The 229,549-nt window shown below is 71.9% G+C and carries 199 protein-coding genes, 1 tRNA gene and 1 pseudogene (2 of these 201 cut by a window edge); 96 read left to right on the top strand and 105 right to left on the bottom strand.

What is annotated here, in order from left to right:
- On the top strand, positions 1–255 hold the 3' end of the coding sequence (locus HHX40_RS02520) for a cellulose-binding protein (protein WP_182879250.1). Its footprint begins 996 nt before the window's first position; the window shows 255 of its 1,251 coding nt (coding positions 997–1,251); the start codon falls outside the window, past its left edge; it ends in the stop codon at positions 253–255.
- A 53-nt stretch (positions 256–308) separates the two neighbouring features.
- Here the strand turns inward: HHX40_RS02520 and HHX40_RS02525 are convergent, their stop codons facing one another.
- On the bottom strand, positions 309–1,904 hold the full coding sequence (locus HHX40_RS02525; RefSeq protein WP_182879251.1) for an FAD-dependent monooxygenase: 1,596 nt from the start codon (positions 1,902–1,904) through the stop codon (positions 309–311).
- An 86-nt stretch (positions 1,905–1,990) separates the two neighbouring features.
- Between HHX40_RS02525 and HHX40_RS02530 the strand changes: the two genes are divergently transcribed.
- Both HHX40_RS02530 and HHX40_RS02535 read left to right on the top strand, forming a co-directional pair.
- Complete coding sequence (locus tag HHX40_RS02530; RefSeq protein WP_182878028.1) at positions 1,991–2,461, top strand: MarR family winged helix-turn-helix transcriptional regulator; 471 nt, start codon at positions 1,991–1,993, stop codon at positions 2,459–2,461.
- Between the two features lie 129 nt (positions 2,462–2,590).
- Positions 2,591–3,304 carry an FMN-dependent NADH-azoreductase gene (locus tag HHX40_RS02535; RefSeq protein WP_182879252.1) on the top strand — a complete coding sequence of 238 codons (714 nt, stop codon included), beginning with the start codon at positions 2,591–2,593 and terminating at the stop codon, positions 3,302–3,304.
- A 451-nt stretch (positions 3,305–3,755) separates the two neighbouring features.
- Here HHX40_RS02535 and HHX40_RS02540 read toward each other — a convergent pair whose 3' ends face one another.
- The 10 genes from HHX40_RS02540 to HHX40_RS02585 form a co-directional block, all read right to left on the bottom strand.
- Positions 3,756–4,973, bottom strand: a complete 1,218-nt coding sequence (locus tag HHX40_RS02540) for an FAD-dependent monooxygenase (protein WP_138461318.1) — start codon at positions 4,971–4,973, stop codon at positions 3,756–3,758.
- Positions 4,974–5,165: 192 nt separating this feature from the next.
- The gene (locus HHX40_RS02545; protein ID WP_182878031.1) at positions 5,166–5,492 is read right to left on the bottom strand and encodes an antibiotic biosynthesis monooxygenase; all 327 of its coding nucleotides are present in this window, start codon (positions 5,490–5,492) and stop codon (positions 5,166–5,168) included.
- A 205-nt stretch (positions 5,493–5,697) separates the two neighbouring features.
- Positions 5,698–7,383 carry a flavin-containing monooxygenase gene (locus HHX40_RS02550; protein ID WP_259403205.1) on the bottom strand — a complete coding sequence of 562 codons (1,686 nt, stop codon included), beginning with the start codon at positions 7,381–7,383 and terminating at the stop codon, positions 5,698–5,700.
- A 41-nt stretch (positions 7,384–7,424) separates the two neighbouring features.
- On the bottom strand, positions 7,425–8,060 hold the full coding sequence (phzG, locus tag HHX40_RS02555) for a phenazine biosynthesis FMN-dependent oxidase PhzG (RefSeq protein WP_138461319.1): 636 nt from the start codon (positions 8,058–8,060) through the stop codon (positions 7,425–7,427).
- Between the two features lie 105 nt (positions 8,061–8,165).
- Positions 8,166–9,035 carry a PhzF family phenazine biosynthesis protein gene (locus HHX40_RS02560; RefSeq protein WP_117410143.1) on the bottom strand — a complete coding sequence of 290 codons (870 nt, stop codon included), beginning with the start codon at positions 9,033–9,035 and terminating at the stop codon, positions 8,166–8,168.
- Positions 9,032–10,945, bottom strand: coding sequence for an anthranilate synthase family protein (locus HHX40_RS02565; protein ID WP_310737912.1), 1,914 nt, complete (start codon positions 10,943–10,945; stop codon positions 9,032–9,034). The genes HHX40_RS02560 and HHX40_RS02565 overlap by 4 nt, the downstream gene beginning before the upstream one ends.
- A complete protein-coding gene (locus tag HHX40_RS02570; protein ID WP_117410142.1) occupies positions 10,942–11,565 on the bottom strand; it encodes an isochorismatase family protein in 624 nt (207 codons plus the stop codon). Before HHX40_RS02570 ends, HHX40_RS02565 begins: the two co-directional genes overlap by 4 nt.
- A gap of 26 nt (positions 11,566–11,591) precedes the next feature.
- Positions 11,592–12,764 carry a 3-deoxy-7-phosphoheptulonate synthase gene (locus tag HHX40_RS02575; protein ID WP_182879254.1) on the bottom strand — a complete coding sequence of 391 codons (1,173 nt, stop codon included), beginning with the start codon at positions 12,762–12,764 and terminating at the stop codon, positions 11,592–11,594.
- 106 nt (positions 12,765–12,870) lie between these two features.
- Positions 12,871–13,359: a PhzA/PhzB family protein gene (locus HHX40_RS02580; protein ID WP_182878035.1), complete on the bottom strand. Its 489-nt coding sequence runs from the start codon at positions 13,357–13,359 to the stop codon at positions 12,871–12,873.
- Between the two features lie 84 nt (positions 13,360–13,443).
- On the bottom strand, positions 13,444–14,487 hold the full coding sequence (locus HHX40_RS02585) for a ParB/RepB/Spo0J family partition protein (RefSeq protein ID WP_310737913.1): 1,044 nt from the start codon (positions 14,485–14,487) through the stop codon (positions 13,444–13,446).
- A gap of 664 nt (positions 14,488–15,151) precedes the next feature.
- On the opposite strand from HHX40_RS02585, the gene HHX40_RS02590 reads away from it, so the two are divergent.
- Both HHX40_RS02590 and HHX40_RS02595 read left to right on the top strand, forming a co-directional pair.
- Positions 15,152–16,093: a sigma-70 family RNA polymerase sigma factor gene (locus tag HHX40_RS02590; protein WP_182879256.1), complete on the top strand. Its 942-nt coding sequence runs from the start codon at positions 15,152–15,154 to the stop codon at positions 16,091–16,093.
- Between the two features lie 17 nt (positions 16,094–16,110).
- Positions 16,111–16,506, top strand: a complete 396-nt coding sequence (locus tag HHX40_RS02595) for a VOC family protein (RefSeq protein WP_182878038.1) — start codon at positions 16,111–16,113, stop codon at positions 16,504–16,506.
- 76 nt (positions 16,507–16,582) lie between these two features.
- On the opposite strand, the gene HHX40_RS02600 is transcribed toward HHX40_RS02595, so the two are convergent.
- Complete coding sequence (locus HHX40_RS02600; RefSeq protein ID WP_117410136.1) at positions 16,583–17,110, bottom strand: sigma factor-like helix-turn-helix DNA-binding protein; 528 nt, start codon at positions 17,108–17,110, stop codon at positions 16,583–16,585.
- A gap of 457 nt (positions 17,111–17,567) precedes the next feature.
- Between HHX40_RS02600 and HHX40_RS02605 the strand changes: the two genes are divergently transcribed.
- A complete protein-coding gene (locus tag HHX40_RS02605) occupies positions 17,568–18,113 on the top strand; it encodes a hypothetical protein (protein WP_182878039.1) in 546 nt (181 codons plus the stop codon).
- A gap of 69 nt (positions 18,114–18,182) precedes the next feature.
- On the opposite strand, the gene HHX40_RS02610 is transcribed toward HHX40_RS02605, so the two are convergent.
- Genes HHX40_RS02610 through sigJ (HHX40_RS02620) form a run of 3 tightly spaced genes read right to left on the bottom strand, consistent with a single transcriptional unit; the run spans position 18,183 to position 22,030 of the window.
- Complete coding sequence (locus tag HHX40_RS02610) at positions 18,183–19,847, bottom strand: cytochrome bc complex cytochrome b subunit (protein ID WP_396787655.1); 1,665 nt, start codon at positions 19,845–19,847, stop codon at positions 18,183–18,185.
- The gene (locus tag HHX40_RS02615; RefSeq protein ID WP_182879257.1) at positions 19,844–21,031 is read right to left on the bottom strand and encodes a ubiquinol-cytochrome c reductase iron-sulfur subunit; all 1,188 of its coding nucleotides are present in this window, start codon (positions 21,029–21,031) and stop codon (positions 19,844–19,846) included. The genes HHX40_RS02610 and HHX40_RS02615 overlap by 4 nt, the downstream gene beginning before the upstream one ends.
- 27 nt (positions 21,032–21,058) lie before the next feature.
- Positions 21,059–22,030 carry an RNA polymerase sigma factor SigJ gene (gene sigJ, locus HHX40_RS02620; protein WP_117410133.1) on the bottom strand — a complete coding sequence of 324 codons (972 nt, stop codon included), beginning with the start codon at positions 22,028–22,030 and terminating at the stop codon, positions 21,059–21,061.
- Between the two features lie 213 nt (positions 22,031–22,243).
- Here sigJ (HHX40_RS02620) and HHX40_RS02625 point away from each other — a divergent pair, with 213 nt between their 5' ends.
- From HHX40_RS02625 to galK, 11 genes are all read left to right on the top strand, one after another.
- Positions 22,244–23,005, top strand: a complete 762-nt coding sequence (locus tag HHX40_RS02625; RefSeq protein ID WP_182879258.1) for a DeoR/GlpR family DNA-binding transcription regulator — start codon at positions 22,244–22,246, stop codon at positions 23,003–23,005.
- On the top strand, positions 23,002–23,943 hold the full coding sequence (gene pfkB, locus HHX40_RS02630) for a 1-phosphofructokinase (RefSeq protein ID WP_182879259.1): 942 nt from the start codon (positions 23,002–23,004) through the stop codon (positions 23,941–23,943). Before HHX40_RS02625 ends, pfkB begins: the two co-directional genes overlap by 4 nt.
- A gap of 198 nt (positions 23,944–24,141) precedes the next feature.
- Positions 24,142–25,365 carry a PTS mannitol transporter subunit IICB gene (gene mtlA, locus HHX40_RS02635; RefSeq protein WP_182879260.1) on the top strand — a complete coding sequence of 408 codons (1,224 nt, stop codon included), beginning with the start codon at positions 24,142–24,144 and terminating at the stop codon, positions 25,363–25,365.
- 3 nt (positions 25,366–25,368) lie between these two features.
- A complete protein-coding gene (locus tag HHX40_RS02640; protein ID WP_138461328.1) occupies positions 25,369–25,677 on the top strand; it encodes a PTS lactose transporter subunit IIB in 309 nt (102 codons plus the stop codon).
- The gene (locus tag HHX40_RS02645; RefSeq protein WP_117410130.1) at positions 25,670–26,134 is read left to right on the top strand and encodes a PTS sugar transporter subunit IIA; all 465 of its coding nucleotides are present in this window, start codon (positions 25,670–25,672) and stop codon (positions 26,132–26,134) included. Before HHX40_RS02640 ends, HHX40_RS02645 begins: the two co-directional genes overlap by 8 nt.
- The gene (locus tag HHX40_RS02650; protein ID WP_182879261.1) at positions 26,131–27,171 is read left to right on the top strand and encodes a zinc-dependent dehydrogenase; all 1,041 of its coding nucleotides are present in this window, start codon (positions 26,131–26,133) and stop codon (positions 27,169–27,171) included. Before HHX40_RS02645 ends, HHX40_RS02650 begins: the two co-directional genes overlap by 4 nt.
- A 77-nt stretch (positions 27,172–27,248) precedes the next feature.
- Complete coding sequence (locus tag HHX40_RS02655) at positions 27,249–27,527, top strand: HPr family phosphocarrier protein (protein ID WP_182879262.1); 279 nt, start codon at positions 27,249–27,251, stop codon at positions 27,525–27,527.
- A gap of 137 nt (positions 27,528–27,664) precedes the next feature.
- Positions 27,665–28,561: a helix-turn-helix domain-containing protein gene (locus HHX40_RS02660; protein WP_182879263.1), complete on the top strand. Its 897-nt coding sequence runs from the start codon at positions 27,665–27,667 to the stop codon at positions 28,559–28,561.
- Positions 28,558–28,971, top strand: a complete 414-nt coding sequence (locus HHX40_RS02665; RefSeq protein ID WP_182879264.1) for a VOC family protein — start codon at positions 28,558–28,560, stop codon at positions 28,969–28,971. The genes HHX40_RS02660 and HHX40_RS02665 overlap by 4 nt, the downstream gene beginning before the upstream one ends.
- Before the next feature lie 138 nt (positions 28,972–29,109).
- Positions 29,110–30,771 carry a catalase gene (locus tag HHX40_RS02670; RefSeq protein WP_182879265.1) on the top strand — a complete coding sequence of 554 codons (1,662 nt, stop codon included), beginning with the start codon at positions 29,110–29,112 and terminating at the stop codon, positions 30,769–30,771.
- A gap of 119 nt (positions 30,772–30,890) precedes the next feature.
- Complete coding sequence (galK, locus tag HHX40_RS02675; protein WP_182879266.1) at positions 30,891–32,012, top strand: galactokinase; 1,122 nt, start codon at positions 30,891–30,893, stop codon at positions 32,010–32,012.
- Positions 32,013–32,202: 190 nt separating this feature from the next.
- Here the strand turns inward: galK and HHX40_RS02680 are convergent, their stop codons facing one another.
- Positions 32,203–32,838: a hypothetical protein gene (locus HHX40_RS02680; protein WP_220498546.1), complete on the bottom strand. Its 636-nt coding sequence runs from the start codon at positions 32,836–32,838 to the stop codon at positions 32,203–32,205.
- Positions 32,839–33,111: 273 nt separating this feature from the next.
- Here HHX40_RS02680 and HHX40_RS02685 point away from each other — a divergent pair, with 273 nt between their 5' ends.
- The gene (locus HHX40_RS02685; protein ID WP_117410120.1) at positions 33,112–33,726 is read left to right on the top strand and encodes a dihydrofolate reductase family protein; all 615 of its coding nucleotides are present in this window, start codon (positions 33,112–33,114) and stop codon (positions 33,724–33,726) included.
- A gap of 14 nt (positions 33,727–33,740) precedes the next feature.
- Here the strand turns inward: HHX40_RS02685 and HHX40_RS02690 are convergent, their stop codons facing one another.
- The gene (locus HHX40_RS02690; RefSeq protein ID WP_182879268.1) at positions 33,741–34,466 is read right to left on the bottom strand and encodes an SDR family oxidoreductase; all 726 of its coding nucleotides are present in this window, start codon (positions 34,464–34,466) and stop codon (positions 33,741–33,743) included.
- Between the two features lie 82 nt (positions 34,467–34,548).
- On the opposite strand from HHX40_RS02690, the gene HHX40_RS02695 reads away from it, so the two are divergent.
- Positions 34,549–35,445, top strand: a complete 897-nt coding sequence (locus tag HHX40_RS02695) for a LysR family transcriptional regulator (RefSeq protein ID WP_182879269.1) — start codon at positions 34,549–34,551, stop codon at positions 35,443–35,445.
- A 218-nt stretch (positions 35,446–35,663) separates the two neighbouring features.
- Here the strand turns inward: HHX40_RS02695 and HHX40_RS02700 are convergent, their stop codons facing one another.
- Positions 35,664–36,350 carry a helix-turn-helix transcriptional regulator gene (locus HHX40_RS02700; RefSeq protein ID WP_310737914.1) on the bottom strand — a complete coding sequence of 229 codons (687 nt, stop codon included), beginning with the start codon at positions 36,348–36,350 and terminating at the stop codon, positions 35,664–35,666.
- A gap of 211 nt (positions 36,351–36,561) precedes the next feature.
- Positions 36,562–37,398 (bottom strand): UbiA family prenyltransferase, encoded by an 837-nt coding sequence (locus HHX40_RS02705; protein ID WP_138461337.1) that lies wholly within the window; start codon positions 37,396–37,398, stop codon positions 36,562–36,564.
- 595 nt (positions 37,399–37,993) lie between these two features.
- Between HHX40_RS02705 and HHX40_RS02710 the strand changes: the two genes are divergently transcribed.
- The 10 genes from HHX40_RS02710 to HHX40_RS02755 all read left to right on the top strand — a co-directional run bounded on the left by HHX40_RS02710 (position 37,994) and on the right by HHX40_RS02755 (position 51,163).
- Positions 37,994–39,883: a non-ribosomal peptide synthetase gene (locus HHX40_RS02710; RefSeq protein WP_259403256.1), complete on the top strand. Its 1,890-nt coding sequence runs from the start codon at positions 37,994–37,996 to the stop codon at positions 39,881–39,883.
- A 40-nt stretch (positions 39,884–39,923) separates the two neighbouring features.
- The gene (locus HHX40_RS02715) at positions 39,924–44,483 is read left to right on the top strand and encodes a type I polyketide synthase (protein ID WP_182879271.1); all 4,560 of its coding nucleotides are present in this window, start codon (positions 39,924–39,926) and stop codon (positions 44,481–44,483) included.
- Between the two features lies 1 nt (position 44,484).
- Positions 44,485–45,687 (top strand): serine hydrolase domain-containing protein, encoded by a 1,203-nt coding sequence (locus HHX40_RS02720; protein WP_182879272.1) that lies wholly within the window; start codon positions 44,485–44,487, stop codon positions 45,685–45,687.
- The gene (locus tag HHX40_RS02725; RefSeq protein WP_182879273.1) at positions 45,684–46,583 is read left to right on the top strand and encodes a diiron oxygenase; all 900 of its coding nucleotides are present in this window, start codon (positions 45,684–45,686) and stop codon (positions 46,581–46,583) included. The genes HHX40_RS02720 and HHX40_RS02725 overlap by 4 nt, the downstream gene beginning before the upstream one ends.
- On the top strand, positions 46,580–47,419 hold the full coding sequence (locus HHX40_RS02730) for a hypothetical protein (RefSeq protein ID WP_182879274.1): 840 nt from the start codon (positions 46,580–46,582) through the stop codon (positions 47,417–47,419). Before HHX40_RS02725 ends, HHX40_RS02730 begins: the two co-directional genes overlap by 4 nt.
- A gap of 1 nt (position 47,420) precedes the next feature.
- A complete protein-coding gene (locus HHX40_RS02735) occupies positions 47,421–47,804 on the top strand; it encodes a holo-ACP synthase (RefSeq protein WP_220498547.1) in 384 nt (127 codons plus the stop codon).
- A gap of 12 nt (positions 47,805–47,816) precedes the next feature.
- On the top strand, positions 47,817–48,065 hold the full coding sequence (locus HHX40_RS02740; protein ID WP_182879276.1) for a phosphopantetheine-binding protein: 249 nt from the start codon (positions 47,817–47,819) through the stop codon (positions 48,063–48,065).
- A gap of 27 nt (positions 48,066–48,092) precedes the next feature.
- Entirely contained in the window at positions 48,093–48,920 is an 828-nt protein-coding gene (locus HHX40_RS02745; protein ID WP_182879277.1) for a class I SAM-dependent methyltransferase, read from the top strand.
- A 178-nt stretch (positions 48,921–49,098) separates the two neighbouring features.
- Positions 49,099–50,331 (top strand): MFS transporter, encoded by a 1,233-nt coding sequence (locus tag HHX40_RS02750; RefSeq protein ID WP_182879278.1) that lies wholly within the window; start codon positions 49,099–49,101, stop codon positions 50,329–50,331.
- A gap of 31 nt (positions 50,332–50,362) precedes the next feature.
- Positions 50,363–51,163 carry an alpha/beta fold hydrolase gene (locus HHX40_RS02755; protein ID WP_182879279.1) on the top strand — a complete coding sequence of 267 codons (801 nt, stop codon included), beginning with the start codon at positions 50,363–50,365 and terminating at the stop codon, positions 51,161–51,163.
- Between the two features lie 90 nt (positions 51,164–51,253).
- On the opposite strand, the gene HHX40_RS02760 is transcribed toward HHX40_RS02755, so the two are convergent.
- Positions 51,254–51,326: transfer RNA gene (locus HHX40_RS02760), tRNA-Asn, on the bottom strand.
- A 245-nt stretch (positions 51,327–51,571) separates the two neighbouring features.
- Here HHX40_RS02760 and HHX40_RS02765 point away from each other — a divergent pair.
- Positions 51,572–51,865 carry a YtxH domain-containing protein gene (locus HHX40_RS02765; RefSeq protein ID WP_117410106.1) on the top strand — a complete coding sequence of 98 codons (294 nt, stop codon included), beginning with the start codon at positions 51,572–51,574 and terminating at the stop codon, positions 51,863–51,865.
- Between the two features lie 167 nt (positions 51,866–52,032).
- Here the strand turns inward: HHX40_RS02765 and HHX40_RS02770 are convergent, their stop codons facing one another.
- The 3 genes from HHX40_RS02770 to dnaG all read right to left on the bottom strand — a co-directional run bounded on the left by HHX40_RS02770 (position 52,033) and on the right by dnaG (position 56,073).
- Positions 52,033–52,536: a hypothetical protein gene (locus tag HHX40_RS02770; RefSeq protein WP_244302028.1), complete on the bottom strand. Its 504-nt coding sequence runs from the start codon at positions 52,534–52,536 to the stop codon at positions 52,033–52,035.
- A 229-nt stretch (positions 52,537–52,765) separates the two neighbouring features.
- Positions 52,766–53,905 carry an RNA polymerase sigma factor RpoD gene (rpoD, locus tag HHX40_RS02775; protein ID WP_204283337.1) on the bottom strand — a complete coding sequence of 380 codons (1,140 nt, stop codon included), beginning with the start codon at positions 53,903–53,905 and terminating at the stop codon, positions 52,766–52,768.
- Positions 53,906–54,051: 146 nt separating this feature from the next.
- Positions 54,052–56,073 (bottom strand): DNA primase, encoded by a 2,022-nt coding sequence (gene dnaG, locus HHX40_RS02780; RefSeq protein WP_182879280.1) that lies wholly within the window; start codon positions 56,071–56,073, stop codon positions 54,052–54,054.
- An 84-nt stretch (positions 56,074–56,157) separates the two neighbouring features.
- Here dnaG and HHX40_RS02785 point away from each other — a divergent pair, with 84 nt between their 5' ends.
- Positions 56,158–56,994: a M23 family metallopeptidase gene (locus tag HHX40_RS02785; RefSeq protein ID WP_182874700.1), complete on the top strand. Its 837-nt coding sequence runs from the start codon at positions 56,158–56,160 to the stop codon at positions 56,992–56,994.
- A 49-nt stretch (positions 56,995–57,043) separates the two neighbouring features.
- Here the strand turns inward: HHX40_RS02785 and HHX40_RS02790 are convergent, their stop codons facing one another.
- Positions 57,044–57,787 carry an SDR family oxidoreductase gene (locus tag HHX40_RS02790; protein ID WP_182879281.1) on the bottom strand — a complete coding sequence of 248 codons (744 nt, stop codon included), beginning with the start codon at positions 57,785–57,787 and terminating at the stop codon, positions 57,044–57,046.
- A gap of 70 nt (positions 57,788–57,857) precedes the next feature.
- On the opposite strand from HHX40_RS02790, the gene HHX40_RS02795 reads away from it, so the two are divergent.
- The gene (locus tag HHX40_RS02795) at positions 57,858–58,928 is read left to right on the top strand and encodes a LysR family transcriptional regulator (protein WP_182879282.1); all 1,071 of its coding nucleotides are present in this window, start codon (positions 57,858–57,860) and stop codon (positions 58,926–58,928) included.
- Here the strand turns inward: HHX40_RS02795 and HHX40_RS02800 are convergent.
- Positions 58,864–60,162: a deoxyguanosinetriphosphate triphosphohydrolase gene (locus HHX40_RS02800; protein WP_182879283.1), complete on the bottom strand. Its 1,299-nt coding sequence runs from the start codon at positions 60,160–60,162 to the stop codon at positions 58,864–58,866. The genes HHX40_RS02795 and HHX40_RS02800 overlap by 65 nt on opposite strands.
- A 204-nt stretch (positions 60,163–60,366) precedes the next feature.
- Here HHX40_RS02800 and HHX40_RS02805 point away from each other — a divergent pair, with 204 nt between their 5' ends.
- Positions 60,367–61,164, top strand: coding sequence for a hypothetical protein (locus tag HHX40_RS02805; RefSeq protein ID WP_138461348.1), 798 nt, complete (start codon positions 60,367–60,369; stop codon positions 61,162–61,164).
- Here the strand turns inward: HHX40_RS02805 and HHX40_RS02810 are convergent.
- Together HHX40_RS02810 and ppdK are read right to left on the bottom strand one after the other, a co-directional pair.
- Entirely contained in the window at positions 61,161–63,056 is a 1,896-nt protein-coding gene (locus HHX40_RS02810; RefSeq protein ID WP_310737916.1) for a M14 family zinc carboxypeptidase, read from the bottom strand. The genes HHX40_RS02805 and HHX40_RS02810 overlap by 4 nt on opposite strands.
- Before the next feature lie 150 nt (positions 63,057–63,206).
- Positions 63,207–65,843 carry a pyruvate, phosphate dikinase gene (ppdK, locus tag HHX40_RS02815; protein ID WP_182879284.1) on the bottom strand — a complete coding sequence of 879 codons (2,637 nt, stop codon included), beginning with the start codon at positions 65,841–65,843 and terminating at the stop codon, positions 63,207–63,209.
- A 459-nt stretch (positions 65,844–66,302) separates the two neighbouring features.
- Here ppdK and HHX40_RS02820 point away from each other — a divergent pair, with 459 nt between their 5' ends.
- Positions 66,303–67,763: an alpha/beta hydrolase gene (locus HHX40_RS02820; RefSeq protein WP_310737917.1), complete on the top strand. Its 1,461-nt coding sequence runs from the start codon at positions 66,303–66,305 to the stop codon at positions 67,761–67,763.
- 106 nt (positions 67,764–67,869) lie between these two features.
- On the opposite strand, the gene HHX40_RS02825 is transcribed toward HHX40_RS02820, so the two are convergent.
- Both HHX40_RS02825 and HHX40_RS02830 read right to left on the bottom strand, forming a co-directional pair.
- On the bottom strand, positions 67,870–69,255 hold the full coding sequence (locus HHX40_RS02825) for a glycine--tRNA ligase (RefSeq protein WP_182874706.1): 1,386 nt from the start codon (positions 69,253–69,255) through the stop codon (positions 67,870–67,872).
- A 202-nt stretch (positions 69,256–69,457) separates the two neighbouring features.
- On the bottom strand, positions 69,458–69,775 hold the full coding sequence (locus HHX40_RS02830; protein WP_182874707.1) for an antibiotic biosynthesis monooxygenase family protein: 318 nt from the start codon (positions 69,773–69,775) through the stop codon (positions 69,458–69,460).
- A 92-nt stretch (positions 69,776–69,867) separates the two neighbouring features.
- Here HHX40_RS02830 and HHX40_RS02835 point away from each other — a divergent pair, with 92 nt between their 5' ends.
- The 3 genes from HHX40_RS02835 (at position 69,868) to HHX40_RS02845 (ending at position 71,518) form a co-directional block, all read left to right on the top strand.
- The gene (locus HHX40_RS02835; protein ID WP_310737918.1) at positions 69,868–70,320 is read left to right on the top strand and encodes a DUF6703 family protein; all 453 of its coding nucleotides are present in this window, start codon (positions 69,868–69,870) and stop codon (positions 70,318–70,320) included.
- A gap of 127 nt (positions 70,321–70,447) precedes the next feature.
- Positions 70,448–70,888: a Fur family transcriptional regulator gene (locus HHX40_RS02840; RefSeq protein ID WP_182879286.1), complete on the top strand. Its 441-nt coding sequence runs from the start codon at positions 70,448–70,450 to the stop codon at positions 70,886–70,888.
- A 75-nt stretch (positions 70,889–70,963) separates the two neighbouring features.
- Positions 70,964–71,518 carry a CGNR zinc finger domain-containing protein gene (locus tag HHX40_RS02845; RefSeq protein WP_225312076.1) on the top strand — a complete coding sequence of 185 codons (555 nt, stop codon included), beginning with the start codon at positions 70,964–70,966 and terminating at the stop codon, positions 71,516–71,518.
- 21 nt (positions 71,519–71,539) lie between these two features.
- Here the strand turns inward: HHX40_RS02845 and HHX40_RS02850 are convergent, their stop codons facing one another.
- Together HHX40_RS02850 and recO are read right to left on the bottom strand one after the other, a co-directional pair.
- Complete coding sequence (locus HHX40_RS02850) at positions 71,540–72,328, bottom strand: isoprenyl transferase (RefSeq protein WP_182874708.1); 789 nt, start codon at positions 72,326–72,328, stop codon at positions 71,540–71,542.
- A 30-nt stretch (positions 72,329–72,358) separates the two neighbouring features.
- Positions 72,359–73,141: a DNA repair protein RecO gene (gene recO / locus HHX40_RS02855; protein WP_182879287.1), complete on the bottom strand. Its 783-nt coding sequence runs from the start codon at positions 73,139–73,141 to the stop codon at positions 72,359–72,361.
- A 274-nt stretch (positions 73,142–73,415) separates the two neighbouring features.
- On the opposite strand from recO, the gene HHX40_RS02860 reads away from it, so the two are divergent.
- Entirely contained in the window at positions 73,416–75,005 is a 1,590-nt protein-coding gene (locus HHX40_RS02860; protein ID WP_182879288.1) for a CDP-alcohol phosphatidyltransferase family protein, read from the top strand.
- Positions 75,002–75,712 (top strand): DUF5941 domain-containing protein, encoded by a 711-nt coding sequence (locus HHX40_RS02865; RefSeq protein ID WP_182879289.1) that lies wholly within the window; start codon positions 75,002–75,004, stop codon positions 75,710–75,712. The genes HHX40_RS02860 and HHX40_RS02865 overlap by 4 nt, the downstream gene beginning before the upstream one ends.
- Positions 75,713–75,832: 120 nt before the next feature.
- Here HHX40_RS02865 and HHX40_RS02870 read toward each other — a convergent pair whose 3' ends face one another.
- The gene (locus tag HHX40_RS02870) at positions 75,833–76,327 is read right to left on the bottom strand and encodes an ATP-binding protein (protein ID WP_220498550.1); all 495 of its coding nucleotides are present in this window, start codon (positions 76,325–76,327) and stop codon (positions 75,833–75,835) included.
- 261 nt (positions 76,328–76,588) lie between these two features.
- Here HHX40_RS02870 and HHX40_RS02875 point away from each other — a divergent pair, with 261 nt between their 5' ends.
- Entirely contained in the window at positions 76,589–77,488 is a 900-nt protein-coding gene (locus HHX40_RS02875) for a helix-turn-helix domain-containing protein (protein ID WP_182879290.1), read from the top strand.
- A gap of 30 nt (positions 77,489–77,518) precedes the next feature.
- Here the strand turns inward: HHX40_RS02875 and HHX40_RS02880 are convergent, their stop codons facing one another.
- From HHX40_RS02880 to HHX40_RS02890, 3 genes are all read right to left on the bottom strand, one after another.
- Positions 77,519–78,451 (bottom strand): LysR substrate-binding domain-containing protein, encoded by a 933-nt coding sequence (locus HHX40_RS02880; RefSeq protein ID WP_182879291.1) that lies wholly within the window; start codon positions 78,449–78,451, stop codon positions 77,519–77,521.
- A gap of 70 nt (positions 78,452–78,521) precedes the next feature.
- Entirely contained in the window at positions 78,522–79,250 is a 729-nt protein-coding gene (locus HHX40_RS02885) for an ABC transporter permease (protein WP_182879292.1), read from the bottom strand.
- On the bottom strand, positions 79,247–79,990 hold the full coding sequence (locus HHX40_RS02890; RefSeq protein ID WP_111700816.1) for an ABC transporter ATP-binding protein: 744 nt from the start codon (positions 79,988–79,990) through the stop codon (positions 79,247–79,249). Before HHX40_RS02890 ends, HHX40_RS02885 begins: the two co-directional genes overlap by 4 nt.
- 64 nt (positions 79,991–80,054) lie before the next feature.
- On the opposite strand from HHX40_RS02890, the gene HHX40_RS02895 reads away from it, so the two are divergent.
- A complete protein-coding gene (locus tag HHX40_RS02895; protein ID WP_111700815.1) occupies positions 80,055–80,747 on the top strand; it encodes a TetR/AcrR family transcriptional regulator in 693 nt (230 codons plus the stop codon).
- Here HHX40_RS02895 and HHX40_RS02900 read toward each other — a convergent pair.
- The gene (locus HHX40_RS02900; protein ID WP_111700836.1) at positions 80,701–81,381 is read right to left on the bottom strand and encodes a TetR/AcrR family transcriptional regulator; all 681 of its coding nucleotides are present in this window, start codon (positions 81,379–81,381) and stop codon (positions 80,701–80,703) included. The genes HHX40_RS02895 and HHX40_RS02900 overlap by 47 nt on opposite strands.
- Positions 81,382–81,493: 112 nt before the next feature.
- Between HHX40_RS02900 and HHX40_RS02905 the strand changes: the two genes are divergently transcribed.
- From HHX40_RS02905 to rocD, 4 genes are all read left to right on the top strand, one after another.
- Complete coding sequence (locus HHX40_RS02905; protein ID WP_182879293.1) at positions 81,494–82,543, top strand: DMT family transporter; 1,050 nt, start codon at positions 81,494–81,496, stop codon at positions 82,541–82,543.
- 133 nt (positions 82,544–82,676) lie between these two features.
- A complete protein-coding gene (locus HHX40_RS02910; RefSeq protein WP_111700813.1) occupies positions 82,677–83,126 on the top strand; it encodes an Lrp/AsnC family transcriptional regulator in 450 nt (149 codons plus the stop codon).
- A 106-nt stretch (positions 83,127–83,232) separates the two neighbouring features.
- Positions 83,233–84,102 (top strand): dimethylargininase, encoded by an 870-nt coding sequence (gene ddaH / locus HHX40_RS02915; protein WP_220498551.1) that lies wholly within the window; start codon positions 83,233–83,235, stop codon positions 84,100–84,102.
- Complete coding sequence (gene rocD, locus HHX40_RS02920) at positions 84,099–85,304, top strand: ornithine--oxo-acid transaminase (protein ID WP_111700811.1); 1,206 nt, start codon at positions 84,099–84,101, stop codon at positions 85,302–85,304. Before ddaH ends, rocD begins: the two co-directional genes overlap by 4 nt.
- Here rocD and HHX40_RS02925 read toward each other — a convergent pair.
- From HHX40_RS02925 to HHX40_RS02955, 7 genes are all read right to left on the bottom strand, one after another.
- Positions 85,273–86,859 (bottom strand): alkaline phosphatase D family protein, encoded by a 1,587-nt coding sequence (locus tag HHX40_RS02925; RefSeq protein ID WP_310737919.1) that lies wholly within the window; start codon positions 86,857–86,859, stop codon positions 85,273–85,275. The genes rocD and HHX40_RS02925 overlap by 32 nt on opposite strands.
- 10 nt (positions 86,860–86,869) lie before the next feature.
- Positions 86,870–87,790 (bottom strand): Gfo/Idh/MocA family protein, encoded by a 921-nt coding sequence (locus HHX40_RS02930; protein ID WP_182879294.1) that lies wholly within the window; start codon positions 87,788–87,790, stop codon positions 86,870–86,872.
- A 64-nt stretch (positions 87,791–87,854) separates the two neighbouring features.
- A complete protein-coding gene (locus tag HHX40_RS02935; protein WP_182879295.1) occupies positions 87,855–88,496 on the bottom strand; it encodes a M15 family metallopeptidase in 642 nt (213 codons plus the stop codon).
- 95 nt (positions 88,497–88,591) lie between these two features.
- Entirely contained in the window at positions 88,592–90,199 is a 1,608-nt protein-coding gene (locus HHX40_RS02940; protein ID WP_182879296.1) for an FG-GAP repeat domain-containing protein, read from the bottom strand.
- A 117-nt stretch (positions 90,200–90,316) separates the two neighbouring features.
- On the bottom strand, positions 90,317–93,319 hold the full coding sequence (locus HHX40_RS37520; RefSeq protein ID WP_310737920.1) for an AfsR/SARP family transcriptional regulator: 3,003 nt from the start codon (positions 93,317–93,319) through the stop codon (positions 90,317–90,319).
- Positions 93,320–93,594: 275 nt separating this feature from the next.
- The gene (locus HHX40_RS02950) at positions 93,595–94,524 is read right to left on the bottom strand and encodes an NAD-dependent epimerase/dehydratase family protein (RefSeq protein WP_182879297.1); all 930 of its coding nucleotides are present in this window, start codon (positions 94,522–94,524) and stop codon (positions 93,595–93,597) included.
- 21 nt (positions 94,525–94,545) lie between these two features.
- A complete protein-coding gene (locus HHX40_RS02955; protein ID WP_182879298.1) occupies positions 94,546–94,887 on the bottom strand; it encodes a YrdB family protein in 342 nt (113 codons plus the stop codon).
- Between the two features lie 107 nt (positions 94,888–94,994).
- On the opposite strand from HHX40_RS02955, the gene HHX40_RS02960 reads away from it, so the two are divergent.
- Positions 94,995–95,693 carry a TetR/AcrR family transcriptional regulator gene (locus HHX40_RS02960; protein ID WP_182879299.1) on the top strand — a complete coding sequence of 233 codons (699 nt, stop codon included), beginning with the start codon at positions 94,995–94,997 and terminating at the stop codon, positions 95,691–95,693.
- A 52-nt stretch (positions 95,694–95,745) separates the two neighbouring features.
- Here HHX40_RS02960 and HHX40_RS02965 read toward each other — a convergent pair whose 3' ends face one another.
- Positions 95,746–96,444 (bottom strand): hypothetical protein, encoded by a 699-nt coding sequence (locus HHX40_RS02965; protein ID WP_182879300.1) that lies wholly within the window; start codon positions 96,442–96,444, stop codon positions 95,746–95,748.
- A gap of 204 nt (positions 96,445–96,648) precedes the next feature.
- Here HHX40_RS02965 and HHX40_RS02970 point away from each other — a divergent pair, with 204 nt between their 5' ends.
- On the top strand, positions 96,649–97,899 hold the full coding sequence (locus tag HHX40_RS02970) for a hypothetical protein (protein WP_182879301.1): 1,251 nt from the start codon (positions 96,649–96,651) through the stop codon (positions 97,897–97,899).
- Between the two features lie 125 nt (positions 97,900–98,024).
- Here the strand turns inward: HHX40_RS02970 and sigJ (HHX40_RS02975) are convergent, their stop codons facing one another.
- Positions 98,025–98,993: an RNA polymerase sigma factor SigJ gene (sigJ, locus tag HHX40_RS02975; protein WP_310737921.1), complete on the bottom strand. Its 969-nt coding sequence runs from the start codon at positions 98,991–98,993 to the stop codon at positions 98,025–98,027.
- Between the two features lie 152 nt (positions 98,994–99,145).
- Here sigJ (HHX40_RS02975) and HHX40_RS02980 point away from each other — a divergent pair, with 152 nt between their 5' ends.
- A complete protein-coding gene (locus tag HHX40_RS02980; protein WP_182879302.1) occupies positions 99,146–99,658 on the top strand; it encodes a carboxymuconolactone decarboxylase family protein in 513 nt (170 codons plus the stop codon).
- Between the two features lie 112 nt (positions 99,659–99,770).
- Positions 99,771–100,067: pseudogene (locus HHX40_RS02985) on the top strand (type IV toxin-antitoxin system AbiEi family antitoxin domain-containing protein); the annotation flags it as partial.
- Between the two features lie 458 nt (positions 100,068–100,525).
- Here the strand turns inward: HHX40_RS02985 and leuA are convergent.
- The gene (leuA, locus tag HHX40_RS02990; RefSeq protein WP_182879303.1) at positions 100,526–102,250 is read right to left on the bottom strand and encodes a 2-isopropylmalate synthase; all 1,725 of its coding nucleotides are present in this window, start codon (positions 102,248–102,250) and stop codon (positions 100,526–100,528) included.
- Between the two features lie 307 nt (positions 102,251–102,557).
- Here leuA and HHX40_RS02995 point away from each other — a divergent pair, with 307 nt between their 5' ends.
- The 3 genes from HHX40_RS02995 (at position 102,558) to HHX40_RS03005 (ending at position 106,633) form a co-directional block, all read left to right on the top strand.
- The gene (locus HHX40_RS02995; protein WP_111697182.1) at positions 102,558–102,803 is read left to right on the top strand and encodes a DUF2630 family protein; all 246 of its coding nucleotides are present in this window, start codon (positions 102,558–102,560) and stop codon (positions 102,801–102,803) included.
- A 154-nt stretch (positions 102,804–102,957) separates the two neighbouring features.
- A complete protein-coding gene (locus HHX40_RS03000; RefSeq protein ID WP_182879304.1) occupies positions 102,958–103,959 on the top strand; it encodes a GNAT family N-acetyltransferase in 1,002 nt (333 codons plus the stop codon).
- Positions 103,960–104,374: 415 nt separating this feature from the next.
- On the top strand, positions 104,375–106,633 hold the full coding sequence (locus tag HHX40_RS03005; RefSeq protein WP_182879305.1) for a tetratricopeptide repeat protein: 2,259 nt from the start codon (positions 104,375–104,377) through the stop codon (positions 106,631–106,633).
- Between the two features lie 136 nt (positions 106,634–106,769).
- On the opposite strand, the gene urtE is transcribed toward HHX40_RS03005, so the two are convergent.
- From urtE to urtA, 5 genes are all read right to left on the bottom strand, one after another.
- Positions 106,770–107,462 (bottom strand): urea ABC transporter ATP-binding subunit UrtE, encoded by a 693-nt coding sequence (gene urtE / locus HHX40_RS03010; RefSeq protein WP_111697186.1) that lies wholly within the window; start codon positions 107,460–107,462, stop codon positions 106,770–106,772.
- Entirely contained in the window at positions 107,449–108,240 is a 792-nt protein-coding gene (gene urtD, locus HHX40_RS03015) for an urea ABC transporter ATP-binding protein UrtD (RefSeq protein WP_182879306.1), read from the bottom strand. The genes urtE and urtD overlap by 14 nt, the downstream gene beginning before the upstream one ends.
- Entirely contained in the window at positions 108,237–109,322 is a 1,086-nt protein-coding gene (gene urtC, locus HHX40_RS03020; RefSeq protein WP_182879307.1) for an urea ABC transporter permease subunit UrtC, read from the bottom strand. Before urtC ends, urtD begins: the two co-directional genes overlap by 4 nt.
- Complete coding sequence (gene urtB / locus HHX40_RS03025; protein ID WP_111697189.1) at positions 109,319–110,173, bottom strand: urea ABC transporter permease subunit UrtB; 855 nt, start codon at positions 110,171–110,173, stop codon at positions 109,319–109,321. Before urtB ends, urtC begins: the two co-directional genes overlap by 4 nt.
- Positions 110,174–110,247: 74 nt before the next feature.
- Positions 110,248–111,441: an urea ABC transporter substrate-binding protein gene (gene urtA, locus HHX40_RS03030; protein WP_204288235.1), complete on the bottom strand. Its 1,194-nt coding sequence runs from the start codon at positions 111,439–111,441 to the stop codon at positions 110,248–110,250.
- 215 nt (positions 111,442–111,656) lie between these two features.
- Between urtA and HHX40_RS03035 the strand changes: the two genes are divergently transcribed.
- The 7 genes from HHX40_RS03035 to HHX40_RS03065 all read left to right on the top strand — a co-directional run bounded on the left by HHX40_RS03035 (position 111,657) and on the right by HHX40_RS03065 (position 117,394).
- Positions 111,657–111,959 (top strand): urease subunit gamma, encoded by a 303-nt coding sequence (locus HHX40_RS03035; RefSeq protein WP_111697191.1) that lies wholly within the window; start codon positions 111,657–111,659, stop codon positions 111,957–111,959.
- Positions 111,956–112,321 carry an urease subunit beta gene (locus HHX40_RS03040; RefSeq protein ID WP_182879308.1) on the top strand — a complete coding sequence of 122 codons (366 nt, stop codon included), beginning with the start codon at positions 111,956–111,958 and terminating at the stop codon, positions 112,319–112,321. Before HHX40_RS03035 ends, HHX40_RS03040 begins: the two co-directional genes overlap by 4 nt.
- On the top strand, positions 112,314–114,032 hold the full coding sequence (locus HHX40_RS03045) for an urease subunit alpha (RefSeq protein WP_182874736.1): 1,719 nt from the start codon (positions 112,314–112,316) through the stop codon (positions 114,030–114,032). Before HHX40_RS03040 ends, HHX40_RS03045 begins: the two co-directional genes overlap by 8 nt.
- Before the next feature lie 8 nt (positions 114,033–114,040).
- Positions 114,041–115,090, top strand: coding sequence for an urease accessory protein UreF (locus HHX40_RS03050; RefSeq protein ID WP_259403206.1), 1,050 nt, complete (start codon positions 114,041–114,043; stop codon positions 115,088–115,090).
- 78 nt (positions 115,091–115,168) lie between these two features.
- Positions 115,169–116,008 carry an urease accessory protein UreG gene (ureG, locus tag HHX40_RS03055; RefSeq protein ID WP_182879309.1) on the top strand — a complete coding sequence of 280 codons (840 nt, stop codon included), beginning with the start codon at positions 115,169–115,171 and terminating at the stop codon, positions 116,006–116,008.
- On the top strand, positions 116,005–116,775 hold the full coding sequence (locus HHX40_RS03060; protein WP_310737922.1) for an urease accessory protein UreD: 771 nt from the start codon (positions 116,005–116,007) through the stop codon (positions 116,773–116,775). Before ureG ends, HHX40_RS03060 begins: the two co-directional genes overlap by 4 nt.
- Before the next feature lie 139 nt (positions 116,776–116,914).
- Positions 116,915–117,394, top strand: coding sequence for a hypothetical protein (locus HHX40_RS03065; protein WP_182879310.1), 480 nt, complete (start codon positions 116,915–116,917; stop codon positions 117,392–117,394).
- A gap of 46 nt (positions 117,395–117,440) precedes the next feature.
- Here HHX40_RS03065 and era read toward each other — a convergent pair whose 3' ends face one another.
- From era to HHX40_RS03105, 8 genes are all read right to left on the bottom strand, one after another.
- Positions 117,441–118,352: a GTPase Era gene (era, locus tag HHX40_RS03070; protein WP_182879311.1), complete on the bottom strand. Its 912-nt coding sequence runs from the start codon at positions 118,350–118,352 to the stop codon at positions 117,441–117,443.
- A gap of 1 nt (position 118,353) precedes the next feature.
- Positions 118,354–118,689 carry a cytidine deaminase gene (locus HHX40_RS03075; RefSeq protein ID WP_182879312.1) on the bottom strand — a complete coding sequence of 112 codons (336 nt, stop codon included), beginning with the start codon at positions 118,687–118,689 and terminating at the stop codon, positions 118,354–118,356.
- Positions 118,686–119,516 carry a hypothetical protein gene (locus tag HHX40_RS03080; RefSeq protein WP_182879313.1) on the bottom strand — a complete coding sequence of 277 codons (831 nt, stop codon included), beginning with the start codon at positions 119,514–119,516 and terminating at the stop codon, positions 118,686–118,688. The genes HHX40_RS03075 and HHX40_RS03080 overlap by 4 nt, the downstream gene beginning before the upstream one ends.
- A 250-nt stretch (positions 119,517–119,766) precedes the next feature.
- On the bottom strand, positions 119,767–122,103 hold the full coding sequence (locus HHX40_RS03085; RefSeq protein ID WP_182879314.1) for a BTAD domain-containing putative transcriptional regulator: 2,337 nt from the start codon (positions 122,101–122,103) through the stop codon (positions 119,767–119,769).
- 39 nt (positions 122,104–122,142) lie between these two features.
- Positions 122,143–123,438, bottom strand: coding sequence for a hemolysin family protein (locus HHX40_RS03090; RefSeq protein ID WP_310737923.1), 1,296 nt, complete (start codon positions 123,436–123,438; stop codon positions 122,143–122,145).
- The gene (gene ybeY, locus HHX40_RS03095) at positions 123,435–123,905 is read right to left on the bottom strand and encodes an rRNA maturation RNase YbeY (RefSeq protein WP_111697200.1); all 471 of its coding nucleotides are present in this window, start codon (positions 123,903–123,905) and stop codon (positions 123,435–123,437) included. The genes HHX40_RS03090 and ybeY overlap by 4 nt, the downstream gene beginning before the upstream one ends.
- A gap of 28 nt (positions 123,906–123,933) precedes the next feature.
- A complete protein-coding gene (locus tag HHX40_RS03100; RefSeq protein ID WP_111697201.1) occupies positions 123,934–124,956 on the bottom strand; it encodes a PhoH family protein in 1,023 nt (340 codons plus the stop codon).
- Between the two features lie 59 nt (positions 124,957–125,015).
- On the bottom strand, positions 125,016–125,360 hold the full coding sequence (locus HHX40_RS03105) for a histidine triad nucleotide-binding protein (protein WP_310737924.1): 345 nt from the start codon (positions 125,358–125,360) through the stop codon (positions 125,016–125,018).
- A gap of 247 nt (positions 125,361–125,607) precedes the next feature.
- Between HHX40_RS03105 and HHX40_RS03110 the strand changes: the two genes are divergently transcribed.
- Positions 125,608–126,087 (top strand): SigE family RNA polymerase sigma factor, encoded by a 480-nt coding sequence (locus tag HHX40_RS03110; RefSeq protein ID WP_111697223.1) that lies wholly within the window; start codon positions 125,608–125,610, stop codon positions 126,085–126,087.
- Positions 126,084–126,761, top strand: a complete 678-nt coding sequence (locus HHX40_RS03115; RefSeq protein WP_182879316.1) for a hypothetical protein — start codon at positions 126,084–126,086, stop codon at positions 126,759–126,761. The genes HHX40_RS03110 and HHX40_RS03115 overlap by 4 nt, the downstream gene beginning before the upstream one ends.
- A gap of 25 nt (positions 126,762–126,786) precedes the next feature.
- Here HHX40_RS03115 and HHX40_RS03120 read toward each other — a convergent pair whose 3' ends face one another.
- From HHX40_RS03120 to hrcA, 3 genes are read right to left on the bottom strand one after another with little or no spacing between them, the layout of a single operon-like run.
- Positions 126,787–127,521: a 16S rRNA (uracil(1498)-N(3))-methyltransferase gene (locus HHX40_RS03120; RefSeq protein WP_182879317.1), complete on the bottom strand. Its 735-nt coding sequence runs from the start codon at positions 127,519–127,521 to the stop codon at positions 126,787–126,789.
- 4 nt (positions 127,522–127,525) lie between these two features.
- Positions 127,526–128,662, bottom strand: coding sequence for a molecular chaperone DnaJ (gene dnaJ, locus HHX40_RS03125; protein WP_111697205.1), 1,137 nt, complete (start codon positions 128,660–128,662; stop codon positions 127,526–127,528).
- Entirely contained in the window at positions 128,663–129,676 is a 1,014-nt protein-coding gene (gene hrcA / locus HHX40_RS03130; protein WP_111697206.1) for a heat-inducible transcriptional repressor HrcA, read from the bottom strand.
- A 176-nt stretch (positions 129,677–129,852) separates the two neighbouring features.
- Here hrcA and HHX40_RS03135 point away from each other — a divergent pair, with 176 nt between their 5' ends.
- On the top strand, positions 129,853–130,668 hold the full coding sequence (locus HHX40_RS03135) for a DUF3097 domain-containing protein (RefSeq protein WP_182879318.1): 816 nt from the start codon (positions 129,853–129,855) through the stop codon (positions 130,666–130,668).
- A gap of 13 nt (positions 130,669–130,681) precedes the next feature.
- Here HHX40_RS03135 and hemW read toward each other — a convergent pair whose 3' ends face one another.
- Complete coding sequence (gene hemW, locus HHX40_RS03140) at positions 130,682–131,902, bottom strand: radical SAM family heme chaperone HemW (RefSeq protein WP_111697208.1); 1,221 nt, start codon at positions 131,900–131,902, stop codon at positions 130,682–130,684.
- A 117-nt stretch (positions 131,903–132,019) separates the two neighbouring features.
- On the opposite strand from hemW, the gene HHX40_RS03145 reads away from it, so the two are divergent.
- Positions 132,020–133,276 carry a glycoside hydrolase family 18 protein gene (locus tag HHX40_RS03145; RefSeq protein WP_182879319.1) on the top strand — a complete coding sequence of 419 codons (1,257 nt, stop codon included), beginning with the start codon at positions 132,020–132,022 and terminating at the stop codon, positions 133,274–133,276.
- Positions 133,277–133,325: 49 nt separating this feature from the next.
- Here the strand turns inward: HHX40_RS03145 and HHX40_RS03150 are convergent, their stop codons facing one another.
- Positions 133,326–134,993, bottom strand: a complete 1,668-nt coding sequence (locus HHX40_RS03150) for a cellulose binding domain-containing protein (protein ID WP_220498552.1) — start codon at positions 134,991–134,993, stop codon at positions 133,326–133,328.
- A gap of 61 nt (positions 134,994–135,054) precedes the next feature.
- Between HHX40_RS03150 and HHX40_RS03155 the strand changes: the two genes are divergently transcribed.
- On the top strand, positions 135,055–135,270 hold the full coding sequence (locus HHX40_RS03155; protein WP_182879320.1) for a hypothetical protein: 216 nt from the start codon (positions 135,055–135,057) through the stop codon (positions 135,268–135,270).
- A 166-nt stretch (positions 135,271–135,436) separates the two neighbouring features.
- Here HHX40_RS03155 and HHX40_RS03160 read toward each other — a convergent pair whose 3' ends face one another.
- Together HHX40_RS03160 and lepA are read right to left on the bottom strand one after the other, a co-directional pair.
- Positions 135,437–136,084, bottom strand: coding sequence for an MOSC domain-containing protein (locus HHX40_RS03160; RefSeq protein WP_182879321.1), 648 nt, complete (start codon positions 136,082–136,084; stop codon positions 135,437–135,439).
- A 69-nt stretch (positions 136,085–136,153) separates the two neighbouring features.
- Positions 136,154–137,977, bottom strand: a complete 1,824-nt coding sequence (gene lepA / locus HHX40_RS03165; protein WP_182874749.1) for a translation elongation factor 4 — start codon at positions 137,975–137,977, stop codon at positions 136,154–136,156.
- Positions 137,978–138,119: 142 nt separating this feature from the next.
- Between lepA and HHX40_RS03170 the strand changes: the two genes are divergently transcribed.
- Together HHX40_RS03170 and rpsT are read left to right on the top strand one after the other, a co-directional pair.
- Positions 138,120–139,199, top strand: coding sequence for a glycosyl hydrolase family 18 protein (locus HHX40_RS03170; RefSeq protein ID WP_182879322.1), 1,080 nt, complete (start codon positions 138,120–138,122; stop codon positions 139,197–139,199).
- Positions 139,200–139,337: 138 nt separating this feature from the next.
- Positions 139,338–139,610 carry a 30S ribosomal protein S20 gene (gene rpsT, locus HHX40_RS03175; RefSeq protein ID WP_111697213.1) on the top strand — a complete coding sequence of 91 codons (273 nt, stop codon included), beginning with the start codon at positions 139,338–139,340 and terminating at the stop codon, positions 139,608–139,610.
- Positions 139,611–139,818: 208 nt separating this feature from the next.
- Here rpsT and holA read toward each other — a convergent pair whose 3' ends face one another.
- From holA to HHX40_RS03220, 9 genes are all read right to left on the bottom strand, one after another.
- A complete protein-coding gene (gene holA, locus HHX40_RS03180) occupies positions 139,819–140,784 on the bottom strand; it encodes a DNA polymerase III subunit delta (RefSeq protein WP_220498554.1) in 966 nt (321 codons plus the stop codon).
- Between the two features lie 253 nt (positions 140,785–141,037).
- The gene (locus HHX40_RS03185; protein ID WP_182879324.1) at positions 141,038–141,328 is read right to left on the bottom strand and encodes a hypothetical protein; all 291 of its coding nucleotides are present in this window, start codon (positions 141,326–141,328) and stop codon (positions 141,038–141,040) included.
- A 312-nt stretch (positions 141,329–141,640) separates the two neighbouring features.
- A complete protein-coding gene (locus HHX40_RS03190) occupies positions 141,641–144,193 on the bottom strand; it encodes a ComEC/Rec2 family competence protein (protein WP_310737925.1) in 2,553 nt (850 codons plus the stop codon).
- Between the two features lie 326 nt (positions 144,194–144,519).
- Positions 144,520–145,554 carry a ComEA family DNA-binding protein gene (locus HHX40_RS03195; protein WP_220498555.1) on the bottom strand — a complete coding sequence of 345 codons (1,035 nt, stop codon included), beginning with the start codon at positions 145,552–145,554 and terminating at the stop codon, positions 144,520–144,522.
- Positions 145,555–145,724: 170 nt separating this feature from the next.
- Positions 145,725–146,579, bottom strand: coding sequence for a DegV family protein (locus tag HHX40_RS03200; RefSeq protein ID WP_182879325.1), 855 nt, complete (start codon positions 146,577–146,579; stop codon positions 145,725–145,727).
- 28 nt (positions 146,580–146,607) lie between these two features.
- Positions 146,608–147,402 carry an MOSC domain-containing protein gene (locus tag HHX40_RS03205; protein WP_182879326.1) on the bottom strand — a complete coding sequence of 265 codons (795 nt, stop codon included), beginning with the start codon at positions 147,400–147,402 and terminating at the stop codon, positions 146,608–146,610.
- Positions 147,403–147,782: 380 nt separating this feature from the next.
- A complete protein-coding gene (gene hutI, locus HHX40_RS03210) occupies positions 147,783–148,991 on the bottom strand; it encodes an imidazolonepropionase (protein WP_111697217.1) in 1,209 nt (402 codons plus the stop codon).
- A gap of 497 nt (positions 148,992–149,488) precedes the next feature.
- The gene (hflX, locus tag HHX40_RS03215; RefSeq protein ID WP_244302040.1) at positions 149,489–150,892 is read right to left on the bottom strand and encodes a GTPase HflX; all 1,404 of its coding nucleotides are present in this window, start codon (positions 150,890–150,892) and stop codon (positions 149,489–149,491) included.
- A gap of 102 nt (positions 150,893–150,994) precedes the next feature.
- Positions 150,995–154,411 carry an AfsR/SARP family transcriptional regulator gene (locus HHX40_RS03220; RefSeq protein WP_182879327.1) on the bottom strand — a complete coding sequence of 1,139 codons (3,417 nt, stop codon included), beginning with the start codon at positions 154,409–154,411 and terminating at the stop codon, positions 150,995–150,997.
- A 218-nt stretch (positions 154,412–154,629) separates the two neighbouring features.
- Between HHX40_RS03220 and HHX40_RS03225 the strand changes: the two genes are divergently transcribed.
- Positions 154,630–155,994: an FAD-binding oxidoreductase gene (locus tag HHX40_RS03225; RefSeq protein ID WP_182879328.1), complete on the top strand. Its 1,365-nt coding sequence runs from the start codon at positions 154,630–154,632 to the stop codon at positions 155,992–155,994.
- Between the two features lie 37 nt (positions 155,995–156,031).
- On the opposite strand, the gene HHX40_RS03230 is transcribed toward HHX40_RS03225, so the two are convergent.
- On the bottom strand, positions 156,032–159,379 hold the full coding sequence (locus tag HHX40_RS03230) for a BTAD domain-containing putative transcriptional regulator (RefSeq protein ID WP_182879329.1): 3,348 nt from the start codon (positions 159,377–159,379) through the stop codon (positions 156,032–156,034).
- Between the two features lie 153 nt (positions 159,380–159,532).
- On the opposite strand from HHX40_RS03230, the gene HHX40_RS03235 reads away from it, so the two are divergent.
- Positions 159,533–160,891, top strand: a complete 1,359-nt coding sequence (locus tag HHX40_RS03235; protein WP_182879330.1) for an FAD-binding oxidoreductase — start codon at positions 159,533–159,535, stop codon at positions 160,889–160,891.
- A 42-nt stretch (positions 160,892–160,933) separates the two neighbouring features.
- On the opposite strand, the gene HHX40_RS03240 is transcribed toward HHX40_RS03235, so the two are convergent.
- On the bottom strand, positions 160,934–161,620 hold the full coding sequence (locus HHX40_RS03240) for a DUF4097 family beta strand repeat-containing protein (protein ID WP_182874759.1): 687 nt from the start codon (positions 161,618–161,620) through the stop codon (positions 160,934–160,936).
- Between the two features lie 145 nt (positions 161,621–161,765).
- Here HHX40_RS03240 and aceB point away from each other — a divergent pair, with 145 nt between their 5' ends.
- The 11 genes from aceB (at position 161,766) to HHX40_RS03295 (ending at position 176,813) form a co-directional block, all read left to right on the top strand.
- Positions 161,766–163,355, top strand: a complete 1,590-nt coding sequence (gene aceB, locus HHX40_RS03245; RefSeq protein WP_182879504.1) for a malate synthase A — start codon at positions 161,766–161,768, stop codon at positions 163,353–163,355.
- Between the two features lie 33 nt (positions 163,356–163,388).
- Positions 163,389–164,840: an FAD-linked oxidase C-terminal domain-containing protein gene (locus HHX40_RS03250; RefSeq protein WP_182879331.1), complete on the top strand. Its 1,452-nt coding sequence runs from the start codon at positions 163,389–163,391 to the stop codon at positions 164,838–164,840.
- Complete coding sequence (locus HHX40_RS03255; RefSeq protein WP_182879332.1) at positions 164,840–166,267, top strand: FAD-binding oxidoreductase; 1,428 nt, start codon at positions 164,840–164,842, stop codon at positions 166,265–166,267. Before HHX40_RS03250 ends, HHX40_RS03255 begins: the two co-directional genes overlap by 1 nt.
- The gene (locus HHX40_RS03260; RefSeq protein WP_182879333.1) at positions 166,267–167,544 is read left to right on the top strand and encodes a (Fe-S)-binding protein; all 1,278 of its coding nucleotides are present in this window, start codon (positions 166,267–166,269) and stop codon (positions 167,542–167,544) included. Before HHX40_RS03255 ends, HHX40_RS03260 begins: the two co-directional genes overlap by 1 nt.
- Complete coding sequence (locus tag HHX40_RS37525; RefSeq protein WP_310737926.1) at positions 167,541–168,275, top strand: IclR family transcriptional regulator; 735 nt, start codon at positions 167,541–167,543, stop codon at positions 168,273–168,275. The genes HHX40_RS03260 and HHX40_RS37525 overlap by 4 nt, the downstream gene beginning before the upstream one ends.
- 116 nt (positions 168,276–168,391) lie before the next feature.
- Positions 168,392–168,628, top strand: a complete 237-nt coding sequence (locus HHX40_RS03270; protein ID WP_117409311.1) for a DUF2277 domain-containing protein — start codon at positions 168,392–168,394, stop codon at positions 168,626–168,628.
- A gap of 104 nt (positions 168,629–168,732) precedes the next feature.
- Positions 168,733–170,721: an FHA domain-containing protein gene (locus tag HHX40_RS03275; RefSeq protein ID WP_182879334.1), complete on the top strand. Its 1,989-nt coding sequence runs from the start codon at positions 168,733–168,735 to the stop codon at positions 170,719–170,721.
- A gap of 130 nt (positions 170,722–170,851) precedes the next feature.
- Positions 170,852–171,547 carry an RNA polymerase sigma factor gene (locus tag HHX40_RS03280; RefSeq protein ID WP_310737927.1) on the top strand — a complete coding sequence of 232 codons (696 nt, stop codon included), beginning with the start codon at positions 170,852–170,854 and terminating at the stop codon, positions 171,545–171,547.
- Between the two features lie 2 nt (positions 171,548–171,549).
- Positions 171,550–172,572: a CU044_5270 family protein gene (locus tag HHX40_RS03285; RefSeq protein ID WP_182879335.1), complete on the top strand. Its 1,023-nt coding sequence runs from the start codon at positions 171,550–171,552 to the stop codon at positions 172,570–172,572.
- A 99-nt stretch (positions 172,573–172,671) separates the two neighbouring features.
- Positions 172,672–174,060, top strand: a complete 1,389-nt coding sequence (locus HHX40_RS03290) for an SWIM zinc finger family protein (RefSeq protein ID WP_182879336.1) — start codon at positions 172,672–172,674, stop codon at positions 174,058–174,060.
- Entirely contained in the window at positions 174,057–176,813 is a 2,757-nt protein-coding gene (locus tag HHX40_RS03295) for a DUF6493 family protein (protein WP_182879337.1), read from the top strand. The genes HHX40_RS03290 and HHX40_RS03295 overlap by 4 nt, the downstream gene beginning before the upstream one ends.
- Positions 176,814–176,862: 49 nt before the next feature.
- Here HHX40_RS03295 and HHX40_RS03300 read toward each other — a convergent pair whose 3' ends face one another.
- From HHX40_RS03300 to HHX40_RS03345, 10 genes are all read right to left on the bottom strand, one after another.
- Positions 176,863–177,582, bottom strand: coding sequence for an HNH endonuclease family protein (locus HHX40_RS03300; RefSeq protein WP_111699312.1), 720 nt, complete (start codon positions 177,580–177,582; stop codon positions 176,863–176,865).
- 205 nt (positions 177,583–177,787) lie between these two features.
- Positions 177,788–178,747: an ABC transporter substrate-binding protein gene (locus HHX40_RS03305; protein WP_220498558.1), complete on the bottom strand. Its 960-nt coding sequence runs from the start codon at positions 178,745–178,747 to the stop codon at positions 177,788–177,790.
- Between the two features lie 176 nt (positions 178,748–178,923).
- A complete protein-coding gene (locus HHX40_RS03310) occupies positions 178,924–179,904 on the bottom strand; it encodes an ABC transporter substrate-binding protein (RefSeq protein ID WP_182879339.1) in 981 nt (326 codons plus the stop codon).
- Positions 179,901–181,847 (bottom strand): ABC transporter permease, encoded by a 1,947-nt coding sequence (locus tag HHX40_RS03315; protein ID WP_182879340.1) that lies wholly within the window; start codon positions 181,845–181,847, stop codon positions 179,901–179,903. Before HHX40_RS03315 ends, HHX40_RS03310 begins: the two co-directional genes overlap by 4 nt.
- 2 nt (positions 181,848–181,849) lie before the next feature.
- Positions 181,850–182,911 (bottom strand): glycine betaine/L-proline ABC transporter ATP-binding protein, encoded by a 1,062-nt coding sequence (locus HHX40_RS03320; RefSeq protein WP_310737928.1) that lies wholly within the window; start codon positions 182,909–182,911, stop codon positions 181,850–181,852.
- Positions 182,912–183,321: 410 nt separating this feature from the next.
- Complete coding sequence (locus HHX40_RS03325; RefSeq protein WP_259403207.1) at positions 183,322–185,637, bottom strand: tetratricopeptide repeat protein; 2,316 nt, start codon at positions 185,635–185,637, stop codon at positions 183,322–183,324.
- Between the two features lie 53 nt (positions 185,638–185,690).
- Positions 185,691–186,458, bottom strand: a complete 768-nt coding sequence (locus HHX40_RS03330) for an SCO6745 family protein (protein WP_182879341.1) — start codon at positions 186,456–186,458, stop codon at positions 185,691–185,693.
- Positions 186,459–186,530: 72 nt separating this feature from the next.
- Positions 186,531–187,343 carry a diaminopimelate epimerase gene (gene dapF, locus HHX40_RS03335; RefSeq protein WP_182879342.1) on the bottom strand — a complete coding sequence of 271 codons (813 nt, stop codon included), beginning with the start codon at positions 187,341–187,343 and terminating at the stop codon, positions 186,531–186,533.
- Between the two features lie 9 nt (positions 187,344–187,352).
- Positions 187,353–188,264, bottom strand: a complete 912-nt coding sequence (gene miaA, locus HHX40_RS03340) for a tRNA (adenosine(37)-N6)-dimethylallyltransferase MiaA (protein WP_182879343.1) — start codon at positions 188,262–188,264, stop codon at positions 187,353–187,355.
- 28 nt (positions 188,265–188,292) lie between these two features.
- Positions 188,293–188,826 (bottom strand): methylated-DNA--[protein]-cysteine S-methyltransferase, encoded by a 534-nt coding sequence (locus HHX40_RS03345; protein ID WP_182879344.1) that lies wholly within the window; start codon positions 188,824–188,826, stop codon positions 188,293–188,295.
- A gap of 60 nt (positions 188,827–188,886) precedes the next feature.
- Here HHX40_RS03345 and HHX40_RS03350 point away from each other — a divergent pair, with 60 nt between their 5' ends.
- Positions 188,887–189,594, top strand: a complete 708-nt coding sequence (locus HHX40_RS03350) for a class III extradiol dioxygenase subunit B-like domain-containing protein (RefSeq protein WP_182879345.1) — start codon at positions 188,887–188,889, stop codon at positions 189,592–189,594.
- Between the two features lie 4 nt (positions 189,595–189,598).
- Here HHX40_RS03350 and HHX40_RS03355 read toward each other — a convergent pair whose 3' ends face one another.
- On the bottom strand, positions 189,599–190,537 hold the full coding sequence (locus HHX40_RS03355; protein WP_182879346.1) for a ribonuclease Z: 939 nt from the start codon (positions 190,535–190,537) through the stop codon (positions 189,599–189,601).
- Positions 190,538–191,789: 1,252 nt separating this feature from the next.
- Complete coding sequence (gene miaB / locus HHX40_RS03360; RefSeq protein WP_182879347.1) at positions 191,790–193,325, bottom strand: tRNA (N6-isopentenyl adenosine(37)-C2)-methylthiotransferase MiaB; 1,536 nt, start codon at positions 193,323–193,325, stop codon at positions 191,790–191,792.
- Between the two features lie 211 nt (positions 193,326–193,536).
- On the opposite strand from miaB, the gene HHX40_RS03365 reads away from it, so the two are divergent.
- From HHX40_RS03365 to HHX40_RS03375, 3 genes are all read left to right on the top strand, one after another.
- Positions 193,537–194,952, top strand: a complete 1,416-nt coding sequence (locus tag HHX40_RS03365) for a sensor histidine kinase (RefSeq protein WP_182879348.1) — start codon at positions 193,537–193,539, stop codon at positions 194,950–194,952.
- Positions 194,953–195,181: 229 nt separating this feature from the next.
- A complete protein-coding gene (locus HHX40_RS37530; RefSeq protein WP_182879349.1) occupies positions 195,182–197,347 on the top strand; it encodes a sensor histidine kinase in 2,166 nt (721 codons plus the stop codon).
- Complete coding sequence (locus tag HHX40_RS03375; RefSeq protein ID WP_117409349.1) at positions 197,319–197,957, top strand: response regulator transcription factor; 639 nt, start codon at positions 197,319–197,321, stop codon at positions 197,955–197,957. Before HHX40_RS37530 ends, HHX40_RS03375 begins: the two co-directional genes overlap by 29 nt.
- Before the next feature lie 34 nt (positions 197,958–197,991).
- Here HHX40_RS03375 and HHX40_RS03380 read toward each other — a convergent pair whose 3' ends face one another.
- Positions 197,992–198,636, bottom strand: a complete 645-nt coding sequence (locus HHX40_RS03380; protein ID WP_182879350.1) for a hypothetical protein — start codon at positions 198,634–198,636, stop codon at positions 197,992–197,994.
- A 175-nt stretch (positions 198,637–198,811) separates the two neighbouring features.
- Between HHX40_RS03380 and HHX40_RS03385 the strand changes: the two genes are divergently transcribed.
- The 5 genes from HHX40_RS03385 (at position 198,812) to HHX40_RS03405 (ending at position 202,834) form a co-directional block, all read left to right on the top strand.
- Positions 198,812–199,567, top strand: coding sequence for an amino acid ABC transporter ATP-binding protein (locus tag HHX40_RS03385; RefSeq protein ID WP_182879351.1), 756 nt, complete (start codon positions 198,812–198,814; stop codon positions 199,565–199,567).
- A gap of 38 nt (positions 199,568–199,605) precedes the next feature.
- The gene (locus HHX40_RS03390; protein ID WP_117409366.1) at positions 199,606–200,445 is read left to right on the top strand and encodes a glutamate ABC transporter substrate-binding protein; all 840 of its coding nucleotides are present in this window, start codon (positions 199,606–199,608) and stop codon (positions 200,443–200,445) included.
- A gap of 33 nt (positions 200,446–200,478) precedes the next feature.
- Positions 200,479–201,147 carry an amino acid ABC transporter permease gene (locus HHX40_RS03395; RefSeq protein WP_117409352.1) on the top strand — a complete coding sequence of 223 codons (669 nt, stop codon included), beginning with the start codon at positions 200,479–200,481 and terminating at the stop codon, positions 201,145–201,147.
- Positions 201,144–202,019, top strand: a complete 876-nt coding sequence (locus tag HHX40_RS03400; RefSeq protein WP_182879352.1) for an amino acid ABC transporter permease — start codon at positions 201,144–201,146, stop codon at positions 202,017–202,019. Before HHX40_RS03395 ends, HHX40_RS03400 begins: the two co-directional genes overlap by 4 nt.
- A gap of 77 nt (positions 202,020–202,096) precedes the next feature.
- Positions 202,097–202,834, top strand: a complete 738-nt coding sequence (locus HHX40_RS03405; RefSeq protein WP_182879353.1) for a transporter substrate-binding domain-containing protein — start codon at positions 202,097–202,099, stop codon at positions 202,832–202,834.
- Positions 202,835–202,863: 29 nt separating this feature from the next.
- Here the strand turns inward: HHX40_RS03405 and HHX40_RS03410 are convergent, their stop codons facing one another.
- From HHX40_RS03410 to recA, 4 genes are all read right to left on the bottom strand, one after another.
- On the bottom strand, positions 202,864–203,544 hold the full coding sequence (locus tag HHX40_RS03410; protein ID WP_182879354.1) for a DUF305 domain-containing protein: 681 nt from the start codon (positions 203,542–203,544) through the stop codon (positions 202,864–202,866).
- A gap of 144 nt (positions 203,545–203,688) precedes the next feature.
- Positions 203,689–205,314 (bottom strand): ribonuclease Y, encoded by a 1,626-nt coding sequence (gene rny / locus HHX40_RS03415; protein WP_182879355.1) that lies wholly within the window; start codon positions 205,312–205,314, stop codon positions 203,689–203,691.
- A gap of 289 nt (positions 205,315–205,603) precedes the next feature.
- Positions 205,604–206,665: a recombination regulator RecX gene (gene recX, locus HHX40_RS03420; protein ID WP_182879356.1), complete on the bottom strand. Its 1,062-nt coding sequence runs from the start codon at positions 206,663–206,665 to the stop codon at positions 205,604–205,606.
- Positions 206,666–206,673: 8 nt separating this feature from the next.
- Complete coding sequence (recA, locus tag HHX40_RS03425; RefSeq protein ID WP_182874788.1) at positions 206,674–207,807, bottom strand: recombinase RecA; 1,134 nt, start codon at positions 207,805–207,807, stop codon at positions 206,674–206,676.
- Positions 207,808–208,137: 330 nt separating this feature from the next.
- Between recA and HHX40_RS03430 the strand changes: the two genes are divergently transcribed.
- Entirely contained in the window at positions 208,138–208,413 is a 276-nt protein-coding gene (locus HHX40_RS03430; protein ID WP_182879357.1) for a hypothetical protein, read from the top strand.
- A 58-nt stretch (positions 208,414–208,471) separates the two neighbouring features.
- Here the strand turns inward: HHX40_RS03430 and HHX40_RS03435 are convergent, their stop codons facing one another.
- The 6 genes from HHX40_RS03435 to HHX40_RS03460 all read right to left on the bottom strand — a co-directional run bounded on the left by HHX40_RS03435 (position 208,472) and on the right by HHX40_RS03460 (position 212,176).
- On the bottom strand, positions 208,472–209,557 hold the full coding sequence (locus HHX40_RS03435; protein WP_182879358.1) for an ABC transporter permease: 1,086 nt from the start codon (positions 209,555–209,557) through the stop codon (positions 208,472–208,474).
- Positions 209,554–210,432 (bottom strand): ABC transporter ATP-binding protein, encoded by an 879-nt coding sequence (locus HHX40_RS03440; protein ID WP_182879359.1) that lies wholly within the window; start codon positions 210,430–210,432, stop codon positions 209,554–209,556. The genes HHX40_RS03435 and HHX40_RS03440 overlap by 4 nt, the downstream gene beginning before the upstream one ends.
- Positions 210,425–210,733 carry a winged helix-turn-helix domain-containing protein gene (locus tag HHX40_RS03445; protein WP_117409362.1) on the bottom strand — a complete coding sequence of 103 codons (309 nt, stop codon included), beginning with the start codon at positions 210,731–210,733 and terminating at the stop codon, positions 210,425–210,427. Before HHX40_RS03445 ends, HHX40_RS03440 begins: the two co-directional genes overlap by 8 nt.
- Positions 210,730–211,191, bottom strand: a complete 462-nt coding sequence (locus HHX40_RS03450) for a hypothetical protein (RefSeq protein ID WP_182879360.1) — start codon at positions 211,189–211,191, stop codon at positions 210,730–210,732. Before HHX40_RS03450 ends, HHX40_RS03445 begins: the two co-directional genes overlap by 4 nt.
- 231 nt (positions 211,192–211,422) lie before the next feature.
- Complete coding sequence (locus tag HHX40_RS03455) at positions 211,423–211,617, bottom strand: DUF3046 domain-containing protein (protein WP_117409364.1); 195 nt, start codon at positions 211,615–211,617, stop codon at positions 211,423–211,425.
- A 70-nt stretch (positions 211,618–211,687) separates the two neighbouring features.
- Positions 211,688–212,176, bottom strand: a complete 489-nt coding sequence (locus HHX40_RS03460) for a VOC family protein (protein ID WP_138461413.1) — start codon at positions 212,174–212,176, stop codon at positions 211,688–211,690.
- Positions 212,177–212,308: 132 nt separating this feature from the next.
- On the opposite strand from HHX40_RS03460, the gene HHX40_RS03465 reads away from it, so the two are divergent.
- A complete protein-coding gene (locus HHX40_RS03465; RefSeq protein ID WP_182879361.1) occupies positions 212,309–217,522 on the top strand; it encodes a DEAD/DEAH box helicase in 5,214 nt (1,737 codons plus the stop codon).
- Between the two features lie 8 nt (positions 217,523–217,530).
- On the opposite strand, the gene HHX40_RS03470 is transcribed toward HHX40_RS03465, so the two are convergent.
- Genes HHX40_RS03470 through HHX40_RS03480 form a run of 3 tightly spaced genes read right to left on the bottom strand, consistent with a single transcriptional unit; the run spans position 217,531 to position 220,722 of the window.
- Positions 217,531–218,835 (bottom strand): APC family permease, encoded by a 1,305-nt coding sequence (locus tag HHX40_RS03470; RefSeq protein WP_220498560.1) that lies wholly within the window; start codon positions 218,833–218,835, stop codon positions 217,531–217,533.
- A gap of 11 nt (positions 218,836–218,846) precedes the next feature.
- Positions 218,847–219,530, bottom strand: coding sequence for a M15 family metallopeptidase (locus tag HHX40_RS03475; protein WP_111699764.1), 684 nt, complete (start codon positions 219,528–219,530; stop codon positions 218,847–218,849).
- A gap of 16 nt (positions 219,531–219,546) precedes the next feature.
- Entirely contained in the window at positions 219,547–220,722 is a 1,176-nt protein-coding gene (locus tag HHX40_RS03480) for an ROK family transcriptional regulator (RefSeq protein WP_182879362.1), read from the bottom strand.
- A gap of 215 nt (positions 220,723–220,937) precedes the next feature.
- On the opposite strand from HHX40_RS03480, the gene HHX40_RS03485 reads away from it, so the two are divergent.
- The 4 genes from HHX40_RS03485 (at position 220,938) to HHX40_RS03500 (ending at position 225,768) form a co-directional block, all read left to right on the top strand.
- A complete protein-coding gene (locus tag HHX40_RS03485; protein ID WP_182874796.1) occupies positions 220,938–222,269 on the top strand; it encodes a sugar ABC transporter substrate-binding protein in 1,332 nt (443 codons plus the stop codon).
- A 5-nt stretch (positions 222,270–222,274) separates the two neighbouring features.
- Positions 222,275–223,291 carry a carbohydrate ABC transporter permease gene (locus HHX40_RS03490; RefSeq protein WP_182879363.1) on the top strand — a complete coding sequence of 339 codons (1,017 nt, stop codon included), beginning with the start codon at positions 222,275–222,277 and terminating at the stop codon, positions 223,289–223,291.
- Positions 223,288–224,139: a carbohydrate ABC transporter permease gene (locus HHX40_RS03495; RefSeq protein ID WP_111699699.1), complete on the top strand. Its 852-nt coding sequence runs from the start codon at positions 223,288–223,290 to the stop codon at positions 224,137–224,139. The genes HHX40_RS03490 and HHX40_RS03495 overlap by 4 nt, the downstream gene beginning before the upstream one ends.
- 120 nt (positions 224,140–224,259) lie before the next feature.
- Complete coding sequence (locus tag HHX40_RS03500) at positions 224,260–225,768, top strand: glycoside hydrolase family 3 protein (protein ID WP_182879364.1); 1,509 nt, start codon at positions 224,260–224,262, stop codon at positions 225,766–225,768.
- 73 nt (positions 225,769–225,841) lie between these two features.
- On the opposite strand, the gene HHX40_RS03505 is transcribed toward HHX40_RS03500, so the two are convergent.
- Both HHX40_RS03505 and HHX40_RS03510 read right to left on the bottom strand, forming a co-directional pair.
- Positions 225,842–227,125, bottom strand: a complete 1,284-nt coding sequence (locus HHX40_RS03505) for an OmpL47-type beta-barrel domain-containing protein (RefSeq protein ID WP_182879365.1) — start codon at positions 227,123–227,125, stop codon at positions 225,842–225,844.
- Between the two features lie 100 nt (positions 227,126–227,225).
- Positions 227,226–227,420 (bottom strand): hypothetical protein, encoded by a 195-nt coding sequence (locus HHX40_RS03510; protein WP_182879366.1) that lies wholly within the window; start codon positions 227,418–227,420, stop codon positions 227,226–227,228.
- Between the two features lie 510 nt (positions 227,421–227,930).
- Between HHX40_RS03510 and HHX40_RS03515 the strand changes: the two genes are divergently transcribed.
- Positions 227,931–229,166, top strand: coding sequence for a multicopper oxidase domain-containing protein (locus tag HHX40_RS03515; RefSeq protein ID WP_182879367.1), 1,236 nt, complete (start codon positions 227,931–227,933; stop codon positions 229,164–229,166).
- 109 nt (positions 229,167–229,275) lie between these two features.
- Positions 229,276–229,549 carry the beginning of a multicopper oxidase domain-containing protein gene (locus HHX40_RS03520; RefSeq protein WP_220498561.1) on the top strand. 755 nt of this gene lie beyond the right edge of the window, so 274 of the gene's 1,029 nt are visible here — the first part of the coding sequence; the start codon lies at positions 229,276–229,278; its stop codon lies off the right edge, out of view.

A 229,549-nucleotide genomic window follows, 5' to 3' on the forward strand; every position in this document is an offset into this window, starting at 1 on the left:
GACGGCGGCGCGGGAGGCGACTGGGGCCAGCGCGTCGGCAGCGAGTATCTCGTGGACAACCTCGGCAGCGACGACATCCACATCCTGCTGCACGAGATCGGGCACGGTTTCGGGCTGGACGACTTCTACGACTGGACGCCGACCGGCCAGTGCTGCTTCCTCATGAAGGCGGGCTCGGCCACCTCCATCACCGAGTTCGACGCGTGGATGCTGCGTGACCTCTGGCGCCACCTGAAGAGCCGCTACGGCTACTGACCCCCGCCTGCCCCGGCCCGGTCATGCTGCCGCCTGGTCACGCTCCGGCCCGGTCACGCGAGGACCGTACGCAGCGCGGCCTCCAGTTCGCCGGGGGCGGCGGGGCCACGCGACCGCCAGGCGACGACGCCGTCCGGCCGTACGAGCGAGGCGCCCCCGGCCGTGATCCCGTAGGCGGCGGTGAACCGGCCCTCCGGATCGCCGAGGCCCCCCGCCGCTCCGACGACGTGCGTCCCGACGGTGACACCGGTCCGCCGCGCGGCCTCGGCCGCCGCCTTCTCCCACGGTTCTCCCGCCGGACCCGCGAGCAACGTGAACGCCGGGCCGAACAGGTCGCGGGAGGAGACCGGAACGCCATCTCGGTCGAGCCGCACGTGCGGCGCCCGCGTTCCCGGGCGTCCCGAGGGCGAAGCCGGGTTCTCGAAGAGGGGACGGCCGTCGTCCGGCTCGGCGGCGAAGGCGCCCGACGGGCAGACGTACCCGAACAGTCCCACCGCGGGATCCATGATCTCGGCGACGCTCTCGTCACGCAGGTGCGGAGCGTGCCGCTGGACCATGTTCGCGTACTGCTGCTCGGCGAGGACGTCGGCGTACGGCCGGCGCTCGGCGTCGTAGGAGGCGACCAGGCCCGGACCGGCGAGGCCCGCCAGCGTGTACGCGAGCCGCCAGGCGAGGTGGTAGCCGTCCAGGACGGCGGCGTTGCCGCCCTGCCCGCCGGTCGGCGGCATCAGGTGGGCGGCGTCCCCGGCCAGGACGACCCGCCCGGAGCGGAAGGTGTCGGCGACCCGGGTGACGTGCCCGCCCGGGGACGACCAGGCGGCGTCCACGACGCGCGGGTCCAGGCCGGGCACCCCGCAGGCGGTGCGGATCACCTCGGTGAGCCGGTCCGGGCCGGGCTCCTCACCGGGGTCGAAGGCGCAGCTCAGCACGTAGCGGCCGGGGTGATCGGTGGTGACCACGGTGGCCGACCCGCCGGGCAGTGCGGGGTTCTGGATGTAGAACAGGCCGAACGCGGCGCCCTTGAGCGTCACGTCGAGGTCGGCCTCGAACTGCAGGAACATCGTCCGCATCGGCCCGGGCGAGGTCCTGCCGTGCGCCGCGATCCCGGCGGCGTCCCTGATCGCGCCCTTGTGCCCGTCCGCGCCGACCAGATAGCGGGCCGTGACGGTCCGCCGCCGGCCGGTCGCGCGGTCCACGAGCGACGCGACGACGGAGTCGCCGTCCTGCCGGAACGACTCCAGCACCGTGGAGAACCTGATCTCCGCCCCGAGTTCGACGGCCCTTTCGGCGAGGATGCGCTCGGCGCGCTCCTGGCTGACCATGCCCATCGGCGCGGGAGACAGAGCGGACATGTCCGGAGCGGCCTGCACGAAGTCGTGCAGGACCCGGCCCGTGACGCTCTCCGCGATCACGATGATGCTCTCGTCCGTCCCCGGCGGCGCCGCGGCGAGGAACCGCCCGGCCACCCCGGCCGTGGCGAGCGCCTCCATGGTGTGAGGCATCTGCCCCCGTGCCTTGGGCTGGGTGGACAGGCCGGTGTGGCGCTCCACGACGAGCGCGGGCACCCCGTGGACGCCGAGGAACATCGCGGTGGACAGGCCCGCCAGGCCTGCCCCGGCGACGAGGACGGGTACGGACTCTCCTGGCATGCTCCGCTCCCTGACAGATAGAATTCGTTCGACCGATAGGAAATCTCGATGCATCGAGATATCTACTTCAGCCGGATGGAGCGTCCGTGTCAAGGCATCGATCCGAAGCGCTGCGATCCCTCATGGACGCGATGCGCGAGAACGCCGGTCGCGGCCTGGCGCTGCACCAGGCCATCGCGGACCGGTTCGGGCTCGGGCCGACCGACCTGAAGTGCCTGGACCTCGCCCGCCACGAGCCGGAGCTCACCGCGGGGCGGCTCGCCGAGTCGACCGGCCTCAGCACCTCGGCCGTCACCGCGCTGATCGACCGGCTCGAACGCGGTGGCTTCGTCGAGCGCCACCGCGACCCCCTCGACCGCCGCAGGGTCCTGATCCGGTCGACGGGGCGGCACGAGGCGGCACTGCGGGAGATCTTCTCCAGGATCGAGACGGAGTTCCTCGCGGTCGTCGACGGCTACGACGACGGCCAGCTGGAGATGCTCACCGAGTTCGTCGGACGCCTCAACGCGCGGGCCCGGGAGGTGACGACCCTCCTCACCGGCCGCCCTCACCAGTGACCCCTGCCGCTCTCCGGCCCCACGGATACGCCCCTGTCACCTCTGACGACTACTGAACGTCATAGGTGTGTGACGGAAAGTATCGGGAAGGGAGTGCGCGATGCACGCGCAGCGACAGGAGGTGAGCCTGTGACGTCCCTGCTTCACCTGGACTCCAGCGCCAGCGACCACGGCGACTCGGTCACCAGGCAGTTGACGGCGCTGTACGCCGACACCTGGCGGTGTCTGCACGGGAGCGCGGGGTACCGGTACCGCGACCTCGCGGCCGAACCGGTCCCGCTGGTGTCCCCGGCCTTCGTCTCCCTCGGCATCCGGGTGGAGAGAAGGGGCGCGGTCACGCTGCCGGAGGTGGCGGAGATGACCGAGGGCCCCGCCGAGGAGCGTGAGTGGGCGCTGACCCTGCCGCTGATCGCGGAGATGCGTGCCGCGGAGACGGTGCTGGTCGGCGTCCCGATGTACAACTACTCCGTGCCCGCGTCCCTCAAGGCCTGGATCGACCGGGTGACCTTCCCGGGGGCCTTCCTCGACGCCGGCACGGGAGACCACCTCCTCCGGCGGACGAACGTGGTGGTGGTCACCGCCCACGGCGGGTGCTACGCCCCGGGCACGCCACGGGAGGACTTCGACTTCCAGACGCCCTACCTGAGGGCGTACTTCACGGACCTGGGAGTGGCCCCGGAGAACCTCTGCTTCGTCGGCGCGGAGATGACCAGGGCGTCCGACGTGCCCGCCCTGGCCCGCTTCAAGCCCCTGGCGGCGGACTCGCTGGCCACGGCGCGGACCGCCGTGTCGGAGCTGGCGGGCCGTGCGGCGCGCAGCGGCGCGGCGGCCCGTACGCGGTGAGGCGCCGGCCGCCCGGCGGCCTGTCGTGAGAGGCGGTGTCCGCCCACCGGCGGACACCGCCCGCACGGCCGCCGCGTGTCACCTTTCCGCGGCGCGATTCGTCTTAAGGACGAGGACCGCAGACATGACCCGGCGGGAGGCCGTTTCCACGTTGACGTCCGGCGTCCGATGCCGCACCCGTGACCGGGCAAGCCCGGTAACCAGGCCTACCGAAGACATTCTGTAAACGCATTGTCAGGATGTCTCGACGCTTCATGCCCGGTGAATCGAGAATCGCGTCCGCGGGGCGGCGATTTCGATTGGCGTGCCATTTTCTCGCGGCGTGGGCCCGCCATTCATCGGCCACGTTCTCGGACGGCGATTTCCCGCCGACGGCCTTACACGCGGGTCACGCCTGCCAGGATGGACCGCCCGGCGATAAGTGCGGCTACCGGCCGGGCGGTCCATCCGCTCAGGTGAGCGGCTGTCGCCGCTCCACCGCCACTCGGTAGCGGTGCGTGATGGTCGCGAGTTCGGCGGTCTTGTCGTGGCCGGGACGACCGGCGATGCCGCGCTCCGCGCCGTCCATGTTCCGGTTGGCGAGGATGATGGCGGTCGTGGCGGGGCGCCTGGCGGCCTCGTACCGCAGCAGGGCGGTGGCCACGTCGTCGCCTTCCGCGAGTTCGGCGGCGAGCGTGGCGGCGTCGATGACGGCCTGCGAGGCGCCGTTGGCGCCGATCGGGTACATCAGGTGGGCGGCGTCGCCGAGCAGGGTCACCCGGCCCTCTCCCCAGTGCGGCAGGGGGTCGCGGTCGACCATCGGGTAGCGCAGGATGCGGGGGCTGCGGGCGAGCATCGCGGGCAGGTGCAGCCAGTCGAAGTCCCAGTCGGCGAGGTGGGGCAGCACCTCCTCGATCCGTCCCGGGCGGTTCCAGCCCGCGTCGCCGGCCAGGCTCTTCGACGGGGCCGCGACCAGGCAGACCCAGTTCACCAGCGCCTTGCCGCGCTCCGCGTGGCGCCGGGAGACCGGATAGGCGATCAGCCGGGTGGCCTGCTCGTCGTTGGCCAGGATCATCGTCCGCCCGTCGAGGAACTCGTCCAGTTCGGACAGGCCACGCCACATGTCGACCCCTGCGGGGGACAGCGGGACGCGGTCGGGGTGGAGCTGGGACCGCACGGCGGAGCGCAGCCCATCGGCGCCGACCAGCGCGGCGGCCTGGATCTCGACCGCTCCCCCGCTCTCGTCGTGCGCGAGGACGCGGACGCCGGAGGGGGTCTGGTGGAAGCAGATGACGCGGAGCCCGGTGCGCACCGCGCCGGGGCCGAGCCGGTCCCGTACGGCCGCGAGCAGGAGCATCTGCAACTCGCCGCGGTGGATGGAGTACTGGGGGTGCTCGTGGCCGGCGTCGACGCCCCGGGGCTCGGTCCACAGCGTGGTGCCCTTGTGGTCGAGATAGCGGTGCTCGCGGGTGCGGATGCCGGTGGCCGCCAGCGTCTCGCCGAGCCCGAGCTCGGTCAGTATGCCGATCGCGGCCGGCTGGATGTTGATTCCCACTCCGAGCGGCGCGAGTTCGGGCGCGGCCTCCAGCACGACCGCGTGGATCCCCTTGGCGTGCAGGGCGAGCGCGGCGGCCAGCCCTCCTATTCCCGCGCCCGCGATCACGATGTCGGCGGTGTTGGCAGTCGTCATGGCGTCGCGCTCCCTGGGCCGGGGGTGGCTACTCTTCGTCACCTTCGGGTGGGCGGTGCGGTCAGGGCCGGGCCCCGGACACCGCCCGCTCTGGGGGATGCGCGGGCGACGTCCGTCCGCCGATGCCGAGAGGCGGACGGAGTGTGTCGCATGGGGCCCGGACCCGCTTGTGGGTTGCCGCGGAGTGCCTGGTCAGGCGTGATGGACGGAGATGACCTTGTAGGGCTGCGGAGCCGCCTTGGCGATCTCCGCCGTCCGCTTCGCGATGGCCTGCGCCTCGGGGTCGCCCATGGTCGCCTTGATGTCGTCGACACTGCGCCACTGGGCGAGGTTCACGACGCGGGTGCCGTCCGCGCTGGCGAGAATGTTCACCGAGACGAAGCCGGGCCGGTGCTGCATGACCTTCTCGGTGCCCTCGTTCAGAATGGCGATTAGTTCCTGCTGCTTCGAGGGGTCGACGTCGAAGATGTTGATGAAGGTTGCGACTTGGTCGTCGACGCGAATCACGGTCTCAGTCATGACTTCATCGTATCCGACAATGAACCATTAGAGTCAAGCCTCTTTGTTAAACAATCGCGGACCTCGAACACGAGAACTCCTCACTGAATATCTCGTCCGGAGAGCAGGAAATGCCGCTTATCTCAAGCGGACGCGGAGGGTCCGGACGGCCTTCCCGGCCGTCCGGACCCTTGGATGTCGGCGCGGGGCATGCCCCCGCGCGGTCTCAGGCCGGCGTCAGCGAGGGACTGGCCTGCAGGTCGAATCCCTCGTACCCCGCTTCCGCCACCTCGCTCAGCTTGGCCCGGTACGACCCCAGCCCGGCGAAGTAGAACATGACCGTGTTCTTCTTGCCGGGGATGTTGGCGCCGAAGATCCACGAGGCGACCTTGGGGAAGAGCGTGTACGCCGCGAGTTCCCGGCAGGTCTCGGTCCACGCGTCCTCGGCGCTCGCGGTGGCCTCGATCACGGTCGTGCCGTTCTTCTCAGCCGTGCGGATCAGGCCCGCGATCCACTCGACCTGGGTCTCGATGCCCGGCGGCAGGTTGCTGAAGGCGCTGTTCGGCCCGAGGACCATGAACAGGTTGGGGAAGCCGTGGGTGGCGACGCCGAGGTAGCCGGTGGGGCCGTCCTCCCAGTGCTCCCGGATCGTCACGCCGCCCCGGCCGCGGATGTCCATCCGCTTGTAGCTGCCGTCCACGGCGTCGAAGCCCGTCGCGAAGACCAGGACGTCGAGTTCGTGCTCCACGCCGTCCTCGGTGACGACACCGTTGGGGGTGATCTCCCTGATCGGGTTCTCCTTGATGCTGACCAGCGTGACGTTGTCGCGGTTGAAGTTCTCGTAGTAGTCGGGGTTGCAGATGGGGCGCTTGGCGTAGAGGTCGGTCGGCGTCAGCTTGCGCGCCGTCTCCGGGTCCTTCACGATCTCCCTGATCTTCGACCGGATGAACTCCGCGGCGGCCTCGTTGGCCGCCGGATCGGTCACGATGTCGGAGAACGTGCCGAACATGAAGCGGAAGCCGTTCCCCTTGTCCCAGTACTCCTGGAACACGCGCCGGCGCTCCTCCTCGGAGACGCTCATCGCGGGGACCTCGCTCTCCTCGAACCCGCAGGCGACGCGGGAGCCGCGCACCTGGTCCCAGATGAGGTCGTAGCCGGCCCGCACCTCCGCGACGTACTCGTCGGTGACCGGGCCGTGGCCGGACGGGACGCAGTACTGCGCCGAACGCTGGAAGACCGTCAGATGCCCGGCCACCTTGGCGGCGGCGCAGACGAACTGGGTGCCGGTGGACCCCGTGCCGACGACGCCGACGCGCTTGCCGTCGATGCTGAGGTCGTCGGGCCAGGCGCCGGTGTGGACGATCCTGCCCCGGAAGCGCTCGCGGCCCTCGATGTCGGGGATGTTCGCCGTCGACAGCGGCCCGAGCGCGGTGACCAGGTACCGCGTGGTGAAGGTCTCACCGGTGTCGGTGCCGATGGTCCAGACGCCCCGGGACTCGTCGAAAACCGCGCTCTCGACGCCGGTGTTGAGCTGGATGTCCTCGCCCAGCCCGTGCTTCTCGACGACCGCCTCCAGGTAGGCGAGGAGCTCACGCTGGGGGGTGTACTTGGTGGTCCAGTTCCACTCCTGGAGCATCTCCTTGTCGAAGGAGTAGCGGTAGACGAAGCCCTCGACGTCCGACATGGCGCCGGGGTAGCGGTTCCAGTACCACGTGCCGCCCACGCCGCCGGCGCGGTCGAAGGCCCGCACCCGTAAGCCGAGTTCGTTGCGGAGCCTGTGCAGCATGTAGATGCCGGCGAAGCCGGCGCCGACGACGATCGCGTCGAAGTCGGTCGTGCCCGGCTCGTTCGTGCTCTGATCGGTCGTGCTCTTGTCGGTCGTTATGGGGCCGGTCGTTATCGAGTCGGTCAAGGTCGCACTCCTTCGTGTTTCCTGTCCCTGTGGGGAGGAGGTCACGGCTGTAGCCGTGAGATGTGCCAACCGGAGGAATCCCGGTCGTAACGCAGCCGCCGGTGCAGCCGGTCGGCGTCGGCCGACCAGAACTCCACGGCGGCGGGCTCCAGGCGGTATCCGGCGAACCGGGCCGGGCGGGGCAGGGGGGTTCCGTACGACGCCAGGCGCTCCGCCTCCGCCCTGAGCCCGGCGACGTCCTCCAGGGGTTCGCTCTGCCGCGAGACCGCCGACATCGCGTGCAGCGGCACCGGCCGCGCGTTCCACAGCCGCTCCGCCTCGGGCTCGGGCAGCATGACCACGGGACCGGAGAAGATCAGTTGCCGCGCGGTCTCGCGCCAGTAGAGCAGGCCCGAGCCCCAGCCGGTCTCGGCGATCTCCCGGCCCTTCCGGCTGGAGCTGTGGCTGGTGAAGACCAGGCCCCGATCGCTCACGTCGATGACGGCGACCATGCGGGAGGAGGCCCGGCCGCCGCGGTCGGCGGTCGCGAGAGCGAGGGCGAGCGGCTCCCGCACCCCCTCCTCCACCGCCGACGCGATCCACTGCCGGGCCAGGACCATCGGCTCGGCCGGCGGCGTGTCGTACTCGGGGAACGCCGGGTCGATGGCGCCGGTCAGACTCTCGAACCTGCTGCTCACTGTCGCCTCCGGGCTGTGTGGGGGTACGGGCGGCCCTGGCCGCATGGCGAGGACGGGGTGCGGACCCGGCCGCGCGGGCGATCCGCCGGCGGGTCCGCGCGCCGTTCAGGCGTAGATCACGCCGCGGGCGACGGTCACGGCCGAACCGCCGACCCGTACGGACGTGACGGCTTCCGGGGCGCCGTCGGCGCGGGCCCGCATGAGCGAGGGGCGGCCCATCTCGACGCCCTGGTGGATGTCGATCCACTGCCCGAACCCGATCTGCCCGTGCCGGGCCAGGTGGACGGCCAGCGGACCGGCCGCCGACCCCGTGGCCGCGTCCTCGGCCACGCCGTAGGCGGGCGAGAACATCCGGCTGCGCCAGGTCGGGCCGGAGCCGGCGAAGCAGTTGGTCGCCATGTCGGGGAAGGCGGCCAGCGCGCGCTGGTCGGGGTCGACCCGGGACAGCGCGGCGATGCTCTCCAGCCCGACGTACACGTGCCGGGGACCGTTGTGGTAGATCACGACGGGCAGCGTGGAGGAGGTCAGGCCGAGCGCGGCGAGGAGTTCGCCGGCGCGGTCGAACTCCTCCCACGTCGGGACGGGCTGCCCCATCTCCGCGGCGACGACCCTTCCGTCCACGCGCTCCAGGTCGAAGGCGATGACTCCCATCGCCGTCTCCAGCCGGAGCCGGTCCTCCCTGCGCCCCTCGCCGAGCGCGATGGCGGTGCCGAGGAGCGGATGCCCGGCGAACGGCAGCTCGTTCACCGGCGTGAAGATGCGGATGCGGGCGTCGCCCCCCTCCCGGGCCGGGAGGACGAAGGTGACCTCCGACAGGTTCATCTCCCTGGCGATGCGCTGCATGCGTTCGGCGGAGAGGTCCTCGGCCTCGAAGAAGACCGCGACCGGGTTGCCCTGCAGCGGCGTGTCGGTGAACGCGTCGACGACCACGTACGGACGCGCCCCTTCCAGCACGGACTGGCCGGTGACCGTCATGGCAGCAGTCCCTCCATCAGAGAGCCCAGGATGCGGGGGCCGTTCTCGGTGAGCACCGACTCGGCGTGGAACTGGATCGAGGCGAAACGCGGGCCGCGCAGCGCGTGCACCTCGCCGGTCACCGGATCACGGCAGATCTCGACCGTGCCGAGGCCGTCGATCTCGGCCCGGTCCGCCTCGGCGCGCGCGGCGAACGTGTTGTAGAACCCGACGCGCTCCCGCGCGCCGAACAGGCTGATCTCCTTCTGCAGCCCCTGGTTGGGCACGTCGCGGCGCTGCAGCGGGAACCCGAGCCGGGTGGAGAGGACCTGGTGGCTGAGGCAGACGGCGAGGAAGGGGCGCCGCCCGGCGAGGAGGGCGTCCGCGGCGGCCCTCAGATAAGCGATCTTGGGGTGGGCGTCGTCCCGGGGGTCGCCGGGGCCGGGCCCCAGCACCACGAGGTCGTACCCGTCCAGCGACGGCCTCTCGTCGTGGCGGCGCACGGTCACCGCCATGCCCAGGCTGCGCATCTGGTGGTCGAGCATCGACGTGAAGGTGTCCTCGGCGTCGACGACCAGCGCCCGCACCCCGGCCAGCCGCGGCAGGGCGGCCGTGCCGCAGCCGCGCCTGCCCAGCCAGAAACCGGCGATGTTCTCGTTGCGCCGCTCCAGCGCCTCGCGGACCTCCGGGCGGGTCCTGAGCCTGCCGCTGTCGCCGGTGTCGAGCGCCGCGAGCAGGCCGGCGGTCTTCGCCCGGGTCTCCGCCACCTCCGACATCGGGTCGGAGTGGCGTACGAGCGTGGCGCCGACGCCGATGCGCGCCCGGCCGGTGTCGTCGATGTCGGCGGTCCGGATGAGGATGGAGGAGTCGAGGGTCTGCCGGCCGGCCTCGTCGTGCCCGATCAGGGCGACGACTCCGCTGTAGTACCCCCGGCCGTGCGGCTCGTGCCGGTCGATCACCCGGCAGGCGTTCTCCACCGGGCTGCCGGTGACGGTCGGGGCGAACATCGTCTCGCGGAGGATGTCGCGCACGTCCCAGCCGGTGTCTCCCTCGATGAAGTACTCGGTGTGCGCGAGCCGCGCCATCTCCTTGAGCCGAGGGCCCGTCACGCGGACGCCCGGCTCGCAGATCCGCGTCATCATCTTGAGTTCCTCGTCGAGGACCATGTAGAGCTCGTCGGACTCCTTGCGGTCGGCGAGGAAGTCCATCACCCCGTGCAGGGACGGCCCGGACTCCGGATACCGGTACGTGCCGCTGATCGGGTTCATGGTCGCGACGCCGTCCCGCAGCGTCACGTGCCGTTCCGGAGTGGCGCCCACGAACGTCCGCTCGCCGGTGTGGACCACGAAGGTCCAGTACGCGCCCGACTCGACCTCCAGCAGCCGCCGGAAGAAGGAGAGGGCGGAGGCGGGCGTGTAGTTCCCGATGTCGGCGACGAAGGACCGCTTGATGACGAAGTTCGCCCCCTCCCCCTCGCCGATCGCCTCCTTGACGACCCTGCGGACGAGCTCGGCGTAGTCGTCGTCCTCCACGTCGAAGTGCCCGCCGGAGACCGCGAAGGGCAGGTCGGGGATCCGGTCCAGGGCCGCGCCGACCGGCAGGGTGGCCTGCCGCGTCACCGTCATCGCGATGAGCGGGGCGCCGTCGTCGGCGCAGGCGAAGCCCCGCTCCCGGACCTGCCGGTAGGGGACGACGACGAGCGTGTGGTGGCGGTCTCCCGCCCCCGGCTCCCCCTGTTCCGGCAGCGGGATGTCCGCGAGTTCGCTCAGGTGCGCGACCTCGCCGATCAGGACGTCCAGCACGCCCGGGCCGGTCGCCTCCGGCCGGTGCAGCAGCGCGAAGGCCGGCGCCCGGAGGTCCAGCACGGCGTCGAGCAGGCCGCCTCCGCCGGTGTCCGAGCCGCTCCCGAGGCCGCCTTCGAGGCCGCTCACGAGAACACCTCCTTGGCCGTCAGGACGACCGCGCACCTCTCGGCCGCGTACTCGACCGCCATGCGGTGGTAGGCGGCGGTGAAGTCGGCGACGGCGTCGGCGACCAGGAAGGTCTGCAGGTCGTTGGTGAAGGCGTCGACCGCCGTCATCAACACCCCGACGTGGGCGTACACCCCGCAGACCACGAGCTGGTCGCGGCCGGCGCGCCGCATGCGCTCCAGCAGGTCGGACCGGAAGAACGCGCTGTAGCGCAGCTTGGTGAACATCCAGTCGCCGGGGGCGGGGGCGAGTTCGTCGACGACGAGCCGGTCCTCGGGGGCGCGGCGCATGCCGGGCCCCCAGAAGTCCTTGAGCAGTCCGCGCTGCTCCTCGCTCATGTCGCCGGGCTGCGCCGTGTAGCCGACCGGGACGCCGAGCGCCACGCTCCGGTCCCGCAGCAGCGCGACGTTCTGCACGAGTTCGTGCCTCGTCGGGTCGGCGAACGGCCTGACGAAGTATCGCTGCATGTCGTGGATCAGGAGCACGGCGCGAGCGGGGTCGGGCGTCCATCCGGCGGCGTTGGGAGGCAGCTCGCCCGCCGCCGGAAGGGGGTAGGGCTTGATTGCGGGAATGCCGGACATGGAAGTCCTTTCAGGTAGCCGTCGCGTCAGCCGCCCCAGGCGGAGATGACCGAGACCGCCTGCCAGAGGGTCAGCCGGGGGTCACAGAAGCTCGTGTAGCGGTCGCCCACCTGGGCGAAGCCGCTCTCGTCGGCGACGCATTCGGTCACGTCGTCGGGCGTGGTCTCCAGATGGAGGCCGCCGGGGACGCCGTCCGCGCTCTCGACCGCGGTGACGAACTCCCGGACCTCCTGTTGCAGGGCCGGCACGAGGCGGGTCTTGTGGCCCGACGGGGTGACCCGCGTGTTGCCGTGCATGGGGTCGCAGAGCCAGATGACGGGGTGTCCGGCGGATCTCACGGTCTCGACGAGCGGCGGCAGGGCGTAGGCCACCTGGTCGGCGCCCATCCGGGAGATGAGGGTGAGCCGGCCGGGCTCGCGTTCGGGGTCGAGCCGCTCGCACAGGCCGAGCAGTTCGTCCTTGCTCATCTTCGGGCCCACCTTGCAGGCGACCGGGTTGGCGACCTCGGCCAGCAGGGCGACGTGCGCGCCGTCCACCTGCCGCGTCCGCTCGCCGATCCAGGGCCAGTGCGTGGAGCCGAGGATCAGCCTCCCCGACGCGTCCCTGCGGAGCATCGGAACCTCGTAGTCGAGCAGCAGCGCCTCGTGGCTGGTCCACACGGGCGGGTCTATCCGGGATCGGGTGGACGATCCGCGCCAGCCGAGGTGCTCCATGATGTCGCTGGCCGCCATGTATCCGGTGAGTATCCGCAGCGGATCGGGCTGCCTGCTCTCAGGGGTCGGCTCCGGGCCGTTGACCATGTGTCCCCGGTACGCCGGGAGGGTGAGGTCGCCGACCTTCTCGGTGGAGCTCGAACGCGGCTTGGAGAACTGGCCGCCGATGCGGCCGGCCCTCAGCACGGGCTTGTGCGTGATCATCTTGAGCGCGCCGGCCAGCACGTCGAGGGCCGCGGACTTGCGGCTCACGTGCTCGGGCGTGCATTCCTCGGGGTTCTCCGCGCAGTCCCCCGACTGCACGACCAGGGAGTTTCCTGCGGCGACCTCCGCCAGGAGGGCACGCAGAGCGCGCACGTCCGCCGGCCTGACGAGCGAGGGGCGGGAGGCGAGCACTTCCTTGACGCGCTGGACCTGCGAGACATCGCTCCACTCCGGCTGCTGCAGCGCGGCGCTCAGCCGGATGGCGGGCATCACGTCATCCACGGTTCTCCATGGGGTCGAGGCGCTCTCGGCGCCGTCGTCGTCGCCCGGCCGGGGACGGCTGGGGGGGTTGCCTGGCAGCCGCTGACGATCACGCGGCGGATGTGACCTAGGTGGGGATTCCCTCACGCCTGATCTCGGGCACGGGGATGTTCAGCGCGCGCAGTTGCTCGAACGGGTTCATGAACTCGCGCTGCAGCTTGATCTTCCCGTTCTCCAGCTGGAAGGAGTGCAGGAAGTGGTTCCGGTAGTGGCCTTCGGGGTAGCCGGGGAAGCGGATGGCGCCTTCGCCGTCGCACTCCACCCAGAAGAAGTTCGGGTCGTCCGTCTCGAAGATCTGGATGTTGGTCCAGACCCAGTCGGGGAAGCACTTCAGCGACCAGACGGCGTGCTCGCCGAGGCGGTCACGCCCGCGGATCGCGATCGGCTGCCCGGTGTCGTTGGTCCAGAGGCCGCCGACGCCGTCCTCGGTGAACAGCAGGTGCCGCCGCAGCCGATCCTCGCCTCTGGTGTTCATGTACTGCTCGACCGTCGCCCGGTTGATTTTCCGGAGTTCGGCCTCCGCGTCGGTTCCCGGAAAGTGAGTCGTCTCTGACACGATGAACCCTCCAAACCAATGCCGATTAATGGCGATATTTCACCCTGTGCCTTCTTCGCAGAAGCACCTCCGTTGCTTTTCCGATCACCCCGGGAAACCCCTGCGCACCATGTTCGCCAGGCTTTCCCACTCCTCTGATCTCCTGAGCACGACGGCGCGCACGAGCGGCATGCAATGGGCCGGAACCGCCTCGGCGATCTCCTTCCACTGGGCCGGGCCCACCTCCGTGGCCAGGAGCATCCGCAGCAGCAGCCGCCCGGACTCGGTCGCTCGCAGGGACGGATCACGCGCGAGCTTGCGCAGCACGGACGCCGTTTCCACCGCCTCCCCCGCCGGGCAGCCCGGCTGCCTCGGCTCGCCCCTGCGCCGGCTCTCCACGCGGGGGCGACGGGACTGCGCCGCCCGTGAGACCACTCCGGTGCGCGGCGCCGCTTCCTGCGCCGGCGCCGTCTCGCTTCGCGAGCCGCCGCCGGTCTCCTCCCTCGCGCGCAGCCGATCCGGGATCGGGTCCTGCCCGCGGTCGAGCCGCTCGCGCACGTCCCGGACGGTCCCCAGGGAGAGTCCGGTCTTCCTGGACAGCTCCCGGAGGGAGATCTCCGAGTTGGCCGCCAGCAGGGCGGCCGCGCTGCGACGCCCCTCGACGCTGCTGACCGGCCTGGACTTCCCGTCCCGGCCGACGCGGCTGAACTGCGTCTGCCCGCCGAGCCGCCGGCGCAGGCCGCCGACGGTCTTGGCGCTCAGCCCCGCGCTCTCGGCCACCATCCGGTCGGACCAGTGCGGATGGGAGGCGATGATCCGCCCGGCCGCCTCCTTCCGCTCGTCGAGCGTCAGCGGCAGCCCGTGGCCGACGTTGAGCCGGACCGACAGGACGAACGCGTCGGCCTCGCTTCCGTCGAAGAACCGGACCGCGATCTCGTTCCTGCCCTTCAGTACGGCGGCGCGCAACCGGTGCATGCCGTCGATGACCCGCATCGTCGGCCGGTGAACAAGGAGCGGATCGAAGGCGCGATCCATCTCCGCGAGCATCCGGACGTGCGCCGGGTCCTCACGTTGCTTCCGCGGCGAGAGCGAGGAGGTGAGATCGCGGACGGACACGATCTCCCACGGCAGGTGGCGCAGATCCGCCACGTCGGGAAGGCGAGTTCCAAGTTCGCGATCGGTGTCGGCTGCGGTGTGAAGTGTCACTGCGGGGCCTTCCTATGAAGGAACAAGGGCAGGGGCGAATTCTTCACAGGAGCTCAACTGCGCTCAGCTTATGGTTCGGATGATTGCCATACCAGAGCAAAGGGAACAGATTCATGACAAGTCATCCATAATTTGGATATCGGTCTGCCCGCGCGCGACGGGACCAGGAAAAGTCGTCGAGGTATCGCAATCACGACATATAACGAAAAGCATGGCACGGCATGACCAACGTCATAGAGCCGTACCTGCCGTAAGGGATGACCGTTTCGATAAGCGTCCCGAGACCCGAGCGCAGGGCCCCGGACGACCCGGCGGGCCCCTGGCACACATCTTTCAGCGTCTCACCGGCCACCGATTTCGGACACCGTGCTCGATTTTCGGCACGGCGCGAAAGTATGAGCGGTCGATGCGAGGATAGTATGCACCTCGGGCGGCAGCCGGCCGGTGCGCTTCACGGCCGGAGAGGTCACCCGCGGTGCCCCTCCCCGTCACGTTGGTTCAAACGAACCGGCGACAATAATCAGTACGGGCACTGACGTCTCCTTGTCAAACGTGCGTTCTCCATCTCCCCACCTATACGACGAACCGCGACGGTGAAAGGTGACCGATGAACGACCAGGCCCAATTGGCCGAGCACTTCGACCGATCCCGCGGGCATCTGCGCGGAGTCGCGTTCCGCATGCTGGGCAGCGCGGACGAGGCCGACGACGCGGTGCAGGAGACCTGGCTGCGCGCCTGCCGGGCCGACTCCGGCTCCGTCGACAACCTGACCGCCTGGCTCACGACGATCACCGGGCGGGTCTGTCTCGACATGCTGCGCTCACGCAGCCGCCGGCGTGAGGACTTCGCCGACCTGACCGAACTCGACATGCTGGCCCCCCACGAGGAGACCGCCGACCCGGCGGACGAGGCGGTGCTGGCCGACTCCGTCGGTCTCGCGCTGCTCGTGGTCCTCGACACGCTCGGCCCGGCCGAGCGCGCCGCCTTCGTGCTGCACGACCTGTTCGCCGTGCCGTTCGACGAGATCGCCGTGATCGTGGAACGCTCGCCGGCGGCGGCGAAGAAGCTGGCCAGCCGTGCCCGTCGCCGGGTGCACGACACGGCCGACGTCCCCTCCTCCGACCTGGTCAGGCAGCGTGTGGTGGTGGACGCCTTCCTGGCCGCCTCCCGGGCCGGCGACATCGACGCCCTGCTCGCGGTGCTGGCTCCCGACGTCGTACGCCGGGCGGACGCCGTCGCCCTGCGCGGACAGGTCAGGGCGCAGGCGGAGGTGCGGGGCGCGCGGGCGGTCGCCGAGGAGACGCGCACCAACATCCGCAGGGCACGCTTCGCCTCGCCCGCTCTCGTCAACGGCGCCGTGGGGGCGGTGGTCGCTCCGCACGGACGCCTCCAGCTCGTCCTCGAGTTCGCCTTCTCCGGTGACCGCATCGCGTCCGTCGACGTCATCGGTGACCCCGTCCGCCTGAAGGAGGTCCGGCTCGGTCTCGCCGACAACCCGGTCGTGGCCGCGTCGTCCGTACAGCGCCAGCTTTCGGTGCAGAGCGTGTGACACACCCGGGAGGCATCGTGATCGTGAATCCGCGGCTCGCCGTGCTCTACGTCGGCGACCAGAGCAGGACCCTGGAGTTCCTCACCGGGACGCTGGGCTTCGAGATCGCGGCGGACGTCCCCCAGGGGGAGGGGCGCCGCTGGGTGGAGGTGCGCCCGCCGGGCGCGCAGACCTGCGTGGCCCTCGCCGCCGTCGAGCCCGAGATCCTGGAGGCGCTGGAGGCCCGCGCCGGACGGATGACGCACGGCTGGTTCGACTGCGACGACGTCGACGCCACCTGCCGGGACCTGCGGGCACGGGGTGTGGAGATCGTCGTGGCGCCGCAGGCCACTCCCTGGCGGGAGGGCGGCCGGTGGGCGCAGATCCGCGGCCACGACGGCAACCTGTACGGGCTGACGGAGCGAGGCCGCTGACCGCGGGTGGCAGGGGCGCGGGTGGTAACTGTGGGTTCTCCTCAGTTGCACACCCCGCCCGCCCCCTCGGTGCGGTTCAGCCGCCGGCGTCCCGCCGGAGCGGGCGCACCTCGCAGCGCACCCGCGCCCTGGCCCTGGCGTCGATCACGCCCACCGCCTCCTCCGTGAGCCCGGTCACCGCGGCGATGTCGGCGTACGAGAGCCCGAAACCATGGCGCAGCAGGAACACCGTCCGCTCGTCCCGGTCCAGCATGCCGAGCACGGCCGACAGGGCCGCCGTGACCGACTCGGCCAGTTGCAGATCGGGCTCGCCCCGCAGCGGCTCCGGCAGCCAGGGGCCGATGTGCTCCTCGCCGTTGGCCTGCGCGACACGCAGGCGCGTCAGCGCCAGCACGGCGACCAGCCCGATGAGCGCGTTCGGGAACCCCGCCGAGCGGTCGCCCTGACCGGCCAGCCAGCGGGCCCGGGTCTCCTCGACCACGCGTGCGGCCTCCCCGCCGTCGCCGAGCATGCTGCGCGCCACCGCGTGGAGCAGAGCGGCGTGTTCCTCGAACGCCTGGAACGCGCAGTCCGCTTCGGCCGGCCCATCCGGATTACGCTCCATGCGCTCTCCTCGCAGTCGTGGTCCGATCTCCGGACGCCGCCCACCGGGCCGATAACCGTATGTCGCCGCCCGTGGCCCGCCCTGCCGGACACCTTTTCGCGCGCCGCCGCAACCCCCTGCGCCGCCCGATTCGACGATTTCCTCGTCGCCCGCAATTTACACCGGCGGAACCGCCACGCCCAGAATTACTCCCCCTCTCCTTTGCCGGCTCCCCTTGGCCGGCACTCCTTTGCGGACGGCCCCGGCGGGGCCCGCGGGAGCGCCGGACCGCTTCTTTCCCATTAAGACGAACGCGGCCCGCGGAATGTGACACGCGAACCCGCGGTGAATTACCGGCGCAATGCGCATGTCACGTTCCGGCCCTCGGGATACGTCATTCTTTTGGCGGCTCGAACCGGCGGAACCTCTCCGCTCCCCACCGTGCCGCCTTCCGGCCGCACAGCGAGGTGAACAACTGATGGTCTTCGTCCCGGACGCGTCCCACGCCGATCCGAGCGCGTGGCGGATCGCCATGGACGCCAGCGAGGGAACGCTGTCGATGACGACGTCGAAGGGGCCCCGGCTCCTGCACGAACTGCCCTGTTTCCACGGCTCCTTCTATCTGAGCCCTCCCGGGCTGCTGGCGGGCTTCACGCTGCAGCTGCCGTTGCCGGTCTATCCGTCGTGGCTGCAGGAGGACGAGGCCCCCGTGCTCTTCTGGGAGTCGGTGGACCTCGAAACCGGCCACGCCCCCAACGAGGTCATGGGGAACGCCCGGCTGCGGCTCGGCAGGCGGGAGACCTCCGCGACCGTGTCCGCTCTGTGCACGGAGGTCCCGGTCGCCCAAACCGGCCGCTCCTACCTGAAGATCGTGCTGGAGACCGTGTTCCCCTCGGTGAGCCTGCGCTGGCCGGCCGAGGCATGGCAGCGGCTGCGGCCGGTGACGCTCAAGCTGTTCACCGAGATCCGCCCGGCCGACCCGCCCGAGTCGCGGTGGCCGGTGCCGGAGCAGCGGGACCGCTGAACGGCATCCTTGGGCAGCCGAATGTGGTCCGGGCCGACCGGCCCGGACCACATCGGTCCCGGAGACGGGTCAGCGCGTCAGAGCGCGGTTCTGCCCGTCCGGAAGAGTGTCCGGGAGAGCGTCCTGAAGTGCGGCCTGCCCGTCCTCGCCGTGCGGGCCGCCGTTCGCTGTCGGAACCTTCTCCCCGCCGTACGCCCTGGACATCCGCAGGCGCAGCCGGCCGATCGGTCCGCGCAGGCCCCTGGGGGGCACGGCCTCGTCGTACGGCAGCACCGGCACCGGTTCCCGGCCGCGCAGGTGCGCCTCGATGTCCTCCGCCGGCCGCGAGTGGACCTCGACGTACCGGCCGTCCGGCATCCGTTTGATCACCCCCGACTCCACGCCGTGCGTGAGCATCGCGACGTCGGAGCGCTGCAGGCCCAGGCAGATGCGGTATGTGACCGCGTAGGCCAGGGCGGGCGCGACGAACACGAGGATCCGTCCGGCCCAGGTCGTCGTGTAGAGGCTCACGCGGAAGTTCGCGGAGATGATGTCGTTGCCGCCGAACAGCCACAGCACGCCGTAGAACGCGATGGCCGCCATGCCGATCGAGGTGCGGTGCGGGTTGTCGCGCGGCCGGTCCGCGAGGTGGTGCTCGCGGTGGTCACCGGTGATCCACCGTTCCAGGAACGGATAGAGGGCCATTCCGACGACGATGATCCCCAGCGGCACCAGCGCGGGGATGACCACGCTGAGCGGGACCGTGCCGGCCTGCGAGGTGCCGAAGAGGTTGACCTCCCAGGCGGGCATGATGCGCAGCGCCCCTTCGAGGAAGGCCAGGTAGAAGTCGGGCTGCGAGCCGGCCGAGATGTCGGCGGGGGTGTACGGGCCGTACAGCCAGACCGGGTTGATCTGCGCGAACGTGCCGAGCCCGGCGATCACGGCGAACGTGAACAGGAAGAACGCCCCCGACTTCGCCATGAAGGCCGGGTAGAAGGGCGCGCCGACCACGTTGCGGTTGGTCCGCCCCTTGCCGGGGAACTGGGTGTGCTTCTGCACCCACATCAGGATCAGGTGCGCGGTGACCAGCGCCAGGATCAGGCCGGGCAGGAGCAGGATGTGGATCGAGTAGAAGCGGGAGATGACGTCCTCGCCCGGATACTCGCTGCCGAACAGGAAGAAGTTGAGGTAGGTGCCGACCACCGGCAGTCCGATGACCACCCCCTGGGTGACCCGGAGCCCGGCGCCGGACAGCAGGTCGTCGGGCAGGGAGTAGCCGGTCAGGCCCTCGAACAGCGCGACGGAGAGGATCACCGTGCCGATGATCCAGTTGAGCTCGCGCGGCTTGCGGTAGGCGCCGGTGAAGAAGACCCGCAGCGCGTGCGCCATCATGCCGCCGATGAAGACCAGCGCGGACCAGTGATGGATCTGCCGGATGAGCAGGCCGCCCCGGACCTCGAAGCTGATGTCGAGCGTGGACGCGTACGCCTCGGACATCGCCACCCCCTTGAGCGGGGCGTACGTGCCGTTGTAGACGATCTCCCCCATGCTCGGCTTGAACCAGAACGTCAGGAAAGTGCCCGTAAGCAGCAGGATGACGAACGAGTACAGCGCGATCTCGCCGAGGAGGAAGGACCAGTGGTCGGGAAATATCTTGCGCAGATTGCGCCTGGCGAAGCCGCCCGCGCCCAGGCGGTCGTCCAGGAATGTGGCCGGCCCGGCGATGCGCTCGGGCACGGTTCTCAGTTCACTCAAAGGTGGCCTCCGTTCTCCCTGGCCCGCGCCTCCGCGTCGCCGCGCTCCCAGTAGCTGGGGCCGACCGGGGCGGCGAAGTCGCCCAGTGCGACGAGGTAGCCCTCCTCGTCGACGCCGACCGGCAACTGCGGCAGCGGCCGGGCGGCGGGGCCGAACACGACCCTGGCCCCGTCGGCGGCGTCGAAGGTTGACTGGTGACACGGGCACAGGATGTGGTGGGTGGTCTGCTCGTACAGCGCCGCGGGGCAGCCCACGTGCGTGCAGATCTTGGAATAGGCGACGATCCCGTCGTGGGTCCAGTTCGGATCGGTGCCGGGTTTCAGCTCCTCCGGACGGAACTTGACGAGGATCACCGTCGCCTTGGCGAGGACGTTCAGGTCGTGCTCGTAGCCCTGGGGGACGACCGACAGGATGCCTCCGGGCGAGTTGAAGTCGGCCGCGCGGATCGGCTGTCCGGTGCCCTCGACGACGAGGCGCAGCGGCTTGCCATCCTCGGTCCGCTCTCCCCAGACCGTGTGCCGCAGCTTCCGGTGGAGCTGCGCGGCGGGCGCGCCGGTGGTGTCGAGGTCGCGCAGCAGCACCAGCGGCGCCAGGCCCAGCGGCGCCGCCGCGAGCAGCAGGGTGCGGCGCAGCAGACGGTGCCTGACGATGCCGCTCTCCCCGGCGCCGCGCACGAACGTGGCCGCGACCTCGGCCCGCACCTCCTCGGGTGAGGCCATGGGATGGCGCCGCTGGACCAGCTCGTACTTCGGCATGATCTGGCGTACCCAGATCACGATCCCCGAGGCCAGCGCCAGCAGCGCCAGCGTCAGCGTCCCGCCGAGGGCGACGTGCGAGGCGCCCGTCGCGCTCAGGCCGCCGACCTGGAGCCGGACATAGGTCACGAGGAAGGCCACGAGGGCGGCGAACGCCAGTAGGAAGCACAGCGCGGCGACGCGCTCCGCCCTGCGGGCCGTCCGTTCGTCCTGCGGAACGACTCCGAGGACGCCGGGAACGGCGGGAAGGTCGGCCTCCTCGTCCGCCGCGCCCGGACGCGCGGGCGCGGCGCCGGGCAGGGGGGCGCCGGGTGAGGGAGCGTCGGTCAAGGGGGTGCCGAGGACGCGGGCGGGCGTCCGCCGGTCCGGGCGCGGGCGCCCCTCAGGCCACCCCTCCGGACGTCCGGTCTCGTGCTCGTTGTCCGTCATGACGAAAGTCGCTTCTCTCGCGGCCCGTCAGCCCGCGGCGCGGACAGGCCTGGGTCTTCCGGGTCGCCGGCCCTCGACGCCCCCGAGCTTGTCCTGGTTCGCGATGATCCAGATCCGGGTGACGCGGTCGGCGGCGAGGTCGACGTCGACCACGATCACGGCGATCGGCTCGTCCCCCGCGGTGATGAGCGCCGCGGGCCCGCCGTTGACGTCCACGACGGAGCCGCTCCCGATGTCGTCCCCCATGTCGTCGGTCTCGGCGACCGCGGCGCTCTCCGGGCGCAGGACCCTGCGCAGACCGCGGACGAGCAGACGGCCGACCTTCTCCGCGCCCTCGACCCGGTTCCTGGCCACGCCGCGGCGGCCGTTCCCGTCGATGCACAAGGTGACCTCGGGGGCGAGCAGGTCGAGCAGCGCCCGCAGATCGCCGCCCAGGCAGGCGGCCAGGAAGCGCTCCGTCACCCGCCTGCGGACGTCGTGGTCCTGCCGGAACCGGGGCCGCCTCTCCCGTACGTGCGAGCGGGCGCGGCGGGCGAGCTGCCGCACCGCGGCCTCGGACCGGCCGACCATCACCGCGATGTCGGCGAAGGAGAAGTCGAACGCCTCCCGGAGCACGAACACCACCCGCTCCAGCGGGGAGAGGGTCTCCATCACCACGAGCATGGCCACGGAGACCGAGTCGGCGATCTCCGCGCCGTCCTCGAGCGCGGGCCCGGTCGGCAGCGGCTCGGGCAGCCACTGCCCCACGTACGCCTCCCTGCGGGCCTTCGCCCACCGCAGCCGGTCGAGGGCGAGCCTCGTCGTGATCTGGACGAGGAAGGACCGTGGGTCGGCGATCCTGGCGTGGTCGACGCGGTCCCACCGCAGCCACGCCTCCTGGACGACGTCCTCGGCGTCGGTCACGCTGCCCAGCACCCGGTACGCCACCCCGAAGAGCAGCTCGCGGCTGCTCTCGAAACTGGCGACCGGCGCGGGTTGCCCCTCGGTCACCGCGGGCATCTGGCCTCCTTGTCTCCGCCTCCCCTATAGAGACGCGCCGGAGGCACGAGACGTGACACGGGCGGCCAGGGGTGCGAGACCGCCGGAAAGGCCGACACGCAGGGGACTTCTCCGCGTACTGCCCTTTTCGTGATCTGCACCACTCTTGACCTTCCAACACAGGCGGGTATAAACAAATACGAAACAACATCGAAACGGTGGTGAACCAACACGATGTACGCCGAGGAGCGGCAGCAGGAGATCCTGCGGGTGGCGCGGGACGCCGGCCGGGTCGACGTGGTGACGCTTGCCGACCGGTTCGGCGTCACCACGGAGACGATCCGCCGCGACCTGACCGCGCTGGAGCGCGCGGGCGTCCTGCGGCGCGTGCACGGCGGCGCCATCCCGGTCGAGCGCCTGGGATTCGAGCCCGCCCTGGCCGCCAGGGACGAGGTGATGACGGCCGAGAAGGAACGCATCGCCAAGGCCGCCCTGGCCGAGCTTCCGCAGGACGGCGCCGTGGTCCTCGACGCGGGCTCCACGACGAGCCGGCTCGTGCAGGCGCTGCCGCCGGACCGCGAGCTCACCGTCGTCGTGAACTCGCCTCCACTTGCCACCATGCTGGCGAGCCGTCCCAACCTGACCGTGCTCATGCTGGGGGGCCGGGTGCGCGGCCGGACGCTGGCGACCGTGGAGGACTGGGCCATCCAGCAGTTGTCGCAGCTCAACGTGGACGTGGCGTTCATGGCGACCAACGGCTGCTCGGTGGCCAAGGGCCTGACGACCCCCGACCCGGCCGAGGCGGCGATCAAGAGGGCGATGATCGCCTGCGCCGACCGCGCCGTCCTGCTGGCCGACCACACGAAGTTCTCCGCCACCTACCTCGCGCGCTTCGCGACGCTCCGGGAGATCGACGTCGTCATCACCGACACCGGGATCGACCCCGACCTCGCCGCCGCGCTGGCCGCCGCCGGACCGGAGGTGGTTCGCGCGTGATCCTCACGCTGACCCTGAACCCCAGCCTCGACCGCACGATCGAGGTCGGCGCGCTCACCCGCGGCGCGGTCATCCGCGCCGCCGCCACCCACCTCGACCCCGGCGGCAAGGGCGTCAACGTCTCACGCGCCCTGCTGGCCAACGACGTGCGGTCCTGCGCGGTCATCCCGTACGGCGGCAGCGAGGGGCGCCGGCTCCTCGACCTGCTGTCCGCGGAGGGCATCGACATGGTCCCCGTCCCGGTCGAGGGCCCCACCAGGTCGAACGTCGCCATCGCCGAGCCCGACGGCACGGTCACCAAGGTGAACGAGCCGGGAACCGCGCTGACCCCCGCCGAACTGGACACGCTGGCGGGCGCGGTGCTCGACGCCGCCCGGTCGGCCGACTGGGTGGTCGCCTCGGGCAGCCTCCCGCCGGGCGTCCCGATCGACGTGTACGCCGGGCTGGGCCGCCGGTTCGCCGACGCCGGCATCAACCTCGCGGTCGACACCAGCGGCCCCGCCCTCGTGTCCGCCGTGAGCGCCGGCCCGGCCCTGGTCAAGCCCAACCGTGACGAGCTCGCCGAGGCCACCGGCACGTCGATCGCCCACGTCGGCGACGTGCTCGACGCCGTCGGCAAGCTGCGCGCGATGGGCGCGCGATCCGTCCTGACCAGCCTCGGCGCCGACGGCGCACTGCTGGTCGAGGACGACGACCGGGTCTGGTACGGCGAATGCGCGGTCGAGGAGCCACGCAGCAGCGTGGGCGCGGGAGACGCGCTGCTGGCGGGCTTCCTCGCCGCCGGGGCCCGCGGCGGCGCCGCCCTCGCCGAGGGCCTGGCCTGGGCCGGCGCGGCCGTGGGCCTGCCCGGCAGCCGGATGCCCGGTCCGGCCGACATCGACCGCACGCACGTCCGGATCGGCTCCCCCGACCCGGCCCGCCCGCTCTGCCCCTACTGACCGCGTCCACCGAAACCCGTGTCCACCGAACCCGCGCCCACCGAACCCGCGCCCACCGCATCGGCCCCGCCGACCCGCCCGCTCCGCCCGCTCTGCCCCTGCTGATCCACTCGCTTCGCTCGCTTCGCCCGGGGACGACGGCGACCCGAGAACCCCCCAGCCGGCCCGCCAGGCCGGTCGCCCGGAAGGAGCATGTCCATGGCCACGCCCTATACCCCCACCGTCCACGGCACCGGTGTGCGGGCCACGATCCAGCGTTTCGGCGGCCATCTCGCCGGAATGATCATGCCGAACATCGGGGCGTTCATCGCCTGGGGCCTCATCACGGCCCTGTTCATCCCGACCGGGTGGATACCGAACAAGACACTCGCCGAACTGGTCGGCCCGATCATCGGCACCCTCCTTCCCGTCCTCATCGGCTACACCGGCGGCCGGATGGTCCACGCCCAGCGCGGCGCGGTGGTCGGCGCCGTCGCCACTATGGGCGTCGTCGTCGGCGCGGACGTGCCGATGTTCCTCGGCGCGATGGTCATCGGCCCGCTGGCCGCGCTGGTCCTCAAGTACGCCGACCGGTTCACCGCCGAACGGACCAGGGCCGGCTTCGAGATGCTGGTCGACAACTTCACCGCCGGCATCGTCGGCGCGGTCATGGCGATCGCCGGGGTCCTCGCCATCGGCCCGATCGTGGAGAAGGTCACCGAGGTCGCGGGCGACGGCGTGTCGTGGCTCGTCTCCCACTCGCTCCTGCCGATCGCGTCGGTCATCATCGAGCCGGCCAAGGTGCTGTTCCTCAACAACGCGATCAACCACGGCGTGCTCGGGCCGCTGGGCGTCGCGGAGTCGGTCAAGCACGGCAAGTCGATCCTGTTCATGCTGGAGTCCAACCCCGGCCCGGGCCTCGGCCTGCTGATCGCCTACCTGCTGTTCGGCCCGAGGTCCCTGCGTCCGAGCACCCCCGCCGCCATGATCATCCACTTCTTCGGCGGCATCCACGAGATCTACTTCCCGTACGTGCTGATGAAGCCGCGCCTGATCCTCGCGGTGATCGCCGGTGGCGCCTCCGGGGTGCTCACCTTCCTGGTCACCGGGGCGGGCCTGGTGGCGACGCCCTCGCCGGGCAGCATCTTCGCCTACATGGCGGTGACCCCGAAGGGCGGCTGGTTCGGGGTGATCGCCGGGATCGTGGTCGCGACGGCCGTCTCCTTCGCCGTGGCCGCCGCCCTGCTGGGCTTCGGCCGCGCCAACGGCGACCAGGGACCGGCACCGGACGCGATCCGGACCGACGCGGGCGGCACCGGCCACGCGAACGACAGCCACGTGAACGACAGCCACGTGAACGACATCGACGGCACGAGCACCGAGAAGCGCGACCCAACCGGCGAGACGGCGGCCGAGAGCGTGCCCGCCACCAAGGAGGCGTAGAACGTGTCCAGCATCCAGGGCAAGGACGTCCGCAAGCTCATCGTGGCGTGCGACGCGGGCATGGGCAGCAGCGTCATGCTCGCGAGCACCCTGCGCAGGCAGCTCAAGGGCACCGAGGTCACCGTGGAGCACACCCCGGTCAACTCGATCCCCGGGGACGCCGACGTGGTCGTCTGCCACGCCGGGCTCGCCGACCGGGCCAGGGCGAGCGCCCCCGGCGTCGCACTCGTGCCGTTCCAGGTCTTCATCGGCGACCCGGCCGTGACGCGGGTCGTCGACGCGATCAGGAACGGGGGCACGATCGATGGCTGACCGGGCCACGGCCCCGCTCCCCCTCGACCCCCGCGCCGTACGGACGGCCGCGGCCGCCGCGGACGTCGAGGACGCCGTCCGGCAGTGCGGAGCGGTCCTCCAGGAGGTCGGCGCGGTGGACGGGACCTACGCCGAGGCCATGCTCGAACGCGAGCGGTCGATCTCGACGTACGTCGGCGAGGGTGTGGCCATCCCCCACGGCACGCTGACGTCGAAGGAGGCGGTCCGCCACGACGCCGTCTGCGTGCTGCGCTTCCCCGAGGGTGTCGACTGGCACGGCGAGCGCGTGACGGTGTGCGTCGGCATCGCCGCACGCGGGGACGGCCACCTGCGGCTGCTGTCGTCGCTCGCCCGCATCCTGCTCGACCCGGACCGCGCCGCGGCCCTGCGCGCGGCGACCGAGGTCGACGAGGTCATCGGCCTGCTGCAACCGGACGGAGAGGAAGACCCGGAGTGAAAGTCGCCCGATTCCACGCTCCCGGAGACATCCGGCTGGAGGAGGTGCCCGAGCCCGTCGCCCGCCCCGGCGAGGTCAAGATCCGTGTGCGCAACTGCTCGACGTGCGGCACGGACGTGAAGATCTACCGGTTCGGGCACCACCACATCAGGCCGCCCCGGGTGATGGGCCACGAGATCGCCGGAGAGATCGTGGAACTCGGCGAGGGCGTGACCGGCTGGAGCCCGGGCGACCGGGTGCAGGTGATCGCCGCCATCCCCTGCGGCGAGTGCGAGGAGTGCCGCCGGGGCCACCTCACGGTCTGCCCGAATCAGGAGTCGATGGGCTACCACTACGACGGCGGCTTCGCGCAGTACATGGTCGTGCCGGCCAAGGTGCTCGCCGTGGACGGGCTCAACCGCGTCCCCGACGGAGTGGGGTTCGCCGAGGCGTCCCTCGCCGAGCCGCTCGCCTGCGTGCTCAACGGGCAGGAACTGGCGCGCGTCGGCGAGGGAGACGACGTGGTCGTCGTCGGCTCGGGCCCGATCGGCTGCCTGCACGTGCGGCTCGCCCGCGCCCGCGGCGCGGGCCGGGTGTTCCTCGCCGACCTGAACGCCGAGCGTCTCGCCATGGCCGCCGGGCTCGTACGGCCGGACGCGGCGATCTGCTCGGGAGAGACCGACGTCGTGGACGAGGTGCTCAAGCTGACCGGCGGCCGGGGCGCCGACGTGGTGATCACGGCGGCGGCCTCCGGGGCGGCCCAGCAGCAGGCGTTGCAGATGGCCGCGCGGCAGGGCCGGATCAGCTTCTTCGGCGGGCTGCCGAAGGACGACCCGATCATCGCCTGCGACTCCAACCTCGTGCACTACCGGGAGCTGACCATCGTCGGCGCGAACGGGTCGAGCCCGGCGCACAACGCCCGCGCCCTGCGGCTCATCGCCGACGGAGCGGTGCCGGTCGCCGACCTGATCACCCGTCGCCTCGGCCTGGACGAGGTCATGGACGCCATCGACGTCGTCGCCCGCGGCGCCGCGATCAAAGTCACCATCGAGCCCTGAAGCCGAGCCCTCAAGCTCTGACCTGAAACCAAGCTCTGGAAAGCGCGCTCTGGAAATCAAGCCATGGAAGGAATGCGATGCCGGAAAGGACAGTGACGGTCGCCGCACGCTCCGGCCTGCACGCCCGCCCCGCCAAGATCTTCGTCGAGGCGGCGGCGCGGCAGCCGGCGCCCGTGCGCATCCGGGTCGGCGACGGCGACGCCGTCCCCGCCAACAGCATGCTGGGCGTGCTGACGCTCGGGGCCGGGCACGGCGCGGAGGTCACCCTGGAGGCCGAAGGGCCGGGGGCGGAGGAGTCCCTCACCGCCCTCGCGGACCTGCTGGCCCGCGACCTCGACGCCGAAGGCGCCGCCTAGGCCGGGGCCCGCATCACCTGAACGACGGGCGCGGCCACCCGCCCGCGCCGCACTTCCGCAGCGGTGCCCGCCGTACGCGCCGATGGCTGACGCGCCCCCCTTCGGGGAGACTGGGGCGCGGAAGGGAGGAGCGGCGGATGGCGGACCCCGGCGAGAAACGCGGTGAGCGGGAGGAGGCGCCGTACGTCCGGCGGCGACCGGCACCCCCGCTGCGTCCGCTGGTCGCGTGGTACAGCGGCTACCGCGACGCCGGCATCCCGCCCGGGACGCATCGCGGCCTGCCCTCGCCGTACCTGACCATGATCGTCACGCTCGACGACCCGCTCGTCGTCGCGGCGCATCCCGATCCCCGCACTCCGGCGAGGTCGTACGACACGCTGGTGGGCGGGTTGCACACCGCTCCGGCGATCGTCACGCACGACGGGCGGCAGTCGGGGGTCCAGCTCGCCCTCACGCCGCTCGGCGCGCGGGCCCTGCTCGGCCTGCCGGCCGGGGAGCTGTCCGGGCTCGACCTGGACGGCGCCGACGTCCTCGGCGCACTCGCGGGCGAACTGCGCGAGCGCCTGCTGGAGGCGCCCGGCTGGGACGGGCGCTTCACGGCCCTCGACGCGGTCCTGTCCCGGCACACCCGTCCCACGCGGGAGCGGCCGTCCGAGGTGACCTGGGCGTGGCGGCGGATGCTGGCCGCCGGCGGCCGGGTCACGGTGTCCGGTCTCGCCCGCGAGGCGGGCTGGAGCGCCCGGCACCTCAACGGCCGGTTCCGGGAGGAGATCGGCCTGTCCCCCAAGGAGGCGGCGCGGGTCGTCCGGTTCGACCGGGTCCGCCGCCTGCTCCAGAGCGCGGCGGCGTCCGGGCGGCGGCTCGCGCTGGCCGACGCTGCGGCCGAGTGCGGGTTCTACGACCAGGCGCACCTCGCCCGCGAGTTCCGGAGCCTCGCCGGATGCTCCCCCAGCCGGTGGCTGGCCGAAGAGGGGGTGCCGTTCCGAAACGTCCAAGCCCTGGACGGGGACGGACGGCCAGACTCGGCGGCATGAACGACACCACACCAGCACCTCAGGTCTGGCCCACGCTGCGGGCCGGGGACGCCCGCGCGTTGATCGCCTTCCTCGTCGAGGCGTTCGGCTTCGAGGAGACCGCCGTGTACGGCGAGGGCGACCGGGTCGGCCACGCCCAGCTCTCCTGGCCGCCCGGCGGCGGGATCATGCTGGGCAGCGTCCGCGAGACGCCGGACGACAAGTGGAACCTCACCCCCGGCACGTTCGGCGCGTACGTCGTGACCGACGAGCCGGACGCGTTGTTCGCCCGGGCGACCGCCGCGGGGGCGCGCGTCGTCCAGGAGCCGTACGACACCGACTACGGGTCCCGCGACTTCGTGGTCCGCGACCCGGAGGACAACCTGTGGTCGTTCGGCACCTACCGCGGCGAACCGCGCGTGAAGGGCTGACCACTCTCCGCCGCCCCGCCGGGCAGTACCCGGCGGGGCCGGACCGATTTCCGTCCCCGTGAATACCCAGCCAAAAACCGGATATGGAGGCATTGACAAGGACTAACAGTTCAAACGTGACCTGAGAGGAGCCGTCCCATGACGGACGTGTCGAGCAGGGGGCCGGAGCCCGGAGACGAGCGCCCGGTGCTGACCAACCGTCAAGGGCACCCGGTCTACGACAACCAGAATCAGCGGACGGTCGGCGCACGCGGCCCGGCCACCCTCGAGAACTACCAGTTCCTGGAGAAGATCAGCCACTTCGACCGGGAGCGCATCCCGGAACGGGTGGTGCACGCGCGCGGCGCCACGTCGTACGGCTTCTTCGAGGCGTACGGGACGTGGGGCGACGAGCCGATCGCCCGGTTCACGAGGGCGAAGCTGTTCCAGGAGGCCGGCAAGCGCACCGACGTGGCCGTGCGGTTCTCGACGGTGATCGGGGGGCGGGACTCGTCGGAGGCCGCCCGCGACCCGCGCGGATTCGCCGTGAAGTTCTACACCGAGGACGGCAACTGGGACCTCGTCGGCAACAACCTCGCGGTGTTCTTCATCCGTGACGCCATCAAGTTCCCCGACGTGATCCACGCGCTCAAGCCGGACCCGGTGACGTTCCGGCAGGAGCCGAACCGCATCTTCGACTTCATGTCGCAGACGCCCGAGACCATGCACATGCTGGTCAACCTGTTCAGCCCGCGGGGCATCCCATCGGACTACCGGCACATGCAGGGCTTCGGGGTCAACACGTACAAGTGGGTGAACGCCGAGGGCGAGACCCACCTCGTGAAGTACCACTGGATGCCCCGGCAGGGAGTCCGCAGCATGACGGCCGAGGACGCCGCCCGGGTCCAGGCCCACGAGCTGGGACACGCGACCAAGGACCTCCGCGAGGCGATCGACCGCGGCGACTACCCGGAATGGGAGCTGCTCGTCCAGATGATGAGCGACGAGGAGCACCCCGAGCTGGACTTCGACCCGCTGGACGACACCAAGGTCTGGCCGGAGGAGATCTTCCCGGCCAAGCCCGTCGGCCGCATGGTCCTCGACCGCAACGTGAGCAACAACTTCGCGGAGAACGAGCAGATCTCCTTCGGCACCGGCGTCCTGGTCGACGGGCTGGACTTCTCCGACGACAAGATGCTCGTGGGCCGTACGTTCTCCTACAGCGACACCCAGCGCTACCGCGTCGGGCCGAACTACCTGCAGCTGCCGGTCAACCAGGCCAAGAACGCCAACGTGCGGACGAACCAGCGCGACGGCCTCATGACCTACCGGCAGGACCAGGCGGGCGAGAACCCGCACGTCAACTACGAGCCCTCGATCACCGGCGGGCTGCGCGAGGCGCAGTTCCCGACGCACGACGAGCAGGGCCCGGAGATCGTCGGCAGGCTCACCCGCAAGCGCATCCCGCGGACCAACGACTACAGGCAGGCGGGCCAGCGCTACCTGCTCATGGAGCAGTGGGAGCGCGACGACCTGGTGGAGAACTTCGTCACCATGCTGTCGCAGTGCGTGCGTCCCATCCAGGAACGCATGGTCTGGCACCTGCTGCTGGTCGAGGACGACCTCGGGCTGCGCGTCGGCGAGGGCCTCGGCATCACGCCGGACGACGTCAAGCACCTGGAGCCGCTGGCGAGCCAGGACCTGACCGACGAGGACCGGCAGCGCCTGTCCAGCCTCGGGAAGAACGGCCCGCGCGACGTCTCCGGCCTGAAGATGACGCACTGCGTCCCGAACGAGCGGGCGGAGGTGCCCGCGATCTGACACCCGCACAACGGGGGGAAGGGGCCCGGCTCGGCATCCCGAGCCGGGCCCCGGCACGTCGGCGGCCTCGAAGGTCGCTACCCTACGGGGAGGCCGCGGATGTCGAGGAGTGTGCGATTGTGGGCGTTGCTGGTGCTTTCCTCCAGGCGTACGGCGAGGAACCCGCCGGAGTCTGGCACGCGCCCGGCAGGGTGAACCTGATCGGCGAGCACACCGACTACAACGACGGCTTCGTGCTGCCGTTCGCGGTGCCGTGGGGCGTCACCGCGGCCGTGCGCCCCCGCGAGGACCTCACGGTGCGGATCGCGTCCCTCCAGGCGCCCGGCGGGGAGCAGGCGCTGGACGACCTCGACCGGGCGGACGGCTGGGCGCGGTACCCGGCCGGGGTGGTCAAGGTGATGCGCGGCGCCGGCCTGCCGGTCCGCGGCGCGGACATCATGATCGACGGCGACGTGCCCACGGGCGCCGGGCTGTCGTCCAGCGCGGCGCTGGAGGTCTCGGTCGGGCTCGCCCTGAACGACCTGTACGGCCTGGGCCTGGAGCCGATGGAGCTGGCCAGGCTGTGCCAGAAGGCCGAGAACGAGTTCGTCGGCATGCCCTGCGGGATCATGGACCAGGCGGCCTCCGCGCTCGGCAGGGAAGGGCACGCGCTGTTCCTCGACTGCCGATCGCTGGCGAGCCGCGCCGTTCCGTTCGACCTGTCGTCGTACGGCCTGCAGATCCTCATCATCGACACCGGCGTCCACCACGAACTGGCCGACGGGCAGTACGCGAGGCGACGCCAGGACTGCGAGAACGCGGCCAAGCACCTCGGCGTCGCGTCGTTGCGGGACGTCACCGACCTCGCCGGGGCGCTGTCCCGGCTGAGCGGCGACGAACGGGCCCGCACCCAGCACGTCGTCACCGAGAACCACCGGGTGGAGGCCGTCATCGGGCTGCTGCGCGCGGGAGCCGTACAGGAGATCGGCGCCCTGCTGAACGCCTCGCACCTGTCACTGCGGGACCAGTACCAGGTCTCCTGCCCGGAACTGGACGTCGCGGTCGAGAGCGCGGTCCGCGGCGGCGCGCGGGGGGCGCGGATGACCGGCGGCGGCTTCGGCGGCTCGGCAATCGCGCTCGTCGCCGACGACCGGGTGGACCGGGTCCGCACGACGGTCGAACGCGCCTACGCCGAGCGCGGCTGGGCCCCGCCCACGTTCCTGCCCGCCACCCCCGCCCCCGGCGCCCACCGCGTCCGATAAGCGCGCGACCGCCCACCTTACGGAGAGGTCATGAACTTCCTCTGGTCGTCGCGCCAGGCATGCTTGCTGGAGTTGCCGCCCATAATGCGGAAGCGCTTGACGGACACAGCGCCGTGACGTGTACTTATAGTGGTCGGTGACAAGAGGTCCAGGGGACTTCTTCCCGGGGGACCGGGATAGCCGGCCTCACTCATACGGTGCCCCAGGGAGTCAACATCGAAGCCAGATGGGGCTGGATTCGGCTCTCGAACCATTTGCAGGGTCGACCTTCCAAAATCCGCTGCACCGCCCAGAGGCCGTAATCCGCCACCTGGATCCCCCATGAGCTTTGTGCGTCCCAGACGCAGAGCACTACCTCCCGATCCACGGCCAACTCACGGCATACATCTGAAAGCGCTTCGCGCGCATCCATGAGCCGCCGGTTGGTGCTAAGCGTGGCCACGATCACGTAGAGCGTATCCCCCGGCGCGCTGACCAGCGGCAGCACGTCCCTGAAGTGTGAGTACCACGCCAGCTTGTACAGCCAGTGCGGTCGTTCCCTGATCGACGGATGCGCCCTCGCCTTACAGAGAAAGGTGACGTCGATTCGCGGTCTTTGGCGACCTATCAAATCGAACATCTCGTCTCGGGTGGCATGGGAGTCGTTCTTCGCGTGAAGGCCCCTGGGCAGATTGACGCCGCGCCTCTCCAGATCGCACCGCAGGCGTAGCCCATCCCAAACCTGCCGGCCGTGTTCCCCGCCGAACACGGCCGTCCCGAAGCCGAAGTAGAGACTTGCTCCAGGCGATCCGCTCATATCCATATTGCCGGTTTCGTCGGCATACATATAGATTCCCGCCATATTCCAGCTAGCCTTCAGCTCGGCAAACAGTGGAAACCTTTCCTACCACGTAACCGAGACCTTGCTCTCGAATACCAGGCCGATCACCGGCCCTGCCGGCCTTCGCGTTGCCGCGATGAGGGTCTTGGGGATCGCGTCTCTCACCGAAGCACGTTGTCCGGTTGGTCGAGCGGGACGTGTTGTCGGTCGCGGCCGATAGGTTCGGGAGGCTGCGCCGGACTGCCTGCCGGCGCCACCTGACCTGAAGGGATCGTCACGATGGCGAAAATCATCTCCACGCTGTTCATCTCGGCCGACGGGGTGGCCGAGATCGACCCCGCTTGGCACTTCCCGTACTTCGACGAGAACATGGGCCGCGCCGTCACCGAGGACTATGACACCGCCGACGTGCTGCTCATCGGGCGCGAGACCTATGACAGCTTCGCCGGCGCCTGGCCCGGCCGCGAGACCGCGGGCGAGGTCGACGCGCCGTTCGCCAAGCAACTCGGGGACATGCGCAAGGTGGTCGTCTCGCGCCAGCCGCTCGAGTTCTCCTGGCGCAACTCCGAGCTGGTCAAGGGCGATCTCCTCGACGCCGCCGCCGCGCTCAAGGCCGATGCCGGCATCAGAGGCATCCTCATCCCCGGGTCGATCTCCGTCGTGCAGCAACTGCTCGCCGCGGGGCTGGTCGACGAGGTGCGCCTCCTGGTGCATCCGGTGGCGGCGCGTAAGGGCCGCAGGCTGTTCGACGACGGCGACGCACCGTACCACCTGAAAGTGACGGCGACGGAGGCGTTCCCGACGGGCGTGATCCGCGTGATCTACTCGCCGACCGCGGCACCTGCCAAGGCCGGCTACGACGAGATCAAGGACCAGGTGCCCGAAGGGAAGTAGCGTACGTCCGGAGATCACCAGGGGACGACGCCCTCGTCGTCGAAGAAGCCGCCGCGCGGGCCGTCGTCCGGCAGGGTGGCGAGCCGGATCGCGATCGCGGCGCCCTGCTCGGGCGTCCGCGGCGCGTTGTAGCCGGTGAAGTCGGTGGCCACGTAGCCCGGGCAGCAGGCGTTTACGATGATCTTCGTGTCGGCGAGCCGGCGGGCGTACTGGGTCGTGATGCCGTTGAGCATCGTCTTCGACGGCGCGTACGCGGCCAGGATCGGGCCGGTCTGCAGCGTCAGCGAGCCCATGTTGCTCGACACGTTGACGATGCGCGGTGCGTCCGCGCGGTGGAGCAGCGGGAGCATCGCGTTCGTCACCCGGACGACCCCGAAAACGTTCGTGTCGAGGACGGTGCGCACGACGTCGAGGTCGAGCGTCGTCGGATCCTGCGCGCCGCCGTCCATCCGGCCGGAGATGCCCGCGTTGTTGACGAGCACGTCGAGCCGCCCCGCCGTCCGCTCGATCGTCTCCGCCGCCGCGGCGACGCTGTCGTCGGAGGTGACGTCGAGCGCGACCCCGAACGCGTCGACGCCCTCGGCGCGCAGACGCTCGACGGCCTCCTTGCGCCTGACATCGTCGCGCGCGCCCACCGCCACCGTGAAGCCGATCGCCCCGAGACCCTGTGCGACGGCGAAGCCGATCCCCTTGTTCGCGCCGGTCACCAGCGCGGTCTTCCTGTCGTTCACGCGATCCATGCTCGCGAGCCGCACGCTCGTCGTCCAACACCGTGTGAGTGGGCTGTGATACTCGGCGGGTATCAGCCGGTAGGCTCCGGCCGTGGACGACCTCGAGACCCGCGAGCTCCGGTACTTCGTCGCCGTCGCCGAGGAACTGCACTTCGGACGCGCAGCCGACCGGCTTGGGATCGCACAACCGCCGCTCTCCCGCGCGATCGGCCAACTGGAGCGGCGGCTCGGTGTCCAGCTCCTCGACCGGAACCGGCGCGGAGTGGCGCTGACCGACGCCGGCCGGGTACTGCTCCGCGAGGCCGGTACGGCCCTCGACGCTGTGGCGGCCGCCGCGCGCCGGACGCGGCGGGCCGGGGACCCGAAGCGGCCGCTGGTGCTCGCGTCGAAGGCCGGGGCATCCCATGAGCTGCTGCAACGGCTCCTCGACGCGTTCGCGAGAGAGCCCGGCGCGGTACCGGTCGAGGTCCTCCTCTGCGAGGTCGGCGAGCAGGCGGGCCTGCTCCGCGACGGACGCGCCGACGTGGCACTCGTGCACCGGCCGTACGACGACCTCGCCGGGTTCGACACCGAGGACCTCCACGTCGAAGGCCAGGTCGCGATCCTTCCCGCGGCGCATCCGCTCGCGTCCCGCGATCGGCTCACCATGGCGGAGGTCCGCGACGTGCCGGGCCTGCCGATCGCCCGATGGCCCCGGCTCGACGGCTCCTACCCGGACGGACCCGGACCGGAGGTGCACACCCAGTCGCAGCTCGCCCAGCTCGTGGCGCTCGGCAGGACACTGCTCGTCATCCCGGCCTCCAGCCGGGCCTGGCAGTGGCCCGAACACGTCGCGGTGCCCGTCGTCGACGCGCCGGACGTCACCACGGTGATCGCGTGGCCGCCCAGCAGCCGCTCATTGGCGGTCGCATCACTCGTCCGCTGCGCGGCCAGGCTCCGCGACACCGCGCCGCCTGTAAGCTCCGCCCGAGTTCGACCTGCGCGGTAGTAGTACACCGCGCTGCGGGCGGCAGGTCCTCAGATTTCCAGCGCAGCGAGGCTGTCCCCCACGCGTGCGGTCGTGGGGTGGTCGCTTCCGTATTGGCGGCACGGGCCCGCGGATGCTGCGGTTGGTAGAGCCAGACGTCTTGTCGGTCGCGGCCGATAGGTTCGGGATGCTCGCGCCGTCGGCGAGGATTACGACACGGCCGACGTGCTGCTCGTATCTCATCCTTCAAGCGGCGGCTGCGGTACGAGGCCGACCTTGTTGAGCGCGTCGACCCGCGACGTGGCGGCGAGCTTACGAAAGATATTCCGCAGGTGTGCCTTCACGGTGGCCTCACTGATCGCGAGTTCCTTCGCGATCTCGCGATTGGAGAGCGCCCGGCTCACGCACTTCAGCACCTCCCGTTCGCGCTCCGTGATGTCCTCCGGGCCGGCGACGGGTCCGGACACACTTCGGTGGTCTCTTCCGGAGCCGGATGGGCGGCCGGCAAGCCGGACATGCTCGTGCGCCAGGCTGCCGATGTAGAGCCGGATGCTGATCGCCTCGTACAGCGCTTCCAGCACGTCCGGGAGGCGCTCGCGGCCTTCGGGGATCTCCGTCGTCAGGACCTCGCGCAGGACCGGAACGGCCGCGCGCCACAGCAGGGTGGCGGCGCGGATGGAGTCGGCGACGAGGATCTGCTCGTGCGCCCGACTGATGCCGAGTTCGCGGGTCGGGACGTGCGGATCTGATGGTTCCGTGGCGGTGGGATCGAGTACGCGTACGCACTCGCTCAAGATCGCCTCAGCTTGGCGGCGGGCCTGATGCCAGCGGTCGGCCGTGGTGACGAGCGGGCTGTCGGCGTCGCGCAGCGCTTTCTCGTAGAGGCCGAGGATCTGGTCGATGCGCTCGCTGACGATGCCGGTCACAGATGTCTCTTCGCCTCGAACAGATCGCGTATTCGACCATTGGCCCGAACCTTTTGTGGAGATGTGTGTCGATCATAACGGATCTCGCGGTAATCGGTGGTTCTCGGTGGTGGGCGTCACAGAGCGTCAAGGGCGCCACACCATCGGCCGCGACTCCCACTGCTACGACGCGGGTAGAAAGATCAACGGGCGTAAGCGCGGTCATCCTCACTCAGATGGCATGACGCGTGAACAACGTGATTCCCAGCGCGGCAATGGTCGCGTACTGGGTGGCCATGAAACTGCGGTACGGGTTCCGGGGCGTCTCACCCGCGAGAGAGCGGCAGTCGCCGGCGACTCTGCACGCTCCCAGCGTGAGGATCAGCATGGACGGGAGCAGGACGGGCGCCGTCAGGGCGGCCGCCGCGTCACCCGCCACCGCGACCGCGACGGCGAGGGCGGCGGTGCATCGGGCGACTGGGGTGATCCCGTACCGGACCGCGAAGGTGCGACGCCCGGCCAGAGCGTCGCCCGGCACGTCGGCGATGTCCTTGGCCAGTGCGCCCACCAACCCCATCCAGCCGGACATGACGAGGCCGAACACGACGACGGCGGCGCTGTGTCCGTGCGCTGCCCGCGCTCCCGCCCAGAAGGTCGCCAGGCCGAGGGCCGCAATCACGGCGCAGGCGGCCGCCCCCGCCCGCTTGGCCGCCCGCGGGGGACCGGAGTAGAGGTAGCCCAGGCCGAGGAAGAGCAGCACGTGGACGGTGATCCCCGCCGTCGCGCCGATTGCCAGGGCTAAGGCGGCGGCGCAGCCCGTGAAGGCCGTCGCGTTCGCGCGCGACAGGCGCCCGGACGCGATGGGGCGCCGAGAGCCGTTGCCCCGGTCCTCGGCGACATCCATGATCCCGTTGAACACGTAGACGGCGACGGCGGCGGCGGACCACGCCACGGCTCCGGCGGCGACCGAGACAACGTGCGCGCCCGCGCCACCGGTGAGCGCGGCCCCGGCCAGGAAACGGCTGAGGAACATCACCTGCACCAATGGCCGGGACTCCAGCAGTCCCATGAATATCGTATGCGGCGCGGTGACCAGCGACCGTCGAATTCCGGTTAACGATTCATACCTGGTGACCAACAGCCACCGCCATGAGAAGCCAAGAGAACCCCCGGATGCTCGTGGACGGAACCATGAAAAACCAGGGCTATCGGGCCTGTCAACCAACGGCGCGGAACGCGAGGATTCCAATGCGGGCGGGCCGGTGTGGCCGGTTGATCACCTTGGGTGAGGGACCCGGCCGATGCCTGGCCTTTCGCGCCGTGGTCAACGGCTCGGATCCCCCGAAGAACGGTCCTGAGCACGGGGTGCGGAACCCGCCGGCCGCCATCCCGCGACCACCGGGGACGGCGGGTGACCGTGTGCGCACATGCTTCGAACGCCATTCGGCCGGTGGCGCCACCTGTCGGCCGGGAGGCCGGGAGTAATACCAGAGAACGATGCACCGTAATCCTTTTGGATGAATTGAATCATCATTGTCATGAGGAAAGGATCTCTGTTAGTGTCTCAACGTGCTCCCCGAAACCGTTTCGCTGCTAATCCTGCGCTAAGTCCCAGGTAGTGATTCGATCGTTCTCGGTAGCAGAGGATCTGTGCTGTGCCTTCAATGTCGGCGGACGTGAAACGCCAGTCGATAGTCGAACAATTCCGCTGGCGGGCGATGAGCTCGCCCGACTCGGTGGCGGCCTCGGACGCCACGGAACGCGTCTCGTATGCGGAGCTCTGGCACCGAACGGAGACGATGGCCCGGCTGCTGCGCGCCCGTGGGTGCCGGCCCGGTCAGCCGATCGGTCTGTGCATGTCGCCGACGGTCACCCGGCTGGCGTCGATGCTCGCGATCATGGGGATCGGCTCGCCCTACATCCCGATCGACCCCGGTTACCCCGACGGCCGGATCCGCTCGATCGTCGACTCGTCCGCGGCGGACGGGGTGCTCGTCGACGAGGTCACCGCGGAGCGTTTCGCGTCGATGCCCTACCGGCTCGTGAGCGCCTCCGAACGCGCGGCTGACCTGACAGGCCCAGCGGTGATCGAGCCGGGCGGCTCTGATCTCGCGTACATCATCTACACCTCCGGATCGACGGGTGACCCGAAGGGCGTCGCGATCGAACACGGCGGTGTGGCGAATCTGTTCGCGGCTCTGGACGCGGTGCTGCCCGCCCCGCAAGAACGGCCGGACGAATGCTGGCTGGCCGCGGCCAGCGTCTGCTTCGACCTGTCCGTCGTTGAATTGTTCTGGCCGCTGACCCGGGGGATTCCCATCGTGCTTGCCGCCTTGGACTCCCTGGCCGGGAAGTCCAGTGACGGCGCCGAATTCCTGACCGGCGTGTTGGCGGGCGGACGGGTCACCCACTTCTTCGTCACGCCGTCCCTGATCCAGCTGATGCTGCAGGATCACACCCTCGCCGCCGCGATCCGCGGGCTGCGGGTGCTGATCCTGGGCGGCGAGATCGTGCAGCCCGAGCTGATCGGCCGGCTCCGGCCGGTGCCGCACATCTACAACGCGTACGGGCCCACCGAAGCCACCGTGGCCACGACGGTGCACGAGTGCTCCGACCAGGACGTGGAGTATGTGCCGATCGGACGGGCCCTGCGCGGCCTGGACGTTCGGGTCGTCGACGAGGACGGCGGGGACTGCCCGCCCGGCGTGCCCGGCGAGCTGCTGATCGCCGGGCACGGACTCGCCCGGGGGTACATCAACGACGAGGAGCTCACCGCCCGCAAGTTCCCCGTGCTGGGCGACGGGGAGGACCGGCGGCGCTGGTACCGCAGTGGCGACCTGGTCAGCATCGACGCCGACTCGACCCTCCGGTATCACGGCCGCATTGACGGCCAGGTGAAAGTCCGGGGCTTCCGGGTCGAGCTGGGCGAGATCGAGGCGGCGATCCGCGCGGTACCCGGGGTGGAGGAGGCCGCGGTGTTCCCCGTCCGGGACTCCGCCGCCCAGGTGACCGGGTTGATCGCGGCGGCGAAATCCACGGCGGACGGCGTCACCGGTGACGCGATCACCGCCCGGATCGGCCAGGTCCTGCCGTGGTACGCCGTGCCGCACACCGTCCGGGTCCTGCCGGAGCTGCCGCTCGCCGTGAGCGGCAAGCTGGATCGGAAGGCGCTGGAGCGTCGGCTCCTGGCGCTCGCGCCGGTCCCGGGCCCCGATACGGCTCCCTCCCGGCTGGCGGAGCAGAGCTACGAGCAGATCGTCGCCGGGATCTGGAGCTCGGTCCTCGGTATGGAAAAGGCGTTCGCCGACGACGAGAGGTTCTTCGACGCGGGCGGGAACTCTGCCCTGCTCGGCTTGGTCCTCACCCGACTGCGCACCGCGTTCCCGGAGGCGAACCTGCAGCTGATCGACCTGTATCGGCATCCGACGATATCCGCGATCGCGGCACGGCTGCGAGCACCAGTTCCGCCCAGGTCACCGGCTGCCGGCCGGGCCCGGCCGGGCGCGCGGCTGAGCGCGGCCGACCGCCGGCGGCTGGCCCGGCGAGCGAAGTAGCCGGTACCAGACAGCATCACCGACATTAAGGACTCGGCGAGTGAGCTATCAGCACGACGGATCGGAAGACCTGCCGCGCGAGGCCCCTGACGAGTACCGGGACGACTCACAGGGCGTGGCGATCATCGGAATGGCCTGCCGGTTCCCGGACGCGGACACGCCGGCGCGGTTCTGGGCGAACCTGGTCGGCGGCCGGGAGTCGATCACCGTCGCGGACGGCGTGGACGACGGTCCGGCCGGGTGGGTGCGCGCCTCTGCGACCCTGGAGGGCATCGACCGGTTCGACGCCGGATTCTTCGGCTACAACCCCCGCGAGGCCGCCCTGCTCGACCCGCAGCACCGGCTGTTCCTCGAGGTCTGCTGGGAGGCGCTCGAGGACGGCGGTGCGGCCGGCCAGCACCGCACCCCGGACGTCGGGGTGTACGGCGGCTGTGGAACCAGCCTGTACCTGATGCACAACCTCGGCGGCCAGGCGAGCAGGCCCCTGCCGAACTTCCTGGACACGGCCCAGGACCTGCAGCTGACCATGGCCGCCGAACGCGACTTCCTGACCAGCCGGGTGTCGTACAAGCTCGATCTCGACGGCCCCAGCGTAAGCGTCCAGGCGGCGTGCGCCACCGGCCTGTACGCGCTGCACCTGGCATGCCAGGCGCTACTGGCCGGCGAGTGTGATCTGGCGCTGGCCGGGGCGGCACACGTGCCGGTGCCGCAGATCGACGGATATCAGCCGGAGCCGGGGCTGGTGCTGTCCCAGGACGGGCACTGCCGCGCCTTCGACGCTGGAGCCACGGGAACGGTCTTCGGCAGCGGCGTCGGCGCGGTCCTTCTCAAGCCGCTGGACCGTGCGCTGGCCGACGGTGACCGCGTGTACGCGGTCGTCCGGGGTACCGCGGTCAACAACGACGGTGCGAGCAAGCCTGGCTTCAGCTCCCCGAGCGTGGCCGGCCAGGCCGCGGTGATCCGCCAGGCGCTCGCCGCCGCGGACGTCGAGGCCGACTCGGTCTCCTACGTCGAGGCGCACGGCACCGCGACGCCGACCGGCGACCCCATCGAGATCGCGGCGCTGACGGACGCGTTCGCCGGGGTCGCTCCCGGTTCGTGTGCCCTGGGCTCGGTCAAGACGAACATCGGGCACCTGAGCTGGGCCGCGGGCATCGCCGGGCTGATCAAAGCCGCGCTCGCCCTGTGGCACCGGAGGCTGCCGGCCTCCCTGCACTTCCACGAGCCCAACCCGGCCATCGACTTCGCCGGCTCGCCGTTCTTCGTGCAGTCCGAGACCGCGGACTGGCCGCGCGGGGACGGCCCACGCCGAGCCGGGGTCAGCGCCTTCGGGGTCGGCGGCACGAACGCCCACGCGATCCTGGAGGAGGCGCCGGCCCTCCCTGGCAGGCGGAACGACCCCGATGCCGCCGCGGAGCCCGGCATGCAGGTGCTTCCGATCTCCGGCGACACCGAGCCCGCGCTCCGCGAGCTGGCGTCCCGGATCGGCGCTGCTCTGCTGGAGGAGGCGGCGCCGGAGGCCATCGACGTGGCCTTCACCCTCGGCGCCGGACGCCGGCACTTCGCCCACCGGGCGGCGGTCGTCGGGTCGGACTGCAAGACGCTCGCCATGCTGCTGGACGCCGTGGCGAACGGTGAGGCGGAGGCGTCCGACGGGCTCGACGGAGAGATCGGCCTCTCGTACGGGCTGGTCCGGGGGGCGCCGCCCCGCCTGACCACGCTCTTCTCCGGCCACGGGGCCGAGTACCTGGAGGCGTGCCGTGACCTCTACCTGTCCGAGCCGGTGTTCCGGGAGTTCATCGACCGCGCCGATCCGCTCTACCGGCAGCACATCGGCCACCGCCTCTCGGAGTTCCTCTACCAGGACGATGCCCGCCGGGGCATGCCCATCGACGACTTTCGGCTGGCCCAGCCGGTCGTCTACACGCTGCAGGCGGCGCTGCTGACCCTGTGGCGTAGCTGGGGGGTCACGCCGGACGCCTACGCAGGCCACAGCCTCGGCGAGTACGCGGCGGCGTACGGCGCGGGCGTGTTCGACTTCGAGACCGGGCTCTACCTGGTGTCCGAACGCGCCCGGCTGTTCAGCACCCTGCCCGAGTCCGGCGCCATGGCCGCCGTCTTCACCGGCGAACAGCAGGTTCGTGAGCTGCTGGCGGGCAACGAACAGGTCGGCGTCGCGGCGATCAACGCGCCCAACCGCACCGTGATCTCCGGCGACGGAGCCGCCGTACGCGCCGTCATCGCGGAGGCCGAGCGGCGCGGCATCACCTGCAAGCCGCTGCGGATCGGCCGGGCCGGGCACTCCTCGCAGGTCGATGCCATCCTCGACGACTACTCCGCCGTTCTGAAGTCCGTCGAGCTGCACCCGCCGGCGCACACGATCGTCTCCACCCTCACCGGGGCCCCGGTCGCCGAGGAGATCGCGACGCCCGGGTACTGGCTGCGCCAGCTGCGGCAGCCGGTCCGGTTCCTCGACGCGATCCGCGCGGCCGCCTCCGGAGAGCCCGGCGTGTTCCTGGAGATCGGCCTCGCCAACACACTCGCCGGTCTGACCCAGCTGGCTCTGAGCGACGATCCGGGCTGCGAGCCGACGTGCCTGGAGACACTGCGCTGGGAGCGCAACGACATCGCCTCCACCCGGTTGGCGCTGGCCGGGGCGTACACGGCCGGCGTAGCGGTGGACTGGGCGGCCGTGTCGCCCGGTGGTCGTACGGTCACCCTGCCCACCTATCCCTTCCAACGCCGGCGGCATTGGATCGAGCCGACCCCGGCGAGCGGTGACGCGGCGGCGGGCCGCATCGACGGCGACTTCAGAGGAGCCCTCGACACCGACGTGGCGGACCCGGCGGATTCGGGCGCCCCCGCGCAGTACACGGTCACCTGGATCGACGCGCCGCCGGCCGCCGCAGCTCAGGCGGCCAACCGGCGAATCCTGCTCATCGCCCCTTCGACGGGCTCGGCGGCCGACCTGAAGCTGGAGTTGGAGCGCCTCGGCGCCGAGGTGCTGGTCCACGTGCTCACGGACGACGCGGTGACGGACGCCGCGCGGGTGCTGACCGACTACCGGCCGTGCACGGTCGTCAACGCCGTACCCGTCCTACGCAAGCGCCAGGCCGACCTCGGCGGACCTCCGCTCGTCACCGGGTCGGCCTCCGACGACATCGTCGCCGCCGGGGGGGCGGCCGGCCTGCAGCTCTTCCAGGCGGTGTCCGCGGCGAACCTGCCCGACCTCGTCGTCTGCACGGTGACGTCGGGGGCGCACCGCATCCTGACGTCGGACGACGTGATCCCCGCCCAGGGCGCGATCGTCGGCATCGCCCGTACCGCACGCACGGAGTTTTCGACCGTCCGGCACGTCCTCATCGACCTGGACGCGGCCGCCACCAAGCAGCGGTGGTCCGCTACGGCGGTGCCCCGGCTGGCCGCAACCATCGGCTCGCTCCCAACCGGCGACGCCGAGCTGGCCCTGCGTGGCGACCGCGTGCTGCTGCCCCGCCTGCGCCCCGGCCGGGTACCGCCCGGAGCCGGGCGGGTCCGCATCGATCCGGCGGCCTGGTACCTGGTCATCGGCGGATCGGCCGGCGTCGGCCTGGAGTGCGCGCACGCGCTGCTGGAGCTGGGCGCCAGGCGGCTGGTCCTGTGCGGCCGGTCCGCTCCCGGTCCGGAGCGCGCCGAGCGGCTGCGGCGGCTGAGCCGGGAGTTCGGAGCGGACATCCGGACGGAGACCGTTGACGTCTCGTCGCCGCGGCAGGTCGATCGGCTGTTCGCCCGCTACTGCGCCGGGGACGCCGTCGTACGCGGCGTCGTCCACGCCGCGGGCGTCATCGACGACGGCATCATCGACCGGACGGACTGGAGCCGGATCGCGCGGGTGCTGGCGCCGAAGGCGCAGGGCGCGTGGAACCTCCACCGCAGCGCCGCCGAGTACGCGCCCGACCTCGACCTGTTCGTGATGACCTCCTCCTTCACCGGGTTGTTCGGCAATCCCGGGCAGGCCGGCCACGCCGCGGCCTGCGCGTTCCTGGACGCGCTGGCCGGCCACCGCCGGGCCGTCGGGCTGGCCGGCCTCTCGGTGAACCTGGGTTCCTGGTCGGACGTCGGCTACCTGGCAGGCAACGAGGACTTCCTCCGCCAGCTCGAGGAGCAGGGCATCGGTACGATCTCCAGCGCCGCGGGCCGTCCGGCCCTGCGCGCCGCGATCGAGGGCCGGTCCTCGGGTCAGGTCGGACTGCTGCCCGTCCGCTGGAAGGACCTCGACCCGGACCACCACCTCGCATCCAATCCTCTGGTCGCTGAGCTGACCGGCGCCGATTCGGCGCCCGCGGCCGCCGATCCGCCCCCGGCGGCGCCGGTGACCTCGGAGGACGTCCTTGCCTGCTGCCAGGAGGTCGTCTCCCGCGAACTGGGCTTCGACGGCGACGAGCTACTCGGGCTGAACCTGACGAAGGCCGGCATGGACTCGCTGAACGCGCTCACCATCCGGAACAAGCTGCAACGACGCCTGTCGGTGCCGCTGCCGGCGTCGATCTGCTTCGACAAGCCGACCATCGACGAGCTCGCCGACGACATCGCGCAGCGGATGCGGAAGGTGCGGGCCTGACATGGAAAACGAGGCCCCGTACTCCGAGCACGTCATCGGCACCTACTCGGAGGAGTTCCTCCCGCTGGTGGCGGAGTTCGACCGGATCCACCGGGAAGGGCAGGACTCCAACGCCGAACTCTGCGTCTACGTCGGAGGCGAGGAACGGGTCCGGCTGCGGTCCGCGGAGCGGCTGCCCGACCAGCTGCAGAACGTGCGGTCGGTCAGCAAGGCCCTGCTGTCGGTCGTCACGCACGCCCTGCACGAACGGGGCGTAATCGACATCGACCGCCCAATCGCCGAGGTCTGGCCGGAGTTCGCCGCCGCCGGCAAGGAGTCGCTCACCCTGGCCGTCTTCCTCAGCCACCAGGCCGGGCTGATCGGCGTCGACCGCCGGCTCTCCGTCGACGACGTGCTCGAATGGGACCCGGCGGTCGAGGCGCTCGCCGCCCAACGCCCGTACTGGGAACCGGGAACCGACCACGGCTATCACGACCTGACCTTCGGCTGGGGCGTGGGCGAGTTCCTGCGGCGCGCGACCGGCAAGTCGGTGGACGAGCTGTTCCGGGAGGAATTCCGCGAGCCGCTCGGCGCCGAGGTTCGGATCGGCATCGACGACCTGACGCGCTTCGCGCCGTTCCGCCAGACGCGTCCGGCAGGCACCGGTACGGCCGCGGACATCCTGCACCTGCTGGGTGACAACTCCTCGTTCCTGAGCCGGTCCCAGCGAAACCCGAACCTGATGGGGGTGGAGAACTCCCTGCGGTACCTGGGCGCGGAGGTCCCGGGATGCAACGCCGTCTCCTCCGCCCGGGTCCTGGCCAGGATCTTCGCCGCGACCATCGGCCCCGTCGACGGCACACGCCTCTGGAGCGAGGAGACGCTGCTGCGCGCATCCCGACTGCAGAGGCGCGGAACCGACCGGGTCTTCGTCCGCGAGCGAGCCTACTCGCTCGGCTTCATGCTGCCCGACCACAACCTGCCCCAGGCGGGCCTGGCGGTCGACTCGTTCGGCCACTACGGGCAGGACTGCGCCCTGGTCTTCGCCGTCCCAGGCGACGACCTGGCCTTCGCCTACACGACGACGCAGCTGAACCGCCGGCTGGACCAGTACACGAGTACCGATGACCGTGCGGACCGGCTGGGCCGACTGGCCGTCGAGTCGGCGCGCCGGCTGGCCCCGGCTCGGGCACAAGCGGAACTCAGGAGGGTTTGCCCGTCATGACGACAGCACTCATCGACACCAGTAAGCGGCTCCGGGAGATCCTGGACCGGCTGAGCTCCATGTCCATCGAGGACTACTACAACCCGTACCAGATGTTCGACTGGCCGGACTCGCTGCCGCAGGACATGTGGTGGATGAGCCCCGAGCTGACCACGACGTACGGCACCGAGATCGCGGCGGAGCTGAGCCAGGAGCAGCTCTACCGGCTGTCCAAGTACGAGAGCATCAACTTCTACAGCCTCAACGTGCACGGTATCCGCGAGTTGCTCATCGAGGTCACCGGGCGCATACACACCGACGAGTTCGCCACGCCGTCGGAGTTCTTCCACCACTTCATCGGTGAGGAGAACGAGCACATGTGGTTCTTCGCCCAGTTCTGCCTGCGCTACGGCGGGAAGATCTACAAGCAGCCGCGCGGCGGTGCCGAGACCATCCCGCCGAACAACGCGGCGAGCCTGCTGGTCTTCGCCCGCATCCTGATCTTCGAGGAGCTGGTGGACCACTTCAACTCCACGATGGCGCTGGACGAGCGGCTCGACGACACGATCCGGAAGATCAACCGGATCCACCATCAGGACGAGTCCCGGCACATCGCGTTCGGGCGGGAACTTGTCCGCATCCTGTTCGAAGGCTTCCGCGAGCACGCCACGCCGGAAGAGCTCACCCAGGTGAGCGACTACCTGAAGCGGTACATGGCCTACAGTTTCGAGTCGCTGTTCAGCCCGCAGGTCTACAAGGACGCCGGCATCCCGAACCCGCTGGAGGTGCGCCGGCGGCTGCTCACCGGCCCGCGCCGGCCGGAGTTCGAGGCGCGGGTGTTCCGCAAGACGCACTCGTTCCTGACCAAGCACGGCCTCATCCAGGCCGAGGCGGCGGCGCCCGAGGGTGTTCGATGACCGGCCTGAGCGGTAGCCGGATCGCCGGCGGCCTCGCCATTCTGGGGCCTGAGGAGACCGCGTTGCTCCGCCTGCTCGACGACACGTTCCGCAGTTGGGCCGTTGAGGAGGGCGGCGGCGAGATCTCCGCCCCGCCGATCTATCCGGTGGACGAGCTGGCGAACTTCGACGTCTACGTCAACTTCCCCCATCTCGCTCTCGTCGCCGGCGGCCTGCGGGCGCCGGTCGCCGGCCCGGCCGGCGGCCGGTTCTCAACGGAGCAGATCGCCGGTCCCCACCTCGGCCTGCCCACGGCGACCTGCTTCGGCGCGTACCTCTACTACCGGGATCGGACGGTGCCCGCGGACACCCTGGTGACACTGGTCAACCGCTGCTTTCGCGGAGAGAGCCACTTCGACGGGCTGCGCCGGCTGCTCACCTTCCAGATGCGCGAGATTGTGGCGATCGGATCTTACGAGCACACACAGGACGTGATCGCCCGATACCGGACCCGGATCGAGGAGCTTCTCGGCGCGTTGTCGCTCGACGTCACCGTGGAGGCCGCGTCCGACCCGTTCTTCCAGCGGGACGGTGCGCGCGCCCTCCTGCAGCGGATGCAGCCGGTGAAGTACGAGTTCCAGGTCGACGACCTCGCCATCGCCTCGGTCAACACGCATCGCAACTTCTTTGGCGAGCGGTGCCGCATCGGCCTCGAGCCCGATGGCGGCTCCGCCTTCACCGGTTGCGTCGCCTTCGGATTGGAGCGGTGGGTAAGCGTGCTGGCCGGCCGGTACGGCTCGGCCGGGCGCGCCCACGAGAAGGTCGAGCAGGCGCTCCGTGAGCGGCAGCTCGTCTAGCGTGCCGCGGGTCGGAGTGGACATCGTGCTGATCTCCCGGGCCGAGGACCTGGTGCGGCCGGAGCGCCGGCCGGTGCTGTCGCACATGCTCCGGCCGGAGGAGATCGCGGCCTGCACCCGGCAGGGCCGTCTCGACCCCAGCGCGGTGGCCGGCTTCCTGGCCATCAAGGAGGCGGTGTTCAAGCTCTTTCACCAGCGGAACCGGCCGGTGCCCTGGCAGAGCCTGCAGGTCGACGGCGGAGCGGGCCGGTGGCCGGTCGTCCGGCTCGACGGGATGTCCGCGGAGCTGGCCCAGGCCGCCGGGGTGGAGTCGGAGATATCAGTCAGCGTCACACACGACGGCGCGTACGCCGTGGCCGTCGCGGCGACCATGATCAGAACTTGAGGGATTCCTGAGATGACCCAGCAGCAGACAACGGCGCGAATCGATCAGATCAAGGAATGGATCCTCGCCAAGCACAAGAATCGCACCGACGTCGGAGTCGACGAGGATCTGATCGACAGCCGCCTGGTCGACTCGCTCTCCTTCGTCGAGTTCGTGTTCCTCATCCAGGAAGTGAGCGGTGTCGAGATCGACATGGACACTTTGAACATCAGCGACATTCGCACGCTCGCCGCCATCGAGAAACACTTTCTGGCCACCTGATCGACGCGAGTGGAGAAAGGCAATCGCGTGGATGACATCTCCTACACCGCCCAATGGACCGCGGCCGTCCGTGCGCTGGAGACCGAACGCTCCGACGGCCTGTTCCGCGACGAGTACGCTCGGTGCCTGGCCGAACCACGTGGGTTCGAACTGCTCGACCGATACCGGGGCGCCGGCGTGTCCGACTTCGTCGCCGTGCGCACCCGGTACATGGACGACGCCTTGACGCGCATCCTCGGCGAGACCGGCATCCGGCAGGTCGTGCTGCTCGCCAACGGTATGGACGTACGCACCCACCGCCTCGACTGGCCCGCCGGCACGACCGTCTACGAGGTCGACCACGGCCCGTTGCTGGACGAGAAGCAGGCGCGCCTGGCTGCGCTCGCGGCCGAGCCGCGGGTGCCGACGGTACCGATCAGCGCCGACCTGGCCGGGGACTGGCTGGAGGCGCTGAAGTCGGGCGGGTTCGACCCAGCCGAGCGCACCCTGTGGATCGCCGAGGGCCTGCTGTTCTTCCTCACTGAAGAGCAGGCCGGACGGCTGCTCGAGACGGTGGCCGGCGCCTGTCCGTCGGAAAGCCGGTTGGTCGTCGACATGACCAGCGCGGCCCTGCTGCGCCACCCGATGACGCAGTCGTTCCTGCGGCGCCTGCGCGAGGACGGCACGCCGTGGCGGTTCGGCACCGATGACCCGGAGGGATTCCTGACCGCACACGGGTGGACCGTCGAGGATCTCCGGCAGCCGGGCGAGCCGGGCGCCGGCGAGCGCCGCTGGCCGTACGCCGTGCCTCCCCGCGAGGCGCGTGGCGTGCCGCGGAGCTGGCTGATCAGTGCCGTCACGGCGGATCGGCCTTAACCGCCCGGAATGGCCACCGTACTGACGTGACCACCCCAGGCGTCGAGGAATTCCGCGCCTCGCGGAATCAATCGGCCGCCCCTTGAAGAGGATTCACCGTAAGATTCGTCAAGACCGTCCACGAAGGTTTGATCGTGATACGAGGAAAGCCATTGGCTGCGCTGGGTGTGATAACGCGATGACCGAGACCGGAAAGACCTCAGGAGAGTTTCCCTGGCGGGCGCGGACTGCGGTTCTGACACTCGGGACATTCGTCGTCGGAACTGACGGATTCATCATCGTGGGTCTCCTTCCGAAGATCCAACAAACGCTGCACGTCAGTACCGCCGCGGCCGGTCAGCTGGTCAGCGTCTTCGCTTTCTCCTACGCGCTGCTGGGCCCGATCCTCGCCACGCTCACCGGCCTGTGGCCCCGGCGCCGGGTCCTCGTGACCGGCGTCGCACTGCTGGCCGTCGGCAACGCCGTGACCGCGTCGGCGCACGTCTACGGTCTGGTCCTCGCATCCCGCGTGCTGGCCGGGTGCGGCGCGGCGCTGTTCGTGGCGAGCGCCGTGGCCACGGCCGCGCATCTCGCCGGCGACCAGCAGCGGGGCCGGGCCATCTCAATGGTGACCGCCGGGGCGACGCTGTCGCTGGTGCTCGGCGCCCCGCTGGGCACCCTCATCGGCGGAGCGTGGGGCTGGCAGAAGGCGATCTGGTTCGTCGCCGTGGTCGCCGCCGTCGTCGCGATCGTCCTCACCGTGCTGCTCCCGCCGATCAAACTCGATCAGAAGGCAACGCTGCGGCAGCGCATCACACCGCTGACCGACTGGCGGGTGCTGCGGATCCTGATCGTCACCCTGCTGGCGTTCATCGGTATCTTCCTGCCCTTCACGTACATGAGCGCGGTCTTCGCGCCGGCGCTCCATGGGCACGAATCCGGCCTCGCGCTCCTGCTGCTGGTGTTCGGCATCGCCGCCACGGCCGGCAACCTGACGGCCGGCTCGCTGGCCGACCGGTACGGCCCGCGCCGCGTCGTCATCGGCGCCACGCTGGGCGTCGCCGCGGTGTTCCTGATCATGCTGCCGATCCGGGACGTCTTCGTCCTCGTGGTGATCGCCGAGGCGCTCAGCGGCGTCGTGTCCTACTCGGTCATCGGGCCGCAGCAGCACCGCATCATCGCGTACGCGCCACCTGGGGGCACGTCGCTGGTGACCTCGCTGAACACCTCCACCGGATACCTCGGCCAGTTCCTGTCCAGCGTCATCGGAGCGGGCCTGCTCACCGCGACCGGCTCCGCCGTCCTCCTGCCGGTCGCCGCGGGCTTCGCCGCGCTGGCGGCGTTGCTCACCTGGTGGCTGTCCCGGGCGGGCCGGGAGGGCGGCGAGCAGGCCGCCGGTGAGACCGGCATGGTGGCGACCACCACGAAGTGACCGCCTGTCGAGAGAACGGGATGGAAAGCGCATGTTGACCACGACGACGCAGCGAAGTATCGACGTCTCCGGCATCCCCGTCGGCTACCACGTCGCGGGAGAGGGACCGGGGCCGGAGCTCGTCCTCATCCACGGCGGCACCGGACACCCGGAGACCAGCTTCGCCACCCTGCTCGAGCACTTCACGCAGCACCGCAGCGCGATCGTACCGGGCTACTCGGGCAGCAGCCTCACCCCGCTCCCCGAGGGCGAGATGGACGTCGACATGCTGGTCGATCAGGTGGCGGGTGTGGTAGAGGCCGCCGCGCGCGGCCCGGTGGACCTCTTCGGAATCTCCACGGGCGCCGTCGTCGCCGCCGCCCTGGCCGGCAAGCGACCGGAGCTCGTGCGCCGCATGGTCGTCCTCGGCGGGTTCGTGCACTACCGCCGGCCGTGGCAGCGCCTGCTCATGCGCACCTGGCTGCGCCTGGCCGAACTGGACCCGGACGCCTTCGCCGAGTTCACACTCCTGCACGTGGTCTCGGACACGTTCATCGACTCGATGAGCGCGAGCGAGCGGCTCCGGCTGCGTTCCGGGCTGATGCCGTCCGAGGGACTGATCGCCCTGCTCGAGCTCATCAACCGGCTGGACATCAGCGACTACGTGCGGAAGATCGAGTGTCCCACGCTGGTCCTCGGCATGCGGCAGGACCAGCTGGTTCCCGTACGGTACGCCCGCGAGTTCCACGACGCGATCCCAGGCAGCGACTACGTGGAACTGGATTGCGGCCACGCCGCGGCGATGGAGAAGCCGGACGAGCTCATCATGACGATCGAGAAGTTCCTCGCCTGACACTCCCGGTCACGGCCACCCCGAGCCAGGAGCGACACCAAATCGGCCGGAGGCCGGTGATCTGTGATCACCGGCCTCCGGAGTGATGAGCTCCCGCGATAGGACTCGAACCTATAACCTGCCGGTTAACAGCCGGCTGCTCTGCCGATTGAGCTACACGGGATCGAAACTCTGCTCCGCTCGTTCCGGCCTTTCGGCTTTCCTTGCGGCGCGGAACTAGATTAGCGCACTCTGGGGGGTGCCTGTCACATCGAATACGTCCACGTGTCCCCCGCTCCTGATCGTCGTACGGCAAAGAGTGCGGGGCCGGGCCGTGGGGCCCACTGGAGCGGGGCCGGGACCTCTGCTGTTGGATAGAGACAGGCCCTCGGGGTAGAGGGGCGTGGAACACGAGCGCGGAGGTGGAAGATGCGATACAAGGCGATGTTCGCCACCGGGCTGGCCGTCGGCTACGTCCTCGGCACGCGGGCCGGGCGCGAACGCTACGAGCAGATCAAGCGTTTCACGCAGCGGTTCGCGGACAGCCCCACGGTGCAGGAGGCGGCGGGACTGGTCGGCGCGCAGGCCTCGAAGGTGGCGGGCAAGGCCAAGGATCTGGCGGGTGACAAGGTGCCGTTCCTGAAGAGGACGGACACCTGGGAGTCCGACAGGCCCGACAGGGTGGGCGCGGCGACCGGCTGGCCGGGGCCCGGCACCGACTGAGTCCACCGAGGATTCCCCCGGAACCGGCCGCCCATCGGCGGGGCGGTATCGGACGCGAGCGGCGGCCTCCCGGCACCTGCCGGGAGGCCGCCGCTTTCTCGTACTGCGCAGGGCCTCAGGCAAGGGCCTCAGACAAGAGCCCCGGACAAGGGCCCCAGACAAGAGCCTCAGACGCCGAGGCTGCGCCGCATCTCTTCGAGCGCCTGCTCGGCGTGGGCGCGCAGGCCCGGATCCGTCGCGTCGAGTCCGGGGTCGAAGATGAACTCCCAGCGCGGGGTGTCGTAGCCGGGGACGCGGCGGGCGACCAGGCGCACTCCCCCGCGGCCGTCGATGGTCACGTGGCGGCTCGCGACGACCGTCGAGGTGACCCGCTCGCGGATCGCCTCCGGCAGCCGCCCGGGCTCGGGCAGGACGACCCGGTGGGCGGCTCCGTCGGTCATCGTGACCGTGACGCCCTCCTCGTCCCACACGGCCTTGTCCATCAGGTGCCAGGGCAGGCGCGGCCCGCCGGGCAGGTGCATCGCCCGGGTGGTGGCGACCGCGTATCCGCCCTCCGCCGTACGCGCGTGGCTGATCGGGCGCTCGCCGCCTTCGAGCGCGAGCGCCGTACGGACCTCACGAGGCAGGCGGGAGCCGAACAGGCGGGACAGGGAGGGCCTGGATGCAGTCAAGGGAACACCGCCAGCGGACGACGACCGTTACCACCCGCAGGCTATCCGGCGGCCGGACCCGTCCCGGTCGCAGGGCCGGGAGCGACCCGATCCGGCGGGTGAACCCCGTCCGGTCGCGGGGCCGGGAGTGAGTCCGGAGCGGTTCGCACAAGGGGCATGACGCGGACGAGCGCCCTCCTCGGCCCCACACCGCCGGGACCGGAGGGCGCTCGTCCGCGTGATGACGGCGTCAGTCCAGGTAGTCCTTGAGCATCTGCGCCCGGGTGGGGTGACGCAGCTTGGCCAGCGTCTTGGACTCGATCTGGCGGATGCGCTCCCGGGTCACGCCGAACTCGCGGCCGACCTCCTCCAGCGTGCGGGGGTGGCCGTCGGCGAGGCCGAACCGGAGCTGGATGATCCGCTGCTCGCGCTCCGACAGCGTGGCCAGGATGTCGTCGAGCTGGTCCTGCAGCATGATGAAGGCGGCCGCCTCCATCGGCACCACGGCGTCGGCGTCCTCGATGAAGTCGCCGAGGTCGGAGTCCTCCTCACCGATCGGCGCCTGGAGCGAGACCGGCTCCTGCGCGATGCGCTGGATCTCCACCACCCGGTCGATGGGCAGGTCCATCTCGGCGGCGATCTCCTCGGGGGCCGGCTCCCGGCCGAGGTCCTGGTGGAGCTGACGCTGCACGCGGACCAGTTTGTTGATCGTCTCCACCATGTGGACGGGAATGCGGATCGTTCTCGCCTGATCCGCGATCGCCCGGGTGATCGCCTGGCGAATCCACCATGTCGCGTAGGTGGAGAACTTGTAACCCTTGGTGTAATCGAATTTCTCCACCGCGCGGATCAATCCGAGATTGCCTTCCTGGATCAGATCCAGGAACAGCATTCCGCGGCCCACGTATCGCTTGGCGATCGAGACCACGAGCCTGAGGTTGGCCTCGATGAGCCGCTGCTTGGCGCGCACGCCCTCCCAGACGAGGTCCTCCAGCTCCGGCCGGGCGAACCTCGCGGCGAGGCTCTCGCAGAGCTTGTCCTCCGCGAACAGCCCGGCCTCGATGGCCTTGGCCAGTTCCACCTCCTCCTCGGCGGTGAGCAGGGGGACCCTGCCGATCTCCCGCAGGTAGATCCTGACCAGGTCACTCGTCGGAGCCCGTTTGCCGACGTCCTCCTCGTCCGGCTTGCTGGGCTCCTCATCCCCTTGCGGTTCGAGGACCTCAACCCCGTTCTCGGCGAGCATCCGCACGACGCGCTCCAGCGCGTCGGCCGGCAACTCGGATCGGTCGAGCGCGGCGGCCACGTCGTCAACCGTGACGCTCCCGCGTTCTCTTCCCTTCGCGACGAGGTCCGCCACCTGATCTACCGATGGCGGCCTGCTTGGCAGCACCGATGCACCCACGCAACACAGTGTGCAGGAAAGGCGCCACTAAACGGCAGGCCTATTTTTGTCACCCAAGGTAAGGCCAAAGTCAACACCGAATCGAGATCAAAGTATATGTTTGGCGGCTGTGCGGTCTGGAAAGGGACGCTTATTCAGGCTCCGCTCGCGCGTTCCCGCAACACCCGTCGCTGCTGTTCCAGCGCCACCAGTTCGCCGAACAGCCGGTTGTACTCCTGCTGCTCGTCGACCGGGTTGAGCCGCTGCAACCGCGACTTCACCCGCGCGACCGCCCGGCCGACCGAGATCTCCTGGATCTTGGCCAGGACGGCCGCGCCGTACCGCTCCTCGACGTTCACGTCCGCGCGCACGGCCTCGACCGCGAACCGGGTGACGAGCGACCTCAGGTCGAGGCCGGGCACCGCGCCCGCGGCCCCGGGTTCCGTCTGCTCCAGGAGCCGGTCCACCCACTCGCGCCCGCCCGGCCCGCCGGCGGCGGTCCCACCGGCCGCGGCGACGACGCCGAACAACGCGACGTGCTCGGGCAGCGTGAACGTGTCGGGCTCGAGCGCGTCGAACTCGGGCCCGAGCAGAGCGGGCCGCTGCACGGCGAGCTTGAGCGCCTCGGCCTCCAGCCGTACAGCGGGATCCATCGGGTCGGGCCCCGCCGCGCCCGACCTCGCGGCCGGTCCCGGGCCCGCCTGCTGCCCGGCCGCGGCACGCCCGCCCTGCCCGTTCTGGGCACGCCCGCCGGGGGTACGTGCGCCCTCCTGCGCCCGGCCGGCCGTCTGCTGCACGCGCCGGATGACGAAGCCCTCGTCCATGAAGCCGAGCCAGCGGTCGAGGTCGACCGTGTACGCCTTGCGCAGCCCAGGGTCCTTGATGGAGGCCACGATGGGCGCGGCGGCGTCGAGCGCGGCCAGCCGGCCCTCGTTGGTGTCGAGGTCGTAGCGGGACAGGACGCTGCGCACCGCGAAGGCGAACAGCGGCTCACGACCGGCGATCAGGTCCCGCACGGCCGCGTCGCCCTGCTTGACCCGCAGGTCGCAGGGGTCGAGACCATTGGGCTGCACGGCGACGAAGGTCTGCGTGACGAACTTCTGCTCGTCCTGGAAGGCGCGCAGGGCGGCCTTCTGCCCGGCGGAGTCGCCGTCGAACGTGAAGATGACCTCGCCGCGGAACTCGGCCTGGTCGAGCAGCAGGCGGCGCAGCACCTTGATGTGCTCCTCGCCGAAGGAGGTGCCGCAGGTGGCCACCGCGGTCGGCACACCGGCCAGGTGGCAGGCCATGACGTCGGTGTACCCCTCGACGATCACGGCCTGGGACCGCCGCGCGATCTCCCGCTTGGCGAGGTCGACGCCGTACAGCACCGAGCTCTTGTGGTAGATCGGGCTCTCGGGGGTGTTCAGGTATTTGGGGCCGTCGTCGGAGTCGAGCAGCTTGCGCGCCCCGAAGCCGATGACGTCGCCGGTGATGTCGCGGATGGGCCAGACGAGGCGGCCGCGGAACCGGTCGACCGGCCCGCGCCTGCCCTCACGGGCGAGCCCGCCCTTGATCAGTTCCTGTGCGGTGAACCCGCGGCCCATCAGGTGCCGCGACAGCGCCTCCCACTCGTTCGGCGCGTAGCCGACGCCGAAGTGCTCGGCGTCGGCCCGTTCGAAGCCGCGCTCGGACAGGAAGCGCCGCCCGGGGCCCGCCTCGGGGCCGGACAGCCGCTCGGCGTAGAACTCGGCGGCCGCCCGGTGCGCCTCGATCAGCCGCACCCGCTCGCCCTGCTCGCGGCCCGGCACGTAGCCGCCCTGCTCGTAGCGCAGCTGGATGCCGGCACGCTGCGCGAGCCGCTCGACGGCCTCGGCGAACGTGAGATTGTCGATCTTGCGGACGAACGTGATGACGTCGCCGCCCTCGGCGCAGCCGAAGCAGTAGTAGTAGCCCCGGGCCGGGGTCACGTTGAAGGAGGGCGACTTCTCGTCGTGGAACGGGCAGAGCCCCTTCAGGTTGCCCCCGCCCGCGTTGCGGAGCTGGATGTGCTCGCCGACGACGTCGGCGATCGGTGAGCGCTCCCGTACGAGCGCGATGTCCTCGTCACTGATCCGCCCGCTTCGCCCTGCCACGCTGGCGAGTCTAGTGCCGGCCTCCGACAGGCCGGGCCGCCCCTCGTCCGGGCATGCGGACATGTCACGACTTTCCCGAACCGGTCGTGATATCCGGCTTGGTCCGTTAGAAAGGAAAGGTTCGGTAACGTCGACCAGGTGGAGATCATGCGATCGGGGAGACTGGCCGCCCTCACCGGCGCCGCGTTCTTCGCGGCGTCCTGCGGCGCGCCCGGGGGCGTCGCCGGTGTGAGCACGCTGCCGCCGGCGACGCCGCCGGCGAACGGGATCACGGCCGCGACCGCTCCTTCCGACCCTGGACAGGCCGTTCCCCCCGCGGGCGACGAGCCCGTGCGGATGCCGCCGCCGAAGATGTCCCCCTACACGTACGCCTTCCCGGTCAAGGGATGCAAGGTGTCGTACTCCCGCAAGCTGCTCGTGCTCCCCAAGACCACCATCTGGGCGGAGAAGGGGTGCGCGTTCGTGTCGCCGGTCGACGGAGTGGTCCAGGAGGTCAACGTCAAGAACCAGTGGGCCCCCTCGACCGACCGCGGCGCCGACCGGGAGGGCCGGTACGTCACCGTCAAGGGCGAGGACGGCGTGCTGTACCTCGGCGGCCACCTCGACTCGGTCGACGAGGACCTCAAGGCGGGCGCCAAGGTCAAGGCCGGGCAGCTCCTCGGCCGGGTGGGCAACTCCGGCAACGCCCGCGACACCGCGAGCAACCTCTACTTCGCCATCTCCTGGCCGACCGCGCCGCAGAACTGGTGGATCCGCCGGGGCATCGTGCCGCCGTGGCCCTACCTTGACGCCTGGGACGACGGCAATCGCACGGTCTCCCCGCGCAAGGCCATGCTGACGCTGCGCAAGAGGCTGGGCGCGACGCCGCCCTGCACCCAGTTGTGCGCCTCCAAGCAGCAGCAGTCCTCGCCGCCCCCGGAGGAGTCCCGGCCGCCCAAGAAGAAGGACAACGACGAGGACACCAGGGTGGTCGTCCCTCTCTGAGCCCTTCGGCCCCGGCCGTTCACCAGGGCACCGTTCACCAGGAGACCGTTCACCAGGGCATCGGGCCGTTCTCGTCGAAGAAGCCGCCAGTCGGCCCGTCCGCTCCGAGCGTCGCGAGCCGCACCACGACCGCCGCGCCCTGCGCCGCCGTACGGGGAAAGGCCAGGCCGAGGTCCCTGGCGAAGTCGGTGTCGCAGGCGCCGGGAGCGACGGCGTTGACGAGGACGCCCAGCGGGCGCAGGTGCTTGGCGTACTGCACGGTCAGCGCGTTGAGCGCGGTCTTCGACACGGGATAGGCCACGTTCCCCGGCATGCCGGTGAAGTGGTGGTCCGGGTCGTTCATGTGCGTCATGGACGCCGTGCCGCTGGAGACGTTCACGACGCGTCCGGCCGCCGACTTCGCCAGGAACGGCAGCATGGCGTCGGTGACCCGGACGACCCCGAAGAGGTTGGTCTCGAACACCGCGCGCACGCCGCCGAGGTCGGCCGCGCCGGGCGGCTGCCGGGCGTCGCCGGAGATCCCGGCGTTGTTGACGAGCACGTCGAGCCGGCCGAAGCGGTCGCCCACCCGCTCCGCGGCCGCGCGCACGCTCTCGTCGTCGGCGACGTCGAGCGTCAGCGGATGGACCTCCAGGCTCTCCGCCCGGAGCGCCGTGACCGCCGCGTCGCGGCGCTCCGGATCGCGCGCCCCGAGCAGCACGGTCATGCCGAGGGCGCCCAGCTGCCTGGCGGTCTCGTATCCGATTCCCTTGTTCGCGCCCGTTACCAGGGCGACGGTGTCAGTGCCTGTCATGGGTCCAGCCCACCATCCCGCCCCGCGCGCGGCCCAACACCGACTCGGTCACCGGCGATACCCTCGCGGTATGAACGCTGGTGACGACGGCGTCGAGACGCGGGAGCTGGCCTATTTCGTGGCGGTGGCCGAGGAGTTGCACTTCGGGCGGGCGGCCCGCCGCCTCGGCATCGCGCAGCCGCCCCTGTCGCGGGCGATCCAGCGGCTCGAACGCCGCCTCGGCACGCGACTGCTGGATCGCGACAGCCGCACGGTCACCCTGACCGAGGCGGGCGAGACGCTGCTGCGGGAGGGCCGCGCCGCGCTCGCGGCGGTGTCGGCGGCCGTGCGCCGCACCCGGCGGGCCGGGCGGAGCGAGCCGTCCCTCGTCCTGGCCGCCAAACCGGACGCAGACGCCGGCCTGCTGCCCGTGATCCTCACGGCGTACGCGGCCACGCCGGACGCGCTGCCCGTCGACATCGTCTTCAGCTCCTGGGAGCGCGGCGCGATGGTGCGGGACGGCCGGGCCGACGCCGCCCTGATGCACGCCCCGCGCGAGGACCTGACCGGCCTCGCCTTCGAGGACCTCCTGACGGAGGCGCAGGTGGCCGTGCTGCCCCGGCGGCATCCGCTGGCCGCCCGGGCCGTGCTGTCGATGGCCGACCTGGACCGCGAGCCGCTGCCGCGGTGGCCGCGGGCCGCCCCCGACGGCACCTACCGCATGGCCGAGAGCGGCCACCTGATGCATCTCATCGCGCTCGGCCGGGCGGTGGCGGTCGTCCCCGAGTCGGTGCGGGCGAACCTGCGGCACGACCTCGTCGGCGTGCCCGTGGCCGACGCGCCGCCGACGACTCTCGTGCTCGCCTGGCCGGAGGGCAGCAGGTCGCGGGCGCTGGCCGCGTTCGTGCGGTCCGCCGCGGAAGCAGCGCGGACAGCCCGGCCGGCCCCGGCCGCGGAGAACACGCACGCCGCGCAGACGACCCGGCCGGCGGGCGCCGCACAAGAGCCCGCACCACAGACCGGGCAAACCACACAAACGGCCCAGACCACGCCGGCGGGCCTACCGGCCCAAGTTGCGGATTACCGGTGGGCCGGGGTCAGCCGACGAGACGGCGGGAGGCCGACAGGCGGCGGTGCCAGCCCATCGCCGACGCGTCGGTGAGCGAGGCGATCTGGTCGACCACCGCGCGCAGCCGCCCCGCGTCGTCGGCCGCCTGCTCGAACTGCGGGCGCAGGGCCGGCTCCAGCGTCGCGGGGGCGCCCCGCATGACGAGGTCGCCCAGCTCGGCGATGAGCTCGCGCTGCCGGGCCTGCACAGCGTGGTGCGACTCCCGCGACATCACGTAGCGGGCCGTCACGCCCTTGAGCAGCGCGCACTCCAGCCGGGCGGTCCTCGGCACCTCCAGGTTCGCGTCGTAGCGCAGGCACGCCCCTCTCCCCCCGGGTCCGGGACGGCAGCCGTACGCCTCGCGGGTGGCGTCCTGGGCCGAGCGGCACAGGCGGCCGATGAGCGTGCTGGTGAGCCGTTTGAGCGCGGCGAGGTCGGCGAGCCCGGCGTCGAAGTCGGCCGGCCACAGCGGCTCGGCGAGCAGCCGCGCGAATGTCTCGGCCAGTTCGTCCACGTCGGCGTCGGGGGCGTACCACTCCCGGGTCAGGCGGCACACCTCCAGCCGCTCCTCCGGGTCACGCAGCTCCGCCGTCGTGACGTGGCCGCAGGCCAGCGCGTCCTCCAGGTCGTGCACCGAGTAGGCCACGTCGTCGGCCCAGTCCATGACCTGTGCCTCGAAGCGGATCGCGTAGTCGGGCGCCCCCTCCCGCACCCACCGGAAGACCGCGAGGTCGTCGGGGTAGACGCAGTACGGCCCGCCCTCGCCGGCGAGCGGGACGCCGGGGACGCGGCAGGCGGACCCGGCCCAGGGATACTTGCAGACCGAGTCGAGCGCGGCGCGGGTGAGGTTGAGCCCGGCGCTGCGGCCGTCCTCGGTGATGACCTTGGCCTCCAGCCGCGTCAGCAGGCGCAGGTTCTGGGCGTTGCCCTGGAACCCCCCGCACGGCGTCGCCAGCTCGTCGAGCGCGGCCTCCCCGTTGTGGCCGAAGGGGGGATGCCCGAGGTCGTGGGCGAGGCAGGCGGTCTCCACCAGGTCGGGGTCGCAGCCGAGGACCCTGCCCATCTCCCGGCCGATCTGCGCGCACTCCAGCGAGTGGGTCAGCCGTGTGCGGGGACTGTGCAGGCCGGTGTAGTCGGCGGGGGCCACCACCTGCGTCTTGGCGGCGAGCCTGCGCAGCGAGGCGCTGTGGAGCACGCGCGCCCGGTCGCGCTCGAACGGGCTCCGCTCGGGGTTCCCGGGCGGCTCCGGCACCCATCGTGCCTGGTCGTGCTCGTCGTAGCGGGCCATGCGTCCTCCTCCCTGTCGCCCTCGCCTGGCCGCCGTGCCCCGGCCGTGTCCCGGCCGCGTCCGGCCCCCATCCGGCGGGGAATGGAGCGTACCCCCGAAGGTCGGGTTTCACGACAGATCCGGTAGTACGAAGGAAGATTGCCGCTCTTGCCGTGATTCGCGACGCCGGGTGATACTCGGCTTCGCTGCCGAGGAGGAGCCCAGGTGGTGGACAACGAGCTCGCGGAGGTCCTCAGATCGGGACCCTTCGAGCGGGCCCTGCGGACGGCGATCCGCGCCCGGGGGCTGAGCCTCGACCGCCTCCACTCACGGCTGCGTGAGCGCGGCGTCGCCATCAGCCTGTCCAGCCTCAGCTACTGGCAGCGCGGCCGGTCCCGGCCGGAGCGCGCCGCCTCCCTGGCGGCCGTCCGGGAGCTGGAGACGATCCTGTCGCTGCCCGAGTACGCGCTGATCGGCCTGCTCGGGCCGCCCCGTCCCCGGGGCCGGCGGCCGGAGACGGTCGCCGTGCTCAGCCACCACGAACAGGTCGTCGTGGGCGCCGACCGGCGCCGGAACCGGGCCAGCGCCCGGGTCGTGCTGCGGGCCGCGGCGCCGGGCGTGGACCGGTACGTGGTCGCCCATCCCCCCGGCGCCCGGCTGCTGCGGGCCGAGTCCTGCCGCCCCGGCCGCAGCGACGACGCGGGCCCCGGCACGCTGACAGAGCTGATCTTCCCGCATCCCCTGACCACCGGCGAGACCCGCGTCGTCGAGTACGTCACCGCGTTCCCCGCGACGGCCGACCGCTACGACCTGCACTTGCGGGACCCGGTCGAGCAGTTCCTGACGCAGGTGCGGTTCGCGGGCGGGCGGCTGCCGGTGCGGTGCTTCCACACCTGGTCCCCGGACGCGTCGGCGCCGCCCGGGGACGCCGGTGAGCTGCGCGTCGACGCGTTCGGGACCGCCCACGTCGTGGACACCGCCGCCCGGCCGGGCGTCCGAGGCGTCCGCTGGGAATGGCGCTAACTCTTCGTGATCTTCACGTCGTCGACGGCGGCCTCCACCAGGCTGGCCGCCGACAGGTCGGCCGCCTCGATCTGGATCCGTACGGTCTGGCCGGCGAAGGCGGTCAGCGACGCCGTGGCGACGCTCCACGAGCCGTTCCGGTTCGCGGCCGCGCCCAGCTGCTCGAAGACCGTGCTCGTCGTGCCGCCGATCACCCTCACCCGGAAGTAGTCGTCCGGCGAGGCGTTCGACCCGTGGGCGAGATACCAGGAGAACGACAGCGTGAGCGTCCCCGACGACGGCAGCGTGATCGCGGGCGACCTGATCGTCGTCGCTCCCCCGTCGACGTCGTAGTCCCCGGCGCTCGCGCCCGCCGCCGCGCCGGTGACCAGGTCGTAGCTCCCGCTGACCGGCGTGCCGAGCTGCTTGGCCCCGCTCGACGACGTCGCGGCGGGGCGGCCCCGCTCCCAGGCGCCGGAGGCCGCGGTGTCGGTGCCCGCCGCGTTCACCGTCCAGCCGGTCGCGGTCTCGAAGTCGTCGGAGTAGACGGTCGTGGACGGGGTGCCGGTGCCGCAGTACGTGGACTCCTTGCCGATGACCCGGTAGACGCAGTCGGCGTTCTGCGTGAGCAGCAGCGCCGCGGCCCGGTTGCGCGAGGTCTCCCTGTCGATGACCTCGTCGGGCGGGTAGAAGCCGGGGCTGCTCCCGGTGGGATACATCTCGAAGGTGTACGTGAAGATCTTGTAGGTGCCCCACATCCAGTCGTCGATGGAGCCGTCGGTGATGTAGAGGTCGCTGGCCTGCTCGGGGGTGTAGCCGTTGGTGGCCGCCATGCTGCGGCCGAGCGCGGCGTGCGCGTCCCGGTCGTCCTGCGTCATGCCGGGGCCGGTGTCGGCCGTCGTGTACCCGTACGGCCACAGGACGAGTTCGCTGTAGGTGTGCCAGTCGATGGCCGCCTTGATCTGCTGGACGCCGCCGACGACCCGGCCGCGCACGAAGTCGGCGGCCGCCTTGACCTCCGGCGCGGACTCGGCCGCCGCGCCGCGGTAGGTCTCGCTGGACGCGGTGCCGGAGGACCCGCCGCAGCAGCCCCACCGGTAGGCCCAGTTGCGGTTGAGGTCGGTGCCGACGCTGGAGGTGCCGGAGTTGGGCTGGCGGTTCTTGCGCCACGACCGGTAGGAGCCGGTGGCGATGTCGTACTCCCCGCCGTCGGGGTTGAGGTCGGGCAGGATCCAGATCTCCCGGGTGTTCACCAGGTCGGTGATCTGGGCGTCGCTGCCGTACCCGTCGGTGAACAGGCGCAGCAGATAGATCGCCATCTCGACGGTGAGGTGCTCGCGCGCGTGCTGGTGCGCGGTGAACAGCACCTCCGGCTCGCTCTCGTCGGTGGCCACGTTGTCGCTGATCTTGACGCCGATCATGTCGCGACCCTCGTACGACCGGCCGTAACTGAACCTGCGGGCGATCGCGGGATGGGCGGCGACGACCTGGTCCACCAGCGTGCTGAGCTCGGCGTAGTTGTGGTAGCCGGAGTCGCCCGAGGGGAAGTCGAAGGTCTGTGGCCCGCTCTCGTCGGCGGGCGGGGCGAGCTCGGTGACCCTGAACCCGAGCGCCCGGATGGCCGCGACCTCCCGGGGCGTCGCGGTGACGACCAGGCTCCGGCCGTGGACCTCGTCGATGGCGGCGCCCGTACGGGCGACGGCGCTGCGCTGGGCGACGTCGGCGGGGCCGTCCACCTGGTACTGCCTCGACGGCGCCGGATCGACGGCCCGCACCGCCGGGGCGACCCTCGCCGATCCGGCCGGTCCGGCCGCCGAGGCGTCCGGCGGAGCGGCGGCGCCGAGCACGGCGGGGATCACACCGAGCAGCACGGCCGCGATCCCCAGCGCCGGCGGGTACAGACGTCTTCTCACTCCACGCCCTCCCTTGCGGTAGGTACGTAGAGTGATCAGTCAGGCGGCCGGGATCAACGTTCACCGGGCCGTGTCGCGCGGCCCGGTGAACTACCCGCATCATGAACTGGATGTTCCACAACCAGTCCGGATGTTCTGTGGAATTTCAACTCACCGGCTGTCGGAACCCGTGCGGGTCAGCGCGGCGCGGCCCGCCTCCAGCCGGGCCACCGGGACGCGGAACGGCGAGCAGGAGACGTAGTCGAGCCCGATCTCGTGGCAGAAGTGGACCGAGTCGGGGTCGCCGCCGTGCTCGCCGCAGATGCCGAGCTTCAGGCCGGGCCGGGCCCGCCTGCCCTCCTCGGCCGCGATCCGCATCAGCCGGCCGACGCCGTCCCGGTCGATCGACTCGAACGGCGAGACGCCGAAGACCCCGAGGTCGAGATATCTGCCGAAGAAGGCGCTCTCCACGTCGTCGCGGGAGAACCCCCAGGTCATCTGGGTGAGGTCGTTGGTGCCGAACGAGAAGAAGTCGGCGGCCCCGGCGATCTGCCCGGCCGTCAGCGCCGCCCGGGGCACCTCGATCATCGTGCCGATCGCCGCCTCCACGACCGCCTCGGCGAGGATTCCCGTCGCCTCCTCCCGGACGATCTCCAGCTCCTGCACGGCGCCGACCAGCGGGATCATGATCTCCGCCCGCGCGCCCTCGACCTGTCTGGCCGCGGCGGCGATGGCCCGCACCTGCATGGCGAACAGCCCGGGGATCGCGAGGCCCAGCCGGACGCCGCGCAGGCCGAGCATCGGGTTCTGCTCGTGCAGGCGCCGGACCGCCGCCAGCAGCCTGCGGTCGCGGTCGCCGGCCCGCTCGCCTGCCACGGCGACCCGGACGGCGAGGTCGGTGAGGTCGGGCAGGAACTCGTGCAGCGGCGGGTCGATAAGCCGGATCGTCACCGGAAGGCCGCGCATGGCCTCGAAGATGCCGGCGAAGTCGGCCGTCTGGAGCGGTTCGAGCGCGTCCAGCGCGACCTGCCGCTCCTTGTCGCCCGGCGCCAGGATCAGGTCCTCCACGAGCCGCCGCCGCTCCCCGAGGAACATGTGCTCCGTACGGCAGAGCCCGACGCCGAGCGCGCCGAAGCGGCGGGCGCGAGCGGCGTCCTCGGGGGTGTCGGCGTTGGCCCGCACCTCCAGCCGGCGTACGGCGTCGGCGTGGGTCATGACGCGGTCGACGGCCCGGACCAGTTCGTCCTCGACCCGCCCGCCCTCGAAGTAGCGGGCCACCGGCGAGGCGGTCACCGGCACCTCCCCGAGGTAGACGGCGCCGGTGCTCCCGTCGATCGAGATGAGGTCGCCCTCGTTCACGACGACCCCGCCGGGCGCGGTGAAACGGCGGGCGTGCGGGTCGACCTCCAGCTCCTCTGCCCCGCACACGCAGGTCTTGCCCATGCCGCGGGCGACCACGGCGGCGTGCGAGGTCTTGCCGCCCCGGGAGGTGAGCACGCCGTGCGCCGCGATCATCCCGGCCAGGTCGTCGGGGTTGGTCTCGCGCCGCACGAGGATGACCGCCTCGCCCCGTCCGGCCACCTCGACGGCCCGCTCGGAGCTGAAGACGGCCCGGCCCGCGGCGGCCCCGGGCGAGGCGTTCATGCCGGTGGTCAGCCGGTGGCCGCCACCCGTGGCGGCGAACCGGGGGAACATGAGGTGGGCGAGCTGGTCTCCGTTGACCCGGGTGACCGCCTCGTCCATGTCGATGAGGCCCTCGTCGACGAGCTGGGTGGCGATGCGGAAGGCGGCCTCGGCCGTGCGCTTGCCGACCCGCGTCTGCAGCATCCACAGCCTGCCGCGCTCGATCGTGAACTCGATGTCGCACAGGTCGCGGTAGTGCCGCTCCAGCGTCGCCATGATGCCGAGAAGCTCGTGGTACGCCTCCGGGTTGATGGTCTCCAGCTCCTGCAGGGGAACGGTGTTGCGGATGCCGGCGACGACGTCCTCGCCCTGGGCGTCGCGCAGGTAGTCGCCGTAGACCCCCCGGCGCCCGGAACCCGGGTCGCGGGTGAAGGCGACCCCGGTGCCCGAGTCGGGGCCCATGTTGCCGAACACCATGGCGACGACGTTGACGGCGGTGCCGAGGCCGGCGGGGATGCGCTCCTGACGGCGGTAGAGGACCGCGCGGGGCGCGTTCCACGATTCGAAGACCGCCCGTACGGCGAGGTCCATCTGCTCACGGGGGTCGGCGGGGAACTCCCGGCCGGCCCGGGCGCGGACGATGCCTTTGAAGGTCTCGACCAGCCGTTGCAGGTCGGCCGCCTCGAGTTCGGTGTCGTCCCGGTCGCCCTTGAGGTCGTCCATCGCGTCCTCGAACGACTCGCCGTCGATGCCCAGCACGGTCCTGCCGAACATCTGGATCAGCCGGCGGTAGGAGTCCCAGGCGAAGCGGTCGTTGCCCGACTGCTTGGCCAGCCCGAGGACCGAGTCGTCGTTCAGGCCGATGTTGAGGACCGTCTCCATCATGCCGGGCATCGAGAACCTGGCCCCCGACCTGACGCTGACGAGCAGGGGGTCGTCCGCCTGGCCGAGACGCTTGCCCATGCGCGCCTCCAGGGCGGCGAGGTACTCGCCGACCTCCTCCTCCAGTCCGCCGGGCAGGTCGCCGTGCCGCAGGTAGTGGCGGCACGCCTCGGTGGTGATGGTGAAGCCGGGAGGCACGGGCAGGCCGATGTTGGTCATTTCCGCCAGATTGGCGCCCTTGCCGCCGAGTAGGTCCTTGAGGTCCTTGTTACCCTCGGTGAATCCGTAAACATACTTCGGCATCCGACGCTCCCTTCTGAACTGCCGCAAAAGCCATCGAAGCGGCCTGCAACTGGACTGTACCGGGGAAAATCATCCTCAACCGTCACCCTCTGCCTCACATACCGTTTACCCAGGTAGAAGAGGCCGCAGAGGTCTAATCCAATTGATTTTTACGGGACCGTGGCAATGGTTCATACCAATTCGCCGCCGGGCCGAGGCGGCGGGCGTTCGAAAGCACGGAAATGGTGTAGACCACGTGGCCGGTAAGGCCGCGTACCGGTGAGTCGGCCGTGCTGAGCCGCTCGGGTGCGATATAAACGAGCCACCCTCCGACCACAGCCAAGGGGAGGGTTTCCTGTGTCGCGAGCGGTGTCGCGAATGGTGCCGGCACGCGGGACGCCGGCGCGGCAGGCGTCGGCACCGAAGGCATCGGCGCGGGGGGTGCCGACGCGGGGGGTGCCGGCTCGGAGGCTCTGGCCGGTGACGACGGCGGTGGCCGCGGGACTGGCCGCGCTGGTGGCGGCCACCGGGTGCGAGGGCGCGCGGGTCACCCCGGAGCAGAGCGTGTCGGGCACGCCGGGCCTGGACTGGAAGCCGTGCGAGGAGACGGCGTCGTCGTCCGGCTTCGAGTGCGCGACGCTCCAGGTGCCGCTCGACTACGCCGCGCCGTCCGGCAGGAAGATCGGCATCGCCCTGGTCCGGCTGCGCGCCACCGAGCCCGGCCGGCGGCTCGGCTCACTCGTCTTCAACTTCGGCGGCCCCGGCGGTTCCGGCGTCACGACACTCATGCAGGCGGCGCACGCGTTCTCCACCCTGGGCGGCCGTTACGACCTCGTCAGCTTCGACCCGCGCGGAGTCGAGCGCAGCAGCGGCATCCGGTGCCTCAGCGGCCCGCGGATGGACTACTTCCTCGCCCACGAGCCCAGCGGCGACGCCCGGTCGGAGAAGAGCCTCGTCGCCGAGTTCACCCAGGGGTGCGAACGCGAAGCGGGCTGGATCCTGCCGTACGTCGGCACGGTCAACGCGGCGCGCGACATGGAGGCGCTGCGGGCGGCGCTCGGCGACTCCCGCCTCAACTACCTCGGGTTCTCCTACGGCACCCACCTCGGCGCGGTCTACGCCACCCAGTTCCCCGGCAAGGTGGGCAGGATGGTGCTCGACTCGGCCGTCGACCCCTCGGTCACCCTGCTCGACATGTCCAAGACCCAGGCCCTCGGCTTCCAGAAGGCCTACGAGGACTACGTGGCCGACTGCGCCAGGACCCGGACGAGCTGCCCGCTCGGCGCCGACCCCGCCGCCGTGAAGGCCGACGTGCTGAAGCTGCTCGACTACCTGAACCGCAGGCCGCAGAAGCAGGGCGACCGCGAGATCACCCAGAACATCGCCAGGGCCGGCATCACGCAGGCCCTCTACAGCAAACTCACCTGGCCGCTGCTCACCGAGGCGCTGAAGGAGGGCGGGAAGGGCGACTACAGCGGCCTGCTCACGCTCGCCGACCAGTACGCCGGGCGGCGGCCCGACGGCAGCTACTCGACCCTGCAGTTCTCGCTGCCCGCGATCCTGTGCGCCGACACCACCGACCGGCCGTCGGTCGAGGAGGCCGAGAAGCTGGCCCGGCGGCTCAGGGCGCGGACGCCGGTTTTCGCGCCGACCGCGGCCAGCGCCGGGTCCTGCAGCGTGTGGCCGGTGCCGGGAGACGACGGCGCCCGGCGGGTCGACGCGAGCGGCTCGGGGCCCATCCTGGTGGTCGGCGTGACCAACGACCCGGCCACGCCGTACCAGTGGGCGCCGCGGCTCGCCGGTCAGCTGCGCACCGGGGTGCTGCTGACCCTGGACGGCGAGGGCCACGGCGCGTACGGCCAGAGCGGCTGCATCGACGACCGCGTCAACGCCTACCTGCTGGAGGGGCGGGTGCCCGCGAAGAACACGCGCTGCACCTGATCCCCCGGGCCCCCACGATCCGCCCGGCCCGTCCCCGGCGCTTTTCGTCGACGACGCGGAAGGCCCCGCCCGGGAGATCTCCCGGGCGGGGCCTTCGGTGCGCCGATCAGTCGTTCAGGTGCTGACGCAGGTAGGACTCGACCTGGTCGAGCGCGACCCGCTGCTGGGCCATCGTGTCGCGCTCGCGGATCGTCACGGCCTGGTCCTCCAGGGTGTCGAAGTCGACCGTGATCGCGAACGGCGTGCCGATCTCGTCCTGGCGGCGGTAGCGGCGGCCGATCGCGCCCGCGTCGTCGAAGTCCACGTTCCACCGGCGGCGCAGCCGCGCGGCCAGGTCACGGGCCTTCGGCGACAGGTCGGCGTTGCGCGACAGCGGCAGCACCGCGACCTTGACCGGGGCCAGGCGGTGGTCGAGGCGCATCACGGTCCGCTCCTCCATCACGCCCTTGGCGTTGGGCGCCTCGTCGACCGTGTAGGCGTCGAGGAGGAAGGTCAGCGTCGCGCGGTCCACACCGGCCGCCGGCTCGATGACGTACGGCACGTAACGCTCGCCCGACTCCTGCTCGAAGAACGACAGGTCGGTCCCCGACGCCTTCCCGTGCGCGGTGAGGTCGAAGTCGGTGCGGTTGGCGATGCCCTCCAGCTCACCCCACTCGCCGCCGGCGAAGTTGAAGCGGTACTCGATGTCCACCGTCCGCTTGGAGTAGTGGGACAGCTTCTCCTTCGGGTGCTCGTAGAGCCGCAGGTTGTCCTTGTTGATGCCGAGGTCGACGTACCAGCGCAGGCGCTCGTCGATCCAGTACTGGTGCCACTCCTCGTCGGTGCCGGGCTTGACGAAGAACTCCATCTCCATCTGCTCGAACTCGCGGGTGCGGAAGATGAAGTTGCCCGGGGTGATCTCGTTGCGGAACGACTTGCCGACCTGCCCGATGCCGAACGGGATCTTCCGGCGGGCCGACTGCTGCACGTTCAGGTAGTTGATGAAGATGCCCTGGGCGGTCTCCGGCCGCAGGTACGCCAGGCCCGACTCGTCCTCGACCGGGCCGAGGAACGTCTTCAGCAGGCCGCTGAACTGCCTGGGCTGGGTGAAGGCGCCCTTGTTGCCGCAGTTGGGGCAGGTGATGTCGGCCAGGCCGCCCGCGGGCTCGCTGCCGTGCTTGGCCTCGTACGCCTCGAGCAGATGGTCGGCGCGGTACCGCTTGTGGCACGACTGGCACTCGGTGAGCGGGTCGGTGAACGTCTCGACGTGACCGCTGGCCTGCCAGACCTCGCGGGCGAGGATGACGCACGAGTCGAGGCCGACGACGTCGTCGCGGCCCTGCACCATGGCCTTCCACCACTCGCGCTTGACGTTGTTCTTGAGCTCGACACCCAGGGGTCCGTAGTCCCAGGACGCCCGCAGGCCTCCGTAGATCTCGCTCGACGGGAAGACGAGCCCGCGGCGCTTGGCGAGGCTGACGATCGTTTCCAGGACGTCGGTGCGACGTGCCATCAGTGGGACTCCATCCGGCTGGGTGTCGGCGTTGAGATCGGGTCGGTGCGGATCGAGGTCAGGTTCAGATCGAGGTCGGCGATGCGCCGGCGGCTCGCTCAAGCGGCCGGGCTCGGCCCGGCCGCCTGCCCGCGGCGGCGGCGACGTCCGGCCACCTGCCCGGATCCGTGCCCAAGCTTAGGGGAATCCGGCGGCCCCGCGCTCACGGCTTGCCCGTGGTCCCCGCGTTCACGCCGGCGCCCGGAGGCGCGTAGACGTCCTCGAAGGCCCCCGGCTCGTTGATCATGAGGGTCATCAGCGGATACATCTCCATCCGCGCCGCCGACAGGGCGCGCCGGTAGTGGCCCGCCCCCTCCCACTCGCTGACCAGCGCCCACAGCGCGGGCTCGTCCACCGCCCTGCCGAGCCGTCCGCGGAGGTAGCCCGGCTGCGCGGCCAGCAGGTCCAGGATGGCGCGGGCCTGGGTGGCGAACTCCTCGGTGCGGGCGCCCGGCACCGAGTAGCGGATCACGGCGAGCATGCCGCCCAGCATGCCACCCTCTCCCGTACGGCCCGCCGCGAGGGGGCGGGCGAAGGGGCGCGGGAGGCGCGGGCGGGGCTAGGCTCTCAGGCGTGGGAAGCGAAACGGAACCGCCGCGCCGCCAGGTCCCCGTGCATCCCCTGGCGCGCAGGCCCGCCGGGGAGACGCAGGCGCGGGGAGCACGGGCGGGAGGAGCCCAGGGGCGATCGCCGCGCCCGGTGCGTCCGCTGCCCGCCGGCGAGCACTTCTTCACGCCGGGCGCCACCGGGGCGCGCCGGACGGTCGAGACGAAGAGCGCCCCGCTGCTGGTCTTCCTGTTCCAGATGCCCCGGTGGCTGGCCCCGGTGGTCCTGGTGGCGCTGCTCATCGCCGGGCTGGTCGTGCCGGACTGGCGCGGCGGCGTGGCCGTGCTCCCGGTGCTGGCGTTCATCGCCTGGCTGGCCTACCTGTCGTGGCCGTCGCTGCGGCCGATGGGCCGGTTGCTCCGCGTGGCGGTCGGGACCTTCCTGGTTCTCCTCGTCGCGACCCGCTTCGGGCTCTTCTGACGCGAGCCGTCCCGAGGTCGTCGCGGGTGCCGCCGGTCGGACGGCGCCGCTCGACCTGCCGGACACGACCTAGTCTGTATTTCGTAGGGCGCAGTGCGTAGGGCGCCGCCGTACCCGGGAGTCCTTGATGACCAAGAGCCGCGACGCCGTCCACGAGATCCTCCGCCAGAGCGGCGGGTTCCGCAGCGCGCAGGACGTGTTCGCCGAGATGCGCGCGGACGGCTCGAAGATCGGCCTCACGACCGTCTACCGGGCGCTCCAGTCGCTGTCCGACGCGGGCCGGGTCGACGTGCTGCGCACCGACGAGGGCGAGTCGGTCTACCGGGCCTGCCAGAGCGACACGCACCACCACCACCTCGTGTGCCGGCTGTGCGGGCGCACGGTCGAGGTGGCGGGGCCGGACGTGGAGCGGTGGGCCGAGGTCGTCGGGGCCGAGCACGGCTTCATCGACGTCACCCACACCGTCGAGGTCTTCGGCACCTGCTCCTCATGCGCCGCGTCACGCGGCGCGGCCACCCCTTCGGCGACGCCCGCGAAGACGGCGGGAAAGGCCGCCGGGAAGGGCTGACCCCGCCCCGCGCGGGCCTCGCGGGGAGTACGCTTCCTGCGCCGCGCCAAGCCCGCCGCGACAGAAGGAGATGGCGTGCCGTTCAGCCATGACATGGTGTACTCGCTGGCGACGGTGGTGGACCTCGTCAACACCGGCGCCGGCGAGCGCGACGGGCTGGCCGAGGTCGCCGACCTGGCGGAGTTCGTCGGCAGGCGCGAGGTCAGCGGGGTGCGGACGCTGACCCGGCGGGACCTCGCCGAGGTGCGGGCCCTGCGCGAGGCGTTCCACGCCGTGTTCACCGCGCCCGACCAGACGACGGCGGTCAGGGTGCTCAACACGCTGCTGGGCCGCACCCGCATCACGCCCAGCCTGACCGAGCACGACGGCCACCCGCTCCACGTCCACTACTTCGCGCCGGACGCGTCGGTCGCCGAGCATCTGGCCGCCGACTGCGGCGTCGCGCTCGCCCACGTGCTCGTGGAGAACGAGCGGGAGCGGCTGCGCACGTGCGCCGCGCCCGACTGCTCACACGTCTTCGTGGACGAGTCGCGGAACCGTTCCCGGGTCTACTGCGACAGCCGCACCTGCGGCAACCGCATGCACGTGGCCGCCTACCGGGCCCGCGCCCGCCGCCGCGACGCCTCCTGACACCTCCCGCCGCGGGTCCGGCTACCGTGCGGAGGCGGGGGCGGCCTCGTTCGGCAGCGCGCCGCCGTACCTGCGGTCGCGCTTGGCGTAGATCTCGCACGCCTGCCACAGGTCACGGCGGTCGAAGTCGGGCCAGAGCTGGTTGAGGAACACCATCTCGGCGTAGGCGGACTGCCAGAGCAGGAAGTTCGAGGTGCGCTGCTCGCCCGAGGACCGCAGGAACAGGTCGACGTCCGGGATCTCGGGCTCGTCGAGGTAGCGGGCGAAGACCTTCTCCGAGACCTTGTCGGGCTTGACCCGGCCGTCGGCGATGTCCCGGGCGAGCCGCACGGCCGCGTCCACGATCTCCGCGCGGCCGCCGTAGTTCACGCAGAACTGCAGGGTCAGCGTGCTGTTGCCGACCGTCCTGCGCTCGGCGTCCTCCAGCTCCTTGATCACGCTTCGCCAGAGCCGGCCGGGCCGCCCGGCCCAGCGGACCCGTACGCCCATGGCGTCGAGCTCGTCGCGCCTGCGCCGGATGACGTCGCGGTTGAAGCCCATGAGGAAGCGCACCTCGTCGGGCGAGCGCTTCCAGTTCTCGGTCGAGAAGGCGTACGCGGACAGGTAGGGGATGCCGATCTCGATGGCGCCCTCGATGACGTCGAACAGCGACGCCTCGCCCATCTTGTGCCCTTCGGTCCTCGGCAGCCCGCGGGCCTTGGCCCAGCGGCCGTTGCCGTCCATGACGATCGCCACGTGACGCGGCAGCAGGGCGCGCGGAATGTCGGGTGGAGTGGCCCCGGACGGGTGTGGAGTGGGAGGACGAACCATGTAGCGAGCGTATTGCGTCCGGAGCGGTCCTCAGGTGCGGAAGACGTGCGGATCCGGTGCAGGTTCGGCATCTCCGGCGCTCGGCCACTCCCGCTCGACGTGGCGCAGCGAACGGATGCCGTGCTCCAGGTGCCACTGCAGGTAGGCCGCCACCAGGCCGCTGCACTCGGTGCGGTGCCGCGGCTCGGAGGAGTCCGCGGCGGTCCAGTCGCCCCGCAGCAGAGCGATCATCAGCGCGATCGTCTCGGCCGCGGGAACGGCCGCGCCGGGCGGGCGGCACGCGCCGCAGACCACCCCGCCCGCCACGATCGCGAAGGCGCGCGCCGCCTCGGCGCCGCACCGCGCGCACTCCGACAGCGCGGGGGCGTAGCCCGCCACCGCCAGCGAGCGCAGGAAGAACGCGTCGAGCACCAGCCGGGCCTCGTGGCCGCCCTGGGCGAGCGTGCGGAGGCCGCCGACCAGCAGCAGGAACTGGCGCAGCGCCGGCTCCTTCTCCCCCACGGTCAGCCGGTCGGCCGTCTCCAGCATCGCCGTGCCCGCCGTGTATCTCGGGTAGTCGGCGACGATCGCCTCGCCGTACGGGTGCAGGGTCTCGACCTGCGTGATCACGTCGAGCGACCTGCCGCCGTGAAGCTGCAGGTCCACGTGTGAGAACGGCTCCAGCCGCGCGCCGAACCGCGACATGGTCCTGCGTACGCCCTTGGCCACGCCCCGGACCTTGCCGGTGCGCCGGGTGAGGAGGGTGATGATGCGGTCGGCCTCGCCCAGCTTCTGGGTGCGCAGCACGACGCCCTCGTCGCGGTAGAGGCTCACTCCGTCATCGTAGGGTCCGCCCGGTGGCCGGCGCCCCCTCGGGCCCCATACGAGGCTTTCACCCCACTCCAGCGCATGAATGGTGAAAATTCGGTAATGATCCGGCGACGATGCCGAGTGGCAAACCCGGACGAAGCTGTACATCTAGCGGCCGTACGGTAAACCTGGGGTGCCACGTCCGAGCGGAAAGGTCACTAAGCTTTGGCCTCCGGCGGACTTCCCCGCGCCGGTCAAGCCCCAAGGGCCTGACTCCCCCGTTGCGTGAAAGGTTGCCATGACCCGCGTGGTCCTGCTGGGCGCGCCGCCCGGCCCGATCGCTTTCCCGCCGCCCGGCGGCCGGCCCGCCCTGCCCGCGGCCATCACGCTGACCTCGCTTCCCGGGGCGCCCTCCGCGTACGACAGGCTGCTCGCGCAGGCCGCCGCGCTGGACCCCGAGCCGACGACGATCGCCCGGCCCGGCGACGCGGCGGCCTACGCCCGGCCGTACGGCCGCGTGGTGGAGAGCCGGGACGTCGCCGGAGACCTGCGCGCGCTGGCCGACGTGGCCGAGGCCGCCGAGGACAACCTGCTGATCCTGCCGGCCGACTCGCTGGTGCACGACGAGCTGATCTACCAGATCACCAAGGCCAAGCGGGGCGCCCTCGCGCTGATCGTCCGCCCGGAGCGGGACGAGAACGCGCCGATCGAGGAGATGGTGCCGATCGAGGAGGCCGTGCCCGAGATCGGCTCGCAGTTCATCGAGGGACTGCCCCAGCGCACCCGCGCGGGCCGCGGCCGGATCATCTCGGTCGGCACCGCCTACCACGCGGTGACCCGGCCGAACGCGGCGCTGCTCGGACCGCTCCACCTGCACCAGCGGCACCTGCCGACCCTCGCCGAGGCCGCCCGCGACCTGGCGGAGATGGCCCACCTGTTCGGCCCCGAGGACGACCTGACCGAGCTTCTCGTGCTCGGGCTGGTCCGGCGCGGCGTCTCGGTCGGCCGGCGGGGCCGCCGCGACCTGTTCTTCCGCCGCGTCCGGAGCCAGGCCGAGGCCGACGAGGCGCAGGCGGAGATGGCCGGCTACGACGAGGACCGGGCCCGGCTCGACAACGCGGTGAAGGGCGCCGACGGCTTCTTCACCACGTTCTTCGTCAGCACCTACTCGCGCTTCATCGCCCGCTGGGCGGCCCGCCGGGGGCTCACCCCCAACCAGGTGACGCTGATCTCGATCGCCCTCGGCCTGCTGTCGGCCGGCGCGTTCGCCACCGGCACCCGCTGGGGGGCGATCGCCGGAGGGGTGCTCATCTACTTCGCGTTCGTCTTCGACTGCGTCGACGGGCAGGTCGCGCGGTACGCCCGCAAGTTCGGCGTGCTCGGCGCCTGGCTGGACGCCACGTTCGACCGGTTCAAGGAGTACGCCGTCTTCGTCGGCCTGGCGGTCGGTGCGACGGTGTCCGGGCAGTTCGGCGACGGCGAGGGCGTCTGGACGCTGGCGCTGGTCGCGCTGGCCCTCCAGTCGGTCAAGCACCTGCTCGACTTCTCGTTCGGCGCGGCCAACCGGCGCAAGGCGCCGGTGCCGCTGCCCACGCTGGACCTCACGGTCGCCGACGACCGCCCGCTGCGGGAGGCGCTGGAGGAGCGCAGGGCGAGCCGGAGCACCGGCGTGCGCGGTCTGCTGCGGCTCTGGACGAAGGCCGGGAAGTTCCGCCCGGTCCACTGGGCCCGCAAGATGATCGTGTTCCCCATCGGCGAGCGCTTCGCCGCCATCGCGATCACCGCCGCGTTCTTCGACCCCCGGGTCACGTTCCTCACGCTGATCATCTGGGGCGGCGTCGCGGCCACCTACACCCTCACCGGACGTCTCCTGAGGTCACTCGCATGATCACCCAGCCGCAGGCCATCACCCCGCTCCCCGACCCGGACGAGGAGCGCCGCCGCGTCCAGACCGCGCGCCTGCTCGCCTACCGCGACGACGGCCCGCTCGCGACCGCGCTGAAGGGCACCCTGGGCCGGCTGCTGCCGCCGGTGCCCGCGACGGCGGTGGCGCTGCTCGCGATCGTGGCGGCGGCCGTCGCCGGGATCCTCACCGACGGCCCGGTCCTGCTCCTCCCGGTGGCCGTGCTGCTCGTGCTGGTGCTGCCGACCGCCGGCCGCGACCACCTGGGCCGCTTCGACTGGCTCACTCCCCCACTGCTGCGGGCCGCCGAGTTCCTGACGGTCATCCTGCTCGGGCTGGCCGAGAGCACGCCCAAGTGGCTGCTGTTCGTGCTCATCTACGTGATCGGCTACCACACGTACGACACGGTCTACCGCACCCGGCAGGGCATCTGGCCCCCGGCGTGGCTCTACCGGGCGGGGCTCGGCTGGGAGGTCCGCCTGCTGATCCTGGGGGCGGGCGCGGCGGCCGGGTGGCTGACCCCCGTCGCCGCCGTCCTTACGGCGTACCTGCTCGTGCTGTTCTCGGTCGAGAGCATCACCAGCTGGGTGCGCCTGGACAAGGCGTCCGCGCAGGCCCAGGCCGACCAGGACCTGGAGCAGTCGCCCGAGGACGCCGCCGAGCAGGCCACCGGCGACGCCGACCAGGGCTGAAGCAGGCCTGACCAGGGCTCGACCCGGAGTCGGCGCGGCCCGGGGACGGCGTGCGGGAAGACGGCGGGAAGAGGGACGGCCCGGAGGCGGGCGGGACGCGGCCCGGCGGGCGGCGGGCGGTCAGTAGGAGGATCGCGCGTCGAACAGCGCCCAGACCACCTTCCCGCCGCCCCGGGTGAGGATCCATCCCCAGGCCGCGCACAGCGCGTCGACCAGGTGCAGCCCGCGGCCGGACTCCGAAAGATCGTTCCAGGGAGACAGCGCGGGCACCCGCGCACTGGCGTCGCTCACGCCACAGCCGATATGAAAACGGTGCCTCACCAGCCTCAGCCGGATCGGCGGGGCGCCGGCGGGCTCGGCGGGCGCGTGCCGGAGCGCGTTGGTCACCAGTTCCGACACGACGATCTGCGCGTCGGGCACCAGGTCGCCGGCGTCCCAGCCGCTCAGCGTCCGGGCGGTGAAGTCCCTGGCGACTGCGGGCGAGGTGGTGCGCCCGTGGATGTCACACGTCGCCGACGCGGGCAGGGACAGCCCGGCGACGTCGTCCCCTTCGAACATCGCGGTCAGCCACGAAGGCGCGGTCGCGGCTCCCGGGCCTGCCAGGTCTGCTGTCATCGCGGGTCCCTCAGGTCTCACCATTACATGATGTGAATTTCCCTGCCGTCGTGTATCTTGCCCTGCGCCTTGCGGGTGCAAGCGCGCGTGCACGTGCAAATGTCGGATGCCATCGACTTTTCGTGGAAGTCCCCAGAAAACCCCGCCTCGGACCCCATCCGGTAGGATGATCAACCGAATACTCCTCCGTCCGACCTGTTTCGCCCCTCGGACACCCGGTTTCACGAGGCAATCACCCGGAGCGTCGCCAATGGAGACCACGTGAACGCGCAGGCGGAAAACGCCCCCTCGTTACCGTTCGGGCTCGCCCGAAGCGGCCCGACCGCCCTGCGGCTGGTGCTCGGCGCGCAGCTCAGGCGGCTTCGCCGGGAGAGCGGCATCACTCCGGAGACGGCCGCGCACACCATCCGCGCGTCCCACGCCAAGATCAGCCGGTTGGAGCTCGGCCGGGTGGGCTTCAAGGAGCGGGATGTCGCCGACCTGCTCACGTTGTACGGCCTGACCGACCCGGACGAACGGGCGGTGCTGCTGGACCTGGCCCGTCAGGCCAACCTCCCCGGCTGGTGGCACAAGTACAGTGACGTGCTGCCGGGCTGGTTCGAGTTCTACGTCGGGCTGGAAGAGGCGGCGTGCCTGATCCGCTGCTACGAGCTGCAGTTCGTCCCCAGCCTGCTGCAGACCCCCGAGTACGCGCGGGCCACCGTACGGGTGGCCAACTCGGGACGGTCCGCCGACGAGGTCGACCGGCACGTGGACCTGCGGCTGCGCCGCCAGAAGCGGCTGACCGGGCCGGACGCCGCGACGCTGTGGGCCGTGGTGGACGAGGGGGTGCTGCGCCGCCCGGTCGGCGGCCCGGAGGTGATGCGGGCCCAGCTGGAGCATCTGATCGAGGTGACCAGGCGGCCGAACGTCACGCTGCAGGTCGTGCCCTTCGACCGCGGCGGGCAGTTCACCGTGGGCGGGCCGTTCTCGGTCCTGCGCTTCGACGCGCCCGAGCTGCCCGACGTCGTCTATCTGGAGCAGCTCACCAGCGCCCTCTACCTGGACAAGCCGGAGGACACCGAGGCGTACACGCAGGTGCTGAACGCGATCTGCGTGGAGGCCCACTCGGCCGAGCGGACGACCGCGCTCCTGGAGGAGCTGCTGGCCGCCTACCGGTGACCCGCCGGACGGCGTCCGGGACGGCCGCGCTCACCCGCCGGACGCCTGGCCGGGCCGCCGGCCGGAGAAGAACGCCTGGCAGGTCTCGGCGAAGGCGACCGCCCGGGCGGTGGGCCGCACACCGCGCACCGAGGCGAGCACGACGTCGAGCGCCGGAACGTCGTCGCTGATCGGCACGCACGCCACCCGCCCGCCGTCGTAGGTGTGGTCGCTGTCGGCCCGCTGGTTCAGTATCGAGTAGCCGTGCCCGCCGGCCACGAGCGCGCGGGCGGTCTCGTAGCTCGACGTCCGGAAGCGCACGCGCGGTTCCGTCGGATAGATCGCCCGGAAGTAGTCGCGGCTGCGCGGCAGGTCGAGCAGGATCATCGGCTCGGTGGCCAGGTCCGCCAGCGACACCGCCTCCGCCTCCGCCAGCGGATGCCCCACGGGAAGCAGTGCGTACGGCCTGGCCTGGGTGAGCGGCCGGATGTCGAGATCGAGGGCGAGGTCGATGGCGTAGACCAGGGCGACCTCGCACCTGCCGTCCAGCAGCGCCGCCTCCATCGTGGACAGCTCGCCCTCGGCGACGCTGACCCGCACCCCCGGATAACGCCCGGCGAACTCGCGCAGCAGGCGCGAGAGGTAGAACGGCGCGAGGGTCGTCAGGCAGCCGACCGCGAGCTCGCCGGTGAGCGAGCCCGCGAGGCCGCGCGCCGACTGGGCGAGGGCCGCAGCGTGGGCGAGGAACTCCCGCGCCTCGACGAGGAAGCGCTCGCCCGCGCGGGTCAGCGACAGGCCGCGGGCGTGGTGGCGGATCAGGAGCTGGACCCCGAGCTCCCGCTCGACCTGGGCGATCGCGGCCGAGATCGCCGACTGCGCGACCATGAGCTCTCTGCTGGCCGCGGTCATACTGCCGAGCTCGGCCGCGGTTACGAAGTAACGCAGCTGGACGAGGGTGAAGTTGGCGTCCGCCACGCCACCCATTGTGACCGTCTCCGGGCCCGCTGGCGCCCGCGATCCGGTATCAACTTCGAATGCCTTTTCCGGCCCCTGATCAGGCCTTTTCCCAACGGAAACGATTCGCGCCCAGCGCGAGCCCCCCGATCGCGAGGGCCAGGGACACGACCACCCCCCACAACACGGCCGACGCGCCGTAGGAACCGGAGAACAACGCCCGCAGTCCCTCGACCGCGTACCGGAACGGCGTGAGACGCGACGCCACGTCGAGCCAGGCGGGGGCGAGCGACATCGGCAGCAGCGCGCCCGACAGCAGCATCAGCGGGACCACCACGGTCGACATCACGGGCGCGAACAGTTCCTGCCGCATCGTGAGCGCCGCCGCGTACGACAGCGACGCCATGCCGACGGACAGCACGGTCATCAGGAGCAGGGCCGCCAGCACCCCCGGGAGCGGCGCCCGCAGCCCGAGCGCGTAGCCCGCCACGATGATCGCGACGGCCTGCACCAGCAGCACCAGACTGTCCCTGAGCACCCGGCCGAGCAGCAGCGTGACCGGGCTCACCGGGGCGACCCGGAGCCGTTCGAGCACGCCGAACCGCTGGTCGAAGACGATGCCGAAGCCCGCCATCCCCGCGCTGGTCAGCGCGAGCTGCACCAGCAGGCCGGGCACGAGGACGGCCCACGACCCGACGCCGCTGCGGGCGAACAGCGGGCCGAACAGCACGAGGAAGAGGAACGGCTGCACGGCGCCGAAGGCGAGGTTGACCTTGCTGCCGAAGGAGGTGCGCAGGTAGTGGCCGGTCAGGACGGCGAGAGCGGTCACGCGGCGGCTCCCTCGCGCAGCTCGCGGCCGGTGACCGCGAGGAAGACCTCATCGAGCGTGCGCGCGCCGTGCTCGGCCTTCAGCCGGTCCGGGGTGCCCTCGGCGACGATCCGGCCGTGGTCGATGATCAGGATCCGGTCGCAGAGCGCGTCGGCCTCCTCCAGGTAGTGGGTGGTGAGGAAGACCGTCACGCCGTCGCGCTCGCGCAGCCGCCGGATGTGGTCCCACAGGTTGGCGCGGCTCTGCGGGTCGAGCCCGGTGGTGGGCTCGTCGAGGAAGAGCAGCCCGGGCCGGTGGAGCAGGCCCATCGCGATGTCGAGCCTGCGCTTCTGGCCGCCCGACAGCATGACCGTCGTCCGCTCCTCGACCCCGGCGAGGTCCAGGGCGGCGAGCAGGGAGGTCACCCGGGCGCGGGCCTCGGCCCGGCTCAGGCCGTGCAGGCGGGCCTGGAGCACGAGTTCGTCCCCGACCGGGGTGAACGGCCCAAACGCGCCGCCCTGGGCGACGTAGCCGATGCGCCGGCGTACGGCCACCGGGTCGGCGAAGAGGTCGGCGCCCGCGACCGTGGCGGTGCCGGACGTCGGACGCAGCAGCGTGGTCAGCATGCGCAGGGTGGTGGTCTTGCCCGCGCCGTTCGGGCCGAGGAAGCCGACGATCTCGCCCGCGGAGACGTCGACGTCGATCCCCCGGACGGCCTCGGCCGTCCCGAACGTCTTGGTGAGCCCTCTGACGTGAATCATGCTCGGTAGAGTAACACCAAATTTGGAGTCACTTAAAGTTTGTGTTCGTCCTTAGAATCGAGGCATGGAAGAGGGCCTGCGGGAGCGGAAGAAGCGGGAGACCCGGCAGCGGATCTCCGACATCGCGACGGGGCTGTTCCTGGTGCGGGGGTTCGACAACGTCACTGTGGCCGAGGTCGCGCGGGCGGCCGACGTGTCGGTCAACACCGTGTTCAACTACTTCCGCACGAAGGAGGACCTGTTCCTCGACCGCAGTGAGGAGAGCATGGACGTGCTGGCGCGAGTGGTCCGCGAGCGCCGGCCCGGCGAGACGGCGGTCGAGGCGGTGCGGCGCGACTTCCTCGCGGCCCTGGACTCCGGCGACTGGCGCTACGGGATCAACGAGGGCGCGGACGTCTTCGTCCAGCGGATCCGGGAGAGCCCGGCGCTGCAGGCCCGGATCGAGATGATGAGCCGGCACCGCGAGGAGCGGCTCGCCGCCGTGCTCGCCGACGAGACCGAGGCGGATCCCGACGACATGACCCCGTCCCTGGTTGCGGCCCAGATCCGCGCGGCGGTCGAGGCGCTCACCCGGCACTTCGCGATGCGGCGGCTCGCCGGCGAGGAGGGCTCGGGCATCGTCGCGGACCTTCGCGCGCACGCCGAGCGCGCCTTCGACCTGCTGGAGCGTGGGGTCGGCGACTACTGCCTGCGGCCCGGGCCCCCGGCCGTCAGCCTCCCGCCAGCCGGTGAGCGGACCACACCAGCGCCTCGGTGACGCGGTGCTGCGAGAGGCCCAGGGTCCGCCGCTGGAACAGGTACACCTCGGGCGCGAACGGCGCCAGCACGCCGTCGGCCATGCCGTCCGGATCCGGCGCCCCCGACTCGGTCAGCAGCATCCGGACGTGCGCGCGCCAGAAGCCGTACGCGCCGGTGCCGAATCTGGCGCTGCCGGTCTCGGCCCCCAGGACGAGGTGCAGGTGACGCTCCAGCAGGTCGACCATGGCGACGCAGAACGCGGCGAGCCGCTCGGCCGGTGAAGCCCCCGGGCCGAGCGGCGGCGGCCCGCTCAGGATGTGCTCCTGCAGCCGCCGCTCGTGCTCGTCCAGCAGCGCCGTGGCGATCGCCGCGACGTCCGGATAACGGCGGTACAGCGTCGCCCGCCCCACGCCCGCCTCCTTGGCGATCTCGTCCATGGTGACGTTCCGGGCGTCCCCGGCGGCGAAGAGCCGCTCGGCCGCCGTGAGCACGCGTACGCGGTTGCGCGCGGCGTCCGCCCGTTCCCGCACCGGGGCCGGCCGGACCGGCTGGAGATCGAGCACGAGCGGTTCGCGGCCGGTCCCGGACGCGTCCGGCGATGGCACGCCGCCGTTCGACCGGTTCACCCCGGGTTCCCTCACCCCGTCGCTCATGGCCTCATCGTAGACCGGCGACCCAACCATGTGGACATCGCGTCCGGTTGTCGCCTAGGCTCATATGGACACAGTGTCCACTTATGTGAGTTCCCCTGCCGAGAGGATGGCGATGCACTCCCTGTTCCTCGCCGCGGCGCTGCTGGCCGGCTGTCTGCTGGCCGTACAGGCGTCGGTGAACCTCCAGCTCAACAAGGCCGTCGGCACCCCGTACGGCGCCTCGACCCTGCAGCTGAGCGTGGCCACGGCCGTGCTGGCGCTGCTCGCGGTCACCGTGGGCGCGATCGGCGCGCTCCACCTGCCGCCTGGCGTCCCGTTCTGGCACCTGCTCGGCGGTCTGGCCAGTCCGCTCTACATCACCAGCGGGATCCTGCTCTTCCCCCGCCTCGGCGCCCTGGCCGCGGCGGGGCTGTTCGTGACCGGGCAGATGTTCGCGTCGCTGGGACTGGACCTGTTCGGCCTGCTCGGCGTCGCGCCCAAGCCGCTCAGCGCCGGCATCGCGCTGGGCGCTCTCGCCGTCCTGGCCGGCATCACCGTCGTCATCCGCGGCCAGAGCCCGATCCGGACACCGGCCCAGACACCAACACCGGCACCGGCGCGGGCGGCCTCCGGCACCCTCGGCGGCGGTGTCTCCGGGCGCGGTGGGAGCACCGGCGCCGGCGCTCCGGCGGCGACCGCCGGGACGGCCCCTCGGCCGGGCGGTCTCGGCCGGAGCGGCTGGGTCCTGCTCGGCGTCGTCGCCGGCGCGGTCCTGCCCGTGCAGGGCGCGGTCAACGCCCTGCTGCGCAGGGAGATCCACCAGCCGGTCGCCACCGCCGTGATCAGCTTCGTCGTGGCCACGATCACCATCGCCGTCGTCCTGGCCGCGCTGCTCGCGCTGGGCCGCACCCCCCGGCCGCGGCTCGGCGGGCTGCGCACGATGCCCTGGTGGGGATGGCTCGGCGGCGGCTGCGCAGCGGTGTACGTCACCGCGACCTTCACGCTGATCCCCGCGATCGGCGCCGCGGCCACCGTCGCGCTCACCGTGACCGGCCAACAGCTCGCCTCCGCCGTGATCGACCACCACGGCCTGCTGCGGTTGCCCCGGCGCCCGCTCACCGCTGCGCGCCTGGCCGGCCTCGCCCTGCTCATCGCCGGTTCTGTGCTCGTCCAGCTCGCCTGAGCGGATGGGCCGCAGGAGAGAACGGGCGCGGCGCCGTCCGATCGGCGGGAGAACGCGGAGGGGCGCGGACCCTGCGGGGGCGTCCGCGTCCGCGAAGCCGCGCGGGTGAGTCGGCGGCTGTATACAGGTCCACGTGAGGTTGGACGAGCTCGATCGCGCCATCATCCGGGCCCTCGTCGAGGATGCCCGTGCGACATACGCCGAAATAGGCACTCAAGTGGGGTTGTCGGCTCCGGCCGTGAAGCGGCGGGTCGACCGGCTGGTCGCCACCGGCGCGATCACCGGTTTCAGCGCCCGGGTCGAGCCGTCGGCCCTGGGCTGGACGACCGAGGCGTACGTCGAGCTCTACTGCCGGGGCAAGACCTCCCCCGCCGAGATCGGGCTGGCGGTCTCCAGGCACCCCGAGGTCGTCTCGGCCTGCACGGTCACCGGTGAGGCCGACGCCCTGCTGCACATCCGCGCGACCGACGTGCGGCACGTCGAGCGGGTGATCGAGCGCCTGGCGGCCGAGCCGTTCGTGGTGCGGACCAAGAGCTCCATCGTGCTCTCCCGGCTGATTAACGGATCGCCGCAATCGGGGTGAAGGACGCAACCGATCCCCAGGTGATCGCAACATGGGCGCATTGGATTGCCGTCCGCCGATTCCTACGCTGAAGTCCCGTTCACCGGTTTCCCGCTTGGAGTCGACGATGACAATCGCGCCAGAGTCCGCGGCCACGGAAAGTGGTCGTACGGGCACGGCCAGGCACTTCCTGATGTGCCGGCCCGAGTTCTTCACGGTCTCGTACTCCATCAACCCCTGGATGCGGCCCGAGAAGGGCGCCGACACGGCCACGGCGCTGCGGCAGTGGGAGAGCCTGAAGCAGGCGTACGAGAGCCTGGGCCACCGCGTCAGCCTCATCGACCCGGTGGAGGGCCTGCCGGACATGGTGTTCGCCGCCAACGGCGCCCTCGTCGTGGACGGGCGGGTCTACGGCGCGAGGTTCGCCCACCCGGAGCGGGCGGCCGAAGGGCCCGCGTACCTGCGGTGGTTCGTCGAACAGGGATACGAGACACTGGAGGCGTCCTTCACCAACGAGGGCGAGGGCGACTACCTGACGCTCGACGAGATGATCCTGGCCGGGACGGGCTTCCGCACCGACGTGGCGGCGCACATGGAGGCCCAGGAGTTCCTCGGCCGCCCGGTCGTCACGCTGCGCCTGGTCGACCCGAGGTACTACCACCTCGACACCGCCCTGTTCCCGCTGGACGGCCGCAACGTGGCGTACTATCCGGAGGCGTTCAGCGAGGGCAGCAGGAGGGTGCTGCGGCGGCTGTTCCCCGACGCCGTGGTCGCGACGTCCGCGGACGCGGAGGTGCTGGGCCTCAACGCGGTGAGCGACGGCCACAACGTCGTCGTCAACGCGGAGGCGACCGGGCTGGTCCTGGAGCTCAAGCGCCGCGGTTTCGAGGTCGTCCCGGTCGACCTGAGCGAGCTTCGCAAGGCCGGTGGCGGCCCCAAGTGCTGCACATTGGAAATAAGGACGGGGGAGATCAGGGTGAGCGGGGAGATTCGATGAGAAGCGAGGACCACATCAGGCTCGGTGAGAGCCACAGCGCGCACAACTACCACCCGCTGCCGGTCGTCGTCCGGTCGGCGGAGGGCGCGTGGGTCACCGACGTCGAGGGCAGGCGATATCTCGACTGCCTGGCGGGCTACTCCTCGCTGAACTTCGGCCACGGCAACCCGGTCGTCCTCGCGGCCGCCCGCGAGCAGCTGGACCGGCTGACGCTGACCAGCCGCGCGTTCTTCCACGACCGGTTCGCCGGTTTCGTGACCGGTCTGGCCGAACTGTGCGGCAAGGACATGGTCCTGCCGATGAACACCGGCGCCGAGGCCGTCGAGACCGCGATCAAGGTGGCCCGCAAGTGGGGTTACGAGGTCAAGGGCGTCGCCCCCGGCCAGGCCAACATCGTCGTGATGGAGGACAACTTCCACGGCCGCACCACGACCATCGTGGGCTTCTCCACCGACCCCGACGCCCGCGGCGGCTTCGGCCCGTTCGCCCCCGGCTTCCGGATCGTGAAGTACGGCTCGGCGGAGGCGGTCAGGGAGGCGATCGACGAGAACACGGTGGCGGTGCTGCTGGAGCCGATCCAGGGCGAGGCCGGCGTGCTGGTCCCGCCGGACGGCTACCTGGCCGCCGTCAGGGAGATCTGCGACGACGCGAACGTGCTGTTCATGGCCGACGAGATCCAGTCGGGCCTCGGCCGCACCGGCGAGACCTTCGCCTGCGACCACGAGGGCGTGGTGCCCGACCTGTACGTCCTGGGCAAGGCCCTCGGCGGCGGGGTGGTCCCGGTGAGCGCGGTCGTCGCGAACGAGGACGTGCTGGGCGTGATCCGTCCGGGCCAGCACGGCTCCACCTTCGGCGGCAACCCGCTGGCCTGCGCCGTCGGCGACGCGGTCGTCGGGCTGCTGCGCACCGGCGAGTACCAGGCCAGGGCGCGCGACCTCGGCGCGTTCCTGCACGAGCGCCTCGCGGACCTCGGCCCCGGGGTGGTCGCCGTACGCGGGCGCGGGCTGTGGGCGGGCGTCGACATCGATCCGTCGCTCGGCACCGGACGGGAGATCAGCGAGGCGCTCATGCGCCGCGGCGTGCTCGTCAAGGACACCCACGGCTCGACGATCCGCCTCGCGCCGCCCCTCGTCGTCTCGCGGGACGACCTGGCCTGGGCGACGGACCGGCTCAGCGCGGTGCTGCGGGAGGCTCGGGCCTGATCGTCACCGTGTCGTGGTCGCCCGTGTCGGTGAACCACGTGACCACGGCCTCCCCGGGCGCGAAGTCGACGGCGGTCATCATGTTGGGGAACCAGGGTCCCTTGCTGATGCGCCAGCGCAGCGACGGCCGGGGCAGGCCGCCGGCCCGGGCCAGCAGCCCGCCGAGCAGGCCCGCCAGCCCGAACGACGCCACGATGTTGGCGAAGCGCAGCACGCGGCTCAGCGGGTTGCGGATCGGCGAGCAGACGATCTGGTGGATGCGTCCTCCGCCCTTCCGCCGTACCGAGGCCATGTAGGAGTAGTGGACGTCGCCCGACAGCAGCAGGACGGTCGCGGGCGTCCGTCCCCGCTGACCCGAGGCGACCTCGACCAGCACCCGCGCGAGGTCCTCGAACGAGCGGCGGAAGGCCCCCCAGTGCTCCAGGTCGAGGAACTGCCGCACCCGTTCGCCCCACCGCGCCGCCCGGCGGCCCCAGATGCCGTCGCAGACCGCCTCGTTCCAGCCCTCGACGTGGTGGATCCCGGACGGCAGCAGGACCGGCAGCGACGACCCGACGACGAGGTGGCCGAAGTCGCCGGTCGCCTGCTTCTCGAACCAGCTCCACTCCTCCGCGTCGATCATCCGGCGGCGTCCCGGTTCGAGCGTCCGGGCGCTGCGGCTGTCCAGGATGACGAGACGGGTGTCGCCGAGGTCCCGGTGATAGCTCCAGCGGACCGAGTCGGGCTCCGCGTCGGCCCGCCGGGCGAACTCGTCGAGCGTCTCCTCGCCGGCGCCCGCCCGCAGCGCGGCGAGCACGGGATCGGCCTCCCGCTCGGCCGGCGGGATGTTGCCCAGGTGCTGGTAGACGTAGTAGGACCCCAGAGCGGAGACGATGCGCCGGTGCCACCACGGCACCTGCGCCATCTGCTCGCGCCACGCCGACGAGGTGTTCCAGTCGTCCCTGACGTCGTGGTCATCGAAGATCATCAGGGTCGGGACCGTGGACAGCAGCCAGCGGACCGCCGGATCGGACCACGCCTGGCGGTACAGCTCGGCGTACTCCTCGAAGTCGACGACCTCCTGCGGGCCCTCGAGCCTGCGCCCGGCGATGAAGTCCTTCATGTCCGGGGTGAGCTCGTCGGCGTACACCTGGTCGCCGAGGAGCAGGATGAGGTCGGGCCGGTCGTCCGGCGACTCCATCAGGCGCAGGCCGTACGCCCGCAGGACGTCCGGGCCGTGGGTCCGCACGTACGGCTCCTCGTGCGGCACGCTCGTCCGGCAGGAGCCGAAGATCAACCGGTTGAGGGCGGTGACGGGGTGGATCACACTCGGCGGCAGGCCGTCGTCCCCCGGCCACACCCGCCGGTCGTCGAGGTCCACCTCGTAGGCCACCGGCCCGTCGATGCCGACGTCCACCAGGGCGTAGTGGTGGCCGTGCACGGTGAAGGTGTGCTCCTCCGAGGAGGCGTCCCCGGCCCGCACGCGGACCGTGCAGGGCTCGGACGTCTCCACCCACACGGTCGCGGCGGACCCGTCCACGTGGCGCAGCAGCGGGCCCAGCACAAGTTCTGACACGAGTACCTTCCTACTGCAAAAGGGTGGTAATGCGCGACTCGTGCTCGTTCGTCCGTCGCACGATCTCCTCGCACAACTCGTGCGTGACCTGCGCGTCCTCGGCCGTGAGGACCCGCCCCTCGCCGACCGCGCCGAGGAACTCGGCGACGGCCTGCTCGATCCCCCGCTGCCGGGCCACCGGGACCCAGTCCGCCCGCCTCGCGAGGGTCTCGCCGCCGTCGAGGTCCACCACGTCGCCGAGGTTCACGACCCGGCGCTTCCCGCCGCCGCCCATCACCTCACAGGTCTCCTCGGCCGCGCCGCTGGTGCGGCTCATCACGCCGATCGCGGTGAAGCCGTCGCCGCCGAGCGTCAGCACCACGTGTTCCAGCAGGCCGTCCCGCACCCGGGTCCTGATCGCGGTGTCGGTGATCTCCCCCGGCGCCAGGAAGCGCAGCGTGTCGGCCACGTGGACGAAGTCGTCGAAGATCACCGTACGGGGGTCGCCGGGCAGGCCGCGGCGGTTCTTCTGCATCACGATCACGTCGCGCGGCAGGTCGCGCAGGGCGGCGTACCCGGGGGCGTGCCTGCGGTTGAACCCCACCATCAGCGACCTGCCCCGCTCGCCTGCCAGCCGTACGAGCCCGGCGCTCGCCGCGGCGTCGTACGCCAGCGGCTTGTCCACGTAGACGTGCACGCCGGCCTCCAGCAGAGCCGTCACGACGGGGACGTGCGCCTCGGTCGCCGCGTGCACGAACGCCGCGTCGATCCCCGCCCCGATCAGGCCGTCCAGCGAGGCGAAGCGGGCCGGGATCCGGTACGCGTCGCCGAGCCGGTCGAGGACCGCCCGGTCGCGGGTGCAGAGCAGCGGCTCGATCCCCGGCGTGGCCGCCAGCACCGGCAGGTAGGCCTTCCGCGCGATGTCTCCCAGGCCGATGATCCCGACTCTCATGCCTGGGGAGCCTATCGGCGTGCTGTCTCCGCTCTCCGCCGGGTGGGGTCACGGCCGGGGCGGGTCAGAGGCCGGCCGGGGTCACGGGTCCGTAGCGTGCGGCCGGGGCCTTGGTCGTGTAGGCCCAGTAACGGTCGCCGTAGGACCAGTGCCACCACTCGCTGGGGTAGTTGACCATACCGACCGTTGTCAGCACCTCACCGAGAATGCGGCGCCGTCCCCGGGCCTCCGCGGAGATCGCCGTGCTGGCGGTGTGGCAGGCGCCGGTGTCGGTGTCGTTCACCTCCGTCCCCAGCCACAGTTCGCGCCCGTCCGTCTCGCACAGGGTCAGGTCGACGGCGGCTCCGGCCACGTGGGGCGCCACCTCCGGCGGGGAGATGTAGCGGCCGGCCCGCCGGTGGTACCAGTCCTCGTCGTGACCGGGGTGGGCCGCCCGGAGACGGTCGACGTGCCGGTTGAAGTACCGGGTCTGCAGTGCGACCGGCCGGAAGCCCTCGACGATCAGGAAGCGCAGCCCGGGCCGCAGCAGGGTCTGGGCGGTGACGAGGCGGTCCACCACACCGAGGCGAAGGTGGGCGTAGGCGCCTTCCGGGTCGGCCAGGCGTTCGTCGAGGCGAAGCGCCTGAACGGTACGCAGGTCGAGCAGTGTCTCTCCGCACTCGTCCACGGGTATCCGGCTGATCGCGGGATCGGAGAGCAGGATCATCTCGTCGTCCTTCCGATGGATGGAGAAGGCCCCGAGGCCGCCCGATCAACGGATCGGGCGGCCCGTGGGACCTGTGCGACGTCCGCGGGTGACGGTCAGTCGGTGGGGGCGGAGGTGAGGAGCTTGTTGCCGAAGATGCTCCAGCCGGTGCCCAGGCTCTTGTACGGGGCGAAACCGAACGCGGTCGCGGTGCTGGAACTCCGCCAGATCAACAGCTCGTCACCACCGTTGAAACCGATGATGTCGCTCTTGCCGTCCTTGTCGAAGTCGGCGCCGAGGAATTTGCTGACGGTGCGCCACCCGGTCGAGACGAACACACCGGCGGTGGAGAAATTCCCCGGCGTGCTCGTGTTGCGGTGAATCCACAGATCGCTGCCCGCGACCCCCGCGATGTCCTTCTTCCCGTCACCGTCGTAATCCGCCAGCGGAAGAAGCTGCGTGAAAATCCCCCAGCCCGTACCCAGACTCTTGTACGGCGCGAAACCGAACGCGGTCGCGGTGCTCGTACTCCGCCAGATCAACAACTCGTCACCACCGTTGAACCCGATGATGTCGTCCTTACCGTCACCGTCGAAGTCCCCCGCCATGAACTTCGAGACCGTGCGCCACCCGGTCGAGACGAACACGCCCGCGGTGGAGACGTCACCCGGCGAACTCGTGTTCCGGTGAATCCACAGATCACTGCCCGCGACCCCCGCGATGTCCTTCTTCCCGTCACCGTCGTAGTCGGCCAGCGGAAGAAGCTGCGTGAAAATCCCCCAGCCCGTACCCAGACTCTTGTACGGAGCGAAACTGAAAGCGGTCGCGGTGCTCGTACTCCGCCAGATCAACAGCTCGTCACCACCGTTGAACCCGATGATGTCGTCCTTGCCGTCACCGTCGAAGTCCCCCGCCATGAACTTCGAGACCGTGCGCCACCCGGTCGAGACGAACACACCAGCGGTGGAGAAGTCACCCGGCGAACTCGTGTTCCGGTGAATCCACAGATCACTGCCCGCGACCCCCGCGATGTCCTTCTTCCCGTCACCGTCGAAGTCACCAAGCGTCTGGTACTGGGGTGCCGGAGGCGGCGACTGCGTGTCGTCGACGATGTTCTTGTAGCGGATCGGGCGGAAGTTCTGCATGCTCGACCACGACTCGTCGCCCACCTGTCCGTGGGAGTTCGCCGTCGGCCCCTTGGCCCAGTCCTGCTCCCAGCCGTTGCCGTCGGGACTGCCCGTGCCGTTGAGGGAGTAGGTCCACGCGCCCTTGGTGTGGTCGGCGGAGTCCTTCCACCGGGCGAACAGTTCCATGTGGCTCGATTTGAGGATCGCGTCTCCGGGCTTCAGATCGTGCAGGCTGCCCAGATACTCCTTTCCGCTCCAGGACGCGAAGTCGTAGGTGCTGTTGCCGCCCTTGCCGGAGTTCGCGGTGATGTGCCACGCCATGGAGACCAGGCCGGAACAGTCGGGGCCGTACTTGTGCCCTCCGTCCACGTCGGTGTAGAGGCTGCTCGCGCTGCGGCTCTGGTTGTACTTGACCCCGCGGTCGACCCAGTTCTGGGCGCGGGCGAGCACCTCGGAGCGGGTGATCTGGCCATCGGCGACGGAGGCGGCCGCGGCCGGCGTGGCAGTGGTGAGGCTGGTCACCGCGGCTCCCGCGAAGCCGAGGGAAGCCGCCGCCGCCATGCTGAGCGTGCCCGCGATAAGGCGGTTGAGTTTCATGGGGCCTTCCGGTGGAGAGGTGGTGTTCGTCCTCGTGCACCGGAAGACTCGAGCAAGGCGCTGAAAATACGGTGAAACTCCGTGGAGGATGGTTTTCAGCGGTTAGCAGCAGGCGTTTCAGGGAGCGGAGGCGCCGGTGAGCTCGCCGTACTCGCGGGCGCCGTGGTCGCGGAAGACCGTCAGCACCCGCGCCCGGATCGCCGCCGCCGTCTCGACGTCACCTCTCGCCTCGTGCAGGAGGGCCAGCGTGTACTCCGTACGTGCCTGCCAGAGCGGAGCCTCCATGCCTTCCCACACCCCGATGGCGGAGGTCAGGCACGCGGCCGAGTCCGTCAGGTTGCCGTCGGCGAGGTGCAGCTCGCCCAGGGTCCGCAGGGCGATGCCGAGCCCCCACTGGTCTCCCATCGCCTGGCAGGTGGACAGCGCGCCTTCGAGTGGGGCCAGGACCTGCCGCGTCTGGCCCAGGCGGAACCGGGCCTTCGCGCACGCACGGACGGAATACGCTTCCAGCAACCGATCGCCGAGCTGGACGAAGATCTCCGTCGCGGCTTCGGCGGTCCGGATGGCCGCGTCGTAGTCGCCGACCGCCCGGTGGAACAGGCTCATGGTGCGCAGGGTCACCGCCTCGCCGCGGCGGCTGCCGAGGCGGCGGTAGCCGGCCAGTGACTCCTCCAGACCGGACCAGGCCGCCGGATAGTCCCCAAGCTCCAGTCGCACCGAGGCGGCCAGCCGCCGCAGGTACGTGACACCGAGATCGTCGCCGAGGCCGGTGAGGAGGACGTCGGCCTGGTCCAGAAAGTGCAGCGCCTCGACCAGGCGGCTCGCCTCCCGGCAGGTCACGCCGAGCCCGGACAGCGCCACGGCCTGGCCGCGCGCGTCACCCATCTCCCGGAAGGCGGCGAGCGCGTGGCCCAGAAGCCGGCGCGCCTCCGGGAACCGGTCCTGGAGATAGCGCAGGTGGCCCAGCTCGGCCAGCATGGTCGCCTCGCCCTTCCGGTCGCCCGCCCGGCGGGCCGCGGCCAGCGCCGCATCGTTGATCCGCTCCCGTGACTCGAACCTGTTGACGCCGAGGAACGACGGACCGAGTCGCGCGGAGGCGAATTGGCAGACCATGTCGTGCAAGCCCAGCACCGCGGCGCGCTCCAGACCGACGACCAGCGCGGGCTGTTCGATCTCGAACCAGTCGTGCGGGGCCGCCAGCACCCGCGCGGTCAGCTGGTCCGGGATCGCCGGGGCGGTCGCGGCGGGGTGCATCCAGTCGATCTCATCAGGCGGGGCGTCGGCCGCCACCTGGTCGGCCAGGGCGAGCCAGCCCCCGAGCACCCGGCCCGCGGCCGCCGTGAGCCGTTCGGACGGCTCCTCCGCCTCGGCACGCTCGCGTCCGTAGATGCGCACCAGGTCGTGGATCCGGTAGCGGAGCGCGCCCAGGTCGTCGACTCGGCTGAAGTCCACCATCTGGGCGTCGACCAGGCGTTCCACGATGTCTTCCGCGAGTTTGTCGTCGATGTCGCACAGCCAGGCGGCGATCCACGGGGAGAACTCCGGAACCCCCAGGTGACCGAGCCGCCGCAGCGCCCGGCGTTCGTCGTCGTCCAGCCCCCGGTAGCTCAGCTCGAAGCCGGCCCGCACCTCCAGGTCGGCGATCGCCAGCTCGTCCAGCCTGCGCCGCTCGTCGGTCAGCCGGTCGGCGAGCAGCCGCAGCGGCCATCGCTGCCTGGTGGCCAGCCGGGCCCCGGCGATGCGGATCGCCAGCGGCAGCCGGCCGCACAGGTCGACGATGTCGTGGGCCACCGCCTCCTCGGCGGCCACCCGCTCGGGTCCCACGATCCGGGCGAGCAACTCGACGGCCTCGACCGGTTCGAGGACGTCCAGGTCCGTACGGCGCGCACCACTGAGTGCTCCGAGCCGGTTGCGTGAGGTGATCAGTACGCCGCCGGCGCCACCCGGCAGCAGCGGGCGTACCTGCGGCTCCCCGGCGGCGTCGTCGAGCACCACCAGCACCCGGCGTCCGGCCAGCAGGCTCCGATAGAGCTCGGCCCGCTCGGCGGTTGCGGAGGGAAGAGCATCCTGACGCACCCCGAGCGCCTTGAGGAACCTCCCCAGCACCTCGCCCGGATCGGCGGGAGCATCGCTCATCCCGCGCAGCTCGGCGTACAGCCTGCCGTCGGGGAAGGCGTCCGCGACCTGATGGGCGACGTGGATCGCCAGGGCCGACTTGCCGCTGCCGGCACGACCCGCGACGACCTGGATCATCGGGGCTTCTCCCGAGGTCAGCGCCGTCACCAGGGCCGCGCTCTGCGCGGAACGGCCGGTGAAGTCCGCCGGCGCCAACGGCAACTGGGCGGGTACGGCGAGGCGGACCGTCTCCCCGGACGGCGGCGCCAGCAGTGAGGGGTCGCCGCGCAGGATGGCGTGGTGGAGGGCGGTCAGCTCGGGCCCCGGGTCCACTCCGAGGTCCTCGGCCAGGATCCGGCGGCCCTCCCGGAACGCGGCCAGCGCGTCGGACTGTCGGCCGAGCCGGTACAACACGGTCATGTACTGGCCGCGCAGCCGCTCGTTGAGCGGATGGCGCCCGACCAGCGCGGCCAGTTCCGCCACCAGCCGGCCGTGCCGGCCCAGCGCCAGGCCGGCGGCGATACGTTCCTCGGTGGCGGTCAGCCGCAGTTGTTCCAGCCGCGCGGCCTCCCCCGCCAGCGGCGAGTCGCCCAGCCCGGCCAGGGCGGGCCCGCGCCATAACTCCAGCGCGGAGTCGAGCAGCCCGGAGGCCTCCTCGGGCGTGGCCGCGCCGCGCGCGTCGGTGAGGAGCCGTTCGAACAGGTCGGCGTCCAGCGACCCGGCGGGGATCCGCGCCAGGTAGCCGGGTGCGCGGGTGACGATCACGTCCGGAGCCCCGGCACGGGTCAGCGCCTGGCGCAACGTCTTCACATAGGTCTGAACCGCCGCCTTGGCGGTCTCCGGCGGCTCGTCCGGCCAGAGGATGTCGATGAGGCGGTGCATCGGCAGGACGTGCCCCCGCTCCAGGAGCAGCGCTGCGAGCAGCGTCTTCGGTTTGACTCCCCCCAGCGGGACCGGGATCCCGCCGACCGCCACCTCGACCGGCCCCAGCAGTCGAAACTCCACCCGCCACTCCCCTGTCACGTCGTCCCCCCGGACGTAGCCCCGGCGGCTCCCCTGCTGCCGGGGCGTGGAACGCGGTCCCGTAGGAGCGCGTGAGTGCGGAACCACAGGGTGAGGCCGCGCCTGTCGTCGTCGGCCGGCGCGACCGCCCGCCCATGCCGGCCGGGGTCTCCAGGACCGAGCGCCGACGAGGGCGGGATCGTGCAAAGATCTTCAAATCAGCATGGCTGAGCCGGAATCCCCAGCGCAAGGGTCAAATGTCGTGACTTATGCGCTCCTCAGCGCGATCGCCACCACGCGACCGCCTCCTTCACCCCGTCCTCGACCGGCGTCGGCGCGAAGCTGAGGACCTCCTGCGAGGCCGACGAGTCGAGCACGTACGGCCGGTCGAACTGGTAACGGGTCTCCCCCAGCTCCCGCAGGAACGGCACGACAAGGCCACCCGCCTTGAGCAGCACCGCCGGCAGCCGCCGCAGTCGCGGCGCCCGGACTCCCCCGGCCTCGCACACCATCTCGGCGTACGCCCGCATCGTCACGGGCGGGGCGGTCGGGACGTGCCACGGCCTGCCCCACGCCCGCTCCTCCTCGGCCGCCGCCACCAGGGCCCGCACGACGTCGGGCAGGTACGTCCAGCTGTGCGGGATGTCGGGGTCGCTCACGACGGTGGCGGTTTTGCCGGCGAGCAGCGGCTCCAGGAGCCTCGGCCCCAGGTAGGACTGGTCGGACGAGCCCGGGCCGTAGTAGTCCGAGCCGCGCACCTCGGTCACCCGGACCCTGCCCGCCTCGTGGGCCGCCCGCATCTCCTCCCACATCCGCGCCCTGACCCTGCCCTTGGTGCCCGTCGCGGCGAGCGGCAGGTCCTCGGTCATCGGGCCGTCCACCGGGCCGTACCCGTAGAGGTTGCCCAGCGTGACCAGCACCGCCCCGGACGACTCGGCGGCGGCCAGGAGCGAGGCCGCGACCGGCGGCCAGTCCTCCTGCCAGCGGTGGTAGGGCGGGTTGACGCAGTTGTAGATCGCGTCGGCCCCTTCCGCGAGCCGCCGCATCACGGCGGCGTCACCCGCGTCGGCCGCGACCCGCGACACCCCCGCGCGCCTCGGGCCCGAGCCCGAACGGGTGACGACGGTCACCTCGTGCCCCCGCCCGGCCAGCGTCTCGGCGAGCCCGCCGCCGACCTGTCCCGCTCCCACCACGACATGCCTGCCCATGATCTCTCCTTGTTGATGTCATTACTGCGTCAGCAGCCGCAGCGCGGCGTCGGCCACGTACACCACCGCGAACACCACACCCGCGGTCACCAGCCCGGAGGCCGCCAGCGCGGCCGCTCCGGCGCCGAACCACACGACCTCGAAGGCTCCCCGGGCGAATCCGTGCAGCTGGTACGGCGCCTTGCCGCCGGCCATGAACAGTCCCCAGAGTGTCGCGAACGCGGCCGGTGTGCCGAGCCCCAGCAGGATCCGGACCACGATGTTCGCCTCCCGGGTGAAACCCCAGCGGGCCAGCGCGATCAGAACGCCGAGCTCCAGGAAGAACATGAGGGCGGCGGCCGCCCCCTTGACCATGGTGAGCATCGGCACTCCTTGCGTTCGTCGCTCCGTTACGAGAGCAATGCTCTCTCATGAGAGCGCGAGTCGTCAAGAGCGGTGCTCTCGAATCGGTGCTCTGATAACATCGGGCCATGAACGCGAGCCGTACCGCACGGGAGCGGGTCAGGGCGGAACTCATCAGGGAGATCACCGACATCGCGCGGCGTCATCTCGCCACCGACGGCGCCCCGGGCCTGTCCCTGCGCGCGGTGGCCCGGGAGATGGGGATGGTCTCCTCCGCCATCTACCGCTACTTCCCCAGCCGCGACGACCTGCTCACCGTGCTGATCGTCGACGCGTACAACGCGATCGGCGAGGCCGTCGAGCGCGCCGACGCCACCCGCCCACGCGACGACTTCACCGGGCGCTGGCTCGCCGCCTGCCGCGCCGTCCGCGAGTGGGCCCTGGCCCACCCGCACGAGTACGCCCTGCTGTACGGCTCGCCGGTGCCGGGCTACCGCGCCCCGGAGGACACGATCGGCCCGGCGTCACGGGGCACGATCGTGTACGGCCGCATATTGGCGGACGCCCAGCGGGCCGGCCGCCTCGCCCCTCCGCCGATGTGCCCGCCGCCGCCCCCGATCCTGTCGCAGGACGCGGAGGCCGTACGCGCGGTGATGCCGGGCGTGTCCGACGACGTGGTCGCGCGGGCGCTGGTCGCCTGGACCGGGCTCTTCGGAATGGTCAGCTTCGAGCTGTTCGGCCAGTTCAACAACGTGATCGAGCACCGGGCCGAGCTGTTCGACCACAACATGACCTGCCTGGCCCATCTGCTCGGTTTCTCCGAATAGCGCTCCTCCGTGAAAAAAGGCGGCCGAGGGATTCTCGGCCGCCTTTCCCCTGTTACAGCCCCGCCTGCCTGACCGCGGTGCGCCAGTCCTTCGCGATGGCCTTCTGCGCACGGGCCAGCGGCACGTCACCGGCGCAGACGGCCCTCCACAGACGGCGTTCCACGGCGTTCTTGTCCGCGGCGCTCCTGCCCCTGACCTTCCACACGGGCTCCGGCCAGAGGTTCTTCACACTCTTGGGCGATCCGCCGAGGAGCAGCGGAATGACGTGGTCCTCCTCGTAGCGGGCCGGCCTGCGGTCCGGGTAGCCGTACTCGGCGATCTGCCTGACCCTCAGCGCGCTCAGGTAGCTCGCCACGGGCCGCACCTTCGCGGCGAAGCCGGCCCTGCAGATCGTCGTACCGATGGTCGCCTGGGTGACGGCGGGGTTGCGCGTGCCCGGCTGGCAGCGGGGATCGGGCAGGGGCAGGTAGGCCCGCGAGCACTTCGCCCTGGCCGGCTTGGTCGTCGGCTTGGGAGTCGGGGTCGCCTTGGGAGTCGGCTTGGGGCTCGGCTGGGAGCTCTGGCCCGACGAGGAACCGGCGGGCTTCCACCTCCAGTACGAGCCGTCCTGGACGCACTGGTATCTACCGCCGCTCTCGGAATATCCGTACAGGCCGTGGGCGGCGGCAGGGCAGAAGGCGCCGGGGGTGACACATTCCCAGTGGTCCCCGACCTGGCGGTAACAACTTGCGACGGACGCGGACTCTGCCACGGCCGATTGGGTCTGAATCGGTACAAACAGGCCGATAGCCACAGCTAAGGCGAACAACAGAGAACGAACGCGCAAAACCACTCCTCCACTCGGGTGGGACAACCGAAAAGAGGACGCATGGATGAGACGCAGGTTTACTTCTGATACTTATATGACCCGTAGGCAATTTACCGTTTTATCCCCTGCCCCCTTCAGGAGCCGACGATGGACGACGAGATTCAGCTGATCAGCGACGGCGACGGCCTGGCGGTCATCGGGGATCCGTCGGCTGTCGAACGCTTCCTCGTCTCCGAAGGGCTGCCGTCGAAGGACCTCGGACTGCCGAAACTCGGATCCGTTCTCCGTGCCGGGTCCGGAGCCGCACAGGCGGGTTCCAGGATTGCCGCCGACTCAGGGCGCTGGGTGAAGCTGACCAAGGAGTCCGCGCAGCTTGTCGACAAGTACGGGCTTAGGGAAAGCTCGAAGACAGGACTCAGCACAGGTGTGCTGAAGGGAAACAAAGGCCAGATCAAAGGGTTCGTCGAATTCGCGAAGGGGGCGCGTCTGACCAACCCGGCGCTACTGGCCGGTGCCGCTGGGCTAATGGCGCAGCTCGCGATGCGGCAGACGATGGACGAGATCACCGACTATCTCGCCAAGATCGACGAGAAGGTCGACGACGTCCTCCGCGCCCGGAAGGACGCTGCGCTGGCGGCGATGATCGGAGCGGACCTCGTGATCGAGGAGGCCATGACCATCCGGGACCAGGTGGGCCGGGTCTCCGAGGTCACGTGGTCGAAGGTGCAGGCCACGCCGACGACGATCGCAAGCACCCAGGGGTACGCCTTGCGGCAACTCGATGGACTCGCGAAGAAGATGGAGCAGCAAACCAAGATCGGTGATCTCGCTAGGACGTCCCAGGAGGCCGAGGTCACGGTTCAGGAGTGGCTCGCCGTTCTGGCTCGCTGCTTGCAGCTGCAGGACGCGATCGCCGTGCTCGAACTCGACCGGGTGCTGGACACGTCTCCGGAGGAGCTGGACCAGCATCGCCTCGGGATTCGGGCCGCGCGGCGGAAGCGGCTGGAAATCATCTCGCGGAGCACCGAGCGTCTGATAGCCCGCATGGACGCGGCCGCCGGCACGGCCAACGTGAAGGTGTTGCTGCACCCGACCACTTCCCAAGCTGTGGTGCATTCGAGCAACCATGTCGCGATCGCCGTTATTGACTTCCATGGGCGGCTCGGCATTGAGCGCAGCCGGCAGTCGCTGGAAGCGAGACGATGGGTGGACGCGGCCGTGGAGGTGAGGGACAAGGTGCTCGAAACAGGAGCGGAGGGCGTCGACGCCGCCAGGAACCTCGGCAACGAGACCCTCGACCGGGCCAGGTCGGTGACCGGCAAGCTCTCCAGCGGGATCGCGGAGCGAGCCCTCCGCCTGCGCGGGGGCGACGCGGAACGCGACGAGAAGGCTGAGTAAGCGCCGCCATCGGTCACGTGGACGCGGTGGCGAGACGAGTCGGCACGGCCGCGCGTTCCGTTACCCATCAGCGCTGTGGCTCCCCTCGCGGCACGAGTCAGCACGACCGCGGGGTTCAGGGGCCGTCAGCGCTGTGACTCCTCTCGCCACGGGTGGAGCTTCTCGGGGTTGCGGACCGCCCAGACGTGCCGGACCCGATCGTCCACGACGTCGAAGGCCATCACGACCTCCGTGACGCCGTCTCGCTGCCCGACCAGGCCCGGCTGGCCGTTGACCGTACGCTCCAGGAGCGTCAGGCCGCCGGCCTTGCCGATCAGGGCGACGGCGTAGCGCGCGACCTCCTCGGCGCCTTCGAGCGGGAACAGCAGGGCGTCGACCACCCCGCCGCCGTCGGCGATCACGGTGGCGGCGGGGTCGAGCAGGCCGATGAGGGCGTCGATGTCCCCGGTCTCCCATGCCTGCTTGAAGTTCCTGACGACCCCGGCCTGCCGGGCCGTCGGAGCCGCCGCGGGACGCGACGCGCGGACGCGGCGGCGCGCCGAGGAGGCCAGCTGGCGGCACGCCCCCGGCGTACGGCCGACGATCTCGGCCACCTCCGCGAAGGAGTGGCAGAAGACGTCGTGCAGGACGAACGCGACGCGCTCGGCCGGGGTCATCGATTCGAGCACGACGAGGAAGGCCATGCTGACCGACTCGTCGAGAGTGACCCGGTCGGCCGGGTCGGCCTCCTGCCCGGCGGCCCACTCCGCGCGGTCGGGCAGCGGTTCGGGGATCCACTCGCCGACGTACCGCTCGCGCCGGACCCGCGCCGAGCCCAGCAGGTCGAGGCAGATGCGACCGGCCACCTTCGTCAGCCAGGCGCCCGGGGACTCGACGGCCTCCCTCCGCGAGGGGGACATGGCGTACCAGCGGGCGTACGTCTCCTGCACGACGTCCTCCGCCTCCGCCAGGGAGCCGAGGAGCCGGTACGCGAGATTGATCAGCTGACGCCGCTCGCTCACGATCGCGCTCAGACCCGGGTCGATCGGGCCGTCCGCCGGCTCGGACTGGATGGTCATGTTCTCGCCGATCCCCTCGGTCTCGTCCGCCTTCACCACTACGACGAGACGGCCGCGCGGAATGTGAGGCCGGCGCGTCGCCTCACATTCCCGGCGGCCGCGTCGTCGGACAACCGGGACGCCGTACGCACGGAACCCGCGCCGGCCCTTGGGCCGTAGAACCGCTGAAACTCAGGAGGAATGACCCCATGACGACCACTCCCCCAGCAACCAGGGAAGACAGTCTCCAGTCGCGGCTGCCCGACCCCGTCCAGTTCTTCCCGGAAGAGGTGGCCGCGCTCGCCGGAGCCATGCTCAAGGCCACCCGGAACGGCTCGATCCCGCAGACCACCATCACCCTGGTGCAACTCCGCGCCGGGCAGATCGTCGGCAGCACCTACCACACCATCCGGCAGACGGGCGAGCTCCGCAAGGCCGGGGAGACCGAGGAGCGCATCACCGCCGTGGCGACCTGGCGGGACGCCCCCTACTTCACGGACGCGGAACGGATCGCGCTGGAGCTCGTGGAGGCCGTGCTCACTCCGAACCCCTCCGGGGAGCGCGTGCCCGACGAGCTGTACGCCAGGGCCGCCGCGCAGTACGACGAGAAGGCCCTCTGGACGCTCACGATCGCAATCGGCCAGATCTGCTTCTTCATCCCTGTCGCCCTCATCGCCCGGCCGATCCCTGGTGAGGCCCCCGGCAGGAACTACCGGAAGTGACGCGCCCTCGGCGCTGAAGAACGTGAGAGGCGGCACATAAACGACGGGGGCGCCGCCTCTCACACGTTCCCCCACTCGACGCGGCCCCCGCTCCGCGTCGTTCACAGCCCGGCAGGCGACCTGCCGGGGCGCGCACCGCCGTGACCTCAGCCGCCTGGTCCGGGCCGGGGTTCTCGAACACGTGGCCCACGGCGTCTACCGGGTGGCCGGTGCTTCCCGCCCGGAACTGGAGGAACTGCGGGCCGCATGGCTCCAGCTCGCCCCCGAACTCCAGACGGACCGGCGAGGAGCCGCTCACGGAGTCGTCGACGACCTCGCCGCAGCCGTGGCACCCTACGCCGCGGCCTACGGACTGCCCGACGCGACCGGTCAGGAGTTCCTGGAGCACCTGACCCACCGATGCCGCTGAGGCACACCGCCGCGAACTGCTTCACGAGGCCGAGCTGTACGCGCCGAATGAAGCGATGTGGACAGCCGGGTACGCCACCGTGAAATCGGGCCTTATTTGGAGCCGGCCCTGTCCACACCGGGGAGCGGCGGTGGGGAAGCCTGCTCCCTCGGGCCGCTGCGAGCGATCGCTAGTCGTAAGCCACGAACCAGTCGAGAGACCGCTCAACAAGCACCTGTGCGGCGGTGAACTGCCCCGAGGACGCCGGGGCGCTATCCGCCCAGACGGAATCCCGGGCGGGGCTGGAAACGACTCGACCGCGCTGCCGCGGGGTTCGCGGTGTGCGCGGTCGAGGATTCGACGTCGGGACCGGGATGCCGTCCCTACGCCCCGGCGCGCCGGCAGATCGTGCCGGTCGCGCCCGGTCTTGGGGAGCACCCGTGGATCAGAGAAGATCTACGGGCGCTGTCCGGCCGTCTTCAGCGGGTGGCGCGGTTGACGGCGGAGATGATGGCCTTGAGAGAGGCGGTCGTCGTGTTGGCGTCGATGCCGACGCCCCACAGGACCTGCGTGCCGTTGGCGTCGCCGACCTCGCACTCCACGTACGACGCGGCCTTGGCGTCGGCGCCCGCGCTCATCGCGTGCTCGGTGTAGTCGAGGACGCGCACCCGCACTCCCACGCTCTCCAGCGCGTCGCAGAAGGCCGAGATGGGGCCGTTGCCGACGCCCTCGATCTCCCGGATCTGGCCGTCGATCCGCACGTCGGCGTTGATCGCGTCCTTGTCGTCCACGGCGGAGGTGTGCCGGTGGGCCAGCAGGCCGATGCGGCCCCAGGGGCTGGCCGGGTTGGGCAGGTACTCGTCGGAGAACCGCTCCCATATCTCGGCGGCGGTGACCTCGCCGCCCTCGGCGTCCGTACGGGCCTGGATGACGCGGGAGAACTCGATCTGCAGGCGTCGCGGCAGGTCGAGCTGGTGGTCGGCCTTCATGATGTAGGCGACGCCGCCCTTGCCCGACTGGCTGTTGACCCGGATGACCGCCTCGTACGAGCGGCCGATGTCCTTGGGGTCGATCGGCAGGTACGGCACGGCCCAGGTGAACTGGTCGACCGGCACCCCGGCCGCCGCCGCGTCGCGCTCCAGGTGGTCGAAGCCCTTCTTGATGGCGTCCTGGTGGGAGCCGGAGAAGGCGGTGTAGACCAGCTCGCCGCCCCAGGGGTGGCGCGGGTGCACGGGCAGCTGGTTGCAGTGCTCGACGACCCGCCGCAGCTCGTCCATGTCGGAGAAGTCGATCTCGGGGTCGATGCCCTGGGAGAACATGTTCATCCCCAGCGTGACCAGGCAGACGTTGCCGGTCCGCTCGCCGTTGCCGAACAGGCAGCCCTCGATGCGGTCGGCGCCGGCCATGTAGCCCAGCTCGGCGGCGGCCACCGCGGTGCCGCGGTCGTTGTGCGGGTGCAGCGACAGCACGACCGAGTCGCGGTAGGCCAGGTGGCGGTGCATCCACTCGATCTGGTCGGCGTACACGTTGGGGGTGGCCATCTCGACCGTCGCCGGCAGGTTCAGGATCACCTTGCGGTCGGGCGTGGGCTGCCACACGTCGTTGACGGCGTTGCAGACCTCGACGGCGTACTCCAGCTCGGTGCCGGTGAAGGACTCCGGCGAGTACTGGAAGTAGATCTCGGTGCCCTCCATCGCGGCCGCCAGCTTCTTGCACAGCTTGGCGCCCTCGACCGCGATCGCGGTGATGCCGTCCCTGTCCTGGCCGAAGACGACCCGGCGCTGCAGCGTGGAGGTGGAGTTGTACAGGTGGACGATCGCCTGGCGGGCGCCGCGCAGCGACTCGAAGGTCCGCTCGATCAGTTCGGGCCTGGCCTGCGTCAGCACCTGGATCACCACGTCGGAGGGGATCCGGTCCTCTTCGATGATCTGGCGGACGAAGTCGAAGTCGGTCTGCGACGCCGCCGGGAAGCCGACCTCGATCTCCTTGTAGCCCATGCGTACCAGCAGGTCGAACATCTTCAGCTTGCGGTCGGCGTCCATCGGGTCGATCAGCGCCTGGTTGCCGTCGCGCAGGTCGACCGCGCACCACCGCGGCGCCTTGGTGATGACCTTGTCGGGCCAGGTGCGGTCGGTCAGCCGTACGGGCTCGTACGGCGTGTAGCGATGGAAGGGCATGGGGCTGGGCTGCTGTTCGTTGCTCATGATGCTCCTCGTCGGACGCGCGGCGGCCCCGTCTTCTGCCCGTGTGCACACGACGATCACGTCGTCACGATGGGTAAGGGGGCGCCGAGGGATGAACCAGGGCGGCCGACGCGCATGACTCTCGCCACCGCGGCGAGGGAGCCGGCCTCTTACAGGCCCTCGCCGCGGCGGATAAGAAGAAGAAGTCCGCGCAGCATGTCAAGCAGACTAGCAGACGCCTCGGCGGGACGAGACAAGCGATCAGATGGCGAGACGGGCCACGGAGCGGGGGCGGGTTAGGGTGTGCCGTGGACGAAGGAGGGGTCAGATGGAGGACAACCAGATCCTGGGGCAGATCAAGGACCTCGTCGAGGAGGAGCACTCGCTGCGCGAACGGCTCGTCGCGGGTGAGCTGACCTCGGAGGAGGAACACGCCAGGATCGCCTCGCTGGAGGAGCAGCTCGACCGCTGCTGGGACCTGCTCCGGCAGCGCCGGGCCCGGCGCGAGATGGGCGAGGACCCCGACAACGCCGCTCCCCGCCCCGTCAGCGAGGTGGAGAACTACCTGCAGTAAGGGTCCGCTCCGGCGCCACGGACCCACGCCGCTCCGTCGGGCCGGAACCTGCCCGGCCACGCCGGAAGCCGCGCCCCCGCGCCGCAACCGCCCCGCCACCTCGCCACGACAAAATGGTTCGCGCCGCGAAAAGGCGGTGCGGTTTCCTGTCGGCATGCACATCGAGCGCGTCGCCGCCGCGGAGCACGAGATCGGCCCGAAGGACGGCCCGGCAGGTCTGGGCGGCCTGTACGAGATCGCCCGGGTCTGCGCCCGGCCCGGCCCGGCCATGTCGTGGCGGCACTTCGCCGCGAGCGCCGCGAGCGGGTCCTCCGGAGAGCGTACGGAGACCTGGGTGGCGCGTGACGGTGCTGAGGTGGTGGGCGGCCTCATCCTCCGCCTGCCGGCGCACGACAACACCCACCTCGCCCTGCTCCAGGTGATGACCCATCCCGGCCGCCGACGCGAGGGCATCGGCGGAGCGCTGCTCGACCACGCCTCCGCGCGGGCTCACGCGGAGGGCCGGAGCGTGCTGGTCGGCGAGGCCCCCGCGGACGGCCCGGGCTCGGCCTTCGCCGACGCCCGCGGTTTCTCCCGCGCCACCACCGAGACCCGGCTGGTGCTCGACCTGCCCACGGCGGACTGGTCCGGCCTCGAACTCCTGCGGGCCCGCGCCGTACGGCACGCCACGGGATACTCGCTCGAACGGTGGGCCGGGCCGACCCCCGCCGACCTGCTCGACGACATGGCGCGGCTGAACGAGGGCATGAACGACGAGCCGCTCGGCGACCTCGCGATGGAGGACCAGCGGTGGAACGCGGAGCGTGTGCGGGCCCGCGACGAGATGCTCTCCCGGGCGGGCCAGCGGACCTACACCGTGATCGCCCGCCACCTGAGCGGTGGAGACCCGGCGGGATACACCCAGCTCGTCATGGACGCCGAGCAGCCGGAGGGATGGGTCCGCCAGTCCTCCACGGCGGTGCTCAAGGCGCACCGCGGCCGGCGGCTCGGTCTGGTGCTCAAGCTCGCCAACCTCATGTGGCTGCGCGCCTGCGAACCCTCGGCGGAGCGTGTGATCACATGGAACTCCGTCGAGAACCCGCACATGCTGGCGATCAACGAGGCGATCGGCTTCACGGTCTTCGACACCTGGAACGGCCTGCAGCTCGCCGTCTGAGCGAAGGCCGGGCAAGACGGGAGGAAGCGGTCGGGCCGTGCGCAGTGCCGGGTCCGTACGGCCCCCACCCTGAAGGGTGCGGAGCCCGCGGCGCGGCCAAAGGCGTTCACACGCGCGATCGCTTCCTCCCTTCCAGCTTAGACACTCTCAGGCTCAGGTCCCATGAGGCGTCTCATTCCTCCGGGGACGCTGCCGAGGGCCTTCCACGGGACTGGGACGGTCACTTCGCCTGCCATGCGGTGAGGTGACACGTTCGATACCCCGCGCGACGCTTCCGGGGAGGGGCAGCACGCTGGAAGCATGGCGAACGCGAGGGACGGCTCAGCACCGGCGCCGAGGTGATTCGATGACGTGTGGATCATGGGCTCGGCGGCGGGGGCGCCTGGTCATCGTCGCGTTGGGTCCCACGGCCGGCGTGACGGCTGGAGGACTGACCAATCTGCTCACCATGACGTGGAACTGGTGGCTGTTCGGCGGGCTGGTTCTGATGACCAGCCTGGTGAGTGCGGGCACGCTGATCGCTCCTCCGCGCGGCGGCCCGCCGCACCCGGTGACGCCGCGGGCGGAAGATCAGCAGGCTGGTGCGCTGCTACAGCCTCCGTCCGGCACCCGGGTCTTCACAGGTCGCGGCAGGGAACTGCGCCGGCTGACAGCGCCTGCCTCCACGGAGAACCGAGCCGGACCTCTCATGCTGGTGATCAGCGGTATGCCCGGGACTGGGAAGACCGAACTGGCCATCCGCGCCACCCGTGCGCTGACGGCGCGCTACCCCGACGGATCGTTCTGGCTGGGCCTGCGCACGTACGCCGCGGCCGAGTCCCAGATGACCGGCACCGAAGCGTTGCGCACCCTGCTCAACGCCCTCAACGTACCGCCCGATCCGAACGCCACCACTGTGAACGCACTCAGCCGCGCGTGGCGTGCCGCCACCGTGGGCAAGAGGATGCTGATCGTCCTGGACGACGCCGATTCCGCCGAGCAGATCCGCCCCCTGCTGCCCGCAGCGGAAGAAGCGGCGGTCCTGGTCACCACCCGTCACGTGCTGATCGGCCTCGACCCCGACCAGAGCGTCACCTTGGCACCGTTCACCCGCGCCCAGGCGGCCGGCCTGGCCGGCGCCATCCTGCGCCGTGCCGGGCTGAACGACCCCCAGGCGGTCGCCGCGATCGCCGCCACCTTCCGGCTCCCACTCGCGGTCCGGCAGATGAGCGACCTGAAAGCGGCCAACCCCGCCCAGCGCATCCCCGCCTCTCCTGCGGAAACGATCGGTGACGAGACGGCCGCGGCGTTCGCCCGCTCTCTTGGGGCCCTGCCCAAACCCGCCCGTCTCGTGCTGCGCCGCGTCGCCCACTACCCCGGCTCGCTGATCACCGCGCCCGTCGCCGCCGTCCTCGCGAGCAAGCGAATCGACAAGGCCACCACGCTGCTGGCCACCCTCTATCAGCGCGGTCTGCTCATCCCGGACAACCGGACCAGTGGCGGCTACCGCATGCACGACGCCGTACGCGCCGCCGCGCTGATCGAATCGGACAAGCGCGACAGCTCCCGGCACCTGGCCGCCGCCGACGAACGACTCTTCCGGTACGCGAGAAGCGCGATCGGCGCCGCGGTTCTGATGGTCGACTCCAGCCTGCTCTTCACCGATACAGAGGCCGACAGACGTGACCTGATGCCACTTCTCCGGCATGAGTCCGACGTCGCCGCACTGCGATGGCTCGATCGGCATCACGCGGACCTACTCGCTGTGGCCCGCCGGTGCCTGTCCGCCCGCTCCCCCCAGGCATGGCGGCTGATCTACGAGCTGGAGTGCTACCAGCGGCTGCGCGGCTTCTACACCGAGATCATCGAATTGAACAGCCAGGCGCTGAGCCTGACCCTGTACACCGGCGACCCCCTCGGCCAGGCGGCCATGCACCAGAATCTCGGCCTGGTGGATATGCGCACCAGCAACTACCAGGCGGCGCTCGCGCGCTTCCAGGCCGCGCTCGCGCTTTACGAGCGGGCCGGCAGCCGAGCCGGTCAAGCGGGGATCCACCACGAGCTCTGCAACGTCAACAAGTGGCTCGGCGACCTCGCCCAGGCCCGAGCCCACGCGACGTTCTCCTTCGAAATGGCCTCCTCGGGCGACGACCTCGTCGAGCTGGCATTCGCCCACGCCAACCTCGGCATCCTCGACCGGCTGGAAGGCGGCTACGTCACCGCCCGCGAACATCTGACCCGGGCGATGAAGCTGTTCGAGCAGGTGGGGCAGCGCCGTGGCATCGGCATCTGCCACCGGCAACTCGGCATGCTGGACGAGCACCTGAGCCGGCACCACGACGCGCGAGCTCACCTGGACCATGCCCTCTCCCTGTTCCAGGAACTGGGAGACCTCATGAACCAGGCCGACGCCCACTACAACCTGGCCGTCGTCCACCGCGGGCTGGGCCTGTCGGCGACCGCCCACGAGCACGCCACCACCGCCCTCACCCTCGCCTCGCAGATCAGGCACGTCCAAGGACAAGCCGACGCGCACACGGAACTCGCCCATTTGGCGCAGACCATGGGTGACCACACGGCGGCACGTACCCATCTCCACCACGCTCGCGACCTTCACCGGCGCCTCCACCAGCACGGCGGACCGGGTCCAGACGTTCTGGACGCCGGAGATCCGGCGGTTCGGCGGGACGGCTAGGTGCAGAAGTCGGAGCATCGTTCACATGGCGCCGGCACGAGCCGCCGGTGTTCTCCGCGTTCCGGCCGCATCCCCGCCGCTGACGGCAGCCACCTCCGGACCGCGCGGGGGCGTGGGCATCGATCACGAGCAGGTGTCAGACCGAGAGTAGGCGGTGGACCTCCTCGTCCTGCAGGTCCCGCGCCGCGCCGGACCGTACGACCCGCCCCGCGTCGAGGATCAGGAAGGCGTCGGCCAGCCGCAGCGCGAGGTCCAGATACTGCTCCACCAGCAGGATCGCGAGCCCGGTCGCGTGCAGACGCTCGACCGCCTCCTCGATCTCCAGGATGATCGAGGGCTGGATGCCCTCGGTCGGCTCGTCCAGGATCAGCAGCTTCGGCCGGGTGACCAGGGCGCGGGCCATCGCGAGCTGCTGCTGCTGGCCGCCGGACAGGAAGCCCGCCGGCCGTTTGAGCAGCGGCTTCAGCCGGGGGAAGACCTCCAGGGCCTCCTCCACGGCGGCCTGGTCGCGGTGCGCGGACGCCTCCAGCGTGACCAGCAGGTTGTCCATCACGCTGAGCTGCGCGAACGTCTCGTGTCCCTGCGGCACGTAGCCCATGCCGAGCCGTACGCGCTGGTCGGGGCGCAGGCGGGTGACGTCCCTGCCCTCGAACGTCACCTTCCCGCCGGTCGCGGGGAGCACGCCCATGACGGTGTTGAGCAGGGTGGTCTTACCGACCCCGTTGCGGCCCATCACGCAGACGAGGCGGCCGGGTGGCACCTCCAGCGAGACTCCGAAGAGCACCCGGGCCCGGCCGTACCCCGCTTCGAGTCCCTCAACGGACAGCATCCTCGGCACCTTCCCGCGCGCGTCCCAAGTAGATCTCCTGCACGTGCGGATCGGCCCGCACCTCGTCCACCGAACCCTCCATCAGCACCTTGCCCTCGTGCAGGACGGTCACCTGGGAGGCGTACCGGCGCAGGAAGTCCATGTCGTGCTCGACCACGATCACGGTGTGGTCGCGGGCGATCTCGGTGAGCAGTTCGCCGGTGCGCTCGCGCTCGTCGGACGCCATGCCCGCGACCGGCTCGTCGAGCAGCAGCAGCCGGGGCCGCTGGACGATCAGCATGCCGATCTCCAGCCACTGCCGCTGCCCGTGGGACAGCACCCCGGCCCTGCTGCGCGCCAGCGTGGTCAGGCCGATCGTCTCCAGCGCCGCCGCGACCTCCTCCGACACCCCGCGCCCGCGGCGCAGCAGCGACCACAGGGGACGGCGGAACGACGCGGCGAGGTCGAGGTTCTCCAGCACCGTGAGCTCCTCGAAGACCACGGAGGTCTGGAAGGTGCGGCCCACGCCGAGCCGGACGATCTCGTGCTCCCTGCGGCCCGCGAGATCCCGGCCCTCGAACCGCACCGATCCCGCGGTGGGCCTGGTGAGGCCGGTGATCACGTCGATGAGCGTGGTCTTGCCCGCGCCGTTCGGCCCGATGAGGAACCGCAGCTCGCCGCGCCCGACCATCAGGTCCACGCCGTCGATGGCCCGGAAGCCGCCGAACGCGACCTGCAGCCCTCTGATCTCAAGTAACGCCGTCTCCGGAGACGTGGTCTCCGCCGGGGCCTCGCTCACGTCCCGGCCTCCCTTCTCCTGCGGACGAGCCCGGCGGCCAGGCCGGCGATGCCCCGGGGCGCGAGCGTCATGACGAGGACGAACAGGGCTCCCTGCAGGTACAGCCAGGCGGCCGGAAGCTCCTCGCTGAAGTACGTCCGGGCGTAGCCCATGACGACCGCGCCGAGCAGCGCGCCCGCGAGGGCGAAGCGGCCGCCGACGGCCACCCCGACGACGAGTTCCAGCGAGGGGACGACCCCCAGCAGCGCCGGCGAGATGATCCCGACCACCGGCACGAACAGCGCTCCCGCGATGCCGGCCATGCCCGCCGAGACGGCGAAGGTCAGCGTCTTCACGGTGGCCGGGTTGTACCCGAGGAAGCGCACCCGGTCCTCGCCGTCCCTGACCGCCAGCAGCAGTCGCCCGAACCGGCTGCGGACGAGCTGCCGGGCGCCCAGGTAGAGCACCCCGAGCACGACCGCCACCGTCAGGTAGAGCCCCCGCTGCGTCTCGTCGGCGGCGAGGTCCTGACCGAAGAAGTCGAAGAAGTTGGTCAGCCCGTTCGTGCCGCCGGTCAGTCCCTGCTGCCCCACCAGCAGGATCACCAGGGCCGCGGCCAGCGCCTGGGTGAGGATCGCGAAGTACGCCCCGCGCACGCGCTGGCGGAACACCAGCGCGCCGAGCAGCAGCGCGACCACGACGGGCACCGCGACGGCCATGGCGAGCGCGAACACCGGGTTGCCGAACGGTGTCCACAGCGCCGGGAGCTTCTCCACCCCGCTCCAGACCATGAAGTCGGGCAGGTCCCCGCCCGCGTCGTGGAGCTTGAGATACATGCCCATCGCGTAGCCGCCGAGGCCGAAGAACACCCCCTGCCCGAGCGTCAGCATGCCGCCCTGCCCCCACGCGAGGCCGATGCCCAGCGCCACGATCGCGTAGCACAGATACTTGGCCAGCAGGCCGAGCCGGAACGGCTCCAGCAGCAGGGGCGCCACGACCAGGGCGAGCAGCGCCACCGCCGCGAAGGCCGCCGGGCCCTGCCACCGGCGCGGCTCCCGCCGTACGACGGGCGGCGCCTCGGCGGGCGCCTCGACGGCCGTCACGTCAGCGCCCGCGATCGGACGAAGAACAGCCCCTGCGGCCGGATCTGCAGGAACCCGATGATCGCCACGAACACGATCACCTTGGCCAGGCTGGCGTCGCTCCAGAACTCGGCGTAGGAGTTCAGCAGACCGAGGCCGATCGCGGCCAGCACCGCGCCGCGCAACTGCCCGAGACCGCCCGCCACGACCACCAGGAACGCGTCGACGATGTAGTACGTGCCGAGCGTCGGCCCGACCGGGCCGATCAGCGTGAGGGCGACCCCCGCGACCCCGGCCAGGCCGGAGCCGATGAAGAACGTCCGCTGGTCGACGCGCCCGGTGTCGATGCCGCTGGTGGCCGCGAGCCTGCGGTTCTGCATCACCGCCCGCATCCGCCGCCCCTGGCCGGTCTTGTGCATGTACGCCCAGATGGCGAGCACCGACAGCACGGCGAGGGCCATGATGAACAGCCGGTTGTACGGCAGGATGCCGAGGCCCCCGCGCAGCCAGGCCGGTGAGACGACCTGCACGTTGGGCGCCCCGAACAGGTCCCGGGCCAGTTGCTGGAGCATCAGGCTGACTCCCCAGGTGAGCAGCAGCGTGTCCAGCGGGCGGCCGTAGAAGCGCCGGATCAGCGTGCGCTCCAGCACCAGGCCCATGAGCCCGGCGACCACGAAGGCCGCCGGCAGGGCGACCAGGAATCCCACGCCCTGCAGCAGGTAGGCCGTGTAGGCCCCCGCCATGATGAACTCTCCGTGGGCCATGTTGATCACGCCCATCTGCCCGAACGTGAAGGTCAGCCCGAGAGCGATGAGCAGCAGGACCGCTCCGATCGACAGTCCGATCGGCAGCTGGTTCAGCACCCCTTCCACGTCACCTCCCGACGTTGTCCCGCGCCGGGGCGCGGCGCGCCCCGGTCGCGGCTGTGTACGGTCATCGGCGGCGGTCAGACCAGGCCGCCGGCCCAGGAGTACGTCTTGAGGTAGGGGTCCGGCTTGATCGGCTCACCGGAGTTCCAGACCTCCTTGATCTGGCCGTCCGGCTGGACGACGCCGATGCGCGCGGTCTTGTACACGTGCTGGTTGTCGCCGTCGATCGTGACCTTGCCCTCGGGGCGGTCGAGCGAGACGCCGCCGGCCGCCTTCTTCACGGCCTCGACGTCGGTGCTCCCGGCCTTCTTGGCGGCCTCGGCCCACAGGTAGACGGCGTTGTATCCGGCCTCCATGGGGTCGGAGGTCACCTTGTCCGCGCCGTACTTGGCCTTGAAGGCGGCGACGAACTTCTGGTTCGCCGGGGTGTCGGTCGTCTGGTAGTAGTTCCAGGCCACGAGCTGCCCGGCGACGTTGTCGACGCCGATGCCCTTGACCTCCTCCTCGGCCACCGACACCGACATGACCGGCATCTGCTCGGCGCTGACCCCGGCGCTCTTGAGCTGCTTGAAGAACGCGACGTTGCTGTCGCCGTTCAGGGTGTTGAACACCGCGTCCGGCTTCGCCTCGGTGATCTTGTTGACCAGCGTGCTGTACTCGGTGTGCCCGAGCGGGGTGTACTCCTCGCCGAGGACCTCCATGCCGTTCGCCGCGGCGTACGCCTTGATGATCTTGTTCGCGGTCCTCGGGAAGACGTAGTCGCTGCCGACGAGGAAGAGCTTCTTCTTGCCCTTCTCCTTCAGGTAGTCGAGCCCGGGGACGATCTGCTGGTTGGTCGTCGCTCCCGTGTAGAAGATGTAGGGAGAGCTCTCCAGTCCCTCGTACTGGACCGGGTACCACAGCAGCGCCTTGCGCTTCTCGAAGACGGGGAGCATCGCCTTACGGCTCGCCGACGTCCAGCCGCCGAAGACGGTGGCGACCTTGTCCTGCGCGATCAGCTTGGTGGCCTTCTCCGCGAACGTCGGCCAGTCGGAGGCGCCGTCCTCCACGACGGGCTCCAGTTTCTTGCCCAGCACCCCGCCCGCCGCGTTGATCTCGTCGATGGCGAGCAGCTCGGCGTCCCTGACCGTGACCTCGCTGATGGCCATGGTGCCGCTCAGGGAGTGCAGGATGCCGACCTTGATGGTGTTTCCGCCCCCGGACGAGGCCGATGTGTCACTTTTTCCAGATTGTCCAGCGCATGCCGCGAGCGTCACCGTCGAGAGAGCGATGACCGCCCCGGTACGCCATAATGAGTTACGCAAGTGCCTCTCCTTGCCGCCTACGGCCCCCGCGCCGATCCGTCTGCCGCAAAGGTGAGCGCGCGCTATTTCCCGTCGAAATCACGACGGTTAACAACTCATTAGCGAAGCCTCACCGCCTTCCGGATACGCATACGAAATGCCTGGGTAACGCGGGAGAAACCGCGGGTACCTATCGTCCCGCCATGCGGCTCACTCCACACGAACAGGAACGGCTCCTCATCCACGTCGCCGCGGGCGTGGCCCGCGACCGCAAGGAGCGCGGCCTTCGCCTCAACCATCCGGAGGCGACGGCCCTCATCGCGTCCTTCCTCCTGGAGGGCGCCCGGGACGGCCGGAGCGTCGCCGACCTGATGGACGCCGGCCGCAGGGTGCTGCGGCGCGAGGACGTCATGGACGGCGTGCCCGAGATGCTGGAGTCCGTCCAGATCGAGGCCACCTTTCCCGACGGCACCAAGCTCGTCACCGTCCACCAGCCGATCTCATGAGCTCGGCGAGCGGCGCGGGCGCGCCGGGCGAGATCCTGTACGGCGAGGGCGACGTGCCGCTGAACCCCGGCAGGGAGCGGATCACCCTGAGGGTCGTCAACACGGCGGACCGGCCGGTGCAGGTCGGGTCGCACTACCACTTCGCCGCCGCCAACCCTGGTCTGGAGTTCGACCGGGAGGCGGCCTGGGGCCACCGCCTCGACATCCCGGCGGGCACCGCCGTCAGGTTCGAGCCCGGCGTGGAGCGCGACGTGACGCTGGTTCCGCTCGCGGGCGCGCGGGTGGTGCCCGGCCTGCGCCCCGAGTGGGCCGGGCCCCTGGACGGAAGACCGACGGGTACCGAAAGGACGACGGGTGCCTAGTATCGAGCGCTCCCGCTACGCCGCGCTGTACGGGCCGACCACCGGCGACCGGGTGCGACTGGCCGACACCGACCTGTACGTCGAGGTGACCGAGGACCTCTCGATGGGGCCCGCCGGGGCCGGCGACGAGGCCGTGTTCGGCGGCGGCAAGGTCATCCGCGAGTCGATGGGACAGGCGCGCGCCACCAGAGCCGAGGGCGCGGCCGACCTCGTCATCACCGGCGCGGTGATCCTGGACCACTGGGGGGTCGTCAAGGCCGACATCGGCGTGCGCGACGGCCGCATCGTCGCCATCGGCAAGGCCGGCAACCCCGACACGATGGACGGCGTCCACCCCGATCTGGTCATCGGGCCGTCCACCGAGATCCTCGCGGCGAACGGCAAGATCGTCACCGCGGGCGCGGTCGACTCGCACGTCCACCTGATCTGCCCGCAGATCCTCGACGAGGCGCTCGCCTCGGGCGTCACCACGATCGTCGGCGGCGGCACCGGGCCCGCCGAGGGCACCAAGGCCACCACCGTGACCGGCGCCTGGTACCTCGGCCGGATGCTGGAGTCCCTGGACGCCTACCCGGTCAACGTGGCCCTGCTCGGCAAGGGCAACACGGTCAGCGAGGAGGGGCTGCTCGAACAGCTCAGGGCCGGCGCGTCGGGCTTCAAGCTGCACGAGGACTGGGGCACCACCCCCGCCGCCATCGACGCGTGCCTGCGGGTGTGCGACGCGACGGGCGTGCAGGTCGCCATCCACACCGACACCCTGAACGAGGCGGGGTTCGTGGAGTCGACCCTGGGCGCCATCGCCGGCCGCGGGATCCACGCCTACCACACCGAGGGCGCCGGGGGCGGGCACGCGCCGGACATCATCACGGTGGCCTCCCACGCCAACGTGCTGCCGTCGTCCACGAACCCGACCCGGCCGCACACGGTCAACACCCACCACGAGCACCTGGACATGCTCATGGTGTGCCACCACCTCAATCCCTCCATCCCGGAGGACCTGGCCTTCGCCGAGTCGCGGATCCGGCCGTCGACGATGGCGGCCGAGGACGTGCTGCACGACATCGGCGCGATCTCGATGATCGGCTCGGACTCGCAGGCGATGGGGCGCGTGGGCGAGACGGTCATCCGCACCTGGCAGACGGCGCACGTGATGAAGCGCCGCCGGGGCGCGCTGCCCGGCGACGGCCCGGCCGACAACCTGCGCGCCCGCCGGTACGTCGCGAAGTACACGATCAATCCGGCCGTCGCCCACGGGCTCGACGCGGAGATCGGCTCGGTCGAGCCCGGCAAGCTCGCGGACCTCGTCCTGTGGAGCCCGGCCTTCTTCGGGGTCAAGCCCGATCTCGTGATCAAGGGCGGGGTCATCGCGTACGCGCAGATGGGCGACGCGAACGCGTCGATCCCGACGCCGCAGCCGGTGCTGCCCCGCCCGATGTTCGGCGCGGCCCCGGCCACCGCCGCGGCGACGTCGCTGCACTTCGTCGCGCCGCTCGCGCTGGAGGACGGCCTCGCCGACCGGCTGGCCGTCCGCAGGCGGCTGGCCCCGGTGGCCGACGTCCGCTCCCGGCGCAAGGACGCGATGCCCCTCAACGACGCCCTGCCGGACATCCGGGTGGACCCCGACACGTTCGCCGTACACGTGGACGGCGAGCTCATCGAGCCCGCCCCGGCCGAGACGCTGCCGATGGCGCAGCGCTACTTCCTCTTCTGAGAGGTGCGATGGACGGCATGCGCGGAGACCCGGCGGCACTGCTGCTGCTGGCCGACTCCCGGCTGCCCGCGGGCGGGCACGCCCATTCGGGCGGGGTGGAGGAGGCCGTGCGGCTCGGCACGGTCACCGACGTCGACGACCTCGCGCGGTTCCTGCGCGGCAGGCTCGCCACCGCCGGCCTCGTGACCGCGGCCCTGTCCGCCGCCGCCTGCGAACTCGCGGCCGGCGAACCGGATGTCGTCGGGAGGGCCGGCGGGACGGCCGCGGCCGGTTCGCCGGCCCCGCCCGTCCGGCCGTACGCCATGGACGCGTCGTGGCGGACGGGCGGCAACGGCGGGCCGGGTGCGGCGGCGTCCGAGGTCGCGGCGGCGGAGGACCTCCGCCGGCGGCTGTGGCGGCGGCTGGACGACGAGGCCGACGCGCGGACCGCGTCGCCCGCCCAGCGGGAGGCCGCACGGACCCAAGGGCGGCTCCTGCTGCGCACCGCCCGCCGGTTGTGGCCGTCGCCGGCCCTGGAGACGCTGGCGCGGGCCATCCCGGAAGGTCCGCATCACCCGATCGCGCTGGGCGCCGCCGCGGCGTCCGCGGGCTGCGAGCCCCAGCAGGCCGCGCTGGCCGCCGCCTACACCTCGGTGACGGGCCCGGCCACGGCCGCGGTGCGGCTCCTCGGCCTCGATCCGGTCACCGTCCACCGGCTGCTCGCCGACCTCGCGCCGGCGCTCAACGACGCGGCCCACGCCGCCTGCGCGTCCCTCATGGACACGGTCCTGACGGACACGACGCTCACTGACACAACCCTCACGGACCCGGCACTCACGGACGCGGCACTCGACGACACGACACCGGCGGGCCCGGCTCTGAGCGGCCCGGCTCCGAGCGGCCCGGCGGGCATGGACGCCTCGCCTGGCAGCGCCGGTCCTCCGCCGGGCGACGCGCCCGGATCCGCCCAGACGGGATGGCGAGGAGGCTGGGCGGGGCTGCCCGGGCACAGCGCGCCGGCCCTCGACCTCCTCGCCGAAGGACACCTGGCCAACCCGATGAAGCTCTTCGTCTCCTGACACCTCCCGAGACGTCCCCCGACGTCGCCGACCGGGCCGCGACCCACGCCGCGGCTCACGAGCAGAAGGGTCCAGATCATGGGCGCCTACCACGACGACCTCCACGACGCGGCCGAGCCGGACGGGCGGGCGCTCCGCCTCGGCATCGGCGGCCCGGTCGGCAGCGGCAAGACGGCCCTGGTGGCGGCGTTGTGCCGCAGCCTCGGGCCCTCCCTGCGGCTCGGGGTCGTGACCAACGACATCTACACCACCGAGGACGCCGACTTCCTGCGCCGGACGGGGGTGATCGACCCCGAGCGGATCCAGGCGGTGCAGACCGGCTGCTGCCCCCACACCGCGATCCGCGACGACATCGCGGCCAACATCGACGCGGTCGAGACGCTGGAGGAGCGGTTCGGGCCGCTCGACCTGGTGATCGTCGAAAGCGGCGGCGACAACCTCACCGCGACCTTCAGCCGCGGCCTGGCCGACCGGCAGATCTTCGTGCTGGACGTGTCGGGCGGCGACAAGGTGCCGCGCAAGGGCGGGCCGGGGGTGACGACGGCCGACCTGCTGGTGATCAACAAGACCGACCTCGCGCCGATGGTCGGCGCCGACCTGACCGTGATGTCCCGCGACGCGGCGGCCGTACGGGAGGGCAGGCCGGTGCTGTTCACCTCGATCAGGGAGGACAGGAGCGCGCACATGGTCGCGCAGTGGGTGACCGACATGGTCGATGTCTGGCGTCACGACCACGGCGTCGCCCACCACCACGGCCTCTCCGCGCACGGTTCCTCCGCGCGGCGTGTCCCGGAAGACGTCTCCCCCGATGGAGGCGCCGCAGACGGGATATCCGTCGACGGGGTCGCCGCGGACGACGTCGCGCCGGAGCGGAAGGAGCACGGGGAGCAGCAGTCGCGTCCCGTCACCGCGCCGTGAGCACGGCGGCGGCGGTCACCGCGCGGGCGCTGATCAGGACGAGCATGGCCGACGGCGGCGGCACCCGGCTGGAGACCCTGCGGTCGGACCCGCCGCTGACCCTGCGCAGGACCGGCCCGCGCCGGGTGCATCTGGTCTCGACGGGCGCCGGTCCCCTGCGGGGCGACCACCTCGATCTCGGCGTGGACGTCGCGCCGGGCACGTCGCTGGAGGTGTGCTCGGTGGCCGCCACGCTGGTGCTGCCGGGCCTCGCGGAGGCCCCCTCGGTCATGCTGGTGCGGGCGCGGGTGGGGGCCGGCGCGACACTGCGCTTCTCCCCCGAGCCGACGGTGCTCGCCGCCGGGTGCTCCCACCGCCTCGTCGTACGGCTCTCGCTGGCGGAGGACGCGACCGTCCTGTGGCGCGAGGAGATCGTGTTCGGGCGGCACGGGGAGCGGCCGGGCCGCTGCCACGCGAGGTTCGACGCCACCGTCGCCGGACGTCCCCTGCTCCGGCAGAACCTCGTGATCGGCGAGGAGACCGTGGACGGCAGCCCGGCCGTCTACGGAGACGCCCGGTGCGTCGGCTCCACCCTGGTCGCGGGCCCCGCGTGGCGGCCCTCGGCCGGGGACAAGCGGGAGCGGCGGGCGGTGGTCGGAGAAGGCTGGGCCGCGCTCCCGCTCGCCGGTCCCGGCGTGCTGGTCTCCGCTCTGGGCGCGGACGCGGTGCAGCTCAGGCGGCGGCTCGAACACGGCGAGGACGCCGCCGCGTCACACGCGACCGGCTGAACGCGCCCACAGCTGAACCGTGCCCATGGACCTGCCCACAGCTGAAGCGCGCCCCCGGCCACCTCGTCCCCGCCGAATCTCCGCCCGGGACCGCACCCGATCTCCGCATCGGGCGGCGCCGGGCCGTAGCCTGGTGATCGTGCCGGAACCCACGCCGCATTCCACCCCCCGACCGCACCGCACGAGCGTCGCCGGCGCCCTGCGGGCCGCCGGAGTGATCGCCGCGGGATTCGTGCTGGCCGTCGCCGCACTGCTCCCGTGGGCCGGGCTCACGGCCGAGTTCGGCGTGATCGACGCGTCGCTCACCGCCGTACGCGGCGTCGACGAGGGCCCCGGGTGGGTGGTCCTGGGCGCCGGGATCGCCGCGATGCTCCTCGGCGTCCTCGGCGCGATGCGTAACTGGCTTTTCACCGGGCTGGCGATCCTGCCGGGCGCGGTCGCGGCGTTCGCGCTGGCGATGTTCCTCGCCGATCCGCGCGACCTGGTGAGCCGGCTCGACTTCCAGGTCTCCGGACTGCTCCGGGTGCACCCGACGGTCCAGTACGGCTGGTTCGCCGGCCTGCTGGCCTCCGTCGCGCTGGCCGTGCTGGCCTGCGCCGCGCTGCTCCGCCGCCGCTGACCACGCCGCCGACCATGCCGCCAGCCACCGCACGCGGGCGGCGGGATCAGTCGTAGAAGCCGAGCCGGCGCAGCTGCTTGGGGTCGCGCTGCCACTCCTTGGCCACCTTCACCCGGAGGTCGAGGTAGACCCGGGTGCCGAGCAGGGCCTCGATCTGCTGCCGGGCACGGGTGCCCACGTCCTTGAGCCGGGCGCCGCCCGGGCCGATGACGATCGCCTTCTGGGACTGCCGCTCGACGAACATGTGGGCGTACACGTCGAGCAGGTCGTCGCGGCCCTCCCGGGGGTTCATCTCCTCCACCATGACCGCGATCGAGTGGGGCAGCTCGTCCCGCACGCCCTCCAGCGCCGCCTCGCGGATCAGCTCGGCGACGAGCACCTGCTCCGGCTCGTCGGTCAGCTCGCCGCCGGCGTACAGCGGGGGCGACTCGGGCAGCCGCTCGATCAGCACGTCGGCGAGGACGCCGAGCTGCTCGCCGCTCTGCCCGGACACCGGGACGATCTCGGCGAACTCGGCCAGCGCGGACACCGCGAGAAGCTGGTGCGCGATCTGCTCGCGGGTGGCGAGGTCGCACTTGGTCACGACGGCCACGACCGGGGTCTTCTTGACCGCGGCGAGCTTCTCGACGATGAACCGGTCGCCCTTGCCGATGGCCTCGTTGGCCGGGACGCAGAACCCGATGACGTCGACCTCGGTGAGCGTGGACAGCACCAGGCTGTCGAGCCGCTCACCCAGCAGGGTGCGCGGACGGTGGAAGCCGGGGGTGTCGACGATCACCAGCTGGGCGTCCGGCCGGTGGACGATGCCGCGGATGGCCCGCCGCGTGGTCTGCGGCTTCGACGACGTGATCGCCACCTTGGTGCCGACCAGTGCGTTCATCAGCGTCGACTTGCCGACGTTGGGCCGGCCGACGAAGCAGGCGAAGCCCGCGCGGAAACCGCTGGGTTCGGCGTTCACGTCAGATGTACCGGCCCTTCAGCGAGCCGTCCGGGGCGGCCAGGAACAGCGTGCCGTTGCCCATGTCCTCGACGACGGAGACGTCCTGCTCGCCGGGTTCGTCGGCCTCGCTGACGATCGCCGCCGCCTCCAGCGACTTCGCGCCGCTGGACACGGCCATGGCCACGGCCACCTGGAGGGCCGAGAGGCGGAGCGAGGGCAGCGTCACCGTCGTCGCGGCGTACGTGCGGCCCGTCTCGTCACGCACCGCGGCGCCCTCCGGAACGCCCGCGCGTGCCCGCGCCGACCTGGCCAGCGTGATGATTTTGGTGTCCTCGGGGTCCAGCGTCTCTGTCACCCGTCAAGCGTACCGACCTCCCGGACGAGCAACCGGGCCAGTTCGGCCGTACGGGCCGGGTCGGGCGGGGTCAGCCCCGCGTGCACGAGCGTGATCAGCGTGTGGCCGGAGCGGGCGACGACCAGGTGCATGCGGTAGGGGTAGCCGCCGGCCCTGCCCGTCAGCCCGCGGGCGGCGGCGTCGGGACCGCCGATGCCCGGCAGCGGTACCGGCGAGGCCTTCAGGCGGTCGTACGGCGTGCCCGCGTCGGCGGTCGCGCAGCGGATCAGGGCGGCGCGCAGCACGTCGAGGTGCTGGGCCGCCTCGTTCCCGTCGTAGACGGCGAGCCCGACGCCGGCCAGTTCGCCGAGGTGCGGCCCGTCGTACGTGGCGGCGGTCACGGCGGCGGCGCCACCGAGGCCGTCACGCGGAGGCCTGCCCGCCGCGGCGTCGAAGAGGGTGCGGCAGGCGCTCGCGCGGGGGCGGAACGGCGCCCGCCAGGGCGCCCGCGCGTGGCTGAAGAAGCCCTCGGGAAGATCCCGCATCGTCCCCAGCACGCCCCTCAGACGCCCCGTGCTCCGCGCCGCCATGGCGTCCCGCGTGGCCCGCACGCCCGTGCCCCGGGTCGCCGGCGCGCCCGCGTCCCGGATGGCAAGGGCGTCCTGAGTGGCACGGGCGTCCCCGGTCGCACCCGCGTCCGACGTGGCTCGCGCGCCCGCACTGTCCGTGGCGAGGCCGCCGGTCGTCCGAGGAGAATCGCCGGTGGCCCGCACGGTGGTGTACGTCGCGACGCTGGGCCCGGCGGCGAGGGCCAGGAGGCCCGCGACTGCCGCGTGGACGATCCGCATGTCCGCCTCCCCGCCGCTCGGGCGCGTTGCCGGAGGTTGTCCTTCCCCGGACCGGAAGCGGGTAATCACTTTGCGTAACCGATACGGGGCTTCCACCTCGGAAGGTGAAAGCCCCGCACCGCTTACGGATCCCCCACGAGAGTTGCCGGTGCGCCGCGAACCCCTCCCGGAGCGCCGGTCTCCCTATGAGGCGCCCCGAACCCCTTCTGGGCGCCTGGGACAACAATGGCAGGGCGCACTTGCAAGCCGCTTAAAGAAGGCTTGCACCCGTCGGCGGGCTCTGCGTCTCCCGCAGCCGGTCACGGGCCACCGAGGCGTAGTCTCTGGCGGGCCGCGCCCCCTGGCCCCGCGTGAGCCCGCTCTCCCGCCGCGCGTAGCGGAGGTCGGCCCGCTCGGCGGCGGTCAGGGCGTACCGCGCCGCCCGCACCGGATCGCCGCCCAGCGCGTGGTGGTGCGCGAGCGCCGCCGCCTCGTCCGGGCGCAGCCGTTCGAGCACCGCCGCCACCCGGGCGTGCGTACGGGCGCGGCGCAGCCGCGGCATCGCGCCGTACACGGTGTCGCGGAGGACCGGGCTGGCGAAGCGAAGCCCGCCACCGCCGGGTTCGACCAGCAGCCCGGCCAGGAGCGCCGCCTCGGCCGCGTCAATCACAGCGTCCTCACCGCCGCCGTGGACGGCCGCGAGCACGTCGAGGTCCACGCCCCTGGCGTGGGCCCCCGGGACCTCGGCGTCGAGCACCGCCGCCTCGCCCAGCACCGTGCGCACCCGGGCGGGCAGGACGGCGAGGCGCGCCGCGAGCACGTCGCGAACTCCGGCGGGAACGGTCGTCAGGGCCGCCGCCTCGCCCTCGGCCGCGATCAGGCGCGCGGTCTCCCGGAGGAAGAAGGGGTTGCCCCCGGTCCGCGCGGCGACCGCGGTCAGGGCCGGGCGGGTGACCGGCACGCCGGCGACGGCGGTTACGAGGCCGGCGGCGGCGCCGGGCCGCAGGCCGCGCAGGGCGATCCGGAGCGGTTCGCGCCGGGCGAGCGCCGCCATCGTCCCGGCCAGCCGGCCCGCCTCCTCCTGCCTGAAGGTGCAGACGACGGTGACGGCCGCGCCGGCCGTCTCCGCGACGACCTCCACGAGGGTGTCCAGCGTCTCGCGGTCGGCCCGGTGCAGATCCTCGACGACGAGCATGATCGGCGCCTCGGCGGCCGCGGCGCGCAGGTGGGCCGCGACCGCCCGCCGCCCGTGGAACCCCTCGCCCCGCACGCTCCCGGCCCGCACGCTCCCGGCCGTCTCGAACGGCACGGCCGTCGTGAGCGTACGGAGGATCTCGGTCCAGGCCCAGCCGGGCGGCGCGCCCCGGGTCGCCGGGCAGCGCCCGATCGCGACCCGCGCGCCCTGCCCCGCCCGGACGGCGGCGGCCTCCTCGACGAGCGCGGTCTTACCCATGCCCGCCTCGCCGCTGACGAGCGCGACGCCCTCGGACCGGTCCAGCAGAAGCGACAGCTCGCTCCGCCGCCCGAAGAGCCGGACGCGGCCCTCCCCGCCTCCGGGCACCGCCGTGAGAGCCGTCGCGGGGCCCGCTGTGGAGATCTCCAGGAGAACCGCTCCATCGGCCACCGTGGGGACCGCTCGCGGCGCCGCCGCCGCGGAGGCCGCTCCGGGCGGTTCCGTGGACGTCGCCGGCGGCACCGCCGCCGCACCGGGCTCGGCGGGGGTGACACGCGGCCCGGTCTCGCGCGTCGCGATGCCGCGGACGGGGATGTCGCCCACGGGTAGGTCGCGCGCGAGACGGGGGCGTGCCGACTGGTCGTCCCAGCCGGCCGTACGAGCCGGGCCGGGCAGGTCCAGCTCGGGGGAATGGGCGAGGATGCCGGCCTCCAGGCGGCGCAGCGCGGGACCGGGATCGACGCCGAGCTCCGCCACGAGCATGCGGCGGGCCTCGCGGAGCGCGGCGAGCGCGTCGCCCTGCCTGCCCTGCCGGTAGAGCGCGGTGGCGAGCAGCCGCCAGCCCTCCTCACGCAGCGGGTGCTCGGCGAGGTGGGCGCGCAGATCCGCGATCACCGAGCCGGGCGTGCCGAGCGCCATCACCGCCGAGGCCCGCTGCTCGACGGCCGTCGCCCGAAGCTCGTCGAGCCGGGCGATCTCGTTGAGCGCCCAGTCCGCCGACGCGAACTCCAGGTACGCCGGGCCCTTCCACAGGGCGAGCGCCTCCTCCAGCACGGCGACCGCGGCGGCGGCGTCACCGTCGAGCAGCCGCCGGCTGCCCTGCCGCACCAGGTCCTCGAACCGCCAGGCGTCCACGTGCTCGGCGCGCAGGGCGTACCCCGGGGGCACGGTCACCAGGAGCCTGGCGGGCGTGCGGATCGTCCGCCGCGGCTCCAGGGCCCGGCGCAGGTGGGAGACGTACGTCTGGATGGAACCGGCGGCGCCCGGAGGCGGCTGGTCCCGCCACAGGTCGCTGATCAGCCGCCCGACGGGCACGACCTGGCCCCGGGCGACCAGAAGGCGCCCGAGCACCGAGCGCTGACGAGGGCCGCCGAACTCGATCGGCCCGTCTTCGCCGATGGCTTGAAGCGCTCCAAGTACGGAGAAGACCGCCATGGGGGGCACACTACAAGGCCGGATATTTCCAGACCAGATTCACCCGTGGTCGGCGCTCGCGGCCACGACCTCGTCGCCGGGAGCGGGCTCCTCACGGCGTACGACGACGGTGCTGATCCGGTTGCGGCGTCCCGCGAGGTTCTCGGCGGTCAGGCGCAGGTCGCCGATCACGGCCTCGGAGCCGGCGATCGGCACCCGGCCCAGGGCGTGCGCCAGCAGGCCGCCGACCGTGTCGACGTCCTCGACCTCGATGTCGGTGCCGAACAGCTCGCCCAGCTCGCCGGCCGGGAGCCGCGCGGTCACCCGGGCGGCGCCGTCGTCGAGCCACTCGATCCGCGGGGTCTCCTGGTCGTACTCGTCGGCGATCTCCCCGACGATCTCCTCGATCACGTCCTCGATCGTGACGAGGCCGGCGGTGCCGCCGTACTCGTCGATGACGATGGCGAGGTGGATCTGCCGCGCCTGCATCTCGCGCAGCAGCTCGTCGATGGGCTTGCTCTCCGGCACGTACGTCGCGGGGCGCATGAGCTCGTCCACCCGGACGCCGTCGTCGCCGGTGTCCTGTATGCGGCGGACGATGTCCTTCAGGTAGGCGATGCCCACCACGTCGTCCTCGTTCTCCCCGACGACGGGAACGCGGGAGAAGCCGCTGCGCAGCGCCAGCGAGAGCGCCTGGCTCAGCGTCTTGCCCCGCTCGATGAAGACCATGTCGGTGCGCGGGACCATGACCTCGCGCACCAGCGTGTCGCCCAGCTCGAAGACCGAGTGGATCATCTCGCGCTCGTCGGGCTCGATGACCCTGCGCTGCTCGGCGAGGTCGACCAGGTCGCGCAGCTCCGCCTCGGAGGTGAACGGCCCCTCCCGGAAGCCCTTGCCGGGGGTGAGCGCGTTGCCCAGCAGGATCAGCAGCTCGGGCAGCGGTCCGAAGATCTTGGTCAGGCCGTACACGACCGGCGCGCTCGCCAGGGCGACGGGCTCGGCGTGCTGGCGGCCGAGCGTACGCGGCATGACCCCGACGATCACGTAGCTCACCAGGATCATGGCCACGGCCGCCCCGGCGTACGCCTGGCCGCGGTCGCCGAGCCAGTCGATGAACAGCAGCGTCGCGATCACCGTGGCGACGAGCTCGCAGCTCAGCCGCAGCAGGAGCACCAGGTTGAGGTAACGCGGGGGGTCGGCGACGATCGTCTGCAACCGCACCGCGCCGCGCCGCGCCTCCTTGACGAACTCCTCGGCCCGTACGCGGGAGATGCGGGTCAGCGCGGTCTCCGCGCTAGCGAGGAGGCCGCCGACCACGATGAGGACGACGGCCGAGATCAGCCAGCCGTTGTTCACGGCTTCCGCCGCACCTCCCGCCAGGCGCCGAGGAGCTCGTCCTGCAGCCCGAACATCTCGGCGTGCTCCTCGGGCTCCGCGTGGTCGTAGCCCAGCAGGTGGAGGATGCCGTGCGTGCACAGCAGCTCCAGCTCGTCCTGGGCGCTGTGCCCGGCCTCGGCGGCCTGCTTCTCGGCCACCTGCGGGCACAGCACCACGTCGCCCAGCAGCGCGGGGTCGGGGGACGCGTCCTCGTCCCGCCCGGTGTTGGGCCGTAGCTCGTCCATCGGGAAGGCCAGCACGTCGGTCGGGCCCGGCTCCCCCATCCACTGCTCGTGCAGCTCGGCCATCGCCCCCGCGTCGATCACCAGGATCGACAGCTCGGCCAGCGGGTTAATCCCCATCCGGCCCAGGACGTGCCCGGCGAGCTCGACGAGTGCCGTCTCGTCGACCTCGACGCCGGACTCGTTGGCCACCTCGATGCTCACGGGGTCTCCTCACCCGCCATGGTCGTGCTCACCGCCGGTTGTTCCGCGGCCGCTTGTTGATCGCCCGTGGCTCGGAGGCCACCGCGGCGTCGTATCGGCCGTAGGCGTCGACGATGTCGCTCACCAGCTTGTGCCGGACCACGTCCGCGCTGGTCAACCTGCTGAAATGGATGTCCTCGATGCCTTCGAGGATCTGCTGGACGACCTTGAGGCCGCTGTCCTGACCGCCGGGCAGGTCGATCTGGGTCACGTCGCCGGTGACCACGATCTTCGAGTTGAACCCGAGCCGGGTCAGGAACATCTTCATCTGCTCGGGCGAGGTGTTCTGCGCCTCGTCCAGGATGATGAAGGCGTCGTTGAGCGTGCGCCCGCGCATGTAGGCGAGCGGCGCGACCTCGATCGTCCCGGCCGCCATGAGACGGGGGATCGAGTCGGGGTCCAGCATGTCGTGCAGCGCGTCGTACAACGGCCGGAGGTAGGGGTCGATCTTCTCGTAGAGCGTGCCGGGCAGGAACCCGAGCCGCTCCCCCGCCTCGACGGCGGGGCGGGTGAGGATGATCCGGTTGACCCGCTTGTTCTGCAGGGCCTTCACGGCCTTCGCCATCGCCAGGTACGTCTTGCCGGTGCCGGCGGGGCCGATGCCGAAGACGATGGTGTGACTGTCGATCGCGTCGACGTACCGCTTCTGGTTGACCGTCTTCGGGCGGATGGTCCGGCCCCGGGAGGACAGGATGTCCAGGGACAGGACCTCGGCCGGGCGGTCGGTGGCCATCCGCAGCATGTGGATGCTTCGTTCGACGGCGTCGGGGGACAGCTCGGCACCCGAGCGGATCAGCTCCGTCAGCTCCTCGAAGAGGCGGACGACGACGCCGCTCTCCTCGGGACTGCCGGTGATGGTGATCTCGTTGCCCCGTACGTGGATGTCGGCGCTGAAAGCGCCCTCGATGACCCGCAGCAGCTCGTCACCCGACCCGAGGAGGCTGACCATCGGCTGCCCCTCGGGGATGACTACCTTGGCCTGGGTCTGGCTGATGTGCTGTGACTCGGACATGGGCGGCCCTTGCGGCCCTGATCGCCTCCTCGGTTCCCTCTCATGCTACTAGGGCGTCCCTAGCCCGGGGGCCAGGTGAGGCTCCGGCCGCCGAGCACGTGCGCGTGCACGTGGAAGACCGTCTGCCCGGCGCCCGTCCCGGTGTTGAACACCACCCGGTAGCCCGGCTCGGCCACACCCTCCTGGACGGCCACCGCGTGGCAGGCCGCGAGCAGGTCGTCCGCGAGGCCGTCGTCGGCCGCGGCCAGGGCGGCGGCGTTCTCGTGATGGGCCTTGGGCACGACGAGGACGTGTGTCGGGGCCTGCGGGTTGATGTCGCGGAAGGCGAGCGCCCGCCCGGTCTCCAGGACGATGTCCGCCGGGATCTGCCTGGCCACGATCTTGCAGAATAGGCAGTCGGTCACGCGCCTCACCCTAACGGTCGCCGACGACGATTGATGACGGCAATGATCCTCGCGGCTACTGTGGTTGTGCGAGACTTCACCAGACAACCCCCCTAGTGTCGCGCGAGGACACCGCTGGGCCATGCCCTCTAATGATTCGGAAGAACGTAAACCCCCCGGGGATGACGAGCGTCCTATTGACGTGACCACCGAGACCCTCGTGGCCGACAGGTCGTTGGGGACGGTGCCCGTCGGGTGGGATGCCGACATGGCCGTGACGGCGCTCTACAGCGCTCACTATCGGTCACTGGTGCGTCTCGCGGTGCTGCTGGTCCGTGACGTGGCCAGCGCGGAAGAGGTCGTTCAGGACGCCTTCGTCGCTCTGCATGGAGCGTGGCGGCGCCTGAGGGACACCGACAAGGCACTGGCCTACCTTCGCCAATCGGTCGTGAACCGCTCGCGTTCGGTGCTGCGGCACCGCGCGGTCGTCGAGAAGTACGCCCCGAAGGGCCTGCCGGACGCCCCGAGCGCCGAGAACGGCGCGATCGGCGAGCTCGAACGCTCGGCCGTCATCGAGGCGCTCCGCGGCCTGCCCACCCGGCAGCGCGAGGCGCTGGTGCTGCGATACTACGGCGACCTGTCGGAGGCCGAGATCGCGCACGCGATGGGCATCAGCAAGGGCGCGGTGAAGAGTCACACGGCCCGCGGCATGGCCGCACTACGCATGGCACTGGAGCAGTTCTCATGACCTTCCCGCCCGACGACGAGTACGGCGAGTCGCTCCGCCGTGCCCTGCGCGCGGAGGCGGACTCGGTCGTGCCGTCTCCCGAAGGACTCGACATCATCCGCCGGCGCATCGACCAGCGGGGCCTGCGCGGCCTGCGGAACGTGCTGTGGCTGCGGGTGGGCGCCGCGGCCGCCGGAGCCGTTATCGCGGCGGGCGCGGTCGTGATGCTCGTCCCAGGCCTGCGTGAGCAGGTCGCCGACCGCACGGGCATCGCGCAGCTGGGTGACACCCGCGAGGAGGACCCGCAGAGCTCGACCGTGACGCGCCCGCCCGCCGGAGGGGCCGCCTCGCGGCCCGGAGTGGTGATCATCGTCACCACCAGCCCGAGCCCGTCACACGGGCGGACCAGCCCGTCCCCGACGCACCGTCCGGGCTCGGCCACCAGGCCGTCGCCGTCGCCGTCCGACCCCTGCGCGTCGCCCCCGGCACGGGCCGGAGTGGTCGACCCCGACCCGCCGACCCTGCCCGCGACGTGCCCGCCGGTCCAGACGACGCAGCCCGCGCCGCCGCAGGCCACGCACACCGCCGCCCCCTCGTCGGCTCCGCCCACGGCGACCGCCACGCCCTCGGCCACTCCCAGCGCCCCGCCCACGGAGACGGCCACGCCCTACTCGGCCGAGACCCCCACCCCCTGACGGCCTCTCCCGGCGATCACGGTCCTCACCAGCGGCCGCAGCGGGCCAGGAGGACGGCCGCCGCGGCCACGCCCGCCGTCGAGGTGCGCAGCACGGTGGGGCCGAGCAGGGCCGGTACGGCTCCCGCCGCGCGGAACCCGGCGATCTCCTCGTCGGTGACGCCGCCCTCCGGGCCGACGATCACCAGGATGTCGCCGGGGACGTCCGGCAGCGTGAGGCGGCTCAGCGGCTCGGCGGCCTCCTCGTGCAGCACGACCGCGAGCGCCGCCGCCGAGACGAGCGAGCAGACCCGCGCGGTCGTGGCCTGCTCGGTCACCTCCGGCAGGTGGAAGCGGCGGGCCTGCTTGGCCGCCTCGCGCGCCGTGCTCCGCCAGCGCGCGAGCGACTTGCCGGCCCGGTCGCCCTTCCACTGCGTGACGCAGCGGGCGGCGGCCCAGGGGACGATCACGTCCACCCCGGCCTCGGTCATCATCTCGACCGCGAGCTCGCCCCGGTCGCCCTTGGGCAGCCCCTGCACGACCACCAGCCTCGGCCGCGGGGGCGGCACCTCGTAGCGGCGCAGCACCGCGGCGGTCAGCGCGTCCTTGCCGGCCGACGTCACCGTGCACTCGGCCACCCGGCCCGCGCCGTCGGTGAGGTCGACCCGCTCCCCCGCCCGCAGGCGGCGCACCGACGCGGCGTGCCGCCCCTCGGGCCCGTCGAGGACGATCGTGTCCCCGGTCTCACCGGCCGCCTCCGACAGGAACACGGGAACGCTCACGGCCTCACCGGCCGTTGAAGGCGTCCCGCAGGCGGGAGAAGAAGCCCTGCTGGCCCGGGGAGAACTTGCCGGGCGGCCGTTCCTCCCCGCGCAGCTTCGACAGCTCCCGCAGGAGTTCCTCCTGCTGCGGGTCGAGCTTGGTCGGCGTCTCGACGTTCACGTGGATCAGCAGGTCGCCCCGGCCGGTCTCGTTGAGCCGCTGGATGCCCTTGCCGTACAGGGGGATGACCTGACCGGCCTGGGTGCCGGGCCGCACGTCGATGGCCTCCGCGCCGTCGAGGGTGTCGATCGACAGGACGGTGCCGAGCGCGGCGGCGGTCATCGGGATCTGGACGGTGCAGTGCAGGTCGTCGCCCCGGCGTTCGAAGATCTGGTGCGGCCGCTCGACGATCTCCAGGAACAGGTCGCCCGGAGGGCCTCCGCCCGGCCCGACCTCGCCCTCGCCCGCGAGCTGGATGTGCGTGCCGTCCTCGACGCCGGCCGGGATCCGCACCTTGATCGTGCGCCGGGTCCTGACCCGTCCCTCGCCCGAGCACTCCATGCAGGGGTGCCGGATGACGCTGCCGTACCCGCCGCACTGGGGGCAGGGGCGCGACGTCATGACCTGGCCCAGGAACGAGCGGGTGACCTGGGAGACCTCGCCGCGCCCGTGACACATGTCGCAGGTGTCGGGGTGGGTGCCGGACGCCGCCCCGGAGCCCTGGCAGACGTCGCAGACCACGGCCGTGTCGACCACGATCTCCCGGGTGGTGCCGAAGGCGGACTCCGCCAGGTCCAGTTCGACCCGGATGGTGGCGTTGCGGCCGCGGCGGGCACGCGAGCGGGGACCCCTCGCGGCGCCGGCGGAACCGAAGAAGGCGTCCATGATGTCGCTGAACGGGAAGCCCCCGCCGAAGCCGCCCGCCCCGGCCGGCCCGCCGCCACTCGCGAACGGATCGGCGCCCATGTCGTACATGCGGCGCTTGCCCGCGTCGGACAGCACCTCGTACGCCTGGTTGATCTCCTTGAACCGCTCCTGGGTCTCCGGATCGGGGTTGACGTCCGGATGCAGCTCACGGGCGAGACGGCGATACGCCTTCTTGATCTCTTCCTGGCTGGCGTCGCGCCGGACGCCAAGGGTCGCGTAGTAGTCGTTGGACACTTATGACCCCGCCAGGATCTGGCCCACGTACCGCGCCACCGCGCGCACCGCACCCATCGTCACCGGATAGTCCATTCGTGTCGGGCCCAGCACTCCAAGCCGGGCCAGTTCCTTGTCGCCCGAACCGTATCCGGCGGCCACGATAGAGGTGCCGCGCAGCCCGCTGTAGGGATTCTCGGATCCGATTCTGACGGTGAGTTCGGACAGCCCGCCGGTCTCGCCCAGCAGGCGCATGAGCACGACCTGCTCCTCCAGCGCCTCAAGCACGTCACGCAGGCCGACGCTGAAGTCGGCGCCCGCCAGATTGGCCGTACCGCCGAAGACGATCTTCTCCTCGTGCCGCTCGACGAGCGTCTCCAGGAGCACGGACATGATGGTCGCCACCACCGGCCTCTCCTCCGGCGGCAGCCGTTCGGGGATGCCGGCCACGGTCTCGGGCACCTGAGAGAGCCAGCACCCGTCGAGGCAGCCGTTCAGCACGGAGCGCAGGTTCGCGATCCGGTCCTCGGCGAGCGCCTCGGGCAGATCGACCACCCGCTGCTCGACCCGCCCGGTGTTCGTGATCAGCACCAGCATGACCCGGCGCTCCGCCAGCGGGACGATCTCCACGTGGCGGACCGACGACCTGGTGAGCGAGGGATACTGCACGACGGCCACCTGCCGGGTGAGCTGCGCGAGCAGCCGTACCGTGCGCATGACGATCTCGTCGAGGTCGACCGCCCCGGCGAGGAACGTCTCGATGGCCCTGCGCTCCGCCCCCGACAACGGCTTGATCTGCGACAGCCGGTCCACGAACAGGCGGTATCCCTTGTCGGTCGGGACCCGCCCGGCGCTGGTGTGCGGCTGCGTGATGTAGCCCTGCTCCTCCAGCGCCGCCATGTCGTTGCGGATGGTCGCCGGGGAGACGCCGAGGTTGTGCCTGTCCGCCAGGGCCTTGGACCCCACCGGCTCGTTGGTGGACACGTAGTCCTCGACGATGGCGCGCAGGACGGCGAGCTTGCGGTCGTCGAGCAATGTGTCACCTCCCTGTGCCCTGGAAACACCGACTCTGGCACTCTGTGTTCCCGAGTGCCAAGTGTACGGCTACCACCGCTCGGCGTGCGATAACGAGCAGACGATCAGGGGCAACACGCCGTGAATCCGGGCGCAACCGGCGGGCTGGCGGCCCGGGATTTGCTAGCGTTCCCCGCATGTACGGGCGGGACGTGCTTTCCGGAGACTGGCGGCGGCCACGGCGGGGGCAGATCCCCGAGATCCCGGCCGAGCCCGACCTCGTGGTCGAGGACGCCGAGGGCCGTTTCTGCGGCGCGGTGGTGGACTGCGACAAGGAGGCCGTGACGCTGGAGGACCGCTTCGGGCGGCGGCGGGTGTTCCCGCTGACCCCCGCCGGGTTCCTCCTCGACGGCAGACCGGTGACGCTGGTCCGTCCCCAGGCCCGGCCGTCCGGCCCGTTGCGGAGCGCCTCCGGGTCGATCGCGGTCGAGGGGCTGCGCGCCCAGGTCGCCAAGGAGAGCCGCATCTACGTCGAGGGCGTCCACGACGCCGCGCTGGTCGAGAAGATCTGGGGACACGACCTGCGCGTCGAGGGGGTCGTCGTCGAGTTCCTGGAGGGCGTCGACGACCTGCCCGCGATCGTCGGGGAGTTCGGCCCGGAGCCGGGCAGGCGGCTGGGCGTGCTCGTCGACCACCTGGTGCCCGGTTCCAAGGAGAGCCGCATCGCGGCCCAGGTCTCCGGCGCGGACGTGCTCGTCGTGGGGCACCCCTTCGTGGACATCTGGCAGGCGGTCAAGCCCCGGGCACTCGGCATCCAGGCGTGGCCGGACGTGCCGCGCGGCGTGCCCTGGAAGGAGGGCGTGATCGCCGCGCTGGGCTGGCGGATGGACCCCCAGGAGGCGTGGCGGCACATCCTCGGCCGGGTCACGACCTACGCCGACCTGGAGCCGGAACTGCTCGGCCGCGTCGAGGAGCTCATCGACTTCGTCACCGCCCCTGATCAGCCGGACTGAGGGATCAGCCGGATCAAGGGGTCAGGTCGCGTACGACGGCGTCGGCGAGGAGCCGGCCGCGCAGCGTGAGGACGGCCCGGCCCGCCTTGAACGCCTCGGTCTCCAGCAGCCCGTCCCCCAGCGCCCGCGCGCAGGCCGTACGCGCCTCGGGGGCGAGGTCGGCGAGCGGGAAGCCCGAGGCGAGGCGCAGCTCCAGCATGACGCGCTCGACGGCCCTGTCCTCCGCCGTCAGCACCTCCCGGGCGTGCGCCGGGGAGGTCCCGTCCGCCAGGCGGGCGGCGTACGCGGCGGGGTGCTTCACGTTCCACCAGCGGGTGCCGCCGACATGGCTGTGCGCCCCCGGGCCCACCCCCCACCAGTCGCCGCCGGTCCAGTAGAGCAGGTTGTGGCGGCAGCGGGCCTCGTCCCCCGCCGCCCAGTTGGAGATCTCGTACCAGCTCAGGCCCTCGGCCGTCAGGGTCTCCTCGGCGATGAGATAGCGGTCGGCCGCCACGTCGTCCTCGGGCATCGGCAGCTCGCCGCGCCGGATGCGGGCGGCGAGCCGGGTGCCGTCCTCCACGATCAGGGAGTACGCCGAGACGTGGTCGGGACCGGCCGCCAGGGCGGCCTTGAGCGAGGCCCGCCAGTCGTCGTCGCTCTCCCCCGGCGTGCCGTAGATCAGGTCGAGGTTGACATGCTCGAACCCGGCCGCGCGGGCCTCCCGTACGGCCTCGGCGGGCCGGCCGGGGGTGTGCCGCCGGTCGAGGACGGTGAGGACGTGCTCGCCCGCGCTCTGCATGCCGAAGCTCATCCGGGTGAAGCCGCCCTCCCGCAGCTCCTTCAGGTAGGCCGGGTCGACGGACTCGGGGTTGGCCTCGGTCGTCACCTCGGCGCCCGGCCGCAGGCCGAACTCCTCGCCGACGGCGTCCAGGATCCGTACGAGGTCGGCGGCGGGCAGCAGGGTCGGCGTGCCTCCGCCGAAGAAGACGGTCTCGACCGGCGGCGCGGCGTCCCCGAGCACGCGCCGGGCCAGCCGCACCTCCTCGATCGCGGTGGCGGCGTAGTCCCGCTGCGCGGCGCCCGGCCCCAGCTCCGCGGCCGTGTAGGTGTTGAAGTCGCAGTAGCCGCAGCGCGTCGCGCAGAACGGCACGTGCACGTAGAAGCCGAACGGACGGGAGCCGAGCCCGTCGAGGGCTCCGGGCGGCAGCGCGCCGCTCGCGGGGACGGGATCGCCGTCGGGAAGCACGGAAGGCACGCCTCCAGTCTGCCGTCACTCGCGCGGTGCCGTTGACGGGGTGATCGGAGGGGTCTACGATCGGCGCAATTTACAGGAAACTTTCCTATAAATTGTGCCCGGGAGGCCGGCGTGCTCATGAGAAGGACCCTCGCCGTGGCGGTCGCCGCCACCCTGGCCGCCGGGCTCGCGCCCGCCCAGGCCCAGGCCACGACGGGCGGGGACCGCTACAAACGGGTGGCGTACTTCATCCAGTGGGGGGTCTACGGCCGGAATTTCCACGTGCGTGACGTGGACGCCAGCGGCGCGGCGGCGAAGCTGACCCATCTCAACTACGCCTTCGGCTTCGTCGGCCCCGAGGGCACCTGCTACTCGGCCGATCCGTGGGCCGACTGGCAGCGCCCGGTGCCCGCCGAGCAGAGCGTCGACGGCGTGGCCGACGCCGACGACCAGCCGCTCAAGGGCAACCTCGGCCAGCTCAGGAAGCTCAAGGCCCGCCACCCCGGCCTCAAGGTCCTCATCTCCATCGGCGGCTGGACCGGATCGAAGTACTTCTCCGACGCCGTTCTCACCCCCGCCTCCCGGGCCCGGCTCGCCGCCTCGTGCGTCGACCTGTGGCTCAGGGGCGACCTGCCCGGCCTGCCCGGCGGCGCCGCCGCCGGAGTGTTCGACGGCATCGACCTCGACTGGGAATGGCCCGGCTCCTCCGGAAACGACGGCAACGTCATCCGGGCCGAGGACAAGCAGAACTTCACCCTGTTCCTGGCCGAACTCCGCCGCCAGATGCGGGCCCACGACCGGCGCGCCGAACTCACCGCCTTCCTCCCGGCCGCCGCCGCCAAGATCGACGCCGGTTTCGAGGTGAAGAAGGTCTTCGGCCTGCTCGACTTCGCCACCGTCCAGGGCTACGACCTGCACGGGCCGTGGGAGAACCGCACCGGGCACCAGGCCAACCTGCTCACCGACCGCCGCGACCCCGGCCCGGTCAAGTACAGCGTCGACCAGACCGTACGCGACTACGTCGGCCGCGGGGCGCCCGCCCGCAAGATCGTCGTCGGCGTCCCCGCGTACGGCCAGGGCTGGACCGGGGTCACCTCCGGCGGCGACGGCCGCTACGCCCCCGCCGCCGGCCCCGCACCCGGCACCTGGGCCGCCGGCAGCGACGACTACAAGAACCTCGCCGGCAAGCCCGGCAGGCGCTACCGCGACCTGCTCACCGGCGCCCTGTGGCTCTACGACGGCAACGAGTTCTGGTCCTACGACGACCCCGCCGTCATGCTGCGGAAGGCCGCGTACATCCGCCTCAAGGGCCTCGGCGGCTCGATGCTGTGGTCCATCGACCAGGACGACGCCAAAGCCTCCCTCACCTCCGCCCTCTACTCCGTCCTGCGGTGATCCGGCCTGGGGAGGGGTCACCCCCTCCCCAGGTCGTGACGTCAGGAGGTCAGGGGCTGGTGCAGGTGGCGGTGGGGGTAGCCGCGCTGCCGTTGGCGGTGAAGCCGAACGTCGTGGACGCGCCCGCCGCGATCGAGCCGTTGTAGGACTCGTTGGTGACCGTCACCGAGGAACCGGACACACTCTGCCGGCCGTTCCACAGGCTGCTGATGGTCTGGCCGCCCGGCCAGGTCCACTTCACGGTCCAGCCGTTGACCGCCGAGCTGCCCGCCTGAACCGTCACCTCGGACTGGAAGCCGCCGCCCCAGCTGTTGATCGTCTTGATCGTCGCCGAGCATCCGCCGGGAACCGGGGACGTCGACGGCGAGGCCGACGGGCTGGCGCTGGGACTCACGCTCGGGCTCGCACTGGGACTGGCACTGGGGCTGGCGCTCGGGCTGGCACTGGGGCTGGCACTGGGGCTGCTCCCGGGACTGCTGACCCGGTAGACCACGGTGCCGTGCGCCGGAACGCTGGCGGAGATCGTGCCGCTCGTGGTGCTGGTCGCGTTGGTCCAGGCGTCCGTCAGCGTCACCGTGCCGCCGGACTTGCCGATGGCGGAGGTGGTCGTCGAGACCGTGGTGGTCGAGCCGCCCTGGTTGAACAGGGCGACCGCGACGTCGCCGTTGGCGAGCTTCTTGGCGAGCACGCGCCGGGTGCCGTCGTTGGACACCTGGGTGGCCTGCAGGCCCAGCGAGTCCTGGTTGATCGCGATGAGGTTCTTGTTCTTGAGGATCGTCTGCGTCGCCGAGTCCATGGAGCGGATGTCGTTGCCCGCGATCAGCGGGGAGGCCATCATCGCCCAGAGCGCGAAGTGGCTGCGCATCTCGGTGTCGTTCATGCCGCCCCGGCCGATCTCCATCATGTCCGGGTCGTTGAAGTGCCCGGGACCGGCGTACGAGGCGAGCGGGACGGTGACGTTCACGATGTTCTGGATGCCCATGGGATAGCCGTTGGTCTGGCCCGTGTCCCACTTGTTCGTGATGTCCTCGGTGGTGCGCCACATGTTCGCGACGTCGCCCCAGTTGCGCTGGGGGCCGGTCTTCGAGTGGATGCTGTTGGGGTTGATGCTGTAGACGATCGGCCGGCCGGTCGCCTTCAGCGCGTCGCGCATCTTGGCGAACGTGGCCACCTGGTCGTTGATCGTGCCGTTCGGGGAGCACCAGTCGTACTTCAGGTAGTCGACGCCCCACGCCGCGAACTGCCGGGCGTCCTGCGCCTCGTGGCCCTGGCTGCCGGTCGCGCCGGGATAGCTGTTGAAGTACTGCGCGCAGGTCTTGTCCACGGGCACCTGGTAGATGCCGAACTTCAGGCCCTTGTTGTGCAGGTAGTCGCCGAGCGCCTTCATCCCGCTGGGGAAGCGGGAGGGGTCGCCCTGGATGTTGCCCGCCGAGTCGCGGTTGGGGTTGAACCAGCAGTCGTCGACCACCACGTACTGGTAGCCGAGGTCACGCAGGCCGCTGTTGACGATGGCGTCGGCCATCCCTCTGATCAGCGACTCGTTGATGTTGCAGCCGAAGGTGTTCCAGCTGTTCCAGCCCATCGGCGGGGTCCTGGCCACCCCGTTCTCCAGTGCCTGCGCCGGGCTCACGGTGGTAAGCGCCACGGCGCCCGACGCGAGGGCCAGCGCCGCCGTGACGGCGGGGACCAGCGTCGTGCGGATGCGTTTCCTGTCCATCGGCATCGCTCCTCAGCGGGTGCGCTTCAACTGACGGGGATGTTAGCGTTAACAACCGCCCGTGATCGTCGCCGATCACGTGCTGGCCATTGCGTATCCCATTGGCGAAGATCCGGTGGCGGCCGCGGACGGCGCCACGGCGCGGAGCCAATCCCATGCGCGGGGAACGGTCAAGACACCCGTGTGCGCGATGCCGGGGCACGAGCCGGGCCGCACCGGCCTGATCTGGGCGCGGGAGCCCGAGGCGGGCCGCCCGGCCGTGGAGCACCGGCTGTAACTTTCACCTCCCGACCGTCCGGCGAGAGGTGACCGGTTCACGTGCTCGCGCGCCCGCTGTCACACCGTACGGCCGAGGCAGGCGAGGAGGCGCCGACGCGCGGGCGGGCAGGCGACCGGGCCGGAGAGGTGGGGATGAGGGCCCGGCGATCAGGGCGCGGTGGTGATCAGGAGGCGGGGGCCTCGGTGCGGCTTCCGAGCACGCGCTGGGCGACCCTGTCCCACTTGTCGCTGCGGCCGGGCTGGGCGAGGATCCGCCGCAGCAGGTCCCCGTCGCCGTGGTAGGCCCGGAACGCCTCGCCGATGGTCACGCCGTCCGCGGGCCGGTCCAGCACCTCGATCTCGTCGCCGGCGCCGAGTTCGCCCTCCTCGATCACCCGGAAGTACGCTCCCGTGCGGCCCGCCTCGGTGAAGCGCCTGACCCAGCCGCGCTCGTCGAGCCAGTTCCGGAACACGACACAGGGGATGCGGGGATAGGTGACCTCCAGGACGGCGGTGCCGACCCGCCAGCGCTCGCCGAGGAGCGCCCCGGTCAGGTCGGCCCCCGATGTCGTGAGGTTCTCCCCGAACCGGCCGTCGCGCAGGTCCCGGCCCATCCGGGGCTCCCACCAGTCGTAGTCCTCCCGGGCGTACGCGTACACCGCCTGGTCCCGGTGCCCGTGGTTGGCGGTGTCGGCGCGCTCGTCCCCGGCCAGGCCGTTCCCGTGTACGGCGACACGCCCCTCGGCGCGGCGCTTGTCGATGGCGGTACGCCGGAGGTCGCCGGCCCATTCCGCGTCGACGGCCCGGCCCACGTTCACAGAGAGGATGCGCATGGCCAAACGTTAACGGATGGTCATGTTTCCGCGCGATCCCATTAAGTTGTCATGAAACCAGACAGGGAGTTACTTCTTGGTCTTGTCCGGGGCCTCGGAGGAGAGGGCGGCGACGAAGGCCTCCTGCGGGACCTCCACGCGGCCGACCATCTTCATCCGCTTCTTGCCCTCCTTCTGCTTCTCCAGCAGCTTGCGCTTCCGGCTGATGTCACCGCCGTAGCACTTGGCGAGGACGTCCTTGCGGATCGCGCGGATGTTCTCACGGGCGATGACGCGGGCGCCGATCGCGGCCTGGATCGGGACCTCGAACTGCTGCCTCGGGATCAGCTCCTTGAGCTTCTTGGCCATTTCCACGCCGTAGGCGTACGCCTTGTCGCGGTGGACGATGGCGCTGAACGCGTCGACGGTCTCGCCCTGGAGCAGGATGTCCACCTTGACCAGGTCGGCCGCCTGCTCGCCCGACGGCTCGTAGTCGAGCGAGGCGTACCCCCGGGTCTTCGACTTGAGCTGGTCGAAGAAGTCGAAGATGATCTCACCGAGCGGCAGCGTGTAGCGGATCTCGACCCGGTCCTCCGACAGGTAGTCCATGCCCTGGAGCTGCCCGCGGCGGCCCTGGCACAGCTCCATGATCGCGCCGATGAACTCGGCCGGCGCGAGCACCGTGGCCTTCACCACCGGCTCGTAGATCTCGCCGATCTTGCCGGCCGGGAACTCCGAGGGGTTGGTGACGACGTGCTCGTTGCCGTCCTCCATGATCACCCGGTAGATGACGTTGGGCGAGGTCGAGATCAGCGACAGGTTGAACTCGCGCTCCAGCCGCTCCCGCACGATCTCCATGTGCAGCAGGCCGAGGAAGCCGCAGCGGAAGCCGAAGCCGAGCGCCGCCGAGGTCTCCGGCTCGTACACGAGCGCGGCGTCGTTCAGCCGCAGCTTGTCGAGGGCCTCGCGCAGCTCGGGATAGTCGTCGCCGTCGATCGGATAGAGCCCCGAGTAGACCATCGGCTTGGGATGCTCGTAGCCGCCCAGCGCCTCCGCGGCGGGCTTGAGCGCGTTGGTGACCGTGTCGCCGACCCGCGACTGGCGCACGTCCTTCACGCCGGTGATCAGGTAGCCCACCTCGCCGACGCCGAGGCCCCGGTCGGACGGCATGGGCTCCGGCGAGATGACGCCGATCTCCAGCAGCTCGTGCTGGGCGACCGTCGACATCATCAGCACGCGCTCACGCTTGGACAGGTGCCCGTCCACCACCCTGACGTACGTCACCACACCCCGGTAGGTGTCGTACACGGAGTCGAAGATCAGCGCGCGGGCGGGGACGTCCGGGTTGCCGACGGGCGCCGGGACGTGCTCCACGACGTGGTCGAGCAGCTCCTTGACGCCCGCACCGGTCTTGCCGGACACGCGCATCACGTCGCCGGGGTCGCAGCCGATGAGGCCCGCGATCTCCTCGGCGTACTTGTCGGGCTGCGCGGCGGGCAGGTCGATCTTGTTGAGCACCGGGATGATGTGCAGGTCGGCGTTCATGGCCAGGTAGAGGTTGGCCAGCGTCTGGGCCTCGATGCCCTGTGCCGCGTCCACGAGCAGGATCGCGCCCTCGCACGCCTCCAGCGAGCGCGACACCTCGTAGGTGAAGTCGACGTGTCCCGGTGTGTCGATCATGTTGAGGACGTGGCCGTTCCAGGGCAGCCGCACGGCCTGCGACTTGATCGTGATGCCCCGCTCCCGCTCGATGTCCATGCGGTCGAGGTACTGCGCACGCATCGACCTGTCGTCCACGACGCCGGTGAGCTGCAGCATGCGGTCGGCGAGTGTCGACTTGCCATGGTCGATGTGCGCGATGATGCAGAAGTTGCGGATCAACGCGGGGTCGGTCTGGCCAGGCTGAGTGCGCACCGGAGTCCGTTTCAACAGGGTGTGGTCATACAGGTTTCGAGTGACTGCTGGTCGATCGGGCCGCCCTCGCCTCGCGCTCGGCGGGCCCTCTCTCGGCTGGCGGACCAGCCACCCTCCATGGTGGCATGTCCGGGTGCTTGCCTTGACCACCAGACGGACCATCAGACGCGTTCTCCGCTGGACCGCCCTCGTCGCGGCCGTTCCGCTCGCGCTCGGCCTCGCGGCGGCGGCCGCGCTGCGCGTCCAGTTCGCCGGGACACCCGCCGCCTGGACGCGGACCACCGGGCACGACGCCCTGTGGATGGGCCACGCCTGGGTGGACGGCCGCCGCACGGAGGCCGACGTCCGGGCCCTCGCCGTACGGCTGCGCGCGAGCGGGATCAGGGACGTGTACGTCCACAGCGGGCCGTTCAAGTACGACGGGACCCTGCCGCCCGACCGCTACGCCAACGCCGGAAATTTCCTGAAATGGTGGCGCAAGAATCTGCCCGGTGTCCGGGTGTCGGCCTGGCTCGGCCAGACGGTCAACGACAACGGGAAGGCCCACCTGAGCCTGGCCGACGCGGCGGCGCGGGCCCGGATCGTGGCGGGCGCCCGTGACCTTGTCACCCTCGGCTTCGACGGGATCCACTACGACTTCGAGCCGGTCTCCGACGGGGACGGGCCGTTCCTCGGCGTGCTGCGGGAGACGCGGCAGGCCATCGGCGCCCGGCTCCTGTCGGTCGCCACCCAGCAGATCGAGCCGCTGACCGGCATGCGCGCCCCCACCGCCCTGGCGATCGGACACGACAAGTACTGGACGCCGGACTACTTCCGGCAGGTCGTCGGCCTGACCGACCAAGTCGCGATCATGACGTATGACTCCGGGACGCCCCTGCCGTCCCTGTACGGCGGCTACGTCGCACGGCAGACCTCGCTCGCCCTCGATCTCGTGCCCGAGGACAAGACCCTCCTCATCGGGGCTCCGGCCTACCACGACCACGGCATCGCGTACCTCGACTATGCCGAGAGCGTCGAGGCAGCGGCCGAGGGCGCCCGGCTGGCGCTCGGCGAGCACGGGCCGCGCACCGAGTTCGGCCTGGCCCTGTACGTCGACTTCGCGGCCACGGAGGAGGACTGGAGGGAGTACGAGACCGCCTGGGTGCGCGGAGGAGCCGGAGGAGGATCCGCCGAGTCGCTCGGGCGGGCCGATGTGCGGACCACGGCCGTCGTGCCGCGATAGCATGAACACAGGGCGGCCCGCCGTCGCGGATTTGAGCGATGGCCCGGGCTGTTGGTATCCTGTCCAACTGCGTGTGGCGCGCCCTCTCACGAGCCCGCGCGCCCCATCCGACCAAGACTTAACACTGAGGCTTTCTTCGTGGCGAACATCAAGTCCCAGATCAAGCGGAACCGGCAGAACGAGAAGCGCCGGCTGCGCAACAAGGCCGTCAAGTCGTCCCTGAAGACCGCGGTCCGCAAGTTCCGCGAGGCTGCCGACCAGGGCAACGTGGACGACGCCCTCGTCGCGCTCCAGGCCGCGTCCCGGCAGCTCGACAAGGCCGTCAGCAAGGGCGTGATTCACAAGAACCAGGCCGCCAACCGCAAGTCCGCGATCGCCAAGCGCGCCGCGGCTCTGCAGGGCGCCAAGTAGTTCCGCACCGAGCGCACGCCGCATCTTCCCTGATCGGGAGATGCGGCGTTTTCGCGTTTCCGGCGCCCGCCCTTCGCGCGCCTTCTTCCCCCGGTGACGGCAGTTTCGCCCGGTGCTGGCAGCTTCGCCCCGTGACGGCCGCTTCGGGCGGTGACGTCGGCGTCGCGCTGGGGCGGGGGTCGCTCGATCGGCTCTGCCCGCGAGTGCGTCAGCGGGCGGTGCGGCTGGCGACGATCGTGTGGATGGCCTTCTCCAGCGCGTACCCCGGGTCGGCGCCGCCACCCTTGACCTGCTCGTCCGCGACGGCGACCGCCTGGAGGGCCGCGGAGATGCCGTCAGGGCCCCAGCCGCCGAGCTGGCGCTTCACCCGGTCGATCTTCCACGGCGGCATGCCCACATGACTCGCGAGCTGGCCGCCGCGGAGATTGCGGGGCGCGCCTCCCACCTTGGCGAGCGAGCGCAGGCCCCCCGCCAGGGCGCTGACGATCAGCACCGGAGCAACGCCCGTCGCCAGGGCCCAGCGGACCTGCTCCAGCGCCTCACCCAACCGGCCTTCCACGGCCAGATCCGCGATCGTGAAACCGCTGACCTCGGCCCGCCCCCGGTAGTACTTCGCGACCGCCGCCTCGTCGATGTTCTTGCCCTGCGTGTCGAACGCGAGCTGGCCGCACGCCGCCGAGAGCTCCCGCAGGTCGCTGCCCACCGCGTCGAGCAGCGCCTGCGCGGCGGCGGGCGAGATCGTGCGGCCCTCCCTGCGGACCTCGGCCTTGATGAAGTCGAGCCGCTCCCCCGCCTTGGTCGGCTTGGCCACGGTCACGACGTCGGCGCCCGCCTTCTTCACCCCGTCGACCAGCGCCTTTCCCTTGACCCCGCCGGGATGGGCCAGCACCAGCACCGCCTCGTCGGCCGGGCGCGCGGTGTACTTCACCACCTCGGCGACGACGTCCTTGGGCAGGTCCTGCGCGGCGCGGATCACGATGACCGACCTGTCGCCGAACAGCGAGGGCGAGGTGAGCCCGGTCAGCTCCCCGGGCTCCACCTTGCCCCCCTGGAGGTCGTGCACCTCCGCCCCCGGGTCCTCGGCGCGGACCGCCGCCACGACGGCCCGGACCGCCCGATCGACCAGGAACTCCTCGTCGCCGACGACCAGGGTCACGGGTGCTGCGTTCGCCATGGCACGCAGCATGCCACGCCGGCCCGGCGCCGGCACACCCGGCGCCCGGCGCGTTCGCCGCGCCATCCGCCGTCTGGGGGGCACACCCGGCGCCCGGCGCGCTCGTCGCGGCCCCGCATCGGCCGTCCGGCTCACGCCCGATGGGAGCGAGCCGGGCGGCCGGGCGACGAGCGCCCCGCCGCGGCCGTCACCGGAAGCCCCCCATCGGCGTCACCGCCGGCATGGCCGGGTCCGCCCGCCGAGACGCTCGATGCTAGCCCCGGGTGGCCGCGGTGCGACTCCGGGCCTGGCCGGCCGGGGTCTGGGCCGGCGTCTGGGCGGCGGTCTCCCTGGCCTTCTCGCGCTCCTCCATCTCCTGCGTCCGGCGAGCTGTCCTGGAGAGGTCCTCCAGCTCGTGCGCGGTCTCCTGGAACTCCTGCGCGGCCTCCCTCGTCATCCTGCCGACGAGCCTGCGGCCGCGAAGAGCCATGTCCTCGTAGACCTCGTTGGCTTTGGCGATGGCGTAGGGGCCCACGCCGGCGAGGGCGCAGAATGGCTTGGACATCGTGATCCTCTTGACCGGTGTCGTCACTTGGTCACTCTCCGTTAAGGTCGCTCTGGCGAGGCTGCTCGGTTCCGTCTGTCTTGGTCAGGGGAGGAACGGCACGTCCTCATCGGCAGGCGGAACGGGCCGGTGCTCTCCGGGTTCCGCCGCCGGGGCCATGCCTGGAGTGCGCGCCCGCTCCCCGACAGGCGAGCGCACACCGGCACCATCCCCGCACTCGTCCCAAGGACACCGGGCAGGAAAGCAAGCGCGGATCAAAGAGCGGTGTCGAAGGCCGCCGCGGCACAGCCGATGTCCAGCCGGCAGGTGGGGTCATCTGCCGCGTACGACCACGGCGAGACGACCGTGGTCGGCGACGACTGCGATGTCTCCCGACAGGTCCGTGCGATAGGGGCGCATGCCGAGGCCGCGCAGGCGGCGGAGCGTCACCTGGGCGGGGTGCCCGTAGTCGTTGACCGCGCCGACGCTGACGAGGGCGGCCCGGGCACCCGTGGCGGCGAGGAACGCCGGCGCCTGCCTGGACGATCCGTGGTGGGGCACCTTCAGCACGTCCACCCGGGGGACGCCACTGCGCAGCAGGGCCTCCTGCGCCTCCGTCTCCAGATCCCCGGCGAGCAGAGCCGCGCCCAGGGGCGCTCCCTGGTCCCCTCGCACCCCCGATGCGCCCTGGACCTCCCGTGCGCCGCCTGCCTGTGCCGCGCCTTCCTGTGCCCCGCCTTCCTGTGCCTCACCTACCTGCACCGCGCCTTCCTGTGCCCCCTCCGTCGCAGGGGTGACCAAGGCTCCTGGCTCCCCCGGGGGGCCCTCGGGCTCTCTGACCGTGTGGGCTGTGGCCGTTCGCGGCGGGCCTGACCAGCGCACGAGCAGCACGACACTGGCGTTGTTGGCGATGGAGCCCTCTCCGGTGCCCTGGGGCGCGGTGCCGGGCTCCGGCGCCAGCACGGTGATCTCGGTGGGCCCGAACCGCCACCGCATGCCGCGCACGGCCCGCCACTCCGGGATCCGGGCCGCCTGGAGTTGCCGGGAGACCCGGCCCGCCTCCCCTTCGGGCACCCGGCCCGGGCTGACCACCACCGCGCCGACCGCCCGGCCCCGCAGCACGCCCGGGAGCCCGCCGACATGGTCGAGGTGCGGATGCGTGAGGATGACGAGCGGCACCTGCCGCACGCCGAGGGCACGCAGGCAGCGGTTGGCGAGGCCGGGTGCCGGTCCCGCGTCCACCACCACCGCCCGGCCGGGACCGGCGGCCAGCACCAGGGCGTCTCCCTGCCCCACGTCGCAGGCGACGAGCAACCATCCGGGCGGCGGCCACGGCGAGACCACCGGCACGGCCACGAGAGCGGTGAGCAGCGCCCCCGCCGCGAGCGCGGCCGCGAAGCGCCTTCGCGCGCGGCCCCGGAGGACGACCCAGCCCACCAGGGCCACCGCCGCCAGCGCGGCCAGGCCCGGGGCTCCCCCCGGCCACTCGGCGGTGGCGAAGGGAAGGTCGGCGGCCCGCCGCGCCACGGCGATGATCCAGCCGACGGCCCATCCGGCCGGACGCACCAGCAGCCGGGCCAGGTCCATGCTGATCGGGGCGGTCACCGCGGCGGCGAACCCCAGCACGGTCGCCGGGGCGACGGCGGGTTCGGCGAGCAGGTTGGCCGGGACCGCGGCCAGGTCGAGCCGCCCGGACATCAGCACCAGCAGCGGCGTGACCGCCACCTGCGCCGCGACCGTCACGGCCAGCGCCTCGGCGAGCAGCCGGGGCATACGGGGCATGCGGCGCTCCAGACGATCCCGCCAGCGCGGCGCGAGGACGAGGATGCCGCCTGTGGCGACGACCGACAGCGCGAACCCCCACTCACGGGCCAGCCCGGGATCGAACACCAGCAGCCCGAGCACGGTGGCGGACAGGGCGGCCAGACCGTCCCTCGTGCGGCCCGTGCCGAGGGCGACGGCGGCGACCATCCCCATGACGAGGGCACGCAGGACGCTGGGCGACGGCCTGGCCACGATCGAGAAGGCGATCATCGCGATGACCGCGACGACCGCCCGGACGGCGAGGGGCAGCCCGGCGAGGCGGCTCAATGCGAACACCGCGCCCGCGACGATCGCCAAATTGGTCCCGGACACCGCGGTCAGATGGCTGAGGCCCGCGGTCGTCATGTCGAGGCGCACCTCCTCGTCCATGCGGGACACGTCGCCGACGACCAGTCCCGGCAGCAGGCCGCGCTGATCCTCCGGCAGCACGTCGCTCGCCTCGCGCAGTCCCGCGCGCGGCACCTCGGCCGCACGCTGCACGGCGGACGGGACGCCGATCGGCTCGGGCGGCCCGCGGACGAGCAGCACCGCGGCGACCGGCTCGCCCGGTCGCGCCGGGCTCAGCCTTCCGCGTAGCCGGACCCGCTGGCTCGGCAGCAGTGCGCGCCATCCGGCGGCGGGACCCAGCAGCACGACGGGGACGTCCACGGCGTACCGCTCCCGAAGGGCCGACACGAGCAGGAGCCTCGCCCGCACCACGGCCGTGTCGCGGCGGGTCACGCCACCCGGGTGCGGCCGGATGCGCGGGTCTTCGGTGATCTCCGCCTCCACGGAGACCGCCGCCTCACGCCGGGCCAGATCCGGCACCGGCCCGGTCGTCACCCCGTGCACCCTGAACGCCACCACGGTCGCGGTCACCGCCACGGACGCGAGCACGGCGAGCCCGGCCCGCGCGGCGGTGCCAGGCCCTTCCGCCCGCCGTCGTCGCCGGGACGCCGTCGTCCGGAGGACGGCGGCCGCGACGGCGGCGGTCAGCGCCACCGCCACCCCGATGACGGCCGGGCAGGTCAGCAGCACGACCGCCGCGAGCCACGAGGCCAGCGCCGGAGCCACCAGAGCCACCGGACCCGCACCCACCGGACCCGCACCCACCGAATCCGTGCGCGCCTCACCCGCACCTACCAGGCCCACGCCTGCCCCACTCGCACCTGCCAGACCCGCGTCTGCCCCGCCCGCACCCGGCGTGGCCGTGCGAGCCGGACCTGGACCTACCGGGCCGCGGTTGGCGCGACCGCCGGCTTCGGCCCCGAGCGGGCCGGGCTCACCCGCGCCGCCACCAGCGGACCGGCGGTCACCCGAGGGCGATGCTCTGGGGCGCCGCGCGGAGGGTGCCTGGTCTGCGACGGCCGAACGCGCGGCAGTGAGTCGGCGAGGAGGCTCGGCGGGCATCAGACGGTGACCTTGTCGCGGAGCTCGGCGAACTTCCGCTCCCCGATGCCGGGGACGTCCTTCAACTGGTCGACGCTCTGGAAACCCCCACGGGCGTCCCGGTAGTCGACGATGCGTTGCGCGATCACGCCCCCGACCCCGGGCAGCGCGTCGAGTTGCCCGGCGGTGGCGGTGTTGAGGTTGACGACGACGCCTCCCGGCATCGCCGCCCCTTCCGGCGGGGCGTCCGGACCGGCCGCAGCACCGGACGGGGCGGGGCCCCCTACGGTGATCTGCTCGCCGTCCACCACATGCCGGGCGAGGTTGACGCCACCCGGGCTCGCTCCCTTGCGGACGCCCCCCGCGGCCTCGATCGCGTCCGCCACCCGCGCGCCGGGCGGAAGGACGAAGACCCCCGGCCTGCGGACCCTGCCCGTGACGTAGACCACGGCCCGCGTCGCCGGGCCGGACGACGGACCGCCGACTCCGCCCGTCCCGGGTGTGTAGGCCGTCGCGCCCGGCTCACCGGCCTTCGTCCGGTCCGGACCCCGATCCGGATCGGGACCCGCGCCTGCACCCGTCCCGGGGCTGGAGAGCGCCGCTGAACGGGCGCCGGGGCCGGACTCCAGGCCGGCGGCCGGGATCGGCGGGGCGACGGGTTCGGCCACCGCCCGCGACCGCCACACGACCACACCGGTGACGACCGCGGCGAGCAGACCGATGGCCACCAGCACCCGCAGGCCCGGCACCCCCGGGTCCAACCGCGCCAGAGTCCGGCTCAGCGACGTCCGCTCCAGGGCCCCAAGGAACTCCCCGGACGGCTCGCCGTCCTCCTCCGGCCGCGCGACCGTCCCTCGGTGATCCCGGTGATTCCACCCGCGGGCTTTCTCCGCCGGATAGGGGACGCCGAACGACGGCGGCGGGCCGGGCGGGGACGGCACCGATCGCAGGCGCGCGGACGGCGGGACCGGATCCGCCGGTCGCAGCAGCCCACGCAGGCGGGACTCACCGACCGCGACATCGCGCGCGGCTCCGCGGAACTCCTTGCTCAGCACGCCATGGACGGTAGACACGCGGCGTACGCCCGGCGGATCCCGAACGCGGTTCTGTGGACAACCATCGGACCCGCCCCGGCACTGCGAAAAGCGCCGCCCACGCGACGCGGCGCCCCAGCACTACGGACACGCGGCGTGAGAGGGCGGCGCGACCCCGCGTACGGCGTGGATCAGTCCGCGACGCCGGGGGCGATGGTGACCCCGAGCACTCCGGGCCCGGTGTGGGCGCCGAGGACCGGTCCGATCTCGACCACCCACATCCGTACCAACCTGGGCAGCCGCGCCGTCAGGCCCTTCATGAGCGCCTCGGCCCGCTCCGCCGCCATCAGGTGCTGCACCGCGACGTCGACCGGCCGTTCGCCGGCCTCCTCCACCACCAGGTCCTCCAGGCGGGCGAGGGCGCGGCTCGCGGTGCGGACCTTCTCCAGCACGGTGATCTCGCCGTCGGCGAGACGCAGCAGCGGCTTGATCGACAACGCCGAGCCCAGGAGGTTGGCCACGCGGCCGATGCGTCCGCCACGACGGAGGTATTCGAGTGTGTCGACGTAGAAGACCGTCTCGGAGGCGGCGGCCCTGCCACTCGCCACCGCGGCAACCTCGGCGGCGAGGGCTCCCGCTCCGGCCGCCCGGGCGGCGGCGAGAACCGCGAACCCCAGTCCCATCGCGATCGACCGGCTGTCGACCACCTGGACCGGTACGGGCGCCTCCCGGGCGGCGAGGCGGGCGGAGTCGACGGTGCCGGACAGCGCACCGGACAGATGGACGGAGACGATCTCGGTGGCGCCTGCGGCGGCCGCCCGCTCGTACGCCTCGGCGAACCGCTCGGGAGACGGGCGGGAGGTGACGATCGGCGAGCGGCCCTGCAGGGCGTGCGCGAGAAGCCCGGCGTCGAACGGGGTCACGTCGTCGATCTCGTGATCCCCGAGGATCACCTGAACCGGTACGACGGTCACGTTCCATCTGCCGGTCGCCTCTGCGCCGAGATACGCCGTGGAGTCTGTGACGACCGCGACGGATGGTGACATATCGCGAGATTACCCGGCGGTGATCGCCCTAGCCTGGCCGGACTTCGTCTCCTACTCGCAACTCGCCGAGATTCGTGGGCACCAGGCGGACGCCGAACCAGGTGTTTCCGTCCCAGCGGCGGTGTTTGGCCAGGGTGCGCAGGGGCTCCTTGCCGCGCTCCTGAGTGGTCGGGTCCCAGGTGGTGGCGGCGCAGCGGTCGCACAGCACCGAGACGCGGCAGTCGATCTCGCCGATGCGGACCGACGTCCAGGCGTCCTCCGCGAAGGGTTCCGCGCCCTCGACGATGAGGTTGGGCCGGAAGCGGGCGACGTCGAGGGGATCCGGGGGAGGCTCCTGGCGTTCCATCGCGCCCTCGGCGATCCAGTCGTCCAGGCGCCGGAGCGAACTCCTGGAGACGAGATGGAGGGGCCCGTCCCAGAGGCCGCCGGTGTGTGCGGCGAGGGTCCGGCGTTCGGGTTCGTCCAGCCAGACGAGGCGGGCGGGCTGGCCGAGCAGGCGGGTGAACCATTCGTGGGCGTCGGCGTGGGCGAGCACGGCTCGGTCGAGGGTGGAGCAGCTCAGCGAGATCGTGTCGCCGGCGGCCGGGGGAACCTTGAGTTCGCCCATGTCCTTCGCCGACAGGTGGAGGCCGCCTTCGGGCGTCTCCACGGCTGAGACCGAGAGGAGCCGGGGGTGCTCGCCCACCCAGATCAGTTCGCCCATCGGGTCGACCACACCCCAGCGGCGGTCGCCTTCCAGACCCCAGGGCAAGACCTTGGCAGAGAGGCGGGGAATGCCTTTGCCGGACTTGATGGGGTAGGTGCGGATCTCGGCGAGTTCCATTGGACAAGGATAGAAGAAAGCGCTCTCTCGGGGTACGGGAGCGTGTCCACGGGGTGCCGGAGCGGAGTCTTCGACCCCTTTGAAATGTGCGTTTCCCGTGCTCTTCGACGTGGCGGCGAGGACTGTCCGTCGGCAGTCCGGGAACCGCTTTCCGTGAAACTCTCATGGCGGGCGCCGCCGGAGGACTCGGCGTGCCGGTGGCGCAGCGCCTCCCCGGCCGGGCCGGGCGCGCCGGCGCCGCCCGCAGCCGACCCACAGCCCGGGCCATACCGCGCGAAACCCAATGCACAGAACTCAATGCACAGAACTAAATTTGCAGGGCTTAATGCGCAGGACGCTACGCGCGCAGAACTCAACGCACAGCACTCAGTGCGCAGGGCTCACTGTACGGGGACGCCGCCCCGCCAGACGCGCCGCGGCTTCAGGCCGAACGACCAGGCGAAGGCGCCCTCGTGGTCGGCGTCCCACTGCACGATGTCGGCGAGACGGCCGGGGGCGAGGATTCCGCGGTCCGGCGCGCCGAGAACCTGGGCGCCGCCCAGCGTGGCCGCCCGCAGCGCGTCGCCGACGCTCATCCCGAACGCCGCCACGGCCAGGCTGATCACCAGGGACATGGAGGTGATGCCGCAGTGGCCGGGGTTGTGGTCGCTGCCGAGCGCCACGGGCACGCCCTGGGCCAGCATCCGGCGCACCGGCGGGAGATGCCCCACCTGGAGCGCCGCGCCCGGGCAGACGACCGCGGGCACGCCGTACCTCGCCATGAGGGCGATGTCCTCGTCGGAGGCGTGGTGGAGCAGGTCGGCGGAGGCGCAGCCCATCTCGGCGGCGAGCTGGACGGCGCCGCGGCGGTTGTACGCGCCGGCGTGGACGCGCGGCAGGAGCCCGACGTTGCGGCCGGAGGCCAGCACCCAGCGGGCCTCCTCGGCGGTGAAGTGGCCGTCGTCGCAGTAGACGTCGACGCTGTCGGCCCCGGCTCCGGCGGCGTCCGCGCACCAGGAGGCGACCGCCTCGACGTAGTCGCGCTGGCGGCCGAAGTATTCGGGCGGCACCACGTGGGCGGCCAGGAACGTGACGTGGACCCGCGGCATCATCGGCTCTTTCTCGAGCTCGCGCAGGAGCCGCACGTCGGCGAGTTCGCCGTCGCGGGTCAGGTGGTAGCCGGTCTTGGCCTCGACGGTGGTGGTGCCGCTGAGCAGCCACTCGCGCAGCCGCTCCCGCACGCCGTTGCAGAGGGTCCAGGGGTCGGTGCCGCGGGTCACCGTGACGGTCGAGCCGATGCCGCCGCCCGCCGCCGCGATGGCCGAGGAGCTGGAGCCACCAGAGCGCATCGCCATCTCGGCGTACCGGTTGCCGGCGTACACGGGATGGGTGTGCGCGTCGATGAGGCCGGGCGTGACGAGCGCTCCGCCGAGGTTCTCCACGTGGTCGACGTCGACGATGTCGTCGACGACCCCCGGAACGCTCTGCGGGAGGTCCGCGGCGCGGCCCACCCAGGCGATGCGGTCGTTGTGCACCAGGATCGCGGCGTTGCTGCACACGTCGTGCCCGGTCCACAGCCGGCCGATGTTGGTGAGAAGGCGAACGGTCATCCGACCACCTGCCGGTCACCCCTGGACGTCGAGCGGCCCCAGCCGGTGGGCTCCGGGCCCGCCGTGTCCGCTTCGTATTCGGACGTCATTGGGGGTCTCCTGCCTCATCGCGCACGGGGTTGTTGTGCGATGACCCTACCGCCGGGGTGTCGAACCCGGGCGATTCAGTTCAGTTACGTTATTTCACGGGTGGGTTCGATGTACAGGGTTATCGACAAGAACCCACGTCAGCCTCGCCAGCACCGAGACTTACCAGTTGTTTCACGCGCCGCGGCGAGGTTCGGACGCCCAGCTCCGACCCGGTGTCCGCGAGCGTCTGCGGAAGGGTGACCACGCTGCCTGGAGACATATTCCACCCACGCCATAAGGTCCCATTGGGCTTTCCTTATCATACCAAGGGCGTGCCTTGACGGGCCACCGACACGCCGAGGCGGCCCGTCGGGAAGGGCGCGGATCCAGTGGATCAGACGGTCCGGACCAGAGCGGTCCGGACCGGATCAGACGGTTTCGACGGGCTTCGCCACCCTGTCGAGCTCCGCGTACAGGTCGGCGAAGACCCGCGCGTGCAGGATCGTGCCGTCGCCGGTGTGCTCCAGCGACAGCACCTCGCCCTCGCTGTGCGCCCGCGCGACGAGATCGCCCCTGTCGTACGGCACCAGCATCCTGACCTCGTGGTCGAGGCGGGGAAGCTCGCGCTCGATCATCGCCATCAGCTCGCCGATCCCGGACCCGGTCCGGGCGGAGACGACGATGCTGTGCCGTTCCTTCATGGTCAGCCGGGTCAGCACGACCGGGTCGGCGGCGTCGGCCTTGTTGACGACGATGATCTCCGGGATGTCCCGCGCGCCCTCGATCTCCGCCAGCACCTCGCGGACGGCGGCGATCTGCGACTCGGGGTCGGGGTGCGATCCGTCCACCACGTGCAGGATCAGGTCGGCGTCGGCCACCTCCTCCAGCGTCGAGCGGAACGCCTCGACGAGCTGGTGGGGCAGGTGCCGTACGAACCCGACGGTGTCGGCCAGCGTGAACAGCCGGCCCTCGGGCGTGCGTGCCCTCCGCACGGTGGGGTCGAGGGTCGCGAACAACGCGTCCTCGACCAGCACTCCCGCGCCGGTCAGCCGGTTGAGCAGCGACGACTTGCCGGCGTTGGTGTATCCGGCGATCGCCACCCCGGGCACCTCGCGGGCCTGCCTGCGGTGCCGCATGGTCTGCCGGGCGGTGGACATCTCCTTGATCTGCCGCCGCAGCTTGGCCATGCGCTCGCGGATCCGCCGCCGGTCCAGCTCGATCTTGGTCTCACCGGGGCCGCGGCCGCCGATGCCGACGCCGCCGGCGGCCCGGCCGCCGACCTGACGTGACAGGTTGCCGCCCCAGCCGCGCAGGCGCGGCAGCAGGTACTGCAGCTGCGCCAGCTCGACCTGGGCCTTGCCCTCCCGGCTCTTGGCGTGCTGCGCGAAGATGTCGAGGATCAGCGCGGTCCGGTCGATGACCTTGACCTTGACGACCTCTTCGAGCTGGCGGAGCTGGCCGGGGGTCAGCTCGCCGTCGCAGATCACGGTGTCGGCCCCGCTGGCGGCCACGATGTCACGCAGCTCGACCGCCTTGCCGGAACCGATGTAGGTGGCGGGGTCGGGCCGGTCACGACGCTGGATCAGACCCTCCAGCACCTGTGATCCGGCGGTCTCGGCGAGGAGCTTCAGCTCCTGCAGCGAGTTCTCCGCGTCCGCGGCCGTGCCGCCGGCCCAGACGCCCACCAGCACGACGCGCTCCAGCCGGAGCTGGCGGTATTCGACTTCGGTGATGTCTTCGAGCTCTGTCGACAGACCCACTACGCGGCGCAGCGCCTGGCGCTCTTCCAGGTCGTAGTCACCCACGGCGAGGTCTTCGGGCTCGTATCGCATATATGTCATCTCTACTAGACAGAACAGTCGGACGCCCCGATGCCTTCCCGCACGGGCGTCTTCTGTCGATGGTGACACGAGGTCCCGGAGTGACGCACTCCCTTATGCCCGGAGCCGGTCCAGGAGTCGCGCGCTCTGCCCGGCCCAGTAGTCCAGTCCCAGGCGGACGTGGGTCTCGTGGGCCCGGCGCGCGTGGTCCAGGGCCCGTTCCCGGTCGCCCGTCGCCTCCGCCAGCAGCGCCAGCGCCTGGTGGATGGAGCCCCAGCCGGCCGTGCCACTGCCGTGCAGGGCCAGCCGGTCTCCGTACGGCGCGAGCCTTTCGTAGAGCCCCGAGGGATCGGGGACGCCGAGCTGGGCCGTGACGTACGACCAGACGACGGCGACGAACTCCCCCGACCAGTCGTCGGGGATTCCGGTGCCCCATCGGGCGACCAGGCTCGCGGCCAGCTCACGGTCGCCCACGTCGAGCGCGGCGAGCACGGCTATGGGACGCAGCGGGTCGTTGTGCGGCTGCGCCGCCGCCGTGACGATCTCGTCGAGGATCTCGGCGACCCTGCCCTGTCCCCGCCGGCAGGTGTAGAGCATGGTCGGCCGCACGTTGCCGAGGCCCCACATGCTGCTGTCGCCGAAGACCTCGCCGAGTTCACCGGCGATGCGCTCGACCTCGTCCCAGCGGCCCTCCAGGGTCAGCCGCGCCGCCTGGGCGATGCGCACCATCGCCGTCAGCTCGGCGCTCCTGACCTCCTGCAGCAGATGCTCGGCGCGGGCCAGATCGCGGTCCCACTCGGCCAGCTCGCCCGCTCTGAACAGGCACGCCATCCGGTGCACCCGGGCCACGATCTCGGCCGTGGCGGGCAGGCCGGGCACCGCGAGCATCTCCTCGGCGGCGCGGCGGCGCTCGTCCTCCCGCTCCGGCACCCAGGACGCGATCATGTAGTTGTTGAGCACCTGGAGGAGCAGGGCGGAGTCGCCCGTCCTCCGGGCGATCTCCAGGGCCTCCACCACCATCGCCTCGCCCTCCGCCCGGCGCGGCCCGTAGTTGAGCTCGATGCCGAGGGTGCCGAGCAGCGCGGCCCGGCGGGCGTCGTCCAGCGGGCCCGCCAGCAGCTTTTCGAGCAGGGCGACCGTGTGGTCGTCGACCACCCCGTACGACCGCCAGTTCCAGACGCTGAGGGTGCCGAACACCGCCACGGCCTCCACCAGGGCCTCCCGGTCGCCGGTGTCCTCCGCCAGCGCGATGGCCTCCTCCAGCACCGCCCGGGCCCGCGCGACGTCCCCGATCACCCGCAGCGACCGGCCGAGCTCGATCAGCAGGCGGCACCGCCGGGCCGGGTCGCGCCTGCCGAGGGCGAGCAGCGCCTTCTCCCACAGCTCCACCGCCTCGTCGTACGCCCGCTGCGCGGTGGCCTGTCTGGCCGCCCGGGCGGCGTAGCCGACGGCCTTGTCGGCCCCGCCGACGCGCGCCGCCATGGCGAAGTGGTGGGCGAGGACGGGCAGGCGCGCCGTCCCGTCGCCGCCGGGGAGCGTCATCGGCAGGGACTCCAGGGCCTCCGCCACGTGCAGGTGGAGCCGGGCCTTGTCGAGACGGCCGAGCCCGGCGTAGAGCGCGTCGCGCACCAGCGCGTGCGAGAAGCGGTAGTCGAAGCCGTCCGGCGCCTCGGCCAGGATGCCGACGGCGACGGCGGGCTCCAGCAGCGACATCACCTCTTCCGCGGGGGTCCGCGTCAGCGCCTCCAGCACGTCGAGGCTGACGTCGCGGCCCAGGACGGCGGCGCGGCGCAGCAGTTCCGTGGTGGGCCCGGGCAGCCGCGCGACCCTCCGCCCGATGACCTCCATGACGCCTTCCGGCACGCCCAGCGAGGCGGCGTCGAGCCGGTGCTCGCTGCCGAGCAGCCGCAGCAGCTCCCCGAGGTAGAAGGGGTTGCCGCCGGTGCGCCGGTAGAGCAGGCCGGCGAGCGCGGGGTCGGTCAGGTCGTGCCGCCGCAGGAACGCCGCGACGTCCTCGGCGGTGAACGGCCTGAGGGTGAGGCGTTCTGCGCCGGGCTCGCGGGTGAGGGCGGCGAGCGCGTCACGCAGCCGCTCGGGCTCCCTGCCCGGCTCCGGCCGTACGGTGGCCAGCACCAGCACGGGCCTGCGGTGCAGCTCGGCGGCGAGGAAGCCGAGCAGCCGCAGCGAGGCCGCGTCCGCCGCGTGGAGGTCGTCCAGCACCACCAGCGTCGGCGTGCCGGACCGCGCAAGTGCGGCCAGCACGCCCTCGTACAGCTCGAAGAGCGCGGCCTCGGGGTCGGCCGGGGCGTCGGCGCCCTCGCCCGCGAGGAGCCGCGCCGCGGCCCGGCCCCGCTCCCCCAGCTCGCGCAGCGCCTGCAGCCACGGCCAGAACGGCGGGGCGGCCTCGGCCTCCACGCAACGGCCCCAGACGACCGCGACGCCGCGTGCCTCGGCCTCCTCGGCGGCGAGCTGGGCGAGCCTGGTCTTGCCGATCCCCGCCTCACCGGTCACCAGCAGCACGCCGCCGCGGCCCCGCCGTACGCCGCCGAGCCGCTCGCCGAGACGGGCGAGCTCCTGCTCGCGGGCGATGAACGCCGACGACGCCGCCGACGACGCCGCCGGCGACACCGCGTGCGGCGGCTCGGGGGCCGGCTGGGGCGCGGGCGCGGTGAGGGCCGCCTCCCGGGGCGCGGGCGCGGTGAGGGCCGCCTCCCGGGGTGCGGGCGCGGTGAGGGCCGTCTCCGGGGGCGCGGGCGCGTCCAGGGCCGCCGACTGCTCCAGCACGGCCTGCTCAAGCCGCCGCAGCTCCGGGCCGGGCAGCAGGCCCATCTCCTCGTCGAGCAGGGCGCGCACCCGGCGCAGCGCGCCGAGCGCGTCGGTCTGCCGGCCCGACCGGTAGAGGGCGAGGACGAGCAGGCTCCACAGCCGCTCGCGGTACGGGTACGCCTCGACCAGCCGCTCCAGGTCGGCCACGCAGGACGCGCCGTCGCCCATGGCGAGCCGGGCGTCGAACCGGTCCTCGACCGCCACCGCCCGCAGCTCGCCCAGGCGCGCGATGACCGGCTGGGCGAACTCGTAGGACGCGAACTCGGCGAGCGGCTCGCCCCGCCACGTCTCCAGCGCCCGGTCGAGCAGGCCGAGCGCGGCGGCGTGCTCGCGCCGGCCGAGCGCCCTGCGGCCGTCCTCCACCCAGGAGACGAAGCGCGCGAGGTCGACCTGGATCGGCGCGACCGACAGCAGGTAGCCGGGCTCGCGGGTGAGCAGCACGGCCGGGGGCGTGCGCGGCCGGCGTCCCGGCTCCAGCGCCTTGCGCAGGTTCGAGACGTACGACTGCAGCGTCGCGGTGGCGCTGGAGGGCGGCTCGCCGGCCCACAGCTCGTCGATCAGCCGGTCGAGGGAGACGATCCTGCCGGGGTCCAGGGCGAGGACGGCGAGCACCGCCCGCTGCTTGCGCGGGCCGAGGTCGAGGACGCGGCCGTCACCGTCGATCACCTCGAAGGGGCCCAGCAGCCGGAAGGACAGCGAGTTCATGGCCACGTGCTCCGATCGCTCTCCCCTGATCGCCGGATGTAAGCGTAGAGCCGCGACAAGCCCAACCGGAACGCTCCATTTCCGCAATGTCGGGCGTGGCACTTGAGAGCGACTTGGACGGTCTTCAAGCGGCGCTCATCCCCGCCCCAATCCCCGTGTCCCACGGTGGTTCCGCATGGTGGTTCCGCCGGAGGAACCCACGACGTGGAGGGGAAGACATGAACCAGATCGAGGCGCTCGGCGCCGATCTCCGCCGGGTGGTGCGCGGGCGGGTGCTGACGCGCGGCGACGAGGGCTTCGACGGCGCCCGCCGCCCCTGGGACCTGGCCGTCGACCAGCGGGTCGCGGCGGTGGTCGAGGCGCGGGACGCCCAGGACGTCGCGGCCGTGGTCGGTTACGCGGGGCTCGCCGGGCTGCGCGTCGCCACCCAGCCGAACGGGCACGCCCCCGCCGCCTTCGACGACGCGATCCTGCTGCGTACGGGGAACCTGCGGGGGCTCACCGTACGGCCCGGGGAGCGGGTGGCGCGGGTGGAGGCCGGCGTCTCGTGGGGCGAGGTGCTCACCGCGGCCGGAGAGCACGGGCTGACGCCGCTGGCGGGCAGCACGGGGGTCGTCAGCGCCACCGGCTTCACCCTGGGCGGCGGCCTGAGCTGGTTCGGGCGCAGGTACGGCTTCGCCGCCGACGGCGTGCGCGCGTTCGAGGTCGTGGACGCCTCCGGCGAGCAGGCGACCGTCACGGCCGGCAGCGACCCGGAGCTGTTCTGGGCCCTGCGCGGCGGTGGCGGCGACTTCGCCGTGGTGACCGCGATGGAGTTCGACCTGCACCCGGCGCCCGTGCTGTACGGCGGGCGGATCCTGTGGCCGGCCAGACGGGCCGCGGAGGTGCTGGCCGCCTTCCGCGCCGTCACGGCGGAGGCGCCGGAGGAGCTGACCGTCTGGTTCCACCTGCTGCAGTTCCCGCCGCTGCCCGAGCTGCCCGAGCCGCTGCGCGGCCTGTCGGCCGTGACGGCCGACGTCACCTATCTCGGCGACCCGGACGAGGCGCGCGCCCTGCTGCGCCGGTTCGACCGGATTCCCGATCCGATCTTCGACACGCGCGGCCGGATGCCGGTGGCGAACCTCGCGGACATCTGCGCGGAGCCGACCGATCCGACGCCCGCGCTGCTGCGCTCGGAACTGCTCCACGGGCTCGACGACGCCACCGCGGCGGCGATGCTGGCCGCCGCCGGGCCCGGCACCGTCGCGCCGCTCGCCTCCGTGCAGATCCGCCACCTCGGCGGGGCGCTCGCCCGGGTGGACGAGAAGGGCGGGGCCTGCGGCCACATCGCGGAGCCGTACCTGCTGAGCGCGCTCGGCGTGCTGGCGGCGCCCGGCATGGAGGAGGCGATCCGCGAACGGCAGTCGGCGATCGCCGCGGCGGTGGCGGGGGCCGCGAGCGGCCGCAGGCCCTTCACCTTCCTCGGCCACGGCGAGCCGGCCGCGTCCGCCTTCCCCGCCGAGATCCTGGCCCGGCTGCGCGAGATCAAGCGCCGCCGCGACCCGGACGGCGTGCTCGCCGGCAACCACCCGGTCCTCGGATGACGACGGCTCAGGTGACGACGGCCCGGGTGACGACGGCTCAGGCACCCAGCTCGCCGAGGAGACGCGCGCTCCGTCCGGCCCAGTGGTCCAGGCCCAGGCGCAGATGCGTCTCGTGCGCCCGCCGCGCGTGACCCAGGGCGAGGTCGCGCCCGCCCGTGGCGTCCGCGAGTTCGGCCAGGACCAGGTGGGTGGAGCCCCATCCGGCGCCGCCCATCCCGCTCACCACGAGCCGTTCCCCGTACGGCGCGAGCCTGCGGTAGAGGGCGGCGGGATCGGGCACGCCGAGCCGGGCGGCGAGGTGGCCCCACACGACGACGAGGAACTCGGTGGTCCAGTCGTCGCGGATCTCGCCGCCCCAGCGCTCCGCCAGCCTCCGGGCGAGGGCGGTGTCGCCCGCGTCGAGGGCGGCCAGCGCGGCGACCGGGCGCAGCGGCACCATGTCGGGGTCGTGTGCCCGGGACACGAGCCGGTCCGCCACCTCCCCCGCCCGGCCCTGCTCGCGGCGGCAGGTGTAGAGGGTGATCAAGCCGGGGTAGTCGAGGCCCCACATGCTGAAATCCGCGATCAGCGAGGTGAACTCCTCCGCGAGGCGTTCGGCCGCCGCCCAGTCGCCGCGCATCGTGCGGCCGGCGGCCTCGGCGATGCGGGCCATCCCGGTCATCTCGGGCCGCCTGATCTCGTCCGCCAGCCGCGCGCAGCGGGCCAGGTCGCGGTCCCACTCCGCGAGCTCGCCGGCCCGCAGCAGGTGGGCCATGCGGAAGACCCGGGCGACGGCCTCCGCCGCCGGGTCGAGGGGCAGGGCGAGCATCTCCTCGACCGCGCGGCGGCGCTCGTCCTCCCTCTCGGTGACCCAGGCGGCGACCAGGTAGTTGTTGAGCGAGCGGGCCAGCAGGCGGGGGTCGCCGGTGCGGCGGGCCAGCCGCACGCCGTCGGCCGCCAGCCGCTCCCCCTCGGCCCTGCGCGGGGAGTAGTACAGCTCCAGGCCGAGGGTGCCCAGCAGGGTGGCGCGCTCCACGTCGCCCAGCGGCTCCCGCAGCAGGCGCTCCAGCAGGGCGACCGTCTCGCCGTCCACGACGCCGTAATGGCGCCAGTTCCACACCGACATGCCGCCGAACGCGGTGACGGCCTCGATCAGCGTCGCGCGCTCGCCGATTCCCGCGGCGAGCACGATCGCCTCCTCCAGCGCCTTCCTCCCCTCGGCGACGTCGCCGACCGCGCGCAGCGCTTCGCCGCGGCGCACCAGCAGCGCGCAGCGCCGGGCGGGGTCCCCCGGACCGAGCGCGGCGAGGGCCCTGTCCCACCAGTCCGCCGCCTCGTCGTACGCGCAGCGGGCCGCGGCCTGCCGGGCGGCCCGGACGGCGTACTCCACGGCCTTGGCGGCGCCGCCCGCCCGGGAGGCCGCCACGAAGTGGTGGGCGAGGACGGACACCTCCACGCCCGGAAGGCTCTCCAGCGCCTCCCCGGTGCGCAGGTGCAGCCGCGCCGCGCGCACCCGGCCGAGCCCCGCGTAGAGGGCGTCGCGCACGAGGGCGTGCGAGAACCGGTAGTCGAAGCCGCCGGGCACCTCGACGAGCAGGCCTGTCGCCACGGCCGGTTCGAGGCGCAGCATCACCTCCTCCGCACCCAGGCCGCAGGCGGCCTCCAGCGCGTCGAAACTCACCTCCCGGCCCAGCACGGCGGCCGCCTCCAGCAACGCGCGGGTCTCCTCCGGCAGCCGTCCGACGCGGCGGCCGATGACCTCGCGCACGCCCTCGGGAACGCCGAGGGACGCGGCGTCCAGCCGGTGCTCGCTGTCCAGCAGCCGGATCAGCTCGCGCAGGTAGAAGGGGTTGCCCCCGGTGCGCTCGTGGAGCAGCGCGGCGAGCCGCCCGCCCGGCAGGTCCCGCCCGGCGAGGTAGGCGGCGACGTCCTCCCGCGTGAACGGCGGCAGGGTGAGCCGCTCCACGCCGCGTTCGCGGGCGAGCGCGGCCAGTGTGTCGCGAAGCTGCTCGGGGTCGCCGCCGGGCTCGGGGCGGATCGTCGCCAGCACCAGCACCGGCTGCCGGTGCAGCTCCCCGGCCGCGAAGGCGAGCAGGCGCAGGGACGACGCGTCGGCCCAGTGCAGGTCGTCGAGGACGAGCAGCGCCGGACCCGCCGCCCCCAGCACGGCGGTCACGCGTTCGTGCAGCTCGAACAGTGCCCTGCCGGGGTCGCCGCCGCCCGCCGCGGCGCCCGCCGCCTCGGCCGGGGCGTCACCGGGCGGGCCTCCGGACAGGGTGGCGAGCGCGTCCGCCACGTCCGCCCGCCGGTCCTGGCCGAGGTCGCGCAGGACCCCCAGCCAGGGCCAGAACGCGGGTGCGCCGGTGTCCTCCGCGCAGCGGCCCCAGGCGACCGTCATCCCCAGGGCGGCCGCCTCGTCGGCCGCGGCCTCGGCCAGACGGGTCTTGCCGAGGCCCGCCTCCCCGGCGACCAGCAGCACGCCACCGCGCCCCCGCCGCGCCTCGGCGAGCCGGGCGGCGACGCGGCCGGTCTGTTCGCGCCGGGCGACCAGCCCGGCGTGGACGACCGGCACCGCCGCCGTCCCGGGCGGCACCGCCGTCCCCGGCTCGGCGGCCGGGGCGAGGAAGGCGGGCCCGGCGCCGCCGAGCTCGGGCGCCTGGCCGAAGACGGCCTGCTCCAGCCGGCGCAGTTCTGGGCCGGGCTCCAGGCCCAGCTCCTCGTCCAGCAGCGCCCGGACCCTGCGCAGCGCGGCGAGGGCGTCGGCCTGCCGGCCCGACCGGTAGAGGGCGAGCACGAGCAGGCCCCACAGCCGTTCCCGGTACGGGTGGTCCTTCACCAGGCGTTCGAGGTCGGGCACGCACGACGCCGCGTCGCCGAGCGCCAGCCGCGCCTCGAACCAGTCCTCCGTCACCGCGGCCCGCTGCTCCGCCAGCCGCGCGACCACCGGCTGGACGAACTCGTACGCCGTGAACTCGGCGAGCGGCTCGCCGCGCCACGTCTCCAGGGAGCGGCGCAGCAGGTCGGCCGCCTCGCCGGGCGCGCCCCTCGCCAGCATCCGGCGGCCGTCCTCGGCGAGCGCGGCGAAGCGGACCAGGTCCACCTGACCCGGCGCGATGTCCAGCAGGTAGCCCGGCTCGCGGGTGAGCAGGACCCGTGGCGGCGTGCGCGGCGCCCTGCCGGGCTCCAGCGCCCGGCGGAGCTGGGAGATGTACGCCTGCAGGGTCCCGGTGGCGCTGGCCGGCGCCTCCCCCGACCACAGTTCGTCGATGAGGCGGTCGAGCGCGACGACGCGGCCGGGTTCCAGGGCGAGCATGGCCAGCACGGCGCGCCGCTTGGGTGTGCCGACGTCGACGGCACGGCCGGACGAGTCGACGACCTCCAGCGGGCCGAACAGGCGAAAGTCCATTTTTCCCCATGAGAGCGGAGGGTCCGGTTCGTAGCGTATTGCCGGACTCGCCACCGCACGAACAGCGCGCGACTAGCCGTTCCCTAATCGCCCGCAAGCCTTCCCGGTCAGGATGTCCTCCGACTCCCCGGAACATTGAGCGGAAGGACGAGCATGTCCACCTTGGAGACCGATCTGCGGCGCGTGGTGCGCGGCCGGGTCCACGTGCCCGGCGACGAGACCTTCGAGACCGCCCGGCTGCCCTGGAACCGGGCGGTCGACCAGCGGGTCCGGGCGGTCGTGGAGATCGAGGACGCGGCCGACGCCGCCGTCGTCGTCCGGCACGCGGCGCTGGCGGGCCTGGCCGTGGCGGCCCAGCCGGGCGGGCACGGCGCCACGACCGACCTGGACGGGACGATCCTGGTGCGCACCGGCCGGCTGCGCGGTGTGGAGGTCGATCCGGAGCGCCGCGTCGCCAGGGTCGAGGCCGGCGTGCAGTGGGGCGAGCTGCTCACGGCGACGGGCAAGCACGGGCTGACCGGCCTGCCCGGAAGTTCTCCCGTGGTGAGCGTCGTGGGCTACACCCTCGGCGGCGGGCTGAGCTGGTTCGCCCGGAGGTGGGGCTGGGCCGCCGACAGCGTGCGCGCCTTCGAGACGATCGGCGCCGACGGCGTGCCCGCCCGCGTCACGGCGGACTCCGACGCCGACCTGTTCTGGGCGCTGCGCGGCGGCGGCGGCGACTTCGCGCTGGTGACCGCGGTCGAGCTGGACCTGCACCCCGCCCCCCGGCTGTACGGAGGACGGATGCTGTGGCCCGCCGACCGGGCACCCGAGCTGCTCGCCGCGTTCCGGGAGGTGACGGCCGGCGCCCCCGCGGAGCTGACCGTCTGGTTCACGATGGTGAGGTTCCCCCCGGTGCCCCAGGTCCCCGAGCCCTTGCGCGGCCTGGCCGCGGTCGCGGTGGACACCACGTTCCTCGGCGACGAGGAGGAGGGACGCGCCCTGCTCCGGCGGTTCGAGGCCGTTCCCGGCGTGCTGCTCGACAGCCGTGCCGCCATGCCGCTGGACGCACTCGGCGGCATCTGCGCCGAGCCGACGCATCCGGTGCCCGGCGCGGGCCGCGGCGAGCTGCTGACCGGTCTCGACGACGCCGTGGCGGGCGACCTGCTCGCCGCCCTCGGCGACATCGCGCCCCTGGCCTCCGTGCAGGTTCGTCACCTGGGCGGCGCGCTGCGCCGGCCGGCCCCCGCCGGCGGCGCCTGCGGGCACGTCGCCGAGCCGTACCTCCTGGGCATGATCGGACCGATCATGTCGCCCGAGGGCGGGCGGGCGGTGCACGCGCGGCTGGCGGAGATCGCCCGCTCCATGGCGCCGCACACGACCGGCCGCAAGCCGTTCACCTACCTCCACGCGGACGAGACCGCCGCCTCCGCGTTCGACGCGGAGACGCTGGCCCGCCTGCGTGAGATCAAGCGCCGCCGGGACCCGCACGGCGTCTTCCGCAGCAACAAGCCGGTGTCCGCCCAGTCGTAGCACCGGTCGCAGAGTCGGTCGCCGGGCCGGTCGCAGGGGCGGTCAGAGCTTGCGCACCTCGGCGTCGCCCGAGCCCGTCCTGACGACGATCGTGTGCGGCGCCGAGTCGTTCTCCGCGAAGTCGACCCGGCGCTCGCCGCTCCCCGTCGTCGCGTCGACGTTGTAGGCGCCGTCCGGCAGCCAGACCTTGCCGTCGCCCGAGCCCGTCACGGCGTGCACCTCGGCGGGGGCCGCCGTGAAGCGGAGCGTGACGTCGCCCGACCCGGTCTTGGCGTCAACCTCCTTCGCGGCGAGACCGCGGGCGTCGACGTCCCCGGAGCCGGTCGAGGCCTCGACCTGGCCGGTCAGGTTCCGCAGGGTCAGGTCCCCCGAGCCGGTGTCGATCTTGACGCTCAGCCCCCGCGGCACCTCCACCTTGTAGTCCACCGAGCACCGGCCGCACTTGTACTTGAGCTCGAGCGTGCCGCCGTCCACGGAGTGCCCGTCCTCGGTCTTCGGCCTGTTCCCCCACCAGTGCAGGGTCTCGGTCACGTGGATGCCGGACCTGTCGCTCTCGTTCACCACGATGTCGCCCGACCCGGTGTGCGTGTCGACGAGGGTCACCGCGTCCGCCACGTCGTAGGACTGCACGGACTGCTGCCCGCCGAAGCCCAGCGGCCCGCCACACGCCGCGACGGTCAGGCTCAGGCCCAGGGCGGCCCCCGCGACGGCCAGGGTTGTGTTCTTCATGCTCCCGATCCTCCGGCACGCGTGCGCCCTCTCCCATCGGGGAAGGCCCTAGGGCATCCCTGGTGCGGCCCTCACGTTGACCCCCGGCCGCACCCTGACGTAGCGTCGATTCCACCATTCAGAATTACTTTTCCGGAGGGTGGAAATGGTGGAAGGCGTCGAGATCACAGGGCCCCTGCTGGACCGGTTCGACGAGATCCTCACCCCCGAGGCCCTCGGCTTCGTGGCCACCCTGCAGCGCGAGTTCGACCCCCGGCGGCGAGAACTGCTCGCCGCCCGCCGGGCACGGCAGGCGGAGCTGTCCGCGGGGGGCACGCTCGACTTCCTTCCGGGGACCGCCCACGTCCGGACGTCGGAGTGGCGGGTCGCCCCGCCCGCGCCGGGGCTGGAGGACCGCAGGGTCGAGATCACCGGTCCGGTCGACCGGAAGATGACGATCAACGCGCTCAACTCGGGCGCCAAGGTCTGGCTCGCCGACTTCGAGGACGCCAACTCCCCAACCTGGGAGAACACGGTCAACGGGCAGCTCAACCTGCGCGACGCCCTCGACCGCACGATCGACTTCGAATCGGGCGGCAAGACGTACGCGCTGCGGCCGGACGAGGAGCTGGCCACGGTCGTGGTCCGCCCGCGCGGCTGGCACCTGCCGGAGAAGCACATCCTGGTGGACGGCGCCGAGATGTCCGCGTCGCTGCTCGACTTCGGGCTCTACTTCTTCCACTGCGCCGCGCGGCAGCTCGGCAAGGGCCGCGGGCCCTACTTCTACCTGCCGAAGATGGAGTCGCACCTGGAGGCCCGGCTCTGGAACGACGTGTTCGTCCGGGCCCAGGAGCTGCTCGGCGTCCCCCGGGGCACGATCCGGGCGACCGTGCTGATCGAGACGTACCCGGCGGCGTTCGAGATGGAGGAGATCCTCTACGAGCTGCGCGAGCACTCGGCGGGCCTCAACGCCGGCCGCTGGGACTACCTGTTCAGCGTCATCAAGAAGTTCCGCACCCGGGGCCGGGAGTTCCTGCTGCCCGAGCGCAACGCGGTGACGATGACCGCGCCGTTCATGCGGGCCTACACCGAACTGCTGGTGCGCACCTGCCACAGGCGCGGCGCGCACGCGATCGGCGGCATGGCGGCCTTCATCCCGTCCCGCCGCGACCCCGAGGTCAACAGGGTCGCGCTGGAGAAGGTGCGGGCCGACAAGACGCGCGAGTCGGGTGACGGCTTCGACGGCTCCTGGGTGGCCCACCCCGACCTCGTCCCGATCTGCCGCGAGGTGTTCGACGGCGTCCTCGGCGACCGGCCCAACCAGCTCGACCGGCTGCGCGAGGACGTCAACATCACCGCCGAGGACCTGCTGTCGGTGTCCAAGACCCCCGGCGAGATCACCGAGGCGGGGCTGCGCGGCAACGTGGACGTCGGCCTGCGCTACCTCGCGGCCTGGATGGGCGGCAACGGCGCCGCGGCGATCCACAACCTCATGGAGGACGCGGCGACCGCCGAGATCTCCCGGTCCCAGGTCTGGCAGTGGATCCACAACGACATCACGCTGGCCGACACGGGCGAGGTGGTGACACGCGAGCTGGTCGAGCGGATCATCGAGGAGGAGCTCGCCGGCATCGCCGCCGGACCGGGCTACGACGAGGAGCTCTACCGGCAGGCCACGGCACTGTTCAAGGAGGTCGCCCTTGACGACGACTTCGCGGAGTTCCTCACGCTTCCCGCGTACGCGCGGATGCCGTGAGGGGCGGGACGACGTGAGGGGTGGCGGGAGCCGATGTCCGTGCTCGAACGGCTGACGGCGCGGCTGACCGCCGCGCTCCCGCCGGACGCCGTCGTGACCGACCCGGTGCGGCTGCGCACCTACGAGTGCGACGGGCTCACCGTCCACCGGGCCGTCCCCGGCGTTGTCGTGCTGCCCGAGACCACCGAGCAGGTCGCGGCCGTCGTACGGCTGTGCCGCGAGCACGGCGTGCCGTTCGTCGCGCGGGGATCGGGCACGGGCCTGTCGGGCGGTGCCCTCCCCCGCACGGACGGCGTGCTGGTCGTCACCTCCCGCATGCGGCGGATCGTCGAGATCGACATCTCCGGCCGCCGGGCCGTGGTGGAGCCCGGCGTGACCAACCTGGCCATCACCGAGGCGGTCCGCGACCAGGGCTACTACTACGCCCCCGACCCCTCCAGCCAGCAGGTCTGCTCGATCGGCGGGAACGTGGCGGAGAACTCGGGCGGCGCCCACTGCCTCAAGTACGGCTTCACGGTGAACCACGTGCTCGCCGCCGAGATCGTCACGCCCGACGGGGACGTCGTGGAGTTGTCCGCCGGCGATCCCGGCTACGACCTGCTCGGCGCGTTCGTCGGCTCGGAGGGCACCCTCGGCATCGCGACGAAGATCACCGTACGGCTGTCGCGGGCGCCGGAGGCGGTCACGACCCTGCTCGCCGCCTTCACCGGCATCGAGGCCGGCGGGCACGCCGTGTCGGCGATCATCGCGGCGGGCGTGGTCCCGGCGGCGATCGAGATGATGGACGCGCTGGCGATCGAGGCGGCGGAGGCCGCCGTCCACTGCGGCTACCCGGCCGGGGCGGGAGCGGTGCTGGTGGTCGAGCTGGACGGGCCGCGCGCCGAGGTGGAGCACCAGTTCGCGGCCGTCGAACGCATCTGCCGCGACCGCGGCGCCTTCGAGATCCGGACGGCCGCCTCCGGCGAGGAGCGCGCGGCGATCTGGAAGGGCCGCAAGTCGGCGTTCGCGGCCGTCGGCCGGATCAGCCCGGCGTACATCGTGCAGGACGGGGTGGTGCCGCGGACCGCGCTGCCGCGCGTGCTCGCGGGCATCGACCGGCTGCAGGAGGAGTACGGGATCAGGGTGGCGAACGTCTTCCACGCGGGAGACGGCAACCTCCACCCCCTCGTGCTGTTCGACGACGCCGTTCCGGGTGAGCGCGAGCGCGCCGAGACCGTCAGCGGGCGCATCCTCGACCTGTGCGTCGAGCACGGCGGCTCGATCACCGGCGAGCACGGCGTGGGAGTGGACAAATCCCGGTACATGCCCCGGATGTTCACCGAGGACGACCTGGACACGATGCAGCTTCTCCGGTGCGCCTTCGACCCGGAGGGCCTGGCCAACCCCGGCAAGGTCTTCCCCACCCCCCGGCTGTGCGGGGAGGCGCCGGGGGTGCGCACGGGCGTGCACCCGCTGGTCGAGGCCGGCCTCGCGGAGCAGTTCTGATGCGCGGCGAGCGGACGCCCGACCCCCTGAACCCCCCGGAGCCGGACCCCCCGGCCGGCGCCGGCCGGGACGCCGGGGGCGCGCTCGCGGCGACCGGCGTGGCGGTGCGCGAGGCGGGTGACGGGGACGAGGTCGCGGGCGTCCGGCCGCGCTGGGTGACGCTGCCCGAGTCGGCCGAGGAGATCGCGGCCGTCCTGCGCGCCTGCGCGGCGCACGACCTGGCGGCCGTCGCGACGGGCGCCAGGACCAAGCTCCACTGGGGCGCCCCGCCGGCACGCTGCGACGTGCTCGTGGACCTGGGCCGCATGGACCGGGTGCTGGAGCACACGCCGGGCGACCTGGTCGTACGGGTCCAGGCCGGGGTGACCGCGGAGGCACTGGCGGACGCCCTCGCGGCGGAGAACCAGGAACTCGCGCTCGACGTGCCGGTGCCGGGCACCACGGTCGGCGGGCTGCTGGCGACCGGGATCGCCGGGCCGCGCGCGTTCCGCCACGGAACGGCCCGCGACCTGCTCATCGGGATCACGGTCGTGCTGGCCGACGGCACGATCGCCAGGTCCGGCGGGAAGGTCGTCAAGAACGTCGCGGGATACGACCTCGGCAAGCTGTTCACCGGCTCGTACGGCACCCTCGGCGTCATCGCGGACGCGACCTTCCGGCTGCGCCCCCTGCCCGCCGCCCGCGCCTGGGTGACGGCGTCCGTCGCGCGCCCGGTGACGGAGACCGTGGAGCCTTATGTGTACGAGGGGAGAACGTTCGACACCACCTCCACCGACGTGGCCGCCGCGCTGCGGGCGATGGTGCCGGCGATCACCGAGTCGCCGCTGGAGCCGAGCGCCGTGGAGGTCGACTGGCCCGGCGTGGACGGTCCCTGCACGGTGGCGGTCCTGCTGGAGGGCACCGCCGCGGCCGAGCGCGCCAAGGCCCTGTCCGCGCTGATGGGCGGCACGGCCGAGGTGACCGAGGAGCCGCCGCCCTGGTGGGGACGCCTGCCGGCCGGGCCACATGGCGCGGAAGCCGCGGTGTTGACCGGCGCGGCGTCCGACAGCGCGGCGTCCGGCGGTGGGGAGATCCTGCTGGAGGTGCGGAACATCCCCTCCCGGCTGGCGGGGAGCTTCGTCGGCCCCTTCTCGGCGGCCCGCGCCGCGGACGTCCGTCCGGCGGTACGCGGCTCCCTGGCCGCGCAGGTGCTCCACGTCGCCCTGCCGCCGGACACCGAGCCCGGCCTCGTCGCCGCCTTCACCGGTGAACTGCGCGCGCACATGGAGGACGAGGGCCGCGTGGTGGTGCTCTGCGCGCCGCGGGAGGCCGCGCGCCGCCTCGACCGGTGGGGACGCGTCGGCGCGCTGCCGCTGATGCGCCGGGTCAAGGAACGGTTCGACCCCGGCCGCCGGCTGTCCCCCGGCCGCTTCGTCGGAGGGATCTGATGGACCCCGAGCTGATCAGGGATTGCGTGCACTGCGGGTTCTGCCTGCCCACCTGTCCGACGTACGTGCTGTGGGGCGAGGAGATGGACTCGCCGCGCGGGCGCATCCACCTGATGGGGCAGCACACCGAGGGCACTCCGCTCACCGGCGCGATGGCCGGGCACTTCGACGCCTGCCTGGGCTGCATGGCGTGCGTCACCGCGTGCCCGTCCGGGGTGCGGTACGACCGGCTGATCGAGCAGACGAGGGCCGTGGTCGAGCGGGAGCACGAGCGCCGCCCGGACGAGCGGGCGGTCAGGGCCCTGGTGTTCGCGTTGTTCCCCTACCGGCGCAGACTGCGGGCGATGCGGCTGCCGATGCGGCTGGGCAGGCGCCTCCAGCCGTTCCTGGAGCGGGTGAACCCCTCCCTCGGCGCGATGGCCGAACTAGCCCCCGCCGTCGTCCCCCGGCCCGTACGGCTGCCGCCGCTGGTGGGGGCGAGAGGGCCGCGCAGGGCCAGGGTCGGGCTGCTCACCGGCTGCGTGCAGGGCGAGTTCTTCCCACAGGTCAACGCGGCGACGGCGCGGGTGCTCGCGCTGGAGGGCTGCGACGTGGTGATCCCGCCCCGGCAGGGCTGCTGCGGCGCGCTGTCGCTGCACTCCGGCCGCGAGGCCGAGGCGAGGCGGTTCGCCCGCCGCACGGTCGCGGTGTTCGGGCGGGCGGGTGTGGACGCGGTCGTCGTCAACGCCGCCGGCTGCGGGTCGAGCATGAAGGCCTACGCCGAGGTGCTCGCGGACGAGCCCGCCTGGGCGGCGCGTGCCGGGGCGCTGCGCATCCGCGACCTGGCGGAGTTCCTGGCCGAGCTCGGACCGGCCGCGGAGCGGCGCCCGCTGCCGGTCTCGGTCGCCTACCACGACGCCTGCCACCTGGCCCACGCCCAGGGCGTACGCGCGCAGCCGCGCGACCTGCTGCGCGCCGTGCCCGGGCTGGAGTTGCGGGAGGTCGCCGAGGCGGCGATCTGCTGCGGGTCGGCGGGCACCTACAACCTCTTCCAGCCGCGGGCGGCCAGGGAACTCGGTGACCGCAAGGCGGAGCGCGTGCTCGCGACCGGCGCGGACGTCCTGGTGTCGGCCAACCCGGGATGTTCCATGCAGATCGCCGCGGCGGTCCGCAGGGCGGGCGGCGGCGAGATCCGGGTCGCGCACACGGCCGAGGTGCTCGACGCCTCGCTGCGCGGCCTCGATCCCGGCGTGCTGGGACGATCTCCGGGAGCCGGGAAGGCGAGGACGAAGCGGTGAGCGTGCAGAGCGTCGACCGGGCGCTTGACGTCCTTGAGGCCCTGGCGGAGCAGGGCGGCCAGGCCGGCCTGTCGGAGATCGCGGCGCGGACCGGCCTGCCGTACGGGACGATCCACCGCCTGTTACAGACGCTGCTCGCCCGGGGGTACGTCCGGCAGGAGTCCGACCGGCGGTACGCCCTGGGCGGCGCGCTGGTGCGGATCGGCGGGGTGGCGGAGCGGATGCTGGCGGTCTGGGCCGAGCCCTACCTCACCCGGCTGGTAGAGCTGTCCGGGGAGACGGCCAACCTCGCCGTGCTGGAGGGGGACTTCGTCGTCTACGTGGCCCAGGTGCCCTCGCCGCGCAGGCTGCGGATGTTCGCCGAGGTCGGCCGCCGGGTGCTGCCGCACAGCACGGCCGTGGGCAAGGCGCTGCTGGCCGGGCGCGCCGACGCGGCGGCGGTGTTCCGGCGCACCGGCCTGCCCCGCCGTACGGACCGGACGATCACCGTGACGGAGGAGATGCTGGCGGAGCTCGACCGGGTCCGCGCCCGGGGGTACGCGCTGGACCTGGGCGAGGAGGAGAGCGGCGTGCACTGCATGGCCGTGCCGGTCCACGACGGCGGGCGGACCTTCGCGGCGCTGTCGGTGTCGGGCCCGGCCGAGCGCATCGACGCGATCGACCGCGAGGAACTGGCCGCGATGCTGCGCAAGGTCGCCGAGGACTTCGGCACCGCCGTCTTCCGCTCCTGACCCGACGCTCGTGACTCGGCGCTCGTGACTCGGCGCTCCTGACTCGGCGCTCGTAACTCGATGCTCGTGGCTCGACGCTCCTGACCGGACCGCGCCGGATGGGCCAGTATGGGCTCATGTGCCGAAGCATCAAGACCCTGCGCCCGCCCTTCACCGACGAGGTGACCGAGGAGGACATCCGGGCGGCGGCCCTGCAGTACGTGCGGAAGGTCTCCGGGTTCCGCGCGCCCGCCGCGCACAACGCCGAGGCGTTCGACCACGCCGTGGAGGAGATCACGCGGGCCAGCGCCGAACTCCTCGCGTCCCTGCGGGTCCGCGGGACGCCCGCTTCCGCCTCAACCGCACAGGGATGAGAGGCGGCGGCCTGCCCGTCCTGACTGGAACGCTTTGCCGCAGCCGGGAAGCGTGTCACGATAAATGATCGCATCGGCGTTTCCGAGGGAGAGGGGGCGGACCGGTGCCACCTGCGATCGTCGGGCATGAAGGTCCCCTGGCAGGCCAGCGTTTCCCGATCGACGACAAGCCGATCACCTTCGGTCGCAGAGGCGACAACAGTGTGGTGATCACGAGCGAACGGGCCTCCCGCTTCCACGCGGAGGTGCGCCGCGAGGCCGAGGGATACGTGCTGCGCGACCGGGGCAGCAGCAACGGGACGCTGGTCAACGGCAGGCGTGTCACCACGCATGTGCTCCGGCCCGGCGACACGATCGCCATCGGAGGGGAGACGTTCCGCTTCGAGGCGTTCGACGACTCCGAGACGGTCATGGACACCTCCCTGATGCAGCGGTTCCGCCGGTCGGTCCCGGACGTCGAACCGGATCAGGTCCTGCACGTCACCGTCTCCGGCGGCGGGCCCGTCGGGCTGGCCTTCGCCCTGCTCCTCGAACATCTCATGGGGCACCGGGTCGCCATCACGATCTACGACGGCCGCTGGACCGAGGACGGGCAGCGGATCGTGTGGAAGAACGCCGCGCAGGGCAACAACCGGCGGCAGCAGGTCGTGACGGTGCAGAGCCGCCAGTATCTGAACCTTCCGGAGGACGTCCAGGCGCGGCTGTTCACCGAGGGGTCCTACAGCGAGATGTGGCCGGCCGGTCCGGACTCGATCCGCGGCCACGGCCCGCGGAACATCCGCATCGCCTACATCGAGGACACCCTGCTGGAGATGGCGAACGAGAGGTCCGCCCGCATCCGCCTGGTGCCGGAGAGATTCGACCCCGCGGAACGCCACGACACCGTGGCCAGGGACCACGTGCTGGCCATCTGCGAGGGAGGGCGCTCGCGGACCCGCGAGCACTTCACCGACAGGTTCGGCCGGGCCGACGACTCGATCTTCTCGCTCGACGGCCGGCACGTGCAGGACGTGGTGCTCGGGATACGGGTGAAGTCCGCCCTGCCTGACCCCGCGATCGTGCTGCTGACCGTGGCGCAGAACCGGTTCCTCCTGAACTCGCTGCGCGGCGAGGGTTTCCTGAACATGCGCCTCACCGACGACGAGGCCGCGGAGGTCGTCGGCATCGACCCCGTCCGGCACGTGTTCGAGGAGTGCGTCGCCTCCAGTCCCTGCCTCATGGAGCGCACCGAGGACGGCGACTTCCACTGCTCGACCCACCACACGCTGTTCCTGCCCGCCCTGATCAGGGGCTCGGCACTGTGGAGGCGGGCGAAGGAAGGGCTCGCGCTCTTCGGCGTCGCCGACGGCGACGTGAGCGCGGTGACCGCCTTCCGGCTCGACATGGTGCAGCGGCCGCGGTTCACCGCCCGTTTGTACTCCCCCACGTCCACCACCCCGGGCACGTACGGCTTCCTCCTGGGGGACGCGGCCAACGCGATCCACTTCTGGCCCGGGCGGGGTCTCAACAGCGGGCTCGCGTCGGCCATCTCGCTGGCCCGGTCGCTCAACCGCAACTGGCGCGGCAGGCCGTTCCGCGACGCCGACTTCGTACGGCACGAGGCGGCGATGTCGATGCTGCAGTATCGGCACAAGAGCCGCGCCTGGAACGCGATGGTGACCACCGACGAGCAGGGGGTCACCCGGGCGATCAAGGACACGATCGTCCAGGGCATCGAGGAGGGCGGCGCCGGTTCGGACAGGGACGCGGACATCGACGCCCTGATGGAGCGCCTGCGGCAGATCCGCGACCGTCTGTCCCCACGCATCCCCGGCATGCCCGACGACGCGACCCTCCTCCGGCACCTGCGCGAGCTGCGGACCGAGACGCTGCGGACCCTGCTGGTCAGCGGAGCCTGGGAGACGCTGACGGTCGGCGGCGAGGAGGTCGACATCGACATCTTCGACCAGCCGGTCTCCGCGGCGCCGCCCCCCGCGGCGTCCGCCGTGCCGCCCCCCGCCGAGAGGCCGCTCGTCACGCGACAGGCGGACGGACAGAACAGGCGGCCCGGGGTGGTCGCCGGAGGACCGGGTGACACGCTGCCCTCCGGCTGACGACGCCTTGCACATCGGCTCGGACATCGGCTCCGAGAACCTCGGAACCGGCCAGGGCCGTCCGGCGGAGTAGGGGTGAAGGGCGCGACGGCGCCCGTGGAAGGAAATCCCCTATGAACGGATACAACGGGTGGTGAGGACGGTCCCCGGCGGCACCCGCCTCCCCTCGGCCGCGGCGGGTCCCCGGCCCGGCGAGGACGAGGCGAAAGACAGCGGGCCGGAGCACGCCCCGGCGACGTGTCCCGGCGTGAACGGCGACGAGCCGGACGGCGAGGCGAGCGACGCCCGGCTGATCAAGGCGTCGCTGCGCGCGCCCGAGCGGTTCGCCGGCGTCTTCGACCGGCACGCGGACGAGATCCACGCCTACGCCGGCCGCCGTCTCGGCCCCGAGCACGCCGACGACGTGACCGCGGAGACGTTCTTCGTGGCGTTCCGGAAGCGGCACCGCTACGACACGTCCCGCCCGGACGCCCGGCCCTGGTTGTACGGCATCGCGGGCAACCTCATCTCCGGGCACCGCCGGGCGGAGGTCCGCCGTCTGCGGGCACTGGCCCGCGCCCCGCACGACGCCGGCGAACGCGGCGCCCACGAGGAGGAGCGCGGAGCGGAGCGGGCGAGCGCCGCCGCGCTGCGGCCCGCGCTCGCGGCCGCCCTGGCGCGGCTGTCGTCCGCCGAGCGCGACCTGCTCCTGCTGGTCGCGTGGGCCGACCTCTCCTACGAGGAGGCGGCCGAGGCCCTGCGGATCCCCATCGGCACGGTGCGCTCGCGCCTGCACCGCGTACGCGCGAAGCTGCGCCGCCATCTCGATCTTCCCCAGGAGGACTGACCATGATCGACGAGATTGACCTGGTGGCCCGTGAGCGGCCGCAGACGCCCCCCTACTCCCTGGCCGCCAAGGCGGCCGTACGGCGGCGGCTGACCGGCCCGGGCAGGCCGCCGGTCCGCCCGCGCCCGTACGCGTTCCTGGCGGGCGGGGCCGCGCTGCTCGCCGGGGCGGGCGTCGTCGCCGTCGCCGCCACCGGGCCCGGCCGGCCCGCGCCCCCGACCCGGGCCGGCGAGGTGGTCGTGACCCTGCCGAAGGTGTCGGCCATGTCGGCGGAGGAGGTGCTGGGCAGGGCGGCCCGCGCCGTGACCGACCTGTCCCCGCGCGACGACCAGTTCGTCAAGGTCGGCTCGCAGACGATGTACGAAGCCTCCATAGTCGGCGAGAACGAGAAGGAGTCCCGCTACCTCTACCGGACGAAGCGGACGATCTGGCTGTCCGCCGACGGCACCAGGGACGGCGCGCTCAAGGTCGAATATCTGGAGCCCCGCGCCTATCCGGGGTGGCCGATCCCCCCGGAGGCGTACAAGGAGAAGGGCACGGAGTGGCTGGGGCTCCCGGCCTGCGGCAAGGTGAGCGACACCGCCTACACCATGTTGCAGAAGCTGCCCTCGGACCCGGAGAAGATGCGGGCCCACCTGTACGCCCGGCCGCACGGCGACCTCCCGTCCGACGCGGGGGCGTGGACGGCCGTGGGCGACCTGCTGCGGGAGACGTACGTGCCGGCGCCGCAGCGGGCGGCGCTGTTCAAGGCAGCCGCGACGATCCCCGGGGTCACGGTCAGCGAGGACGTGGAGGACGCGGCGGGCCGGACCGGCATCGGCGTCGGCCGGGTCTCCCGCGGCGTGCGCGAGGAGGTCATCTTCGACCCGGCCACGTACGAACTGCTCGGCGAGCGCGGCGTCGTGGTGGACGCGCAGGTGGCCAGGGCGCCCGTGGGCAGCCTGGTGGCCTCCACCGCCCAGCTGGAGGTCACGGTCGACGACACCGCGCCCGAGGTGAAGGACCCCCGCGGCGGCTGCCTCTGATCCCCCGCTCGTGGAGCCCGCCGGGCGTACGGCGGGCTCCACGGCCTTCTTGGGCTCCGCGGGCGCGAATTGTCGGTGGTGATCTCTAGCCTCCGGCACATGACAAACGCGACGCAGGCGTACAGCTACGCCGCGCCTTCGATGCTGGTGGACGGACGTCTCGGGCTGTCGACGTCCGGCGGCAGGGCCCTGAGCGGCCCGGCCGTCGCGCCCAGGTTCTTCAGCGGGGTGGTGACCCAGGCGGCGCCCGCGGCGGCGGCCCTGCTGGGCGTGGCCGACGTGGCTCTCACCCGCTATCACCAGCCGCGTCCGGGATGGACGCGCGACCCGGTCGTCACATGCGGCGGCGACCGGCTGCGCTTCGAGTCGTTCTCCGCCTGCGGCGGCGTGTACGCCCGGCTCGACCTGCTGGGCGGCGCCCTCGACGGCGAGGTGTTCGACCGGGGGACGACCAACGTCGACGTCAACGGCCCGCTGCGGGAGGCGCTGGCCCGGGTGGGCGCGCGCGACCCGCTGCACCTCGGGGTCGGCGCCGACGAGCTCACCGTGACCACGCTCGACGGCGCGGTGGTGGAGAAGAAGGTGCCGCTGCCGGAGCGGTGGCTGCGGGGCTTCGCCGAGGTGCAGGTGATCGCGGCGCGCATGGACCTGCGGGCCGAACTCCACGGGATGAGCGCGGTGCGGTTCCTGCGGTCCCTGCCCAAGCGGGCGGCGGCCGACCTGTGGGTCGCTCCCGCGGGCCGCGACCTGCGGGTCACGGACCGGCCCGGCCCGGGAGCGGTGTGCCTGGCCGGCGTCGGCCGCCTGGCGACGCTGCTGCCCCTGCTCCGCTTCGTCAAGAGCCTCAAGGTCTACGGCCCGGCCGCGCCCGGCGGCCCGGCGTCGAGCGCGTGGGAGCTGGAGCTGCCCGGAATGCGTTACACGCTGGTCCTGTCTCCGGAGCGCTGGCGCGGCTTCTCCGGCGAGGGCGCGGTGCTGGCCGACCTCGCCACCGACGAGGCCGAGGCCGACGCCGACGTGGTGGGCATGCTGCTCAACTTCGAACCCGAGGTGGAGATCGGCCTGCTCGCCGACCGCGCCGGGCTGTCCACCACGCGCGTGCGGGCCGCCCTCACCCAGCTCGGCACGGCCGGGCGGGTCGGCTACGACCTGAACGAGGCGGCGCACTTCCACCGCGAACTGCCCTACGACAGGGAGCACGTGCAGCACCTCAACCCGCGGCTGACGTCCGCGCGGGCGCTGGCCGAGGCCGACGCCGTGGAGATCGCGGGCGACACGGCGCGCGTACGGACCGACGGCGGGGTGCGGGAGGTCGGCCTGACCGACGGCTCGTGCACCTGCCCCTGGTGGTGGGACCACCGCGGCTCACGCGGGCCGTGCAAGCACGTGCTCGCGGCCAGGATCGTCGCGAGGACCACGCCTGCGCCGACCGGCGTGGAGGCCGGTGTGGGGACCGGCGCCGAGACCGGCGTGGAGACGGCCCGATGAGCGCCTGGCAGGAGGTGCGCGACCTCGTCGCCGCGCATGAGACGAAGACGCTGGCCGACCGTGTGATCGCGCTCACCGAGGCCGAGCGCGCCGAGGTGGCGAGACGGTTACCGGGCCTCCTCAAGGAGATGCGGGACACCGCCACGCGGATGACCCATGGGAGCCGGGGGGTTCACGACCTCGACGACGAGGACGACGAGGACTGGTGGACCGCCTGGGAGCGCCGACGGACCGTGCGGGGCGCCCTCGCCGAGCTGGGCGCGCCGCTGCGGATCGCGGGTGCGGGGACGATCTCCGGGCCCGCCGCCGCGGCGGCCTGGCTGACCCGCCGCGAGCTCTACCCGGAGTGGGGGCCGGCCCCGGACCCGGCCGAGGTGGTCCGCGTGCTGGTCACCCGTCCGGCCGGCTGGCAGGCCGACGTGGCGGCCCGGCTCGCCGGGAAGATCCGCAGGGCGGACGACGTCCGGACCGCCCCGCTGGTGCTCGCGCTGCTGCGGGCCTCAGGCGTGACGCCGCCCGCGCACGACCCGCTCGTGGTCGCGTGGCTGACCGGCCCGGCGGCGGACGACGATCCGCTGCTCGGCCCGCTGTTGCCGCTGATCTTCGAGACCGAGGGCGCGGGCCGCGCCCTGCGCGAGGAACGGCTCACGCCGTCGCCCACGCCCTGGCTCTCCCTGATCGGGCGGCTCCTGCGTACCGGACGCGTGTCGCGGGCGGAGCTCCTGGACGGCTGCGTGAGCCGGTTCCTGCGCGGCGGTGACGCCGCGGACCTGCGCTTCTTCGTGCGCCTGCACGAACTGGTCGAACCGGCGCCGCAGGAGGCGGCCGGACGGGTCCGGGACTATCTGCGGCTGCTTCCCGCCGCCCCCGGCCCGGTCGCCGAGCTGGCCCTGAGCCAGGTCGACCGCACCGGCCCCCACGACGACGCCGACGTCCAGGAGGCGATCGAGGCGCTGACCTTCAGGCCCGAGGCCAAGCTGGCCCGCGCGGGCCTGAGCCGGCTGGACCAGGAGGTGCGGCGGAGGCCCACCCGCGCCGGCGAACTGGCTCCCGCGCTCGTCACGGCGTTGGCGCACACTTCCGACGACGTACGGCGGCGAGCCGTCCGGATCGCGCTCAGACACGCCGCCGCGTTCCGCGCGGAGGCGAAGTCGATCGCCGACGCGGTACCGCTGCTGCCCGCCGATCTCGGCCGGGACCTCGCCGCGGTGTTCGGGGGCGACGTCACGGCCGAGGGGACGCCGGAGCCGTTCACTCCCGCTCCGCTGCCCGTCCTCCCCGAGCCCGGCCCGTTCCCCGCACCGTCGGTGGATCACACTACGTGGGATCTCCGTGGGTGGGTGGCGCGCGAGCAGTGGCTCGCCGGCTTCGTCGAGCGGGCGGGCAGGGACCGCGCGGCCCTGCGCGCGGCGCTCACCCCGGTCTTCCAGGACTTCTCTCCCCACCTGTACGACATGGAGAGCTGGCTCGAACCGGACGCCTGGATCGCCGCCCTGGCGAGGGAGCTGATCGCTCCCGGTACCGATCCCGGCGTGCCCGATCCCGAACCCGCCGGGCTGGGGCTCCTTGTGGGCATCACGTACTCGGCCCTCCGGCGGCTGTTCGGCGAGCCGGAGAGACCGGACCCCGCGGTGGACCTCCGCCGGCGGAGCCGGCTACCGGAACCCGCGCACGTCTCCCCGCCGCACCTGTTCCTGCTGCACCGGCTCGACGAGATCTACCGGGCGCTGAGAGAAGGGACGCTGCCACCCGTCCTGCTCGCGACGCCGACGGTGATGACCGGGCACCTGGACCCCCGCGTGCTGGTGGACCGGCTGGAGCTGTGCGCCGCCGCGGGCGTGGAACCGCTGCCGGCGGACCTGCAGCAGGCGCTGCTGCGGCTGCCGAGGGGAACCCATCCCTTCGCCGCCGAACGCGCCGCGCACGTGCGATCACAGGCGGCCCCGGCCGTCGCCGCCTGGCTCGCCCAGGGCGGCCTGCCCGATCCCGAGGCGGGGCTGAAGTGGGGCTACGTCGAGAACGCGCACGAGTACCTGTTCGAGGAGCGCGACCCGGGACACGTCGAGCAGGTGCGGCTGGTGCCGGTGCTGCGAGCGGAGCCGACCGGGCACGACCTCATCGACGAACTGCTGCGCGAGCCGTCGAAGTGGCGCTGGGACGATCACGGCCACGTCATGGCCTCGTGGCCGTCGATCCTCCCGTCGCATCGCGAGGTCGTCTCCGTCAACTTTCTGCCCCACCTGCTCCACCAGTGGAACTATCCGGGGGTGTATCCGGCGTACCTGGAGGCGGTGGCGGACGCCGACGGCCCGCTCGGGGAGGCGACCGCGCTCATCATGGCCTACTTCCTGGCCGATCGCCGCCCGGACCCGGTTCCGGTGCTGCTGCGGATGACGAGCCGGGGAGACCTGCCCGCCGAGGCGATCGGCCGTCAGCTGGCGCTGCTGCTCCGCCGCACCTGGTTCGAGACCCGGCCGGTGCTGGCGTCCCTGCGGGAGGCCGCGCATCAGGGAGCGCACGAGCAGGTGTGGGAGATCCTGCGGGCCCTGCTGCCGGATCTGCTGCCCTCCGCCGGAGAGCGGCCGAACGTCACCCAGACCGAGGCGGTGGCGCTCGCCGCCGACGTGGCGGCCTGGGTGGGCGCCCGCGGCGAGATACCGGCCGTTTCGGCGCACGCCCCCACGGGCCGGCCGAGCCGCCGAAGCCGCTTCGCCCGCGAATGCGCCCGCCTGCGCGACCAGCTCGCAGGATGACACGCGGCAGCGCCGGCCGGGAAGGGTGTCTACCGGTGAGCCTGGCGGGTCACTTGCACTGTTCGAGCATCGCGTCCTTGTCGGCGGAGGTCACCGGCAGGTCGTACTTGAGGGCGACCTGGGCGAACCGCACGGCGTAGGAGCAGCGGATGTCGCGGCGGGGCGGCAGCCAGGTGGCCGGGCCGGAGTCGCCCTTGGAGCTGTTGGTCGAGCCGTCCACGGGCATGAGGTTGAGCGGGTCGTTGGCGATCTGCTTGCGCTTGCTCTCGCTCCACCGCGACGCGCCCATCTGCCAGTCGTACGACAAGGGCATGACGTGGTCGATCTGGACCTTCGCGGCGTCCGACTTGCTCCAGTCGATCTTCTTGCCGGTGTACGGGTCGTACAGCTTCATGGTGACGATGACGCAGTTCGACCCGCCGCGGTACTCGACGCCGTCGCCGTCCCGCTTGAGCATGTCGTTGCGGGTGTCGCAGCCGTTGCGCCCCCAGGGGATGCCGTCCACGTTGTCGGCCCAGGCGTAGCCGAACTTGTCCCGGTCGTAGCCGGTCTTCGCGCCACGGCCCTTCGTCGCCACCTTGCCGATGAGGTCACGGGCCTTCGCCCGGTCCTTGTCCTCGGTGAGGGCCTTCAGCCCGGGGCCGGTGCCGTCGGGGTTGTCGAGCGGGTTGACGCCGTGATCCTCGCCAGAGCCGCTGCTCCCGCCGCCGCTCTGACCCGCGGGCTCCGCGGCGAGATCGCCTATCCGCCCGCATCCCGTCAGCAACATCACAGCCGCCGCGGCAGCGGCGGTCAATCGGGTACCTCGCCCGCTCAAAGCTACCCCTAGGTAGAGAAATATCTGGAATATCCCCCTAGATATAGCAAAGCGTAAAAAGTTGGCAAAGGAGGCGCGCCTGGAGATCTACGAAGGAAGGGCACGGAACGACGAAGGGCGTGGCATGGTGCCACGCCCTTCGCTCAGGTTCTGGGAATCAGACGGGGATCCAGTCCTGCCAGACGATCTTGTTGGCCTCGACCCACTTCCGGGCGGCGTTCTCGGCGCTCATCTTGTTCTCGGCCATGTCGAACGCGACGGCGTTCTGGTCGTCGTTGGTCCAGACGAAGTTCTTGATCAGTTCGTACGCCTTGCCGCCGTTCCTGGCGAACTTCACGCTGACGATCTTGTCCAGCAGGTACGGCGGGTAGTCGCACTTGACCGTCTTGGGATCGGCGTCGCACCCGATCGCGTACGGAGGAAGGCTGATCTTGACGAGCTTGAGCTGGTTGAACAGCCACTGGGGCTCGTAGAAGTACATGAGCAGCGGGGTCTCGTTCTCGGTGGCCTTGCGGGCCGCCGCGATCAACGCGTCCTCGCTGCCGGAGTAGACCACCTTGTACGGCAGGTGCAGGTTCCTGATCAACGCCTCGTCGTTGGTCACGAAGGACTTGTCACCGGCCAGGTACTGCCCCAGGCCGCCGCTCTTGTCGGTCTTGAACAGGTCCTTGTACTTGACCAGGTTGTGCCAGTCGGTGATGTCCGGATACTTCTTGACCATCCACTCGGGGACATACCACCCGAGGACGCCCTTGTTGCCGTTCTCCCCCGCGGTGACGGCGACCTTCTTCTGCTCGATGAACTCCTTCTTCAGCTCCGGGTGGGCCCAGTTCTCCAGGACCACGTCGACCGTGCCCTTCTCGAAGCCCTTCCAGGAGTCCGCCTCGCCGCTCTCGATCTTCTCCACCTTGTAACCGAGCTCGTGCTCCAGCAGGTAGGCGACCACCGCCGCGCTGGCCTCGTAGCCGATCCAGGGGTTGATCGCTATCTTCACCGTCTTCGTGCCGCCCGCCGCTCCCGCTCCGGCGGCGTCCGAACTCCCACTCGGGCTCCCGCCGCTGCAGGCGGTCATGACCAGCGCGAGCGACAGCACGCCGGTAAGGAGACGGATCCTCATATCTGACCTCATCTGATGTCGTACGGGCGGCGACCGCGAGCGGTGAGGCCGCGGCGACACCGGGAGAGTATTCCACAACGGGCGGGATGGGCCGCGATCTCCGCGGATCGCGGCCGGGAAGGGCTCCCCGCGCCCCGTACGGACGGGGCGCGGGAGGCGACCCTCAGGTGCTCAGGTCACTTGGGCATCCAGGCCTGCCACTTGGCCGTGTTGGCCTCGACCCACTTCTTGGCCGCGTCCTCGGCGGACATGCCGTTGTTGGTCATGTCGTCGGCGACCGCGTTCTGGTCGTCGTTCGTCCACTGGAAGTTCTTGACGAGGTCGTACGCCTTGCCGCCGGTGTCGGCGAACTTCTTGCTCACGATCTTGTCCAGGTCGTACGGCGGGTAGTCGCAGGCGACCTTCTTGGGGTCGCTGTCGCAGCCCTCCTCCCAGGCCGGGAGGTTGATCTTGACCAGCTTAACCTGGTTGAACAGCCACTGCGGCTCGTAGAAGTACATGAGCAGGGGCTTCTTCTGGTCGGTCGCCTGCTTGGCGGCCTTGATCAGCGCGGCCTCGCTGCCGGCGTACACGACCTTGTAGTCGAGCTTGAGGTTCTTGACCAGCGCCTCGTCGTTGGTGACGTAGGAGGGGTCGCCGTCGAGAAGCTGGCCCTTGCCGCCCGACTCCGAGGTCTTGAACAGGTCGGCGTACTTGTTCAGGTTCTTGTAGTCGGTGATGTCGGGGTACTTCTGCGCCATCCACTCGGGCACGTACCAGCCGATGACGCCCTTGTTGCCGGTGCTGCCCGCCTCGACGGCGACCTTCTTCTCCTCGATGTACTTCTTCTTGAGGTCGTCGTGACCCCAGTTCTCGATGACGACGTCGACGTCACCCGACTCCATGCCCTGCCAGGACGGCTCCTCGGCGAGCGTCACCTTCTCGACCTTGTAGCCGAGCTCGTGCTCCAGCAGGTACGACACCACGGCGGCGTCGGCCTCGTAGCCCACCCAGGGGTTCACAGCGATCTTGACGGTGCCCGCCGCGGACGCGGCCGCCGAGCCCGCCGCGCTCGCGCTCGGGGCGGCTTTCGAGTCGTCCTCTACCTTGGCGCCTCCGCAGGCGGTCGCGGCGAGGCCGAGAGCGATGACCCCTGCGATCAGGCGTAGCTTCTTCATACGTTCCTCTTCTTGTGGGGAGAGCGGCGCCCGTTGGCGCCTTGCGTGATCCGGTCGAGCATCACGCCGAGGAGGACCAGGGCGACGCCGGCGGCGAAGCCTTTGCCGTAGTCCTCCTGCTGGGCGATTCCGGCCACGACGTCGTATCCGAGGGCGCCCGCGCCGACGAGCGCACCGATCACCACCATCGCCAGCGTCATGACGATGCCCTGGTTCGCCGCGAGCAGCAGCGAGCTGCGCGCCATCGGCAGCTGGACCTTCCACAGCAGCTGCCGGTCGGTGGAGCCCGCCGACCTGGCCGCCTCGATCACGGTGGCGGGCACCGCCCGCAGGCCGTCCTCGACGAGGCGGGCGACCACCGGCACCGCGTAGATGAGCGAGGCCACGATCGCGGTGAAGCGGCCGTTACTGAACAGCGCCACGGCCGGCAGCAGGTAGGAGAACGACGGCATCGTCTGCGCGGCGTCCAGGACGGGGCGCAGCCCGGCGGCGAACCACCGGGACCTCGCCGCCGCCACGCCGAGCGCGAGCCCCACCGCGATCGTGATCAGCGAGGCGACCAGCACGATCGTCAGTGTCTCCATGCCGTGCTCCCACAGGTGCAGCGCGGCGACACCCACCAGGCAGGCCGCGGCGACCAGGCCGGCCGCGGGACCGCTCACCCGCCAGGCGAACCCCAGCACCGCCACCGTGACCAGCCACCAGGGAGCGCTGGTCAGCACGTCCTGCAGCGGGTTGAGCAGTCCGTAAGCCACCGTGTCGTTGAGGAAGCCGGTGAAGACGTACCAGTGCGCCTCGATCCAGTCGACCACGTCGTTGATGGGCCGGACGACCTGCACCTGCCACTGCTCGGGAAACTCCGGCGCGAGCACCGGGGTCAGGGCGATCCCGGCGGCGGTCAGGACGGCGAAGCCGCCCCAGCGGACCGCCCTCGCCCGGCCCCCGCCCTCGCGCCGCCGCGCCGCCGCCCTGGTCACCCGGTCGAGCACGATGGCGATCAGCACGATCGCGACACCGGGCACCAGCGCGGCGCCCACGTTGACCCGCGCGAGCGCCCGGATCAGGTCGACGCCGAGCCCTGGCGCCGCGATCAGCGCGACGAGCGGCACCATCGACAGCGCGGCGGCGATCGTCTGGTTGACGCCCAGCATGATCGTGTTCAGCGCCAGCGGCAGGCGCACCTTCATGAGCGTCTGCCGGCCGGTGGCGCCGAGCGACTCCGACGCCTCCACCGTCACACCGGGCACCCGCTGGACGGCCAGCGCGGTGATCCTGATCGCCGGCGGCATTGCGTAGATCATCGTGGCGATCGTCGCGGACGCCGGACCGATCAGGAACAGCAGCAGGATCGGGGACAGGTAGGAGAAGGTCGGCATGATCTGCATCACGTCGAGCACCGGGGTGACGATCCGGCGGACGCGGGCCGAGCGGCCGGCCCAGATCCCCAGGGGGATGCCGATCAGCAGCGACAGCGACACCGCCGACAGCGTCAGCGCGAGCGTGTCGACGCTCGCCTTCCAGAAGCCGAGCACGCCGACGCCGGCGAAGCCCGCCGCCGCGACGAGCGCGATCCGCCACCCGCCGGCCAGCCAGCCGAGACCGGCGGCGAGACCGATGAGCCCGGGCCAGCCCAGCGCGACCAGCCCGCCCTGGACCAGCGTGTAGAGCTCCGCCACGCCCAGCCGGATGTAGTTGACGAGATACAGGAAGATCGGGCTGCTGTTGCGGTTGGCGTCCACCCAGTCACGGGCGTCGTTGAGCCAGTGGAACAGGGCGGCGTCGTCGTCGTGCGGCAGCACGGCCGTGCCGCGGAAGGCCGCGTAGAGCGCCACCACCGCGACCACTCCCGCCGCGGGGGCGGCCCATCGCACGAGGCGCCGGACCCGCGCCGGACCGGGCACGGGCGGCGCGGGGGGCGCCGCCGTCCGCACAGGTGCGCTCACCACTACGCCTCCCCGCTCACGCCCGCGGAGACCTGCGGGGCCTCGCTCCTGGGCCGCACCGCGCCGAGGATGTCGACCCGGCTCACCACGCCGACCAGCTCGCCGCCGTCGACGACGCGAATCGGCCGGTCCGACCCCATCGCGGCCGGAACCGCATCGTGGATGATGGTGCCGGCGGGAAGCTCGGGACCGTCGAGCGGCTCGCCCGGCTCGGGGTCGCGGCAGATCCAGCGCAGCGACAGCACCTGGGCCCGGGGGACGTCCCGCACGAAGTCGGCCACGTAGTCGTCCGCGGGCGCCCCCACCAGTTCCTCGGGAGTGCCGACCTGCACGATCGCGCCGGCCCGCATGATGGCGATGCGCTCGCCCAGCTTCAGGGCCTCGGACAGGTCGTGGGTGATGAAGACCATGGTCTTGCCGACCTCGCGGTGCAGCCGGATGACCTCGGCCTGCATGTCGCGCCGGATCAGCGGGTCGAGCGCGCTGAACGGCTCGTCGAACAGCAGCACCTCCGGGTCGACGGCCAGCGCGCGGGCCAGGCCGACGCGCTGCTGCATGCCGCCGGAGAGCTGCTCGGGATAGGAGTCCTCGTGCCCCTCCAGCCCGACCAGCGACAGGATCCGGCCGGCCTTCTCGTGCCGCTCGGCCTTCCCCATGCCCTGGATCTCCAGGCCGTACGCGACGTTGTCCACGACCCTGCGGTGCGGCAGGAGCCCGAAGTGCTGGAAGACCATGCTCACCCGGTGGCGGCGCAGATCCCGCAGTTGCCTGGCCGACATGGCGCACACGTCCTGGCCGTCGATCCGCAGCTCGCCCGCCGTCGGCTCGATCAGCCGGGTGAGACAGCGTACGAGCGTCGACTTGCCGCTGCCCGACAGGCCCATGACGACGAAGACCTCACCCGGCTGCACCTGGAAGCTGACGTCCCTGACGGCGGCGGTGCAACCCGTCTTCGCCCGCAGCTGCGCGGGTTCGAGATCGGCGTCGGGGCTGCCGATGATCCTGCCGGCCTTGGGACCGAAGATCTTCCAGAGCCCGCGAACCTCGATCGCGGCTGTGCCCACTGTGACTTCCCCTCACTTCGCGGTCGCCCGCGAGGCGGCGTGGACGCCCGGAAACGCCACAGCACGGCGCGGAGGCTGCCGCTCGCACGCCGTGGATGAAGAGCGGGGGGCCAACGACTCCTCAGGGCACACGCACAGGCGTTGCGCAACTCGCAACACGGATCCTGTTTGACAACAGGACTGAGGCTAGGCCCCAATCGCCCCACTTATGGGGAAAAATGCCTTCTGCTCGCCATATCGTGACCGTCCGGTGATCTTTACAATCACCGGTCGTTCCGAGCGGTGAAGACATGGCGGCACGCGGTGAGAACACGGCGGCACGGCGGAGGACCCGGCGGCGCGGGTGGAAGTGCCCGGACACACGACACGGCCGCGCCCACGAGGGCGCGGCCGTGCCGGTGAGCGGGATGTCAGAGGCCGTACTCCTTGGAGATCCGCTCGTGCCGCTCGGCCTCGATGCCGACCTCGCGGGCGAGGTCGAGCCAGGCCAGCGGGTGGGACCACTGCTCGGTGACGTCGTCCAGGACGGCGTCCAGATCCGCCGGCCGTACGGCGGGCGGGATCGCGATCCAGCCGAACACGCCGGGAAGCTGCTCGCCGCTGGCCGGGTGGGTGACGCGGTAGTTCTCGTCGCTGTAGACCCACATCGGCCAGCCGCGCTCGGCCAGGACCTCGTTGAACTCGGTCCACTCGTCCTCCGTCGGCGCGGCGCCGTCGAAGAACCAGCTCGTGTAGCCGCCGGGACGCAGCATCGTCACCCCGGCGAAGGGGATCACGAAGCTCTCCCGCTCCTCCTCGCCCTCCGGGATCGGCTCCAGCGGCCGGGGGTCGATCACGACCACGTCGCCCGCGTTGTACTCCATGCCGCGCGGCTGCGGGATCGCGAGGCGGGCGGTGGCCGGGCCGGTCCGTACGGCGAGGACCTCCCGCTGGCTGCCGTCGGGGGCCGGGAGGATCACCCGGACGAGGTGCCACTCCTCCTCGATCGGGCCCTCACCCGGCTCGATCGGCATGCCGAGCCCGGTCGCGGCGGACCGTACGGTCGCCCAGTCCTCCACGGCGGTGGACATGACGATGACCCGCCAGACGTCCTCCTCCTCGGCCTCGCCCGTCTCCAGCAGCGGCTTGAGGATCTCGGCCGCCTTGGCGTTGTCGCCGAGCTGCTGGACGGCGCCCGACCACAGGCGGCGCGCCTCCAGCCCGCCGCCGTTGGCGACGGCCAGCTCCGCCTCGGCCGCCGTCTGCTCCCACCGCTCCCGCGCGCGGTGGAGCCGGGCGAGCGCGAGGTGGGAGGCGGTCTCCGGGAGCCGGGCCGCGAGGCTCTCCACCCGCTCGTCCTGACGGGCCTCGATCAGCAGGCCGGTGAGGTAGGCGAGGTCCTCCTCGCCCGCGGCGGCCGGGTCGCCGTCCTCGGCGACCGCCTTCCAGTAGATGTCGGCGCCCACCCCGGGGTAGCCGAGGAACCCGAGGGTGGTGGTGTGCCGGCGGGTGGCCTCCAGGTCGGTGCCCGACAGCGGCCACAGCCAGCCCACCCACCGCTCGGGGTCGGCCGTGCTGCCGTCGGCGGCGTCGAAGTAGGCCACCAGCTCGTCGCGGGGGCCGGGGGCCGGGGCCTCCGCGGCGGCGCCGGCCGCCGCGCGCAGCTCGGCCACCCGATCCGCCAGGCCCTCGGTCGCGCGGAGGCCGGCGAGGGCCGCCTCCGCCTCGTCCGCGAGCAGGCGGGCCTGCCACAGGCCCTGCCGCGCGACGGCCAGGTGCCCGGCGGTGAGAGCGAGCTCGAAGCGGGCGCGGTGGCCGCCCATCGTCTCGAAGTACGTCATCCACTGGCGCAGGATGCGGCCGAGCTGCCAGCTGTTGGCGATCGAGCCGCCGCCCGTGACCAGCATGCGGACGGTGTGCGCCCACTCGACCCACTCCCGCGGGTGGTCACCCACCACGTCGAGGTCGGGCAGGGCCTCCACGGCCTCCTGCGTGCGGCCGAGCGTGGCCAGCACCAGCGACCGGAGCAGGGCCTCACGGCGGCCCTTCGCGACCGGGTCGTCGGGCTTGAAGCCGGTCGAGGCGTCCAGCGCGGTCAGGGCGTCGTCGGGACGTCCGGCGGCGAGCAGCGCGCGCACGGAGGCGGCGCCCAGCTCCCAGCTCGCCTCGCGCCCGGCCCCGCGCAGCCGCTCGACGGCCGCCTCCGCGTACGCGACGCCCTCGGCCGCCTGACCGGCGTCGACGAGCGCCGCGACGTACTGCGTGACCAGGCCGGAGAAGGCGAGCGAGTCGGGGCCCACGCCGTCGAGGGCGGCGCCGAGCGAGCTCAGCCGGGTGGCGGCGTAGCCGGGACCGTCGGTGTTGGCCTGGGTGATGGCCAGGACCTCCACGCCGCCGGGGGCGGCGGGGCAGTCACTGACGTCGCCCCGCTCCGCGAACTCCGCCAGCGAGGCGGCGTCGTCGAGCGCGACCCCGCCCATGGCGCGGTCGCCCACCCGCCCCAGCAGGTGCCAGTAGCGGGCGAAGAGCTCCAGCCACGGCTTCTCAAGGGACTCGGCGTGCTGCGTGATGGCCGGCGCCACGACGTCCAACTGGGCGAATCGGCCCTCGAGCGCCTGCGCGGGCACGTCGCCCAGCGCCATGGCGAGCCCCGTGTTGCCCGCCTCGTGCAGTTCACGCTGGGTGCCGCCGACCCAGGCCCAGATGTCCACGTCCATGGGCAGCCAGTCTGCCAGGTCGCCGACCATGACCCAAACAGCGCGCCGACCCGAGCAGCACGCCGTCGGCTCCCTGTTCCGCCTCAGCGGGTGAGAGCCACCTGGGAGGCCTCGCCGAGCAGCCCGGTGAGCTCGGCCAGCTCCGCGGGGCCGAGCACGGAGAAGGCGCGGGCGAGCAGGTCGTCGGTGAGCTCCTCCGCCCTGGCCCTGCGCTCGGCCGCCTCCGGCGAGGGCTCCGGGTACGGCCCGGGCCACCCGAGGAACCGGGCGAAGCCGGCCGTGCTGTCGTACGAGACGGGCGCCCCGACGCCGTCCCCGCCGACGAGCGTGGCGTCCAGCGGGCCCACGCCGCAGGTCACCACGGCCACCGCGTGCAGGGCGCCGCGCAGTTCCCGTACGACGTGGAGCAGGTGGGCCGTCAGGGCCGGCCCGCCGTCCGGGCGGGGCATGGCCCGCCACCCGGCGAACAGCGGCGCGCAGAAGGGGCCGGACCGGTCGGCGACGACGGCGAGGAGCCCCGACAGCCGGTCGGCGTCCCGCAGCCCGGCGAGCCTGCGCCGCCCCCAGTCGTGGCAGGCGGAGGCGTAGAGCGCGGCGGCCTCCTCGGCCGGGAGCTTGCGCCCGCCCTCCCACGACTCGCGGACGTGTCCGGCGTGGAAGAAGACGACCGCGGCGACCACGACGTCCGCGTCCACCTCGCCGAGGACCCCGCACCTGCCCCGGAAGTACATCTCACGGCCGCCGAGACCGTGCCGCTCGCACAGTGCCTTGACCTCTCGCGAGAGCATGAAGCCCCCGCCGAGACGCCCGATCGCCGCCTTCGTCCGCACCACCGCGTCACGCGGATCCATCCACCCTCCCAGGTTCGGATCTGAGACTCAGAGTGAAGGATCAGAACAACCTTCCGCAAGCGTCCGGGACGATCAGAGGGCGGCCGGCCACTCGCCCGAGGCGACGAGGACGGCGGGGCCGGCCAGGTGGCTCGTGTCCTCGGTGAGCGTGACGGTCACCGTGCCGCCGAGCACCCGGACCTCCCAGGTCCCGGTCGTCTCGCCGGCCGCGCGGGCGGCCGCGACGGCCGTCGCGACGGCGCCGGTGCCGCACGAGCGCGTCTCCCCCGACCCCCGCTCGTGCACGCGCATGGACACCGTACGGCCGCCCACGGCGTTGAAGAGCTCGACGTTGACGCCCTCCGGGTAGACCTCCCGGTCGAACTCGGGCTCCCGGCCGAGGTCGAGCCCCGACACCGGCTCCTCGACCAGGCACGCGAGGTGGGGGTTGCCCATGTTCACGTTGACGCCGCGATACTCGCGCCCGCCGACGACCGCGCGGCTCTCCCCCAGCACCCGGGGCCTGCCCATGTCGGTGGAGACGTCGCCCGACACGCCGAGCCGTACGCGCTTCACCCCTCCGCGCGTCGCGACGGCGAACTCGCCGGGCGCCGCGAGGCCCGCGTCCACCAGGTAGCGGGCGAAGACCCGGAGGCCGTTGCCGCACATCTCGGCGATGCTGCCGTCGGCGTTGCGGTAGTCCATGAACCACTCGGCCTCATCGGACTGCTCGGCCGTCTCCGGGCACAGCTTGGCGCGGACGACACGCAGCACACCGTCCGCCCCGATGCCCGTACGCCGGTGGCACAGCGCCGCGACCTGCGGGGCGGTCAGGTCGAGCCGTGCGTCCGGGTCCGGCAGGATGACGAAGTCGTTCTCGGTGCCGTGTCCCTTCACAAACCGCATGCGGTGAGTCTACGAGGCTCCGGTGATCGCGCCGATCGCGCGGTCGGCCAGGCCGGGCGCGTCGAACGGCAGCCAGACCACCCGCGGGTCGCGGCGGAACCACGACTCCTGCCGCCGGGCGAACCTGCGGGTGGCGCGCACCGTCTCCGCCCGCGCCTGCTCCTCGGTCCACTCCCCGGCGAGGAACCGCAGCACCTGCGCGTATCCGAGCGCCCGCCCGGCCGTCCTGCCCTCCGCCAGGCCGCGCCCGGCGAGCTCGCGCACCTCGTCCACCAGCCCGGCCTCCCACATGCGGGCGACCCGGAGCTCGATCCGCTCGTCCAGGACCGGCCGCGGCACCTCGACGCCTATCTGCACGCTGTCGTAGACCGCGTCGTACGACGGCATGGTCGCGGAGAACGGCCGCCCGGACAGCTCGATGACCTCCAGCGCGCGGACGATCCTGCGGCCGTTGCTCGGCAGGATGTTCTCGGCGGCCACCGGATCGAGGCTCTTCAGCCGGTCGTAGAGGGGCGCCGGACCGGTCTCGGCGAGTTCCTTCTCCAGCCGGTCCCGCGCGTCCGGGTCCGTGCCGGGAAACTCCAGGTCGTCGAGGACGGCCCGCACGTAGAGCCCCGACCCGCCGGCCAGGACGGGCACCCTGCCGCGCGAGCGCAGGTCATCGACCAGCGGCCGGGCGAGCCGCTGGTATTCGGCCACGCTGGCCGTCCGGGTCACCGGCCAGATGTCCAGCAGATGGTGCGGCACCCCACGCCGTTCCTGGAGCGACAGCTTCGCGGTGCCGATGTCCATGCCCTCGTAAAGCTGCATGGAGTCGGTGTTGATCACTTCGCCGCCCAGGCGGAGCGCGAGCTCGACGGCCAGGTCGGACTTGCCCGCCGCGGTGGCGCCCACGACGGCGATCACAGGTAGCTGCCCCACACCCTCCAGTGTCCCAGGGACGGGGAGGTCACAGGTCCCAGTCGAGGGTGGGCGGCAGATGGCCTTCGAGGGTCAGCAGCCACCGCTTGGACTCCACGCCGTCGCCGCCGCTGAACCCGCCGAGGCCGTTGCTCGCCACGACCCGGTGACACGGCACGATGATCGGGATCGCGTTGCCGCCCATGATCGAGCCGATGGCCCGGGCCGGCACCCCCGTGCCGCTGCGCGCCGCCAGTTCGCCGTACGTCACCACCTCGCCGTACGGGACGGTGGCGTGCAGCGTGCCGAGGACCTGCCGCTGGAGGGGCGACATGAGCCGCCAGTCGACCGGGGCCCGGAACTCCTTCAGCTCGCCCCGGAAGTACGCCGCCAGCTCCTCGCGGACGGCGGCCGTACGGTCCGGGTCGTCGGCGGCCGGCATGCCGAGGCGGGCGGAGATGCGCGCCCTGACCCGGCCGCCGTCCCGGAAGTCCGTGGCGGCGACCCCGTCCGCGGTGACGGCGGCGAGCACGTCGCCCAGCCGGGTCGGGACGGTGGCGAACGCGACCGTGCTGCTGTCCATACGTCCATTCTGCCCATACGTCCAATCTGTGGGGGCCGGCGAGCCGGGTAGGGTGATCGGGTGCTGGTCGCCGCGGCCGTCTGCCCGCATCCTCCGCTGCTCGTCCCGCAGGTCGCCGGGGCCGCCGCGGCCGAACTCGACCGGTTGCGCGCCGCCTGCGCCGAGGCGGTCCGGTCCCTCGTCGAAGCCGGTCCGGACGTGCTCGTGGTGACCGGCGGCGACGGCTCCCCGGCGTCCTTTCCCGGCGACGCCGCCGGGTCGCTGCGCCCCTGGGGGCCCGACGTCAGGGTCGGCCCGGCGGGCGGGGAACCGGTGCTGCCGCTGTCGCTCACGATCGGCCGCTGGCTGCTGGAGAACACCGCCGGCGCTCCCGAGAGGCGGTTGCCGCTGCGGTTCGAGGCGGTCGCCGCCGACGCGCCGACGGCCGAGTGCGCCGCGCTGGGCCGCCGCCTGGCCGATTCGGCGGGACGGGTCGCGCTGCTGGTCATGGGGGACGGCTCGGCCCGGCGCGTGGAGAAGTCGCCCGGCTACGTGCATCCGGACGCCGTGCCGTACGACGACCTGCTCGCCGCGGCGCTCGGGGCCGGCGACTCCGGCGCGCTCCTGGCGCTGGACCCGGCCCGGGCCGCGGAGTTGTGGGTGGCCGGCCGGGCCGCCTTCCAGGTCCTGGCCGGTGCGGCGCACGGCGCGCCGCCGCCCGCCGCCGAACTGCTGCGCGAGGACGCGCCGTACGGCGTGGGCTACTTCGTGGCCCGCTGGCTCTGGTGAGCGGTCAGCCGCCCGCCTCGGCGCTCCGCCTGGGCACCGGCACCCGCATGAGGTCGCGGGCCGTGACCACCTCGCCCGAGTAGGTCTTGCGCACCTCGTCCACGAACCTGGGCTCGTCGGCCGTCGTGTACCGCTCGGAGAAGTGGGTGAGCACCAGGCGGCGCACCCCGCCCGCCGCCGCGATCCGCCCGGCCTGCTCCGCCGTCAGGTGCCCGTACTGCGCGGCCATCGCGCTCTCGCCGGACAGGAACGTCGACTCGATCACCAGCAGGTCGACGCCCTCGGCCAGGGCGAACGCGCCGTCGCAGAGGCGGGTGTCCATCACGAAGGCGGCGCTCTGGCCCGGCCGGGGCGCGCTGCAGTCCTCCAGCGTGACCACCGACCCGTCGGGGAGGGCCAGCGAGCCGCGCCGCTGAAGCTCTCCGATCATCGGCCCGCGCACGCCGCGCCTGGCCAGCTCGCCGGGGATCATGCGCCGCCCGCCCGGCTCGTCCACGCGGTAGCCGTACGACTGGACGGGGTGCGACAGCGGGCGCGCGGTCAGCGTCACCGGCCCCGACGGCCACCGCGTCAGGTCGCCGGAGACCGGCCGGGGAGTGATCACGTCCGTGTCCGCGAAGGCCGACGCGTTGCGCAGCCTGCGCCAGTACGTCTCGCCGCTCGCGGGGTAGGCCGCCCGCACCTCGTGGGCCACCTTGTCCCTGGCGATCCGCTGGACGACGCCGGGCACCCCCAGGCAGTGGTCTCCGTGGAAGTGGGTGACGCAGATCCAGGTGACGTCATGGGCGCTCACCCCGGCGTGCAGCATCTGCCGCTGCGTGCCCTCTCCCGGGTCGAACAGGAACCCCTCGCCGTCCCAGCGCAGCAGGTAGCCGTTGTGGTTGCGGTGGCGCGTGGGCACGGCGCTGGAGGTGCCGAGGACGACGAGTTCACGTACGGACACACCGCCGATGCTAGGTCGTGTCCGGCGAATCAAGCCCTGCTCGCGGCGGGCAGCATTTACCAGACACTCGCTAGGCCGGGACCAGACCCCCGGAGGACACCCCCGGAGATCGTTCCGGAGGGCGAAGTGCGCCGCCAGAGCCCGCCGCATATCTTGGATATTTGCCGAATTGCGCTGGAAATGGCGCATCTGGAGTTCCCGGAAATCGGGGGAACCGGCGCTGAATTCCGTACGGCGTGGGCAGACTGAGGAGTCGAAACCGACACACCGCCACATGAAAGAAAACGACCTTGCCGGAAAACTCCCCCACCCCACGGCATCGGCGTGGCGGTAACACCGTTCTCGCTCTGACGGGCGCGCTCGGTGTGACCGCGATCGCCGGACTCGGCGTCGTCCTGGCCGTCCTGCCCGGTCAGGACCCGGTGGCGTCCTCCGCCGCCCGTTCGGCCGCCGCAGGCCAGCGCTTCGGACGAGAAGGGCCTCTCGGCTCCGCGGCACCGGGCCTCCCCGCCGCCGGCCCTTTCTTCTCGCAGTCCTGGAATACGCCGTCATCCGTATCCGCGGACATCTCATCGGATGCCACCTCGGAGCGGCCGGAAACGGCCTCGGAAAGCGCGCCGGGAGTTTCCGGCGAAGCCGCGGAAGAAGAGGGAGGCGGGGCGACCGGAGACGGCACGGCGGAGCGACAGCCGGAGGCGGCTGAGCGGGGGCTGCTGCCCCTACTGCCCCCTGGCCACGAGACCGGTTCGCCGGGATCGTTCGGGCGGGTCGTCCGGGCGGACGGCCCCTCCGGCCCGCCTCTGTCCGCCGCACGCCCCGGCGGGAGCGGCTCCAGCGGCACGGCGGGCCGTACGGGGACGAGAGACCAGGAGCGGCGGCGATCCGCGCGGACCGCTTCGCCCGGAAGCGCGAAGCCGGTCACGCACAAGCCGGTCGCCCCGGGCTCCACCGGCCGGGATACCGCCGCTCGTGGCTCTGGCGCGGGCGACGCGACGCTCCGGAACCCGGCGACCGGAGCCGCCACACCCGCCGGGAACGCGGCGGGCCGGGACACGGGCACGGGGACCTCTGCGGCGTCCCAAGCCGAGGCGGCCGGCGTGGCGCGCACCCGGATCCAGGACCCCTGCCTGCGGTTCCACGATCTGCGACGCGCCTACTGCTACGAGGTCCTGCGCCGCCTCTCCCGATGACCGCGTGCGGCTCGCCCATGCGGGCCGCCCTCGCGGATCAGATCGACCCGGTCGGTCGTGGTTCAGACGGCCGAGCAGGCGGACGGCTGCGCGGGCAGCGGAGCCGGGCGGCCGATGGTCGGCATGCCCAGACTGACCGCGCCGCCCTGCGGCGGCGCCGCCTGCCGGGCCTCCCAGGCGTCGCCCGCGCGGGTCCGCCGTACCGACAGCACCTTGTCGGCGACCAGGTGGTGCGGCGCGGCGTAGGTCACCTCGACGGTGACCATGTCGCCGGGGCGCGCGTCGACGGCGGCACCGGTGGCGGCATCGGTGGCGGCGAGGTGGACGAGACGGTTGTCGGCCGCACGGCCGGACAGGCGGTGCGTGGCGTCGTCCTTGCGGCCCTCGCCCTCGGCGACCAGCACTTCGAGGGTGCGCCCGACCTGTGTCCTGTTCTCCGCCCAGGAGATCTCCTCCTGGAGCGCCACCAGGCGTTCGTACCTCTCCTGCACGACGGCCTTGGGCACCTGGTCCTCCATCGTCGCGGCGGGGGTGCCGGGGCGGATGGAGTACTGGAACGTGAAGGCGTTGGCGAAGCGCGACTGCCGCACGACGTCGAGGGTCTGCTGGAAGTCCTCCTCGGTCTCGCCGGGGAAGCCCACGATGATGTCGGTCGAGATCGCGGCGTCCGGCATCGCGGCGCGCACCCGCTCGATGATCCCGAGGTAGCGCTCGGACCGGTACGACCGGCGCATGGCCTTGAGGACCCGGTCGGAGCCGGACTGCAGCGGCATGTGCAGCTGGTGCATCACGTTGGGCGTCTCGGCCATCGAGGCGATCACGTCGTCGGTGAAGGCGGCCGGATGCGGCGAGGTGAAGCGGACCCGCTCCAGACCCTCGACGTCCCCGCAGGCCCGCAGCAGCTTGCCGAACGCCAGCCGGTCGCCGAACTCCACGCCGTAGGTGTTGACGTTCTGCCCCAGCAGCGTGATCTCCAGGACGCCCTGGTCCACGAGGGTCCGCACCTCGTTGAGGACGTCGCCGGGACGGCGGTCCCTCTCCTTGCCGCGCAACGACGGCACGATGCAGAACGTGCAGGTGTTGTTGCACCCGACCGAGATCGCCACCCAGGCCGCGTACGCCGACTCACGGCGGCTCGGCAGCGTGGAGGGGAACGTCTCCAGCGACTCCCTGATCTCGACCTGGGCCTCTTCGGCGATCCGGGCCCGCTCCAGCAGCACCGGCAGCGAGCCGATGTTGTGGGTGCCGAAGACGACGTCCACCCAGGGGGCGCGGCGGACGATCTCGCCCTGGTCCTTCTGCGCCAGGCACCCGCCGACCGCGATCTGCATGCCCTCGCGGGCCATCTTGATCGGCCGCAGGTGCCCCAGGTTGCCGTAGAGCCGGTTGTCGGCGTTCTCGCGTACGGCGCAGGTGTTGAACACCACGACGTCCGGCGTCTGCCCCTCGGCGGCCCGGACGTATCCCGCGTCCTCCAGCAGCCCGGAGAGCCGCTCGGAGTCGTGCACGTTCATCTGGCAGCCGTAGGTCCGCACCTCGTAGGTCCGGGTCGCGCCCTCGGCGTCCGGTGTGGTCGCAGTCTGTGTGGTCGCACTCATCGCACTACAAGGGTAGGCGCTTCCCCGCCCCCGCCGGACCCGAACATCGCGCGCTCGGGCGGGTGCGGACCCGCCTGACATGACCAGGGCTCGCATCCGCCATTACCCAGGCTTGTGAAAAGTGCAAATGTCCTTTTATTGAGTGATTCATGCCTGTGTGGTGCCCTTTTGTAGGCATAGACCACGCTTCCCACGGATTGGCCTTGACCCGATGTCGAACTGGAACCGATCATCCGTCCTCGTCCGCAGGACGGCCGGTTACTCCGCCGTCGCGGCACTGCTCTGCACCGGGGTCAGCGTGCTCTTCCTCGTCTTCGTCGGCGGCAAGGACGCCGACGCGGTCCGGGATCGCGTCACCGGGGCGTGGGACCGAGCGGTGCCCCTCATCAGGCAGGGATACCTCCCCGCCGAGCTGCCGGCGGGCAGGGACCTCGCGATCCAGGTCCTGGACGCCCGGCACCAGGTCGTCTCGTCGACGCCGCAGCTCGCGGGCAGGCCCCCGATGGCCACCTTCCACGCGACCAGCGCGAGCGTGCACGCCGAACGGGTGCTGTGCCCTCCGGCCGGGCTGAAGGGCTGCATGACCGTCTTCTCGTTCAAGGTCTATCAGCCGGACGGGCCCTGGCTCCTCTACGTGGCGGTGCCCACGGTCCCCTGGTACGGGAGCACCGAGGCGCTCTCCTTCGCGATCGGCATGTCCCTGCTGACGACCGCGATCACGGCCGCCGGGACGTTCTACGTCGCCAGGAGGGACATGAGCGCGGTGGACGCCATCCGCACGGAACTCGCGGAGATCACCGCCACCCATCTCCACCGCCGGGTTCCTGTGGCGCACAACCACCAGGAGGAGATCAAGCTCCTGGCCGGAACGGTGAACGACACCCTGGACCGGCTCGAAGGCGCCTACAAGCAACTGCGGCAGTTCACCTCGGACGCCTCTCACGACCTGCGCAGCCCTCTCACGGCCATGCGGGCCCAACTCGAAGAGGCCCTCATGCATCCGCACGACATCGACTGGCCGAAGACGGCCACGGCGGTGCTCGCCGGTGTGGACCGGCTTCAGGCGATCGTGACCGACCTGCTGACCCTGGCCAGGCTGGACGCCCGCGCCCCCCTCGACCTCCGTCCGACCGACCTCGGCCGGCTGGTCCACGGCGAACTGGAGCGCCGCACCTACCGAGTGGAGATCGTGAGAGACCTTCAGCGGAACGTCTTCGTCGACTGCGACCGGCTGCGGGTCACCCGGCTCCTGGTGAACCTGCTCGACAACGCCGCACGGCACGCCGCCTCGCAGATCACCGTCAGCGTGCGGGCCGACGGGCCGACGGCGACGCTGGAGGTCCTCGACGACGGCGCCGGAATCGCACCGGAGGACCGGGAAAGGGTCTTCGACCGCTTCACCCGGCTGGAGGCCTCACGCCACCGGGACTCAGGGGGGACCGGGCTGGGACTGGCGATCGCACGGGAGATCGCGGAAGCGCATCAGGGCACCTTGACCATCCAGGACAGCGAACGGGGAGCCCGGTTCGTCCTGCGCCTCCCCGTCCGGGAAGCGCCACAGGTCGCGGGCCGAAGCGAGCATCACGCCGGCCACGCCGATTTTCGCAATCTCCCGGTCCCGCGATGAGCCGCTTCCCGGAACCGCGACGCCCCGCGATGAGCCGGACGGCGACGCCGTCCGGCAACGGCTTCCGGCGTCGTAGGACGTCCTGGGACAATGTCCTATTCGTCCGGGCATATCGGTCGCTAGCCTGAGCCAAATCCAGTGGTCGCGCCGGAGGCGCGCGAAGGCCGGGCGTGCGCCGGAGGCGCGCGGAGGCGGGGCGTGCGCCGGAGGCACGCGAAGGAGGCGGGCGGTGCGGCGTACGGCGTGGGCGGTCTGCGCGCTGAGCCTGCTCCTGGTCGCCGCGGCCCTGGTGCTGGGCCACCGGAACGGCGCCGGGCTGTTCCCCCAGAACCACCTCCTCTCCGTCGCCGTCTGCGCGGTGGTCGGCGGCCTGATAGCCGCCGCCCGTCCGGGCAACGCCGTCGGATGGCTCATGGCGGCCTGCGGGCTGTGCTTCGCGCTGCTGGACGCGACCGGGCACTACGCGCTGGCCGGGCTGCCGCTCGCGGGCCCGATGGCCTGGCCGCAGACGTGGCTGTGGGTCCCCGCCAACCTGTCGGTCGCCGCCGTGCCGGCGTTCTTCCCGTCGGGACGGCCGTCGTCGCCCGGGTGGCGGGCGGCCCTGTGGGTGCTCGCCGCGGTCGCCGCCGTGATGACCGCGGTCAGCGCCCTCCTGCCCGGCCCGAGCCACCAGATCGGCTGGGGCACGCCGCTGCCCAACCCCCTCGCGGTGCCCGCGCTCGCCGCCGTCGCCCCGTTCGTCGAGCCGCTGACGACCGCGCTCATGGGCGCGCTGTTCCTCGCGGGCGCGGGCGATCTCGTCCGGCGGGCCCGGCGCGGCGACGCCGGCGAACGGGCCCAGCTCAAGTGGCTCGCGTACGCCGCCGGGCTCGCCGGGCTGATCGTCGCGGGCCGGCTGGCCGCGGGGCTCACCGACGGCGACCCGCGCTCCATCTGGCCCGTCACCAGCGCGTTCTGGGAGGTCATGGGGACGTTCGCGGCCTGCCTGCTGCCGGCCGCCGCGGCGGTCGCGGTGCTGCGGCACGGCCTGTTCGACATCGACCTCGTGATCAACCGCACGCTCGTCTACGTGCTGCTGTCGGCGTGTGTCTTCGGCGGCTACGTGCTCGTGGTCACCTATCTCGGCGCGGTGTTCCGCGCGGCCGGCGGGCTGCCGGTCTCGGTGGCCGCCGCCGGGGTGGTCGCCGTCGTCTTCGCACCGCTGCGCGAGCGGCTGCAACGCGCCGTCAACCTCGTGATGTACGGCAGGCGGGACGATCCGTACGCGGCACTGGCCCTGCTGGGCAGGCGTCTGGAGGAGGCTGCGGAGCCGGGTGCGGTGCTCGCCGCGGCGGCCCGGTCGGTGGCGGAGGCGCTGCGCCTGCCGCACGTCGCGGTCGAGGTCGCCGGCGGTCCGACCCACGCCTACGGCGTGCCCTCCCCCGGCACCGTACGGCTGCCGCTCGCGCACCGGGGCGAGCCGGTGGGCGACCTGGTCCTCTCTCCGCGCCCGGGCGAGAGCGGGCTCGGCGGGAGGGACCGCCGGGTCCTCGCCGACCTCGCCCGGCAGACCGGGATCGCCGTGCACGCCGTGCGGCTGTCGGCCGACCTGCAGCGCTCACGCGAACGGCTCGTGGCGGCGCGTGAGGAGGAACGGCGACGGCTGCGGCGCGACCTGCACGACGGCCTCGGGCCGACCCTGGCCGCGCTGACCATGCGGGCGGAGGCCGTGCAGGACATGGTGGACGATCCGGACGCCCTGGCGATGCTCGAAGAGATCATGACGGACGCCCGCACGGCGATGGCCGACGTACGGACGCTGGTGGAGGGACTGCGGCCGCCGGCCCTCGACACGCTGGGCCTGGCCGGGGCGATCAGGTCGCACGCGGCCCGGCTGCCCGGCGCCGAGGTCGGCGTCGAGATCGACGGGACCCTCCCGGCGCTGCCCGCCGCCGTGGAGGTGGCGGCGTACCGGATCGCGGCCGAGGCGCTGGCGAACGCGCGCCGCCACGCCGGGGCCGGGCGGGTGCGCGTACGGCTCGGCATGGCGGGCGGGGACCACCCGGGCGTGCTCGAAGTGGAGGTGGCCGACGAGGGCGGTGAGCCGCACGCGGTGGACGCCGGCGACCCGGCGTCCGCCCGGTCCGGGGTCGGCACGGCGTCGATGCGCGAGCGGGCGGCCGAGTTGGGCGGCACCTGCGACATCGGCCCGCGGCCCGGGGGCGGGACGCGGGTGCTGGCCCGCCTCCCGGTCCAGAACGTCACCCGTGACACCGTCCCCGGCACGGCGCGGGACACAGCCGGGAACACGACCCGGGACATCGCGTCGGACACGGCGCGGGACACGATGCCGGACACGGTCCGGGAGTCGGGACGGGAGGCGGGCGATGGAGCCGATCCGCGTGCTGCTGGTTGACGACCACGCGGCCTTCCGGGCGGGGCTCCGCGCGCTCCTGCGGCCGGTGGAGGAGACGGAGGTCGCCGACGAGGCGGCCAGCGGCGAGCAGGCCCTCGCCCTCCTTCCCCGCGTGCAGCCCGACGTCGTGCTGATGGACCTCGCCATGCCCGGCATGGGCGGGGTGGCCGCGACCGAGCGGATCACCAGGGACCACCCGCACGTGCGGGTCCTCGTGCTCAGCATGGCGGACGACGACGACGCGGTCTTCGCGGCGGTGCGCGCGGGTGCGCGCGGGTACGTGCTCAAGGGCGCGCGGCGGGCCGAGCTCGTACGGGCGATCCGGGCCGTGGCCGAGGGCGAGGCGATCTTCGGCCCCGCCCTCGCCGGACGGCTCATGGGCTACTTCTCCGGCCTCGGCAGGACGCCCGAGCCCAGCTTCCCCGAGCTCACCCCGCGTGAGCGGGAGATCCTGGGCCTGGTCGCCGGCCACCTGACGAACGTCCAGATCGCGGCCCGGCTCGGGCTGAGCCAGAAGACCGTCCGCAACCACGTGTCCAGCGTCTTCGCGAAGCTGCGCGTGGCCGACCGGGCCGAGGCGATCATGCGGGCCAGGGAGTCGGGCCTCTGACGGCTTCCCCGCAGGGCTCCTCGGGGGCGGGCGCTCAGGCGGCCCGCCAGTCCTCGACGGGCATGCGCAGGACCTTCAGGGCGACCGTGCCGAAGGCGGCGAGGTGGAACAGGGACCCGATGGCCTGGACGGCCGGCGGCTGCCCGAGCGTGAGGAACGGCCCGCAGATCCCCACGAGCGCCGCCACCGGGACCCACCACGGCGCGCGCCGCACCGCCGCCAGGCCCGTCAGGAGCACCAGCAGGCCCACGTGGGTGAGGAAGCCCGGCAGGAGGACGCCGTACACGAAGCCGCCGAGCGCGCCCGCCACCTCGGTCACCCGGGCGGCCGGGGCGTCCGGAAGGCTGAGCGCCAGCGCCAGGTCGTAGAAGTCGGTCATGAACAGGCAGGCGGCGGTGACCGCGCCGGTCAGGCCGACCGCCGCGCCGATGTTGCCGGTGCGCGGCGCGCGGTGGCGCAGCAGATGGGCGAGCCCGAGGACCACCGGGACCAGGCAGACGGTCGCCCACTGGAACAGCAGCGCGCTGGTCTGCACCTGTACGGGGCTCGCGCGGAACACGGCGGGGTCGTGCTCGGTGCCCGGCGGCGAGGTCACGAAGGCCAGGCCGAGCAGGACGGGCCACACCAGCATGGCCGCCGCCGCGACGGTCTTCCTGAACAGATCCGGATTTTTCAGCATCTGCGCTCCTATGCGATAAGAGGATCGGCAGGAGCCAACCGGGACCGTGTCCCGGGCCGCATGGGGCGGACCGTCCGGACAAACCGGGAGTGATGTCCTGAGCAGCCGGGATGTGATCTATTCGGTACCGGCCCGTTAGTGACGGCGCGACGTTGACGCCCCTACGTTGTTGACCATGACGGAGATCAGTGGTTCCGATCCGCTTGTCAGGCTGGAGGGAGTCAACAAGCACTTCGGTCCCCTGCACGTGCTCAAGGACATCGACCTGAGCGTGGCCCGGGGCGAGGTGGTCGTCGTCATCGGCCCGTCCGGCAGCGGCAAGTCCACGCTGTGCCGGGTGCTCAACCGGCTGGAGACCATCGACTCCGGAAGCATCGTGTTCGACGGGCGGGAACTGCCCGCGGAGGGCAGGGCGCTGGCCCGGCTGCGCTCCGAGGTCGGGATGGTGTTCCAGTCCTTCAACCTCTTCGCCCACAAGACGATCCTGGAGAACGTCACGCTCGGCCCGACCAGGGTGCGGAAGATCCCCCGGCAGCAGGCCGAGCAGCGGGGCATGGAACTGCTCGAACGGGTCGGCATCGCCTCGCAGGCGGCGAAGTATCCCGCCCAGCTGTCCGGCGGCCAGCAGCAGCGGACGGCCATCGCCCGCGCGCTGGCCATGGACCCCAAGATGATTCTTTTCGACGAGCCCACCTCGGCCCTCGACCCGGAGATGGTCCAGGAGGTGCTCGACGTGATGGTCGGCCTGGCCAGGGACGGCATGACGATGATGGTCGTCACCCACGAGATGGGCTTCGCCCGCCGGGCGGCCAACCGCATCGTGTTCATGGCCGACGGCCAGATCGTCGAGGAGGGGTCGCCCTCGGAGTTCTTCACCAAGCCGAGCACCGAGCGCGCCCGCGACTTCCTCTCCAAGATCCTCACGCACTGATCCCAGCTCACGACATGCTCCACAAGAAGCGAAAGGTGATGCGGATGCGATTCGCAGCCGGCTTGCTCGCGCTCGCCGCCCTGGCCACCGGCCTGACGGCCTGCGGCGGTTCGGGGGCGAGCTCGATCGTCGACAAGGCGAAGGACGACAAGAAGCTCGTGATCGGCGTCAAGATCGACCAGCCGGGCTGGGGACTGAAGAAGCCCGACGGCGGCTACGCCGGGTTCGACGTCGACGTGGCGAAGTACGTCGCCAAGGAACTCGGCGTGCCGGAGAGCGGCATCACGTTCAAGGAGGCCCAGTCGGCCAACCGCGAGCCGTTCATCCAGCAGGGCCAGGTCGACATGGTCATCGCGACCTACTCGATCACCGACGAGCGGAAGAAGAAGATCTCCTTCGCCGGGCCGTACCTCGTCACCGGGCAGGACATCCTCGTCCGCGCCGACGACACCTCGATCACCGGGGTCGAGTCGCTCAAGGACAAGAAGGTCTGCGGCGCGCAGGGATCGTCGTCGCCGAAGCGGCTCGCGGAGAAGTTCGGCCCCGACTGGGAGTCCAAGAACCTCACCCAGCAGCAGGGCTACGGCGCCTGCCTGCCGCTGCTGGAGAACAAGCAGGTCGACGCCATCTCCACCGACGCCACGATCCTGGCCGGGTTCGCTGCCCAGTTCCCCGGCAAGTTCAAGCTGATCGGCCAGCCGTTCAGCGAGGAGAGGTACGGCATCGGCCTCAAGCTGGACGACAAGGCCGGCCGCGACGCGATCAACAACGCCATCGAGAAGTTCTTCAAGGACGGAAGCTGGCGCAAGGCCATCGACACGAACCTCGGCGAGTTCGGCAAGTACTTCACGACGCCGCCGTCCGTCGACCGGTACTAGGACACCGACAGCGGCACTGGAAGGAGGCCGGCGGTGGAGGCCGTGGTCGACGAGCTTCCCGTCATCCTCGGCGCGTTCTGGCTGACGGTGAAGCTCACGGTGGTCAGCGGGCTGATCTCGCTGGTCTGGGGGATCGCGCTGGCCGCCATGCGGGTGAGCCCGCTGCCGGTGCTGCGAGGGGCGGGCGCGCTGTACGTCAACGTGCTGCGCAACACGCCCCTCACACTGATCATCGTGTTCTGCGGCCTCGGCCTGGGCACGGTGATGGACGTCCAGTTCTCCGACGACCTGTCGCTCAACAGCTTCTGGCTGTCGATCATCGGGTTGTCGGCGTACACCTCCGCCTTCGTCTGCGAGGTCGTACGGGCCGGGATCAACACCGTGCCCCTCGGCCAGGCGGAGGCGGCCCGCGCGATCGGCCTGACGTTCCTGCAGACGCTCCGCCTGGTGATCCTCCCCCAGGCGGTGCGCACGGTCATCGCGCCCCTCGGGAGCCTGCTGAACGCGCTGGTCAAGAACACGACGGTCGCCGCGGCGATCGGCGTCATGGAGGCCGCGCTGCGGATGAAGAACCTGTTCGACGCCCACGGAGACGCGATCATTCCCATCTTCCTCGGCTTCGCCGCCGGGTTCGTCGTGCTGACCCTCCCCCTGAACCTGCTGTCCGGCCGGCTGGCGCGGCGCCTGGCGGTGGTCCGATGACCGAGCGCGGCGCCACCGTCCTCTACGACGTCCCGGGCCCGCGCGCCCGCCTGCGCAACAACGCGCTCACCCTCGGGTTCGGCGTCGTCCTGCTGCTGGTCGCGTACTTCGTCTGGACGAAGTTCGACGAGAAGGGCCAGTGGAAGGGCGAGCTGTGGCAGCCGTTCCTCCGGGCCGACACCTGGACCGAGCTGATCCTGCCCGGACTGCTGAACACGCTGGTCGCCGCCGCGCTCGCCGCGGTACTCGCGCTGCTGTTCGGGGCCGTGTTCGGCATCGCCCGCCTGTCGGACCACCGCTGGGTGCGGATCCCGGCCGCGGTGGTCGTCGAGGCCTTCCGCGCGGTCCCGGTGCTCATGCTGATCTTCTTCGCGCAGTACGGCGGGAGCCTGGCCGGGCTGGTCGTGACCGAGTTCACGGCCGTGGTCTTCGGTCTCACGGTCTACAACGGGTCGGTCCTGGCCGAGATCGTCCGTGCGGGCATCCTGGCGGTGCCGCGCGGCCAGGCCGAGGCGGGCTACGCGATCGGCCTGCGCAAGAACCAGGTGATGCGGCTGATCCTGCTGCCGCAGGCGGTCACCGCGATGATGCCCGCCATCGTGAGCCAGCTCGTGGTGCTGCTCAAGGACACCGCGCTCGGGTTCGTCGTGGCGTACGCCGACCTGCTCAACGCGGGCGCCCGCGTCGTGCCGGCCAACTACGCCAACCTGATCCCGTCGGTCATCGTCATCGCGGCGGTCTACATCGCGATCAACCTGGCGCTCGGCTATCTCGCCGCCTGGCTGGAACGGCGCAGCCGGCGCAGCAGGAAGGTCACGGCCGATCCGGCCGCCGCCGAACAGGCGGGCGGCGAGGTCGCCTTCGTCCGCTGAGCCCACGCTCCCGGGTCAAGGGAGTTTTGCCGTGTCGCTGCTGGCGGCGGCGCGTACGCGACCTCGATATTGAGCGCGTGTGGCGTGGCCTCGCCGTGATCGGCGTCCTGGCGGCCGGATGCCTCGCGGGGTGCGGGGGCGACGGCAGGCTGGTGATCGGCGTGCGCCCGGGGCAGCCGGGGCTGGTCACCCGGATGCCCGACGGGCACTTCGGCGGCTTCGACGTCGAGGTCGCGCACTACGTGGCCCGGGCCCTGGGCTACCGCGACGACCAGATCGTCTACACGGCCGGCACGGCAGACGCGGACCTCGTCGTCGGTGTCACCGGCCCGGCGGGCTCCCGGCCGATCGCCGGACCGTACCTCGTCACCAGCACCGACGTCCTCGTCCGGGCCGACGATCTGTCGATCAGACGGCCCCGCGACCTGGCCCGCAAGCGGGTCTGCGCCACCCGGGAGTCCGCCGCGCCGCTCGTGGCGAGGTTCGGCGACCGCTGGCGGCGGTTCTTCCTCGCCGAGGCGAACCTGCCCGCCGCCTGCGCGCCGCTGCTCGCCCGTGGCGGCACCGACGCCATCGTGGCCGACGCGCCCGTGCTCGCCGGGCTGTCGGCGCGGTATCCCGGCAGGTTCCGGTTCAGCGGCAGGCCGCTGTCCACCGAGAAGTACGGCATCGCCACCAGCACGGCCGCCCTACGCGACCAGGTGAACGACGCGCTGCGCCGGATGTTCGAGGACGGCAGCTGGAACCGGGCCGTCATCGACCAGCTCGGCGTCCTCGCCACCCGCTACACCACGCCCCCGTCCCTGGACCGGTGACGGTGCGATCGGCGGCCGTACGCCGCCGGCTATCCCTTCAGCTGCGCGAGGAGGGTGCGCATGCGGTCGACCTCGATGCGCTGATCCCCGTCGACGTGGGTGACGAACTGGTTGATCTCCGATTCGCCGCCTCCCCCGTCGCCGAAGAGCCGCTCGACCATCGTCAGCGCGCCCATGTGATGCTGGATCATGTCCTCGTAGAAGAGCCGGTCGAACCGCGCCCCCTTGGCCTGCTCCAGCTCGGCGAACTGCGCGTCGGTGAGCATGCCCGGCATGGGCTCCCCGCCGCCGTGGTCGTGCCCGGCGCCGGAGCCCACGCTGGGCACCTGCTGGAGCCGGGCCCTGAGCCAGCGCACCATCTGGTCGATCTCGTCCTGCTGAGAGATCTCGATCCGCTTCGCGAACCGGGGAAGGTCCTTGCTCTCACTACGGCCGGCGACGAGCGCGGTCATGCGCAGGGCCTGGGAGTGATGCCGGATCATCCCCTGCATGAACCGCACGTCGGCGTCGGTGTACTCCTGGCCCTCGGAGCGCGGCACCTCGCCGGCCGGCAGGACCTTGCTGCCCTGGCCCGGCGCGCCCGGCTGCACGATGTTCACCGCGGGAGTCCGGGAGGCACTGGGGGCCTCCGTCTCCGCCGTACAGGCGCTGATCGAGGTGGCCGCCAGCGCGAGCACGAGGAGCCCCCGGTACGGGGTGGAGGAGATCATGACCGTACGCTCGCTTGCTTCGGGAGGCTGGGGGAACACCGGCGAAACCGGAGGATACGTAGGGGTATAGCACATTCGCCCCATATCCGGTTAGTGCCCACCAAAGGCCGCGCCGACGGTGCTTCCCCGCCGCAGCGGCCGGGGTTATCGGGCGAACTCGGTGGCGCGGGACTCGCGGACCACGGTGATGCGGATCTGACCGGGGTAGGTCAGTTCCTCCTCGACCTGCTTGGCGACGTCCCGGGCGATCACCTGGGCCTGGATGTCGTCGACGTTGTCGGGCCGGACCATGACGCGGATCTCCCGGCCCGCCTGCATGGCGAACACCTTGTCCACCCCGTCGTACGACTGGGCGATCTCCTCCAGGCGCTCCAGCCGCTTCACGTACGCCTCAAGGGACTCGCGCCGGGCGCCCGGGCGGCTGCCACTGATCGCGTCGGCGGCCTGGGTGAGGACGGCCTCGACGGTCCTGACCTCCACCTCGTTGTGGTGCGCCTCGATGGCGTGGACGACGTCCTCGTGCTCGCCGTACCGGCGGGCGATCTCCGCGCCGATCATCGCGTGGCTGCCCTCGACCTCGTGCGTGAGCGCCTTGCCGATGTCGTGCAGGAGAGCGCACCGCTTGACGAGGTCGCGGTCGAGCCGCAGCTCGGCGGCCATGATCCCGGCGATGTGCGCCGACTCGATCAGGTGCTTGAGCACGTTCTGGCCGTAGGAGGTGCGGTAGCGCAACTGCCCGAGCAGGGTGACCAGCTCGGGGTGCATCTCGGTGATGCCCAGCTCGACCAGGGCGTCCTCTCCCGCGCGTACGCACAGGTCGCGCACCTCGGCCTTGCTGCGCTCGTGGGCCTCCTCGATGCGCTGGGGATGGATGCGCCCGTCGAGCACGAGCTTCTCCAACGTCAGCCTGGCCGTTTCCCGGCGAACCGGGTCGAAGCACGACAGAAGCACCGCTTCGGGCGTGTCGTCGATGATCAGATTGACGCCGGTGGTGGACTCGAAGGCCCGGATGTTGCGGCCCTCGCGGCCGATGATCCGGCCCTTCATCTCGTCGCCGGGGAGGTGGAGGACGCTCACGACCGACTCGGCCGTCTGCTCGGTGGCGACCCGCTGCACGGCGAGGGTCACGATCTTGCAGGCGCGCTTCTCGCCCTCCTTGCGGGCCTCACTCTCGATCTCCCGGACGATCAGGGCCGCCTCGCGCTTGGCCTGGTTCTCGATCTCCTTGACCAGCTCGGCCTTGGCCTGATCGGCCGTCAGGCCCGCGACCCGCTCCAGGATCTCCTTGCGCCGCTCGGCCACCCGCTCCAGGTCCTCGCGGCGGTCGGCCAGCTCCGTCTCGGTCTCGGCCAGCTTGCGGGCCCGCTCGGCCTGCCTGCGCGCCTCCTCGTCGAGCCGCTGCTCACGCTCGGCCAGCCGGTTCTCCCGCCGCTCCAGGTCGGAGCGCAGCTCCTTGAGCTCGGTCTTGAGGAGGCGCGCCTCCTCCTCGACCTCCTTGCGCGTGAGCGCCGCGCTCTCGGCGAGCGACTCGGACTTCTGGAGGATCTCCCCCGCGTCCCGCTCCGCCTTCGTACGGATCTCCTCGGCCTCCCGCCGGGCCCGTTCGAGCTCCTCGTTGACCTCGGCCTTGACCTCGGCGAGCTGCTCGGGTGAGGGACCGGACGGCGCGGCGACTCCGGCGGTGCGGCGTACGACTATGACAAGGGCGGCGATCATCACGAGAGCCAGCAGCACCACCGCAACCGCAAGAACGATCACGATCGTGTCCATGCGCGCTCACCCCTATCGCCTCACGACAACCTCATGGCAGGGGTCACACGCGCGCAGCACGGCAAGGCCCGGTGGCGTCACCAGGACAAATATCGTCACATCGCCCGGACACCCCGAAGGGTGGCCGATATGGCCCGAAGGCCGGCCAAAGTCCTCGTCCGTCGTGGTTCACCGTTATGGCAATCCGCGCTGCGCGGAGTAACTCCTCACTGCGGTCGAGATTAAGCGTCAGAGAGGTAACGAGCAAGCAAAGATGCCCTGTCAAGCGACTTTTGCATGGTGCTATAGCTCACTCGAAGCTGTCGGGAAGCCCATCGGAGGGTATGCCCTCGGCCTCGATCGCCTCCCGGACGATGCGGAACGCCAGGCCGGGTGAGTAGCCCTTGCGGGCCAGCATGCCGACCAGCCGCCGCATGCGCGCCTGCGGCTCCACCCCGCGCGTACCGGCCAGTTTGCGTTCCACCAGCCTGCGCGCGGTCTCGGTCTCCTCGTCGGGATCGAGCCGCTCCAGGGCGTCCTCGACCGTCTCCTCGGCGACGCCGCGCCGCCGCAGTTCCTGCGCCAGCGCGCGCCGGGCCAGGCCGCGTCCGGCGTGCCGGGAGGTCACCCACGCGGCGGCGAACGCCTCGTCGTCGATGAGCCCGACCTCGGAGAACCGCTCCAGCACGGCGTTCGCCGCCTCCTCGGGCACGTCCCGCTTGCGCAGGGCGTCCGCGAGCTGGGCCCGGGTCCTGGGCGCCATCGTCAGCAGCCGCAGGCAGATGGCCCTGGCCACCGCCTCGGGGTCGGCCGGCGGCCCCTCACTCGCCGCGCTGCCCTCCCGCGGCCCGTCCGGCAGCCACCCGCCGGACCGCTCACGCCGCTCGCCCCGCGCCCTCCGGCCTCGGCGAGTTCCCTGGCCTCCGCGCGCTTCTCGCCCTCCCAGCGCTTCCCGGTCCCCGGGCATTTGCCGATCCGGCGCTTCCGGGTCAGGCGCTTCCCAGGCTCCCTGATCTGCCCGTGCTTCCCAGCCTTCCGGCGCTCGCCGGTTCTCCCGCCTCCTGCCGCGCCCCTGACGGCGACGCCCGGACCCGGCGGCCCGGCCCGCGCCGTCCCGCTCCGTGCCGTCCTGGTCCCAGAGGTCGAACCCACCAGAGCCGGCGGCGCCGTCAGCGTCGCCGGAGCTGTCAGTCCTGCCGGAGCCGTCCGGGGCTCGCCGTTCACGCCTGCGGATCTGCGCCCGCAGAGCGGCGATCGTCGCGGACGCGTCGTCGGCCGGACCGGCCGGCTCCTCGACCGGCCCCCAGGGTCCCGAGTTCCAGTCCCCCGGCCCGAACTCGTCGTCCGGGCCGGAGGGCTCGTCGCGCCTCATGCCTGCGCTCAGACGTCACCCGGCTTGGGCGCGGCGGCCGCCTTGCTGCCCCGGCCCGACGCGGACGCGGACGCGGTCGCTCGGCCCGACGTGGCCGCGGGCGCGGCGGCGGCCGGAGCGGCGGGAGTCTCGTTCGGCGTGTCGAGCCGGGGCCCGACCCCCAGCTTCTCCTTGATCTTCTTCTCGATCTCGTTGGCGATGTCGGGGTTGTTCTTCAGGAAGTTGCGGGCGTTCTCCTTGCCCTGCCCGAGCTGGTCGCCCTCGTACGTGTACCAGGCGCCCGCCTTACGCACGAACCCGTGCTCGACGCCCATGTCGATCAGACCACCCTCGCGGGAGATGCCCATGCCGTAGAGGATGTCGAAGTCGGCCTGGCGGAACGGCGGGGCCATCTTGTTCTTGACGACCTTCACCCGGGTCCGGTTGCCGACCGGCTCGGTGCCGTCCTTGAGCGTCTCGATCCGGCGCACGTCCAGCCGCACCGACGCGTAGAACTTCAGCGCCTTGCCACCCGTGGTGGTCTCGGGGCTTCCGAACATCACGCCGATCTTCTCGCGGAGCTGGTTGATGAAGATGGCGGTCGTCCGGGTCTGGTTCAGGGCGCCGGCGATCTTGCGCAGCGCCTGCGACATGAGGCGGGCCTGGAGACCGACGTGGCTGTCGCCCATCTCGCCCTCGATCTCCGCCTTGGGCACGAGGGCCGCCACGGAGTCGATCACGATGATGTCGACGGCGCCTGAGCGGATCAGCATGTCGGCGATCTCGAGGGCCTGCTCACCGGTGTCCGGCTGGGAGACGAGCAGCGCGTCGACGTCGACCCCCAGCTTCTTCGCGTACTCGGGGTCGAGGGCGTGCTCGGCGTCGATGAAGGCGGCGATGCCGCCGCCCTTCTGGGCGTTGGCCACGGCGTGCAGGGCGACCGTCGTCTTACCGGAGGACTCCGGACCGTACACCTCCACGATCCGGCCCCGGGGGAAGCCGCCGATGCCGAGAGCCACGTCGAGAGCGATGGCGCCGGTGGGGATGACCTCGATCGGGGCACGCGCGTCGTCTCCGAGACGCATGACGCTGCCCTTGCCGAACTGCCGCTCGATTTGCGCGAGGGCGGTCTCAAGGGCCTTCTCGCGGTCGTTGATTGCCATTGGGTGCCCCCTGGAGGGTGGTCGTCTGCTCGGTCACCGAAAAGCTACGGGGTGCGACCGACAATTTCCTGAGCTTCCCGCACACCGCCCGGAGGGCGGGTACGGCGGTCCGCCGCGTCCGGGCGCCGCGCGCGGCGCGCACCCCGTGGGCGACCAGACCAATATAGCCGAACGACTGTTCGATCACATGAGGAACCGCCGCCGGTGTCGCGAAACCGGCCGGAGTTCCCGGCGGCGTTACATTCCCGGGCGTTACCCGTTCATGGTTGTCGTCCCGTTGACCTGCGACGATCCTTGTAACAAAGCTGGATCTCCCGCGAAGGGGGCCTCGTGACGGGCACCGGCGACTTTGGCAGGCAGCGCCTGGCCTACCTGGAGGCACTCGCCGCCCGGCTCCCCGGCTACGGCCTCGCCGCCCGGCTGATCGGCGGGGACACCCCCGTCCTCTCCGTCTGGCACCCGGAGACCGGCAGGCAGACGATCGTCTTCGCGATCCCCTCCGGGGAGGGCTGGACGTTCCTGTGGGCACCGGGCGGACAGGAGAGCGCCGACGATCCCGGCCGCGCGGCCGAGACGATCCACTCGACGCTCACCCGGCCGCTCTGACCCGCCGGGACCTCGCCGGGATCCCGCCGGAAACCGCCGAGCCCGGTCCCGTACGCGGTCAGCGCAGGACTTCGCCCAGCCTGACCCGGGCGCCCGTACGGAGCACCGCGCGCTGGTACACCCGGGAGGCGAACAGCAGCACGCCCACGACCGCCACGATCATGAGCGCCACGGCGATGAGAATCTCTCCCAGGGGGACGCCGGTGGCCGCCGTCCGCACGGGCATGACCATGGAGGAGAACGGCGGCACGAGCGACAGGACGCGCGCGACCGCGCCGGTCGGCTGGACGGCGGCGAAGTAGGCCGTCACGTAGGTCAGCATCATGAGCGTGGTCATCGGCGTCAGCACCGTGTTCAGCTCCTCCTGCCTCGACACCAGCGAGCCGAAGGTGGCGGCGAGCACGGCGAAGAACGCGTAGCCCAGCACGAACCAGACCAGCGCGCTGACGACGATCCCGCCCATTCCCGGCGGCAGGTCGGCCGCGAAGCCGGTCGCGGCCGACGCGGCCAGCCCGGCGGCGACGACCACGGCGAGGTTGACCAGCCCCAGGACGCCCAGCCCGACGATCTTGCCGCCCAGCAGCTGCCACGGGCGCACCGAGGTCAGCAGGATCTCCACGATCCGGCTGCCCTTCTCCTCCACCACGCCCATCGCGACGTACATCGAGGAGTAGATGAACAGGAAGAACAGCACCATCACGAGCAGCGTGGCGATGCCGGTGCGCACACCCTGGTACCGCGCGTCGGCGCCGACCGACTCCACCCGCAGCGGCGTGACCGTGACCCCGGCCGCCCTGATCTGCTCGTCCCGGTGGACGCTTTCGAGGATCAGCCCCAGCCGCTGGTCGAGCTCGCCGTTCGCGATGACCCTGTCACCGCCGATCAGGGCCGCGTCGACGTCTCCGCCGATCACCGCCTTCCGCGCGGCCGCCTCGTCCGGATACCGCGAGTAGGAGAGCTGGGTGACGGGCGCGGGGGCCGGGCCCACCACACCGACGTCGAAGATGCCGTCGCCGCCGAGCACCTTCGGCAGGAACGCCAGCGCGGCCACCAGGATCGCACTGATCGCCAAGCTGATCAGGAAGGACTTCGTCCGGATCCGCGTGCGGACCTCCCGCTGGGCCACCAGCAACAGCCCGTTCATGCCACCGCCTCCCTGAAGATCTCGGTGAGGGTCGGCTGCCGCCGCCCGAAGTGCTCGACCGTCCCCGCGCCCATCGCCGTACGGAGGACGGCCTGGTCGTCTCCCTCCTCGCAGAGCAGGACGTCGCGGTCGCCCTCGCGGGCGATCCTGCCGGGCAGGCCGTCGGCCCACCCGGGCGCGGCGTCCCGGACCACGACGCGCAGCACCCCGCGGCCCTCCCGCTCCCGGAGCTCGGCGACCGGGCCGTACGCGACCATCCGGCCCGCGGAGATGATGCCGACCGAGTCGCAGAGCCGTTCGACCAGGTCCAGCTGATGGCTGGAGAAGATGACCGGCACGCCCTCGGCGGCGCGGTCCTTGAGCACCTCCGCCAGCGCGTCGACCGCCAGCGGGTCGAGGCCGGAGAAGGGCTCGTCGAGGATCAGCACCGTCGGCTCGTGGACGAGCGCGACCGCGAGTTGCACGCGCTGCTGGTTGCCCAGCGACAGCGCCTCGACCGCGTCGTCGCGCCGCTCGACCAGGCCGAGCCGTTCGAGCAGGGCGTCCGTGGCGATGCGGGCGGCGGCCGGGGCGAGGCCGTGGAGCCGGCCGAAGTACTCGATCTGCTCGGCGACCTTCATCTTCTGGTAGAGGCCGCGTTCCTCCGGCATGTAGCCGAACCCGCGCCGATCGTCGTAACCCAGCAGACGCCCGTCGAGCCGCACCTCCCCGGAGTCGGCGCCGAGCACGCCCATCACGATGCGCATCGTCGTCGTCTTGCCCGCGCCGTTGGCGCCGACGAAGCCGAACATCTCGCCGGGCCGTACGGTGAAGCCGACCCCGTCGAGAGCGGTCTTGTCTCCGTAGCGTTTGCGCAGTCCGTCGATCTCAAGCACGGGGGGTTGCCTCCATGATTCGCCGGAGCACGTCCATGTAGTTCTCGAACGCCGCCCGTCCCCGCTCGGTCAGCGAGAGCCAGGTGCGCCCCCGCTTGCCGACGAAGGTCTTCTCCACGCGGACGTAGCCGGCCTCTTCGAGTGTGAGGACGTGCTTGCTGAGCAGTGAGTCGCTGACCTCGATCGTGTCGCGGAGGAAGCGGAAATCGGCCTTCTCGGCGGCGGCCAGCGCCGCCACGATCGACAGCCGCACCGGGGCGTGGATGATCTCGTCGAGCTCGTGACGCGGGTGCGCGGTCATCGGTCCCTCGTCAGCGGGGCCCCCGCAGGCGAGTCCCTCATCAGGAGGAGCCCGCCGTACACCAGGGGCAGCCCCGCGAGCACCGACAGCGCGAGCAGCACCACTGTCGATCCCACCGTGAGGGTGGGCGGCATCAGCCAGACGCCGTAGACGAACGGCAGCGGCATCGTCACCACGTACGCCGCCTCGACGGGCTTCCTGACCCGCTTCAGCAGCCGGTCGTGGACCCGCAGCCTGGCCCAGTACACGCAGAGTGCCACCGTCAGCGCGATCCACCCGAGCCCGCCGATCAACGGCCACACGCCGCCGCCGAGGAACATCACCGGCCAGTAGACCATCGTGGCCAGCCCCACGAGCAGGTACGCCCGCCCGGGGCCGCGAGCGGACCGCCTGACCTGCCGGTCCACCCGCCCGATCTCCCGGAGAGCCTCGTCGGGAGTGAAGTGATCTCCGCCCATGTGCTTCCTCCCCATTCATCCGATCAACACGATAGCAACCGCTCAACCAGCGTTCAAGTACTTGCCATAGGCGACTGAAACAGAGGCGGGGACCGCCGGGGACGGAACCCGCCCGGGAGAGTGGCGTGATCGCGAGGAGGAGGAGGAGGAGGAGGAGGCGGCGGCCGGCCGTCGGGCGGGCGGGCCCGCGGCCAGTTCAGCGGTGCGACGCCGATGCCGCGCGGCAGTGCGTCAGCGCAGCTTGGGGTCGACGTCGACCGCCTGGCAGACGGCCTGCCAGACCTGCTTCGCCGCCACACCTTCGGCGAGGGCCTGCTCGACGGTGCGCCCGCCGAGACCGGCGAGGACGTAGTCCTTGGCCCACGACTCCGCGTACGCCTCGCCGAAGTGGCGGCGCATCCTGTTCCAGAAGTCGGTGAGGCGCATGCGTTCAGTATGGCCCCCCAGGCGGAATGGCCTCACCGCCCTCGGCGACCGTGACGCCGCGCCCGTCCCGTCACATCACGCGGGCGCCGTACATCTCGCCGAGGGGGTCGGCGAGGAGCTCCAGGCGAGCGCCGTCCGGGTCCCGGAAGTAGATCGAACTGCCGCTCTCCTCCTGGTACGGCACGCCGGCCGCGTCGAGCTTGCCGCGCAGGCGCTCCCACGTCGCCCGCTCCACGGAGATCGCGATGTGGTGGAGGCCGCCGAGAACCTCCTTGTACGGCTCCAGGTCGAGTCCGGGGAGGTCGAAGAAGGCCAGCAGGTTCCCGTTGCCGATGTCGAAGAAGAAGTGGTTCGACCCGCGGTAGTCGCGGTTCTCGAAGATCTCGGTCAGCGGGAACTCGAGGAGTTCGTGATAGAAGCGGATGGTCCGCTCGACGTCGGATGAGATCAACGCGAAGTGGTGCAGGCCCCTCGCGCTGCTTGCGGCACGGCGCTCGCCGAGGTAGCGCTCCCGGATGCGGGTGCGCGCCACCTCGACGGCCGCATAGTCGATTTCCATACTCAAGAAGATTGTCCTGTTTTGCGCTCGTCATGCCCCCGGTCACCTGATCGGGGCACGTCCCGTTCCACCCGTGCCGCTGGCGGGCGGCCACCGCGACCAGGCGGCGTGGCGTTTTCTGTCGGTGGGGCGATGCATGATGGGCGGGTGGGTGCGCTCGACGGCTTCAGCCCGGTGACCAGGGAGTGGTTCACCGGGGCGTTCGCGACGCCGACCTCGGCGCAGGAGGGCGCATGGTCGTCGATCGCCCGTGGTGAGAACACACTCGTGGTCGCCCCCACGGGGTCGGGCAAGACTCTCGCGGCCTTCCTGTGGGCGATCGACCGGCTGGCCGTCGAGCACGCGACCGGCCGGGGCGAGACGGCGGGCCCGCGGGACCGGCACGGCGGATCGCCCGGCCGGCGCTCCGGGGGCGCGGGTGGCCGGGCGAAGACCGGGGAACCGGCGCGTCCCTGTCGTGTCGTGTACGTCTCACCGCTGAAGGCCCTGGCGGTCGACGTGGAGCGGAACCTGCGCGCCCCTCTCACCGGCATCCGGCAGACGGCGCTGCGGATGGGGCTGCCGGCCCCCGACATATCGGTGGCGATCCGCTCCGGGGACACCGCGGCCGAGGAGCGGCGCCGTTTCGCGGCCCGGCCGTCGGACGTCCTGATCACGACGCCCGAATCGCTGTTCCTGCTCCTCACCTCGCAGGCGCGCGAGGCGCTGCGCGGTGTGCAGACCGTGATCGTGGACGAGGTCCACGCCGTCGCGTCGACCAAGCGCGGGGCCCACCTCGCGCTCACGCTGGAGCGGCTCGACGCCCTGCTGCCCGCACCGGCCCAGCGCATCGGCCTGTCGGCGACCGTGCGCCCGGTCGAGGAGGTGGCGGCCTTCCTCGGCGGGACGCGTCCGGCCACCGTCGTGCAGCCGCCCGCCGAGAAGGTCATCGAGGTCGACGTCGTGGTGCCGGTCGAGGACATGACCGAGCTCGCGCCGCCCCCTCCCGGAGCCGAGGGCGAGCCGGCGGAGCACCGGCGGAGCATCTGGCCGCATGTCGAGGAGCACCTGCTCGACCTGATCCAGGCCCATCGGTCCACGATCGTCTTCGCCAACTCACGACGGTTGTCCGAGCGGCTGTGCACCCGGCTCAACGAGCTCGCCTGGGAACGGCAGGCCTCCTCCGCCCCCGGCGGAGGCACAGGTGGAGACACAGGTCAGGGCACAGACGGGGGCACGGACGGGGCGGATCCGGCCCACTGGTCGGAGGCCTTCGAGCGGTTGCACGCGCAGTGGTCCGGCCACCGCGACGGACCAGACCACGGGCAGGCCGCTCCTCCGGCCGGGGAAACCGGACCTTCGGGACCGGGACTCACGGGAATCGGACCTGCGGGACCGGGCGTCACGGGACCTGCGCTGCCGGGACCTGCGCTGCCGGGGCCTGGGCTCACCGGACCCGGGCTGCCGGGACCCGGACTGCCGGGTCCGGGGGTCATGCCGTCGGAGTTCATGGCGCAGGCGGGCGTGTCGGGCGGCGCGATCCCCGAGGTGGTGCGGGCCCACCACGGCTCCGTCTCCAAGGAGGAGCGCGCCCAGATCGAGGAGGCGCTGAAGTCGGGCCGGCTGCCCGCGGTGGTCGCCACCTCCAGCCTGGAGCTCGGCATCGACATGGGCTCGGTCGATCTGGTGGCCTGCGTGGAGGCGCCGCCCAGCGTTGCCAGCGGGCTGCAGCGCATCGGCCGCGCCGGGCACCAGGTCGGCGCGGTGTCCAGGGGTGTGATCTTCCCCAAGTACCGGGGCGATCTGGTCCAGACGGCGGTGGTGGCGGAGCGCATGCGCGCCGGGCGGATCGAGGAGCTCCGTTACCCGCGCAACCCCCTCGACGTGCTGGCGCAGCAGATCGTCGCGATGACCGCGCTCGACGAGTGGACCGTCGACTCGCTGGAGGCGCTGGTGCGCCGGGCCGCGCCGTACGCCACGCTGCCGCGCACCGCGCTGGAGGCGACGCTCGACATGCTGGCCGGGCGTTATCCGAGCGAGGAGTTCGCCGAGCTGCGGCCGCGCGTCGTGTGGGACCGGGTGACCGGGACCCTCCACGGCCGTCCGGGGGCGCAGCGCCTGGCGGTGACCAACGGGGGCACGATTCCCGACCGGGGGCTGTTCGGCGTGTTCCTGGTCGGCGAAAAGGCCTCGCGGGTGGGCGAGCTGGACGAGGAGATGGTCTACGAGTCCCGCGTCGGCGACGTGTTCGTGCTGGGCGCGACCTCCTGGCGGATCGAGGACATCACGGCCGACCGCGTGCTGGTCTCCCCCGCTCCCGGCCGGCCGGGCAAGCTGCCGTTCTGGCACGGCGACGCGCCGGGCCGCCCCGCGGAGCTGGGCCGGGCCATCGGCGCGTTCCTCCGGGAGCTGTCGGCGGCCGGGGCGGGCGGCAAGGGCGACGCCCGGGCCGCGCTCGAACGCGTCCGCGCGGCCGGCCTCGACGAGTACGCCGCCAGGAACCTCCTCTCCTACCTGACGGAACAGCGGGAGGCGACGGGATACGTGCCCGACGACCGCACGCTGGTGGTGGAGCGGTTCCGCGACGAGCTGGGCGACTGGCGGGTGGTGCTCCACTCCCCCTACGGCGCGCGGGTGCACGCGCCGTGGGCGCTCGCGATCGGGCGCCGCCTGCGGGAGCGGTACGGCGCGGACGTCCAGGCCGTCCACTCCGACGACGGCATCGTGCTGCGCGTCCCGGACACCTTCGAGGACGGGCCGACCGACGTGGCGGTCTTCGACGCCGACGAGATCGAGCAGATCGTGGTGGAGGAGCTGGGCGGCTCCGCGCTGTTCGCCTCCCGCTTCCGGGAGTGCGCCGGGCGCGCCCTCCTGCTCCCCCGGCGCTCTCCGGGCAGGCGCACCCCCCTGTGGCAGCAGCGCCAGCGGGCCGCCCACCTGCTGGGCGTGGCGAGCAAGTACGCCGGTTTCCCGGTGGTCCTGGAGACGATGCGCGAGTGCCTGCAGGACGTCTTCGACGTTCCCGGCCTGGTGGGGCTCCTGCGTGACGTCGCCGCCCGCCGGGTGCGGGTGGTCGAGGTGGAGACCTCCCAGGCGTCCCCGTTCGCCGCGTCGCTGCTGTTCAACTACATCGGCGCCTTCATGTACGAGGGCGACGCGCCGCTGGCGGAGCGGCGGGCCCAGGCGCTGGCCCTCGACACCGCGCTCCTGGCCGAGCTGCTGGGGCAGGCCGACCTTAGGGAGTTGCTCGACCCCGACGTCCTCGCGGAGACCGAGCGGGAACTGGCCCGGCTCGACAGGCCGTTGCGGGACGCCGAGGACCTCGCGGACCTGCTGCGTTCGCACGGCCCGCTGCTCGCCCAGGACGTCTCGATCCGCGAGGGCGACCCGGCGTGGCTGGCGGACCTGGAGCGGGCGCGCAGGGCCATCCGGGTGCGCGTGGCGGGTCACGAACAGTGGGCCGCCGTCGAGGACGCCTGGCGGCTGCGTGACGCCCTGGGCGTGCCGCTGCCCGTGGGCGTGCCGCACCAGTTCCTGGAGCCGCCGCCGACCGGCGGTGCGCACGGCTCCGGCAGGCCCGCCGCCGACCCGCTGGGCGACCTGGTGGCCCGGCACGCCCGCACCCGCGGCCCGTTCTCGTCCGGGACCGCCGCCGCCCGCTTCGGGGTCGGCGTCGCGGTGGCGGACGAGGCGCTGCGCCGCCTCGCCGGGTCCGGAAGGATCGTCTCGGGCGAGTTCCGGCCCGGCGGCCGGGGCGAGGAGTGGTGCGACGCCGACGTGCTGCGGCTCCTGCGGCGCCGGTCGCTCGCCCGGCTCCGCAAGGAGGTGGAGCCGGTTCCGCCCGAGGTTCTGGCCGCCTTCCTGCCCGCCTGGCACGGGATCGCACCGCAGAGCATCGCGACGAGCGGCGGCCGTCCCGTCGGGTACGACGGCGGCACCGGCCACCCGGGCCCCGGCGGACCTCCCGGCCCACCACGGCAGGGGCGGCCGGAGGTCCAGGGGTCCGCGCGGGCGATGGACACGCTGATCAGCGCGATCGAACGGCTGCAGGGAGCGGCGGTCCCCGCCTCGGCCCTGGAGTCGCTGGTGCTGCCCGCTCGGGTGCCCGGCTACTCCCCGGCCCTGCTCGACGAGCTGACCTCGTCCGGCGAGGTCGTCTGGGCGGGCCAGGGCTCGCTGCCCGGCGGGGACGGCTGGGTCTCGCTCTACTTCGCCGACACCGCACCGCTGCTGCTGCCCGCACCGGCGGAGATCACCATGACCCCCCTGCACGAGGGGATCCTGGAGATCCTCGGCGGCGGCGGGGCGCTGTTCTTCCGCGAGCTGTCCAACCGGATAGGGGCGGCCGCATGCGGCGCGGGCGGCGCGGCCGGCACCGGTCCGGACGCCGCGGCGTCCCGCCGGGCCCGCATCCTCGGCCGGTCGGCCGCGGACACCCCGGCGCCCGGCGAGGGCCTCACCGCGAACGGGCCGCCGGACGACCTGACCCTGTCCGCCGCGCTGTGGGACCTCGTCTGGGCGGGCCGCGTCACCGGGGACACGCTGGCTCCGCTCCGCTCGGCGCTGGGCACCGGAAGGCCCGCCCACCGTCCGGCCGCGACCAGGCGCCGCCGGGCCGTCCTGCCCACCAGGAGCGGCCCGCCGACCGTGAGCGGCCGATGGTGGCCGCTCCCCGCGCCCGCGGGCGACGGCACCCAGCGGGCGCACGCCCAGGCGGAGGTGCTGCTCGAACGGCACGGGGTGCTGACCAGGGGCGGCGTCACGGCCGAACGCCTGCCCGGCGGGTTCTCCGCCGTCTACCAGGTGCTGCGCGCCTTCGAGGAGAGCGGGCGGTGCCGCCGCGGCTACTTCGTCGAAGGGCTGGGCGGTGCCCAGTTCGCCCTTCCTGGCGCGGTGGACCGGATGCGGGCCATGTCCTCTCCGTCGTCCTCCCCGTCGTCCCCCTCGCCGGGGCTTTCGCCGGAGGAGGACCTGTGGTCGGTCCCGGCCCCGCCGCCGCCCCGGCCGGTGGTCGTGCTGGCCGCGGCCGACCCGGCCAACCCGTACGGCGCCGCGCTGCCCTGGCCCGAGCGCGCGGACGACGTGACCCACAAGCCGGGCCGCAAGGCGGGCGCGCTGGTGGTGCTGGTGGAGGGCTCCCTCGTCCTCTACGTCGAGCGTGGCGGCAAGACCCTGCTCTCCTACGGGTCTGAGGAGGACCTGCGCCCGGCCGTGCAGGCCCTGGCCGTCTCCGTGCGGCGGGGCGCGCTGGGCAAGCTCACCGTCGAACGGGCCGACGGCGCCTCGATCACCGGCTCACCCCTGGCGGAGGCCCTGGAGGCCGCCGGGTTCCACCCCACCCCGCGTGGTCTGCGCATCCGCGGCTGACCGCCGTCCTAGCCCGGCTCCGCCACGCTCGCCGGCCGGTCCTCCCCCACCCGAGTCGCCCGGCGCCTCCGGTTGAGCCGCAGGTACAGCAGAGCGGCGCCGGCGACCGCCAGCGGCCACAGAAGGTAGGGGCCGGACATGAGAAGCAGCGCGGCCACCGCGACCATCGCCGTCATCGCCGCGGCCCGGCCCATGCCGCGTCTCGGCAGCAGCTTGAGCGCGGCGGCCACGCCGAGCGCGTACACCGCCACGAAGGAGCCGGTGGTGAGCAGCACGACAGGCTGGGCGCCCACCCCCGTGGCGACCACGACGGCCAGCGCGACGAACGACAACGCCGAGTGGACGGCCAGGCTGCGGCGGGGCACCTCGCCCGCCATGCTGCCTCCGGCGAGCGCCCGGGGCAGCGCTCCGTCCCGGCCGAGGGCGGCGCCCAGTTTGGCCGCCCCGGCGTAGTAGGCGTTCATGGCGCCGAGCGTCAGCAGCACCGCGGCCCCGGCGGCCAGCCAGCGGGCGTTGCCGCCCAGGCCGAGTGCCATGAGTTCGCCCAGCGGCGCTTCGGTCCGGGCCGCGCCGGGACCGAGGACGGTGACTGTGGCGAAGGCCACCAGCAGGTACAGCACCCCGACGATGACGACCGCCGCCCCGGTCGCCCTCGGCAGGTCGCGTCGCGGGCGGCGGAACTCGCCGGCGAGATGGGTGATCGCCTCCCAGCCCGCGAAGCTCCAGACGAGCAGCGCGCCCGCGGAGCCGACGGCCGTCCAGCCGTGCGGGGCGAACGGCCGGAGATTGTCCAGGTCGGCGTGCGGCAGCGACAGCCCTACCGACACCACCAGCAGCAGGACGAGCAGCCCCGCCAGGACGAGCTGCAACCTGCTGCTGACCTGGAGTCCGACGGCGTTGGCCGCGGTGACCACGGCCATCAGCACCGCCGCGGTCACGGTGGTGGTCACCGCCCCGCCCCCGGCCGCGGCGGAGACGTACGCCGCGCCGAACAGCGCGGCGGGGACGGCGCCCAGGGGCACCGCCAGGTAGAACCACCAGCCGACCACCGCCGCCGCGTGTTCGCCGAAGGCCAGCCGGGCGTAGGTGGACACCCCGCCCGCGTCGGGATAGCGCGCGCCGAGCGCGGCGAAGGTCCCGGCCAGCGGTGCCGACAGCAGGACGAGCGCCAGCCAGGCGAGCAGCGAGGCCGGTCCCGCCGCCTCCGCCGCCAGGGCGGGCAGCGCGATGACCCCGGTGCCGAGGACGGCTCCCACGTACATCGCCGTGCCGTGGCCGAAGGTCATCCGGCCCTGGTGGGTGGCCTCACTCACGACGCATCGCCCTACAACTCCACGGGGCCGTAGAGGGCGGCGGGGGCGCGGCGGGTCATGGCCCAGTAGCGGTCGCCGTACGACCAGTGCCACCACTCGGTCGGGTAGTTCACCAGGCCGCAGGCCTCCAGGGCCGCGCTCAGGACGTCGCGGTTGCGCCGTGCCCCGGCGCCCACCTCGGCGGCCGTGTAGCAGGCGCCGCGGCTCTGCTCGGGGGTGGCGTTGACGGCCGTCCCCATGTCGAGTTCCACCCCGTAGTCGTCGCAGAGCGTCAGGTCGACGGCCGCGCCCGCCGTGTGCGGGGCGACCTCTATCGGGGAGACATACCGGCTCGCGGCGACGTGCAGGTCGCCGGCCGGCATGTCCGGGAAGGCGGCGCGCAGTTCGGCCTTGTACTCCTCGAAGTAGCGCCGCTGCAGCGCGGGCGGGCGGTAGCCCTCGACGACCACGAGGTTGCACCCCGCCGGCAGGCGGTCCTGGGCCTCCTCCAGGCGGGCCAGCAGGCCCTCCCGCAGGTGGGCGTAGGCCCCGGCCGGATCGGCGAGCCGTTCGTCGACCCGCAGCCGTCCCCGGACGTCGCTCAGCTTCTCGCCGCACTCCTCCACGCCGATCGAGGTCACCCGGAGATCCGAGATCAGGACCAGACCGGCGGCGGGGTCGGGCAGCGCGGAGCGATCACGAGAGGAAACGGACATGAGGATCAACCTACCGTCACACGGTGTCCGAGAAGACCTCTTCACGCGCTCGGTCCAGTGCTGCGACGATAGCCCCCATAAGTACGGGATTGCCATCCACGCCGGTCGCCGCCACCGTGGGGCGGCTCGGGCACACGCGGGCCACCGCCTCCTCCACCCGCCGGGCGAGCAGGTGTCCCCCGGCCCTGCCGACGTCTCCGCTGAGCACGACCAGCCCCGGGTCGAGCACCACCGAGACCGCCGCGACGCCGACTGCGAGCCGCCCGGCCAGGCTGTCGACGAACCCCTCGTTCCCCGCGGCGACGGCCGCGCGGACCAGCCCGGCCACGTCGCGCGCCCCCAGGTCGCCGGTGGTCACACCGTGCGCGCGGGCCAGGTTCCACAGCGCCTCTCCTCCGACGAGGCGCTGGAAGGACCCGGTCTGGGGCGCGGTGACCTGGCTCGGGAGCGGCTCGCCGGGGACCGGGAGCCAGCCGATCTCCCCCGCGCCGCCGGTGATCCCGCGGTGCAGCCTGCCGCCCAGCATGACGCCGAGGCCCTGGCCGACGCCGGTCCACAGGATCGCGAAGTCGTCGGCGCCGCGCGCCGCGCCGTACGCCTGCTCGGCCAGCGCCGCGAGGTTCACGTCGTTCTCGATGATCACGCACTCGCCCAGCAGCGTACGCAGCCCGGCGAGGATGCCGACGTGCCAGGAGGGCAGGTCGACGGAGTACCGCACGTCGCCGGTGGCCGGGTCGACCACGCCGCGGGTGCCGATGACGAAGCAGCGCAGCCGGGCGAGCTCGATCCCGGCCGTCCCACAGGCCCGCTGGACGGCCTCGTGGACCACCCGTACGGGATCTCCCGCCTCGCTCGGGTCCACCGTGACCTGGGCGATGACCGTTCCGGTGATGTCGGCGACGGCGGCCGTGACGCTGTCCGGCAGCACCTCCAGGCCCGCGACGTACGCGCTGGAGGGGTTGACGCCGTACAACGCGGCGTTCGGTCCGCGGCCCCCGGGGCGCTCGCCGGCGGCCGTGACCAGCCCGCGCGTCTCCAGGCGCGAGAGCAGCTGTCCCGAGGTCACCTTCGACAGCCCGGTAAGCTCACCCAACTCGGCCCTGGTCAGAGGGCCTCTGGTGATGAGGAGTTCCAGTGCCGCGCGGTCGTTGATCTGCCGTAGCAGCCGAGGCGTACCCGGTCGTTGTGCCACCGGCTGGTTCCCCTCTCGTCACGATCCGCTAACGCGGGCTTTTTTATAAGAAAGTTTCTTGTTAGTTTAGCGCCAGCCAGCCCGGAGGCAACCGATCAGCCTCGGGACGCCATGAGCGCCGACCGAAAGGAGAGCGCCTTCCAGCAGGTGAGCGGCCCGCCGACACCCCCACGAGGCGCACCCCCGACGCGAAGCCGGGAAGGGAGAGAACCATCGTGAAGATTGTGAAGATCGCGGTCGCGACCACCGCGACCGCCGTCCTGGCCCTGGGACTCGCCGCTTGCGGAAGCGACGACTCCAAGGACGCGGCCGCGCCGGCGGCCTCCGCGGCAGCCGGCGGTCCCAAGTTCGCGGGCCAGACTCTTACCGTGTGGCGACTCGGTGCCCCCACCGACGTCTTCACCAAATACATGGACGACCTGGGCGCCAAGTTCAAGGAGCAGACGGGCGCCGAGGCGAAGGTCCAGTGGATCCCCTGGCCCGACGCACAGAAGAAGTGGACCGCCGCCCTCGCCGGCGGCGAGGGCCCGGACATCACCGAGTTCGGCAACGACCAGGTCGCCGCCTGGGTGGCGCAGGACGCCCTGGCCGACATCACCGGCATCGTCAAGGGCGACACCGAGCTCCAGGAGATCCCGCAGAACCTGTGGAGCTACGAGACGATCGACGACAAGATCTACGCCGTGCCGTGGGGCGGCGGCACCCGGGCCGTGCTCTACCGCAAGGACTGGTTCGACAAGCTCGGCATCGAGGTCCCGAAGACCTGGGACGAGCTGATCGCCGCGGGCAAGAAGATCGTCGACAAGCAGGGCAAGGACGTCGACGGCTTCGCCTTCAACGGCGGCTCGGACGCGAACATGTCGCTGTCGCCGTTCGTCTGGTCCGCCGGGGGCGACTTCGCCAAGTTCGAGGGCGGCAAGTGGGTGGGCCAGCTCACCCAGCCGGGCTTCAAGGAGGGCTTCCAGTTCTACACGGACCTGGTCGCCAAGGACGGCGTGTCCGGCAAGGGCCGCCTGACGCAGAACTCGGTGGACATCGCCCAGCGTTTCGCCGCCGGCAAGGTCGGCATGTACGTCACCGGCGGCTGGGACATCGCCGCCATCAAGGAGCAGAGCAAGGGCAAGGTCGACGAGTCGAAGATGGGCTTCTTCTCGCTCCCGGCCAAGGACGGCTCCGGCCCGGCGCCCGCCTTCCAGGGCGGCAACGACATCGCCATCTGGAAGGACGCCAAGAACCCCGAGCTCGCCGCCGAGTATCTCAAGCTCGCCGCCGGCAAGGAGTTCGGCGTCCGGTACGCCAAGGAGGGCGGCCTGCTCCCGCTCTACCCCGACGCGCTCGCCGAGATGGGCGGCGACCCCGCCCAGAAGCCCTTCACGGACACCTTCAAGGTCGCCAAGGGCTTCCCGGCCAGCCCCAACTGGGCCGAGGCCAACGACACCAAGGCCGTGCTGCAGAACGCGGCACGCTCGGTGATCGAGGGCAAGAAGAGCGTCGACCAGGCTCTGACGGACGCCAACTCCGAGCTTGAGACGATCCTCAACCAGTAGGACTCATGACCCACACGTCAACCCTCGCCCGGGGCGGAGCCGACACCTCCGCCCCGGCGCGGCGCCCGCGCAGACGGCCCGGCCGCCCGGCCCTCTCTCCCAGAGCCGTCCCGTACGTCCTGATCCTGCCCGGCCTCCTGGTCATCGCCGCGCTCCTGCTCTACCCGCTGTACCAGATGGTCGTGATGTCCTTCCACAAGGTCGGGCTCCGGCAGATCAAGGCCGTCAATCCCGCGCCCGCCGAGTTCGTCGGCGTGGACAACTACACGCAGATCTTCGGCTCCGACCTGTTCTGGTCGTCGCTCCGCAACACCGTGCTCTTCGCCGTCGTGACCGTCGCGCTGACCCTCGCCCTCGGCACCCTCGTCGGCCTGCTGCTGCACCGGCTGGGCCCGAAGATGTCGACCTTCGTCGTCGTCGGCATCATGGCCGCCTGGGCCACCCCGCCCACCGCGCAGGCCATCGTCTGGAAGTGGCTGTTCGACTCCGACGCCGGGGTGGTCAACTGGACCCTGAACCTGCTGCCCGACAGGCTGTCGAACCTGCTGTTCGGCCAGGCCGACTGGAGCGGGCACCCGTGGTTCAACGACACGCTCACGCTCTACTTCGTGCTGGTCATGGCCGTGGTGTGGGCGTCGTTCCCGTTCATCGCGGTATCGGTGCTGGCCGGGCTCAAGAGCATCCCCGGCGAGCTGTACGAGGCGGCGAAGATGGACGGCTCGGGCGCGGTCCACACGTTCCGGAGGATCACGCTTCCACTGCTCAAACCGGTGTTCTCGGTGCTGGTCGTGCTGTCGGTCATCTGGGACTTCAAGGTATTCACCCAGCTCTACCTGCTGGCCGGCGGCACGGTGAACCGCGACGCGTTCAACCTGTCGCTGTGGAGCTACGCAGAGGCGTTCAGCAGCCCGCCGAAAATGGGCCTCGGCGCCGCCATCGCGGTCGTGCTGACCGTGATCCTGCTGCTGATCACCTTCGTGTACGTCCGGCAGATCGTGAAGACGGAGGACGACATCCGATGAGCCCGCTGACCCGCAGGAGGCTCGGACGGGCCGCGCTGAACGCGGCCGGGGTCGCGGTGTTCCTCTTCGCGGTCTTCCCCGTCTACTGGATGGTCGCCACGGCGTTCAAGCCGAACGACCAGATCTTCACCACGAGCTTCATCCCCTTCCCGAGCCCGCCGTCGCTGGACCACGTCGAACGCGTCTTCACCAGGGGCGTCGCGGGGCACTCGATCTGGCAGTACCTGGTCAACAGCACCCTCGTGGCGCTCAGCGCCGTCGTGCTCGGCGCGGTCTTCGCGCTGCTCGCGGCGACCGCCGTGGCGAGGTTCCGGTTCCGGTTCCGCACGTCGTTCCTGATCCTGCTGCTGATCGTGCAGATGGTGCCGGCCGAGGCGCTGCTGATCCCGCTGTTCACCATGGTCAAGCGGCTCGGCCTGTACGACCAGCTGCTCGGCCTGATCGTCATCAACGTCGGCCTGACGCTGCCGTTCTCCGTCTGGATGCTGCGCACGTTCGTCGCCGCCGTGCCCAAGGAACTGGAGGAGGCGGCCTGGATCGACGGCGCCGGCCGGTTCACCACCTTCTGGCGGGTGCTGTTCCCGCTGGTCGCGCCCGGCCTCGTCGCCACCAGCATCTTCGCCTTCATCACCACCTGGAACGAGTTCGTCTACGCCCTGACCCTGATCGGCGACCAGGGCAAGTACACGATGCCGGTCGCACTGCAGTTCTTCGTCGGCCAGCGGTCGACCGACTGGGGCGGCATCATGGCCGCCTCGACCCTGATGACCATCCCGGTCCTCGTCTTCTTCCTGCTGGTCCAGCGGCGGATGGTCTCCGGCCTCGTCGCGGGCGCGGTCAAGGGTTAACCACACCGCTACGGGCACCCCCGCTTCGTACGGCCGCCGCACCCGGTGGCCGTACGGGCCCTGCCCGCGCGCCCTCCGCTCTCACTCTCACGAAACTCTCCACGAAGGAGCCGAGACACCATGTCCGCCACCCGCGACTCCCAGCCGGGGGCCGCAGACCTGTCCACGCGTACCGGCGATCCGGGCCTGCACCGGCTCGCGGCGGGCGCGCTGCTCATCTCGTTCCGGGGCACGACCGCGCCGGACTGGGTCCTGCGCGGCCTGGAGGACGGCCTCGGCGGCGTGTGCCTGTTCGGCTTCAACGTGGCCTCCGGCGAGCAGGTCGGCGCGCTCACGGCCCGGCTGAACGAGGCCGCGCGGCCCGTGGTCTCCCTGGACGAGGAGGGCGGGGACGTCACCCGGCTGGCCTACCACACCGGGAGCGCCTATCCGGGCAACGCGGCGCTCGGCCGGGTGGACGACGTGGACCTGACCGAGCGCGTCTACCATGCCATGGCCGCCGACCTCGCCCGGTGCGGGGTGAACCTCGACATGGGGCCCGTGGCCGACGTCAACACCGCCGACGACAACCCGATCATCGGCACCCGGTCGTTCGGCCCGTCGCCGGACCTCGTGGCGCGGCACACGGTGGCCGCCGTACGCGGCCTGCAGTCGGCCGGGATCGCCGCCTGCGTCAAGCACTTCCCCGGCCACGGCGCCACGCACCAGGACTCCCACCTGGAGATCCCGCTGGTCGACGCCTCCCTCGACCTGCTGAGGGAGCGTGAGCTGGTCCCGTTCCTCGCGGCGATCCGGGCGGGCACGAAGTCGATCATGACGGCGCACGTGGCGGTGCCCGAGCTGACCGGCGACCTGCCGGCCACGCTCAGCCGGGAGGCGCTGACCCGGCTGCTGCGCCGCGAGCTGGGCTACGACGGCGTGGTGATCAGCGACGCCCTCGACATGCACGCGATCAGCGAGAGCGTGGGGCTCGCCGAGGGCGCCGTGCTGTCCCTGGCCGCGGGCGCCGACCTGCTGTGCCTCGGACCGCTGCCCACGCCGGAGGACGTACGGCGGATGGTGGCGCACATCGCGGAGGCCGTCACCGAGGGCCGGCTCCCCGCCGGGCGCCTGGAGGAGGCGGCCGGTCGGGTGGACCGGCTGCGTGACTGGTTCGCCCGGCCGGATGCGTCCGCCGGGGACGAGAGCCAGGTCGTGGGGCTGGACGCGGCCCGCCGCGCCGTGTCGCTGACGGGCTCGGCGGCGCCGCTGGTCGACCCGTTCGTGGTCGAACTGGACACCCCGCCGACGATCGCGGTGGGCGAGGTGCCGTGGGGGGTCGGGCCGTGGCTGCCGCACGCGGAGATCGTCCGGGTCAGGCCCGAGGACGCCGACGCCGCCGCGCTGCTCGGCCGGGCACAGGGCCGTTCACTGCTCGTGGTCGTGAAGGACGCGCACCGGCACCCGCGCAGCCGGGACCTGATCTCCGCGCTGCTCGCCGCCCGCCCGGACGCGGTCGTCATGGAGATGGGCCTGCCGATCTGGCGGCCCGGGGCGGGCGCCTACCTCGCGACGTACGGCGCGGCCCGCGCCAACGCCCAGGCCGCGGTGGAGCTGCTGAGCGGTGGCCCCTTGGCGGTGGGGCTGTAGGAGTGGGGCCGGCCGGTCAATCGACCGGCCGGCCCCTGTTCACCACGGTGGCGTCCCCGGTACGCCGGCCCGGTCAGCCGCAGCTGATCGCGCTGTAGGCGGCCTCGTAGGGCGTGGTGACCTTCTCGCCGTCGATGATCGACGTCCCCGTGACGGTGACCTCGCCCGCGGCGACCTGCTTGGCCCGCGCGTTGAAGGACTGGTACGCCCGCTTGCCCGGGGCCACGTCGGCCACGGTCGTCGAGCCGTACGAGGTCGTCAGCGTCACGGTCGCCGGCACGTCGCCGTCGTTGACGGCCGTGACCGCGACGTACACCGACGTGCCCACGCAGCGGGCCGAGGCGGTGACGGTCAGCGGCGTCCTTGCGGGCGGCGGCGCCATGACGACCGTGAACGTGGTCGTGGCGACCGCGGAGGTGTTGCCGGCCTTGTCGGTCGCCCGGTAGCGCACGGTGTGCTCGCCGACCTGGCTCACCGGCACCGGGGCCGTGTAGGCCTGGAACGCAGCGCCGTCCAGGGCGTACTCAATCGAGTCCACACCGGACTCCGCGTCGGTCGCGGTGATGGTCACCGTGGCGGAGTCCACGTAGTTGCCATCGTCGTCCTTCGTGCCGGCCACGGCCGCCGACACCGCCGGCGGGGTGGTGTCCTTCGGCTGCGGGGCCACCACCGTGAACGTGGTCGTGGCGACCGCAGAGGTGTTGCCGGCCTTGTCGGTCGCCCGGTAGCGCACGGTGTGCTGGCCGACCTGGCTCACCGGCACCGGGGCCGTGTAGGCCTGGAACGCGCCGCCGTCCAGGGCGTACTCCACCGTGTCCACCCCGGACTCGTCGTCGGTGGCCGAGACGGTCACCGCGGCGGAGCCCACGTAGTTGCCATCGTCGTCCTTCTCGCCCGACACCGACGCCGACACCTGCGGCGGCGTCGTGTCGGTGGGGCCCGCGCTGGTGACCACGAGCTCGCCGACCATGCCCGCGTGACCGGGGATCATGCAGTAGTAGCGGTACGTTCCGGGGGTGAGGTTCACCTGAACCTCGTGCCTGCCCCCGCTCGTGTCGAAGGGGCTGGCGAGGATGTTGACGTTGACGTCGTGGTTGTAGCCGGGGCTGGAGACGTCGAACGTCAGCGTGTGCGTCATCCCGAAGGTGTTGCCGGTCGACTCGTTGGTCTCGAAGACGATCGTCGCGGGGCCGGCCGTCGCCGTGATCGGCACGGACTTGTACTCGGTGTAGCTGTTGTCGGCGGTCCAGACGAGCGTCTGCTCCGCCGCCTGGCCGGCCTGCTGGCTCTGGCCCTGGCTCTGTGCCGCGGCTCCGACTCCCGACAGCCACACCGTCGGCAGTGCCACCGCCAGCATCACCAGGACGATGCGTCCGAGCGTGGCAGGGGTTCTGAGCGCCCTCCGCAAACCACTGAGGAAGCCCGAAGAAGATCTGATGCGCATACCGTTGTACCTCTCATGATCCGATGCGTCGGCCGGCGGACATCGCGCTGCGGCCGGCGTCGCTCGGAGGGCGTGCCGGGCGGGAGAGCTCACGCACACGGGCGTTGCGGAACTCGGCCAGGTCAATGTCGACCTCGAAGTGGTGGCAGGCCGGCGCGGCCATGACGGGCGGCGTCGCCGCTCCCACGGTCAGGGGGACGTTTGACATTATGATCACGGCGCGGCGCCAGGCGGGTGATCGGGGTGTGCGAAGAGGTCTCTTCGGCCCATCGTCCACTCCTTTGGTTGGGGGTGCGACAGCAACCTTCGGAAGAACTGTCTGGTCAGCCGCGGTGCTCACCGGCCTCGCCGATGCCGGTGCCGGTGCCGTGACGTCCTCCATCCCTGCAGAGGCCGGTGGCCGAATCCTCAGGCGCTACGGCGGAAAACGTAACAGTCTGGCAGCACTTAGTCCACATTGATGACAAAGTTCACTAGTTCGTTACCATTCTTATCGAAGAATCGGCGAAAGACCTGCTAGGCACCCATGGAACTTCCCTTCTACCTGCGCGAATACCTCCGGACCGGGATGCCCTGCGCCCCATAGGCCGGCCTCCGAGCCCCACCCCCAGCCCCCACGTCCTATGCGCCGGCTCACCGCCGGCGCCCTCGACCCCCTCAGCTCGGACCACCCCCCGGCTCGCCGCACCCGGGCGAGCGCCGTCACCGATTGGGAACCATGACCGAGAAAAGCACCGACGCGACGCGACGCCTGTTCTCCCGGCGCGCCTTCGCCACCACCGCGGCGACAGCCGCCGCGGTCGCGCCGTTCGCCGTGGCGAGTCAGGTCACCGCCGCTCCCGCGGACAAGGCCGCGGACAAGACGGCGGGTACGCCGGGCGACGTCCGCCGCATCACCCTGTATGCGGAGAAGCTGCCCGACGGTCAGCTGGGCTACGGCCTGGAGGCCGGCAAGCCCACGATCCCCGGCCCCCTCATCGAGATGATCGAGGGCGAGACCCTCGAAATCGAGCTGGTCAACAACACGGGCGTGACCGCCAGCCTGCATGTCCACGGAGTGGACTATGAATGGAACAGCGACGGCACGCGGATGAACGACAGCGTGGTGGAGCCGGGAGGCCGGTACGTCTACACCTGGCGCACCCACGCCCAGGGTGACCGCCCCGACGGCACCTTCGCACCCGGCAGCGCGGGTTACTGGCACTACCACGACCACGTCGTGGGAACCGACCACGGCACCGGCGGCATCCTGCGCGGACTCTACGGGCCACTGGTGGTACGGCGCACGGGCGACATCCTCCCCGACAAGACCTTCACCGTCGTCTTCAACGACATGAAGACCAACAACCTCGCCCAGGCGCCCGACTTCACCGCCGAACTCGGCGAACGAGTCGAGTTCATCGTCATCGCCCACGGCAACTTCTTCCACACCTTCCACATCCACGGACACCGCTGGGCCGACAACCGCACCGGCATGCTGGAAGACCTGGAGGACCAGAGCCGCGTCATCGACACCAAGACCACCGGACCCGCCGAGTCCTTCGGCTTCCAGGTGATCGCCGGCGAACGCGTCGGCCCCGGGAAGTGGATGTACCACTGCCACGTACAGGGCTATTCGGATGCGGGGATGTCCGGGACGTTCACGGTGACCGGCGCGAGCGAGAAGGTGCCGCTGACCGTCACCGCCGCGTCCCGCTGCGTGGGCACGTCGGTGTACGTCGCGGTCACGGCCGTCAACCACGGCGACGTGCCGGCGACCGTGACGCTGACCACCCCGTACGGCTCCACGACCGTGGCCAACGTGGCCCCGGGCAAGCAGGCGTACCAGTCCTTCAACACGCGGGCCAAGCAGATCGGCGCGGGCAAGGTCACCGTGACCGGGACAGCGACGATCGGCGGCAAGAAGGTCACCTCGACCTACGAGACCGGCTACAGCGCGATCAGCTGCGGCTGACCTGGCAGCGCCGGCACAGACCATCCTCCAGCTCGGACCACCCCCAGCTCGCCGCACCCGGGCGAGTGCCGTCACCGATTGGGAACCCATGACCGAGAAAAACACTGACGTGACGCGACGCCTGTTCTCCCGGCGCGCCTTCGCCACCACCGCGGCGGCAGCCGCCGCGGTCGCGCCCTTCGCCGTGGCGAGCCAGGTCACCGCGGCGCCTGCGGACAAGACCACGGCGGGGACCGTGGCCGGCACCACGGCCAGGACCGCGGGCACGCCGGGCGGCGTCCGCCGCATCACCCTGTATGCGGAGAAGCTGCCCGACGGTCAGCTGGGCTACGGCCTGGAGGCCGGCAAGCCCACGATCCCCGGCCCCCTCATCGAGATGATCG

This window comes from Microbispora sp. H10949 (assembly GCF_014161435.1).
In the GTDB taxonomy this organism is placed as follows: domain Bacteria; phylum Actinomycetota; class Actinomycetes; order Streptosporangiales; family Streptosporangiaceae; genus Microbispora; species Microbispora triticiradicis.

What these genes read in the sequence shown, in the direction of transcription:
- HHX40_RS02525 (WP_182879251.1), bottom strand. Translation starts at nt 1,904, where the DNA reads ATGCCAGGAGAGTCCGTACCCGTCCTCGTCGCCGGGGCAGGCCTGGCG.
- HHX40_RS02540 (WP_138461318.1), bottom strand. Translation starts at nt 4,973, where the DNA reads ATGACGACTGCCAACACCGCCGACATCGTGATCGCGGGCGCGGGAATA.
- HHX40_RS02545 (WP_182878031.1), bottom strand. Translation starts at nt 5,492, where the DNA reads ATGACTGAGACCGTGATTCGCGTCGACGACCAAGTCGCAACCTTCATC.
- HHX40_RS02560 (WP_117410143.1), bottom strand. Translation starts at nt 9,035, where the DNA reads ATGACGGTCACCGGCCAGTCCGTGCTGGAAGGGGCGCGTCCGTACGTG.
- HHX40_RS02570 (WP_117410142.1), bottom strand. Translation starts at nt 11,565, where the DNA reads ATGTCCGGCATTCCCGCAATCAAGCCCTACCCCCTTCCGGCGGCGGGC.
- HHX40_RS02590 (WP_182879256.1), top strand. Translation starts at nt 15,152, where the DNA reads ATGAACGACCAGGCCCAATTGGCCGAGCACTTCGACCGATCCCGCGGG.
- HHX40_RS02600 (WP_117410136.1), bottom strand. Translation starts at nt 17,110, where the DNA reads ATGGAGCGTAATCCGGATGGGCCGGCCGAAGCGGACTGCGCGTTCCAG.
- HHX40_RS02605 (WP_182878039.1), top strand. Translation starts at nt 17,568, where the DNA reads ATGGTCTTCGTCCCGGACGCGTCCCACGCCGATCCGAGCGCGTGGCGG.
- HHX40_RS02615 (WP_182879257.1), bottom strand. Translation starts at nt 21,031, where the DNA reads ATGACGGACAACGAGCACGAGACCGGACGTCCGGAGGGGTGGCCTGAG.
- sigJ (WP_117410133.1), bottom strand. Translation starts at nt 22,030, where the DNA reads ATGCCCGCGGTGACCGAGGGGCAACCCGCGCCGGTCGCCAGTTTCGAG.
- HHX40_RS02625 (WP_182879258.1), top strand. Translation starts at nt 22,244, where the DNA reads ATGTACGCCGAGGAGCGGCAGCAGGAGATCCTGCGGGTGGCGCGGGAC.
- mtlA (WP_182879260.1), top strand. Translation starts at nt 24,142, where the DNA reads ATGGCCACGCCCTATACCCCCACCGTCCACGGCACCGGTGTGCGGGCC.
- HHX40_RS02645 (WP_117410130.1), top strand. Translation starts at nt 25,670, where the DNA reads ATGGCTGACCGGGCCACGGCCCCGCTCCCCCTCGACCCCCGCGCCGTA.
- HHX40_RS02655 (WP_182879262.1), top strand. Translation starts at nt 27,249, where the DNA reads ATGCCGGAAAGGACAGTGACGGTCGCCGCACGCTCCGGCCTGCACGCC.
- HHX40_RS02660 (WP_182879263.1), top strand. Translation starts at nt 27,665, where the DNA reads ATGGCGGACCCCGGCGAGAAACGCGGTGAGCGGGAGGAGGCGCCGTAC.
- HHX40_RS02665 (WP_182879264.1), top strand. Translation starts at nt 28,558, where the DNA reads ATGAACGACACCACACCAGCACCTCAGGTCTGGCCCACGCTGCGGGCC.
- HHX40_RS02670 (WP_182879265.1), top strand. Translation starts at nt 29,110, where the DNA reads ATGACGGACGTGTCGAGCAGGGGGCCGGAGCCCGGAGACGAGCGCCCG.
- HHX40_RS02680 (WP_220498546.1), bottom strand. Translation starts at nt 32,838, where the DNA reads ATGTATGCCGACGAAACCGGCAATATGGATATGAGCGGATCGCCTGGA.
- HHX40_RS02685 (WP_117410120.1), top strand. Translation starts at nt 33,112, where the DNA reads ATGGCGAAAATCATCTCCACGCTGTTCATCTCGGCCGACGGGGTGGCC.
- HHX40_RS02690 (WP_182879268.1), bottom strand. Translation starts at nt 34,466, where the DNA reads ATGGATCGCGTGAACGACAGGAAGACCGCGCTGGTGACCGGCGCGAAC.
- HHX40_RS02705 (WP_138461337.1), bottom strand. Translation starts at nt 37,398, where the DNA reads ATGGGACTGCTGGAGTCCCGGCCATTGGTGCAGGTGATGTTCCTCAGC.
- HHX40_RS02710 (WP_259403256.1), top strand. Translation starts at nt 37,994, where the DNA reads ATGTCGGCGGACGTGAAACGCCAGTCGATAGTCGAACAATTCCGCTGG.
- HHX40_RS02720 (WP_182879272.1), top strand. Translation starts at nt 44,485, where the DNA reads ATGGAAAACGAGGCCCCGTACTCCGAGCACGTCATCGGCACCTACTCG.
- HHX40_RS02725 (WP_182879273.1), top strand. Translation starts at nt 45,684, where the DNA reads ATGACGACAGCACTCATCGACACCAGTAAGCGGCTCCGGGAGATCCTG.
- HHX40_RS02730 (WP_182879274.1), top strand. Translation starts at nt 46,580, where the DNA reads ATGACCGGCCTGAGCGGTAGCCGGATCGCCGGCGGCCTCGCCATTCTG.
- HHX40_RS02740 (WP_182879276.1), top strand. Translation starts at nt 47,817, where the DNA reads ATGACCCAGCAGCAGACAACGGCGCGAATCGATCAGATCAAGGAATGG.
- HHX40_RS02750 (WP_182879278.1), top strand. Translation starts at nt 49,099, where the DNA reads ATGACCGAGACCGGAAAGACCTCAGGAGAGTTTCCCTGGCGGGCGCGG.
- HHX40_RS02755 (WP_182879279.1), top strand. Translation starts at nt 50,363, where the DNA reads ATGTTGACCACGACGACGCAGCGAAGTATCGACGTCTCCGGCATCCCC.
- HHX40_RS02765 (WP_117410106.1), top strand. Translation starts at nt 51,572, where the DNA reads ATGCGATACAAGGCGATGTTCGCCACCGGGCTGGCCGTCGGCTACGTC.
- dnaG (WP_182879280.1), bottom strand. Translation starts at nt 56,073, where the DNA reads ATGTCCGCATGCCCGGACGAGGGGCGGCCCGGCCTGTCGGAGGCCGGC.
- HHX40_RS02785 (WP_182874700.1), top strand. Translation starts at nt 56,158, where the DNA reads ATGCGATCGGGGAGACTGGCCGCCCTCACCGGCGCCGCGTTCTTCGCG.
- HHX40_RS02790 (WP_182879281.1), bottom strand. Translation starts at nt 57,787, where the DNA reads ATGACAGGCACTGACACCGTCGCCCTGGTAACGGGCGCGAACAAGGGA.
- HHX40_RS02795 (WP_182879282.1), top strand. Translation starts at nt 57,858, where the DNA reads ATGAACGCTGGTGACGACGGCGTCGAGACGCGGGAGCTGGCCTATTTC.
- HHX40_RS02800 (WP_182879283.1), bottom strand. Translation starts at nt 60,162, where the DNA reads ATGGCCCGCTACGACGAGCACGACCAGGCACGATGGGTGCCGGAGCCG.
- ppdK (WP_182879284.1), bottom strand. Translation starts at nt 65,843, where the DNA reads ATGCCGAAGTATGTTTACGGATTCACCGAGGGTAACAAGGACCTCAAG.
- HHX40_RS02825 (WP_182874706.1), bottom strand. Translation starts at nt 69,255, where the DNA reads ATGGCACGTCGCACCGACGTCCTGGAAACGATCGTCAGCCTCGCCAAG.
- HHX40_RS02830 (WP_182874707.1), bottom strand. Translation starts at nt 69,775, where the DNA reads ATGCTCGCCGTGATCCGCTACTCGGTGCCGGGCGCCCGCACCGAGGAG.
- HHX40_RS02840 (WP_182879286.1), top strand. Translation starts at nt 70,448, where the DNA reads ATGACCAAGAGCCGCGACGCCGTCCACGAGATCCTCCGCCAGAGCGGC.
- HHX40_RS02850 (WP_182874708.1), bottom strand. Translation starts at nt 72,328, where the DNA reads ATGGTTCGTCCTCCCACTCCACACCCGTCCGGGGCCACTCCACCCGAC.
- HHX40_RS02860 (WP_182879288.1), top strand. Translation starts at nt 73,416, where the DNA reads ATGACCCGCGTGGTCCTGCTGGGCGCGCCGCCCGGCCCGATCGCTTTC.
- HHX40_RS02865 (WP_182879289.1), top strand. Translation starts at nt 75,002, where the DNA reads ATGATCACCCAGCCGCAGGCCATCACCCCGCTCCCCGACCCGGACGAG.
- HHX40_RS02870 (WP_220498550.1), bottom strand. Translation starts at nt 76,327, where the DNA reads ATGACAGCAGACCTGGCAGGCCCGGGAGCCGCGACCGCGCCTTCGTGG.
- HHX40_RS02880 (WP_182879291.1), bottom strand. Translation starts at nt 78,451, where the DNA reads ATGGGTGGCGTGGCGGACGCCAACTTCACCCTCGTCCAGCTGCGTTAC.
- HHX40_RS02890 (WP_111700816.1), bottom strand. Translation starts at nt 79,990, where the DNA reads ATGATTCACGTCAGAGGGCTCACCAAGACGTTCGGGACGGCCGAGGCC.
- HHX40_RS02895 (WP_111700815.1), top strand. Translation starts at nt 80,055, where the DNA reads ATGGAAGAGGGCCTGCGGGAGCGGAAGAAGCGGGAGACCCGGCAGCGG.
- HHX40_RS02900 (WP_111700836.1), bottom strand. Translation starts at nt 81,381, where the DNA reads ATGAGCGACGGGGTGAGGGAACCCGGGGTGAACCGGTCGAACGGCGGC.
- HHX40_RS02905 (WP_182879293.1), top strand. Translation starts at nt 81,494, where the DNA reads ATGCACTCCCTGTTCCTCGCCGCGGCGCTGCTGGCCGGCTGTCTGCTG.
- ddaH (WP_220498551.1), top strand. Translation starts at nt 83,233, where the DNA reads ATGACAATCGCGCCAGAGTCCGCGGCCACGGAAAGTGGTCGTACGGGC.
- rocD (WP_111700811.1), top strand. Translation starts at nt 84,099, where the DNA reads ATGAGAAGCGAGGACCACATCAGGCTCGGTGAGAGCCACAGCGCGCAC.
- HHX40_RS02930 (WP_182879294.1), bottom strand. Translation starts at nt 87,790, where the DNA reads ATGAGAGTCGGGATCATCGGCCTGGGAGACATCGCGCGGAAGGCCTAC.
- HHX40_RS02935 (WP_182879295.1), bottom strand. Translation starts at nt 88,496, where the DNA reads ATGATCCTGCTCTCCGATCCCGCGATCAGCCGGATACCCGTGGACGAG.
- HHX40_RS02940 (WP_182879296.1), bottom strand. Translation starts at nt 90,199, where the DNA reads ATGAAACTCAACCGCCTTATCGCGGGCACGCTCAGCATGGCGGCGGCG.
- HHX40_RS02950 (WP_182879297.1), bottom strand. Translation starts at nt 94,524, where the DNA reads ATGGGCAGGCATGTCGTGGTGGGAGCGGGACAGGTCGGCGGCGGGCTC.
- HHX40_RS02955 (WP_182879298.1), bottom strand. Translation starts at nt 94,887, where the DNA reads ATGCTCACCATGGTCAAGGGGGCGGCCGCCGCCCTCATGTTCTTCCTG.
- HHX40_RS02960 (WP_182879299.1), top strand. Translation starts at nt 94,995, where the DNA reads ATGAACGCGAGCCGTACCGCACGGGAGCGGGTCAGGGCGGAACTCATC.
- HHX40_RS02970 (WP_182879301.1), top strand. Translation starts at nt 96,649, where the DNA reads ATGGACGACGAGATTCAGCTGATCAGCGACGGCGACGGCCTGGCGGTC.
- HHX40_RS02980 (WP_182879302.1), top strand. Translation starts at nt 99,146, where the DNA reads ATGACGACCACTCCCCCAGCAACCAGGGAAGACAGTCTCCAGTCGCGG.
- leuA (WP_182879303.1), bottom strand. Translation starts at nt 102,250, where the DNA reads ATGAGCAACGAACAGCAGCCCAGCCCCATGCCCTTCCATCGCTACACG.
- HHX40_RS02995 (WP_111697182.1), top strand. Translation starts at nt 102,558, where the DNA reads ATGGAGGACAACCAGATCCTGGGGCAGATCAAGGACCTCGTCGAGGAG.
- HHX40_RS03000 (WP_182879304.1), top strand. Translation starts at nt 102,958, where the DNA reads ATGCACATCGAGCGCGTCGCCGCCGCGGAGCACGAGATCGGCCCGAAG.
- urtE (WP_111697186.1), bottom strand. Translation starts at nt 107,462, where the DNA reads ATGCTGTCCGTTGAGGGACTCGAAGCGGGGTACGGCCGGGCCCGGGTG.
- HHX40_RS03035 (WP_111697191.1), top strand. Translation starts at nt 111,657, where the DNA reads ATGCGGCTCACTCCACACGAACAGGAACGGCTCCTCATCCACGTCGCC.
- HHX40_RS03040 (WP_182879308.1), top strand. Translation starts at nt 111,956, where the DNA reads ATGAGCTCGGCGAGCGGCGCGGGCGCGCCGGGCGAGATCCTGTACGGC.
- HHX40_RS03050 (WP_259403206.1), top strand. Translation starts at nt 114,041, where the DNA reads ATGGACGGCATGCGCGGAGACCCGGCGGCACTGCTGCTGCTGGCCGAC.
- ureG (WP_182879309.1), top strand. Translation starts at nt 115,169, where the DNA reads ATGGGCGCCTACCACGACGACCTCCACGACGCGGCCGAGCCGGACGGG.
- HHX40_RS03080 (WP_182879313.1), bottom strand. Translation starts at nt 119,516, where the DNA reads ATGCGGATCGTCCACGCGGCAGTCGCGGGCCTCCTGGCCCTCGCCGCC.
- HHX40_RS03085 (WP_182879314.1), bottom strand. Translation starts at nt 122,103, where the DNA reads ATGGCGGTCTTCTCCGTACTTGGAGCGCTTCAAGCCATCGGCGAAGAC.
- HHX40_RS03100 (WP_111697201.1), bottom strand. Translation starts at nt 124,956, where the DNA reads ATGTCCGAGTCACAGCACATCAGCCAGACCCAGGCCAAGGTAGTCATC.
- HHX40_RS03110 (WP_111697223.1), top strand. Translation starts at nt 125,608, where the DNA reads ATGGCCGTGACGGCGCTCTACAGCGCTCACTATCGGTCACTGGTGCGT.
- HHX40_RS03115 (WP_182879316.1), top strand. Translation starts at nt 126,084, where the DNA reads ATGACCTTCCCGCCCGACGACGAGTACGGCGAGTCGCTCCGCCGTGCC.
- HHX40_RS03135 (WP_182879318.1), top strand. Translation starts at nt 129,853, where the DNA reads ATGTACGGGCGGGACGTGCTTTCCGGAGACTGGCGGCGGCCACGGCGG.
- HHX40_RS03145 (WP_182879319.1), top strand. Translation starts at nt 132,020, where the DNA reads ATGAGAAGGACCCTCGCCGTGGCGGTCGCCGCCACCCTGGCCGCCGGG.
- HHX40_RS03150 (WP_220498552.1), bottom strand. Translation starts at nt 134,993, where the DNA reads ATGGACAGGAAACGCATCCGCACGACGCTGGTCCCCGCCGTCACGGCG.
- HHX40_RS03160 (WP_182879321.1), bottom strand. Translation starts at nt 136,084, where the DNA reads ATGCGCATCCTCTCTGTGAACGTGGGCCGGGCCGTCGACGCGGAATGG.
- holA (WP_220498554.1), bottom strand. Translation starts at nt 140,784, where the DNA reads ATGGCGAACGCAGCACCCGTGACCCTGGTCGTCGGCGACGAGGAGTTC.
- HHX40_RS03185 (WP_182879324.1), bottom strand. Translation starts at nt 141,328, where the DNA reads ATGTCCAAGCCATTCTGCGCCCTCGCCGGCGTGGGCCCCTACGCCATC.
- HHX40_RS03200 (WP_182879325.1), bottom strand. Translation starts at nt 146,579, where the DNA reads ATGTCACCATCCGTCGCGGTCGTCACAGACTCCACGGCGTATCTCGGC.
- HHX40_RS03205 (WP_182879326.1), bottom strand. Translation starts at nt 147,402, where the DNA reads ATGGAACTCGCCGAGATCCGCACCTACCCCATCAAGTCCGGCAAAGGC.
- hutI (WP_111697217.1), bottom strand. Translation starts at nt 148,991, where the DNA reads ATGACCGTTCGCCTTCTCACCAACATCGGCCGGCTGTGGACCGGGCAC.
- hflX (WP_244302040.1), bottom strand. Translation starts at nt 150,892, where the DNA reads ATGCGATACGAGCCCGAAGACCTCGCCGTGGGTGACTACGACCTGGAA.
- HHX40_RS03220 (WP_182879327.1), bottom strand. Translation starts at nt 154,411, where the DNA reads ATGAACTCGCTGTCCTTCCGGCTGCTGGGCCCCTTCGAGGTGATCGAC.
- HHX40_RS03225 (WP_182879328.1), top strand. Translation starts at nt 154,630, where the DNA reads ATGAACCAGATCGAGGCGCTCGGCGCCGATCTCCGCCGGGTGGTGCGC.
- HHX40_RS03230 (WP_182879329.1), bottom strand. Translation starts at nt 159,379, where the DNA reads ATGGACTTTCGCCTGTTCGGCCCGCTGGAGGTCGTCGACTCGTCCGGC.
- HHX40_RS03235 (WP_182879330.1), top strand. Translation starts at nt 159,533, where the DNA reads ATGTCCACCTTGGAGACCGATCTGCGGCGCGTGGTGCGCGGCCGGGTC.
- HHX40_RS03240 (WP_182874759.1), bottom strand. Translation starts at nt 161,620, where the DNA reads ATGAAGAACACAACCCTGGCCGTCGCGGGGGCCGCCCTGGGCCTGAGC.
- aceB (WP_182879504.1), top strand. Translation starts at nt 161,766, where the DNA reads ATGGTGGAAGGCGTCGAGATCACAGGGCCCCTGCTGGACCGGTTCGAC.
- HHX40_RS03250 (WP_182879331.1), top strand. Translation starts at nt 163,389, where the DNA reads ATGTCCGTGCTCGAACGGCTGACGGCGCGGCTGACCGCCGCGCTCCCG.
- HHX40_RS03255 (WP_182879332.1), top strand. Translation starts at nt 164,840, where the DNA reads ATGCGCGGCGAGCGGACGCCCGACCCCCTGAACCCCCCGGAGCCGGAC.
- HHX40_RS03260 (WP_182879333.1), top strand. Translation starts at nt 166,267, where the DNA reads ATGGACCCCGAGCTGATCAGGGATTGCGTGCACTGCGGGTTCTGCCTG.
- HHX40_RS03270 (WP_117409311.1), top strand. Translation starts at nt 168,392, where the DNA reads ATGTGCCGAAGCATCAAGACCCTGCGCCCGCCCTTCACCGACGAGGTG.
- HHX40_RS03285 (WP_182879335.1), top strand. Translation starts at nt 171,550, where the DNA reads ATGATCGACGAGATTGACCTGGTGGCCCGTGAGCGGCCGCAGACGCCC.
- HHX40_RS03290 (WP_182879336.1), top strand. Translation starts at nt 172,672, where the DNA reads ATGACAAACGCGACGCAGGCGTACAGCTACGCCGCGCCTTCGATGCTG.
- HHX40_RS03295 (WP_182879337.1), top strand. Translation starts at nt 174,057, where the DNA reads ATGAGCGCCTGGCAGGAGGTGCGCGACCTCGTCGCCGCGCATGAGACG.
- HHX40_RS03300 (WP_111699312.1), bottom strand. Translation starts at nt 177,582, where the DNA reads ATGTTGCTGACGGGATGCGGGCGGATAGGCGATCTCGCCGCGGAGCCC.
- HHX40_RS03305 (WP_220498558.1), bottom strand. Translation starts at nt 178,747, where the DNA reads ATGAGGATCCGTCTCCTTACCGGCGTGCTGTCGCTCGCGCTGGTCATG.
- HHX40_RS03310 (WP_182879339.1), bottom strand. Translation starts at nt 179,904, where the DNA reads ATGAAGAAGCTACGCCTGATCGCAGGGGTCATCGCTCTCGGCCTCGCC.
- HHX40_RS03325 (WP_259403207.1), bottom strand. Translation starts at nt 185,637, where the DNA reads ATGGTCGGCGACCTGGCAGACTGGCTGCCCATGGACGTGGACATCTGG.
- HHX40_RS03330 (WP_182879341.1), bottom strand. Translation starts at nt 186,458, where the DNA reads ATGGATCCGCGTGACGCGGTGGTGCGGACGAAGGCGGCGATCGGGCGT.
- dapF (WP_182879342.1), bottom strand. Translation starts at nt 187,343, where the DNA reads ATGCGGTTTGTGAAGGGACACGGCACCGAGAACGACTTCGTCATCCTG.
- HHX40_RS03345 (WP_182879344.1), bottom strand. Translation starts at nt 188,826, where the DNA reads ATGGACAGCAGCACGGTCGCGTTCGCCACCGTCCCGACCCGGCTGGGC.
- miaB (WP_182879347.1), bottom strand. Translation starts at nt 193,325, where the DNA reads ATGAGTGCGACCACACAGACTGCGACCACACCGGACGCCGAGGGCGCG.
- HHX40_RS03365 (WP_182879348.1), top strand. Translation starts at nt 193,537, where the DNA reads ATGTCGAACTGGAACCGATCATCCGTCCTCGTCCGCAGGACGGCCGGT.
- HHX40_RS03375 (WP_117409349.1), top strand. Translation starts at nt 197,319, where the DNA reads ATGGAGCCGATCCGCGTGCTGCTGGTTGACGACCACGCGGCCTTCCGG.
- HHX40_RS03380 (WP_182879350.1), bottom strand. Translation starts at nt 198,636, where the DNA reads ATGCTGAAAAATCCGGATCTGTTCAGGAAGACCGTCGCGGCGGCGGCC.
- HHX40_RS03385 (WP_182879351.1), top strand. Translation starts at nt 198,812, where the DNA reads ATGACGGAGATCAGTGGTTCCGATCCGCTTGTCAGGCTGGAGGGAGTC.
- HHX40_RS03390 (WP_117409366.1), top strand. Translation starts at nt 199,606, where the DNA reads ATGCGGATGCGATTCGCAGCCGGCTTGCTCGCGCTCGCCGCCCTGGCC.
- HHX40_RS03400 (WP_182879352.1), top strand. Translation starts at nt 201,144, where the DNA reads ATGACCGAGCGCGGCGCCACCGTCCTCTACGACGTCCCGGGCCCGCGC.
- HHX40_RS03410 (WP_182879354.1), bottom strand. Translation starts at nt 203,544, where the DNA reads ATGATCTCCTCCACCCCGTACCGGGGGCTCCTCGTGCTCGCGCTGGCG.
- rny (WP_182879355.1), bottom strand. Translation starts at nt 205,314, where the DNA reads ATGGACACGATCGTGATCGTTCTTGCGGTTGCGGTGGTGCTGCTGGCT.
- recX (WP_182879356.1), bottom strand. Translation starts at nt 206,665, where the DNA reads ATGAGGCGCGACGAGCCCTCCGGCCCGGACGACGAGTTCGGGCCGGGG.
- recA (WP_182874788.1), bottom strand. Translation starts at nt 207,807, where the DNA reads ATGGCAATCAACGACCGCGAGAAGGCCCTTGAGACCGCCCTCGCGCAA.
- HHX40_RS03435 (WP_182879358.1), bottom strand. Translation starts at nt 209,557, where the DNA reads ATGAACGGGCTGTTGCTGGTGGCCCAGCGGGAGGTCCGCACGCGGATC.
- HHX40_RS03445 (WP_117409362.1), bottom strand. Translation starts at nt 210,733, where the DNA reads ATGACCGCGCACCCGCGTCACGAGCTCGACGAGATCATCCACGCCCCG.
- HHX40_RS03450 (WP_182879360.1), bottom strand. Translation starts at nt 211,191, where the DNA reads ATGGGCGGAGATCACTTCACTCCCGACGAGGCTCTCCGGGAGATCGGG.
- HHX40_RS03455 (WP_117409364.1), bottom strand. Translation starts at nt 211,617, where the DNA reads ATGCGCCTCACCGACTTCTGGAACAGGATGCGCCGCCACTTCGGCGAG.
- HHX40_RS03460 (WP_138461413.1), bottom strand. Translation starts at nt 212,176, where the DNA reads ATGGAAATCGACTATGCGGCCGTCGAGGTGGCGCGCACCCGCATCCGG.
- HHX40_RS03465 (WP_182879361.1), top strand. Translation starts at nt 212,309, where the DNA reads ATGCATGATGGGCGGGTGGGTGCGCTCGACGGCTTCAGCCCGGTGACC.
- HHX40_RS03475 (WP_111699764.1), bottom strand. Translation starts at nt 219,530, where the DNA reads ATGTCCGTTTCCTCTCGTGATCGCTCCGCGCTGCCCGACCCCGCCGCC.
- HHX40_RS03490 (WP_182879363.1), top strand. Translation starts at nt 222,275, where the DNA reads ATGACCCACACGTCAACCCTCGCCCGGGGCGGAGCCGACACCTCCGCC.
- HHX40_RS03495 (WP_111699699.1), top strand. Translation starts at nt 223,288, where the DNA reads ATGAGCCCGCTGACCCGCAGGAGGCTCGGACGGGCCGCGCTGAACGCG.
- HHX40_RS03500 (WP_182879364.1), top strand. Translation starts at nt 224,260, where the DNA reads ATGTCCGCCACCCGCGACTCCCAGCCGGGGGCCGCAGACCTGTCCACG.
- HHX40_RS03505 (WP_182879365.1), bottom strand. Translation starts at nt 227,125, where the DNA reads ATGCTGGCGGTGGCACTGCCGACGGTGTGGCTGTCGGGAGTCGGAGCC.
- HHX40_RS03510 (WP_182879366.1), bottom strand. Translation starts at nt 227,420, where the DNA reads ATGTCAAACGTCCCCCTGACCGTGGGAGCGGCGACGCCGCCCGTCATG.
- HHX40_RS03515 (WP_182879367.1), top strand. Translation starts at nt 227,931, where the DNA reads ATGACCGAGAAAAGCACCGACGCGACGCGACGCCTGTTCTCCCGGCGC.